This is a genomic window from Chitinibacter bivalviorum (genome assembly GCF_013403565.1).
In the GTDB taxonomy this organism is placed as follows: Bacteria; Pseudomonadota; Gammaproteobacteria; order Burkholderiales; family Chitinibacteraceae; genus Chitinibacter; species Chitinibacter bivalviorum.
On record NZ_CP058627.1, the window covers coordinates 3,281,485 to 3,512,170 of the forward strand.

The following is a 230,686-nucleotide window of genomic DNA, read 5'->3' on the forward strand; positions in this document are numbered from 1 at the left end:
ATCTCCGTGCGAGTATGCGCCAGAATAGGCGTGTCCTGCTCGATGAGGTAGCTGATCCATTGGCTTAAATGCGTGAATGGCGTGGTGATCATGGAGGCCCTAATTAGCTGCGAAAAGAGACGTATTAGCTGTGTTTTCAGCTTAGCTTAATTCATGGTGAATTGAAGCGCATTTTCATTTGCGGCAATCCAAATTGATGATTGATCGTTTAAACCGATGTGTATTCAAAAATATCAATAAAACATGGTTTTATGCGCTTGTTATATTGTGACAAATTCACACCGCCACCCCCGAACTTAAAGCACGCTAGGCTGGTCATTCAAGATTACGGCTGCCGTTTTGCAGCCCAGCGAGATAAAGGAGCATGATGAATCGCTTGATTTTGGAAGGGGCGACGATTTTGCAGGCCAGCGTAGGGGTTTTATCCTTGATCGCGTATGTGCCGCAATGGCGAACTTTGCATGCCAGCAAGTCCAGCCAGAATATCGCCTTGAGCTCATGGGCGATCTGGACCGTGTCATCTGTGATCGCCACCTTGTATGCGGTGGTGCAGGTTTTGGCGCATGGGCGTGGTTGGGCGCTGGTTTTTTCGGCGAGTACTAATTTGGTGTTTGTCTTGATCACCGTGGCGCTGATTGCGAAATATCGCCGACCTGCCGTGAGTGCGATTTCATTAGCGGCCTAGTGGGTATTGCTCTAAAGATATTTCAAATTATGGATTGGCGGGTTATACCCTATGGTTAACCCGCCAGTTGCGCTGTGCTTGCGTAAGCTTATTCTTGCGCCGCAGCGGCTTGTTCAAATTTCACATCGCTGCCGCGTTTTTTCGGGCGAACCACTACCGTGCCGGCAATTTTGTCGTGCCAGCCTTGTTTGCGCGCATCAAAACCAACCCAGATTAGCCCCAAGCACATCGGGAAAATCGACACGTAATAGCCCAAATAGCGAATCACCAATTGAAACATCGTCGGCGCTAAACCGGTTTTGGCATCGACGATTTTGGCGTGAATGGCATCTTTGCCCGGTGTCGCTTGGCGTTTGTACCACAGCACGATTACCAAAGCGGCAGGTAGTAGCCAAGACAGCAGCGAGTCATCGCTGTACGACCATTGCCATGAGGCATTGAGCGGATCGGCAAGGAAATGATCGTAATTAAAGTTGCTCGTGCCTAGCCCAAGAATCCCCACGATCAAGCCCGATACGATGCCCAATAACAAGGTATCGATCAGAGCCGCGCCGACGCGCGGCCAAAAGCCAACGTATTCGAGTTGTTCGGAATCCATGTTTTTCTCCCTTTTGATTTGATGCGGATTTATACACTGCGTGGCCTTGGCTGACTAGCCGATTAAGTCTCAAACGCGCGCTCGGCATGGGCTTATTTACCTTTACAGGCTGGGGCGGGGTTTCTACCATCGTTGGGATTCAAGCATCAAATGGTGAGGGGATCGTGAAAGTTTTAATTTGGATTGTGGCGGTATGCCTTTTAAGTGTTGCGCAAGCCGCACCAACCCCGCCTGCGATCCCTGCCAGCAGCGAGCAGCAGCGTATTCCCTTTTTAAATCACCCCAAAATCGCGCAACTATTTCAGGCTGAAAAAGTGCGCGGTACTTTTGTGCTGTATGACCTTAGCCAGCAACGCTGGGTTGGCTATGATCAGCAACGCGCCCAAACCCGCTATAGCCCGGCTTCGACGTTCAAAATCACCAATAGCTTGATTGGCTTGGCCACTGGCGCGGTCAGCAGCGTGGACGACGTGTTTTTCCATTACCAAGGGCAGGAAGTGTATTTGCCAAGCTGGGCGCAGGATATGAGTTTGCGTGAAGCGATCAAGGTGTCCAATGTGTTGGCATATCAGGATTTGGCGCGCAAGATCGGCGCGCGGCAGATGCAAAGCCAGTTGACGAAGTTGCAATATGGCAATGCCCAGATCGGTACTGAAGTCGATCAATTTTGGCTCAATGGCGATCTAAAAATCAGTGCTCAGGAGCAAACCTTATTTCTGGCGCGTTTAGCGCAAGGGCAATTGTCGTACTCCGCGCAACAACAAGCTGCGGTGCGCGATATTGCACTGCTTGAGCAAGGGCAGGGCTGGAAAATGTATGGCAAAACCGGCTGGACTGGTCGAGCACAGCCCAGTACGGGCTGGTTTGTCGGCTGGGTTGAGCAAGCGGGAAAAACCTATAGTTTTGCGCTCAATATGGATATGAGCGAAGGCGTGCCGCTGAGCAAACGGATCGATCTGGCCAAGCAAAGCCTGCGTAGCTTGGCTTTGCTTGGGCCTTGATGGGCTAGTTTGGCGTTGGGTTAACGCCTAATTTGTCGTAGGCGGCGAGCAATTGGCGATGGAGCTGGCTACCGCTAAAGTCCGCCCCCAGTTCATTGAGGCCAAAAAAGCGCACTTGTCCGGCCAGTAAGGCCTGCGCCAACTGCAGGGTTTCTGCACCATACAGTGCCGCCATGGGCGCTAGATAGTGATTGGCATTGTCGGCCCTGAGCAGGCTTTCAATGCAGCGATACACGCGCGCGCGCGCCACGGGTAATTGGCCGAAATGGTAAATCCAATCGCAGCCTTCCAAAACGGCCTCAGTATCGCCAATGGCCAAACCCAGTAGGGTTTTGAGTTCACCCACGCGTAGTGTTTTCCACGCTGAATCTGGGTCGGCAGCCAAACCGATGATTTCCCAAATCGCTCTATCTTCGGTCAGCCCCATTGTGAGCAGGCGGCTAAGTAGTGCGCTGCATTCGGCAGGCGTGAGCTGATTGAGTCGAGAAATCGCGGGGCGCAGGGCGTTACCCAGGCTGTTGTTTTCCCATTCCAGATCATCGACCTGATACACCTCAGACATGCCTGGGACGATAATTCGGCAGGTATAGACGCCAACATCAGTAAAATCGGCGATGTAGATCTGATACCCCTCGTTATGGATGCAATCAACCAGCCATTGGTAATCCGCCGCAATGCTATTGCTAAAGTGCCAATCGACAAATTCAAAGTCGGGCTGATTGCTTAAAAAAGCCCAGCCGACCGTGCCGCTGGAATCGATAAAATGCTGCTCCAGATTGGGGTAGTCGGCGACTTCCGCCTGATTAAAGCTCGGCTCTGGGAAATTACCCAAGCCATCGAGGCCACGTCCTTGTAGTAGCTCGGTAAGGGCGCGTTCAAGCGCGATTTCAAAGCGCGGATGAGCGCCAAAGCTACTAAAGCAACCCTGATCTTCGGGGTGCAGTAGCGTCACATTCAATACCGGATACACGCCGCCCAAGGACGCATCTTTGACCAAAATGCCAAAACCCGCCGTGCGCAAACTCGCAATACCCGCTGCGATCGCTGGGTAACGCTCAATCACATCCGCAGGGATGTCAGGCAGGCAAAGCCCTTCGGCAATGACGCGAAACTTGATGTGCCTCTCGATAATTTCGGCCAGCGCCTGTGTGCGGGCTTCTTCACGCGTATTACCTGCGGCCATACCATTACTCACATACAGATTGCCGATGATATTGACCGGAAACCACGTGATCTCTTCATCGCTGAGGCGGATAAACGGCAAAGTGCAAATGCCTCGTTGTAGATTGCCAGAATTAATATCGACCAAACTGGGGTAGGTCAGCGCATTATCTGGGTCATAAAAGGCCAGCAGTTCGCCATTGAGAATGCCTCTGGGCAAACGACCATCGGCGGTGGGGGCAAACCAGCGCTCTTGTGGGAAATGAACAAAGGGCAAATTAGCGCGCGTCAGCCCCAGATGAAAATTAGACCAAAAATAATGCCAGCTTAAACGCTCGATAAATTCGCCTAGTGCGCTGGCACGCGCGGCCAGCTCGGAGGCTCCCTTGCCATTGGTATAGAGCAAGGGGCATTCTTGATCGTGCAAATGCACGGACCAAACATGATCAATCGGGTTGAGCCATGAGGCTTCGACGACCTTAAAACCCAGCTCGGCGAGCTGAGTCTGCATTTTTACGATCGAAAATTCGAGTGGGGCATCTTTGCCAATAATCAGGCTGGCGGGCATTTCGCTGCGCATAATGGGCACGACCTAGTGGATTTTGCTGTGATGCAGCATCATCCTTGAATCACTTGTCGGTTGTATTTGCCTACGTCAATGTTTGCAAAAACAGCGCAATGAAATGGCATGGGTTTGATTTGAAACAGAAAATATTTTGCTGCATTGCAATGTCTGTTGCTGCGGAATGCGCCAATCGATCGTGGCGGGCATTGGCCATTTAGCTCAAGTACCTCGATTTCAAACTTCGATTGGCCTTGCCAACGGGCCTCGCCGCTCTGCTTTGCGGCATGAACTCACCATTAGTCCATTTCTCGCTCGCGGCCAGCAAGATGGCGACCTAAGCTGGGTCATGGAGCGTAAATGGAGCGGCTATGCGCATCCTGATGCTGTTGATTGCTTGCCTGAGTGCAGCGTTGAGCGAGGCCGCGCCGGTGGAAATCACGCTATTTGCTTCGGACAATTATCGCCCGATTAGCTGGCGCGAAGAGCAGGGGCAGGCCAAAGGTTTGGCCGTTGAGGCGGTTGAATTTGTCCAAAAGGATACGGGCATCCAGCTCAAACTTGAACTGATGCCGTGGAATAGAGCGTACAAACTCGCCGAGCAAGGGCAGGGCGGTGTGATCGGCTTGTCCTACACACCAGAGCGCGCGGGAATATTTGATTACTCAAAGGCGATTTATGATAGTGGTACCAATTTGGTGCAGCTGAAAAAAAGCTCATTTGCGGTGAAGTCTCTCGCTGAGTTATCGGGCAAGAAAATTGGCGCTTTGATCGGCGTGAGTTACGGAATCGAGATTGATCAAGCGGCCAAAAATGGGGTCTTTGAAATGGTAAGAGACACCTCGCATACGGCAAGGCTGAAAAACCTATTAGCAGGACGGATTGATGCGGCGCTACTGGCCAATGCCGTAACTGATCTTCCGCCTCTGCTGGTGGCCGACCCAGAGCTAAAAGTGCACGCTGACGAGTTTGTCGTGCTGCCCAAGCCTTTAGCGGCCGATCCGATTCATGTGGCCTTTCGCAAGGGCAGTGTCGATAGCTCCACACGAAGCAAACTCTACCAATCATTTGAAAAATGGGCGCGGCAACGCTCCGCTCATTAATGAACTTGGCCGCTCTGTGCGTGCGGTGCTAAATCGGCCGCTCGCAAAAGATCGAAATGCGCGATAATCCCGCCATTGGCAAGTGTGCTTGCTGCCCTTTTTGTGGAGTTGCGTATGAGTGAGCCAATCAGCGAGCAAAGATTAACCGAGTTGGAAATTCGTCTGGCCTTGCAGGATGATTTATTGGACGAACTCAATCAAATCATCTCGCGTCAGCAATTACAAATTGATCAGCTGGGTGCGGCATTGCACGCATTGCAGCAAAATCAGGCTACGCCCGATCAGCAGACCCCGCGCAGTTTGTTTGATGAGATTCCGCCGCATTACTAATCCGCTATTTATCGTTTGGGAGATAGCGCTCTTTGATGCGGCGATAGGTGCCATTGGCTTTGATTTGCGCAAGCCCCTGATTAAATTGATCGCGCAACTTGGCGTCATTAAATAGCACTTTGTACTCGGTAGGCGGAAAGATAGCGTGAAAAGAGAGTGGTTGTTTGGTATCAAATTTATCGGCAATTTGCGGATTGAGATATTCAAAAATAAGCCGATCGGCAATTACGACATCAGTGCGTTGGCTATAGAGCAATTTATTTTGTGTTAATTGATCTGGATATTCTTGGTAAGTGGCTAGATTGATCGCCAGCGCATATTGCGGCCCCAGTGAGATCCGTGCATTTTGAAACGCCGAAACGGTGTGTCCCGCCAAGTCTTCGACGTGCTGGATGTTAAATTGCCGGCTTTTTAAGGTGATGGCGTAGTTTTGATAACTAATGTGTGACTCAGACCAATAGCCCGTCGCGCCCGAGTTTTCATTGACCGTTGTGACGGCATCGAGTGCTTTGATTTTGGCTGAATAAAGTGCTCTTGCGGGGGGCAGAAAAGAAAACTTGACGTCGATGCCGCGCGCTTGAAATGCGGCGCGAACAATATCGAGCTCATAGCCGCTGGCTGTTTCGGGGATGACATAAGGTGGCAGTACATAGCCCGTACCAATCGTGACGACTTTTTGTGCCCAACACGGCATGGCAAGGAGCAGGGCTAGCAGGAATCGAATCATTGGTCTCTCCGTCTCTGCTGTTAATTAAAGTTGATGCCGCAGCGAAAACCAAAGTTTTTGCTGCAACTGCCATAAGAGTTTGACCATTGACCTGTCTAAAGTGTTGGTCGAGATATTGTTTTATATCGTTTTACGCTAGCAAGAAGAAAAGCCTTGTTAGCGAGGTGGTGTGATGAAGTTATTGATATGTTTGTTTTTGCTGGCGATGCCAGCGGTGGCTAGTGCGGCAGAAACCGCAGCAATTGAATCAGCTCCGGTTCTGTCTCAAACTGAAAAATCGATTTTTCAATTCTTGGATGACTGGGCTTTAGCTTGGCATAACCAGGCTTTAAATGCCTATCTCGGGTTTTATGCCAAAGATTTCACGCCAGAAAATGGGTTGTCTTTGGCGCAATGGCGCGCCCAGCGTCAGCAACGTTTGCTGGCGGCGAACTTTGTGCAGATTCAAATGATTGCACCCCAAATCACGCGGCTACATGGTGAAAATGCGACGGTGCAATTTGTGCAGAAATATCGCTCAAATCAGCTACAGGATCAGACGCTGAAAACCTTGCAGCTAATTCGTGAGCAAGGACGGTGGAAAATCCTGCGCGAATCAACTGCACCGATTTCATAATCGCAGATCTTGCTTGGGGGCAATCATGGGGCCGAAGAAGCAATTGCGCGGGCAGATCGAGCAGCTGTTGGTAGCGTTGACGCAATTGCGTACTCGTTTATTGGCGGGCGCCACCCGTGATCCAGAAACTTTGCATGATTTTCGCGTGGCATTGCGCGGCCTGCGTACCCTATTACCGCTGCTGCTGAGCAAGTCTGATCTGCTCAATGCCGCCATTAAGGCGGGCTGGCGTGAGTTGGCGCAGCTCAGTGGCCCGGCTCGCGATGCGGAAGTGATGTTGGCGGCGCTGCCGTCGCAGCATCCGGCCGCGAGGCGGCTTCGGGCACAAAAACGCATGGCTTATCAGCAATTGATCCGGCGCTTGCAGCAAGTTCATTGGCCGGTTTTGCACGCCGCCACTGTCGTACAGCTCGAACGACAATTGCGCTCGCGCGCCGTTTTGCACGCCAGAATCAAACGCAGGACCCAGCGTTTGACGCATCAGGTGCGCCAGTTGATGGTCGCGCCTGCGACGCCACAGCAATGGCATCAATTGCGCATCGCGATTAAGCGGCTACGCTATTTGATCGAATATACGCAGCACTGGCAGCCGCGTGCGTTGCTGGCCATATTTTTGCCGCTCAAGCAAGCACAAAGTGTCTTGGGTGAGATGCATGATCTTGATGTGCGGTGCGCAGCGGGGCTGGTATTGCCCGATGATGAAATGCTGCGGCTCACCTTACAACAGCAGGCGTTGCAGGCCCTGGCGCAGCTTGCGTTGCCGCGCGAGTAATGTTGTCGCACCGCGTTTGCGCCAATGCCGCTCGTGTAATCAGTTAAAATGCCGACGCTTAGCCTTAGTTAATTAGAAATCGGAATCCACATGTCAAAACAAACTCAATCGATCTGCATCGTGGGTGGCGGGCCCGCAGGGCTGATGGCTGCTGAAGTGCTGGCCCAAGCGGGGCTGCAGGTTGAGGTTTTTGACGCGATGCCATCGGTGGGGCGCAAATTTTTACTCGCGGGGGTTGGCGGGATGAATATCACGCATTCAGAGCCGCCCGAGCCTTTTTTGAGTCGCTATGGTGCGGCCGCCGCGCAGCTTAAACCCATGCTCGATGAATTCGGAGGCGATGCCTTACGCGACTGGGTACATGGCTTGGGGATACAAACTTTTGTCGGTTCATCAGGGCGGGTGTTTCCCACCGAAATGAAGGCAGCGCCCTTGCTGCGTGCTTGGCTGGTACGACTGAAAGCGGCTGGGGTTAAATTTCATCCGCGCCATCGTTGGCTGGGTTGGAACGCCGCAGGCGAGCTGCAATTTGCCACGCCTGATGGCGAAATAACGCGCCAGTTTGATGCGACCTTGCTTGCCTTGGGTGGCGCCAGCTGGGCGAAGCTGGGCTCAGACGGCAAGTGGCTACCCGTGCTGGCGGCCAAAGGCGTGAACATTGCTCCCTTGCAAGCCGCCAATTGTGGTTTTGATGTGAATTGGTCGCCCTTTCTGGCTAAAAAATTCGCCGGTACGCCGCTCAAAGCCGTGGCGGCGAGTGCCTCGATGGATGAGCGCAAGAAAGTGGGCGAGTTTGTGATAACTGAAGGCGGTGTGGAAGGTAGCTTGGTGTATGCCATTTCCAGTGCGCTGCGCGAGCAAATTAATCTGCACGGCTCGACGACGCTTTGGCTGGATTTACTGCCGCAAAAACCTGCCGCTGAAGTGCATAGCGCCTTGATGCAGCCGCGCGGTGCGGATTCAATGGCAAATCATTTGCGACGCAAGCTCAAAATCGAAGGCATTAAAGCTGCGCTTTTGCACGAAATACTGTCAAAAGAGCAATTTATGCAGCCCGATGTGCTGGCTGCTGCCATTAAATCCTTGCCGATTAAATTGCTGGCACCACGCCCGATTGACGAGGCGATCAGCACTGCGGGCGGCGTTAAATGGGATGCTGTTGATCAGGCCTTGATGCTGAAAGCCGCGCCGGGGGTGTTTGTTGCCGGCGAAATGCTCGATTGGGAAGCGCCCACGGGCGGCTATCTACTGACGGCTTGCTTCGCGACGGGCCGCCACGCCGCGCACGGCATATTGGCGCATTTGCAGCACACTGCCGCATAGGCCTTCCCAGACCCCCGTTAGACCCAACACTGCCACAAGCATCAGGCCTGCGCCAATGAGGGCGGACGAACTCATTTGTTCGCCTAGTATCCCTACGCCATACAGTGCGCCAAATAGTGGCTCTAGCCCCAACAGTATTGCAACACGAGTCGGGGCGAGTCGGCTGGCCGCCCAGTTTTGCGCAAAAAATGCAAAAAGGGTGCAGAACATAATCAGGTAAATCAGCTTGACCCAAAAATCAGGAGCATTAGGTAATTGCAATTGATGGATAGGTATAGCCACCAAAGCGATTGCTAGCATGCTCATGCCGACAATACCCGTCTGTATGGTGCTTAGCCCCAAGGCTGGCGCAGGGTGGGCTAGGGTGAGCTTTCGGGTCAGCGTGACGACCACGGCACGTAAAATGGCAGCGCCAAAAATCAGGACATCGCCTCGATTAAGCTGTGCTTTTTGTGCAGCAAAACCACTAAGCAAAGCTGCACCGAGCAGGGCCAAGGCGAGCCAATACCAAGTTCGCGGCTCAGGCTTTTGCCCGAGCAGCAGCCATTGCGCCAGCGGTGTCAGCGGCAGACACAAACTAATCAAAAAAGCCGCATTGCTCGCGCTGGTTTGCGTTACGCCATAGGTCTCGCAAACGAAAATTGCGGCAATCAGCAGGCCAAGTGGTGTACCGGTACGGATTGAGTTTGCTTGTTCTGGGCGTGAATAGCGCAAAAAACGTGGCAAAAGCAGGGCAAAAGTGATTAAAAATCGCAATGCTAAAAATCCAAGCACCGGATAAAACAGCAATGCGCTTTTGCTGACGCCATAGCTGCTCCCCCACACCATCGCTACCGCCAACAGCATCAGTTGGGCCAGCCATAGATCTCCCTTTGTTAAGTTTTTCATTATGTCGATGTATTTGACCTAAAACTGGGATTATCAATTGTTGTGCTTTGCGTGATAATCCGTAGATTATGCAAAACACTCATGCGCTATGAGCACAAATCAATTGATTGCTTTATTGCCCGATATGGCTGTATTTGTTCGGGTCGTGGAATGCGGTAGTTTTTCGGCGGCAGCCAAAGAGCTGGGGCTGAGTGCCTCGGCGGTGAGTCGGCAAATTGCCCGATTGGAGCGCGCGCTGTCTGTACGGCTACTGGAGCGCAGTACCCGCAGTTTGCGCCTTAGCGATGCCGGACAAGCTGCCTTGACTCGCTGTCAGAGCATGTTGGCGGCGGCGCAAGAAGCGATGCAGGTCTCCGAGCAATATATTGCCAGCCCGCAAGGCCGAGTCAGGTTGGCCGTGCCGCGCGGTTTTGCGCGAGCGGTGTTGCAGAGCCTGATCACGCCTTTTTTGCAGCAAAATACCGGCATCGAGCTGCAACTGGTCGTGACAGATCGGCTGATTGATCCGCTCGAAGATGAAATCGACCTCGTGATCCGCATTGGCGATCAACCGCCACCAGGTTTAATTGGTTTGCCATTAATGCAAATCGAGCAAGTATTAGCCGCCAGCCCCGCGTATCTGGCGCAGCACGGCGTGCCGCAGTCACCGCAAGACTTGCTCGAGCATGCGTGTATTTGTCTCGGTGAATCACCGATAGATCATCGCTGGCGCTTGAGCCGCGGCAAAGAGGAGGCGACGGTCTCTATCGCAGGGCCGCTGCGCGTTAATCATAGCGAGATGCGTTTGCAGGCCTCACTCGATGGCATTGGCATCGCCAGCCTGCCCGACTTTACCGCCCGCAGTGCGCTCGCCGCAGGGCGATTGCAAAGGGTTTTGTCGGATTGGCGTTTGGGGACTTCATACGCAGGCACCGCCTATTTGCTGTATCCTGCGCACCGCTATTTGCCACCCAAACTTCGTTGCGTCATTGATGCATTGGTCGCACACTGTCGGGGCCAACAGCTTCATGATCAATACGCCTGTGAATAGGATTTTGCTGTGCCACTCGCCACCCAATTACGCCAAGACATTGCCGACACTGAGGCACTAATCCGATCGCTAGACCCGCGAACGAGCCAGTTTATTGTGATGCAAGGCGACAAAGCATTTCAATTTGAAATGGTCAATCGCAAGCCGCAAAGTGCCAAAGTGGTGGCGCTCGCTTTGGCCACGCGCTTTACCGACGTCGACGCACAGATGGTCGCAAGGGCGCTGCTCCAACCCGCAGGTGAACCCGCCCGTGCAGTGCCATTGTTGGCTGCTTTAAAGATGCAATTGACCAAGCAGCAAGCAACGCTGAATCGCCTGGAGCAGGCAATTAGCGTGATCCAATGGATGCCACGCAAAGAGTAAATTGCAGCGCTCGTCGGCAATGTTAGGGCGCTAAATCGAAATAAACATTGACAATTGTCTGCTCTCCCTATATAGTTCGCCCCTCTGTCGCGGGATGGAGCAGTTGGCAGCTCGTCGGGCTCATAACCCGAAGGTCACAGGTTCGAGTCCTGTTCCCGCAACCAAATACTTAAGCCAAAAACTCTTCGAAAACTGGGTGTTACTTCTGTGACAATCTGTGCCCAAATCGAAGATTTTTTGCTCAGTCCGATAGGGCTGAAAGCCAGTACAGACGCGGGATGGAGCAGTTGGCAGCTCGTCGGGCTCATAACCCGAAGGTCACAGGTTCGAGTCCTGTTCCCGCAACCAAAAATAAAAAAACCTAGGTCTCAAGCCTAGGTTTTTTTTCGTCTCGGATTTTTGCAATTTGGGCACAGAACCCGTCTGTGCCCATTTTTGTGCCCATCCTGTGCCCAACTGATTTTTCACTGGCAGTAAAAAACACCCGTTTTGACCTTCGCCGATTTTTAAGAAAATGTGCCCAATTTTTATGGCCTTGACCTTCGGGCATTGTGCCCAAATTGCACGACTTTCAACATGACCTTCGCTTTTTTTCGGGGGCTTGTGCCCATGGTGGATTTTTTGGGCACAGGATGGGCACAGAAATCTATCTCGTCTTTTGAGCTTAATTGATCCAAATTGCTGTTATTGCTGATCGCAAAAGCGAGGAAAAACAAGGCCTCGCAGTGAACGTCTGATTTTTCAACTGCGAGGTCTGATCGATTTGGCGGTCATTGAAATTTCACTACTGCGATTGCCACTATTCTGTTTTTTCTCTGTTGGGCACTGCTTCGGGAACGTGCTCAAGCAGGTCTGAAATCGAACAAGAAAAGTATGTGCAGAGTGCATCAATCACTTCAAGCTCAATTCTTTCCGCAGTCTCATGATAAAGGCGCGTAAGCGTCCCTCGATTTATTCCAGTATCACGGGCTAGGTCACTTATTTTTATCCTGCGTTCACCCATGATCTTTGATAGATGGCACTTAACCACTTCGACTCCTTGAGATCAAAAAGATCTCCTGTAGATCAAAAAGACTTGTAAAAGATCTTATTTGGCGTATATTGATCTTCAGGAGATCAATATTGCTATTTGGTAGGTAAATTAATCTCCTGATCATACGATTATTCTAGGAGTTATGCCATGAGTACTACTTACCTCACTACCGAAGAACTTGCCGCACGTATTCATTACGATGCGCGCACTATCCGCAATCAATTGGTTGATAACTGCCTTATTGAGGGCCGTCACTACATCAAACCATTCGGTCGTCGCAAATTCCTGTTCATTTGGGAGGCCATTGAAAATGACATGCTGACCAAACAAGAAGACACCATTGCAATGCCTCTGGCAAATTGAGGGGTGCTAAAAATGGGAGCCATTCGAGCAAGGAAAGAAACGGGGCTTTTATTTATTGATTTTCGCTGGGAGGGGAAGCGCTGCAGGGAGCAAACGAATCTGCGTGACAATGCAACAAACCGCAGAAAGCTAGAAAAAATGCTGCAGCAAATTGAATCTGAGATTAAGTTGGGCCGCTTTGACTATGCCCGCTTTTTTCCAGAGTCAAAAAGTGCTGAGAATTCTGTTTTTAACACATCACCAATTAAATCGATTGGAACTGCGCTAAACACGACCACAGAGGATGGTGCGGAGCAAAAAGGTCCACTCTTTAGCGTCTTTATTGAGGAGTGGTTAGTTGAAAGCCAAATCACCTGGCGACGATCACATCAAGTGAATATTCGCGGCATGATTGATAAGTACTATTTGCCAGCATTTGGAACAGTTGGGGTCGGCAACATCACTCGCGCTGATTTGCTCAAATTCCGGTCGTCTCTCGCCAAAGTTTCGGGCCGGAATGGGAACATTACTTTATCTGCTAACCGTATCAACAAGATCATGGATCCGTTACGTCGGATTTTTGAGGAAGCCGCCGACCGTTATGACTTTACCACGCCTTTTGTGCGGATCAAACCGCTCAAGGTGCCACGCTCTGATGTTCAGCCTTTTACGCTGGCTGAGGTGCGGCTGATTATTGATTCGGTACGACCTGATTTTAAGAACTACTACACGGTGCGTTTTTTTAGCGGAATGCGTACGGGTGAGATCGATGGCTTGAAGTGGAAATACGTCGATTTCGAACGACGCGTGATTATGGTGCGCGAAACGATTGTGGCTGGTGAGGAGGATTACACCAAAACCGATTCGTCGCAACGTGATATCGCAATGTGCGGTCCGGTTTTTGACGCGTTAGAAAATCAATATCGCGCCACAGGGGCCATGTCGGAATACGTGTTCTGCAATTTGCAGGGCTTGCCCGTTGATCACAACAATATCACCAAGCGAGTTTGGTATCCCTTACTTTCCCACCTTGGGCTAGAGAAACGCCGTCCCTATCAATCGCGGCATACCGCCGCAACGCTGTGGCTGGCTGCCGGTGAAGCACCAGAATGGATCGCACGTCAGATGGGGCATGCCAATACCGAAATGCTGTTCAAGGTGTATTCGCGCTATGTGCCGAATCTGACCCGTCGTGATGGATCGGCATTTGAGCGTTTGCTGCTGCAAGGGCAATCCAGTTTACCCAGCCAAGTTATCGAGGCAATCAAGCAGGAGGTGCAAGCATGAGCGAGCACATCTATTTTGCCGAATCAGGCTTGCCCAAATTACGCCCTGATTATGCCGCAGCGCACACCATCAGTGTCGTACAGCGCTTGGTATTGCCATCAAATCACCCGACAGCAGTAAAGGAGTAAAGTCATGACCCATACTTCAATCCTTGAACAAGCCGAATTAGGCAAACTGTATGGCCTGCATCGAATCAAAGGCTATTACCGACTCACAGGTATATTGGCTCATTTAGATAACTACGGCCAGCCGTGGTGGCAAATCAGGCTTTCTGATTGTACTGGCACCTTGGTCGTTGAATATCGTCCCAGCGAATTAAGCTCGTCCAGTGCCAATGATTCACCAGCAGCCTTGCCGTGGGGAATTCGTCATGGCGGCCTAGTGCAGCTTGAGGCCAAAGTAGGGCAGCAGGATGCCGGTTACTTTACGGGGCGAGTAGTGTGGCTTCAGCCAGTGCTTGAAGTTCGCGTTCAGCCTATTTTGGCGAGATTACCGATTCTCTCTACTTTGCCACGCAGCCATTGTCCTCGCACTGAATTACTCGATCGATTAGTTCATCAAGTGCGAACACTCAAAAGTGATTGCTTAAAACGTTTTGTCAGTATGGTCTTGGAGCAATCGCATGTCGCAGTCGGCTTTCTCTCTGTGCCAGCCAGCTATCGGCATCATCATGCCTATGCTGGGGGATTATTGGCTCATTCGCTTGAAATGATGGCAACCCTGGCTGTCTTGCCAGCGTTGAATGATCAAGAGCGTGAAGTCGCCATGGTAGCTGGGCTATTGCATGATCTGGGTAAGGCTTGGACATTAAGTGCCGAAGGTGAGCTCACCGAACTGGGTTACCTCGTCGCACATGAACACCTCACGCTGGAATTATGTGGACCCGCACTAGTTTGGCTTGATCAACATGCGCCTGAACTGGCTTTGGTTCTGCGGCATATCTGGTGCAATTTAACGCCTAGTACCCGATTTAATGCTCAGCCTGTTCTGCCCTTGGTGCATGCAGTGCAAATGGCCGATCAATTGAGCGCCGATCAAGACCACAAACGATACTGGCCAAAGCGCTTCAAATTGACGACGGTAGCCAACGCCGATGTTGAAGTATTCGGTACATTACACGGCTAAAGAAAAGATCTGAGATCGAACACCATCAACGGCGCACAATAGTGCGCCGTATCAATTTAGTGGGAATATCGATAATAATTTCCATCGTAATCGAGTGACCGCAAACCTGTGTTTAGTAGACTTGATTCAAGTATGCGCTGAAGTTCAGGTTATCGGCCAAAGCGGACAGTTTGCCTCTTTGTCGACGACCAAAATCAGTGGGCCACTACAGAGATTATCCACGGCATCAAAACCATAGCGGGTGTCGACCAGCAGCTTGGTGGCGATGACGGCATTGTTGTACGCAATCAGATCCTGATCGTATTTGGCTTTGGCCTGGTTATAGCTGGCGACGGATTGCTGGTATTGCTGCTGCGCCTGATTGTAGGTGGCCAGATTGGATTGGTAGCTTTGCCCATTACCCAGCTTGGAGGCGTGCGCCAGCCATTTGCAATTAATGGGTATGCCCATGAAAGCCTTTTTATTAAAGGGCTGTGAGGGTATACCCTGAAATAAAATCTGAGATTTTTAAAGAACGATGCTCAGCGCCGAGCTTCACAGGCTCAGCGCTAGGCTACAAACAGACGGGGCTTTATGCGGCAATGAACAGGGCGATTACGCTGCGCTAATCGCCCCTACCGTGCTCAACTTACCGCATTGTGGGGGCGGAAATCGCAAGGGGGCTGCGAGCAGTTCACATGCGCAAATCAAGATTTTCACATCCTACTTGGCTAGTTGAATTATAAAATCAAACAAATCGCCTTCAAATTCAAGATCCCCTGAGTCTATGTGCATGTGTGTGGTGTCGGATATTTTCCCTGAAAAAACATTATAAATTGAAGAGGCCAAAATCTCTATTGCATTGGCTGACAAATAAATATTGTTGCTCCAATTGTCATTGTCAAGCCTGGACGTCTTTGCTGGGTGTAAATTAATCCTGCAGTTAACCCCGGTTATTTCTATTGCAATTTTTAATTGCAGTCTTTTTGCAAAATCAAGCAATTCATCTTTTGTGCCGAATATGATAAAGCTCAAGAATTCATCTTGGTTGTCAATGTGTACCTGCATTCTAATAATCACCTTTTATGATGGTTGATGGATTAATTGCAATGTGAGGGTCTGCCAATAATGAATTTTTACCTTGCACTACACTATTAATTTGAGTTTGCAGGTTTAAGTGCGGGCCGAGTTCCTGTACATGTTTATTGCTTGGGTTAATATCAAATCCAGCGCGCAAAGTGATGCTATTTCCTTTTTCATCAGTAAAAGAATTAATCATTTGTACCCCAGTTGGTTTGTTGATTGTTCTTATGCTGCCTAGGCCCAAAAAGTTAGCCGCTGCGTCTAAAGCTTCTGAAACACTAATTCCTTCTGTACGGCCTTTTAACGAATTTGCTATTGATCCCAGGCGGCTTGCAACATTTGCCAAGCCCGAACTAAATTGCCCGCTGGGGCCAAGAGCATCCATCTGTTCGCCAAACCCAGGGGCTTTGGATATTTTAGAGGGGCTAACGCCCAAACTCATCATATCCATGAGCGCTCCACTTGAAACACTGCGACCGGCTATCTTAGCGCCTTCATTTTCTGGGCCATTACCTTCAGGCTGCCGCCCATCCGGATCAACAAATTTAAACGGATTATTGTTCGCGTACGCGTAGCGGTTAAAGCTGTGGATTGGATTTGATACGTTCCAGTCTACCGGGTCGATGGCGGCGAAGCGGCCCAGCAGCGGGTCGTACCAGCGGGCGCCGAAGTAGGTGAGGCCAATTGCTTCCTCGTGCGGTTTGCCGGTGAACCATTGCTGGTTTTTGCTCGGGCTGCCGTCGGTGGCTTTGTCACCGAATGGTTTATAGCTGGCTCGCCAGAGCAGGCTGCCGCTGGCATCGGTCGCCGCAATCGGGCTGCCTACTGCGTCGTTGTGGTAGTAGGTGGTCGTGCCGTTGCTGTCGGCGTCGACCAGTTTCTGTCGCCCCAGATACAGGTGATTGCTGCTCGCGCCGGTACTCAGGTCTTTGTCGAAATACAGCAGGCCGTCGAGGCCGGTGAATTCGAGTTTGTTTTGCCCATTGCCGACGCTCAATACGCGCGTGCCTGCGCCGTCGTAGGTATAGGCGATCTGGCTGGCGCTGCCTTTGTTCACCCAGCGCAGATTGCCAGCGGCATCGTATTGGTAAGTCTGCCCATCACCCCGGCTGCTGAGGTTGCCCCAGCCGTCATACGTCAATGAATAGCTTTTGTTCCCCGTGACCGTTTTGAGTTTTTGATTGGGCTCGTAGCCGTATTCAAGACGGTAGTCGCCAAAGCTTTGCTTGGTGATGTTGCCATTGCCGTCATAATAAATGTCTCCCTTGCCCCAGGGGCCGTCAGAGACCAGCAAACGATCAACTTCATCGTAGCTATTGCTGCGATCCCAGTTCGGGTAAACGCTGTCTGTCACGGTGATGAGATTACCCACGGCATCAAAACCATAGCGGGTGTCGACCAGCACCCTGGCGGCGATGACGGCATTGTTGTACGCAATCAGATCCTGATCGTATTTGGCCTTGGCCTGGTTATAGCTGGCGACGGATTGCTGGTATTGCTGCTGCGCCTGGTTGTAGGCGGCCAGATTGGATTGGTAGCTTTGATACTGCTGATTATAAGTCGCGACTTGGCTACGGTATGTGTTCCAGGCTGTCGCTTTGGGCTGCCAATCGGCCAGGCATGGGTTTAATTTTGTCGTCGTCCATGTCGATAGCGCACTTTGATACTGCTCTGGACGCACATATTGGGTCGACAGCGGCGGGGGATAAATCGCCCGGCAGCCAGCTTGCCCATCACTCCAGAAGGTTCCGCGTTGATTCCAGCTTGTTGTACAGGAGGCCATTTGGCTTTGCCAAGTTGCATAGGCAGCTTTATAACGGTCGCTTGCGCCACTTAAGCCATTAAAATCGCTGAGCAAAGGTTCCCGATAGAGTGCTCTGCAGGCGGTGTCGGCACTCATTGTGGCGCCCGGCTCGGCATATCCTGGTTGCGCCGGGGCCGTGGGGGCTACAGGCGGTGATTGTGTAAACGGCGCTGGCGGCGTGGGTGATACCGGTGCCTGTGGTATTTGGGAATTGGCTGGCACCAATTTCTGCAAAGTTGGCCAACCACGCACACCAAAATCGAATTGGTTGATGCGGCCATTCGCATTGCGATATTCAAGAACTTGGTGACGAGGATTGTATTTCAGTCCCGTGACATAAGAGCCTAATCCTGTGGGACGGCCAAATGCATCGGGATATAGATCGATTTTTTGCCCTGTGGGATAAGTAATCGAAGCTCTTTGATCGTTTGCATCGTAGGCATACTGCAGGGTATAGCTATTACCTGCTGCAGTCAGAGTCTCGTTGCTCAGATTATTATTGGCATCATAGGCCCATGCGCGGTTGATCGTGTTCGTTTTCTGCGCAATCAGATTGGCATTTTCATCGTAGCTAAGACAAGCAGTCTCCATAGATTGGTCAGCTACAGAGATTGTTTTAACCTTATTATTACCATCATAAGTGTATGACGTTGCGGGCAACTGATTCACCTGCTTAATCACAACATTACCCGCAAGATCATTAACAAATGTTGTTGTGCCCAGCTCAGGATCAGTTCTTTGCACTAAATAATGCTTGCTGTCGTAGACCCAAGTCCGTGACACATTGTTTTGCGTGACTTTGCGGACTTTGCCCAGCAAATCGCGTTCAATGACGGCTGTTTCGCTCACTAAAGCCGGAGAAACTCGGATCAATTCTTTTTTGTCTGGATTACCAATAGCACGATACTGGAAGGTGGTTTTTACACCGCGTTCTTCAATCTCGGTTACCTCGCTACCAGAATAAGAGTATGAGCGCGAGGTGCCATCAGCATGGACAATTTTTGTGATTCTTCCAAGCGTGTCATAGCTGAAGGTATCGCCCTGATTCGGTGTACCTGGATAACTTTCGTAAGTTTTTCGCCCCAAGCTATCAATGATGCTTGTCGTGGCGAAGCCGTTGAGTATTTTTTGGTTACTCCGTCCAAAACCATCCCAGCTTTCGTATTGAGTCATGCTTCCACGAGTAGCGGTGCGAGAGGTGGGCGACCATTGAATATTGGTTGGATTACCCGACGGCGGTGTAACTGTGACCACCCGATCCATATTGTCATAACGATATACAGTAACATTGCCACGGGGATTTTTTACCGAAGTAATATTGCCAAAATCATCAACCGTCCGATTGATTGTTGCGTTCGATACATTGGCTAAACAAGACAAGGTTTCTTGCCCTGTTGCCACCTGCTTAGTCTCAATCAATGGAACGCCTCGATAGTAATTATCGAAGGTCGTAACAAGCCCTCGTGGATCCTTTACTGACCGCAGTTCACCATTCGGGAAGTTATCAAATTCAGTGACAACCCCATTCTTGTTTTCAAGCAGCAGGTTGCCATAAATATCAAATGATCTCGCGATAGCCGATACTGCGGGCTGACCTACATCGGCACTGATCGTCTCTGATTGAATTCGATCCAATCGCCACGCAGACGGCGGCATATAGTAGGCATAGGTAGTATTTCGACTAACACCGTCCCCTGTTGTGGTAACTGACACAGGCCGGGCATATACATCGAAAGTGCTTTGTTCAGTGTACTGAGCTCCCTGACGATTAATCGTCACACGATCTTGGAGTGGAATGTTGACTTGTTGTCCAATGCAGCTAAGTCCCTCATTGGTTTCTAAAGAAATAAAATGATGCCCAAAGCTGCTAATCTTCAAGGGTGACCAAGCAAACTCAGTCGACTGTGTCAAACGGCCTTGACTATCAAGTATCTCGCTCTTTTTTTGTAAGCCAATTTTCCATCGGTCAGTAGTACAAGAAACGACATCATCCGCATTCATGTAACTTGTAACTTCAGTTGAGCCATCAGGGCGCAAAACTTTGCGGACATCCAGTGGCGTGGTCGCACTGCGGTTGATAAACAGATTGGCGGCAGGTGCAAACGTGCTATACACCCAGACTCCGCCATCGGAAGTCGTTTTCTTCCAGACTGCAGCCTGTGACACCAATGCATTACCAACAATGGCGTTCTTAATAATACCTTTGCACTGTTCCTTGTCGGCGGGTGATGCATCAACTCGCAAGCAGGCGGGACTATTCAAATTAGCAAAGGCATTTAAATCATATGGCTGCCAACCATATTCATAATTAATAACCCCCCCTTGTGGGGTTGTAATTCGATTAGGCAATCCAACAAACATGTCCAATGGTTTTAAAGCAGGTATCCGCTCAGCCTGATAAAAACCAATTTTCCAGCTTGATCCATCAGGGTTAGTAATCAGCACATCAGGTTCGTTAATTACCAGCAGATCAGTTGATGAATTGCCGGAAAATTGCCATATTCGCTCACCAGCTCTGATATTGATCAGATTCCCGCCCGAATAGCCGAGTTGAACAACGCGCCCATCTGTCGCCGTAATTTTTGCAATCTTTCCGGATAGATATTCCAGACTCAGACTTTCAGTATTCGGCCCTTTAATCTGACTGGGGGAGAAAAATAAAACGCTAGAGTCAGTTTTACCGTACTCTGCGCAGGTATTAATATTGCCAATCTGGCATTGAGTGAAGTAATTAGGCAGATAGTCGGTTTTGTACAACTTCCCCGCATGTTTTTGATCTAGCCGATATGTCAGACCTGCAGGAGATTCGAGGACTGCTGAATTAGGCCCAGAGCATGTTAATTTCCATTGATTTATCGAAATGAAGGATTGAAACGTCCAGTCTTTTGCATGAAGCTCAAAAGTCGATCCATCTGGCATTTCGAGAACAGGGAGTAAACTATCGTATTGATAAATCCCTTCTGTGCGAGCGTGCTGTGCTGGAATGCCACATAAATTCTCATTCTGACCATTGATCCGGACCCGGGGTACAAAAACCCCGCGTGATTCTGCTGCACCCTGCCGATAGTTCCACGAGAGCCCAATAGGGAGCTTGCCATTACCTGACCATGAAAGAATTGGGATATTAATGCGCATCGATCCACTGAAGGGATCGATTTGCTCAAAGTGAGCATCTGGCGCTTCATTGCGTTTTATGGGGAGATTGTCCTCTAAATTGATATTTTTGAGAGGAAGTCCAGCTCCGCTTACAACTGCCTCCCCATGAGCGATATTCAAAAAGAAGCTAAGTACGCAGAATAAAACTGATTTAGACACAATCAATACCAGAGTGACGGAACTAGAAAAATGCGACTATATCAGTTGTAACAAAATTCTTACAGCGCATTGCTGCCGTCAACAAATCTCAAGTAGTAAATTCTGACTGGTCTAGATACGGCAACCAATTCAAGATATCTGGACTGTCCGCTTAGGCCGATGTGTCGATGCCGATGCGTCAAAAACGAAAGGCCGCAATCTATCAGGTTGCGGCCTTCATCTTTGCGGCGCCAGAACTTGGCTACTCGGCCCTTACGGACAATCGATATAACGTAGGGCAATGTTGGAATAAACAGAATTTTTGACAAACATCTGCCGCGACTTCATAAGCTAATCTGCTTGCCAGCGATATTCAAATGCATCTGATTCCATCACCAGAGCATCCCGTTTTTCTTTGCCTCCTGGAATGTTCGGCATCATCATCAATTGCATCTGAATGGCGTTGGTAATGCCACTCAGGCAAGTTTTGGTTTTGATCCAGTTCACCGGGCTGAATACCTTGCCTCCAGGCTGCGGCTCATTGGCGGCGGCCTCTAATGCGAAGTTCAACGCTGTAGCTGCCACCGTCACAGTCCATTCGGCGATGCCTTTCTCTTGCGCCAGCTGCCAAGCGCGATCAGGTGCTGGCACACGATCCACATGCTTGCTCGCTACCGCAAAGCACATAGACACTGCATATAGGTGGTGGAAGGGTGCATAGGCGCGCATTGCTAGAAGCGTCTCATTGAAGCCGTGTGGGTTGTTCTTGCTCCATCCGGATTCTACTAATGTCATCCAATCCTGAAGAGCTGCAATGCGTTCCGGCGTATAGTCGCGCTTGAAAAGCTGTTCGAAATACTTGTCGAAAATCTTGGTCTCACTGTATGAGATGTTGGGTCTTTGTGAATGCCAAGCCATCAGGCGCTTGCCCAAATTTCCCAAGTCCACCACCCGCGCAGAATTCTTTGCTGCGAAGGGCTGTTCTCCGCGTTTGGTCAAGAATTGTCCATCTGAGTAGCGCTGCTCAAAGGATTTTTTCAGCGCCAATACACGTTTGTCATTGCTTCGCAAGTCGCGTGGTTTAACAGTGGACTGTGAGTTGGTCGAGATACTGATGCGGTCAGCACGATCATGCTGCGGAATTTCGTAGAAACGGAACATCACGAATGTGTCGTCGAGGAGCTTGACCTTCTCGCTACATGACAGGATGGTGGTTAGCGACTGGCAGCCATTGACTACACTCAAACCTTGCAACTGTAGCTGATCTCCTTGCAATGCCATGTGAGAACAAATTGCCGTGATTCCGTTGTGAAAGAAGAAAAAGTCACGATGCTTGTCACCATAGATGGTGGACTTGATTTGCTTATTCACACTGTTGGACAAACCCAGCGACTGCCGCACGTTTTTCTGGAAGAGCGCTCCGTCCTTTATGCCAGGAAAAGCCAGACAGTCTTTCAAGGGTATCGCTGCGACTATCACCGCCGTGCCTGCCATGTCCATGCTCATGTACTTACCCGGCATCAACGTCAGCTCGTGCTTGAGGAAGGGATTCTCCTTTTCCAGAGCCAATTCATAACGGCGCTGCAACTCTTCGGTGTTTACCAACGTCAGCGTGGCGGGTAGGTCGTCCGATGCTGCTAATTCATTCTGGAAAATGGACAGATCATGCCGTGCCGCATCGGTCAACTCTCCGGTGGTGATGAGCTCGAAATGTATGTCGTATCCATCATCCAGAGCTATGGACAAGTCTGTCAGTCGTTGTTTCAGCCGGGTGTTGGCGTTCTCTTGCAAGCTAGCCAGGTCCTTGAGCTGCACCCAAGATGATAAAACCTCTCGCAACGGAGCCGCATCCACTGGCTGTGTGGTGATGAACTTGCCTTGTACGACGTATACCGCCTGCGAGTCGTCATCAATCACGATGGCATCGATCTGCTTGTCATCCGCTCCATCTGTAATGCAGTAACGCGCCTGACTAGCATCCTGTCCGTGGATGTTGCGCACATACCAAGCTACGAAGCGCTGACCATCATTAGGAAAGTGCTGTTGGTAATAGTTCTGCGTAATGTCCTGTTTGATTTTTTCGAACAAAATATGTTCCCTCTTTATGTCGAGTCTGAATCTTGTAGTGGCACACTGAATTTGGCTACTGCAAGCTCGGCCTCATATAGTTGAAGATGACGAGGCAATAGAATCATCGAAGCTGAGCAAAGCTCGGCATTCAGCGTATTTTGTGTCGCATAGAATCTTCTTTTCATCCAGCTCAATAACGTGTGCCGCATTCTTGTAACTCTGGATTTCGCTACGGTTCATGGCACACAAAATTAGTTGTGCGTTTGAAGGCACCGTATCCATCAGGAATTTAAGAATCCTCTCGTAGTTAAAATCAGCCTGTTCTTGCTGATTTGGAGTATCGATTACAACAGCCGAAAAAGCTTCATTCTCTGCTCTGTGCGCCTGCTGGATCACGGACATGTAGTACGCCAAGATACCACGGGTACTTTCTGCTGCTCCGCCGCTTCCGTAGAGTTTCTTGTAATCAAGAGGCGACTTGACTGGTGACAAATTAATGCCTTGAGCCTTCAACTCATCGATATACCTGAATAAAGTGTCTTTGAAAGTTGCATCAAGCTCTTTCCGTTCTTCCTTAGTCAGTAATTTCTTCTGCTCTGCTTTCAATTTTTTATTGGTGGATTGTATGGTTCGAATCAGAGCCGTTTTGGTTTCCATCGTCCGTTGCACATGCTTCTGGACTGCACGCGAAGCAATGCTTTCTAAGATTGATGATTTGGTAGTTATCGCCTCTGTATCAGTTATTTCAGAGGGCTCAAGCGAATTGTATTTGTTGGTGATAGCCTCAATTTCAGTACGCACACTCTCAAGCCGTACCTGATTTTTGGCCAGTTTAGAGCCCTGACGCTCAATCTTTTCACTGAGCTTCATCACTTGGCTGTCTGCCTCATCCTTATCCGCGAGTATGGAAGCCCTTACTGGTGACGAGTTGTCGTGCATAGTGCCGCAAAGAGGGCAAAGAAGAACCTCACCTTCAACGCATTCGACAGAGAAGGCATAATCCTTTTCAAGTTCAGCAGATGCTAGCCTTGCCAGATCAAGCTGTCCCTGCAAATAAAGGCGTTCCGTTTGGATTTCGGCAATCGTCCCAAGTAGTTCTTCTTGCTTAGCTTGAAGTTTGGCGATGTCTTCAGTGACTTCGGCAGCAAGGGTGTCGAATTCCCCCTTTGATAGGGCTACGGTTTTGCTCGATGTCGGCAGATACGTTTTGACTACCTCAATCGCAGCCTCAATTTTCTTGACCTCGACCTCTGCCGTTTTTTTCTCGACGTTCCGAGCTGCAATCTGCTCTTCGAACGTAAAAAATTCGGGCAGCAAATATCCTGTGTGATATTCGATGATGGTCTTTTGCCATTTGGAATATTGCTCAAGATTGCTGAAGCCATTCCATGCTTGAGACCAACTGCGCTGCTGATCGATGTAGAAAGGCAGGAAGTAAAACGCTGGAGGAGGAGTCTCTAGTTTGGTTGCATCGTTCCTGTTTGGTAACAGGGCCTCGAAACCAACGATTTCAGCAAAAGCCTCAGAGTACGCGCCAGTAATCTTGGGGAATTTCTCCCATTGGCCATTCGGACGGCGGAGAAACATTATGTTCCCGTATCGTCCAGCCTGATAGGTCTCATTGCCAACACTGAAATCAACTAAGCAGCGAACATCAAATGATGTCCACGTGATATCCAGCACCGGTTCTCCACCCAAAGTCCAGAACAGCAGCTTGGCTAAAGTCGACTTTCCAAAGCTATTATCGTCCGCCGTTATCAGGTTGAAGCGGGGTTTGAACTCGAACTGATTTCCGGACTTTAGGGTATCTGACGCTACTACTAGTTGTTTGAATGCTAAGTTTTTCATGCTGCTTTGTCCTGAGATTTCTGATTAGCAGTTTATAGTTATCGATGGTGGGCTCATTTTTCATGGCATTTGCTCAACAGCTCGTAGATGATAGCGGCCTGGATTGACTCCAAATTTGCAAAATTCTTTTGGGTCGACTCGGGCAAAGAGGCTAAGGCTTGCACCATAAACTCTTTCACTCCTTGATCTTCAAATGATTCAAAGTTGCGTTCCACCGCATCTTTGACTGCTTGCTGGTTGTCAATGGCAATCAAGGTGCGCTCCAGCCGCACTACATTGTGGTAACGCTCAAAAGCTCTGCGAACCTGAATCCGCTTGTTTGATTTCAATTCAAAATCGTTAAGGATGTCGTCTAAGTCCTGTGAGAAGGCATCAATACCCTTGCTTTCTGTGTATGACGAAATAACCCGCTCTACGTCGCTGTGGGTGGTTCCTTTGTTCTTTACAAGGTCATTCCACTCTGTAAAGTCAAATGCCACAGATCCCTTGCGATGCAAGTCGTCAATTAGCACGCGATAAATCGTAGAGGCGTTGCACTTGGTTCCAGGAGCTGTCACATCGACAAGTTTGGAAATTCGGCCAATAGCTACATCCTGAAAGCCGGAGGCTGGCAGATCAGGCGTAATGAACCTTAAGGTTTTTGGAATGGGGTATATGCCAAGTTCCTTGTTGATCGCAGTTTGGATGTCATTCAGGCAGTCATTGTGCAGATCACCAATCGAAATGATCGAGAGCTTAAGGCCGTCCGTTTTAGTAGCCAGATTGAAGCCACAGGTTGCAACTAGATCGAGTGACTTCAACTTGTCTACAAAGGGCTTTTCACGAATCCCTTGGAGCATTTTCCCGAGAATTGAGTTTGTAACTTTCTTAGCGGTCGCCTTAGGGAGCGAAGTCAGTTTCTTCTTGCTCCAAGGAGGAGTGCCTACATTTTTGATTTGATTGAATTCAAATTGTGCAACAGATTCATCGGTCGAAGTCGCCAAGACCACGTCTTCATGTAGCTCGATAAAGACAACATAATCGTTAGAATTTTCGTGAGCCCCAAGAATCCGACACAGTGCCCAATGGTACTGGTATTCGTACTTCTCGAATGTTTGCGCACCTGCCGTTTCTCGCTGAGCAGTGGCAAGAGGGTTGCTTCTCGGCGATTCCTTTGTTGTATCCAACTACGCCCCCTATTTTTACTTGGAGTTTCTCACTGATTTAATTCTTCCATTAATCTGTCAACATTATACGGTCTATAATTTATTTTTTGATTGAAATCACAACTGCTGATGTCAGTATTTTCGTGTTGACTGGGTGTTTCGCATTGCAGTCGTTGACTGACCGCTAAGGCCGACCTGTTGATGCCAAAGCTACAATAATGAAAGGCCGCAAACCATCAGGTTGCGGCCTTAAGTATTTGTATGGCTTACTTGTGCTGCTCGACCAAAGCAGATTTCTGTCATATTGAGAACCAATATCTGGTTTAAACAGAAAATCGGGCATTATTGCATCCGATTCTGGATTAACCGCCTCGCTGCTGTAGTTGATGCTGTAGTCGGAAATACAGGGGGACGTTTGCAAGTTCAGGAGCAGTTATAACCCACTAAGCGGGCAAAGTACCGCAGGTACGTTTGATCAAATGCCCACCGAGGAAATTTATGGATCCTGCATCTATGATTTTGGCATTTATGCTTAAAAATCCCCAAGCAACTACAGCCCTAGTTGAAGAATATAATCGACCAGTTTCAGTAGACACTGCGCAATTAAAATCTAGTATGGCAGATTTCGCGATGGAGACGCTTGCTTGTTATCACAAATCAGCAAAATTCAGAGGTGTAGATATACTTGGCTCACCGTGGAACCAGCAAGCGAAATTTGGCGCTGACAGTTCAGTGGTCATCAGAATTCATTTACAAGGATTCACGGGGACAGAATATCAAATGATTGTTGCTGCCATGGCCAAAGACAGCAGCTACCGAACTTTTGTTTTACAAGAAAATACTATTGTTCCTTACAACAAAAAATGTTCCCTCGAACGCTGGATGACCTCAGAGTCCTCCCTTGCTACTAATTCACAAGATTAACAAAACTCAAATTATGTAACACCCTTGTGGTTCATCAGCCACCAATTATCATTGCTCGTAGCCGGGCAAGAAATGAATACCTGTACGCTCAACTAAGGCCTCGTAGCTAATCATGCCACTCAATTTCGCATCGTTTTTGTTCTCGACCCAGTAAGCCCACGATTTCCCTGCCGTTGGATCGTAAACCAGCTTATACAGCGCACTCGGCACCCAGACTTTTTCCATTGCTGGATCCGCAGAACGATGCCCCTCAAAGTACGGCCCTGTAATCACATACACATCACCTTTTGCGCGCATCACATATTTCCGTACCGCTTTTTCAACCGACTTTGCCCAGACCCCACGGTTATTCTCAGGGGCTTGCGGCACCATATTCGCTAGTGAGAAGCTTTGCGCCATGGCTTCTGGGGTAGGCATATCTGCAGCTGGTGCCATATGACCACGGTCGTAGCCCGACCCTTTATAGTCTTCGAGCGTTGCACGCTCCGCAAACGGTAAACGTGCTTCAGCGTAGAACCGATTGGTACGTTGTTCATCCTGCGCATCTTGCAGACTGGCACGACTTAATCGTTCAGCCACGAAGAGCGGCGTTCGTGTTAGTCCTGAGTGATAGACTGCAAAGCCAGACATGCACAGTGCTCTGGGCTGCCATTGCTGAGCGTTCGTGACGGTCGGTGGCGTATTGTTATAAAAGAATTGCGGGCATTCCTTAAATGCACCGGAATCAGCACGTGTGGAATTGGTGCTTGCTGGATTGGGGTTCAGATTCGGTATTGCCTGCTGAAGTTGAGTGATTGAACTTAGCAATTGTTGGGTGATGTGACGACCTTCTGCATTGAAATGAAGGAAGCTGGCAGTCGCTAATGCGACAGAGATAACGAGAGGGAATTTCATACTGAGTCTTTAAGGTTTGGCTGTGCAGAGTGTTTCATATTGTGTTGCTACAAATGCAATGGCAAATCAGGTCATGTTCGGCGTTATTGCATTATTTGGCTATCGGAATATCTGTCCATCTTGTGGTCCAAAACGGTGACAGACTATTTTGCTTCATTTTCCAAGCATGGTTAGCGCCAGCGCTGGCGAGATGAATGCTGCCTCGACCCCAGCGCCGATTAATCTCATCCATGGTGGCATTAAGTTCAGCTCGTTTAATAGGATCAGCAGTTTGCAAAAACAGATGTCCTTGGATTGCCGTATTGGGTTGAAGGTCACTGAGCATTACACCTGCTTTGGCATAGCTAAAGCCAGGTCGGTAAATGCGTGCCAACATCCATAAGGCCACTTGGGTTAGCTTTAAAGTGTCATCACTCGGTTGTGACAAAGGCAGCATCACGTGCCGACTGTATTGCGGGTCTTGCGGTCGAAATGGATTGGTGCGAATAAAGATACTCAAGCTGGCGGCTACCGACTTTTGCATTCTTAGCTTTTCAGCGGCTCGGGCGATATAGGTACTAATTGCTTCGGCCAATTGTTGCTCGGTATAGATCGGCTGACCAAATGAGCGGGAGCATAAGATTTGCTGCTTATCTGGCTGCATTTCTTCGATCTGAATGCAGGGATGGCCATTCAGTTCTTCTACGGTACGTTGTAGTACCACGCTATAGCGCGCACGAATCTGCTCTGAATTGGCTTGGGCTAAATCAGCGGCACTGTAGATCCCTTGCTGATTTAACCTTTGCGAGAGTTTACGCCCTACACCCCAAACTTCGCCGACTTCGATTTCTCGCATAATTTGTAATTGCTGCGCAGGGCTGAACTTGGCCCATTCGCAGACGCCAGCAAAGCCAGGGCGTTTTTTTGCGATGTGGTTGGCCAGTTTGGCGAGCGTTTTGGTCGGCGCAATGCCGACGCAGACGGGTAAACCCGTCCACTGCATCACGGTTTGTTTGAGGGTTTGACCGAGTTCAGTGTGATCTCCGCCGATGCCATTCAAACCCAAGAAACATTCATCGATTGAATACACTTCCTGATGTGGGCTAAAAGTACCGAGCACCCGCATCACGCGATTACTCATATCGGCATACAAGGCATAGTTGCTGCTGTAGGCAATCAAGCCTGTTTCTTTGGCAAACTCGCGCAATTGATGCCAAGGTGTGCCCATCTTGACGCCCAGTGCTTTAGCTTCAGCCGAGCGTGAAATCACACAGCCATCATTATTCGATAGCACGACCATGGGTTTGCCTTCTAGCTTGGGTTCGAACACCCGCTGGCAACTCACATAGAAGTTGTTTACATCAATCAGCGCAATCATTTCGGGCGCACAATCCACGCAATCACTACACCCCATACCGCCAGCTCTTGCTCATCACCGAGCACAATCGGCGGGTAGTCGGGATTTTCTGCCACCAAAGCTAAATGTTTGCCGCGCTGAAATAAGCGCTTCACGGTAAAGTCGCCATCGATCGCCGCCACCACAATGTCATTGTGTTTGGCTTGAATCGCCCGATCCACCACCAAGGTTGCCCCATTGGGAATGGTACGCTCCGAAAGATGGCTGACCATACTGTCGCCCGATACCGTGAAGTAAAACGTCGCATCGGGATGTTCAATCAAGTGCTGGTTGAGATCGACCCGATCTTCAACCCAATCGGCCGCCGGGGAGGGAAACCCTGCTGGTACAGATTCACCGATCCATGGCAGGTAATGTGCCATTGGATTGGGATCTGCTGGAAATGGCCCCTGCAAAAAACTCGTCATCGCAGTATCCTTATCTGAACTGGAATCAGACCATTATAGAACGATCGTTCTCTTTTTGCGATGTGTGTTAATTATTTATCCATCCCGAAGCAAACTCTGTTGGCTCGCTTTGAAGCAGCGCCACCAGATGAGGACTGGCCTGCTGAAGTGTGGCAAGACTATCAAGCCCCCATCTTGGTCGCGGGCGATATTGCACGCCAAGCCATTGTTGCCAATTATGGCTTCTTACCGCAATGCAAACTACCCAAGGGCACGCGCTACAGCACGATGAATGCGCGCGCAGAAACGATTGGCGAATTGAAAAGCTATCGCGGCGCATGGCACAGCAGCCAACTGTGTTTAGTGCCGATGCTGGGTTTTTTCGAGCCTTGCTACGAGTCAGGTAAAGCAGTACGCCATCAAATCAGCCTCGCCAGCGGAGAACCCTTTGCGGTGGCCGGTATTTGGCGCTCGTGGGAAGAAGAAAACGGCCAACGGAGTCACTCGTTCACGCAAATCACCATCAATGCTGACAATCACCCGCTGATGAAGCGAATGCACAAACCCAACGATGAAAAACGGGGCTTAGTCATCATCCCTGAGCGTGACTACGATGCTTGGTTGGATTGCACAAATACAGAGCTTGCACGTGCTTTTCTCAACCATCTGCCTGCAGATCAAATGCAAACCACCGCAAAGCCGATTCAACGTAATCGACCTGAAATAGGGGGGCTGTTTTAAAGAATCGCATAACGATTGTGTTTCAAGTAGTGCTTTTTGCTGCGGTGAAACAAGGCCGAACTTTTGATCAAGTGACACGAAGCTCTAGTGGAATGTACATGGATACAGGAAAAATGTGCCTTGATCGTTGTATGGCAACGAGTAAATCAAACCATACATAGCGGGTTCAATACAAAATAACTAATCAGTATTAGGCAAATGGTATATGAGCGAACTAAATAAACTAAAGGCTGCAGGCTTTGTAAAAGCTGGTGAATGGGTGCGAGATAGCCATGGAAAACTCAAAGCTAGTTTCAGTATGCATGGTGAGCATGTCAGGGCTCTTTATGCATTTGTAATTGATGAAAAGGTTATGTATGTCGGAAAAACATCTCGTGAACTGAATGAACGGATGGCAAATTATCGAAATGCAGAAGGACGACTTAATAGTACGCAAGTGACTAACGTGCGGAACAGTGCCAGAATTGCCGATGCGTTGGCCGCGTGTAAACGCGTGGAAATATACGTTTTTGCTGCTCCTGATATGAGTTATGGTGGTTTTGTGTTGGATCTAGCCGCAGGGCTTGAAGATAACATAGTGAAAACACTTAATCCTGACTGGAATGGGAGACGTACTATTAATCAGTAGCGGTATAAAACCAATAATCTATAGGACAAAAATGAGCTGTCCATTTTGTACAATCCCAAACGAGCGCATCATAGAACGCAATGATTCGGGCTATGTTATTCGTGATGGCTTTCCGGTATCTCCAGGTCATACGCTGATTATTTCGCACCGACACATTGGTTCGTTTTTCGAACTAAGCCGACAAGAGCGCGATGATTTACTCGAACTACTCGACAAGGCTAAATTGGTGCTGGATCAAGATTTCAAACCAAACGCATACAATATTGGAATCAATGATGGTTCTGCTGCAGGGCAAACAGTGCCGCATTTGCATATTCATTTAATACCGCGTTTCGATGGTGATATGGCCGATCCACGCGGTGGAGTGCGGTATGTAATTCCAGAAAAAGCAGATTACTGGACGGCTCGATGACAGCCATTCCAACGGCTCAGCAGCAACTAGACTTTATCGCCAAAATCCAGCGCTTATTTGCTGAGGGTGAATTCTCGGCAACCTACAAGTACGCGCTATTGATCGCGCTGACTGAGATTGCGGTTGAAAGTGATGTCCAAGATGGGCGCGAACTGCTCGTATCAAACCGACAGATAGCGGATAAATTTATCGAGCTGTACTGGAAGCAAACTGTGCAATATGTTTCAGGCTTGCCAGAAACGAAGCCTGGCATTCTTGTCCAGAATCACGGCACACAAGCGGCGATTGTAAATGCCATTTTAAGTTTCAAAAAAAGCTATTCTCTAAGTACTAGTCCGCTGAGGGCAGCCAAAGATCACAACGAATATCGTGAGTTACAAGGACGGGTTGCCATTGTAGTTTCTGCGCAGCCGCTTAATTTCTTGCAGAACTACGGGGGTGTAAATCACTCGTTCATTTATGCACGTCAAAAAGGGCAGATCATGCTGCTACCTGGCGTTGTGTATTGCCTGCGGACGTTCCAAGGACTAATTCAACAACTAGCACGTGCCCGCTGGGTCGAATATATTAAAGGTCATAAAGATAACCAAGCAATTGTGGGTCAAGCCGGTGATCTTGAATCATTTATGTTCGAATCCGCACGAACCAATTTAACCACGCTGGGCAGACTACTAAAAAAACTCGATGGGCATCATTGCTTCTATTGCGGTGAGACGATGCAAAGTAATGACGTTGATCACTTCATTCCCTTTTCAGCTTATCCAAGGGATCTTGGCGATAATTTTGTGCTCGCCCATGCCAGCTGCAACCGGAGTAAATCCGACAATCTAGCTTCAATTCAACATCTAGAAAACTGGCTCAACCGCAAACAAAAGAAACAAGATGCTTTGCAAGAAATTTCTCATGAGGCCGGTATTGTTTTTGATGCGCAGGCGAGTAAATCAATTGCCCACTGGGCTTATTCATTAGCACTTCAAGCAGATGGCTCTGCTTGGGTCAAAAGCAAAGATTTTGTCCCCATTTCCCAAAATTACATCTTAGCTCTAGCACATTGAGCACATCACTATGAATAACAAATATGCGGTGCTAGATTTTGAAACAACGGGCCTAAGTCCGAATATGGGCGCTCGGGTAACCGAAGTCGCCGTGGTGATTTTACACAACGGACAAGTCATCGACAGATACCAGAGCTTGATAAATGCAGGTGTACGGATTCCAACCGAAATTACCCAGATAACCGGTATTACCAATGCTATGGTCAAAAGTGCTCCACCGGTGGCACAGGTGATGCGGGAAGTTCATGCTCGAACTTCAGATGCCGTTTTTGTTGCGCACAATGCGTCATTCGATATGAAATTTTTGCAATTTGAAGGATCAAGGTTAGGCCTACAATTTCCGAGTAGCGCATGCTGTACCTTATTGCTGGCTCGACGATTGTATCCGCATATGCCGAATCATAAACTTGCCACACTAGCAGCAGAACTTAACATTTCTTCGGGTGGTGCTTATCACCGTGCACTAGTTGATACCGAAGTTACCGCAAATTTATTTATGCGAATAATTGAGGATTTAAGGCACAGAGCTGCTGGCAAAGTAATAACAACAGCCTTGTTGCAACGACTACAAAAAGCTAAGGCAGCCGATATTAATACTCTGCTGCAAAGGCATTGTTAGGCGTTGGGATCTCAAGCTTATTCGAACTTCCTACGATGCGAGGTACAACGACCGCCCATTGATCCATTTTGCAACTGGCTTGATATTCTTCCTTTTGAGCCAGCTTATCCATCACGACAATGGCATTCACTTCGGCAAAATCACATTCTTGCTGAAGACTAAATTTCTGGGCTGTGCGACCAACAACTTGTTCAAATTGATCAAGAAACTCATATCGACCATCAACTAGCTGCCGAACAGCAAGTCGATCACCATATTTCAACGCAGCTATTTGTTGGTGAATATCATGTGTAGAAGGTTTTCTACCGGCATATCCCAAATCAATTTCTCGTAAGGACAACGAGTGGTAGCGCATATTGAGTTGTGGATCAATTTTATACTCCCGTGCTTCTCGCATCATGCAAGTAGTGCGGTCTAGCAGTTTGCTGAATAAATGCTTTTTATCTGCGAATTCACACAGAGTCAGCGTTTGTTGGGCACGGGTCATGCCTACATAGTAGAGCCGTCTTTCATCTTCAGTTTCTTTATTCCAACCACCATCGAGTACAACAACATGCTTGAACTCGAGTCCTTTGGCTGAATGTACCGTTCCTAAATAGAGCCCCGAATTACTGCGCTTTGTTTCTCGTGCATAGTCATAGAGCCAATCAACCAGCATCTCAATCGAGAGTTGGCAGTCGCCAAACTCAGCAGTCAGTTGTTCGCTCGCTTTCGTAAAGTAATCTATCCAATCTGGCTCAGTGCATCGCTCAAGCATGATGCGGAACGCATCTGTAATAGTGATTTCTTTTTGCTGTAGCTGGCGAACAGCATCAAGGGCCCGCACAAAATCTTGTTGGCGAGTAATTGGAATTTGGCGTTCTTTATCCGCCGCCATAATGTACGGAATATGGTTTTGCTCGCTCCATGCTTGAAATGGCAATAGATAATGATTGGTTCTAGCAAGGATTGCGCAATCGCTCCAGTTGCTACCTTCTTCGAGTTGAATTAAACGACGCAATTCCGAGATCGCTGCTTGGCATTGAATATTTCCATGCTCTCGATCGTGCCCCGAAATACGCAAGCGAAGTACCTGGCCGCGCCTTTCGCCATCAATCTCTTGCCAGCGTCCTCCAAGAAGATCCGCTGCGCGATTGTCATCAATCCGAATCGGATGCTCACTCTTAAGGCGTCCTTCGTTTGCGACAATCACTGAGTTCGCAGCGTCAATGATGTTTCTTGTCGAGCGATAGTTTTCAACGAGGAACCGCTGCTCTGCCTGATAATCATTGCAGAACTGTTCAATGTATAAATTACTAGTTTCGCGCCAAGAATATACGTTCTGATCGTCGTCTCCAACGGCCAAAATGGTTAGCTTGCCATCTTCTGATGATAACCGGCCAGCTAATGCAGAAACGAGGCGATACTGCCAATCGTCAATATCCTGATATTCATCGACCATGATATAGCGATAGCCTTCGAGTAGTTTATCGCGAAGCTCATCCTCGCCCTCTGCATTGAGTTTGCCCTCTAAAAGCAAAACAGCGTTGTGGAGTACCTGCTCAATTTCAGTCTCGGCAACGTCATTTCGCCCCCCGAAACTGATGCCCATCAGGCGCATCGCCATCGCGTGATAAGTCAAAACAGTGAGGCCAAAAGCATCGCTTCCAACGAGGGCGTACAAGCGTTTGCGAATCTCATTCGCAGCATGTCTATTGAAGGTAAGTACAATAATGCTACTAGCTGGAATGCGTTTGACTCTAAGCAGAAAGGCTACGCGATGAACGATCACCCTAGTCTTTCCTGAGCCAGGACCTGCCAACACGAGGCGGTTAGTGTCATTCTCGTCAGTCACAATTGGATGTTGCGAGCGGCTCAATGGATCGACGATTTTTCTAAACGAAGACTCGCTGGTCGCTAACTCGAGAATCTCTTTCTTATGGCCAAAATAGCGTTTGATGAAGTCACGCTTGGGTAAGGTGAAATAGTCCATGACTAATTTGATTGCATCGGCCATTTCCTTGATTGCGACTTCGGCATATTCGCGCATCACATGGACTTGAACACGCTTTTCTGAGTAGTGCTCTTCCAGTGGTTGATAATCATCCTTCTGGTAGCGACGAAGTTGTTCATCATTGATTTTGATCGTCATGGCTCGACGCATGACTGTCATGCCGTGATTCAGGACAAGTACGTCTTCGTGGTGCAAATACAGCAATACATGTTGAATGGCCGCGATACGTTTTTCAGGACGAGTTAGAGTTGATAGCTCAAGATCAAGCGTGATCACATCTACCAATTCACCAAGCGTGGTTTCAACGAGTTTGTCGCTCCCTTTCGTACCTGCAGGCAACTTACCAAGCAAAAATTCAAGTATTTTTTGAGCTATGACACGGCGTTTCTCCGCCATTTCTTCGATGTCCGACCAAGTTCTGTTCTTGCCCTTTATGCAAATCTTGAGCTGATCGCGACTGTGTTGACGGATGTCGAAACTACCTCGATGACGACCTTCCTCATCGGTATCTTGAGATAACGTTTGAAGTAACTGAGATACTTGCAGCGGTAGAACTTGCCGCTGTAAAACGGCACTTAGTTTTGTCGTTAATGCCGGAAGATTAATATCTTGCCATTCACCTTGATCTGCATCCGTTGCCCATTCTCGAAGCTCGGCAAATAACGCCACCTCAAGGGAAATTGAATTTTTCAACCTACTGTCCGATGCTCCTGCAATCCCCACCCTCAAGTACAGCGTGATTTGGGTGTCGTTGATCAATAAGCCCATATTTTCTAGCTGGCGCAAAATAGCGGTGACTTCATCCTGAGTCAAACCTGTATGCAGCATCAACTGATCTGTACTAACACGATCATCCGCTTTTGCGTCATACAGTATTGAGAGAATTGAGGTGTATTCTTGCTTTCTACGTTCGGGTAATTCTGCTGACTTCAGGGTTGCAATAGCTTCTTCTACGGTTTGGTGTTTTAGCTTTGCAGGAAAAACTTGGGTGTTATTTTCATTACGCTGAAGAAAGTGAGCGCGTTCTAGCCACGCTACCGCAGTTGCTACTTTTGTTTCTGCATCGCGATCATCCGCTTCAAAGCTGGTATGAACGTATTGATCATTCAATATCTCCCCCGCTGTGATAATGAGCTGACCATCATGACGGCGTTTCGCCGCATTTCGCAGTTTTTTTAGTATCTGCTCGATATCATTTTTAGTTAGCCGAGAGCGCTCGCTTAAGCGAAATTGGGTCTCAATGTCAGACGGGTCATAAAGCAGCACACAACGTGCGTGCTCTTGATCTCTACCCGCCCGTCCTGCTTCCTGTAAGTAATTTTCCAATGAGCCAGGAATTTCTGCATGAATGACAATACGAATATCCGATTTATCAACCCCCATGCCGAAAGCATTGGTTGCGACAATGACACGTAACTCACCTTGAATAAATTCATCTTGGATATCTTTTTTTAGCTGAGGAGGAATGCCCGCATGAAAATGCTGGCATGCCCAACTTTGTTTCTTCAAAAACTCAGCCAGCTCCTCTGCAGACTTCCTGCTCGCAACAAATACGACCGCTCCACCTTTTGTGTGTTCGAGTTCTGCCTTGAGTAATTGGTGTGTTCGATGCCATTTTTCGCCCTTGCTGCTTGGCATCACTTCGAAGTCGAGATTAGTACGTTCGTGGCCACCTTTGAAAGGTGTTAATTCAACATTAAGTTCACGTTTGAAATGCTCATTGATGTCATCCAGTACTTCTAGCTTGGCTGTGGCAGTAAAGCAGCCGATCGGTGAAATCGGATGTGTACCACTGAAATCGCGAATAAAACGGGATGCATACAGATAATCTGGCCTGAAATCATTCCCCCATTTAGACAGACAGTGAGCCTCATCAAAAATCCAAGCATTGATCTGGCGATGCTCGATCGCACTGCGAAATGCTTTGTTTCGGAACTGCTCAGGGGAAACAAGCAGAATACCGACATCACCCATCTGAATTTTTTCAAGCGTATCTGCACGTTCAGGCATTGTGAGCATGCCATTGAGCGTAGCTGCACTTTGAATATTATTCGCCACCATGCCATCCACTTGATCCTTCATTAAGGATTGCAGCGGGGAAATGATTACTGTTAAACCGCCATTACGATGGAAGCGGTTTAATGCCGGGATTTGATAGCAAAGTGATTTGCCTCCACCCGTAGGAAGAATGGCCAGAACATGTTCACCTCTCATCCCTGCCAAGACGATGTCTCGTTGCAAACTTTCGCCGGTTTGATTTTTTGGTACAGGACGAAATGAGTCATAGCCAAAGTATCGCTTCAATTCATGCTCTGGATTGTGCGTCGTACTGCAGTATTGGCACTTGGGGTCACCACAGGGTTTATCACGCAGATCTATAAGCAGGGCGGTGACTTCAGGGAATTGATAGCGGACCCACGGCGCCAAGACGGAGTTGCCACCAGATACTCGCAACCATGCAATCGAGTATGCAATAGGCCAATACATTGCTGGATTACTTAGATCATCGTTTACTAGTCTTGATAACCGTTGTCGGCAGACTTTTAAATCTCGAGCCAAAGTAGGGTCGTTTTCACGTAAGAGTTCCGGAATCATTGCTCTTAACTCATCAAGATCGGGTGCTTTCTGATGTGTTTGCGAGAGCATGTAATTACCTAATCCGGGCCCTGGTTGAGCTGCAATTAAGGCATGGTAAACACGTAACTCTTCCTTGGAAATTTCATTTAGCTTTTCAAATGCCTGGCGCTGATCATTAAACAAAGTCAACGTTGCATGGCAATCAGCAAGGGGTGAGTTAATACTGTCTCGAATGAGTTTGTAATTCTTGATGAGGCGATGATAGGGGTTTTGTGGGAAGGCTAAGGGTGATAGTCGCAGAGTATCAATTACCGGTAGATTCAATAACGCCAGTTCGGGGGCTATGGCCCTCAAAATGGGTAAATCATGTTCAAGTATATTGTGTCCCATCACAAAGCTAGCACCAACCGAAAGTCGATCCAACTCTTGCAATGCAGCGGCGAGATTTTTTGCGGAAACCTTCAGTTCCAAGGACTCATTAATGTCCGGGCGCAAAGCTCCAATTTTGATGATTTTATCTGGTGCGTTATTTATGCCTGGTATGACCTCCAGATCAAAGATCAGTGCTTTAGGGTTTGGAACTGACATTAAGCGATTAACTTCGTAGGAGTAGCCAATGCTTAATTTTGCACCAAACATTACAAACAAAAAACGTTTACTTGCCGTAAGTGATGGTTATTTTACAGATTGGGATTCTAAGAGAGTTACTCATGCATTATCGCCCAGGGCTTTGGTCTGACCATAAAGCCCTCTCAGCATCCGAGCCCCAGACATTTGTGAATACGTTGACAAAAAGTGGCTCGACATATCTTTCATTATTATTACGACTAGTGTTGAGCTAAAATCTGTGTACTTAGCTTTTCACTCCCAACTTTTCTATGCGTATCAAACTTAAATCTATCCCCGTAGTTGTAAGCTTGTTCATCTTATCTGCTTGTGCAATCCAACAGAGCGGAAAAAACATTCGAATTCAGGCTGATTCCGCCGCTATATTTGGGACTGAGGTTGCAAAATTTAATACTGCTGACGGCGGCCAAGGGGTAATACGGAAAGACCTAGATAATCGTTACTCAATGAAAATTGGCAATTTTCAAGTGGTTAGCTTGGGTTCTGCGCGAAAAGTAAAACTAATACAGCAGAAGATTATTGGTCAGCGAACTGTCTTGCTGATAGAAGCTGAAGATACGAAATGCAGTTACAGCTATCAACTTTTCGCTATAGCGGGAAGTAGTGTGGAGAATTGGTCGATCGGTAACTGCTCAGATAAACCATTGATTTCAGGTAATGATGAAGAAATGATTTATTCATTTCCAGCCGGGAGCAGTAAAAATCCGCGATTGATACGCTATACCTATCGAGATGAACAGTTGTTTAAAGCAATTATTGATTTGGCGCCAGAAGTAACACCACCTGTAAAAGTAACACCGCAACCGGGAGGAGCAACACCAGCGACTAAAGCTAAGAGTAGTGGCCAACCTAACAATCAACGGGAGCCTTCAGTACCTACATTGACCCCCGCGCAAACTATCAAGGCGACACCAGTTAGTAATGTAACGGTAACAACTAAATCAAGCTCAAGGCCAAATGTAACGCTCACTCCTCCAACAACGCCACCAAATCCAACTGGCACTTATGGCAATAAAAATGCGCCCGTGCCAACTAGGAAGCCAATTGTATTTTCTGAAAGTGAAGAAAAACCTGTTCGTCGTATTGATCTGACCAAAGACAGTAAATAATGAAAATACAACAGCTTACACCGCTACCCCGAATATTGTTTTTAATTGGCCTGACTATTACTTACCTGATGTTTGAGCTTGGGTTTAATGCCAGATTATTAGATCTTGTGGGAGGGGACGCAACTTTAGAAAATATCGAAAATATCGAACTTTATGGACGCTTCTTATCTGGTTGCGCTGCAGCCTTATTTGTATTTGGAGCTTTGTATTCCGAGTTACTCAAGCAGCAAACTCTTGACGCTCAAAATCCACGACATAGAGACTTAGAGCTTTTGACCCAGGTAATGTCTGCATTACTTGCGAGCTTTGTGCTTTTGTTTTTTGCTAAACATAACGACTGGTTCGCGATGTGGCTATTCTTGCCACTACTCATATTTATCTATTACCTCTTTTCGCTCAAAGACAAGTACCTACTTGTTTTGGTACTACTTTTTTCACCTTTTTGTGTTGCTGCAATTCGCAATAACTGGTCAGTTAACTGGCTTTTAGTTCCATCTTCATTGTTACTCGCATATTGCTTCGATCAAAAGAAACGATTTACTTGTCCCCCTTTGATAGGCCTAGCGGTCTTTTCAACGGTGATCACGGCGTTCTTTGCGTTACAGATCTTGGTCGAGCAAGTGGTCAATACGCAGAGTGCTGAGCAGCGGAGATTAGCTTTACAAACGGTTTTAATCCAGCAAGGCCTAGTCAAAGGAGAGGTTGAGCTTGCTGCCTTGAACAACGATTCAACTATTTTTAGCCAAGCAGAAGGTAAAGCATTCCTTGCGCTATTTCCGTTCATGGCAATGACAGTAGATCAACTAGAGAAGAAAATTGACGCAGTAAAACAGCAGATGATCGAAGATCGAGTAAAAGAAAAGCTGGGCTCTCCCAAAGTCGTCTATAGCAGTCAGTATCTAGTAGCTATGGGCGAAATTGAAAAAAAATGGCAGCTATATCAAAAAGGTAAGGCTTGGTTTGATCTTAATGCTGAAGCAAAGAAGCAAGCTGAGCCACGCTGGAATGAGTACCGGGAGAAATTAAGGAAAAATCACAACTGGGAGCCAGAAGCGATTCCTCAGCGCTATAAATCCCGTGTGGCTACATCACTAAATAAAGATTTACCCACATTTTTGCCTAGTTGGGATCCCTCTAGCCGAGCTATGTTTAATCTGGCAATTGCACAAGAAATTGAAAATCAAATCCGCTCACCAAATGGGATAGACATTCAAGGTGAGCGAGTGAAGCCAGGTTTGTCCTTTGAGGGTTTTGTCGCTTTGAAGTCTAGTCAAAGGGGGTTGCGTGAGAAGCTGATGTTGCCTGAGAGTATCCAGGTACGAAGTGACTACAAAGATGAAAAAGATTTCACCACAAACTACTATTTTCCGCTTGTAAAAAAAATTACGAAAGATGAAGTAGCCAAATACCAATCTCCAACGGCTCAATTCGAATTTCAAGCTCAGTATTATGAGGTTGGGCAGCAAGCTATTCGAAAAACTGTAGTCCCCGCGCTCGCTCTTTTCTTCTCTCTGATGGGGGCAATCGCACATTTTGCCAAGCTGATTATGTTGCTGAGCAAACCATTAACTGAACGGATTGCATTGTTGGTAGGAAAAATGAATAAATCCGGCAACACATACCAGGTTGCTCCCACCTTATCTTTTATGGTGTGGAGTGGCGTGATTATTTCATTTTGGATCGTGTTACAAGGACAAAATAATCAAATTACTGGCAGTCGACTGTATGTAAGTCTGGAGCAGCAAAGTATCGGAGCAGACCCTAGTCATTTTATGAAGTTTAAAACAAATGCGCTTCACGTAATTGCGGTGGGGCAAGCCCGAGGGTATCCATTGTTTGAAGCTGTACGCCAGCATATTTTATTTGGCTTGCCCTATGGCTATACGAAACCAAAAATCAATGATTGATCGCTGAGATTTGAATACACAGCTCAATAAGTTAAATAGTGAGTACTTGATGCGTGTTTTTGTCCTTTGTGTTTTTTACGCTGTCTTTGGCTTTATATATGTGCTTTCTCCATATTGGATGATGATCCAAGTTGGCTCTGCCATTCAAAATAAAGATGCTGAGGCAGTCATTAAGCACGTCAATCTAGCTGCGCTAGGGCAGCAACTAGCTAAATTTCAGCAATCCTTGCTTGCCGTACAAGACAAGGTTAGAGCTCAGGTTAAGCGAAACAACCCAAACATGAACGATGAACAGATCAACCAACTGGTTAACGGTCATTTTTCAATTAATGCAGGTTCGATCGATGCACGTGCTGTTAGTAAAAAACTAGTTCCTGAACTTAACAATGTACAGTTGGATAAAATCTCAACAGTTCAGACGAATAACAATTGGTTAGAAAACATAAATCTTAACTTTTCACTGTTACCTCTCGGGCTAACTTTACCGCTTACCCCAGAAAAATTGATCAATGCCTTGATTGCACAGCAGGAGCGGGGAAGCTCGGAGGGGCTTTCTTTGTTGGGGTTACTGTTACGCTGTGAGTACATCGATAGCCAACATATGAAAGTAAAGTTGTTCAGTCGAGCGGGGGTAGATTCTGGTTTGGTGTTAGTACGTGAAGGATGGTTTGAGTGGAAAATCAATCGCATTGTTATTTGGTAGCCGCTGATATATCAATCGGTCTTTTTGTGTAGATGCTATATTGAAGTGTTGGCTCGGTTTAAATCTCATGCATTTTCTGAATGTAATAATATGAATCTTGATGAGCTTCGCGCGCGAGTTCCTCTGCATTGTGATAGCTTGGGAAAGCCACATTTCATCTCACTCAATGATGTGCCAGAGCCATGGCGCAGCCAATTTCAAAATGCAATTCGTGGGTCTGCTTGTCCATGTATCCAAGGATTTTCAAGCTGTGCTTTCGCTGCAGATTGGATCGATTGGTTAAGTGGTAATTGGCGAGACAAAAGTTCCTATCCGATTGGTCTCGATGATTAAATTGATAGAGTTAACATCATGACGACATCAACCGAACGTACCCTTGCTACACTCAGTGCGATACAGTTGCTTCATGACATCAAATCAAACGCTGATGTACCTGAAGAGCTTCGAAAGCGTGCCGAACAAGTGCTAAGGCATTTTCCCAAGCCCATGGATCTTGTCTCTCTAGCCAGTTTTTGCGATCGTTACCCCTTGGGGCCGCACTTGTTTTGTGCAAATGACCCGTCAACACCTTTATTAGGGCAGTTGCTCACTCAAATGAGTAAGTATGACTTCAAGTAAATGCACATGACGCAAGTGGATAAGTAGCGCAATGCTAATTAGTGGCTGCTTTATGGCCATAATAAGTAAAAAACACGCGTTGTTTTTGCCCCATTATTCAGAGGTAACCACATGTCAATTACGATCGATTATTTGAATTGCTCGGTAGCTGAGAAAATTTCAGAGATTAGGGCTGGACTTAGTGCTGATGAGGTGGATAACTTAATAAGCCAGTTTCAACTCGATCCGATCGATCTTGCTAGTATGCTTGGCCTGAACTCACGTGCTTTGCTGAAAGTAGTTAAGCGCAAAAGCAAGCTGGATCCAGACATTAGCGAGCGTTTGCTGCGTCTGGTTCGGGTTGGCCAGCACACTTCTGAAATTTTTGGCGATTCAGTTTCTGCTGGGCGCTGGCTCACGCACCCTCATACATCGCTTGATCAGGCGACGCCGCTTTCAATGCTTGATACTGCCTATGGTGAGCAGTTAGTAGAGCGAGTTCTGTGCTCCATTGAACATGGGCTTCCGATTTGAAAAATACATATGGCGAACCTAGCCAGCTAGTATCTTCGCCCACAGCAAATAGCAGTTATAAGGCCGTAGAATGCTTTTTGTTAAGAATAACATCTGCTAAACCACCTACATCACTCCAGCTACTCAATCTGTTTTAGTTCTTCAATTGAAATTTGCATCAACTGCTCTGGTGATAAATGCGGGTGCTTAAGTGAATAAGCTTTGAGCATTAGCGTTAACGGCTGTACCTGCATTTGCTCTGCTAAGCCCTCAATCATCGCCAAAGTTGGATTTTTCAAGCCGCGTTCCAGTTGTGAGATGTAAACCCTCGAGCAAACATCTTGTAGGTCTTCTTGACTCATCTTTTTTGCTTTCCGAATGGATTTCAAGGCCATCGCAAATGCAGCTGTTGTATCCACAGATCATCTCCAAAAATGAACTGTGATATAGCCATTGCGTAAACTATAGTACCACATGCTATAGTTTACATTTTGGTGCAACTCATGTTTTTAGTAAGAGAAGTAAATTATTGCCCGCTAGGGACCTCTGTCGCTGGCAGTGATAGTCGTTGCTTTACCTCTGTAGAGCTAATCGCGAAGTTCCCTTTTTTTCTAGTAACCATACCTGATGAAAAAAATCAGACTAATAAGCTGATTCGTACACAGCTTATTTCGCAGGTGTCTGATGTCGTTGAACTTTTGTCCGATTTGAAATTATGTGCTGTCGACGCTGAAATTATGTTCTTGATTCATGATTCTCAACAAACAGAGAGAGTATGGAATTTTCAGATTGTCGAATCAATTTGGGAAACAAATTTTTTAGGAGTTGGTTATTTCAAAATCCAATTCTTCAATGGTGACTATTTCGTATGGCCGCAGAATGGACGTGAAGAGAAAATTTCTCCTCTCTGGAAGAAACTCTGCTAGGAGTATTTTTTAATCATAGGAAGTAAAGTTAGATATTAATATTGGGCTACTGCTAGGGAGATTTATGAAAATTAAATTTACAGTATTATTTTCGGCGCTCATATATTCGCACGTATTAGTTGCAGCAACACCTGATGAGGCATTGATTGCTTTTACGGCCACGCTACCAAGCTCAAAACGCGCGATGACTAAAAATAAAATCGCGACCGAAACGTTGGTCAAAGGAATCTATGCCATTTGGACTCGACCAGATGATGAACGTGATGTCATTTTGGTGAACGAAAATGCGACGATTTTTAGCCCTACTCTGGGTAAGAATTGGCTCTATACCCGCAGCGGTGCACCCGCTATCGAAAATCCAGATGAACTGCGCAATGCTTTACGCGCCAATATTCGCTTTGATGAGCTGGTTGAGAAAAAGATCGGTGCCGGCCAACGCAAAGTAGTGTATTTCGGTGCTTATGACTGCCCATGGTGCAAAGTGTTCCAAGGTCAGCTCAAAACGGCCAAAGGCTTGAATACCACCACTTACTTGGTGCCAAGCAGTCTCGACGTGATGGATCCTAGCCCAACAAGCCGACAGATCGTGCGATCACTCTGGTGTGATGCGCGCGGTTGGAATAATTGGGATGCGTTTATGCAAACTCGACAGCCTAGTTTGCTACAGCAACCATCTCCGACATGCTCTCCACTTAAAACCGCCGCACAAGCTCACATTCTGATGGGCATGACGGCAACTGCGTTTACTTTCCCGCGCTTAGTTGATGATACGGGCTGGGATGGCAACTTGACGCTCAAACCTGCCCCCACTGCAGCCGAGTGGGCCAAAGTGATGGGAGCAAATTCTCAATCTGTCGCTAAAGGCAGCGTTTTCACGCAACAAGCTGATTTAAGTAATTGGGGTAAAACGCCATCTACGTCGCAATCGGGATCGAGTACTTATCAGATCGGCGAAGGTGCAGGCCAAGAGTCGAAAGCAGATGGCGAGATGCTTAATCTCGGCGGCATCAAGATCAAATTACCATCGATCAAATACTAGGAACAACCATGCTTTTAACCACTAAACAAATGGGCATCATTGCTGTTTCAGCGTGCGTGTTACTCAGCGCGTGTCAAAGCCAGCCCAAAAGTGTAAGCACCAACTGGCTTACCACCGTAAATATCAACAATCGCCCCACTCAAGCTAATTTGACCTTTGTGCAAACTGGCAATACCGTCGTCGCCAAGGTCACAGAGGGTAACAACACCAATTATTGGGTGCAGATCGTCGGTGAAATGAATGGCAATGTTCTGACCGGTAAATACATGGATCATCGCTCTGACCATGGCCGCTGCAACTCGCTACTCACCTTTGATAAAGCCGCAACAGGTTATTACTGGGGATCGGTTCGTCTGGTGTTTGATGGCAATAAATTCACTGGTAAGCGGAGCAACTGTGAAGGTGCGCTCGACACAAGCTGGAATGGAGTGTTGGCTAAGTAGTTGCAGCACAGAGGCCGGACCAACTTCGCGCGCTTGTAGTAGGATCTAAAGTCATGATCACTGTCTGAAAGGCCGACTGATGCGCGTATTTGTCGATACTGAATTTACTGATTTCGTGCAAATCGATCTGATCAGTATTGCGCTGGTGAGTGAAGATGGTCGGGAGTTCTATGCCGAGCGCAATGACTATCGCGCAGAAGATTGCAGCGACTTTGTACGGGAAGCGGTACTACCGTTGCTTGGGCGCATTGAAGGCGCTACATGTAATCGAACTGAGCTCACGCAACGGCTTCGGGCTTGGTTTGAAGAACTCCCTGAGCCGGCCACGCTGATGTTCGATTACTTTGCGGATTGGGAACTGCTGGCCGATGCTTTTTTAGGGGATGAATATGATCAGCCCCCTAAAAACGTTGGCGAGAAGCAGATGCTCACCAGTGAATTCATTGGCAATCCGATTTTTCAGCGGGCACTCTACAATTCATTCACACCTGAATGGCCAGCCCATCATGCACTTGTTGATGCGCGTGCATTTCGACATGCATTTGTTGCTCTGCTGCAAGCTAGCTAAGTGTTTATGCCTTATAAATGTTAAGAAACCAAATCATCTTCGAGGGGGAGCCGAATCATGCGGTAAACAATCCACTAGAATTGAATGAAATTATTTTGCCAAAAATATTTTTATTTTCCCCCGGTATTTTTGATTTTACCTCAATATAACTTACGGTTATTAATCTATTTGTGCTCAATGCGCGCATCAAATCAGGATATTGCTCCGGCTGGTACATTAATTTAATTCCATTCGTACCCGGGGTTTTTCCAGATATTACGAAGCTATCAAACTTGACCTCGTCAACTTGAACTTCAGCGATTGTCTGTTCATTGCTTTCTACTTCAAGTTCTCGCCGCGCGAGCTTTGAAATAGGTATTTCTTTTCCATCTACCCGAGTCAATTTTTCTGGGGTGCTAGCACCCATTCTAAGTTCCATCATAATTTTTGCCGCGTGAAGTTCTTCATTTGATAGCGGTGGAATCTCTTTGTTATTAATCAAGCTTTCGTATAACCGGTCTGAGTTCCCAATAGTTCTAATAATTCCATCATGGATAAGATCGGATATCTCTGAATTTGTTCCTGTCGCTCCTAGTGAAAGCTTGATAAACATTTTCTCATCTTTTATTAATATTTCAGTATTGATTATTTTGAAGATTGATTTAATGCTCCTTGCCACCGCATCGGCTTCTCTTTTTGCTTTTTCTGGGCTAAAGACAATTTCACCGCAGTCATTCTCTTTGACAGGAACATTTAGCTCATAGATTTGACAGTTGGCAGTATGGTTTTTCATATAGTAACTCTCATATTTAATCATCTGAAAAAAGCATATCACCTCTGTACTGAAAATGCATTTTCCTGGCCTGTATTAACGCCGTACATGCATTTAGATAAATTGAAATCTAGAGTTTTGTTGTGATATTTGGATGAAGTGAAGTGTACAAGCTCAAATTTATGTACTGATTGAATATTGTAATGATCTATCAAGTCGTGTTTTGCCCATAGTAGTTTATACGTATAAATCGGGTGCGGTGGCTGGGTCAGTTTATACGTATAAATCGGGCATGATGGCTGGTCAGTTTATACGTGTAAATCGGGGTCGATGGCTGAGTCAGTTTATACGTATAAATCGGGCGCGGTGGCTGGTCAGTTTATACGTGTAAATCGGGGTCGGTGGCTGAGTCAGTTTATACGTATAAATCGGGCGCGGTGGCTGGTCAGTTTATACGTGTAAATCGGGGTCGATGGCTGGTCAGTTTATACGTGTAAATCGGGGTCGATGGCTGGTCAGTTTATACGTGTAAATCGGGGTCGATGGCTGTTCAGTTTATACGTGTAAATCGGGGTCGATGGCTGAATCAGTTTATACGTATAAATCGGGGTCGATGGCTGAGTCAGTTTATACGTGTAAATCGGGGTTGGTGGCTGGTCAGTTTATACGTATAAATCAGGGGGCCGCAGTTGAGTCAGTTTATACGAAAAAACCACGTTCGACGTGCAGTGTATAGATTCTGACTCGGTGCAGATTAAATGCTGTATTTATGCTCATTTACAGCATTTAATAAAGTCGCGATTATGGCTGCACACAAACGGAGGACATATGAAAAAAGGCCGGCCATCATTCAAGCTAGATACTCAGTACTTACGCAGACTTCGCAAAGAACGACAGCTCACCCAGAGCGCAATGTCTAAAGCTATTTCCTCTCACTATCCTAGCTGGGGTTGTAATGGTCAAAGTTCAGAGGAAACGATGACCGCCGACTATCAGCGTATTGAAGCAAAAGGACGCACAAGCCCGCAGGTTGCAGAGGTAATTGCAAAAGTATTGGATGTTCCAATTGCATTTCTTCAAGGAGAAGTACTTCCTGATTCTGCTGAATACCTTAAGAAAATTACACTATTGCTTAATGATCAGATTGCCACGGGAGAAAACAAAAAACTAATGTTGGCGTATTCAGAATTTGAGAAGGCAAACGCAGGAAAAGGGCTTGAGCGCTTAGCCGAAGACATCAGTAAGCGCATAGAAGTTGTACAACTTGGCCGGAACCCTTCTGAGCTTGCGGATCTCATTGAATATACAGGGTTAAGCAAAACTGAAATTCTTATGCCTGCAAATTGTGATGGGCATTGGTTTGTAACGACAACCTTTCGAGAAAGTTATCGTGTTGACATTCTGCAAAGTACGGTGGGTATTTGGGGTTATATTTGCGATCGCTTTAAAGAGTTTCCCCGCCTGCCAACTTCAGACGAAAGTGTTCGAATTTGGCGCGACGGATTTTGGTACCGAATTGAAATATATTTTCCATTATGCCATAGCCCCGCACGCATTGATTTTGTTCGTTGTGAGGCGAATGAACATGGTGTTCGATGGTGTAAACCGATGCAGCGAGATGAGCTGTCCATCTTATCCCTGTTAAAGGATTGGTCATTCCATTCCTTTAATTTCAGCACTCTCTTTGATGGGGCTCCTACACCACAGACAGTTGAGCAATTGCGATTCAAAATAATCGAATTTGAAAATGGTAGCTATGGCGACGTTATCGATACTCAATATGTCGCTGTAGATTTAGATGAGTTCCGTATCCATCAGGATCGTAATAAAAATCGTGGACACAGTCACCGTCTGCTTACTGAATGGCTACTCTATGAGCTGAAGAACAAGCTGTATCCGATTTTGATAACGTATCCGTCTGAATATTGGTCGGTTTCAGGGGGCGAGCATATTGAAATTTTCCTTAAACCATCATACGCGGATCGACACATTGGTATTGGAATCCGTTATCGGATCCAATTAGTAGAAGAACTTCCATCAGGAAAAAATGAGTCTGCTCCATGGCGTTATGTAGATATCGAGCGAGCAAAGAAAACAATTGAATCTTGGCTAATCTCTTCGCGAAATTAGTGACCTAGATTTTTTTCGATTAATTAATTCGATTGTGTTGGGGAGGGCTCGGACTGACACAATCAGCCGATATGCCGAGTCAAACTTAGGAGAAATATCATGACATTACACTTAGAAAATGGGCCAAGTACTACTGGCAAACCCTCTGGTGGTGGTCGTGGCAATAACCCGCCACGGAAATAAAAAGGCTATTAAACGAGGAGGGTATGCCCTCCCCGCACATCGAGAAAAACGACTAAAAATTTGTAACGTCTCAATTGCGTATTCTTAGTCATTTAGCAATTCTAAATTAACCAATATCACCACAAGCAACTATGCATTTATCCAGCACTTGAAGAGTACAGCACCCGCCCCTGTGCCAACTCTCAATCTTCGGTGCCATGGGAGACTGGTAAGGGAATTGAGCGGGTTCTCAATCCGCCGCTGTCAAACTTCGATAAATCGGTCAAAGTTGCCAATTGTGTGCGTGGAGGATAGCAGCAAGCAATCCGCCTTGACGTAAGTAATGCGTAATGCAAGAATCCGTAATTTAAGCTTGGGCAATAAGATGTAAAAAATCTTCGGTGCCAAAGTTGTCAGTGTACCTGATCGCATCTGTGTGTGACTAATCGGATGCTTTTACGCATCCAAAATTGGATTGCACTATTGCCTCCGCCAAAAATGAAGGGCGACTATTGCAACTCAGGAAGATCTATAAAATGGAAGCGTGAAGGTATCGTCGGTAATCTCTGGTCAATAAATTCAGCTGGGAAGCTGGTCGCTGAAGAAATAAATCAGAATGCGCAGTGCTTTTCAAAGACTAAAGATAAATGCAAAAAAGAATATGATGATAGTGATATTTAGAGTGAATAGTTAGACTATTTCATTGCAATGCTAACTTGTATTACATCTTTAATTAAGCTCAGGAAATGACATGATCGAAATGCTATCAATTTGTGTGAATTTTCTTCTAAGAACCATCAAACCTAAGCCGGAATATTCAAACATTCCCAATGAAATCCCACTAAAAATTTGCCACACAAACTCAAAAGTACATTACAGCTATATAGAATCAATACGTTCTAGCAACAATGGAAAAATTATTTCAGGCGGAGGGACTAAGTACGCAACATACAACCAGAAACAATATACCTTTCTTGCAAATAATCCATATAATGAAAAAATATCGTATTACGCTAAAGTTGCACTATTTGAAGATAAGGAACAAGGTATTGTTGACAACTATTTTTATATCAACATTGAAGATGTTCAGCCAGGGCATACGCTATCTGAAAAATTAGATATTCATCGCGCCCAAGAAAATTATTATTTGATCGAGTTGGTGATAAAAAATTCACGTGGAGAAATAATTAGCCATAAGCAAGACTTGGATTGGAACTTCTGTCACGAAGCGCTCTATAATATGACTCAAAAAGAGTATGACAACATAAAATCAACAATGAAATTTGTTAAGTCTATTTCGGTGGTTGTGCTGGCTGTTGCACTGTTGTGCCTTATTTTGCCAGTGGTTTCAATTCTCCATCTTATCATGCCATGGTTTGTTTTTTGGCCGCTTTTATTTATTGGGGCTTATTTGATGTATTTTATGGTTATGGATAAGGTTTTTGCTCGCAATAATATAAAATAGTTTTGTTTTTGTGTTTATGTTAATTAATTATTAAATGTAAATGGTTGAGACATTTTCGACTGTGATCTCGAGGCGATCAACAGTATAAATAATCAAAGACTAGATTGAACGTTTTTTTGAGTGGCTAGCATAACCCCCTATGTAAACTATTCAGAATCCTCCTGCACGTAAGGTATGCAATATTTAGCGTTTAGAAATTGAAAGGTGGTCTTCCTCTCAAAAATTGAAATCAGCATTCACGGTAATTACTCCTAGACGTCTAGCTTTGTCCTAAAACGGAATGGGATACCATTACAACAGAAAGTTAACAGTTGGCGCTTAGTTTGGGACTTAGAAATCAGTCGATCTTCAATTCAACCTTCAAGGCCCAAAGTGCCAATATGTGATGCATTTCAGTCTGGCTTAACTGCCTTGATGTGACTTTCTGCTGGGTGGTAGTGTGAAATTGTCCAAGTCCATTTTTTTTATGAAGTTTATCTCGAAGCTTGTATGCGCGCCGGTAATTGGTAAAGGAGGTTGCTTCGCTAGATTCAGTTGTTGCCGATCGCTTATGGTATTGTGTTTTTATAGTCCATACAGTTTTATGAGCTCCGATCGCGTGCAGAAACACTTCCCATAATCTGCAATCTTCAGGCTTTGATAAGTGTAAGCCTGTATTTCTAGGTCGATAATTATCCCTCCAAATTTGAAGTATTGTTTTGGCGGAATCTGGTTCTCGCGCGAAATAGGCATTGATTTGATCGCATAAGGCGTTATAGAAATTATTGTCTAGGTAGCCATGCGTTTGTGCCGTACCGAATCGTAAATAACCAGTGTCTGCTACCAATTTGTTATATGCCAATTGCAATTGCGATGCTTGCCGATTGGGCAACCCAAAATGTATTGAAATCTCTTCTATCGAAATTCCTTTAATCATTCCTTCTATCGCGAGTTGCAATAATTTTAGGCTGAAAATCCCGGGGTGCTGCCTTGGCGGTAAGGTTGGTAGTACATGGTTGTGTAGTACCAACTCTTGCTTGGCAACACCTTGTCGTTTTAAAGCTGATTGAATTAACTCCGATGTAAATAAATGCGGCTGATCTTTGGTGCGGCCACGGCGCATCTTGATGGCACCGACAGTTAAACCTGTCCATTGTGCTAACTGGCGATCGCTAGGGCACGTCAATGCGCATTTTTGGCTGTGGAGTGAGAATGCCAAATCTAGGCTATGTGTATAAGCGCCGAAGGTAGTATCAAGGTGCGCATGCCCAAGGTGTGTGCTGATTGCATGCAGCAGCCGGCGAGAAGAGTATGTTGGACCAAGCCATTGGCGTTCAAGCGCCCCCGCCTGACCAGGAAACCATGCGCTTAATTGGTTATGGTTTTCCAAATGATGCGTAGTACTCACATATATGGCCGCACTCGCAAAGGTGTGTCGCGCATGGTGAATACGACAGGCCGGATTACCTGTTGCAATTTTGAGTGCTTGTAACAGTCGTTGTGAAAGACGAAAACGTGAGATACGTTCTTCGTGATTATCACTCTTACAAAAAATAGGTACATCCTTATGCCCATGAAACCGTGCATTTAATGTAGTTAGACGCAGTTTTAATATTTCTAGCTCATCTTCCGTCATCGTCCAACATGGCAACTGTCGGAATCCAGAGCTGGATTTAGGACGCCCCCATTTATTTTGCCGTACATAAACTGTCGGCAATTGATCGATAAACACAAGGTCTCGCAGAGTTAATCTGAAACACTCTCCAATCCGCAGGCCGAACCGGAATATCAAAATTAACGCCAGAGTTTGCAATTCAGCCTCTTCAATTTCCGCATGAACATCTGTTCGAAGTAGGCTTTTTGCATTTTGGTATTCTTGTACCGTAATGATTTGTGCATGAACAAGCGAAGTGCTGCCTGCAAACGCCGGATCTAGCTTTTCGAAGTCAACAATCGCAGCATCAAAATGCGTGATCAAATAATCGTGAAAATAGCGTATGCGTGTGCCAAGCCTGCCTCTGCCTTCGGTATTTTTGCTGTAATTCAGTGCTTGCAAATACGTGTCAGCAAAGTCCTCGCTTTCAAGATCGGCAAAATCATCGTTCCAAGCAAGTTCAAGCAGTGGATTGCCGACTGTGAATACATAATCGTAAACCGTGCTGGCCGCAAAATAGTGCCCATGAGATTTCTTTTTAAGGACACTTTTAGCATAGTGAGCGAGTAGGTGCAGTACCGAGCAAATGCCAAGCTCTGACCAAGCGTCTATTAATTGATCAATTGCTTTTGCTGTATTGGTACGATTTACTGTGCCTTGGGAGCCCGCATGCAGATGTTGGGAAGTATCTACACCAACAAAGGCTCGAACTATTTTCTGTAAATCACTTAAAGCTTTCTTCTGAATCTTGAAATCGGTATTGAGCTTGTGCTGAGCTGGGAATGCTCGAGGCGCATCATCCTCAAGGTCTTTTAGTTGTTCACTTCGTTGATCACTTAAGATTCGTATTAGATTGTTTTTAGGGATGGCCCAAGTTTTTATTTCGTCACAAGCATAACTTGCGAGGACGCCCGGTAAATTGTGACGTTGCCAAGCACGCATGGCGGTCTCAATGGCAGTCAGATATTGAGTTCGCTTTTGATCGCGCCATTGTGTTACAAGGTCGAATTGTTCTCCGAGTATGTCGCTTAGACTTGTGTGAATTTCTCTTATGGGCGGAATTTCGGTTTTACGGCCATAAATCTCAGTTAGTAATAGGATCGACAACATCCCAGGCCACCAACGAAATTGGCGCTTCTGCTTATCCTGCCATTCAAGCCAGCAGTGTTGTCTGAAGTGCGTCAGTCCATGCTGAGTTACCGCCTCAAGCGCTGCAAATAAGTGGTTTTTATTCGTAATCCCTGTCTCGATGCTCAAAGCCAAGATGGCCCAAGCCGATAGCTCTGGGAGTCGCATTAAGCTAGGTTCTGCTGGGAAATTTCTAGTAAATTCAGCTCTGAGCCATTCCGCACGCTGCACCCAAATCAAATGATCATATGCCACTGAAGATGGTTCAGAAGAAAGACCATCCAAAACAAAACCGCTATGATATTTACCTGCTGACTTGATTCTCAGATAACGTTTTAACACATTTAGTGTCTGTATTTTACTTTGCGTGCTAGTGTCGGGGTGCGTGAGAATCGCATTTTGGACTTCCTGTTGCAAGGACTTATTTTCCAGTAATTCCTTCCATGAGCGCTCCCTCAATACTGAATTAATCAAGGGTTTTACCTGGTTTAAGGTAAGGGTGGCTTCGGGGGAAATAATGCGTGGTATAGGCCCCGATCGTAGTTCTGCACGAGAATAAGCAGTGGGTATTTTTTTCTTATTTATTACCCTAATTCCAGGGTGTGGGTAAAAGCCTAATTCAGTTAACCATGCGTCAACGGCCACATCCCACTGCTCGATAATATTATTTGGGGGACATGACATGCTGCTAGACCACGGTTGCTGCCCCGCTTGAATATGGCCTGCCGCACCAGAAACCCATTCTCCTGGCAATCCTTTGTCTCTAAGAGCACTAATAAACCAGTGCCTTGGTAGGTTACTTGGCCAAAGTCCTGTTTTTCCTAGCCATCCAATCACTTCTGCGGTTCCCAATTTTTTGAGATCACGACCAAGTTGCATCGGTAGTAAGAAGAAATAATTAACCTTGCCTGATAGCAGAGGCAGTGAGTCCATGCGCCCAATCTCTCCCGCAAGTGACACATCGATATAAGCCAACCTTTGCGCTAACCCGCGTAAATGTTGGGAATACAACTGCATCTGTTTTTGCACTATTGGACTTAGGCGCACCAACCTGGCTTGATGGCCTTCATCAATCACTTTGTCTCGAATGATGGACCACCCGGAATCATCAAGCGTAGATAAGGTAAAACTGAATTGATCCGCGGCTCGATGACCCGTAGCGCATTGCAACATCCATGCGGTGTAGCAAGCCATATGCGCGTGAGCTAGAACTAGTTCGGAATAGTCACACGGCAAAGGCAGCTCATCGATTGCACGCATGCGGATGAGTTGCTCGGATAAAACTTGAGTATGCTTGCTTGGAGAGAGAAATAACCGGCTACCGAAGCGGTCTGGTCGAGTACAAATGGGGATAATTTCTAACCCGAGTTTAAGTAACTGCGCTGAATATCGCGCGACTAGTTCATTACTCGGTATTGAGTAATAGTAATAGCCTACGGTTGGTGCAAATTGAACCGTATTGACAACGAGACTAGCCAGTAACTCGTCACCATGCTCACGTACTTCCGCATCAAAGAGAATTCTTCGAAGTCTGGCATAGGTCGCTCGAAGTGCCGGCGAAGTTTCGCGCAATGATTTTAGCCAGAGGCTCATTGCTGCTTCAGCTTCGTTTGGAGAATTGAGATGTAATGTTTCTGCTAGGCTCTTTGTGTCCAAGTCAGTTATTTCTAGCAGCATGCTGTACATCAACGTGGGTACAGGGAGAATTAACCAATCGTGCTGCAGCTCAAACTCAGCTTTTTGAACTGAGGTTGGCGTAAAACGCCCTGGGAAATCTGGAAATCCTCGCCCCCAGTGCCCATCCCTGAGGTTAATTTGTAGTCCAGGCAAATGATCCCACTCCGTGACAAAACGGGTCTGTAGTAATTCGTTTAGATCTACAGAGCAGGAAAGCGTGATTAAAGCTAATAAAGCTCCCGTCCGATGCTCGGGGAGAATCTCTGTTTTCAGTCCCTGAATGATGCAATTCAGGTCATATTCATTCAGAGATTCCCATGCCCAAGGAAGGTAATTATTTTCTCGGGCCGTACGATAGCGAGCTTCGCGTAATCGAGCATATTGACCAAAGGTGCCGAGCTCAGATGGCGCTTCTTCCGGTTCTTCGACAATGAGTTCAATGCGTGGCTCGTCAATGTCGAGATCTTTGGGGGGAAGATAGACAGCTCGCGTAATCGGATTTTGTATGTTTAAACGAGAACGGGCGGTGCCTTTATGAGGCAAATCCGATCGTTGGATGGGTACCTTTTGCAGGATAGGCTCAAATGCTGTAAATCCAGCAAACGAGCCATGTAATAACTTGAGCCCTTTTATGCAGTGATTCAGTGGATGTTGCGGATCTGCGGCGTCTTCAATAAGAATGGCTAATTGTTCGGATGGCGCTGTCGTAAATTTCCAATCACAATCGTAACTTCCTTTTAGAAGCCTCCTGATCCCTGCGCAGACTTCCAAAATCGCATTAGGTATGCGCTCAAATTTATTGGTACACCAAATAAATACCGCAGCCTGTAAAAAGCGTGCGATTTGTAACTGTTCCGGAGAATAAGGGGTGCTAGTGACAGTCCAGGTTGTTATTAAAGGACGATCTTTGACTCTGTGCTTTATCGATGTTGAATATGTTCTAGGAATTAATTTGGGATAAGTAGTACTAAGTTGTTTCAAGCGAAGTAGCGCATTAATTGCACTTCTGTGTGCATTGGACAGATGTGCTTCAGTCCATTGGGATGTCTTGAAAATAGCAGAAAGAGCTCCGACGGTCTCATGGAGTTGATCAATATCTTCCTTTAGTCCAAGAACTGACTTAACCAATTCAGCTATAGATTCTGCGTCTTGTGGGGATACCGTGTTCAATTCAACAACAAACTTGTTTAGATCTGGTAGGTCTTGATCCACGGCAGCCCCTAGCTATGCTGAAATTTAACCCGACGGTCGGATATTTGTAAGCATATCAGATAATCAAAAAGGTAACATTTTTTGGTGGGTGAAAAATTCGCGTACGAATGTTCTTTTGATTTTGTTGCCTCATTGTTGTATATTTTTCTATAAAAACAATGGTATAGATATGTTTGATTTTTACGGACATACATTTATGTCACATAAGATGTCTCAAAAATTTCAGTCTCATAACCCGAAGGTCATAGGTTCGAGTCCTATTCCCGCAACCAAAAATGAAAAAACCTAGGTCTCAAGCCTAGGTTTTTTTTCGTCTCGGATTTTTGCAATTTGGGCACAGAACCCGTCTGTGCCCATTTTTGTGCCCATCCTGTGCCCAACTGATTTTTCACTGGCAGTAAAAAACCCCCATTTTGACCTTCGCCGATTTTTAAGAAAATGTGCCCAATTTTTTATGGCATTGATCTTCGGGTGTTGTGCCCAAATTGCACGACTTTCAACATGACCTTCGCTTTTTTTTGGGGACTTGTGCCCATAGTGAATTTTTTGGGCACAGGATGGGCACAGAAATTTATGTCTTCTTTGGCGCTAAATTGATGCAAATTGCTCTTGTTGCTGATTGCTAAAGTGAAGAAAAACAGGGCCTCGCAGTGAACCTCTGATTTTTCAGCAGCGAGGCCTGATCAATTATGCGGTCACTGAACTTTCACAACAGCGATTACCACTATTCTGTTTTTTCGCTATTGGGCACAGCTTCGGGAACGTGCTCAAGCAGATCCGAAATCGAACAAGAAAAGTATGTGCATAGCGCATCAATCACTTCGAGCTCAATTCTTTCCGCTGTCTCATGATATAGGCGCGTAAGCGTCCCTCGATTTATTCCAGTATCACGAGCTAGGTCACTTATTTTTATCCTGCGTTCATGTTCGCGCCGATTGAAATTTGACCCACGGGGGGGGCAATAATTTGGACACACCCAAATCATTGTTATACCAGCTCTTGAACCAACCGGGAAACTGTACCGGGTTAGCGGACAGCATCACAATGACGCCGCGGCCGCCGAGCTCGCCGAGGAGCTAGATATTCATTACCCTTCAGTTTCTGCTGGCGCATCTTTCGGCAAATACTGAGGTAAGTAATCTTTCATCATCCGCAACATAACTTCGGCTTGTGTTTTGTCCCGCCGGCGCTTCTCTTCCGGCCGCGTGTGTTGTGTTGCCATCCACAGTTTGAATTTGTAGAAATCATACGGGTAAATGGTCGGCATCAATGCCATTTCCCCGCGCACACTCACAACCACCGTTTCCAATCTCGGCGATGACAACAACGACTCAGCACGCTTTGCCGGGACTGGCCACAAATCATCCTCATCATCACTAAATGCGAAGGGGTGTGGCTCGCCATCTCGCGACGCGGCCCTGATGAAATCCACCTGGAATGCTTTATTATTGGTCGCGGTGTAGCCGCCACTATCTAGTTCATCCACCTGGAAGCTACTGTCCATTTTTTTGAGTAGCCGGATCATTGATCGCTCTTGAGTCCGGTTGAGGTGGGTAAAGAACTGCAGCCGTTTGCCGTTATGCCACAGCAAGTCCACATCTTGCGTTGCCAGTGCACCGGCATTGTCAATTCGCACCCCGGCGGCTGTTTCGTAGGCGTACAAGGCGAAAGTGCCCACAATCGTGAAGAACCCCATCAATCCCTGCTCAGCCAGCATATTCAACAGATCGATCACGATTTGTGGTGTGTGGCCGACGTAGAGTGCCCGATTCAATCTCTGGTGTTTTAGAACGGTTTCTTTGAGCGATGAAACGCGATCGCTCGTAAATGTTTTACGTTCGACGAATGAATGATAGATCGCCTCTGTTTCTTCTGTTCTACGCCCAAGACTTTTCTGCGCACTACTCACATTGGCTCTGATCAGGTATTCCACGCCACCAACTTCGCGCCAAAACATGCTACCCCGCACTTCTTTCGCGGCTTTTTTTGCCTCATACAAGGCCAGAAATGCAGTTTTCGCATCGGAATACTGCCTCAGGGCGTCATCGTTCAGCTCGGTTAGCATACATGCATCTCCGGTCGGTTTTCACTGCAAATTTAAGAACACTAATTTTACATTGAAAACATAATAAATTCATCGTCTTTCACTGTATCTCATAATTTGTCATTTTCATTGTGAAAACTGACTTTCCCACCGCTAAATTTTTTCCCGACTTAGTCTGCCATATATAGAGCCATTTCGCACTAATCGGCCAAGCGGCCTTGGAGTTGCGTTGCGCCTCAAGATCTTTTTTCGTTGGATTACGGTCCGCTATGTCTCTATCCCCAATGGCGATCCAGCGCCAACTTCCACACTAAATTAACAGCGCCCCAAAAAAACGCCGCAGGCAATGAGCGCTGCGGCGTTTTTTTACTCTGTTTAGTGGGGGCTCAAACCATCCGAGAGCGACATGCGATAAGCACGCCACGCGGGGATGGAGCCGATCAGAAAGCCTGCGATGATCGTCGCCGCCATTAGGCCCCATTCATTGGGCGTAGGCGGGTTGATTGCGATGTTGAGGCTATATACCTCGCGCAGTATCGGCTTGCAGATCAATAGCAGTGAATAAAGCAGGGCAATACCCACGGCAGTGCCGATGCTGACGAGCAACAATGTTTCGCCCATCACCAGCACAAAAATCTGCCACGCGCGTGCGCCGACTGAGCGTAAGATCGCCATTTCACGCCGACGCTCATTCAGCCCCGTGAGTAGCGCAGTCAACATCCCCATCAGGCCGATCACCAAGACAAAGCCCGACACAATCAGCAGCGCTTGCTCGGCGATTTTCATCAATTGCCATAATTCAGACAAAGCTACGCCCGGCATAATCGCCATCAGCGTTTCATCGTGAAATTGATTCACGGCGCGCTGGTAGCTAAAGAGCGCGGTGCGCGATTTCAGCCCGACATAAAACGCGGTAATCGTTGCTGGTGGCGGCACGGCGCGCGCTTCATCGGCGGCGAGGACGCCCGAGCTGGATAGCAAGGATGCGCTGCCAGATTCCCAGCCTTCGTGAATCGCGGTCAGGCCGTCGAGCGAGACGTGTACGGTGTCGTCCACAGGTGTGCCGGTGGGCGCCAGAATGCCGACAATGGTAAACGGCTGATCGGCGTGTTCGCTCATCGCGCCTTCGCCGCTGCCATGCGTCAGGACAATCTTTTGCCCCAAGGTGTAACCCATTTTACTCGCCACATGCGCGCCAAGGACGGCGTCGTGGGTTTTCGCAAATGGCGCGCCAGCACTCATTTTAAGCGGTTGATTTTCGCCAAAACGCAGGTATTTGAAGTAATCCGGCGTGGTGCCGAGCACGGCAAAGCCATGATGGCTGTCGCCCAGCGAGACGGGAATCGTCCACGCTACGCGCCGATCGTGCGCGAGCTTTTGATAGCTATCCCAGCCGATATTATTGGTGGCGTTGCCGACGCGAAAGACGCTATATAGCAGCAATTGCACCGAGCCGGTGCGCGCGCCGACGATCAGATCGGTGCCGCTAACGGTATTGGAAAAACTATTGCGCGCTTCGGTGCGCAGGCGCTCAACGCCGACCAAGAGCAACACCGATAGTGCGACGGTGATAATCGACAAAATCACCGTCAGGCGGCGGCTAAGCAGGCTATGCAGGGCAATCTTAAACATAATCAGTCACCCGTGCGGCGTGGTTAATGGCGGGTAAGCTGACGCTGCGATCAAACGCGGCGGCCAATTGCGGATCGTGACTGACCATCAGTACGGCCGTGTTGTGCTCTTGGGCGCATTCGAAGAGCAGCTCGATAAACGCACCCCGACGCTCGGCATCCAGCGCCGAAGTGGGCTCGTCGGCGATCAAAATTTCCGGCGCGCCAATCAAAGCGCGCGCCAAGGCCACGCGCTGTTGCTGGCCGACCGAGAGCTTGCAGACTGCTTGCTGCGCATAATTGGCCAGATCAAGGCGAGTTAGCAAATGCATTGCTTGCTCTTTGGCCTGATCTCCCCCCGCGCGCGCGCGGCGTTGGCTAGAAAACTGGCACGGCAGCAAAACATTATCGAGTACCGATAAATAATTGAGCAGATTGAATTGCTGGAACACATAGCCCAAATGGTCGGCGCGAAATTTATCGCGCGCTGGGCCAGAGAGTTGCGAGAGATCTTGCCCCAAGATTTTGACGCTACCGGCTTGCGGCAAATGGATGCCGGTTAGCAAAGACAGCAGCGTGCTTTTCCCGCTACCGCTGGGGCCGTGCAGGAATAAATGCTCGCCTTTGGCGAGGCTAAACTCGGGAATATCCAGCGTCGGTGCCGTAGCCCCGCGCCAGGTAAATTGTAAATTTGCTAGTTCAATTAACACGGGCGGGGCTTCCAATAACGACTTACTTCAGATTGAGTGTTTGGCCAGATTTCAATTGAGCTTGCTGCTGGCCTTTATCGGTGGCGATATTGGCTGTGAGCTTTTTGAATTTAGGGAAGGTTTTCCACAGCGCTAGCGCCACGCTGCTCGGCGCTTTGGCACATTCGAAGCTGTATTCAGCATCAATATCGCTGTGCTCGCCAGCTTTGAACGTCGGCATATTCACAACGGGTGCGGCGGCTTTACATTGCGCAGCAGCGTCGGGTACAAACAGCAAAGCGGCGTTGTTAAGCTGCTCGGCGACTGATTTGAGCTTGGCTTTTTCCGCGTCGGTTTTGGGCGCGCGCTCAAAGCCGAGCAGATTGTCTGCCGGGCTTTCCAGTGTGATCACCAGTTTTTTGCCTTCGATCGCAACGTCGATTTCAGCTGCGCCGTGCACGTGAGCTCCGTGCTCATGTGCAAAAGTACTGAGGGGTATAGCGAGTAAAGCTAATGTAATAAAGCGTTTCATGATTATACCTACCTTAGTTTTGGGAATTATTTTGCCGCCGCTTTATAAGCGCGCACTTCATCCGCACTCATCGCATAACCAACGGGCACATCGCTCGCACCATCGGCCAGCGCCAAATTGGCTTTGCTGGCTTTGATATTGAGCTTGCCGGTGATGGTTACTGGCGCAAATAGATCGCCTTGGTCATAGCCTTTCGGGTATTGCACCACGACCATTTGATTCGGCGGTGGGGCAGGGACGTGAATGCAAGCGCCAATCACGGGCACGAGCAGAAACTCGGTGACCTTTTTGCCATTTTGTTTCAGTGGCAATAGGTAGCCATCAAGCTGGATAGTCTGGCCGTTCAGCGCGGTGCTCATTTCGCTGGTGCGTTTTTTCTCAAAGGCTTCAATTTCATTAATCAAGGGATTGAGGTCTTTGAAATCTTCTTTGATCAATTTGACGTCATTGGCGGTAAATTCGCTGGGCTTGAGCTTGCCGCTATCGACCAAGTTTTTTAGCTCGCGCTGCTGCACGGCGCGCATCAGGCGGGTTTTTTCCTGTTGATTCATCTTGCCGACTGTCGCGCGTAGGGTCGGCGAGTCGGGCTGTAATTCAGACCATTTCACGGCTTTGGCTTCCGCAGCCCAAAGATTAAATGCCAAACAGCTGGCGCTGATGGCGAGCATGATTTTTGCGAACACAATCGAAATCCTTGTATTGAGTTTGCTTATTGTAACCAAGTTGCATTTGGAAGTGGGGTTTGTCATCTAAATTTAATTTGGCATCAAATTGCGCGACTGGTTTTATTTTTTCAACTTGCCCAAGCTTCCCTGCAAGCTGCGAGTAGCCCCGAAAATAGGCATGCCTAGCTTTTCGGGGGCTATCTCGTGGGGGAGTCATCGAATCGTCGTATAGAGAGAGACCGAGAAATAATATCGGGCTATCGGCGCATGTCGATGGGGGCAGAATTAATCTGCAAGCTGACGGCGGAAAACCCAGCGATTGGGCTCGCTCACGGCCTCATCGAGGCGGTAGCCATCCAGATCAAAACCTTTCAGGTCATTGGCTTGCTGAATATGATTTAGTGCGGCGTAGCGCACCATCAGCCCTCGCGCGCGTTTGGCGTAGAAACTGATGATCTTGTATTTCCCGCCTTTGAAGTCTTCAAATACCGGTGTAATGAGCCGCGCTTTGAGTAGCTTGGGTTTGACCGATTTGAAATATTCGTCGCTGGCCAGATTAACGATCGTTTCACTTTCTAGGCCATTGATCGTATCGGTGATCTGCGTGCCCCAGAATTCATACAAATTCTTGCCACGCGGGTTGGCGAGCTTGGTGCCCATTTCAAGGCGATACGGTTGCATCAAATCGAGCGGGCGCAATAGGCCATACAAGCCAGATAGGATGCGCAAATGTTGGCTCAGATAATTGAGTTGCGCCTGATTCATGCTCGCGGCAGCAAGGCCTTCATACACATCGCCCATAAACGCGAGTACGGCTTGTTTGGCATTGTCGGGCGTGAAGTCGGGCTGCCAGCTGTGATAGCGGCCAACATTGAGTACCGATAGCTCATCCGAAATATGCATCAGCTCGCCAATTTCGGCGGGCGATTTTTGGCGCAACACCTCGATCAATTGCGCCGAGTGTGCCAGAAAATCGGGTTGGCTAAATTGCGGGGTATTGGGTGGGGTGGTGTAGTCCAGCGTTTTGGCTGGCGAAATCAGCATTAACATGGGGCTTGGGGTATTGCTCTGTAAATAACATGAAAACTAGTTTACAGAGCAATACATCTGGTAGGTAATAAACTAAAAAACGCCCACGCTGCCTGACTTCGCCGCGACGTACTACTGGTACGGATCTTCGGCTTGGTGTTTCGCGTGGAAATTATTGTCTAGTTACATATTAATTAACATCGATGCCCGCATCGCGTAGGCGCGCGGCGAGTTCCATGGCGGTTTTGACCTGCATTTTTTCCAAAATCCGCGCGCGATGCACTTCGACCGTTTTCATCGAAATCGACAAATCATCGGCGATTTGCTTATTCAGGCGGCCAGTGAGGATGAGCTTCATCACTTCGGTTTCACGCGGCGTTAAGCACGCCAGACGCTCGTCCACTGCAGTGCGGTTTTCCCATTCGCTGCGATTGAGTGCGTCCATCGACAGGCAGCCTTCCACCAAATCGACAATGTCATTATCCGAAAATGGCTTTTCGATGAAATCCGCTGCGCCTTGTTTGAGCGCCGCCACAGCCATCGGTACATCGCCGTGTCCGGTCAGGAAAACCACCGGCGGGGTGTAGGCGTGCTCTTGCAATTTGCTAAACAACTCCATCCCGCCCATGCCAGGCATGCGCACATCTAAAATCAGGCAGCCAAACGCGTCGGCGTTGTAGGTGGCGAGTAGCTCTTCGGCGCTGGCAAACAGTTGCACCGAATGATTGCGCGTCGAAAACAACCACGACAATGCGTCGCGGATCGCGTCATCATCATCAACAATGGCAATGTGGCGGTTAGGGCTCATAAGCTTCGCTCTCCAAAGATAGCGGTAAGGTAAAGTTAAAACAGCTGCCGCCCTGTGGATTGGCTTCAACCCAGAGTCGGCCGTGATGGTGTTCGATAATGGAGCGACAAATATTCAGCCCCATGCCCATCCCGCTGCCTTTCGTCGTATAGAACGGTTTAAACAATTGTTCCATTTGTTCCGGATTAATGCCAGTGCCACGATCCGCTATTGTCACCGCCAGCATGTCATGCTCGCGTCGCACATTCACATCGAGCGTGCGCTGGCTCACGGGCGTATCGGCCATGGCTTCAATCGCGTTTTTCATTAGGTTAAATATAACCTGTTCCAGCATCACTGCATCGGCGTAAATCGGCGGCAATTCGCTAACATCGCTGACGGTGAGTTTGACTTGCGATTTTTTCACTTCGGCATTCAGCAATGTTTGCACGGTTTCGAGCAGATCGGCGATTTCGCAGCGTTTGCGATGCGGCGCGCGGCGCTGCACAAATTCACGAATCCCGCGAATAATCTGCCCAGCACGCTTGGCTTGCGCCGCCATTTTTTCGATCGCCTGATCAAGCTGGGCGATATTCGGCTCGGTTTGCGCTAGGACATTGCGGCAGCCCGTGGCGTAGCTGGCAATGGCGGCCAGCGGTTGATTGAGTTCGTGCGCGAGGCTTGACGCCATTTCCCCCATGCTGATCAGGCGCGTTGTTTGCTGTAGCTGCTCTTTTTGCTGGCGCTCGCGCTCTTGCGCGTTTTTGAGCATCGTAATGTCGGTGGCGATTTCCAGCCAAACTTCCGAGCCATCGACCCACACGCTACTGCGGCTTTTCACCTGATACCAATGTTGGTGGAAATCATCAAACCATTCGCTATCAACGGGCGCCCCTTTATTGCGATGAACAAAAGGAATATTGCAGTAGCGACCGTGTCGATCGGGAATATTAAACGCGCTGTCAAAATGGCGATTGGACAATAGCAATTCGCCCGTATTGGCATCCGAAACCGATACGGCCGCGTCCAGCCCATTGAGCACCGCGACAAAACGCTCGTGCGAGGCTTGCAGCGCTTCGCGTTCGCGTTGCAACTCGGTAATGTCATAAATCGCGCTAATCCAACCAGTGTGCACCCCGTCACCATCGATCAGTTTGGCCGCGTACAGGCGCACATCAAAACGCTCGCCATTGCTGCGCATAAAGCGCATTTGATAGCCAGTGCTGTCGGCGCGGCCATTCAGAATGGCGCGATAAATCGCCATACATTGCTCGCTTTCTTCGGGCGGCCAATAGGGCATTGGATGGGATGCACCAAGCAGTTGCTCCTGAGTGCAGCCGACCATTTCGCAAAAAGCACGGTTGACATAAAACAGCCGTCCCTCCAGATCCATGGCGCGAATGCCGGTGACGAGCGAGTTTTCCATCGACTCGCGCAAGGCTTGCTCTTGGCGCAGTTGCGACTCGGCTTTTTGTCGTTCGTTGATATGGCGGCGCAGCGCCCAGGTTGAGCCCAGCATCAGCAAGGACAGCCCCGCGACGACGATGGTGAGCGCGGTTTGCCAGTTATTGCGTTTTTGCTCGTAGATATGTGCGGTCAGCGTCAGCGTATTGGGCGGCCAATCAAGATTAATGCTTTGATTGAGTTTGCCAGCGTCGTGACTGCGTTCGAATTTACCGGCAATCAGGCGTTCGTTTTCCCACAAGCTAATCTGGTAGCGTTGCGCAATCCACCACGGTACTTGCTGTTGTAACAAAGTGCGCAAATTGACTTGGGCAATCAGTACATGGCGGCCGTTGTAGTTGAGCTTGATGGGTACCGCCAGCGCCATAATCGGCGCATCTGGGCGATCCATAATTAGTTTGCTAAAGCTGCTTTCCAGTTCCGAATCCAAGATCGAATCGCGCAAGGCAATCAATTGCGGGTTGCGTAGATCGGGCTGCCCGGCGACACGGGTATTGGGCGTGTGCCAGCGCTCCTGGCCGGTTTCATCGAGATACTCCAGCGAAATGATTTCGGGGGAGTCTTGCATCAAGGAGAAAGTACGAGCGGTAAACTCGGCTGAGCCGAGCCCATCGGTCGACATGCTGGCTGCGACAGTGCGCAATTGGTGCGTGATATTGTCGACCCGAATTTTGAGCGCTTGCTTTTGCCACAGCAAATCCTGCTCCATGCTGGTATTGAGCGTGGAGCGCTCGGTATAGGTCGTCATGATCAAAAATGCGGCCAAGACAAGCGTAAACAGGGCGGCAGCAAACGACGGTAAGGTGAGTAGCCAACGCGTTTTTTGCGGGCTGATGGCCTGACTGGTTTTGAGCTTAAGCACCCACCTTGACCTCATTGATCAGGGGGCGGCCAGCAGCAAAATCGTTGATATTCTGGAATGTGGTCATCGCGATATTATTCAGTGCCTCCCCAGTTAGATAGCCTTGATGCGAGGTGATCAGCACATTGGGGAAGGTGGTTAAGCGCGCCAAAATATCATCTTTTAATACACTGTCGGATAAATCTTCAAAAAATACGCCTTCTTCATGCTCGTACACATCGAGCCCCAGCCCGCCAATTTGACCCGATTTGAGCGCCGCCAGTGCAGCTTTGGTGTCAATTAAGCCGCCGCGACTAGTGTTGAGGATCACTACCCCGGGTTTCATCGTCGCCAGGGTGCTGGCATTGATCATATGGTAAGTGCTTTCAAATAAAGGCGTATGCAGCGACAAAATATCGCTGTTTGCCATGACTTCGGCTTGGCTTAAAAACGTGCAATCCACATCGCAATTTTTCGGCGGGTACGGGTCATACGCCAAGACTTTGCAGCCAAACCCGCGCGCAATGCGGGCGGTAGCAAGACCGATTTTGCCTGAGCCTAAAATGCCAAAGGTTTTGCCATGAATATTGAAGCCTTCAAGCCCTTCAAGCAGGAAATTACCTTCGCGAACGCGGTTGTAAGCGCGGTGCGTTTTGCGGCTGAGCGTGAGTAATAAAGCAAACACGTGCTCCGCGACCGCTTCAGGTGAGTAGGCGGGTACGCGGGTCACCGGGATATCAAATTCCGCTGCAGCGGCCAGATCAACGCCATTAAATCCTGCGCAACGCAGCGCGATGAGTTTTACGCCGAGTTTGGCAAGGCGACAAATTGTTTTGTGATCGAGTTTGTCGTTGACGAAAGGGCAAACAACGTCAAAATCTTCGGCCAGCGGCGCGGTGTGCGCCCCAAGCCGTTCTTCAAAAAAGACCAGCTCATGGCCAAATAGCTGATTAGCTGCTTCAAGCGTAGAGCGATCGAAACGTTTGCTATCAAAAACGGCCACGCGCATGGTCTTTATCCTTTGAAATTGTGAGTGACTGCGGCATCCAGATCATGCCCTTTGTAATGCAAGCCAGAGATTTTATCGTCTAGCACCCGGCCGAGTGCTTCAGGGCTGTCTTCTGGATAGCGAATAAAGGCCAAGGCATTGCGACCTGCTTCGCCCGATTCAACGCGAATATCCAGAGGCTCTGCTGCGCCAATTTGCTGTGTCAATAGCGCGTGAACGTCGGCGACGCTGGTGTCTGCGGGTAAATTGCTAATGAGTAATTGCATGTTCGACTCCGTTTGAAATTAGTGGGAACGTCCTGCTTTACTTCGGCAGGCATCGAGTTGGGATGCCTGATGTTGATTGGCCAGATAGGTCGGCACGATGGCTTCGAGTGCCGTCGCTTGCCAGCCTAGGATAGCCGCAAACCCTGTTGGGTCAATGTTATCGACTTTGAGTGAATCTAAATTGTCATGGCTCACAGGTGGCTTAGGCAGGATGCTCATCGCCGTGGCTTGTAAGCGCGCTGCCCAGTTGGGCAGGCCGATAACGCAGCGTTCATGGCCGCTGACTTGACCGGTGTATTTAACCAGCTCGGCCAGAGTATAGACGTGCGGGCCAACCAGACTGAGCGTTTGTCCGATTAGTTCAGTGCGATCGACCGCGACCGCAAACGCCTGCGCCACATCGCCGACCCAAACCGGTTGAAAGCGCGTTTGCGCGCCGCCAATTGGCACCAAGGGGGCGATTTTGAGCAGGCTGGCAAACAGATTCAGAAAGCTATCCTGAGCACCAAACACGACTGAAGGGCGGAAAATCGTCCAGTCCAGACCGCTGGCGCGTACTTTTTCCTCGGCTTGACCTTTGGTGCGCTGATACATGGATGGGCCATTGACGTCGGCGCCGAGCGCGCTCATATGCAAATAGCGACGCACTTGATGGGTTTTGCACGCCGCAATGATTTTCTCGGTGAGGAGTATATGGCTACGCTCAAAGTCAGCTAATGATCCCTGCAATATACCCACCAAGTTGATCACAACATCCTGGCTTTTACACAGCCGATCGAGCACATCTGGCTGGTGAATATTGGCATTCACGATCTCGCAGCCTGGCAAAACCAGTAAATCAGTTTTGACGGCCTCGCGATTACGCGTGGGTATTGTAATCCGGTAGCCCAATTGCGCTAATTTGGCGGCAATTTGTCGGCCGATAAAGCCCGAGCCGCCGATGAGTAAGACTGATTTTGTCATTGTTCGCTCACCTCTACATTGGTGCTTCTACCCGTCACCGCAGGTAAACGCTTCATCAGCTGCGTCGGGCTATTACTGAAATTATGCGCGTAATGCGTTGCATTGGTCAGTACCGCTTTGACGTAATCGCGCGTTTCATTAAACGGGATGGTTTCAATATAGACCGCAGCCTCCAAATCGCGTTCGCCGCGCCATTTGGCCGCATTGCCGGGGCCCGCGTTGTAGCCGGCCGTGGCAAGGACTGGATTGCCGCCAAAACGCTCATTCCAGTAGGCGAGGTAATAGCTGCCTAGCTGCGGATTGATGGCTGGGTCGCTCATATCATTCATCGTAAAGTCGCTCATGCTCATCTTCTTGGCTACCCATTTGGCGGTGGCTGGCATCAACTGCATCAGCCCTGTTGCGCCCGCGCTAGAGCGAATGTCGGGTACAAAACGGCTTTCTTGTCGGATCAGGCCAAACACCCACGCCGGATCGAGCCCATTGGCTTTGGCCGCTGGCTCAACATGGTCGCGAAATGGCATGGGGAAGCGCAGGCTAAAGTCATGCAAAGTTTTGGGGCGCATCGCCGAGTAAATACTGCGATCGTAAATTTGGTAGCGCGACGCCAATTCGGCCGCAGCAAGCAATTGTTGATCGCTCAAGCCTTTCATCGCCCAATTCCATTCCCGATTGGCTTCAACGCGCCAGCCTTGGCTGCTCAATTCGAGCGCGCGTTGAATGCCGGGTAGAGTTTGCATCGCTTTCACATCGTCATTGCTGGCTTTGTAGGCGGGGGTAGGTGCGCTCAAGATCGCGCCGAGCTCTTCGCGCGCTAGCAAGCCGTAAAAATCGATGTCTTCAGAAAGGCTCAACCACAAAGCATTGGCCGCTGCGCCATTGTTTTGCGCGAGTAATGCGCGACCTTTCCAATAGCGCCAAGCATTGTCTTGTTGTTCGGCGGCGGGCAGGGCATTGATGCGCTGTTCGACTGTTTTCCAGTCGCCGATGCGCAGCGCGGCACGAATACCCCAGGCGCGCTCTTCTTCATTCAGATCATTGGTATTGCCTTTGGCAATCCAGCTCGATGCTTCTGGAACTAGACGCCGCGCCGCACTGAGCCCTAATTGTTGCCAGGCAAATTGCTGATCGGCGGCATTGAGGTGGTTTTGTTCGCTAATCAAACGAGCGGCTTGATTCGGGTTGCTGCGACCGATTTTCTCGACGGCAAACAGCCATAATTCGCGCCCAGCGCGAGTGCTGGTGTCGATGTCATTGATCCAACGCTCGGGGGCCGCATTCACGGTGTTGAGATTGGCTGTCTGGATGGTCGTGGTTTTTTTGCCTTTTTTGACTACGACAGGGGGTTTGGGAACCAAATATTCTGAGCTGCCGACTCGGCTGGCCAATTGCCGCGCCAAATCAGTCTGATTATTAGCCAGCGCCTGACGAATGCGCCACCAGATATCGTCATCCTTCAGAATGCCGCGCTCGAATAGTGCATCAAATAAAGGATTGCACGCCGAAGGCAAGGCTTTGGCGCTATACCAAAGGTTTTTATGATTTGCGATACCTGCGCTATCGCCACGATTGAGCGCCGCTTGTTGTTTGAGACAAATCAGCTCGGTATTTGGGCTGTCGACTTTGCTGTACAGCGCCTCGTACTGGCTCCAATTTTGGCGGCGAGCCAATTCTTTGAGCCATTCGGCGAGGAATTTTTCCGCTAAAGGGCTTGGGCTGTAGCGGTTGATAAAGTTATTCGCATCGTTTTCGTCGGTTTGATTAATCTGCGTCGTTAGATAGTAATAGCGCGGATACATTTCCAGCGGGTCGCCCACGCTTTGCTCGCTGATTTTGGCGAGCGTCACTAAATCGCGCGAGCGACTGGCTTCGCGCACGCTATCTAGGTTGATTCGCGCACTGGCGCTGGCGGCGAGTAAAGTGCTGAGAACGACGAGGGAGATTTTTTTCAACATGGCGTGCTGCATTTTCATTTGGCGGGATTTAAGTAATAAGCATAAACGAGCTGGCCTCCCTTGTCTTGCGCCTAATGCCTGAATTTATTCAGCTCGGCGTAGGTATTTTGTCGCATTCGCACCGCTAGAAGCGCAATGCCGTGTTGTAGTGAGGCGTATGTCATGAGCACGCATGGCTTTTCCATGGCAAAAGCAAGTAGAATTGCGAATATTGAGAACGTATACGCGCTGTTGCGCCCCGAGAGCCATGCTGACTTTTCAGGAAATTTTATTAAAGCTCCAAAACTACTGGAGTGACCACGGTTGCGCTTTGCTGCAACCCTACGATATTGAAGTCGGTGCGGGTACATTCCACACTGCGACTTTCTTGCGCTCGCTCGGCCCAGAGCCTTGGAATGCCGCCTATGTGCAGCCTTGCCGTCGCCCGAAAGATGGTCGCTACGGTGAAAACCCAAATCGCTGCCAGCATTACTATCAATACCAAGTGGCGTTGAAACCATCGCCAGATAATATCCAGGAATTGTATCTGGGCTCGCTCGAATACCTCGGTATTGATACCAAAGTACACGACGTGCGTTTTGTCGAAGACGACTGGGAAAGCCCGACTTTGGGCGCTTGGGGTTTGGGCTGGGAAGTGTGGCTCAACGGCATGGAAGTGACGCAATTTACTTACTTCCAGCAAGTCGGTGGCCTCGATTGCAAGCCGGTATTGGGCGAGATCACTTATGGTGTCGAGCGTCTGGCGATGTACCTCCAGGGGGTAGATAATATCTACGACATCGTTTGGACCGAATATCCAAATGGCCAGAAAGTCACCTACGGTGATATTTACCACCAAAACGAAGTCGAGCAATCAATCTACAACTTCGAGCAATCAAACGTGCCTTTCCTGTTTGATCAATTCAATCACTTTGAATCGGAAGCGCGCCGCTTGATCGAAGGTGGCTTGGCGCTGCCAGGTTTTGAGATGGTGATGAAATGTTCGCACATGTTCAACTTGCTCGATGCGCGTGGCGCGATTTCGGTGACTGAGCGTGCAGCGTATATCGGTCGTGTGCGTAATTTGGCGCGTCTGGTGGCTCAGGCCTACTATGATTCTCGCGAGGCTTTGGGTTTCCCAATGTGTGCGCCTGCGGTTTAAGGCTTGCTAATTCAGATGTAATAGGAGCGATTTATGCGTCGTCTACTGATCGGTTTGCTGCTATTTCCACTAGTCGGCTGCGGTAAGTTTGACGACGGCATGAAGGGCCCGCCGCCGGTGCCATATAAAAATGTCGATTGGCGCAGTTACGGCAAAATGCCTGAGTTTGAGACCTTGGTCGATGTGAATTCAATCAAGCACGAGAAAGACTATGCCAAACAAAATTACACCTTTGTCTGGATGGTGCAGCGCTTTAATGAAGATCAGATCGACGGTACTTCGAAAGGCAAATATCGCTACAAGTATTCGCGGATGGTGATTGATTGTCCTTCAGGGAAAATGGCGGGTACCGCAGTTTCGATGAATGACAAAGATGATGAAGAAGTCGCGCGCTATGATGTACCGGGCTTTGAGTGGGAGTTTAGCCAGCCCGAGCCGGGGACCTTTGGGCAAGATTTCGTCAACCAAATTTGCAAAATGATGGCTGCCAAAGACGCAGCTGAGCAAGAGTAAGTCAAAGCCCGCTACTGGGCTTTGTTCAACGATTAAGAGGTGGCTGCGCGGCAGCTAGATATAAATGAATCCAACATTACTGATTGAACTCTTTACCGAAGAATTGCCACCGAAAGCGCTGCCTAAATTGGGCGCGGCTTTTGCGGACGGCATTTTTGCTGAGTTGGTGAAATTGGGCTTTGTCGCTGCTGATGCCGAGGCAGTCACCTTCGCCAGCCCACGCCGCTTGGCGGTGACGATCGCCAATGTCGCTGCAGTACAACCAGAACAAACCATCGAAAAACGCGGCCCAGCGGTGGCTGCAGGCATGAAAGACGGCAAGCCTAGCCCGGCATTACTTGGCTTTGCGCGCTCGTGCGGCCTCGCCCCTGAAGCGGTTGAAAGCCTAGAAACCGTGCACGATGGCAAACAAGATGTGTATGTGTTCCGCTCGGTGAAAGCCGGTGAAGCGCTCGCGGCGGTGTTGAGTGACATTGTGGCGGCAACGCTGAAAAAACTACCTGCGCCAAAAATGATGCGTTGGGCTGATCGTGAAGGTCAGTTTATTCGTCCAGTGCACGGTCTGACGATGTTGCACGGCTCTGACGTGATTGCCGGTAAAGTGCTGCACCTTGAATCAGGGCGCATCACACGCGGTCACCGTTTCTTGTCGAATGGCGACATCAGCATTAACAGTGCTGAAGGCTATGCGCGTCAGATGCACGATGAAGGCAAAGTGATCGCCAGCTTCGCGGCACGCCGTGCTTTGATCGGCGAAAAACTGAACGAAGCTGCCGCCAAATTGAACGCCACGATTGCAGCGGATGACGCGCTGTTTGATGAAGTCACTGCACTGGTTGAATGGCCTGTGGTGTTGGCGGCAGGCTTTGAAGCTGAATTTCTGCAAGTGCCACAGGAATGCCTGATTTTGACGATGCAACAAAATCAGAAATATTTCCCGCTGCTCGACCAGAACGGCAAATTGATGAATCAATTCTTGCTGGTGTCGAATCTGCAAACCGACGATCCAAGCCACATCATCAACGGCAACGAGCGCGTATTGCGTGCGCGCCTGTCGGATGCCAAATTCTTCTTTGAGCAAGATAAAAAGCAAAAACTCGATACCCGCGTCGGCAAATTGGCCAATGTGGTTTACCACAACAAGATTGGCTCGCAGCTTGAACGCGTGACGCGTTTGGAAAGCATTGCTGGCGAAATCGCCAAGCTGCTGGGCGCCGATGTATCAAAAACCACGCGTGCTGCGTATTTGGCCAAAGCTGACTTGTCGACCGATATGGTGGGCGAATTCCCTGAGCTGCAAGGCATAATGGGGCAGTATTACGCCAAGCATGATGGTGAAGATACTGAGGTGGCGTATGCTGTTGAAGCCCATTACAAGCCTAAATTTGCAGGTGATACCCTGCCTGAAGGCGCAATTGCCCAATCTGTTTCACTGGCGGATAAGCTCGAAACCTTGGTGGGGATTTATGGCATTGGTTTGATTCCAACTGGCGATAAAGACCCGTTCGCGCTGCGTCGCGCCGCGTTGGGTGTATTGCGCATGGCCTTAGTGCAACCACTTGATTTGAAAGTGTTGTTGTCGACGACCGCAGCGAGCTTCCCAGCGGGTTTGATTGCTGAGGGCACGGTGGAAGGCTTGTACGGCTTTATGCTCGATCGCCTGAAAAACCTGCTGGCTGCTGAATATCCAGCAGCAGATATCGATGCGGTATTGGCGCTTAAACCAACGCAAATTAATGATGTGACAGTGCGTTTGGCTGCGGTAGCAGAATTTAAAGCCTTGCCAGAATCAGCGGCCTTGGCGGCGGCGAACAAGCGTATTCGCAATATCCTGAAAAAAGTCGAAGGCGAAGTGCCAGCGCTGAATGCGGCCTTGTTGCAAGAAGCGGCGGAAAAAGAGCTGTTCGCGGCATTGCAAGCGGTGCAAGGTCCAGTGAATGACGCGCTGGCGGCGAATGACTTTACCAAGGCCTTGAAACAACTTGCGGCCTTGAAAGCGCCGGTGGATGCGTTCTTTGATGGCGTGATGGTGATGGCTGATGATTTGGCAGTACGCGGCAACCGTTTGGCCTTGCTCAGCGCCTTGGCTGAATTGATGAATCGCGTGGCTGAATTATCACTGTTGGCCGATTAAGCTCGATCGACAAGCTCAGTGCCGCAGATGAAGTCGTAGCCTAATTGGCGCGGCACTGGCTTGGTAGTTTGAGAAATGAATGTTGTCTAATGCGGATGCATGGGGAGTTCGATGGCTGCGGTAAAAAATGAAGCAATCAAGCTACTGATTCTGGACCGAGACGGCGTGATTAATGAAGATCGCCCTGACTTTATCAAATCGCCCGACGAATGGATTCCGATTCCGGGTAGTTTGGAAGCCATCGGTGAGCTGACCCGTGCGGGCTGGACGATTGTGGTGGCGACCAATCAAAGCTGTATTGGCCGCGGCATTATCGACATTGCCATGCTCAATAATATTCATGCCAAAATGCACCGCGCCGTCGTCAATGCGGGTGGGCATATTGATGCGATCTTCTTTTGCCCTCATGCGCCCGATGCGGGTTGTGAATGCCGCAAGCCTGCGCCAGGCATGGTGCTCGACATTGCGCGTCGCTTCCGGGTTGATATTGAAGACTGCATGATGGTGGGCGATTCGATCCGTGATCTGCAGTCGATTGTTGCTGCGGGTGGCAAGCCGATTTTGGTACGGACGGGAAATGGCCGCAAATCGGAAGCATCGGCTGATTTGCCACCTGATACTTGGGTTTTTGATGACTTGGCGGCTGTTTGCGATGCTTTGCTGGCAAATTAAACGCTCAGTTTCTATGAATAATCGATTTACTTTCTAAAAGCATCTCAATGGTCCGTTTTCGCTCTGCCTTATATAGCTTGGGTTTGCTGGTTTTAACGCCCATCTTTGCTTTGATTGCCTTGTTTATTTTTCCGCTGTCCGCGGTGACGCGAAATGCCGTGATCGCTTGGTGGTCACGCCTGATGTTTGCTTGGCTCAAAATCACCTGTGGTTTGAGTTTTAAAGTAGAAGGTGCAGAAAACATTCCGCACGGCCCGGCAATGATTATGTGCAAACATCAATCGGCGTGGGAAACGATGGCTCTGCAATTGATTTTCCCGCCGCAAGTATGGGTGCTCAAACGCGAATTACTCAAAATCCCATTTTTCGGTTGGGGCTTGGCAGCAACATCGCCAATTGCAATTGATCGCGGTCAGCGTGCGCAGGCGCAGCGGCAATTGATGGAGCAGGGGCGTGATCGCCTGAATAAAGGCTTGTGGATTGTGATTTTCCCCGAAGGCACGCGCATTAAGCCGGGCGAGCGCGGGCAATATAAACAAGGTGGCGCACGACTGGCCAAAGATCTGGATGTGCCGATTGTGCCGGTCGCGATGAATTCGGGTGAATTCTGGCCGAAAAATTCCTTCTGCAAATGGCCCGGCGAAATTACCGTGCGAATTGGTAAACCGATTTTGCCTGAGGGTAAAAATTCCTTGGCGCTGATTAATGAGGTTGAAGGCTGGATTGAGGGCGAGATGGCGCAAATTACTGGTCGCGGCCCTTGCTATCAAAAGCCTGAGTGAGTATGGCTTTGCAGGCTAATTTCCAATTGGCCTCTGGCCATATACCCTACCAAGTGCAACGCAGTGCCCGCCGACGCAGTATCGGTTTGAAAATCGATACCACGGGCCTGACGATTATTCTGCCGCAACGTGCGCCCTTGGCCGAGGCCGAGCGCGTGATTCGACTTAAACTGGCGTGGATTCAAGCCAAGCTGGCCGAGCGCGAAGCGCGGGTGATTGCCGACCCCGCACCCAAATTAGCGTGGGGCGAAGCGGTATGGTGGCTCGGTGAGCAGCGCAATTTGCAGCCGGCTTTACGCGGCAAGCTCACAGACGACGTGTTATTTCTATGCGCCGCGAACGACGCGCGAATACCCGACGCTTTGGCCCGATTTTACCAGCGCAGCGCCAAACCCTATTTTGCCGAGCGCATTGCAGTCTGGTCGGCGCGAATGAATTTGTATCCGACTCAAACCGCTCTGTCGTCCGCACGCACGCGCTGGGGAAGTTGTACTTCAAAAGGTGTTGTACGACTCAATTGGCGCTTGATGCAGGCCCCGGCGAGTGTGATTGATTACGTCATCATTCACGAATTGGCTCATCTGGCCGAGATGAACCACTCTGCCCGGTTTTGGGCGATCGTCGCGCAAGTTTGCCCGAACTGGAAAGCTGAGCGTGCCTGGTTGAAACACTATGGCAATCAATTGCTAAATTGGTAGCTGAAGGTATTGATTTGAAAATAATTAAAATACCACTGTGTTCTACTTCATAGATAAGTAATACCCCTAGTCCGATTTGCCCTTGTCATTTCTTTCTTTGGCATGATAAATTTTGACCGCGAAATTTCATCTCGATTTTTCGCTTAAAAATACTAAAAAATCAAACGCTTATATACGGAAAGAACAAAGAATATTGTTCAGTCGTATTGATGCCTGCCACTTAATGGAGAAGACAATGCAAAAACAACGCAATGGGCGTGCTCTGCCCATCCGTATTGCGCTCGGCCTCGGTTTGCTGGCGACTAGCCAGCTGGTCTTAGCGCATGGCTCAATGGAAGTCCCGGTGAGCCGCGTTTTAAGCTGCTTTAACGAAGGCCCGGAAAATCCAAAATCAGCCGCTTGCCAGGCTGCGGTTGCTGTATCAGGCCCGCAGTTTTTGTACGATTGGTCTGGTGTAAATCAGTTGCCAGCGGGCAACCACAAAGGTTTTGTGCCTGATGGCCAATTGTGTGCAGGTGGTAAGGCCAACTACGCGGGTCTTAATCTGCCACGGACTGATTGGTCTGCAACGAATATTGCGCCCGATGCCAATGGCAAATTTGAATTCACGTTTAACGCGCCAGCGCCCCATGCCACGACCGACTGGGTGTTTTATGTAACTAAAGACGGTTGGAACCCCAATCAAGCCTTGTCGTGGAGTGATCTGGAAGGCGTGTATGGTGAAGGTTTCTGCAAATTTAGCGATAAAGCCAAAAATCTACCCGTCATTAGCGCCGATAAACGCTACAAAATGTCGTGTACTTTGCCAAAGAAAACCGGCAAACACATTATCTTCGTCACTTGGCAGCGTAGTGATAGTGCCGAAGCATTTTACTCATGCTCGGACGTAAATTTCCCTGGCACGATTTCAACGTACAAAGAACTGGGCCAATTGCGTGCGCAAGCCAATCTGGCCGAAAAGTCGACCGTGACTTTCCGTCTGTTTGATAAAAACGGTGTGGACTTGGAATCAGCACAAATTGTGGCTGATTTTGATGCGCAAACTGGGGCTGACCTGACGCAAATGAACATCTGGCCGTATTTCTTGGCGCAGAAAGTGAATGGCACGTCGAAGTTTGTCAGCGTGGGTGTATTGCAAGCTAATGGCGCAGTTGCGCCAGTGCAAAATGCACAAGATAACCGCGTGTATAGCCGTAATGGTCAAGACTATATCTACCGAGTGGATATTGCAGCCCCGGCTGGCGTAACGCCGAAGCCAACAACTGCACCAGCGCTGACACCGACTCCAGCGCCGGTGATTACTCCTGCTCCAGTCGTAACGCCAACTCCAGCTCCCGTTGTTACCCCCGTTCCGGTGGTGACGCCGAAACCGACGGTTGCGCCGAGCACGCCGACGCCCGTTGTGACACCGAAACCAACGGTAGCGCCTGTTGTAACACCAACCCCTGCTCCTATCGTAACGCCTGTAGCCACGGCTCCGGCAACGAATGCGTGTGTAGCCGCTTGGGATAGCGCCAAAGTGTATGCCAACCCAGGCAATACAGTGAGCTATGCAGGTCGTAACTACCAGAATAAATGGTGGACGACAGGTGAGAAGCCAGATCCTGCTAGCCAGTGGGGAGTGTGGAAAGATATGGGCGCTTGCAAGTAAGCGTATCCATTTAAATCAAAGCCCATCGCATGCGATGGGCTTTTTTTATACTCCGTCATTGGGGGGGCTACTCGGTATAGGGCGTGCTGATTGCTGGTTGCGGCGTCTCGATGGCGCTTACTTTGGGTGTTGCCGATTGGGCGGTACTGCTGGCGGTCGGCCGGTTGGCCGCATCATAAGCATATTCACCCACAGCCATCGCGCCAGTAGCAACCGTTTTGGTTGCGTCAAAAGTAATGCCAACGACGGTTGTTGTCGCGTTAATCGCCGCTGCACCAACGATTGCGGTGGTGGTCACCACGGCGCAGCCATTTAAAATGATGCAAAGTAGGGCCGCGCTGAGCCATTTATATTGTCGCATGTGATTTGACTGAGATGAATTGAGGCGCGATTGTCGGTTAAACTGGCGCTCTCGTCGAGTTGACTCTTACCTACGGTTGTTGCATGCAGCGCATTCTGATTTCTAAAATCACCTCTTTAGGCGATGTTTTATTTGCGTTGCCGATGATTACCGATATTCGCCAGCATTTTCCTGATGTCAAAATTGATTGGGTTGTCGATGAATCATTTGCGGCCTTGCCTGCGTTGCATCCTGCGATTGATCGCGTAATTGGCGTGCCTTTACGCGGAATTAAAAAACAGAAATTGATGCAAGCTAGCCGCAATCTGTTGCGAGCAATCGGAGAACTACGCACAGAGCATTACGATGTCGTGCTCGATTGCCATGGCATGATTAAAAGTGCGCTATTGAGCAAAGTGGCCAAAGCCAAGCACATAATTGGGCCACCGAATTATCGCTTGGGTGAACAAGTGTCACGGCATGCCTATGATCGGCAAGTGAGCCCCGATGCGACTTTGCCGGCGGTGGATTGGTATCGCTCGTATGCGGGTTTAGCTTTGGGTTATCAAGTGACGGGGCAGCCTGATTTTGGTTTGAGGCCAGCACCGTTTCAACCGGAATGGTTACCGCAAAAGCCATACGTTATGTGTTTTCATGCGGCATCAAAGGTTGAAAAAACATGGCCAATCGAAGCTTGGGAAGCGGTACTGAAAGATTTAGAAGACCACGGTATTGCTGCCGTTCTGCCATGGGGGGCGCCACACGAGTATGAGTTTGCCCAAGCCTTGGCTGTGCGTCTCACACGAGCGGTTGTCGCACCCAAGATGACGGTCGGTGAAATTGCCGGCCTGATTGATCGGGCGCTGTGGGTGATTGGTGTTGATACAGGCATGACGCATCTGGCAGAAAGCCTCAATAAACCGACCATTGCGCTGTATACCGTGACAGACTCCGCTACTTACCATCCTGCGTGGAACCCACAGGCGCATTCCTTGGGTGGGAATGGCCAGATTCCTTCGGTAGATGCGGTGCTGGATTTAATTGGGCGCTAGGTATTTTTATAGGGGCCAATTTAATAAAGGCCTTTAGTGATATACCCTATCTACCCATGCCTCCGACTTGTTGTGCCAAATAAGTCGCGTAGTTATCGGTCATGCCGCCGACAAAATCGAGTACTCGGCGATAGCTTTCGTACAGCGGCCACTCTTTCCGCGGCACATTGTATTCCATGAGATCGAGGACCCGTTTCATGCGAAATGGCATGTGCTGACTGACTTTGAGCTCGTACGAAGCTTTGCAAAATGCGTCGAGCAAAATATCCAGACAGGTAAACGAGCCAACCTCGATTTCAATTTTACGCCGCTCATTAAAAATGCGATCGCGGGCTAATTGCTTGGCTTCGTTAATGCCTTGTCGCATGGTGTAGGGGCAATCGTTGAGCAGATCGCCCTGATAAGTGCCTTCCATCAAACGTTGGTAATTGGCCATAAAGGTATTGGCGACTTCGCGCACACAACGATCAATTGCTTTGCCACGCAGCAGGGATATTTTGCGCCGAGTCGAAGGGGCTGCGGCAACTTCCATTTCGAGCAAGCTACGCTCGCCACCGCAGATTTTCATTAAGAGCGGCTCAACGGTTTCGTAGGGCAGCATTCCGATTTCAATGCCGTCTTCCAGATCGAGAATCGCGTAGCAAATATCATCAGACGCTTCCATCAGGTAGGACAGGGGATGACGGGCCCATTTACCTTCGGCTATTTGGGGTAAGCCTAGCGTTTTGGCGACGTGGGCCAAAATGTCGTGCTCAGTTTCGTAGCAACTGAATTTACCTTTGCCGCCTGCGTGTTCGCTGGTCCACGGGTATTTGAGTGTGGTGCCCAAGGTGGCATACGTCAGGCGCAGGCCGCCTTCAAAACGATGGTTTTCCAGTTGGGTGATGATGCGAAAACCTTGGGCGTTTCCCTCGTAGGTCGTCAGATCGCGCCGTTCTGCTGGGTTTAGATTTTGCATTAAATAGGCATGATCGGGGCGCCGAAACCAGTCGCGAATAGCATATTCACCAGCATGCCCAAATGGTGGGTTGCCAATGTCGTGAGCCAGGCAAGCGGCTTGTACAATGCCACCCAAATCATAGGGTGTAATGTGTGCAGGGAGCTCGCCTTGCAAGCGCTCACCAATCAGTACGCCTAAGCTGCGACCGACGCAGGCCACTTCAATGCTGTGCGTGAGCCGGGTATGCACGTGGTCATTTTCGGTCATCGGGTGGACTTGCGTTTTGCGGCCCATGCGACGAAATGGCGAGCAAAATACGATGCGATCATGGTCTTTATGGTAATTGCTGCGCCCCGCTTCGATGTCGATGGGCTCGGCATCATCGACGCCGAGACGCTGGGCACTCAGTAATTGCGGCCATTGCATGGTCATAGAATTGCTCGCTGCTGGATGAAATTTAAAGTGTCGTTCAATGTGAGCGGCTTGCTATATAAAAAGCCCTGAATGACGTCGCAATGATAGTTATGCAGAACATCTTTGACGGCTTCATCTTCAACGCCCTCAGCAGTAACCCACAATTTCAAACGATGAGCCAACTCGATGACGCTTTGGACAATGGCGCGATCTTCGACGCTCTCGGCCAAATTCATCACAAAACTGCGGTCGATTTTTAACTCGTCAATCGGTAAACGCTTGAGGTAGGCGAGTGAAGAATAACCGGTACCAAAATCATCGAGAGCCAGTTTGCAGCCCATTTCTTTGATTTGATGTAGCTGTTTTAGTGCCAATTCAAATTCTTCAATAACGGCCGACTCGGTGATTTCAAAAATTACTTTTTCAGCCGGAACGCTCCAGACGGCTAACGCATTGGAGATAAACCCAGCCAGATGTGGGTCACGCAAATTATTTGGCGCAAGGTTAATACTCATATTGCCCACATAGCCGCTTTGCCTGAGCTGGGCGAAATTGCGTAATCCCGTTTGAATGACCCAGTGTGTTAGTTTATCCATCAAGCCCAGATGTTCAGCCACACTGATGATTTCATACGGGGAAATGGCACCGAGCAGCTCGTCTTCCCAGCGCAGCAGGACTTCTAAGCCGACGACGCGGAGGCCTTGTTTGGATATTTGGGGCTGAAATACCAGATGGAAACGATTTTGGTGCAGTGCTTCGCGTAATGGCGATTCAAGCCGAGCAAGCTGTTGTCCAAGCCAATCCCGATTTGGGTCATAGATACCGATGTGGTCTTGAGCAAATTGATGCGCCGCAATTTTGGCGGCATCGATCAGATTCTCACCGTTTTTGCCATGTTCGGGCGCGAGCGCGATTCCAATCAGGGGGTGAAGTCGCAGTTCATTCTCGTCCACTTCGCATAATGTGTTTTGGGCGCGATTGGCGGCCAAGATGGCATGACTCAGCCCGCTGAGCTGATTGAGCAGTAGCAAGATGGAATGAGAGTCGAGCTGGAATAAGCGGTCGGTAGGGCGCAATAAACTACTCACCCGCTCGACCATCAGTTCAAGCAATTGATCACGATAGTGGCCAGGATGGAGATGCCTAAGCTCGAGGTAAATGACGGCTGTTTGCTTATCAGGGGCGGATAACTCAATCCCTTGGGTAATGCATTCGTCGAGTAAGTGCCGCGGCGTGATAGTTTGTTCGGTGCGATTGTTTTGGCGCGGCTGGGTCATTGTTTACTCCAAGAAATACTCTCGAGGATCAATATTGTAGGCGCCGCGAGAGAGCTCGCGTCTGAGGGAAATTGGCAGGCCATTGGGGGCACTTGGATTGGTAATCAAATCCAGCGTATGGGGTTGCGCATAGGGTTTTTTATCACTGCCCAAGATAATCATTAATTTGGGTTTAAGCCGCCGGACGCGGTTTTGACCAATGACGATGCCGACTTCGCCGGTTGATAATTCGACCAAAGTGCCAACGTGGAAAATCCCAATACATTGCGCAAATTGCTCCACCAAGGCTGGGTGGAAATAGCGCTCGCTCCACTTGTAGAGTAATTGCAACGCTTCATGCGGCGGTTTGGCGTCGGAATAGCTGCGCTCACTGGTGAGCGCGGTAAAACAGTCCACAATCCCGGCCATGCTGCCAAAGATGCCGATTTCCTCTGCTTTCAATCCGTTGGGATAGCCGCTGCCGTCGTAACGTTCATGGTGACGTGCAACCATATCAAACACATCGGTTGGCACGCTATCCATTTGACCCAGAATGTCCAAGCTGTGTTTGACATGGGTTTTCATCAGCATGAATTCCCCCTGGGTAAAACGGCCCGTACGGCTAAGCAGTTCCTCGGGGAGTTTGACTTTACCGATGTCGAGCATCAAACCAGCCAGCCCGAGTTTTTGTAATTCTTCGACCGGGTAGCCGAGATGGCGGCCAAATGCGAGCAGGTAAACGGCGGTATCAATCGAGTGTGAGTAGCTGTATTGATCTCGATCTTTCAATTGCGTGAGCAGCAGCAGCGCATTGGGATTACGAATGATGGAGTTCACCATATCGTTGACAATACTGGTGGCTTCCTCAATCTTGGGCTGCAATTCTTGGCGCACTGATTTCATCATGCTTTGCATGAATTCGCGTGATGCGAGGTGAATCGCTTGCGCTTTGGGTAGCTCTACTTCAACCTGATCTTCCTGCTCGTACAGTACAATCGATCCAACAAACGGTACAGTGCCTTTGGCGTCAGATTTGTTTTTGCTGCGAAAACGGGAAAATAACTGCCGTAATTCACGTAAAACATTGATGCGTTCGCGACGATCTTTTTCGTCCATTTGTGGCTGAACCAGCGCTGTGATGGTCGGCGCTGAAAATGATTCAGCGCCATGGCTCAATGTGCTGGAAACCAATGAGCTCCATCGCGCCAAACCACCGGTAGAGCGACTTAAATCAACCTTGACGTTCTCGCAATATTCTCGCAATTGCTCAATTTGAGCTTGGCTCTCGATTAAAAAACCTTGCAATAAAAACGGCGTGTCTAGCCATGGCCGATCTAACTCGGTGACATAGAGGCCTAATTGCAAATCAAGTACGTGAACGCGAGTTTCCAAGTTTGTGGTCTGTCTGCTGAAAAGGATCAATACAGGGTAGCCATTTAGTTTAATCACATGGCTGAGTGTTTCATTTTAGGCCAAGTGCGCGTGATTGGGCGAAGTCAGCGGCATTTTTCTTGCTCTAGAGATAAAAAACGTGAATTGTATTGCTCAGTCATCGGTTTTCCCCATGTTGTGGGAGGGCGACTTTTGTTAGAATAACGCGGCTTTTTCGTGAGGATAATCATGGCGCTGCTTGAGATTCGGGATGTTGTAAAACGCTTTGGTGATTTTACGGCGGTTAACCACGTCAGCCTCGCGGTAGAGGCGGGTGAGTTTTTTACTTTGCTGGGCCCTTCTGGCTGCGGCAAAACAACATTATTGCGGATGCTGGCGGGCTTTGAGCAGCCTGATTCAGGTGAGATCGTACTTGATGGCGTTAATGTTGCTGGCGTGCCGCCAGAAAAACGCCCAGTGCATACAGTATTTCAGAATTACGCACTTTTCCCACATATGACTGTGGCGCAAAACATCGCGTTTCCATTGAAAATGGCCAATGTGTCGCCTGAAGACATTAAGACTCGCGTAGCCGAAGTGCTCGATGATGTGCGCTTAACGCAATTTGCCACCCGTTTTCCGAATGAATTATCAGGTGGCCAGCGTCAACGCGTTGCAATTGCACGTGCGCTGGTTAATCGTCCGCGCCTATTATTGCTCGATGAGCCGCTCTCCGCGCTCGATGCCAAGCTGCGTGAAGAAATGCAGATTGAATTGATTAATCTGCAAAAAGAAGTCGGCATCACGTTTGTGTATGTAACCCACGATCAAGGTGAAGCGCTGGCTTTGTCGCATCGGATTGCGGTGATGAATAAAGGCGAAGTGGCGCAACTGGATGCGCCAGAAACCATTTATAGCTATCCAAAAAGCCGTTTCGTGGCTGATTTTATTGGTCAGTGTAATTTGCTCGATGCCACGATTAAGTCGATTGGTAATGATCGTATGCAAGTCGAAATCGCGGGCGTCGGGATTGCCGAAACCTTGCCTGTGGCTGGTGCGCAAGTGGGGCAGAGTGGTTGCCTTACTTTGCGGCCCGAAAAAATCAAATTGGGCGCTAGTTTGCCCAGTGATGATGCCGACGAAGTACATTTCAAAGGCAAGGTCCACGATTGCCTGTATTTGGGCGATGTAACGATTTACATCGTCGAGCTCGATAACGGTATGTTGGTGGAAACCATGTTGCCAAATTCGGCGCCTGGGCGCGCCAAATTCTTTGATGATAATGATCTGGTTGAATTGGCGTGGCGTTTTGACGCTGGCCATTTCATTCTGGCTTGAGGCGTAGAGCATGGCTAAGTCTAATCGCTTAAGCAAGTGGCTGATTTCGGGACCACCCTTGCTGTATCTGATCATTTTCTTTGCGATTCCATCGCTGATTATGGCATTTGCAGCGTTTCGCTTTCCAGGTGACTACGGTGGTTTGCTGCCTTTAATTGCGCCCAATCCAGAAACTGGCGCGAGCGAGCTGCTGGTCAATCGCGAAAATTGGCGCGATTACCTGACCTTTGAAAATTTCGGGCGTTTTTTTGATGACTCGATTTATCTCGAGTTATTTATTAAATCATTCTGGTATGCCGGAATCACAACGCTGGTGTGTTTGGTGATGGCCTATCCATTGGCCTGGCTGATTGCGCGTAGCCCGAAAAAATACCGTGATTTGATGATCTTGCTGGTGATTTTGCCGTTCTGGAGTAACTTTTTGATCCGTGTTTATGCATGGATGATTATTCTGGGGCCGCAAGGCTATTTCACGATGGCGATTAATCAGGTGCTGGGACTGATTGGTATTGGCCCGATCCAACTGATGTTTAGTCATTTTGCGGTGATCATTGTGTTGGTTTACGTGCATTTGCCATTTATGGTTTTGCCGCTGTATGCCAATTTGGAAAAACACGATATGGCTTTACTGGATGCGGCGCAAGACCTGGGGGCATCGGGCTGGCAGCGTTTCTGGAAGGTGACTTGGCCGCTATCCCTCCCCGGGGTATGGGCTGGTGCTGCCTTGGTCTTTATTCCTGCTTTAGGTATGTTTGCGGTGCCGGATTTAATCGGCGGAACTGATGGCATTATGATTGGTAATTTAATTAAACAGCAGTTCCTCGATAGTCGCGATTGGCCATTTGGCTCGGTATTGTCGATTATGTTGACCTTGGCGGTGCTCGGTTTGGCGGGCTTGGCCGCTTTGATTGGTCGAGGAGGGAAGCGTAATGCACTCTAAGCAGTCAAAATGGCTCTGGGCGGCTGCGCTTTTCGTGTATGCCTTTTTGTATTTACCACTGATCATCGTGGTGGTGTATTCATTCAATGATTCAAAGCTGAACGCCGAATGGGTCGGGTTTACCTTTAAATGGTACGAAATCCTGTTTAACGACGCCCAAATGCTGACCGCTGCGCGCAATACCTTGCTGATTGGTTTGGTGACCAGTATTTGTGCGACCGTATTGGGGACATTGGCTGGGCTGGCGATGCATAAATACAAGCTGCGCTTATTGCCGCTCTTGGTGCTGACCCCGATTGCGATTCCTGAAATATTGATGGGCGTATCGCTATTGATCTTCTTTGTGATGCTCAATATGACGCTAGGCTTGGTCTCGGTGACTTTGGCGCACATCGCTTTTTGTATTGGCTTTGTGGCGATCGTTGTGCGCTCCCGCCTGCAGGGGATGGATGAATCCTTGGTGGAAGCGGCGCGGGATCTGGGTGCGACCCCCGTGCAGGCGTTTCGCTTGGTGACGATGCCACTGATTATGCCGGGGATTATCGCGGGGGCATTGATGGCGTTTACCTTGTCGATCGATGACTTTGTCATCACTTTCTTTACCGCGGGTGCTGGCGCTTCCACCTTGCCATTGCAAATCTATTCGATGATTCGTATTGCAGTTACGCCTGAAGTTAATGCCATTTCGACGCTATTGATGATCTTGACCTTATGTTTGATTTTGTTGGCGAGTAAATTGGCGCCGAGTGCGCTACGAGCAGAATAAAGGATTGATTTTTATGCAAAAAGCAGCGCTGCGGCGCTGCTTTTTATTTCGCAGCACGATTTGTTGAAAAAAAACAAAGCCACGGCGAATTGAAAAGCAAAGCAGGTTTTTCGTGGCATAATTCGGAGCTCTTGGGGTGGCCAAGGTTTACTTATCCATACTATTGATGGTGACAAAATGAAGAAAATTTTATTGGCGTTGATGTTGGCTGCAGGGACTGCCAGTGCGGAAGATGTATTGCACTTGTATAACTGGAATAACTACATTGCCCCAGAAACAGTGAAGAATTTCGAAAAGAGCTGCAAGTGCCGTGTCGTGCAAGACTATTACGGCGCGATGGAAGAAATGTTAGCTAAATTAGCTGCGGGCGCCAAAGGCTACGACGTTGTGATACCAACGGGCTTTGCGATTCCTCCGATGGTGAAGCAAAACCTGCTGCAGCCACTGGATAAGGCTAAATTGCCCAATGCCAAAAATGAAAATCCGGCCTTTATGAATGCTGCATTTGATCAAGGCAATAAGTACTCATTACCTTATGCATTCAGCACGACGCTGGTTGGCTATAACGACAAAAAAATTAAAGAGTTGGGCATTGATCCAACTTCATGGGCGATTATTTTTGATCCAGCCGTACTCGCTAAGATCAAAGGTAAAGTTACGGTACTGGATGACAGCCGTGAAGTATTCGCCGCTGCACTGATGTATAACGGCTTTTCTGCAAACTCAACTAATCCAGACGAGTGGAAAAAAGCGCAAGAAACCATCATTAAGGCCAAACCATTCTGGGCGGCTTTCAATGGTCAAAGCTATATCAAAGAGCTGACGCTGGGCAATATCTGGGTCGCTCATGGCTACTCGAGCGATATGTTCCAGGCCAATATCGATGCTAAAGCCGCTAAACGCGCTTTTGGTGTAGCGTATGGTTTGCAAAAAGAAGGCAATACTTTGTCGGTTGATAATATGGTCGTGTTGAAAACTGCACCACGTCCAGATCTGGCGGCGAAGTTTATCGACTTTATGCTCGATGGCAAAAATGCGGCTGAATTGACCAATATGATCGGTACTGGCACGCCGAATGCGGCGGCTGCGCAATTCGTAAAACCTGAAATGAAACAAAACTCAGCGGTTTTCCCATCTGCCGAACAGATGAAAAAACTACAGCAATTGACTGCGCTGGAAGGCAAGCAATTGCGTGATTTGGGTCGCTTGTGGACACAGGTCAAAACGGCAAAATAATGCTGATGCAAGCGGGGGCCTTGGCCCCCGTTTTTGTTTGAGTTCCTATGTATCGACTTCCCCCGATTCGTTATCTAGCTCGTCAGGCAGAGCCAACGCGTATTTCGCCATTTTTTGTGGCGGTCTCGCTACTGGTTATTTTGATTCTGAGTCTCTTCCCATTTTCGGATTGGCGCTTCACGGGCGAGCCCGTTTTTGCGTTTTTTAGCTATCCGCTGCCTTATTACGCCACGATCTTTGATAACACCGTCAATGTATTAGCCTATATCCCGCTGGGGCTGGGTTTAATGTTGATGTTCAAGCACCGATTCTTTGGCGCGCTGCTCGCTCTGGTCTGTTGTGTGCTTATTTCAAGTAGCGTTGAGTTTACGCAGCAATTTTTGCCGGGGCGGGTGGCGTCAAATCTGGATATTTTGAGCAATAGCTTTGGTGGCATGATCGGCATCTGTGGCGGCCTAATATTGCGCAGTCGGCGCTGGATGCGGCATTGGCTGATCTTTCGCCATGAAGTCATTGCCCCAGGGCGGGCGGCAGAGTGGGCAACCGTCTGGCTGATGCTCTGGTTTTTTTCGCAACTCGACCCGACTCAGCCGTTTTTGGGCGTAGTGGTAGAGGCGAGGGGGCTGCCGCAGCCATTTATTGCGCCTATCAATGATGCGGCCTTATTTCTGCGTACGCTTGAAGGCGTCGGCATGATGCTCAATTTGGCTGGCGTCGGTTTATTTGTTTCGGTGTTAGTGGCATATGGGCGGGATATTCCGCGCGTCATGTTTGCAGTGCTGGGCTTGGCTTTAGTATTGAAAATGGCGTTTGCGGGTATGTTGTTAAAGCCAGAGCAGTTTTTTGTCTGGTTGAATCTGAATATCGCGCTGGGCGGGCTGATCGGCGTGTTGATATTGTTGCTCGCTTGGCAGTTGCAACGCGCTTTACGCGCCTTGCTGGGGGTTTTGTGTCTGAGCTTGGCCACGGTTGTGAGTATGGTGTGGCCGTTGACGCCCCAATTGTCTGGCACGATGCCGCTGTTTAAATGGCAATACGGTCATTTGTTGCATTTTAATGGCTTGGCGCAGGTGATCGGCGATATCTGGCCGTTTGGCGCAATCGCCTTTTTGCTATTCTTTTTATTACGCCCAATATCAGGGCAAGATTTTCCCTGATTAGGGTATTGCCATTCGCGCCTTCACGAGTAATATATTTAGAGCAATACCCTGCCTGGTATGCCTGTGCTGCTTAGTCTGGAGCGACTTGCAACGGAACACTGGGGTTACAAAATGAAGTTTGATCCAGTAGCTTCTGATACATCGCAGGATCTTGCCATTCGAGCTGACATTGTTCAGAAAAAACAATCTGTTCTAACTCAATTATGCCCATTCTGGGGTTGTAGGCGTCTTCACGAAAAGCCTGTGCATAGCCAGTGTCTGTTTCATGGGCGATGACCGAATGCAAGCGAACGTCCGCTTCGCCATTTTGCATAATGGTTTGCGCCAGAATGCGGTCAATGACCACAAAAAAGAGGCGTGCAAATTGCTCTGCTGAGGGCGATACCGGCATGGAAATCCAGCGCGCCGAAAATTGTTTGCAAAGACGGATGTATTCCGCCTCATCCTTGTCCCAAAAGCAGACTGCATGGTCAAAGGCATCAATCACATCACGGATGGTGCCCTTCATTAAGCCAAAGTCATAAACCATCTGTCCATGATCCAGCGCATGCGCCTCCAGTAGCACCTCTACTTTATAGCTATGGCCGTGAATCGAGGTGCGACAACGCTCAGACGAGCAGTTGCGCACGATGTGGGCATTTTCAAATTTAAATAGTTTACGAATCAGCATCTTTATGACTTCCCATCTTGAGGCACGGTTTTATCAGATGAGATGAATTCGGGCAAGCCGAGTTTTACCGTACGGCCATTTATCATCGCCGCCAACTGGTAGGCAGATCGCAGGGAGCAATCGATTACGTGCTGATTAGAGGTCATTTAACATGGCTTGTGAAGTGTTCAATCAATATTGCTTAATACCACTATTCTGACATCGCACCTGAATCTAGCCTTGAAATTTTATCGAAAGCAATTGCGAAAGTATTTGGAAAGAATGTGGTTTAAGGTCTAACCCTGATGTGAGTGAGATAGTTTTAACTTGCGAATCGCGTGTTATTTTTTTGCAAAAAATATTGCTTGAAACTACCGAATAGATTTGATAATTCCTACATTAGCATATGCTAATGATGTATTGCACTTGAATTTTGCTGCAAAAATAATCAATAAAAACATAGCTATACTTAAAATATGATGCGACGCACAAATTTCTATGGTGGTCTTTTCGTAGTATTTTGTAGTTTGCTACGTGATGCCCCCGTGCTGCAAATCACAATCGATTAAACGGGTGTTGACAAGAATATTGGCTTGGGGATTAATCAATCTAACTGGCGGCGCGTGGAAATTGGTCTGGGCGCTCTAGCATTAAAAATCGCCCAAATCTTACAAAAGGGTGACAAGCAGACATTAGCGGTTAAGACCACTTCACTACTAATGCCAATGCCATTTATAAAATCGGAGGAGACATCAATGTCCCGTTTCAATCGTCTTGCACTTGCCGCATTACCTGCTGCAATGTTTGCTGTATATGCCTACGCTGCCCCAGCTTGGCAAGAAGGCACTACGTATACAGCTGGTGCCGTAGTTAGTTATAAAGGGAATGACTATTCAGCTTTGGTAGCCCATACCGCTTATGTAGGTGCGGGTTGGACTCCTGATACAACACCTACTCTGTGGAAACTGATTGGCGCTTCGACTGGCTCTACACCAGCTCCTACTGCAGCACCAACAGCTGCTCCTACTTCTGCGCCAACTGCAGCACCAACCACTGCGCCGACAGCGGCTCCAACCGTTGCTCCAACCGCAGCGCCTGTGACTGGCTGTGGTACGACAGCGGCTTGGGACTCTAGCAAAGCTTATAGTGGTGGCGCTGTTGTTTCATACAACGGCCGCAAATTCTCTGCTAAATGGTGGACACAAGGTAATGTACCTTCTGCTGCTGATCAGTGGGGTCCATGGAAAGACGAAGGCGCGTGTGATAACACTGCTACGCCAGCTCCAACTGCAACTCCAGTTGTAACTGCTGCGCCAACGGCAACACCAGTAGTTACCGCAGCGCCGACTGCGACTCCAGTTGTGACTGCAGCTCCAACTGCAACGCCTGCTGTGACCACTAAACCAACGGCTACACCTGTTGTGACCGCTGCTCCGACTGCAACGCCAGTGGTGACTGTTGCTCCAACTCCGGTTGTAACTGTTGCGCCAACACCAACACCAGCTACAACTCCAGTAGTCGGTAGCAACGAAGCTTGCCGCCCAGATGGTTTGGTATCTGAAGTAGCAAACGTGCCTTATTGCGCGGTATACGATACAAATGGTCGTGAAAAACTGGCTAATGGCCTGAACCGCCGCATCATTGGTTACTTCACCAACTGGCGTACTGGTAAGAATGGCTTACCTTCTTACCTCGCTAAAGATATCCCATGGGATAGCCTGACTCACATCAACTATGCATTTGCGCATATTGATAGCAATAACCAAGTTTCTGTAAATGCATCTGCGCCAGGTAATGAATCAACTGGCATGGTATGGGATGGTTCTGACGGCAAACCAGCAATCGCTGGCGCTGAAATGGATCCAACGCTGCCATACAAAGGTCATTTCAACCAACTGAATAAATTCAAAAAACAACACGCTGGCGTGAAAACGCTCGTGTCGATCGGTGGTTGGGCTGAAACTGGCGGCTACTTCGCTGCTGATGGTAGCCGCGTAGCTTCTGGTGGCTACTACACCATGACTACCAATGCTGATGGCTCAATCAACACTGCCGGTATCAATGCATTTGCTGATTCAGTTGTGACATTCCTGCGCACTTACGGCTTCGATGGCGCGGATCTGGACTACGAATACCCAACAACAATGGATAAAGCTGGTAACCCATTGGATTGGTCTGTTTCTTCTCCACGTCTGAAAGGTCTGCAAGCGTCTTACCGCGAATTGCTGCGCGTATTGCGTAACAAACTCGATACTGCTGCGGTTCAAGACGGCAAATACTACATGCTGACGATTGCGTCTCCATCTTCTGCGTACTTGCTGCGCGGTATGGAATCGTTCCAAGGTGTTAAATACCTTGATTACGTGAACATGATGACGTACGACTTGCACGGTGCTTGGAACGAGTTTGTTGGTCCAAATGCAGCGCTGTTTGACGACGGTAAAGATGCTGAGCTGGCTAAATGGTCTGTTTACACTACAGCTCAATACGGCGGCATCGGCTACCTGAATACAGATTGGGCATTCCGTTACTTCCGCGGCGCATTGCCAGCAGGTCGTATCAATGCCGGTGTTCCTTACTACACTCGTGGTCATAAAGACGTAACTGGCGGCACGAATGGCCTGTGGGGCACTTCACCAAAATCAACAAACTGCGGCCCAGGTCTGACAGAGTGTGGTGTTGGTGCGGTGGGTATCGATAATATCTGGCACGATCTGGATCAGAACGGCAAAGAGATGGGCGCTGGTTCTAACCCAATGTGGCACGCGAAAAACTTGGAAAAAGGTATTGCTGGTTCTTACCTGAGCCAATTCGGTCTGTCTGCTGCTGATCTGACTGGTACTTATGTTCGTAACTACGATGCAACTCTGGTTGCCCCATGGTTGTGGAATGCATCTAAGAAAGTATTCATCTCTACGGAAGATGAGCAATCTATCCAGAAGAAAGCTGACTGGATCGTTGCGAATGGCGTAGGTGGTGCAATGTTCTGGGAGTTGGCAGGTGACTACGACTGGAATGCGGCAAAAGGTGAATACGTACCAGGTACAACATTGACCAAACTGTTTGCATCTAACTTCAAAACCGCGACCCCAATGGGTAACAAACGCGCTAAGAAAGCGATGCCAACAGAGACCGTTGATCTCGTATTTGATATGACTAACTTCAAACTGGGCGATCAGAACTATCCACTGAACCCAACGCTGAAGATCACTAACAAATCAGCTACGGCGATTGCCGGTGGTACGAAAGTGCAATTCCAGTACTCTGTTGCTGCACCAGGCACTATGTCTGACCAATCAGGCGCTGGTCTGAAAGTAGTGGCTTCTGAGCATACTGGTAATAACGTAGGCGGCTTCAAAGGCGACTTCCATACTGCTGAGTTCAGCTTGCCAACATGGCAAACCCTGGCTCCAGGCGCAAGCATGGACATCGTGTTGAACTACTCATTGCCAATCACAACACCAAGCAACTTCGTGATTACAATCGGTGGCAAAACCTACGCAATCAAAGCTGAGTACCCACAATTGCCAGCTGCTACATTGCAATAATCCAAGTTAATCTTGGGTATTAATGAGGCACCCTTCGGGGTGCCTTTTTTATTGCGCTTGAATTTTCTCGGGTTTGAGCGTGTTCTGCCGTCAGTACGACTGCTTTATTGTTGCTATGAAAGACGCGAACAGCTTGGTTTTATTGGCGAATGGAAGCCAATAGAAGTCAACAACAGTGCTCCGCGCTGCCTCCCTTGGTGCTTTACCCAGGCTAAACCAAAGCCAAGCATGTCTCGTGTCTTGTTGTTTCGAGCGGCGAGATCAACTGTTTGCCTACTGCCGTACGGATTTTTGAACCTTGCAGAGTTGAGTCTCTGGACTGAGCGCCCAAAGCGAGCCACGCTGGACAGAAACATAGAATGAGCACATTGCTGATTGAGGGTATATCTATGAAGGCTAATATTTTATTGATGTGTATCTATATACCCATTATGAAATTGAGGCCGTGGTGCCGAGTTGATTTTGGGGCCGAAAGCATTGTCCCCGCTCTACGGGAGGTGAGCGTTTAGTTTGGGGCTAGGTGTGGTCTAACCGCTGAGTCTAAGTTGGTGTGTGCGCACTGCGTTTGCCGCATTAGCTCATGGTTCGCGCTCTCGAATCATAAAAGCCTCAGCCTACGCTGCCACTCAAGGCTTAAGGCGCTTGCCGTTGTGAGTTTTAAATTCAACGAACTCAGGGCTTGGGCCAGTCAATTAATAGAGATATTAGAGACTAATGCGTTGAATGGCTGGGGTGTACGTTTTTGTTGCGAAGTGAAAAAGCACCCCACAAGTAAATGACGCGAGTGAAAATGGATATTTAGAATGTGTGATGCAAATCACATCTGCAGGTAGAGGTTTATTTTGTTTTGCCACAGATACCAGTTGCTGACGAATATTATTTTTTTCTGATGCTATTTGAATTTCGAGTAAGTTTTTTGTCTCTGACGAATGTGTTTTTTATTGGTAATTTAATAGAAAGCAAATTCAGCCTGCCTCGTACAGTAAAACCCCAGTCGGTTCTAAAAAAACCAAAAAAATTTGCGTAGTTATATCGGGGTGAACTACATAACAAGGAAAAAAAAGCTACATCATTATTTGCTAATGTTGCGATTGCACATCCATAAAACCTGCTTTATATCTAGATTTTATGCGAAAATAGAACTTAATTGGTGCGATGCACAAATTTAAAATTTATGTAGTTGGTAGTATTTCTTAAAAAAAGTTAATGCGGGTTGAGTGACAAAAAAACTTTCTAAAAAAAGGGTGTTGACAAGAATTTCGGTTTGGCGATTAATACATATCAACGCGATTCACTACACGGTGAGTGGCAAAGTCGAAGAGCCAAATACAGCAAAACCTTTCGTTTAGCTGACTGGCCGCAAGATCTGGTTAGTACCAATTGCATTGCGCGAGTGATGCCAAAACAAATGAGGATGGAGACCCTTTATGTCGCACTTTAATCGTTTTGCTGTAGCTGCAATCCCTGCTGCCATGATGGCTGTTGCTAGCTTCTCTTATGCGGCTGACGCATGGAAAGAAGGCACGACCTACAACGCTGGCGCAGTTGTTTCTTATTCTGGTCAAGACTACCAAGCACTCGTTACGCATACTGCATACGTTGGTGCTAACTGGAATCCAGCCTCTACGCCAACTTTGTGGAAAGCAGTAGGTACTGCTTCTGCAACAGCTGCACCAACTAGCGCGCCAGTGGTTACTGCGACTCCTAAACCAGTTGTGACTACTGCTCCAGTTGTAACACCAACTGCTGCTCCAGTAGTTACACCAGTAGCGCCTGCTGCAGGTTGTGACAATGTTGCTGCTTGGGATGCTGCTAAGGCTTACTCAGGTGGTGCTACTGTTGCTTATAACGGTAAAAAATTCTCAGCTAAATGGTGGACACAAGGTCAAGCACCTAATGCTGCTGACCAGTGGGGTCCTTGGAAAGATGAAGGCGCTTGCAGCGGTTCATCTGCTACAGCTGCTCCAACTACAGCTCCGACAGCAGTTCCAACTGCAACGCCAGTAGGTCAAACGCCTGCGCCAACAGCGGTACCAACTGTAGCGCCAACTGCAGCTCCAACTGCGGTACCTACCGCGGCTCCAACGCCAGTTGCGACTTTGGCTCCAGGCCAAGAAGTTGCTGCTCCAACTAAACCACAAGTGGGTTCTTACTTCACTCAGTGGGGCGTGTATGGTCGTGACTTCCAAGTTGCGGACATCATCAGCAACGGTTCTGCTGCTCACCTGACATTCATTAACTACGCATTCGGTAACATCTACGAGAAAAATGGTGGTTATGAGTGCGGTATCGTCAACAAACTGGAACCAGGTGCAACTGATGCGAATGCAGCAGGCGCTGGTACCGGTGGCGATGCTTGGGCTGACTTTGGTCTGACTGCTAAACGTCGCGTTGATGCTTCTGACACGATCAAGTGGGATGATCCATTGGCTGGTAACTTCCGCGAATTGAAAGCGTACAAAGCTAAATATCCAAACACCAAATTGTTCATCTCTTTGGGTGGCTGGACTTGGTCTAAGTGGTTCTCTAAAGCTGCTGCAACTGATGGCCTGCGTAAACAATTGGTTAAATCGTGTATCGACATCTACATCAAAGGTAACTTGCCAGTGGTTGATGGCCGTGGCGGCGTAGGTTCTGCTGCTAACATCTTCGACGGTATCGATATCGATTGGGAATTCCCAGGTGTAATCGGCCAGCCATACAACAATGTATCTGCTGCCGATAAACAAAACTTCACATTGTTGCTGGCTGAGTTCCGCAAACAATTGGATGAAATCGCATCTGCTAACCAGAAGAAATATCTGTTGACCGTAGCGATCGGTGTGGGTAAAGACAAGATCGACCAAACTGAGCCACGTGAATACAGCCGTTACCTCGACTGGATCAACATGATGACGTACGACTTCAACGGCGGTTGGGCTGCTCAAGGTCCTACTGACTTCCAGTCGCACTTGTACGCTGACCCAGCTAGCCCGAACTACTTGGATCCAAAAGACCCAAGCAAACGTAGCCTGACTTCTTACTACAACATCGATGATGCAACTAACCAGTTGTTGAACGCTGGCGTGAATCCGAAGAAATTGGTAGTAGGTATACCATTCTACGGTCGTGGTTGGACTGGTGTGACTAACGCGAACAACGGTCTGTACCAAAAAGCAACTCAAGCTGCACGTGGTACTTACGAAGCAGGTATCGAAGACTACAAAGTACTGAAAAATGCTGCGGGTAACGAATTCGTTCACCCAACAACTAAACAGTCTTGGAAATTTGACGGTACTAACTTCTGGTCTTATGACACACCAGCAGTGATCCAAACTAAGATTGACTACGCTAAAGCGAAAGGCTTGGGCGGTATGTTCAGCTGGTCTCTGGATGGTGATGACAGCCAAGCTACATTGATGAAACAAATGGGTAAAGTTGCTCAGTAATTAGCTATCCCTGAGCTCCCGCATTAGCGGGGGTTTAGAGCAGCAAAAACAAGGCCTGTTCAATGCGAACAGGCCTTTTATTTTGCCCTTGGGTCAACAAAATACCGCGATGCAACTGAATTGAGCGCCATGCTCGCTATACTGAAATCCAGCTTCTTTCGAGTTGGATCATGGGTAAGCTATTTAATCGAATATTGTCTGAGTCAGGCAAGGCGGAGCCAGATGCATTTGAATTATTGAATGCGCTCTCGCCTCGGCAGGAAGAAGTGCTGGCGCATGAAGCGGCTCACAGTGCCGACACGAAAACCATCCTGTGCCGTGAAACCATCGTCAATCGCGATGAGCGGGTCGTTGGGCACGAATTTATGCTCAAAAAGGCCATCACCAATCGGGTGTATTTGGGGCATGCAATGCGCCGCTTGTATGACCAGGCCTTGGTCAGTCAGTTGGTCGGCATGCCGATGGCGCAATTATTGGGTCATCGCTTTGCGCTGGTGAGTTTTGAAGCCCAACATATTTTTGACCCCAATTTACAGTATTTACCGGCTGCGCAATGCGTATTGATTTTGCGTTTTGGTGAGGATGACGTTAGCGCAGAGGTGGTCGAGCAGGTCACACAATTAAAGCAAATCGGCCTGCGCTTTGGCATTACTGCGCATGAATGCGCCAATGGTGGCATGGCACAATTGGTCAATGAATTAGAATTTGCGGTACTCGATTTACAAGAAGAATGGACTTTTGCCGCTGATGTTGTGCAATGGCTGAGCGATCATACCCATTTGCAGCTGATTGCCTGCCACATTGATTCAAGCGAAGCCTTTGATTCAGTCCGGCATTCGACTTTGCTGGGCGATCGGGTCGCTTATTTTCAAGGCCCATTTATTAGTGCACGCAGCCGCTGGGAAGAACAAGCGCCGCAAGTGATGCGCTCGCAAGTTTTATTGCTACTGCATCTGATCCGTACCGAAGCGGGCACGCTGGAATTAGTCGACGCGCTCAAGGCCGACCCGATTTTGTTTTATAAGCTGTTGCGCATGGTGAATTCTCCTGCTTTAGCTTTGGCGCAAGAGGTTACGACCGCAGAGCAGGTCTTGAAAACACTGGGGCGCGATAGTTTGTATCGCTGGCTCACTTTGTTGCTCTATAGCGCAGATACCAATCCGATTCATGATTTGCATTTTTTAGATGCCGCACTGCTGCGTGCGCGCATGTTGGAAAATCTGGGCTTGCAGCGGCTAGGCAAGGAGGAGGCCGAGCAGTTATTCCTGATGGGCACTTTGTCTTTGATGGATGCGCTCTTGCAAAAGCCCTTGGCGCAGGCGTTGCAAGTCTTGGTATTACCCGAAGCAATTTCTACCGCCTTGCTCAAACGACAAGGCCCTTATTTTCCTTATCTGCAATTGGCATTGGCCGTTGAGATCCAAGATAAAAATGCCATCGCCCGGTTGGGCTCTGCGCTGGGTTTAAGCGTTACAGATATATTGCGGTGTCGTTCTGATGCCCTGCTCTGGCTTGAGAAGTTTCATCGCTAGCGGGGTATTGCTCTGAAATTCAATCATTAAAAGATTTTCCTGCTTATACTTCGCTGGGTATTTGGTGGCGCGATAAATCGATTAAACTGCTTGCTGCTTGGAGTGGTGCGATGAATGCCAAAATTTTAATCGTCGAAGACGATAGCCAGATCTCTGCCAATATTTATGATTACCTCAGTGCGCGTGGCTTTGTGCCTGACGCCGCACCCAATGCGCAAGTCGCGCTGCACTTACTTGCTGAGCAGCGTTTTGACTTGATCGTTCTCGATCTGGGCTTGCCGGGGATGAGTGGCCTCAGCTTGGCGCAACATCTGCGACGGGATTTACTGATCGCGACCCCAATTTTAATGCTCACCGCCCGTGACACCTTGGCCGACAAAGAGGCCGGTTTTGACGCTGGCGCGGATGATTATTTGCTCAAACCATTTTCGCTGAAAGAACTTGAATTGCGGATCATGGCTTTGCTGCGGCGCGCTAGTGGCAAGGTGGTCGAGCAAGAGCTTCAATTCGGACAACTTCGTCTCGATGTCAAAACTGGGCAGGCCTATTGGCAAGAACAAGCATTGAAGCTCACGCCCAAAACCATGCTGTTGCTGCAGACGTTTTTATTAAACCCGCAAACCTTATTGACGCGTGAACAACTGGAGTGCGCAGTATGGGGCGAGCCGCAAGACAATAGTGATTTGCTGCGTCAGCATTTGACGCAGCTACGCCGACTGCTGGGTCAGCATGACGGAGCATGCCCGCTGCATACGGTGCATGGCCGTGGCTATATGCTGGTGGCGCATCCATGATAGGGCTGCACGCCAGTTTGCGGCGTCGAGTCGCATTGGCTTTTGCCGGTTTAACTTGCGTCTCTTTATTGGCTTTGGCGCTCGCTATTCTGATTTCGTCACAAGAGCGCGAAGAACAATTGATTGATGAGGTGGTTAATCGCACCTTAGATGGTTTGACTGCGCAATGGCCCATTAAAGGGCAGATTTATTTGCCCAGCACCCTGTATTTTTATCATGCACCCATGGGCCAGATTCCCGCTGGTCTGCCTGCGGCGCTGGCAAACTACGCCATTGGCGATGGTGAGTATGTGAGCAATGGAAAGGAGTTTCATGTTGGTGTGCGCGAGCTGGCGGGGGAGCGCTTTTATGTCTTATATGACACCCAAGTACATGAGCAGCGAACTCAAAATGCCTATATTGGCGTGCTGTTTGCGGTCATGGTGCTCAGCTTGCTGGCTTTAGGATTGGGATATTTTCTGGCAGGAACAATTTTACAGCAGCTCACACGGCTGACCGAATCAGTCGAGCTGGGTAAAGAGCTAGATACCAGCGCGGCACTAGATCGCGAAGTCGCTATTTTAGCCCAGGCGATCGCTCGGTCGCGGCACGAGAACCAGTTGCTCTTGCAGCGAGAGCGCGATTTTACTTCGCACGTGGGCCATGAATTGCGCACACCTTTAACTCGGATACGAACGAGCGCGGAATTTCTGCGTGAAACCGCGCAGTTAGCGGTGCCTGAATTAAAGCGATTAAGCCAGATTGAAGGCGATGTCGATGAGATGCAATCGCGTCTGACTGCGCTATTATTTTTAGCGCGAGATATTCGTGCGGTGAATCCAGTTCGTCATGATTTACCTTTGATACTGGATGCCGTCTTGGCTGGCTTTGCCGAGCAAAAGCCTCAGGTGCAAAGGCAGGTGCAATTGCAGGGTGATCCGCATATCGTGGCAGACCCACAATTGCTGGGAATGTTGCTCGAAAACCTGATTGGCAATGCATTGCGTTATACCGAGCAAGGGCATATCCGGGTGAGCTGGCAAGATGGCGTGCTGACCGTGTCGGATACGGGGGCGGGTATCGCCAATGAAGACTGCGATCGCGTTATGCAGCCCTTTGAGCGGGCGAGTGCTGTCAGCGATGGCTTTGGCTTGGGGTTGGCGATCGTGCAAAAAATCTGTGATGCCCACGGTTGGCATTGTCGGTTGCAGAGCCAGATTCAGGTGGGCACAGCGCTAACAATCGATACAGAAGCCAATCATAAAACAGCTTAGAAAATAGGCTGCCCTTTCTCACGAAATAATCACTGCCAGCAGATTATTATTGATGATCCCCTCACTTATTCTGCAAAAATGAAGCATTTACGACAACTTACCCTTACGTTCTGGTTGCTGCATTTGGGCATCCCACTGCTATTTGCAGCTGTGATGCTCTGGTTTTATCCGCAAACCAATTGGGATATTGCTTTAATTTCTCCTTATTTTGATGGCACAACGCATTCTTTTTACCTAAAAAATAATTTCCTGCTCGACGGGGTAATGCATACGGGCGTGAAAAGCGTGCTGTTTTTAGGGCCGATTCTAACGATAGCGGCTTTGCTGTGGAGTATTAAAAATCTCGCGCTTCGCCCGTATCGTCGCCGCCTGTTTTGGTTGTTGGCCGGGCAGTTTTTTGGCGCGCTGGTGGTGTCCTTGCTGAAAAAAATCAGCATTCATGCCTGCCCGTGGGATTTAAAGATGTTTGGCGGATACGCCCCATTTTTGCCCTTATTTGCTGATTTGCCGGCGGGTATGAATCCTGGTCGTTGTTTTCCGGGGGGGCATGCCTCGGGCGGGTTTTCGCTGTTGGCCTTTTATTTTGCCTTGCGCGACGATTATCAGCGTTGGGCCAATTGGGCCTTGGTGATTGGCTTGCTATTGGGCTCTGCGATGGGGTGGGCGCAAATGATGCGCGGCGCGCATTTTCTCTCGCATAATCTATGGACGATGTGGTGGGTGTGGATGAGCTTATTGTTGCTGTATCTGGTGTGGCCGCCCGTGAAAGATCGTCCAGTTATTGTTGCGCAGAAGGATTGATGTAATGCGTTGGCGTATTCGTAGTGAACAACTTACCGTCGTAGTGACCTTGTTTATCTTGCTGTGCTGCAATTTTGTGTTCTGGCAGCGCATGATTAGTTACACCCAGCCGGATTCTTTCGCAGGCTGGCTGTTTATTGGTGTCGGTTTTGTATTTTTATTTTTAGTGCTCAATACCATTCTGACGCTATTGGCTTTGCCTTATGTATTTAAGCCGGTGATCAGTGTCATTTTGATCGTGTCTCCCTTTATTGTGTATTTCATGAGCCAGTTTGGCGTGATGATCAACGCAGGCATGATACAAAACGCGGTGGAAACTAATCCTGCTGAAACTCGTGATTTACTGACGCTCAAAATGCTGGTGTATGCCGTGATTTTGGGCTTGCTGCCGCTTATCGCTTTATGGCGCACCCAAATTGAGTTTCGTTCTGCTCGACGTGAGGCCGTGATCAAGGGCGCGATTGTTGGTGCTTCACTCGTGTTCTTGGGCTTAATTGCAGCGGGGTTTTATAAAGACTTTGCCTCGCTATTTCGTAACCACCGTGAATTGCGTTTTGTACTGGTGCCAAGTAATTATATTCAGGCTAGCTTGAGCTATGTACGCCAAAGCCGTTCATTAACGCCCATTGTCGTGCAGCCCATTGCCGAGGATGCCAAGCTGGGCGCGGCGTGGGCAACGCGCAATCGACCTTCTCTGACGGTATTGGTGGTGGGGGAAACGGCGCGTGCGGCTAACTTTTCGCTCAATGGCTATGAGCGAGACACGAATCCAGAATTAAAAAAAATCCCGAGTTTGATCAATTTCCCCGATTTTCATTCTTGCGGCACGGATACTGCGGTGTCTGTTCCTTGTATGTTTTCGATGTTTGAGCGTGCGGAGTATAGCGACGATAAAGCGAAACGGAATCAAGGTTTGCTTGATGTGATGCAGCGCGCGGGTTTGAGTGTGACTTGGTGGGATAATCAATCGGGGTGTAAAGGCGCTTGTGATCGCGTGCCCAATCAGGTGCTATCGCAAACACCCGATGCGGCATTGTGTCGGGATGGGGAGTGCTGGGATGAAATGCTGCTGAAAAACCTGCCCGCGCAAATCGACAGTATTAGCAAAGAGAAAAAAAACGCGGTGCTGGTGCTGCATATGATGGGCAGCCATGGCCCCGCTTATTACAAGCGCTATCCACCGCAGTTTGAGAAATTCAAACCCGCCTGCAATACCAATCAAATGGATAAATGCAGTCAGGGCGAGATTATGAATAGCTATGACAATACCTTGCTGTACACCGATTATGTCTTGGCCAATTTGATCAAAATACTTGAGGCTAACGAAACCAAGCTAGATACTGCCATGATGTATGTTTCGGATCATGGCGAATCTATTGGTGAACGTGGTCTATACCTGCATGGATCACCCTATGTCATTGCCCCGTCGTATCAAACACACATCCCTGCGGTGATGTGGTTTTCGCCGCAATATCTGCAAAGCATGAAGCTGAACTCCGCTTGCCTCCAGCAAAGAGCTACGCAATCGGCCTCCCACGATAATGTATTTCATTCGATGCTGGGATTGCTGGATATTGAAACGAAAACTTATAAATCAGAGCTGGATTTATTTGCTGGCTGCAAAGTAAAACAATAAAAAAAAGAGGCCTAGAGCCTCTTTTTTTTATTGGTGACAAAATCTGCTCGCATCGCGAGGACTCCCCTCAAGGAGGGGATGAGAGGGGTGGGAATAAAGCAAAAGGCGGTTGATTGATTGTTTGGTATATTTAGGATCGGCTTTGCCGATACTTCAAAATGCTGCATCCCACTCAATTTACCGCCGCAAAGAGGCCTAGAGCCTCTTTTTTATTGTCGCTTCATTGCCGTTTTAGCGCCCATTCAATGAGAGGTTTCCATTCGTCGCGATCACGCTGAGTTTTACTCTGGGGCAGATCAAACAGCGTCATGCCGCGCTGAATGGTTTGGTTGTAGAGTTGCGTATCGCGAATGCAAGTAATCAATGGAATATCAAATTTTTTGAGAAATTCAGGCAATTGCTGCGCGGTTTGCGTGCGCGAATTGACCCGCATCCCCACTACGCCCACTTGTACTTCTTCGCGGCGAATGGCTTTCATTTCGGCGAGTTCTTCAAAGAAATCGGCGCTGGCCCACAAATCAAACGCTGAAGGCAAAATCGGCACAATGACGTGATCGACGATTTTCAGTACTTTTTTGAGTTTGCTGCCGCTAAAGCAGGCTGGCGTATCAAGTACGGCGACTTGACATCCTTTGGGGGGGCGGGCGATTTGGTCATCACCAATGTCCCAGCGGGCAATTTGCGGTAGTTGTTCTGAGCGTAAATTTAGCCAGTGATGACTGGAGTGTTGCTTGTCCAAATCGCCCAACATCACATTGGCTTCTTGCCACGCAAACCAACTTGCAAGATGAGTTGAGAGGGTGGATTTGCCGCTCCCACCTTTGGGATTGGCGATCAGGATCTTTCGCATAGCATGTACAACCAAAACAAAAAGCGAGACTGATTATGGCAGAGTTTGTCAGGCTGTTTGTGACAATTTGGTTAAATTATTACTATTTAGTGAAAGAATTGTGACGGCAGCTGGTTTGTTGCATGAATGCAAAAATGCTTACGATGGGTATATTTCTGTATTTATTAATCTAAATGGTTTCTGCCTTTATACCTGGTGTAGGTATAAAAAGCCCCGCTGCAAGAGCGGGGCTTTTCTGGGGGGGGACTAATTATTTAGTCAGGTCCAGCAATTTAGCAAAAGCTTCATCGAATTGTTTCAGGCCGTCTTCTTGCAACTGCTCGCCAGCGAGGTTGTAGTTGATGCCCAAGTTGCGCACGGCAACCAGAGTAGCAACAGCAGCGTCGATATTGGTGTCGAGCGTGTTAGCCGCGTTGCCGTGGTCACGGAACAGCGCCAGTGTTGCATCAGGTACGGTGTTTACAGTTTCTGGTCCGATCAAGTCTTCAACGTACATCACGTCGTTGTAGGCTTTGTTTTTCGTACCGGTAGATGCCCACAGCAGACGTTGTGGATTTGCATCTTTGGCTTTCAATGCCGCAAAACGGCTGCCTTGGAACAGGCCTTTGTAGTGTTGGTAAGCCACTTTAACGAATGACTTAGCCACAGTGCCACGCAATGCCAGCGCTTCAGGTGTGCCAATGGCATCGAGTTGTGGGTCGATCAGGCTGTCAACGCGAGACAAGAATACTGATGCGACAGCTTGTACTTTATCAACTGGCAGACCGGCTGCTGCGCGCGCTTCCAGACCACGGATGTAAGCCGTCAATACGTTATCAACGTGTTTCAGGTTGAACATCAAAGTGATGTTCACATTGATACCTGAAGTGATCAATTCTTCAAAAGCCACTACGCCAGCGTCAGTTGCTGGTACTTTGATCATCGCATTCGGGCGATCAATCGCTGCCCACAGACGTTTTGCATTGTCGATGGTGCCTTGCGCGTCGTTCGCCAAAGTAGGAGACACTTCCAAGCTTACGTAGCCATCCAAGCCATTGGTCGCGTCGTACATGGCACGCGTCAAATCGCAAGTGGCTTGGATATCTGGCACGACCAAAGCTTCGTAGCGTTGTTCAGCAGTCAGATCTTGTTTTTTCAATTCAGCCAAATCGCCAGTGTAGAGCGGGTCAGAAGAAATTGATTTGTAGAAAATCGCTGGGTTCGACGTAACACCGGCGATGTCGTCTTCAGAGATCAGGCGAGCCAATTCGCCAGACTCCAACAGACCACGGGAAAGATTGTCCAACCAAATACGTTGACCGAAAGGTTTAATTGCGGCGATTCTGCTCATGGTGATGACCTCGTTGGAATTGAAGTAAGCGATTCATTTCTGCATTGGCAGTGCAAAGCATTTAAATGACATGGGGCATTATCAACGAAAGCCAAGCCCTTTGCCTTTGCGCAGAAGCAAAAAAATTGCGATTGCTGCAATTTACGTTGAGTTGATATTGCTCGCAAGAGGGATTACTTACCCTCTAGCCGCTTATTCGATCATCCGCGCGTTCGGAAATTTCACCGCAAATTCGCTGCCTTTACCCAGCTCAGACGTAATGCACATTTGCGCCTGATGGCGATGCAGAATGTGTTTAACAATGGCCAAGCCTAAACCAGTACCGCCCGTATTGCGGGAGCGACCACGATCGACGCGATAGAAGCGTTCGGTCAGGCGTGGAATATGCTCAGGCGCAATGCCGATGCCGGTATCGCGGCAAGTAAAGCACACGGTGTCATCACGTTTTTCCCAGCCCAAGGTCACGGTGCCGCCCGGTGGCGTGTAGCGAATCGCATTAGAGACCAGATTACCCAGCGCAGAATGCAATTCATCATGATTACCAATCAGACGCGGGCGATCAAGGCGGCCAATTTCAATCGTGTGGCGCCCTTGTGATAAGCCATTGGCTTCGGTGCGCAGCAATTGCAGCAGTTGTGGAATGTCGACTTCTTCCTCACGCACCTGCACGCCACTTTCCAGCTTGGACAGCGTCAATAGATCTTCAACCAAACGCTGCATACGCTGGGTTTGGTCGTACATCAGCTGCAAATGCGTCTCGCGTGTTTTCGCATCCGAGGTTGGCATGTCGATCATGGTTTCGATGAAACCACCCACAACAGTCAACGGGGTACGTAATTCGTGCGAGACATTGGCGACAAAATCGCGGTGAACTGTCTGCACGCGCTCCAGCTGGGTAATGTCGCGGCTTAGCAATAATTTGCGCGTTGAATCAAATGGCACCATCTGTGCCGACAGCGTTTGCTCGGCCGGACGGGTGGTGCGAATGATGACGGGGTGGCTGTAATCTTGCTGCTTGAGATATTCGCGCAGGCTGGGGTGACGCAGTAAATGGGTAATTGGCTGGCCCATATCGAGCTTACGATTAAGCCCCAAGTGCTCGCACGAAGCAGGGTTGCACCATTCGATGCGATCGTAATCATCCAAAATGACCACGCCATCGGGTAGCGCTTCGGCGGCAGATAAAAAGCGATCGAGCGTGCTGGCGAGGCGCTCTTTCGATTTCTTCTGTTTACGCATTTCGTCGTAAATCTGATCAAACACTTCCTGCCACAGCATCAGGCTGCCAGGTACATTGTCGACTTGCGGGTGTTTGAGCCAGTAATGCAGACGATTTAAATTGACGAGATGAAATAGGCAGGCGACTGAAATGACGACGAGTGCAAAAGTTAATCCCCATTCTTTACCCGCAATGGCGCCGATAAACATCGCGATCAGTGCGGTAAAAATATAGTAAATGAGGGAGCGTAGCCAAAGCATGGGCGGCCTTTAGGAGTAAAGCAGAAGCTGGGCCACGCGGAGCAGCGTGACCCTTACAAAATAACACAGATTAGTTAACTGACAAACGGTAGCCAGAGCCACGCACGGTTTGAATCAAATTATCATGGCCGGTTCCCTCAAGTGATGAACGCAGGCGACGAATGTGCACATCGACCGTGCGTTCTTCAACGAACACATGATCGCCCCAGACTTGGTCGAGCAGGTGAGCGCGAGTGTGAACACGTTCGGTGTGCGTCATAAAGAAGTGCAGCAAGCGAAATTCAGTCGGGCCCAATTCTAACGGTGTGCCGTTGCCCGACACACGGTGCGTGACGGGGTCGAGGCGCAGACCGTGGATTTCAACCGGATCATCGGTCGCTTGTGGGGCGCGGCGGCGCAATACGGCTTTGATGCGCGCTTGCAATTCGCGTGGGCTGAATGGCTTGGTGATGTAATCGTCGGCACCAGTTTCCAAGCCGGAAATTTTATCTTGTTCATCTGAGCGCGCGGTCAGCATGATCAGTGGAATCGCGCGGGTGCGCTCGTCGCCGCGCAATTTGCGGGCAAAATCAATACCCGACATACCGGGCAGCATCCAGTCGAGCAAAATCAGATCGGGCAGGGCGTTGCGGACAATTCCTTGAGCGCTCTCAACTGAATCAGCACGCATTACATGATGACCTGCTTGTGACAGGTTAAAGGCAATTAATTCTTGAATTGCCGGTTCATCTTCAACCAATAGGATATTGGCGGCCATAGAGTGCTCCTCGCGGAAATAGTTCAATTATGTTGATTGCGAGAATAAGGCTTTAGTGTGAACTTAATATTACAAGTCTGCAAATGCGATGCTTATTTTTCAAGGATTGAAAGTATTTTGTCGGTTTTGGCGTATTTTTGTGAGTATTTTCACATTTGTTCAGCATTGCTCCCCGCTTGGCTGGGCAAAGTTTCCGCTCGAGCTTAGGTGGTGAGCAGCCGCCAAGCGCGGTATCATTGCGCTATTCGATCTCTGGGCGATGAAACCTCTTATGGCTGGCCTGAATGCGGATACGCCGCAACCTACTGAATTGACCTTGCATCAAGCTTCTCGCGTGCTGGAAATCGCTTTTTCCGATGACGCGCGATTCCAATTGCCTTGCGAATACCTCCGCGTTTCCAGCCCGTCGGCCGAAGTGCGCGGCCACGGTGTGGGCAATGAAGTGCTGCAAGTGGGCAAAATCAACGTCAATATTAAAGACATAGAGCCGGTCGGCCACTATGCCGTCAAGCTGGTATTTGACGACGGCCATGATTCTGGCTTGTTTTCATGGCAATACCTCTACGAATTGGGCGCGAATTATGACGCCAATTGGCAGAAATATCTTAATGAATTAGCTGCGGCGGGTGCGTCGCGTGAACCACTGTAAAAAGTGCTGCGCCCGCTGTGATAGCGGGTCGGGCTGTGCTCGGAATCCTCATGTACTGTATGTACACTTCGGTTCCTGTGCTCCGGCCTCCCCGCTCTGACGGGGGCTCGCTACTTTTTGAGATGTGATTGATAAAAAGGCAAAACAATGAGCGATTCAAAAACCCATTTTGGTTTCAGCACGGTCAACGAATCTGAAAAAGCGCAAAAAGTCGCCGAAGTGTTTCACTCGGTCGCGCAAAAATACGATGTGATGAATGATCTGATGTCGGCTGGCCTACACCGCGCATGGAAGTTTTTCACGATCGAAACCAGTGGCGCGAAAACGGGCGACAAAATTCTCGATATCGCCGGCGGTACGGGCGATTTATCCAAAGCATTTAGCAAGAAGGTCGGTAAAACCGGCCAAGTCTGGCTGACTGATATTAATAGCTCAATGCTCGGCGTGGGTCGTGATCGTTTGCTCGATGCTGGATACCCCCTACCAGTAGCGCAATGTGATGCAGAGAAGCTGCCCTTTCCAGACGGATACTTCGATATTGTTTCGGTGGCTTTTGGCCTGCGCAATATGACGCACAAAGACGCAGCGCTCAAAGAAATGCACCGCGTCCTCAAACCAGGTGGCCGTTTGCTGGTGCTGGAATTTTCTAAAGTCTGGGCGCCGCTCAAGCCCGCCTACGATATTTATTCGTTCAAATTACTGCCGTTTATGGGCAAGCTCGTGGCCAATGATGCCGATTCTTACCAATATCTGGCCGAATCAATTCGCATGCATCCTGATCAGGAAACGCTGAAACAAATGATGCTCGATGCGGGCTTTGGCCGCGCCGATTTTCACAATATGACCGGTGGCGTGGTTGCGCTGCATAAAGGGACGAAATTCTAATGTTGCTTGCCGGGGTACTGAATCATTTACTGGGGCAGGCTCCTGCGGCGCAGGCGGAATTAACTCGCTTGGCGGGTCGCACTTTTGCGGTGAAATTGCCGCTGTTCGCTGCCAATGTCGTCGTGATGCCCGACGGTTTGCTGGCGCATTCGGAAGCGGAGCCCGAAGCAACGCTGACTTTGCCGCTGCAATTTTTCACCTTGCGCCTGACCGATCCGCAAGCGGCTTCGCGCCAAGTGGTGTTGGCGGGCGATCCTGAGCTGGCGAGCAAAGCCGGCGCAGCGCTGGGCGCTTTATCGTGGGATGCGGCGGAAGATCTGTCGCGTCTAGTAGGCGATATTGCTGCACACCGAATAGTCACGAGTGGCCAGAGTCTGGCCAAAGTGCCGCTGGCGCTGGGGCAACGTTTTACAGAAACGATGGTTGAGTATTTGCGCGATGAAGATCGACTATTGCCGCGCAAAGAAGCGGTCACTGCGTTTTGCGATGACGTGGATACGCTGCGCAATGATTTGGCGCGACTAGAAAAACGTCTGGCACGACTTGAGGCCGACTTTGGCGCAGCCCATATTGAATAAAGGCGAACATGTTCCGTTTTTTTAAAATCGCCTATGTGGTGGTGCATTTCGGTTTAGACGAGTTTTTACTCGGCCACGAGCGCGTTCATGGCTTGCGTAAACTGATCTCTGCGCTGTTTTTCTGGCGCAAACTCGATCAGCCACGCGCAGTACGTTTGCGTTTGGCGCTCGAATCTCTTGGCCCCGTGTTTGTAAAATTCGGTCAGGTGTTGTCAACGCGCCGCGATTTGATGCCGCCCGATATCGCCAATGAGTTGGCGCAATTGCAAGACAATGTGCCGCCATTTGATTCGCAAGTGGCCATCAATCAAATCGAAAAAAGCCTTGGCAAATCAATCGCCGAGTTGTTTGCCGAGTTTGATCCGCAGCCCGTGGCGTCGGCCTCGGTGGCGCAAGTGCATCGTGCCAAACTTCACGATGGCCAAGCCGTCGCGGTGAAAGTGCTCCGCCCCGGTATTTTACCGGTGATCGAGAGCGATCTGGCGCTGATGCGGGTGTTGGCGGTCTGTGTTGAGAAGCTGTTTGCCGATGGCCCGCGCCTCAAGCCGCGTGAAGTGGTTGCCGAGTTTGACCGCCATTTGCACGATGAGCTCGATTTGATGCATGAAGCGGCGAATGCCAGCCAGTTGCGGCGTAATTTTAAAGATTCAGATCAGTTGATTGTGCCCGAGGTGTACTACGATTTTTGCGCGCGCGAAGTGCTGGTGCTCGAATGGATGGACGGTATTCCGATTGGCAAAATCGATGAGCTCAAAGCCGCAGGGATGGATTTGAAAAAGCTCAGCCGTTTTGGCGTTGAGATTTTCTTTAGCCAAGTATTCCGGCACGGTTTTTTCCATGCCGATATGCATCCAGGTAATATCTTTGTAGCGCCAGACAATAGGTATATCGCGCTAGACTTTGGTATTGTTGGCACGCTGAGTGATACCGATAAGCAGTATCTGGCGATTAACTTTTTAGCTTTTTTCAACCGCGATTATCATCGAGTGGCGACGGCACACATTGAATGTGGCTGGGTGCCGAAAGACACGCGCGTTGAAGAGCTGGAAGCGGCGGTGCGCACCGTCTGCGAGCCGTTCTTTAATAAGCCGCTCAGTCAGATTTCTTTTGGTTTTGTGCTGCTGCGGCTGTTTGAAACCTCGCGCCGCTTTAATGTCGAAATCCAGCCACAACTGGTGCTGCTGCAAAAAACGCTGCTCAATATCGAAGGCCTTGGTCGCCAGCTCGACCCTGATCTCGATCTATGGCAAACCGCCAAGCCATTTCTTGAGCGCTGGATGAATGAGCAAATCGGCTGGCGTGGGCTAATCGCCACGCTGAAACACGAAGCGCCGCAGTGGGCGACTTTGCTGCCAACCTTGCCACGTAAACTCAATGAAGTGCTCAATCAAAATCACACCGAGCTGCTGCTGGCTGGCTATAAAGGCCTCATGTGGGAACAGAAAAAACGCAATTATTTGCTGGGAGTGATCGCGGCGCTGTTGGCAGGCTGTTTGGCCACCTTGTGGTTGCACTATTAAATAATCGATTTAATTAGATAAAGCAAAGCGCCAGAGCGAATCAGCTTGGCGTTTTTTTTTTGACGACCAAATAATAGCTTGATTAGCAGGTGCTAATTAAGTTGATAACCCATGTAAGACTTTATATGGCCAATGCGCCCGTTAGTCTGTTTTTCCCTTGCTAAAAGATCGGCCATAGGCTGTATTAAGCAGTACAAGCCTAAAAAATTAGTGCATTTCAGCACATGGTATGGGCTCTCTCAATAGGGAAGAAATCTGTATTAACAGGAGCTATCTCATGTCTATACGAATTATTGCTGCAGCGGTCTTTGCTGCACATGCATCGATTTCTGCTGCGGCACCGCTGCCACAAGTCGTTGAAAAAGTCCTACAAACCAGCCCGGATGTTCAAACTGATGTTGGGCAGCGCCATGCGAGTGATTCAGGTGTCGATGTTGCCAAGGCGGGTTATTATCCAAAAATCGATTTTATGCTGGGTGCGGGTTACCAATACACCAGAGATCAAGCGACCCGCAAATCCAATAATGGCGCAGGGGTGAATTATGATCGACAAGGGGCACAGGCGCTGTTGAGCCAAATGCTGTTTGATGGCAATCAAACCGCCAGCGAAGTAGAGCGCAGAACTGCAATTCAAAAAAGTGCCGCGCATAAGGTGGCTAGCACCTCAGAAGATTTATCGTTAAAAGTCACCGAGGCTTATCTGGATGTTTTGCGTTATCAAGAATTATTAAAACTCACTCAGGCTAATCTCGAAGCGCATTTACGTACCCAAGACCAAGTGAAGCTGCGCACCTCGGGGGGATTTGGCAAGAAATCAGATGACGATCAGATTAATGCGCGCGTGGCTTTGGCAAAATCGAATTTGAGCGCAGCGCAATCTTCGCTCAATGAAGCACAAATTGCCTATTTACGTTTTGTTGGTGAAGCGCCAGAAGACCTCTTAAAGCCTGACGACCCCAAAAATTTACCCGCATCGCTCAAAGAGGCGGGAGACTGGGCGGTTAAAAATAATCGTCTATTGATGTCTGCCCAGGCCGATGCCGAGGCGGCGGAAGCACAATTCGGTGTGGCCAAAGGGCAGATGTACCCACGTTTGGATCTTGAGGCTGGCGCAATTTATGAAAATGCCGAGTTCGGTGCCGAAGGCCCCGATGCGACTAATGTCTACGGTATGCTGCGGATGCGCTATGCATTTAAAAGCGGCGCTGATAAAGCCCATGTAGCCGAAACCAAATCCCAAGTGTATTCCGCGCAAGAATTAGCTCGTCGAGTTGAACGCCAGATTCGTCAAAATGCGGAGCTCTCTTGGAATGCAATGACAATCGCGGCTGAGCAAATCCCAATTTTGGCCGAGTATGCAGAATCTTCGAGGCTAGCCAGAGACGAATACAGCAAGCAATTTACCTTGGGGCAGCGCTCTTTGCTCGATTTGCTCGATAGCGAAAATGAGTATTTCACTGCCAGTCGTGATTTGGTCGATGGCGAATACAAAGTGCTGCGCGCTAAATTCCGACTCTTGGCGGATGGTACGAATTTGCTGAGTACATTTGGTGTTCAACCTTTGGTGGAAACACAGTTGCCTGATCCAAATAAATAGCTGCTTTTTCTTTCTTACCATGACCTGTGATCTATATTACAAATGTGGCACATGGTCATGCTTTATCGAGCGCCGCAAGGCGCTCGTTTTGCTTCGATGATGAACAAAATCAAGGTTGAGGTTACGCTGTGGAATCTACCCATTCAGCTCCTGCGCATGAAACCGCCATCCCGCTGGATGCGTTTGTTCCTGATGACCCCTTAACCATCTGCTTAATCCAGCTCACCCGCTATTATCAGCGCCCCTATACCGCGCAAACGTTGACCACTGGATTGCCCTTGGTCGGCAATCAATTAAGCGCAGCGCTGTTTTCTCGTGCCGCCGCGCGAGCAGGGCTGAATGCTCGCTTAAAACGCCGCTCATTGGATGATTTGCCCGAGTTGGCTTTTCCAGTGGTTCTGCTTCTGAAAGATGGGCAAGCCTGTGTGGTGGTCAAGAAAGACAATGAAACTTGGACTATTCTCGACACCCATGCCATGGGCGGGGAGGTCGAGCTAGAGCAGCGGAAACTGGCTGAAATGTTTACGGGATTTGTGATCTTCGTAAAACCCAGTTTCGAGTTTGACCCGCACTATAGCCGAGCGTCTATTCCACGCTTGCAACATTGGCTGTGGAGTAGTTTGAAGCTCTGCTATCCCTTGTATGGACATGTCTTGCTTGGGGCCTTCCTGATTAATCTATTTGCTTTGGCTTTACCGCTGTTTTCGATGAATGTGTACGATCGGGTTGTACCGAATCAAACCTATGAAACGCTCTGGGTTTTGGCTTTGGGGGTGGGGCTCTTATTGGTCTTTGATATGGTCATCAAGGTATTGCGGGCTTACTACATTGATCTAGCCGGCAAGCGCATCGATATCATGCTCTCGGCCCAGATTTTCGAGCATGTACTGGGGATCAAAGTGCCCGCGCGTGCGGCCACGGTGGGCTCTATGGTGAGCCACTTTCAAGATTTCGAAGGTTTTCGCGATTTTATTACCTCGGCCACGATGACCGTCATCGTGGATATCCCCTTTGTTATTTTGTTTTTACTGGTCATCTATTGGCTCGGCGGCTGGTTGGTTTTAATCCCTTTAACCTGCATCCCGATTATGGTGCTGATGAGTTTGTTATTGCAGCGCCCCTTGGGTGAGCTGATTCGCAAGAGCTTTCAGGTGTCCTCACTCAAACAGGCGAGTTTGATTGAATCCTTAAGCGGGATAGACACGATCAAAGCCTGTGCCGCTGAATCGGTCGCTCAACATCGCTGGGAACGCATTATTGGTGAGTTTGGTCATCTGTCGATCAAAACACGCAGTCTCTCGTCGATGATTGTGACGCAAGCTGGGTTTGTGCAGCAATTTGCCACGATTGCACTGGTGGTTGCCGGGGTGTATTTGATTGGGCTGCATGAGCTCACCCTCGGTGGCCTGATTGCGTGCTCCTTGCTCTTGGGGCGAACCTTGGCGCCCTTTGCGCAGGTGGCCAGCTTAATTAGCCGGTATCACCACGCCAAAGCGGGCTTGATGGGAATGCAAACTCTGATGGAGCAGCCTGTTGAGCGCCCGGCAGGGCATGACTTTGTCAATCGAGCCAATTTTCGCGGCGAGATTGAGTTCCGAAATGTCAATTTTAGCTACCCGGGGCAAGATGTCCTTGCTTTGGATAATGTGTCATTTCGCATCGCGCCTGGGGAGAGGGTCGCCATTATTGGGCGGATTGGCTCAGGTAAAAGCACCTTAGAAAAACTAATCCTCGGTTTTCATGCTCCAAATTCTGGTGCGGTTTGGGTCGATGGCGTCGATATTCGGCAAATTGATCCGGCGCAGTTACGGCATAACATTGGTTATGTGCCAGAGGATGTTTTCCTCTTTGATGGTTCAGTGAAGGAAAACATCGTATTACCCGCTCCATATGTCGATGACGCCATGATGCTTGATGCGGCTGAAATTGCGGGGGCCAATGAGTTTGTCTATCGACATCCCAAAGGCTTTGATATGCGCGTCGGTGAGCGCGGCGCGGCGTTATCTGGCGGGCAAAAACAAACGATAGGCATTGCTCGCGCACTGCTTTTGAACCCTGCGATTTATTTATTTGATGAAGTGACCAGTGCTTTGGATAACCGAAGTGAGGAGCAATTTAAGCAGCGCTTTGCGCGACGGCTAACGAATCAACATACCTTGATCTTGATTACGCATCGAATGTCGATGTTGACTTTGGTTGACCGTGTCATGGTAATGGACGGCGGCCGCATGATCGCGGATGGGCCAAAAGAAGAAGTATTAGCTCTGTTATCAGGAGGGAAACTTCGTGCGGCATAAACAAGATATCCGGCAAGAAGACCTACGCTTTTTAGGGGAAGGTGCCGCAGCAGTTTTGGGCGAATCGACGTGGTTTGCCAACAGCATGCTGTATATCAGTTTGGCCTTGTGTGTGGTGTTGCTGCTGTGGGCTTCATTGGCTGAAATCGATGAAGTCACTGTGGCAGAAGGCAAAGTGATTCCATCGAGCCAAATCCAGGTCATTCAAAATCTGGAAGGTGGGATCGTCGCCAAAATCAATGTCAAAGTTGGTGAAGTCGTGCGCAAAGGTCAAGTCGTGATGAAGCTCGACGAGAAACGTTTTTCGTCGAGTTTGGGTGAAACCACGGTCAAGCATGATGCATTGTCGGCAAAAATGGCTCGCCTGAGTGCCGAGGCAAATGGGCAAAATTTTGAACCAGCAGAAAATTTGATTAAGAAAAACCCGCAAGTTATTGAGCTAGAGCGCCAGCTCTTTGCTTCTCGTCGCCGAGAGGTTGAATCATCGGTGGCTATTTTGCGTAGCGAGGTCGAGCAGCGGGGGCATGAAATCGCCGAAACACGAGCCAAAATTAGCAAGCTCGAATCGGGCTTAAAGTTGGCCAATGATGAGTACGTATTGAGCAAACCTCTGGCGGAAAAACGGGTGATTTCTGAAGTTGAGTTTATGCATCTCAAGCGCCAAATCAGTGATTTGACTGGTGAACTAAGTGAAACTCGGTTGGCGATTCCTCGTTTGCAAAGCAGTCAGGCCGAGGCAAATGGCAAGATTGCGAGTGTTTACGCTAAATTTCGCGCCGATGCCGCAAATGAATTAGCAACAGTGCGGGCCGAGCTTGAAACCACCTCAGCCACAACGGTGGCATTAAATGACCGATTTGATCGCACTACGATACGTGCGCCACTGGATGGCATTGTGAAGCTGATCAAGGTCAATACCGTCGGTGGTGTTTTGCAGCCGGGGATGGATGTGATGGAAATCGTCCCCTTGGAGGATAATTTACTCATCGAAGCCAAAATTCGCCCCATGGACATTGGCTTTTTGCGGCCTGGCCAACATGCCACGGTGAAGCTGACCGCCTATGATTATTCGATTTATGGTGGTTTAGATGCCAATGTAGAAACTATCACCGCCGATTCAATTACCAATGAAAAGAATGAGAGCTTTTACTTGGTGCGGGTGCGCACCCAAAGCAATCACCTTGGTGCAACCAAGAAAAACCTGACGATTATTCCCGGAATGTTATCAACGGTACATATACGCACTGGCAAAAAAACAGTGCTGCAATATTTGCTCAAACCCATTATCAAAGCTAAAGACGACGCTTTACGTGAACGTTGAACGAATTTTTGACATAAAAAATCCCCGCCCTTTGAGGCGGGGATTTTTGTTTGATGGATCTCGCTAGTGACTGGTTTTGATTTCACCATTATCCAGCAAGTGATGCAGCAGATCCGTTGCATTAACCCCTGTCAGTGTCGCCACTTGAACTGGGGCCGCGCTTGTACCAGAGCCATCCGCATCAAACATGACTTTGGTATTGGCGCCATCCTGCACGAATTGCAAGAATGCACCCGCTGCAGCTTCACTGGAGTTGAATGTCGCAGCAGTGCTTGGAGTTAGTAAGTCGCTGATGTCAAGGATATCCCCTTGCACAAGGCCTGCAACTTTGGGCGCAACGGTGAAGTCTTGAATGGTGTCTTTGCCATTGTCGCTTGCCGTGCTGCTAAATACAAATGTATCAACACCGCTGCCACCATTCAGAATGTCATTACCTTTGCCTCCAATTAATACGTCATTGCCACTATCGCCATTGATTGTGTCATCTCCAATTCCGCCATACAGAACATCGTTCCCATCTCCGCCGTTCAGTGTGTCGTTGCCGGTTCCACCATCTAACCTATCGTGGCCAGCATTGCCATTGATGGTGTCGTTGCCGTCATTGCCATCAATGGTGTCATTAAACGCTGTACCTGTGAGGGTGTGTCCACCTGTGGTGTCATAAACATTACTGCCGCTGTCTGCTGCAGCAATTGTCACGCCGAGATTTTTACTGGCACTGACATCTCCATCATTATCGATCAATTGGAACGATATATTTTCTGTTAATGCTGTAGTTAAAGAGGCTGGCCCCGTGAAGTGAGCAACGCCAGTGTCCATATCTACTGTGAATGTTCCCCCATTGAGCGTGCTACCAGTCTGTGTGTTTACGGTGAGCTCATGAGTAGTGGCATCATAGGAATAAATATTCCCTGTCTGAGTCATGGTTTTGCTTGCATCACCAAAGCTGTAGGTATGGCCGTCGATAATAATGTTATTCACATGGCCACCGTCTGCGCCAAAGCTACCACCATTATCGAGCAGGCTAAAATTCAAAACGGGTTGGGCACTATTGACCAATGCGCTAGGTAGGTTGCTGGCATTGGTTACCAGCGTAACGCCACTGCTTGGATCAGTATTGGTCACGCCATCGTATGCAATGGGCTCTAGCGTACTCAGAGTGGCTCCGGTACCAATGCCAAACGCTAAGGATTTAATATCATTGATGTCGACAAAATGTGTCCAAGCGCCAATTTCACTACCTGTGATTCCTCCTCCAACAGTAGGAACGCCATCAGATAGGAAGTAGCTGACGTTTTGTACCCCTTCCCCTGTTAATTTGCCATAGTCATTATAGTGCGTGGTAATTTGAGCTAAGGCCGCGTCAAAATTGGTGTTGCCACCAGCACTTAAAAGATTAATAAGTGCTTTTGCCGCGCCAATTGAAAGCCAAGTGTTCGAGCCTTGTAGTGAGGCATCACTGGAGAAGTTGACCAACATTATTCGGACATCACCTAATGCGTCGTACTGATCAATTACATTGCTAAGTGCCTGTTTCGCAAGATCCAATTTGCTGCCTTGCATGCTGCCGGACACATCGATGGTAAGTACGAGATTGGTTTCCACTACATGAGTAGCACTAGACAGGCTAATGTCTTTGGCAATCGGCGCATCATCGACGACGCCGATTCGGATTGTGCCATTGGCGGTACTCCCATCGGTCTCAATCGCAGAAACGGCCAAGGTATCAATTAACGTATCATTGCCTGCGGCACTGTGGGTTTCCGCCGCTTGCAAGGTATAAGTGTAATTCAAGGTCCAAGTATGATCTGCGGCGTTATAGCTACTTCCCGTGATGCTTAAGCTATTACCAAGCGCGCTGACTGCGGATGGATCAGTAAAGTGCGGTGTCCATGATCCGTCTGCCGCCTGGGTAAAGCTGACCGTCGCTGTGTTACCAGCCCCCGTTCCAATGGTGACATGGTCAAGACCATCGATCGATTTAACTGTAAATGAGCCCGCCAGCGATGTAGGCTGAGTGGTTGGATCGCTATCCGCCAATGAGCCTGAAGGTAAACCTGCTTCATTCACCGTTCCCGAGTTGGTTTCTGTGATGAGTTTATTGTCGAGGGCAATGGCATCATCCGCCCCGTTCACCGAAATGGTGAGCGTTTGGCTAGACCGATCACCATCTGCATCGGTGATGGTGTAGGTAAACACCTCGGTAGGATGCTCGTTGTTGCCCAGTTCTTGTACCGCATTGCTGCTGTTATGCAGGCTATAGGTGTAGCTGCCATCGCTATTGAGTGACAGACTGCCATATTGGCCATTGATGCTGGTTGGTGTACCTGTATGTACCTCTTGCACATTGGTGCCAAAGCCAATGTGGGTGACCATCACATTGCGATCGGCGCCTTGCACGTCGGCAACACCATCGCTGCTGTTGCTATCGTGGGAGCCCGCGAGGTCAACACCCGTAATCACATTGCCAGTGGCGATCGTTGAGCTGGCATCTTCTGTCACACTATCAAAATCGGCTTTAGCCGTTGGCACATCATCCACCACAGTAATGCTGAGCGTACCATTGGCGGTGCTGCCATCGGTTTCTAAGGCCATCACACTTAAGGTATCGCTCACGTTGTCATTGCCTGGTGCGCTGTGGGTTTCTGGTGCATTCAGGGTATAGCTGTAGCTGAAGGTCCACGTGTGGCTTGTAGAGCTATACACTGCATTTGTCACGGTCAGGCTATTGCCCAAAGCGCTGTCAGCGGACGAGTCGGCGACGCTCGCGCTCCATGATCCATCAGGGGCTTGAGTGAAATTGACACGCGCAGTATTGGCCCCAGTGCCGATCGTCACATGATCGAGCCCATCGATCGATTTGATGGTGAACGAGCTGGTGAAGGTGGTTGGGTCGGTCGTTGCATCGCCATCTGCTTTCGAGCCCGTCGACAAGCCTGCTTCATACACGGTACCTGAGCTGACTTCGCCGCTGAGTTTCGTGTCGAGCACAATGGCATCATCAGCGCCGTTCACTGTAATGGTGAGGGAGGTTAAGTTGGAAACATCGCCATCGGCATCTTTAATGCTGTAGCTAAATACATCGGTAGGATGCTCGTTATTGCCCAGCTCTTGTACCGCATTGCTGCTGTTATTGAGTGTATAGGTGTAGCTGCCATCGCTGTTGAGTAGCAAGGTGCCGTATTTACCATCGATGCTGGTTGGTGCATCTGTCGTCACGGCTTGTACATTGGTACCGAAGATCACTTGAGTGACTTTGGCGGGTTGGTCTGCACCTTGTACATCGGCCACGCCGCCATTCAGATCACCCAGTAAGACATTGCCGCTGGTTTGCACCGCTGGTAATTCTTGTACTCCTTCAAACTCAGAGTTGAAATCATTGGCGCTAATGTTGTTGCTATCGGCTTTGGCGATGGGGATATCGTCATTGATCTCGATAGTGATGGTGGCACTAGCTGCAGGAGCTACTCCATCCGAAACACTGACAGTAAAGGAGTCCGTTTCAACTTGATTGGCAATATCAGGTACTGCGCCAGAAAGTGTGTAGGTATAGCTATAAACACCATTGTTATAGCTGTCGATCAGCACAGACCCATGGGAGGTATTGGCGGTTTGACCCACGAGGGCGGCCAGATCAACAAACTCGCCCGTACCGGTGCCAATCACAAAGGTCGTGCCCGCCACGGTGACGGAATGGATATCGCCCAAGCCATCGGCATCGGCGACGGTAAAGGTACCGCTGGCGGTGATGGTGCTCACCCCCGCATTCGTACCGGTCGCCAGACCAGACTCATAAACGGTGTCATTGCCTTCGCCGTCATTGCCATTATCAGTGGTGATGGTAGGGCCATCATTTGCGCCTTTGATCGTAATGGTCAATGTCGCGGGGCTGGTCGTTCCATCGGCATCTTGAACGGTGTAGTGCAAGACATAATCGGTCTGATCACTGCCCGTCAGTGCTTGCGTTGCACTGAGCCCATTGTTGAGCGTATAGCTCCAATGCCCATCGCTATCTTGTACCAAGGTGCCGAAGTTTTGCAGCGCCGTGATCGTTGCGGCATCGCCTGTACTCCAACCCGCAAAGGATTTAGGTGAATCCGCGCCAGACACATCGTTGTCGAGCACATTCCCTGACACTACATTGCTGGCCGCATCTTCCGTCACACTCACGTGTTCGGAAGTCGATACGGGGGCATCATCCACGATATTGATGGTGACGGTCACTGGCGCTGAAGCGCCGCTGCCATCGGCCACACTGACATTAAAGCTATCGCTCTCGGCACTGCCTGAGGTGACGGGGCTGGTTAAAGTGTAGGTATAGCCAAAGACGCCATTGTTATAGCTGTCGATCAGCACAGACCCATGGGAGGTATTGGCGGTTTGACCCACGAGGGCGGCCAGATCAGCCAAACCACCCGCACCAATCACAAAGGTCGTGCCCGCCACGGTGACGGAATGGATATCGCCCAAGCCATCGGCATCGGCGACGGTAAAGGTACCGCTGGCGGTGATGGTGCTCACCCCCGCATTCGTACCGGTCGCCAGACCAGACTCATAAACGGTGTCATTGCCTTCGCCTTCATTACCATTATCGGTGGTGATGGTGGGGGGGGCGTTGAGTGGGGTCACGCCAATATTGACGACTAAAGTATCAGTACCGCCTTTGCCATCATCGACCATAGCCGTAAAGCTATCTGGGCCGTTGTAGTTGGTATTGGGGGTGTAGAGCCAAGTGCCATCGGCATTCACTGTGACCGTACCGTGGGCGGGTTGATTGCCGGTAAGGCTAAAGGTCAGGCTATCGCCATCCGCATCAGTGGCGGCCAGTTTGCCGCCGATAGGCGTGTCTTCGGGCGTAGTGACGCTGACATCATCGCCCAATGGGGCGAGGTTTTCAGGGTCAACAATAACAGGTGGATCGTTAACTGGGGTGACGCCAATATTGACGACTAAAGTATCGGTGCCGCCTTTGCCATCATCGACCATAGCCGTAAAGCTATCTGGGCCGTTGTAGTTGGTATTGGGGGTGTAGAGCCAAGTGCCATCGGCATTCACGGTGACCGTACCGTGGGCGGGTTGATTGCCTGTCAGGCTAAAGGTCAGCGTATCGCCATCCGCATCAGTGGCGGCCAGTTTGCCACCGATAGGCGTGTCTTCGGGCGTAGTGACGCTGACATCATCGCCCAATGGGGCGAGGTTTTCAGGGTTAACCAGTACGGGTGGATCGTTGACTGGTGTGACGCCAATATTGACGACTAAAGTATCAGTGCCGCCTTTGCCATCATCGACCAAAGCCGTAAAGCTATCTGGGCCGTTGTAGTTGGTATTGGGGGTGTAGAGCCAAGTGCCATCGGCATTCACGGTGACGGTGCCGTGGGCGGGTTGATTGCCTGTCAGGCTAAAGGTCAGCGTATCGCCATCCACGTCAGTGGCAGCCAGTTTACCGCCGACTGGCGTGTCTTCGGGTGTAGTGACACTGACGTCATCGCCCAATGGGGCGAGGTTTTCAGGGTTAAGCAGTACGGGTGGATCATTAACAGGGGTAACGCCGACAGTAACGGTGGCGGTTGATGTGCCGCCTTGTCCATCGCTAATGGTGTAGGTGAAACTATCGGGGCCGTTGTAATTGGCGTTGGGTGTATAGGTGATCGAGCCATCGGCGTTGAGTATCACTGTACCGTTGCCTGCTGTGCCGACACCAATAATGGTGAGTGGGTTGCCATCTGCATCGCTGTCATTGGCAAGCAGTGTCGTACCTTGAATCACCAGTGGCGTATCTTCGTTGGTGTTCAGTGCATCATTCAAAGCATTCGGTGGGCTGGCTGGAGTAAAGGTGTCATTGTTGGCTACGGGCGGTGTATTTGTTGGCGTGATGGCGTTGCTCGCATCAGGGGGGATCAAGCTCACGCTTTGGATCACTGGTGTAGTTGCAAAACCGGTATCAACAGCAACCCTTGATTCAGGAGAATCGAGCACCACAAAGCTATGCCCGCCATCTTCACCGCCGCCAGCGCCAGCCGCTGAGGCGGCTGCTACTTGGGTTGGATCAGCGCCTTGAGCGATTAATTCTTGGATTTTTGCGGCATCGGCGGCCGCATTATCTGCAGGGGCGACTAAAGCTGCGAACATTTCATTAGTTAGCGGCATGCTATCCGAACGGCCTACGCTAATTGTGCCGCCACCATCGAGGCTAATCGACACCGCGCCATCTGAGCCAGTTTGTATCGTATCGCCCACGTTGACTTTGTCGCCAACTTGTAAGGTTTTGATTTCACCCGCCAGTGTTAGGACTTTAACTTCACCCATTACTTGGGTGACAACGCCAGTATGGTTGGCGGATTTCGCTGAATTGCTGGCGGTTTGGGTTGTTTTGCTAGCCATGATCATTACTCCTGAAAGGTCGGCCTCGGCACAAATCTCGTCTTGGTTTTATACCGAGCTAAGGCCTAAACTAATTAAGTCACGGATCTAAAGACTGCAAAAAACACCGTAACTTTCACATTGAACTGCTTTTATTGTAGGCAAGGTGCAGGCAACGCAAATCAGCCTGTAGTCCTAAGTAAAAACCCATACTTGGTTTGGGGTGCTGCTGTGGTGTGTCGTCCTTGTGTCATTGTTTCCAATTCAGCTCAGGCGTTTGCGCTGTGGCAGCCTATTTTGGCGAGCCGTGGCCAGATCGCTCATTTGCATGACCCGGCGGCAATCAGCGCAGCGCAAATTGCCGCGATGCAGTTTGCGGTGTTTGATTTGGGCTTGTTTTCACCCGCGCAATCGGTCGCCGAGATCGCAAACTATGCGCAGTCGGCGGTAGTTTGGTTGCTCGATCAACAATTTACGATCGAAGAAGAGATTCGCTGGCTGGCCATGGGCGTGAAAGCTTGTTGCACACCTGATTTAGAGCCGCAAAGGCTGGCAGCCATTGTGGATGTCACAACTCGGGGTGGGATTTGGGTGTCGAGTCAGGCGATGCCCTTTGTGCTCAATGGCTTAAAACAAATGAGCGCCACGCAGCCTGCCAAAACGGATGCTTTGGCGGTTTTGACCCCGCAAGAGCGCAAAATTGCGTGCTTGGTGGCGCAAGGGGAAAGCAATAAATTAATTGCGCGACATCTGAATATCTCCGATCACACGGTCAAAGCCCATCTGGGCGCTATTTTTGGCAAGCTGCGTTTATCCGATCGCATGCATCTGGCTTTGTTTGTGAATCAAGAGGGCAATCGCTAGAAAAAATGATCTCAGCCAACCTCTAATCCGATTTGAGCTTGAGCTTTCAGCGCTTCGAGCATATACCGAGTGCTGGATCTCTAATTTGAAGACTTCCATGTCCGAATATTCACCCCGCCGATCTTGGTCTGCTTGCCGTATCGCATTACTGCTGGCGATAGGCGTCGTTGCGTGCTCAACCACGCCGACGATTGGTGAAAGCCCGATCAAGCTCAGCGATAGTACGCTGGATAAAGCCCAAGCCAAATATGGGCCAGAGGCAAAAAAACGCCTGCAAAACTGGCAGGCCTTACTCAATGGCGATAAGAAGGGCGACGACAATAGCAAATTAGCCAAGGTGAATGATTTCTTTAACGAAACCATCACTTTTGCGCCTGATCAGCAAGTTTGGGGGGTCGAAGACTATTGGGCGACCCCAGTCGAATTTCTGGTGCGTGGCGCGGGGGATTGTGAAGACTTTGCCATTGCGAAGTATTTTTCCCTGCTGGCCTTAGGTGTACCCGAAAATAAATTACGCATCACCTACGTACAGGCCTCCGGCCATGGCCCGACCAATCTGGCGCATATGGTTTTAACGTATTACGCCACGCCTTCGGCGATGCCGGTGGTATTGGATAATTTAATACCAGAAATTAAGCCTGCCTCGCAACGTACTGATTTGACACCTGTTTATGGTTTTAATGGGCAAGGGCTGTGGCTGGCGAAAGATCGCAGCACGGGTAATGCGGCCCCACGAAAAAACAATATCGGATTTTGGGATAAATTGATGGCTAGGCAAGGGAAGGAGCTCGATTGATGCGCCTTTTCTGCGCTTTGCTAAGGAGTAGGAAATGACTTTACTTAAGCAGTTAATCATTTTGATTGCCGCTTTGTTTGTGTTTCTGTTTTGCGGCACTGTTTATCTCAATGCGCAAAACTCCAGGGCATTTCTGACCGAACAGCTCACGACGATCTCGCAAGATACTGCGACCTCGCTGGGGATGCAGCTCTCGCCCTTGATTCTGGATAAAAACAACAAAGTATTCGTCGAGCGTACCGTCGACGCTATTTTTGATAGTGGCTACTACCGCGAAATCCATATCGACGATATGGAAGGTAAATCTATCCTCGTACGCAAATCTGGCACACACGTTAATAATGTACCCGATTGGTTTATTGCCTTATTCCCCATCGAAACCCCAATTGCCGAATCGGTCATGACCAGCGGCTGGCAGCAAGCCGGCACCATTAGAATCGCCGCCAATCCGGGGATTGCCTATGCCTCGCTCTGGGGCAGCAGCATCAATGCCCTAATCTGGTTTTCAATTGCCTCGATTATCACACTGATTCTTGGGCTCTTTTTATTGCATTTTGTCTTGCGCCCATTGCATGAAGTCGAGCGGCAGGCGATGGCCATTTGTAATCGTGAATATCCCGAGGCGGCCAAATTACCGTGGACTCTCGATTTGCGCAGTGTCGTGCAAGCGATGAATCGCATGACGCAAAAGGTCAAAGAGATGTTCGCCGAGCAGGCGGCCAGTATCGAGCGGATGCGTGCCGAGGCCTATCTCGATACGCTCACGGGCCTGGCAAATCGACGCTACTTTGATGTGCATGTGAAGCAATTGATGGAGGCCGAAGAGCCGCTCAGCCATGCCGCCTTGCTGTTTTTGGAAATCAGCCATTTAAAAGAAATCAATGATCAAAAGGGTTTCCGCGTTGTAGATAATCTATTGGTTGAAACTGCGGCCTTGGTCAAAGGCATTATCGGTGATGACGCCAGTGAGGCCTTCGCCGCTCGCATGAGCGGCAATACCTTTGCTGCCTTTTTTGTCGGCGTGGATGCTGAAAAAGCGCAGCATTTGGGCGCCACCTTGGTGAGCCGCATCGCCTCGCTGCATGAGCGCGGTATGACGCCATTTAGCGATGTCGGTCACGTCGGGGTCGCGATGTACCACGGGCAGAAACTGAATAATTGGTTATCCGAAGTCGATATGGCGCTGCGCAGCGCGCAAAGCGAAGGCCCGAATATCATGCACTTCTATGCCCCGCAAGAGGCCACAGGGCATGGCGCACTCAGTGCATCACAATGGAAGGGTGTATTGCTGGAAGCCCTTAATTCACAACGTATTGAGCTCTATACCCAGGTTGTTAACCATATTGATGGTCGTCTGGTACATCGCGAAGTCTTTGTGCGGATCCGCGATGAATTGGGCGAGCAGATACCTGCTGGGCTGTTTGTACCGATGGCCAAACGCCATGGTTTGATTCAGGAGTTTGATCGTGTCGTGATCAATCTTTGCCTGAAAGAATTGGCCAAAGACCCAACGCTGCAGCTGGCGATTAATCTATTCCCAGCCTCGATTTCACACCCTGAATTTGTGAAATGGCTGATCGGCAAATTAGCCGCCAAGCCCGAGCTGGCCTATCAATTGTGCTTTGAATTACCTGAGCAGGAAGCCGTTACGCAGCTTGATGATTTGCGCACCTTTATCGAAGAAGTTGGCAAGTTGGGTGTACAGGTCGGTTTGGATAATTTTGGCCGAGGCTTTAGCTCGTTTACCTATTTGAGTACCTTGAAAGTGCATTATCTGAAAGTCGATGGCTCATTCAGTAAAGACATCGATCAGAATCGCGAAAATCAATTCTTTATGGATGCGATGGTGAAAATCGCCCACGGTCTGGATCTGGTCGTCATCGCCAAATCGGTCGAAACGCCAGCCGAGCAAACCATGCTCGAATCATTGCGCGTCGATGGCGTACAAGGCTTTGGCGTCGGCGGCACCGAGTTGTGGAAAAAAGCGCCTAGCTTGTAAGGCGCCAGGGAGCGCGGCCAATCGAATCATCAAACAATTTCGCCGATGGTTGCCATTCACCAAAATTAAAACCCCAACCGTCATGCGTGATGGTTGGGGTTTGTTTTGCCTAGTCGCTACTGCTACTAAGCGCTTTAGACCCACAATGGACTAATCCAATAAAATTTCTAAATTTTATTTTTTGTTCTATTGCAAATCGACTTGGTCAGATTTTTAATAAAATAGTAAGTATCAACTAAAATCGTATCCGCAACGGTGTTATTAAAATACGGCGAAGTTCTGTCCTCATTAAAACGAGCAATTGCCTTCGTTTCATTCGGGGCGAATATCATAAAGCCAACAACTTCAAACCCCTGAGCCAGCAACAGCTCTCTATTAGCAAGAAATTGATCGTGGTCGGTGCACAAACAGCCAAACTCGTTCTGATCCTCGATCATTCGTTTATAAAACTGATATGCAGGCATTTAGATTCCTTTTTATTTTAATTGCTAATCGTTTCTGTAATATCAAACTAGTTGAGAAAATTGCTAGATTACTCTACTGCCCGTTATAAAAAATGTCTGCACTTGGCCGAACTCGGTCTGTCATTAAGTTTACTTTAAGTAAAGCAAGCACGGTAACTCGTCGCTACTAGCGGCAATACCAAAAATAACTCATGGGTATATGTTGTAAAGCTTTTAATTGTAAGCGCTTTGAGCATATACCCATTATTCACAACACCAGCACCGGATCATTGCACAGCTCGTTCGGGTTGGCTTGGCCCTCTTTGAGCGGGAAATGCTCCGCGAGCAGGGCACCGAGCTCGTGTAGGGTGCGGCTTAGTCCTGCTTCAACTTGGCGGGCGGCTAAATCAGTTTGCAGACGTTGGCAAATCTCATCCCATTGCGCTTGCGGTACTTTACCGGCGATGCCGCGATCGGCCACCAGCTCGAGCTTATTTTCCGCTAGGAGCAAGTACAGCATGATGCCGGTATTGCCTTCGGTATCCCAGACGCGTAAATCCGAAAACCAGCTGATCGCCCGCTCGCGCGCGCTGATACCATGCCAAAGTTGGCTGGGCAGCAGGTGCGATTCAACTACCAGCCGGATTTCGCCCCGATGGCCATATTCCGATGCGGTAATGGCGCGCGTGAGTTGCGCGGCAACGGCGGGCCCAAACAGGGCGCGATCGCGATTGGGTTTCAGGTGCTGCCAGTAGCGTGCCCATGTTGATTTCATTACCATCCTCCCGAAGCGCCGCCGCCACCAAAACCACCACCGCCGCCGCTAAATCCGCCGCCCCCGCCGCCAAAGCCACCACCACCTCGATACCCGCCGCCGTAACCGCCACGCCCTGAGCTACTCATGAGTATGCCCAGCAGGTCGAGGAAAAAACGGCTGGCGACAATGCTCAGTGCCACGGCCATGCCCAGCCCAAGCAGGGCGGCCAGCGCCAGCGGTGTACCGCTACTGACGGCGGCAAAAGTGCTCATGCCGGCAATCGCCGCGCGGCTACTCCACGCGCCGATGATTTTGCTCAGGATCACGCAGAAAAACAGCATGCCCGCCAGCACCATCGGATGCAGGCCGAGGATTTTCAGCTCGGCTTGCGGATGGGCGCCGCTGGCGCCGCGGGCGGGCGGTGGCGGTAGGGCTTCGCCTTGAATCACGCCGCTAATCTGCGCAATGCCCGCCTCGATGCCGCCGACAAAATCGCCCGCTTTGAAGGCGGGTAAGATTGTTTCATGAATAATGCGGCTGGCAATCACATCAGGTAGCGCGCCTTCGAGCCCACGCCCAACCTCAATGCGTACTTTTCTATCGTCTTTGGCGACGAGCAACAGCACGCCATCATCGACGCCTTTGCGACCTAGCTTCCACGCATCGGTGACTTTAATGCCAAATTGCTCGATGGTGTCATCGCCGGTGGTCGGTACGATCAATAGCGCCAACTGGCTGCCTTTGGCCTGCTCAATCGCACTGAGTTTTTGCTCGATGGCTGCGCGCTGCTCGCTACTTAAGCTGCCCGTTAAATCCGTGACGCGCGATTGCAGTGCAGGCACTGCGACGGTGTTGGCTAGGCAGCTGAGGCTGAGTATTAGCCCCAGTGCCAATAGCCATAAGCGCTGCCAAGGCATACGCTGGGTGGGCATTATTTTTTCTCGCTATTAAAATCCACCGTAGGTGCGGTAGAAATGGCTTTTTCATTCTCGACTTTAAAGTTAGGTTTGGGGTTCAAATCAAACATCTTCGCAGTGAGGTTGGTGGGGAAAGATCGAGCCGTGGTGTTAAATGTTTTCACCGTTTCGATATAGCGATTGCGCGCCACGGCGATGCGATTTTCGGTGCCTTCGAGTTGCGCGGATAAATCGCGGAAATTCTGATTGGCTTTTAAATCGGGGTATTTTTCGGCCACGACCATCAGGCGCGATAAGGCCGAGGTCATGCCGGCTTGAGCTTCTTGGAATTTGGCCAAGGCCGCTTCATCTTTGGCCAGCTCTGGCGTGATTTGCATACTGCCGACTTTGGCGCGCGCCTGGGTTACTTCGATCAGCACTTTTTCTTCGTGCGCGGCGTAGCCTTTGACGACATTGACCAAATTGGGCACCAGATCGGCGCGACGTTGATATTGATTGAGCACCTCAGACCAGGCTGCATTGACGTTTTCATCTTGGGCTTGCAAAGCGTTATAGCCACAGCCGCTGAGGGTGGCCGAGAGCACAGCAATAAGGATTAGGCGTTTCATGAGCATCAGCCCCGTGATTGAATTGGATAAACCATCATGCCGCAGCCCCTAGTTGATGACAAGTGGCTGACATCGTTATTTTGGCTCTTTGTAATTATGAAATATTTCATATGTAATGGTGGCGTATGATGGTGTGTGACCTTGTACTCAATCCCCCATGGCAGGAGAAGCAGAAATGACTGGTTTTTTTGATAAGGTGAAAGACGTTCTGGGCGTCGCCGAAGACAAAATTGAAACGGTGGCTGAGCAAGCTGCGGCCAAGGCGGCCGAGTTGGGTGACAAAGTTGCTGATGTTGCGGATCAGGCTTGGGATAGCACCAAAGATGCCGCCGCTGAAATAACGGCGAAAGCCGATATTCTGGGTGAGCAAGTCGCCGCTAAAGCGGTTGAGCTGGGTGATAAAGCCGCCCTGGCTGCGGATCAGGCTTGGGATACCGGCAAGCACGCGGCGTCACAATTGGCAGCCAAAGCCGAAGTGGTCGGCGAACAGGTTGCCACCAAAGCGGCTGAATTGAGCGATAAAGTGGGTCTGGCTGCCGATCAAGCTGCGTTCAAAGCCGCAGAATTAGGTGATAAAGCGACTATTGCTGCTGATCATGCTTGGGATGCTACCAAGCAAACTGCAGCCGAAGTGGCCGAAAAAGCGGAAGGCGTCGCCGATAAAGCCAGCGCGGCGCTTGCGCAAGGGGTAGATAGCGTGAAATCGGCAGTGCATAAAGGCAGCGATAAAGCGGTGTAATCCTTGCCCTTTATGATAAAAAAGCCCAGCGCTTGCTGGGCTTATGGGTATAGCGATATAGGCTATTTATTTATTGAATCGTGTTGGTATACGTGCCTAGGTATTGAGTAGAGCAGCATCAATCTTGATCACGATTTTCTTGATCAGCTGTGATTGCTGCACGCAGCGGCAGGGCTTATGCAATTCGCCCGGGAAAAAGATCGCGAACATGCCCGGCTTGAGATGCAGGCGCGATTCATCGGCGATCGGGTGAACAAAGGCGATGTCCCGTTCGGCCAATTGATCCGTTGCGAGCGGCAGCTCGGGCTGCGCGACGCCAAAGCCGATGATCTCTTCACCTTCGAGCAAGTATTGAATATCAATATAGCGGCGGTGAAACTCGGGCATGCCGGTTTCCCAAGGCTGGGTTTGTGGCGTTTGCACAATGGCAATCATCTGATCACCTTCGATCGGATGGCGGCCCGTTGCAAGTTGGCTAAAGTCGGTGCTGCGCAGGTAATTTAAGGCGCGCTCAATGGCGGCGGGCAGCGGCGGTTGTGGGTGTGCTAAATGGCTAAAATACATGTTGTACTCATTAGTGGCGCCTAGCTGGCGCGAGAAGTCTGGTGGCGAATGACAAATTGCTGGAATTCATCGGCAGGCAAAGCGGGCGACCAAAGATAGCCTTGACCTTGTTCACAGCCCAATTCTATCAGACGAGTCAGGCTGGCTTGATCTTCAATGCCCTCGGCGATAAGTTGTAATTTGAGGCTGTTGGCCACTTGGATAATCGCCCGCACAATGGCTTCATCATGCGCATCTTCGGTGAGGCGGCGGATAAATGACTGATCGATCTTGAGGCGCTCGACTTCAAAATGCTTTAAGTAGCTAAGATTGGAATAACCCGTACCAAAATCATCAATCGAAAAGCGTAAACCCAATTGCCGAAGATTACGCAAAATCACTTTGAGGTGCTGCGAGTCTTCCAGTAGCAATGATTCGGTCAGCTCAAGCTCGATCAACTCGGGAGCGAGCCCCGTAGCATTGAGCGCGCTGGTGACCAGTTGCTCCACATCGCCACGCCGAAACTGGATGGGGGAAATATTAATCCCCATCACCAAGTTGCCCAGCCCGAGGCTTTGCCATTCTTTGGCTTGGCGACACGCTTCAAATACAATCCATTCGCCCATTTCAACGATCAGGCCCGAGTTTTCGGCAACAGGGATAAATTTACCCGGCGGCACCAAACCCAGCTCCGGGTGACGCCAGCGCACTAGGGCTTCAGCGCCAATAATCTGCCCACTTTGCAGGTCAAACTGGGGCTGGTAGTGCAGCGTGAATTCCGAATTGCCTAAGGCTTCGCGCATTTTGGATTCCAGATGAAGCTGCTCGGTGGCCTTGGTGTCCATGCTGGAATTATAAAGACAGAATGTATTACGACCCGATGCTTTGGCGCGATACATCGCCATATCTGCGCGTTGCAACAGGCTGTCGAAATCATCTTGGGCGGAATTGGCCAATGCAATGCCAACTGAGCATGTGGCGGTGATGTTCAAATGCCCCAGTTGCAAAGGTTGTGAAATTTGGTGGATGACTTTTTGCGTAATTTCAATCGCATCGGCAGCTTGGCCGATCTGTTCCAGAATAATCAAAAACTCATCGCCACCTTGGCGGGATACCGTATCCGATTGGCGTACGCAATGGCGCAAACGTTGCGCCATTTCCACCAGTAATTGATCGCCCGCAGCATGGCCCAATGAATCATTAATCGTTTTGAAATTATCCAGATCAATAAAGATCAGTGCCGTGCTTTGTTGATTGCGCTGTGCTAAATCCAGCGCATGGCTACAACGGTCGCGGGCAAGAACGCGATTGGGCAGATGCGTCAGTGCATCATGGGTGGCGAGAAATTCGATTTCCTTTTGCGAATTGGATACACGCAGGTTTTCAATTTGCAAGGCGCGCAACGCCAGACGGAAGTCTTTCATAATCAGGCCGACGCTGATGGCGATGGTGCTCATAATCAGGCTCATGTCGATCCAGTAGCCCAATCCAACGTGGCTTGGCGTCGAGTGCCGCCAGCCTTGTACCTCGGCCAGTACCAAAAGACTCATATTGAGCATAATGATGGCGCATTGCAGTACAAACAACCACGGCGCGCACAGTAGGCCAGTAAAGACAATAATCGCTGGGTAGGCCAGCATGGCGGGGTCGTAAATGCCCTTGCTAGTCCAGTGGATGGTGGCAATCATCGCGGTCAAGGTCAGGGCAAAGCTGGTCGCCGCCAATTCGTAACGTCCGCGCCGTGCGATTAAATAAGCTACACCAATGAGGACAAAAGTTGCGCCTAGAATCCAAGCATCTTGCTTTTGTTGGGAGGTGATTTTTTCAATGAGGCTAAACGCGATGGCCAGCATGGTGATGCCGATAAAAGCGCCAAGGCGTTTTTGCCGGATATATTGCGTGGTGCTATCACTGCTGAAAAAGGGCGTTTTCATTCTAATGTTTAATACTCAAAGGACTTGCAGAAGTAGCAATCTGAATTCAATGTCATGATAGTGAAGCAATATTGCGACCGCATGTTTTCTAAATGCAGCCAATATCACGTAAGCAGTCAGCAATCATACAATTGTTTGGCCGCATACTGTTTGAAATGATAAAAAAAGCGGCCCGCAGGCCGCTTTTTTTGGTGATCACACCCTGTTTATTTCAGCTTGTTGAGCTGGGCATTGAGTTTGGCCAGCTTGTCGTCCAACTCAGCCAATTGCGCGCGGTCTTTCTCAACCAAATGCGCAGGCGCTTTATCGGTGTAACCCGGTTTTTCCAGCTTCATCACCAGTTTCTCGCGGGCGTCGGTGGTTTTGCCGATTTCTTTGGTCACGCGCGCGGTTTCAGCGGCTTTATCCACCTCTACCACCAACATCATGCGTGTCGTGCCCAGGGCTGATGCAGCCACCGCCACTGGCGCGTCGCCCGCTGGCAGGCTAGCGACGATGTTCACTTCCGACAGTTTAGCCAAAGGTTTCAGATACGGCGCAAACTCGGCCATTTCTGGTGAGCCTTCGAGGAACATCGGTACTTTCACCGCTGGCGACAGACCCATCTCACCGCGCAAATTCCGTGCAGCAAATGCGAGCGCTTTCAGCGTTTCAACTTTGGTGTTGGCCTCAAGATTTACTTTGCTCAAGTCTGCCACAGGCCATTTCGCCATCATCAATGATTCGCTGTCTTTCTTGCCTGCGAGCGGAGCAACGGTTTGCCACAGCTCTTCGGTAATGAAAGGCATGATCGGATGCGCGAGTCTTAGAATGGTTTCCAGTACTCGAATCAGCGTGCGGCGTGCTGCGCGTTGCTGGGTATCTGTCCCAAATTGAGTCGATACCTTGGCTAGCTCGATATACCAGTCGCAGTATTCATTCCATACGAACTCGTAAATCGCTTGCGCGGCCAAGTCGAAACGGAACGTATCGAGCGCGTGTGTGATTTGCGCTTCGGCTTCTTGCAGGCGGCCGATGATCCACAGGTCGGGGAAGCTGTAGTCGAGTTCTGCATTCTCTTCCAAGCCACAATCTTTGCCTTCGACATTCATCATCACAAAACGCGTCGCGTTCCAGATTTTGTTGCAGAAGTTGCGATAGCCATCGCAGCGTTTCTGATCGAAGTTGATTGAGCGACCCAATGACGCCAGTGATGCAAACGTGAAGCGCAAGGCATCGACACCGTAGGCTGGAATGCCTTCTGGGAATTCTTTCGCAGTTTTTGCCGCCACTTTCGGCGCGTTTTCTGGGCGACGCAGACCGGTGGTGCGTTTTTCCAGCAAAGGCTCCAGCGCGATACCGTCGATCAAATCAACAGGGTCAAGCACATTGCCTTCGGATTTGGACATTTTCTGTCCTTCCGCATCGCGTACCAAGCCGTGGATATACACGTGTTTGAACGGCACTTTGCCAGTGAAATGCTTGGTCATCATAATCATCCGGGCAACCCAGAAGAAAATAATGTCGTAGCCGGTCACGAGTACCGATGAAGGCAGGAATGCTTTCAAATCGGGTGTCTCATTCGGCCAGCCGTGGCTCGAGAATGGCACCAGCGCCGAGCTAAACCACGTGTCGAGCACGTCGTTATCGCGCATTACTGACTTACCGCCCGCTTTGGCGAACGCTTCAGCTTCGGTGCGCGCCACATACACTTGGCCGTCTTCGTCGTACCAAGCCGGGATTTGATGGCCCCACCACAATTGGCGTGAAATACACCAGTCTTGGATGTTATTGAGCCATGAATTATAGGTGTTCACCCAGTCATTCGGCACGAATTGCACTTCACCGCTGTGAACCGCTTCAAGCGCTTTTTCGGTAATGGTCTGGCCGCTTTCATCGGCTTTGCTCATCGCCATAAACCACTGATCGGTCAGCAATGGCTCGATCACCGTACCAGTACGATCGCCGCGTGGCACCATCAGTTTGTGCGGTTTGGTGTCGAGCAACAGGCCTTGTGCTTCCAGATCGGCCAGCATTGCTTTACGCGCTTGTGCGGTCGTCAAACCGGCGTAGGCGGCTGGTAATTCAACGCTGCCGAGGCTCGCGCCGTCAAAGCTGAATACTTGCGCTTTCGCGAGGATGGTCGCTTGCAAGCTCATCACATTGATCAGCTGCGTGTTGTGGCGTTTGCCGACTTGGTAGTCGTTAAAGTCGTGCGCGGGCGTGATTTTGACAAAACCAGTACCGAATTCTTTATCCACGTATTCGTCAGCAATCACCGGAATCTGGCGGCCGGTCAGTGGCAACTCAACCATTTTGCCGAGCAAATGTGTGAAACGCTCGTCATCGGGCGCAATCGCCACAGCAACGTCGCCGAGCAAGGTTTCAGGGCGCGTCGTCGCAACGGTAATGAATTCATCTGAGCCGACAACGGGATATTTGATATGCCACATATGGCCGTTTTCTTCTTCGGAAATCACTTCCAAATCAGAAACGGCGGTGCCGAGTTTGGCATCCCAGTTCGACAGGCGTTTACCGCGGTAGATCAGGCCTTCTTCATACAAGCGCACAAAGGCTTCAACCACGGCGGTCGACATTTTGTCGTCCATCGTAAAGTATTCGCGGCCCCAGTCCACCGACGAGCCCATGCGGCGCATCTGGCTGGTAATGGTGTCGCCCGATTCTTTTTTCCATTCCCATACTTTTTCGAGGAAAGCAGGGCGGCCCAATTCATGGCGGCTCACGCCTTGCGCATCAAGCTGGCGTTCAACGACGATCTGCGTCGCGATACCGGCATGGTCGGTGCCAGGCAGCCACAGCGTATTGTCGCCGCGCATCCGGTGATAACGCGTTAGGCCATCCATGATGGTCTGATTGAACGCGTGACCCATGTGCAGCGTGCCAGTGACGTTGGGCGGTGGCAGTTGGATACAAAAGGCCTCGCGGGCGAGGTCCATACTAGGCTGGAAGTAACCTTGGCTTTCCCAGAATGGGTACCAACGGGATTCAATATTCTGTGGCTCGAAGCTCTTAGCGAGTTCCATGGCGGCGTGCTCGAATTAAACGCGAAACCGCAGATTATACGTGAAGTGTGGGGCGTGGTGAGAGAGGGCTTTGTTAGCAGGTGTACCGAGTGGCGGCTTGCTGGGGTGCTTTATCGATAGCTAGATGGGTATATGCTTGAACGCTTTATGATCAAAAGTATTTTGGCATATACCCATCTATAGAGCTGGATTAGCTGCTTACATTAAGCCCTTGCTGCGCAATTCGGCTTCGACCAGATCAACGATGCGTTGAGAGAGCTGTACTTCGAGGCTGTCCATAATCTGATCGGTGAGCTTGCGCAGGGCGTCGCTATAAAATTGCGCCATCATCGCGTCAAAATGCTGTTTGGCGAGTTTTTCAACTTCGCTGGCAATATCAAGCGAGAGCTGAGCGCCAACGCTGGCGGTAATTTCAGCAATGGTATCGCTATTGATTTTGCTGGATGCGGCTACCGCGGTTGGCGCCGCAGCTGTCTCAATCTCTATGATGGCGGGCGGTTCGTCGCTGATGTGCGCTGACTCCGCCGGCTCAACGATCGGTGCGACTTCATGGCTGTGGCTGCTGTGCTCTGAGGCAAGCAGCGCAGGTATGTCGGCTTCAATCTGAGTCTCGTTTTCGTCATCCAGATCGATGGCCACGATTTCATGATCATCCGCCACGGCGTAGACGATCAGATGGTCTTCGAGCCCAAGGGCGTCTGCGTGCACTGCATCTGTGAGCACTGCTGTGGGTAAAATATCCTGCTGCACGAGCTGCGGCGCAGGGCTTGTTTCGGTGTGTTGTGCGTCTATGCTGAGGACGGCTTCGGCTTCGGCTTCGGCTTCGGCTTCGGCTTCGGCTTCGGCTTCGGCTTCGGCTTCGGCTTCGGCTTCGGCTTCGGCGGGGCTTGGCGCTACAGCTTCGCTTTCAAGATTGGGGATGGTGTCTGCCCAATCGGCGACGGTGTCGTGCAACGTGGGGATTTCTGCACTTAAAGTCGGGATGTCATCATCGTCTTCATCGCCCATCTCTAAGGTGAGGTGTAGCTCTTCAGTTTCATCATCACCCGCCGCCAAAATGGCGTCGAGGTCTAAGACGGGAATCTCATCGTCCAGCGTATTGAGCCCGATGCTAGCAGGGCTGGGCGGGGTTGATTCCAGCGCAGGCAGTTCATCGAGCGGCAGCACTAAATCGGTGGCGACAAAGCCACCGGTCGAGAGCATCACGTCGGGGTGGCGCACTTGGACTGGCGGGATTTTGGGGGCATCAGCATAGCTCGGCGCAGGCGGTGCTGCGTTGAGCGCGTCCAGATCGAGTAGCGGTAAATCTAAAAAAACCGACTCAGATGGCGGGGTTTGTGCTGATTTGCTCGCGCTAAAGCGACTTTCTGGAATGCGTGGCGCGGCGGCGAATGCCGCAGCAGGCTGTGCAGGGGCGATGATTTTTTCGATTTTCTGCTTATCTTCTTCCGTGTCGGGCGCAGGGAACATTGGCCGATTTTGAAAGGGCAGGGGATCGATCGCCAAAGATTCAGCTTTGGGTTTGGGGCTAATCGCTTTGCTGGCTTCGCGGTCCAGATCGGCCAGATCATCATCATCGTGATCGTAGACCCACTCGCGTTCGAGGCTGGCGATACGATCGGCGAGATCGGAAGGAACTTCATCGGTCAGCGATGGGATTTCATGGTCCAGATCAAAAATCGCTTGATTTGCTTTCGTTGAGACTTCGGTGAGTACCGGTATTTCATCACTTTGACCCGCGTGAGCGCTGCGATGGCGCGCCATCAGAGCATCCATCTTGTTAAACAATGGATTGATCGAATCATCATTCGGCGGTGTTTTCTGATCGGCCACGATTCAATCGCTCCTGCTGGCGGTTAGAGAAGACATATCGGTTGCGGTGGGCGTATGGCCCAATTGTTTGTAAGCCGCCCAGCGTTGGCGGGCGGCCAAACGGAGTTCATCGTCGCTGTCGACGATTTCAATCAGGCGCGCAAATTCGCTAAAGCGCGGCGCGACATGATCGGTCCAATTGAATAATACATCGCGCGGGCGTAGCAATTCGACGCGATGATCCAAAATAATCGGTGTTTGTGTCGCCTGTATGGCATCGGCCAAGCAATGCGGTAAAAAGCCCGTTGCTGGCGTTTCCCACAATAATCGATCCAGCGCTTGGGTCGAGGCTTCTGAGCCCGTCAAAATGCAGACGCTTTTGCCTTGAGCCAGCGCTTTACCGACGAGCTGACACAAGGCCAGCTCGCGGGATCGGACATTAAAATAAAACGAGATTTCAGTCATATATAGTGGGTATGCGTCTCTAGTTAATGCATAGTTTGGTCTACAGACGGATACCCTTGGTATTACAGCTTAGATAAATATTGCAGCAACAAGGGCACAGGGCGGCCCGTAGCGCCTTTGGCTGCGCCCGATTTCCATGCTGTACCGGCGATGTCCAAGTGCGCCCATTTCACGTCTTTGGTAAAGCGCGACAGGAAAGCGGCAGCGGTAATCGAGCCTGCAGGGCGACCGCCAATATTGGCCATGTCGGCAAAGTTCGATTTCAGCTGTTCTTGGTATTCATCAAACAGCGGCATGCGCCATGCTTTGTCATCGCTGTTTTTTGACGCATCAAGCAGCGCATCGGCCAGGTCATCATCATTGGCAAACAGACCCGTGGTGGTGTGGCCGAGCGCAATGATACACGCGCCAGTCAGCGTCGCGATGTCAATCACGGCGGCGGGTTCGAAACGCTGCACATAAGTCAGCGCGTCGCACAAGATCAAACGGCCTTCAGCGTCGGTATTCAAAATCTCAATCGTCTGGCCGCTCATGCTGGTGACGATATCGCCCGGTTTCACCGCATTGCCGTTCGGCATGTTTTCGCAGGCAGGGATAATGCCGACCAGATTGATTTTCAAATCGAGCTCAGCCACGGCACGGAATACGCCCAGCACGGTGGCTGCACCGCACATATCGTATTTCATCTCGTCCATGCCTTCGCCCGGCTTCAGAGAAATACCGCCTGAGTCAAAGGTAATGCCTTTTCCAACCAGCGCGACGGGTTTTTGCTTTTTATCGGCGTTGTGATATTCCATCACGATAAATTTGGGCGGAACGATCGAGCCTTTGGCGACCGACAGGAACGAGCCCATTTTCAGCGTTTCGAGTTCTTCTTGCTCCAATACATGGCAAGAGAAATCATAAGTGTGCGCCAAGTGCTGTGCCGTGGCGGCGAGGTAATCCGGCGTGCAGACGTTTGGTGGCAAATTGCCCAAGTCGCGCGTCAAATTCATGCCGTGGCCCAAGGCCAAGCCATACACCAAGCCTGCTTCGATGTCGTCGAGATCGCCTTTTTTCGGTGCAACGAGGCTGACCAATTCAAGTTTTGGCACTGGCGCTGCGTCAGATTTGAATTGGTCAAAGCGATAAACTTCGAGCATCAGCGCGTTGACGATTTCCTGCGCGGTCGTTTTTTGATCTTGTTTTTTAATCCCCGCGAGCGAGAGCGCCACGCAGGCTGTTTTGTTCTGGCTAGCAAGCAAGGTTTTGGCTAGCGCGCGGCTGCTATCGCGCAAATCTTTATCGCTTGGCTCTTTACCCAGTTGTACCAAAATAACGCGTTTGAATTCCAGACCCGCGGGTAAGCCCAGGCTTAAAGTAGCCGCCGCTTTGGCCGCCAATTCGCCATCTTTGATCGCTTGGCTTAAAATGCCGCCACACAGGATGTCGAGCTCTTTACCGTGAGTTGGTAATTTTTCGCCCAAAACTGGCAGAACTACGCAATCTGCGGCCTCGGGGGCGGGGGAAACTATGGTAAATTCCATCTGGAGCTCCTAGCTAAATGCATTCAATTAAACGATTATTCACTTACACTTCGCCCAAGTCAAAAGACAAATTCACTGATGCTTTTTCGTAAAACCTTAATTCATGAAATGACTTGGATGGCTTTTGCCCTCTTTATCGTTTTATTGTTGATCGTGATGACGTCGCAAATCGTGCGGCTACTGGGCGAAGCTGCGCTGGGCGCATTGGCCTCTTCGGCCGTCTGGGCGGTGATGGGCTTTACCGCGACGCGCTATTTACCGCTGCTGTTTTCGCTGATGCTGTTTGTGACCATCCTATCGGTGATTACCCGCCTGTGGAAAGACCATGAGATGTTTGTTTGGTTTGCGGCGGGTCGCTCGATTCATAGTTTTATTCCCCCTGTACTGATGATGGGCTTGCCCGTGGTGGCTTTGATCGGCCTGTTGTCGATGGGCGTCTCGCCATGGGCGCAGCAAAAAGGCAAAGAATATCGCGAGACCAGTTTGAAAAATCAGGAAGTGACTCAGGTCGCTCCAGGCGTGTTTCGCGAATCGCGCGGCGCGGATAGAATTTATTTTATTGAGAATTTCTCGCCAGAGCGTGGTTTTGGAGAGAATGTCTTTTTGCAGATTCGGCGTGATGGCAAATTGACGACCATCTTGGCTGATACTGGCGGGATGCAGGTCGATGAACATGGCGATCGCTGGATGTGGCTGAAAAATGCGGCAGCTTATCAGGCTAAAGCGGGAAGCGCGCAGTACGATATTCTCAATTTCCAAGAAGGCAAAGTGCGGATTGATAAGCCCAGCAAACCCGAGGTCGATCGCGCGACCAATGCATTGAGTACGCGTGCCTTGTTGGTCGAGCGGACTCCCCAGAAATGGGCCGAGCTGCATTGGCGGATGGCGTTGCCGATACAGGCTTTAATTTTAATGTTGGCCGCAATTCCTTTGGCGTTTGCTAACCCACGCGGCGGTCGTTCATTCCATATTTTATTTGCCGCCTTATTTGCTTTTTCGTATTACAACGCGATCAATGTGTTTCAAGCCTGGATCGCTGCCGGTAAAATCCCTGGCGGCATCGGGATGTGGCCATTGCATGTGATGGCTGCTGCGATTACGGTGGGGCTGTATGCTTGGCGTAGCAAGGTGAGGGGATAATGATGAATCGCCTTTGCCGCTATGTATTGAGCTCTTTGGTCTGGCATGTCTTGCTGACGATGCTGGTGCTACTTGGCCTGTTTGTCTTTTTCGATTTGATTGCCGAAATGCGCGATGTGGGCAAGGGCAGCTATCAATTTCACCACGCCTTTATCTATACCTTGCTTGAGGCGCCTTCCCGTGCCTACCAATTGTTGCCAGTTTCCGTGTTGATAGGCTCAATTTTTGCCTTGTCCAGTTTGGCCGACACTTCGCAAATTACCGTGATGCGGGCGGCAGGCGTGTCGATTTTGCGTTTTTGCGCTTGGTTGGCCCTCGGTGGATTTTTCTTTGGTGTGGCGACGTATTTGCTGGGTGAGTATGTGGCACCTGCGGCCAACGATGCGGCGACACGCTATCAGGTCGCGGCGAAAAATGAGGTGATGTTTGGCCGCTTTCAATCGGGCATCTGGGTGAAAGACGGCGATCAGATTGTCAATATCTCGGCGATGCAATCAGATTTGAGCGTGCAGGCGCTGCGGATTTATGTGCATGACAATGGCCATCACCTAAAAGAAATTGTCGACGCGCAACGCGGCCGTCATCTCGGTAACGGACAATGGCAGCTTGAAGAAGCGACCTTGACCCGTTTTTATGCAGATAAGGTTGAGGTGTCTGCGCGCCCTAGCTATGAGTGGCAAACCCGACTTGAGCCAAAAATGCTGGCGGTCTTGATGGTGAAGCCTCAAGACATGTCGATAGATGCACTTCGGCAATATGTCGATCATTTAAGCAAAAACAAGCAAAGTACCGTGCGTTATGAACTGGCGCTGTGGGCCAAGTTATTTTATCCCTTTGCGTGTTTGTCTATGATGTTGATCGCCCTGCCATTTGCTTTAGGTCAGCGCCGCAGTGGCAATGTCGGTGTAAAAATTTTCCTCGGGATTTTGCTGGGCGTGTCGTTTAACTTCGTCAATCAGATGATGAGTTACGTGGGTGAATTGTATCGCCTGCCGCCGATTCTGGCCGCGGCCCTGCCTACCTTGGCTTTGTCGATATTGGCAGTCTATTTCCTTTGGCAACAAGAAAATAATTAATAGGATACCCTTGTGATGTATGTCTTGCTAACTGGCGGTGCGGGTTATATTGGCTCACATACCTATATTGAATTGCTGGCGGCTGGTTTGCAGCCAGTGATTTTTGATAATTTTTACAATGCAAAACCAGAAGTATTAAAACGTATCGCCACTATCACCGGCCAAGAGGTGCTGTGCATCGAAGGCGATATTCGTGATCGTGCTGCGCTTGATGCTGCACTGGCGAAATACCCATTTAGCGCGGTCGTGCATTTTGCTGGCTGGAAAGCCGTCGGCGAATCGGTGGCCAAGCCGCTGGAATATTACGACAACAACGTCGTGGGTACGCTGCGTTTGCTCGATGCGATGAAAGCGGCCGGCGTGAAAAATCTGGTGTTTTCATCCAGTGCTACTGTGTATGGCGATCCTCATGCCGTGCCGATTTTGGAGCACTTCCCGCTTTCTGCAACCAACCCGTATGGTCGCAGCAAATTGATGATCGAAGACATGCTGCGTGATTTACGCGTGGCTGATCCAAGCTGGAATATCGCATTGCTGCGGTATTTCAACCCCGTTGGCGCGCATGAATCAGGCTTGATTGGTGAAGACCCGCAAGGTATCCCGAATAATCTGATGCCATTTGTTGCGCAAGTGGCCGTTGGCAAGCGCGAGAAATTGTCGGTCTTCGGCGGCGACTATGCCACGCCCGATGGCACTGGCGTACGCGATTACATTCACGTTGTTGATCTGGCCAAAGGTCATGTCAAAGCTTTGCAAAAACTCGCCACCAATCCAGGTAATGTGACGGTCAATCTGGGCACTGGCGTGGGCTATTCAGTACTCGACATGGTCAAAGCGTTTGAGATGGCCTCGGGTCGCCCTGTACCGTATCAAATCGTGGATCGCCGCCCGGGCGATATTGCGGCATGCTACGCCGACCCGAAAGCGGCATACGAGCAACTGGGCTGGCGCGCCGAGAAAACCTTGCAGGATATGTGCAATGACGGCTGGCGCTGGCAAAGTGGCAACCCCAATGGTTATGGCGCATAAGCATTAAATTGCATCTTCCAGCGGCGTCGCTGTGCTTTGCTGGGAGATGGGGCGATTGCGCCGCGATGGCGCTCAGTCGCTGCAGCATGGTTGTTCTGGCGCTATATTCAATGCATTGCCGTCTATTTTCATGGCCTCTATGCGTACGAAAACCAAACAAAGCGGTGCCGCGCTGTTGTTGATCTTGTTGCTACTGGGCACGGTAGCAGCCGCGATGTTTGTCAAAGCGCTGAAAGCGCGCGATATGGACCAAGTTAAACGGCAGCGCTCCGCCGAGGCGCTCCAGAAAGCGCGTGCAGCGCTGATTGCTTGGTCGGTGTCACAGCCGAATGCAGGGGGCGTGCCTGGGCAATTGCCTTGTCCCGATACCAATGCCCCCGGCTTGATTACTGAAGGTACGGCGGCGAGTTCCTGTGCCGCTGGCGCTTTGGGGCGCTTTCCCTGGAAAACGCTCAAAGTTGAAAAAATCGTCGATGGCTGGGGCGAGCCGCTTTGGTATAGTCTTGACGGCATGTATCGCGCACCAACTGGTGCCCGTCTACTCAATAGCGATGTTCGGGCCACGTTGCAGGTCTACGCTAACGATGGCACGACTCTGAAAACGACAACAGGCAATGAAGCTGCTGCAGTGCTTTTTGCGCCGGGGCCAGCCTTAGCAGGACAAAATCGCGCAGCAACTACGGTGGCCAGCAATTATCTTGAGGCTAATTCGGGTCGAAACAATGCTATAGCTGCAGGGCCCTATATTGCAGGGGATTTTAGCGCTACTTTTAACGACCAATTGCTCATCATCACCGGAAGAGAATGGGTAGATCAAATCTCGACTCGTCTTGCGAATGAAATCAAAAAGGTGCTTGCAGCTGAATTGAGTGTTTACAGCCAATATCCAAATCCAGCCTTATTGAGTGACGCAAGGTGCGCCGACAATAACCCGACCACGGGTACGGCGGCAAACTGGTGTGCGAGTAGTGTTGGCATCTGTCGCGGCATTTTGCCCCAGTCCGATGCGGCTCGATCGCGTTTAATGGCTTACCCTGCTTGGATGCAGAGCCAATTATGGTATCGCGGGATTTTTTATGCGGTGGGCAATAGTGTGGCAGGTTGCGGCCAACTCACGGTACGGGAAGCTGGCAAGCCCGACCAACATCCAGCCGCTTTGTTTATATTGCCTGGTACGCCACTAGGAAGTATCGTGCGAATCGCCGCGACACAGACGACAGGTAGTTTGGTTTCGACTAATCTCGCCGATTATCTGGAAGACCCATCGAATCAAGATGCTTGGGGCGCTGGAGCGGATGACATTTATACCGTGCCCACCGCGCTGAGCAATGATCGATTGTATGTTGTACCGTGATTTAAAATCACGTTTAGCGGCTGAACTGGGTTTTTGTGGGTATGTGTCTGTAGATATTATTTATCCTTGTTTTCGTGACTATACCTCAGGGTAGTATACCTGCGCTCACCATACGTGCCAGCAAAATAGGCGTGGCCACCCAGCTAGTAAGGTCATCATAATTAGCATCGGCAGCACGGCTCACAAAATTTAGATCGCCATTAGAGTTTTCCAGTTGATCGCCAGTCCCTGCCGCCAGCAAGCTGCCATCACTCGCATACGCCCCCGCCCCATCTTTACCGTGCGACACAATGACTGCGGGAACTGTAGTTGAAACGGTTGTGCCCCCCGTACTAGCTCGAATCGTCATATCTCCAGCGCTACTCAGCGATAACAGAGGTGAAGCGGGGCTCGCACGGCTAAATGTCGCAGAAACACTATATGTAAAGCGATGATCCCAGGCGTCGACTTTGGCAATGCCCAAAGTTGCCCAAGGCAAGACCCCGTTTTGGCGGTTGCAAGTGCCAGCAATGACGTTGAAGTCCTCCAGCCCTTCGCCCGTGCCACTTAAGGTCGGTATCGCTGGGCAAGGAAGGCGCTTATTTGTGAGTGCAAAGCCAATTAAGGCTTCCTTAGCGACATCCAGACTCGATTTCGTCTCCGAAATCCGCCTTGCCTCAAGTTGCGCACTCAAAGGCCCAAGTAGCCCAGCCATCAAAAGCCCAACAACGAGCAAAACAATCGCCATCTCGACGAGGGTGAAGCCACTACTTTTGGCCTTAGTACGGCTGCGCTTATTCGAGTTCTGAATATTGGACATGCGATTGTCTAATCCTAATGTGGAAAATGAATTTCAATCACGACAAATGCTTGGTAAAGCTTGCTCTTCAACTGAGAATACATGAGTATCTAGAGTCATATTTTATTAAATAGATTGCATCGATGATTGTGAGTTTGAAAGAGATATTTGCCGCTCTCAGGCAGTATAAGCTGATTTGGTTTTTTGCATGGGGTGATGTCCTTGCGCGTTACAAACGCAGTGCGTTGGGGCCATGGTGGATTACTATCAGTACAGCACTGGGTGTGCTGTGCCTAGGCATTATTTGGGGGGCATTGCTCAAGAGTGATGGAGCCAATATTTTTCCTATTCTTGCGATCGGATTGGTGCTTTGGCAATTCATCTCTGGCTGCCTAGTTGAAGCGTCTTCCGTATTTACACGTCAGGGCAATGTGATTCGCAATATGCCCGTCCCCTTTGCTATTTTTCCTTTTCAGCTGGTGGCAAAAAGGCTGATTGATATGGCCCATAACAGCCTGGTCGTTGTTGTTGTGCTGGTATTCTTCTCTAGTGGACTATCTTGGGTCGCTTTATTGGCAATCCCAGGGCTAATTCTGGCTGTTGCCAATATGATTTGGATTGTAATGCTGATTGGCCTTGTTGGTGCGCGCTATCGTGATGTTGAACCATTAATTAATGCATTTTTACCGATGTTATTTTTCATTACGCCAGTCATGTATCGAACGAGTCATTTGGGGCATCTTGAGTTTGTCGCAATGCTAAACCCATTAAGCCATTTCATTAATTTGGTGCGAGAACCATTGCTGAATGTAGTGCCAACGGCTCAAGCTTATATTGTTGCGCTACTCGTATTAATGTTTGGATTTTTGATTACACTTTGGGTTTATAAAATCAGTCGTCAAAATTTAGCTTTTTGGATGTAAAAATGGCTTTGTTAAAGTTTGAAAATGTCACAGTCCAATACCCGATTTATGATAGTGGTGCAATGTCACTACGTAATCAAGTCGCCCGCCTTGGTACCGGAGGCCGCTTGGCAAAAGATTCGGGAAGCTCGGTTACTGTAACTGCACTGGATAATGTAAGCTTTGAATTAAAAAGCGGCGATTCAGTGGGATTGATTGGACATAATGGGGCGGGAAAAAGCACCTTGTTACGAACAATGGCGGGCATTTATCAGCCAACATCAGGAAAAATAACAAGGCAAGGGCGAGTCAGTACTGTATTTGACATTGGTGCCGGCATGGAGCTGGATTTGTCTGGCCGAATGAATGTATATCGAGTCGGCATGCTGATGGGAATGCATAAAGAAGAAATCGATGAATTAATGCCCGATATCGAGCAATTTACCGAGTTAGGTGATTATCTTAACCTTCCTGTGCGGACGTACTCGTCAGGCATGACGATGAGGTTAATGTTTGCATTATCGACTTCGATCAAGCCAGAAATACTGTTGATTGATGAAATGTTTGGAGTGGGGGATGAGTCATTTCAAAATAAGGCAAAAAAAAGAATGGAGAGGTTGATTTCAAATTCAAAAATATTTGTGTTTGCTTCGCATGATCATGTAATGGTTAATAATTTGTGCAGTCAAATTTTTGAAGTGGCGTCCGGCCGCCTAAATTAGTGCTGTTTATCCCTGTGCATTTATTAATAGTGGATTTTTTATGATATATATTGATTGCTCGGAGGTTGTCCGTAATCCACATTTGCATACTGGGATTCAACGGGTAGTTAGAAATGTTGCAAGTAGATTAAGTCTTGACTCCGGTTGCCAGGCTGTCGCATTTATGGGGTTTGGTTTTGTTGCAATTAATGGATTGCCATCATCATCTAGTATTTTGGCTGTGGAGAGTGAGGCACGACGTAACCGCTTAGCTACAATCAAGTCCATCAAAAAGCAATTGGCAAAGATAAAGATACTGAAGTATTTTTTTCGAACTTTTATTGTTCCTATTGTTGAACGATGGCGTAGAGTCGCTAGAGAAATTTCCTACATAGTCGGCAGAATCTCAGGTAAATATGATTTTGTTGCCATAAAAGATGGAGATGTTTTTGTATCATTGGATACAAATTGGTATGCGGATTCATTTAAGGCCGTTCGAAAGCTTAAGAAGAAAGGTGTGGTAGTCATTACGGTCGTTTATGATCTAATTCCTATTAATTACCCTCAGTATTGTGATGAGTATCTTTGTGTTGTCTTTGAGGAGTGGTTAGGCAGTGCAGCAACTATTTCAAATTCATTCTTGACTATCTCTTTGGATGCAAAGAAATCACTGGAAGATTATTTAAGTTCTCAAGGCTTCTCGTGTCAAATGCCTTCCGATTATTTTTATTTGGGAGCTGATCTGGCTGGGGCAGTGGAGCTTAATAATTTAGTTCCTCGGCATGATATTGTTGAATTGTGCAAGAAAAAGGTAATTCTGACTGTTGGCACAATTGAGCCACGTAAACGCCATGATTTGATTGTTGATGGTTTCCGGTCATCGATGTTGTCTGAAGACGGATATATCCTTGTTTGTATCGGACGGAATGGTTGGAAAGTTGAAAATTTCTTGGCAGATATAAAGTTGGCAGAGGACTATCAGAAGTCTATTTATATTTTGCATGACATTACAGATGCCGAGTTGGATATTTTTTATCGCAACTGTGAATTACTTGTTTTTGCCTCCGATGTCGAAGGTTTTGGCTTGCCCTTGGTTGAGGCCCGAATGAAAGGTAAGCGCGTTTTGGCTTCTGATATACCGGTATTTCGGGAAATAGCAGATCATGGAGTGTCTTTCTTTGAAGCTGGCAATGCCTTGAGTTTGGCAAAGGAATTACCAAAAGTGCTATCCATACAAGAAGACCCTGGAGTTATGGATTGGCTAACGTGGGATGAGGCTAGTTTGCAATTTTTGTCAAAGGTAAAAAAAATGGCTAGTCTTATTGATCAAAAGGATTGTTGATGAAAGTTGCATTGATTACTGGAGTTACTGGGCAGGACGGCGCATATTTAGCGCAAAACTTACTTGAAAGGGGGTACCTTGTTTATGGTGCCTATCGCCGCACAAGCACGGTTAATTTTTGGCGCCTAGAATTCTTGGGAATAGATAAGAATCCACAGCTGCATTTAATTGAATACGACTTGACAGATTTGGGTTCTGCAATTCGGTTAATTGAATTTTGTAAACCAAATGAGGTATATAACCTAGCCGCCCAGAGCTTTGTCGGTGTTTCTTTCGATCAGCCTGTTACTACTGCCGAAATTACAGGGATTGGCCCAGTTCATTTATTGGAGGCGATCCGAATTCTGGATCGGAATATCCGTTTTTATCAAGCATCGACGTCAGAAATGTTCGGAAAGGTACAGGCGGTTCCTCAGAATGAAAATACGCCATTTTATCCAAGAAGCCCGTACGGAGTTGCAAAGTTATATGCGCACTGGATGACCGTGAATTATCGCGAAAGCTATGGGATTTTTGCTACAAGCGGGATTTTATTTAATCATGAATCTCCACTGCGTGGCCGCGAGTTTGTGACTAGAAAAATTACAGATAGTGTTGCAAAAATCAAGCTAGGACTATTGGATTGCATTGAGCTTGGTAATTTGGATGTTAAACGTGACTGGGGTTATGCTAAAGAATATGTAGAGGGAATGAGACGAATGTTGCAAGCTTCTGAGCCGGATAGCTTTGTGTTGGCAACCAATAGAACAGAAACAGTTCGTGATTTTGTAATTATGGCATTTAAGGCTGCAGGGTTTGATATTTTGTTTCGTGGAGAAAATGAAAATGAGATAGGTTATGATGGCTCAAATGGTAAAGTACTGCTTCGAATTAATCCTAAATTTTATCGACCTGCCGAAGTTGAACTACTGATGGGTGATCCATCTAAAGCTAGGTCTGCACTCGATTGGAAGGCAGAGACTAGTCTTGAGCAGTTGTGTAAACTAATGCTGGATTCAGATCTTAAACGAAATTCTTTGGGCGCTTCCTTTTAAAATGCCCAATAATAAAGTACTAGTAACTGGGGCTCAAGGTTTTACAGGACAATATGTTTGTGATGCACTACGTATCGCTGGCTATGATGTGATTGGATTGGGACAGTCATCAGCTTCCAACCTAGGATATTTTGCAGATCTTTGTGATTTGGTGTCGTTGCGTAAAGTTATTTCGGCAATAAAGCCAAACTATGTGATTCATCTAGCTGCGATTGCTTTTGTAGGGCATGCGGATTTTAATAATTTTTATCGAACCAATTTGTTTGGTACTTTGAATTTGTTAGAAGCTATTTATTTAGAATGTCCTCAGGTTAGTAATATTATTGTTGCTAGTAGTGCCAATGTATACGGCAATCCTGTTATTTCTCCAGTTTCCGAGTTAGTGTGTCCTGCTCCGCTCAATCACTATGCGATGAGTAAACTTGCTATGGAACATATGAGTAGAACATGGTTTGAGCGTTTGCCGATAATAATAGTTCGCCCATTTAATTATACAGGCCATAGGCAAAGTATAGATTTTTTAATTCCAAAAATTGTTTCACATTTTCATGCTAGGGCAGAAAAAATTAGCCTAGGCAATCTAGATGTTACTCGTGAGTTTAATGATGTGAGAATGATTGCACGGGCATACGTTGATATTTTGCAGGTAGATTCTGGCATAACGATCAATTTATGCTCAGGTATTGGTTATGAGTTAAATAATGTACTGCAATTGGCATCAGAGTTGTCAAGGCATCACATTATTGTGGATACGAGTCCTGCACTTGTCAGACAGAATGAATTAAAATCTCTGGTTGGTGATCCAAGTGTTATGCAGCAATTATTACCCAATTTGCCGACTTATTCGCTTTACGAGACGCTCGAGTGGATGTTTGAGGGCGCTGAAAAATGAATATTGCACTGGGTGCTACTCGCTTGAATCTGGCATTAAATTCTGAGTGTGGTCATGATGGTATTGCAGTCTATACCCAAGGGTTAATGTCCACATTACCCCTTTCAATTATTACGCCAGCTATTTTTGCTAGTGATCCAAATGAATATTTAGCTGGGAACGTGCATGCCTTAGGTGGTTTTGCATCATTTTCTGTCAGAAGTTTCTTGCGTGGATCTTTATTTAACCCATTTTGCAGTGATAATCAGCCAGATCTTTTTCATGCTACTGATCATTTTATCCCTCGATTGCCGAAAACTCCTGTGCTTGCAAATATACATGACGCTGTAAGTTTAATGCGACCCGATTGGGTTTCCGGGGGGTGGGAGCGGCCAGCGAAAAACCTAATTGTAAAGCGTATGCTAAATTGGGCTGATCATTATCTTGCAGACTCAAGTGCCGTGGTTTCAGATCTTGCTAGTTATGTTGGTATTGATGAAAATAAAATTTCGGTGGTTCCTTTGGGGGTTGACTCGAAATACTACCAACAAATACCGCTTGAAAAGCGTGCTGATTTCTTCACGAATTTAGGACTACCTCGTTCATTTTTTCTTTTCGTTGGGACATTGCAACCACGTAAAAATATAGGACGGATTCTGGCGGCACATGCTTGCCTTGATTCTGCTCTTAGGCGTGAAATGCCTCTAGTTTTTGTTGGGAAGATAGGTTGGAAATTCGAAAAAGAATTGATTGAACTTCGGCGAGCTATTGATAAGCGCCAAGCTTATTGGTTTCAAAATGTTGATGACATGGGTAAGCAAATCTTATTGCAATCAGCGCTAGCCTTGGTCTTTCCATCGCTCTACGAAGGATTTGGCTTGCCGATCCTAGAAGCATTTGCCAGTGGGCTTCCGGTAATCACAAGTAATGTCAGTGCAATGCCCGAGGTGGCTGGTGATGCTGCATTACTTGTGAATCCACTTGATGTAGAAGACATTGCCTTTGCGATGCAGCGCATCGCAGAGTCGCCAACCCTCGCTTTTGAATTGAGTGAAAAGGGGCGGGTAAGGTCGCGTGAATTTACTTGGCAAAAAACGGCAGAACAAACCATGGCGGTGTACCGGGAGATGATGTGAAAGCCAAAATCAAGGTTTTACATCTTTGCAAAACGTATTATCCAGATACCTTTGGTGGTGTCGAGCAGGTAGTGCGTACTTTATGCCAATATTCGGACCTCCACCATATTGAGGCTGCGATTTGCACGGTTTCACCCAGTGCTCAATCCATCAGTTTGGCTGTTGAGGAGGGGTGTCAGGTTTGGCGATTCCCTGAAACTTTGTCGCTGGCCTCATCTCCATTTAGTGCCTCCCTTTTTATGCAATTTCATGCGCTGGCAAAAAAGTATGATGTCATTCACTGCCATTTTCCGTGGCCATTTGCTGATTTATTGGTGCTGTTACGGCCGATGGGGTGTCGTCTATTGATTACTTATCATAGTGATGTGGTTCGTCAAAAATATTTGGGGCGTATATATTCTCCGTTGCAGCAACGATTTCTGAGTCAAGCCCGTGCCGTCGTTGCGACTAGTGATAATTATGTTGCCAGTAGTCCAGTACTGCAGCGATTTGTAAAGAAGGTGCAGACCATCCCCTTGGGGATGGATTTTCCCGGTTGGGCGCTTGGCCCTAGGCGCGAGGTGGTACATCTGCCAAGTGCGACACCCTATTTTGTGTTTATAGGTGGTTTTCGGTATTACAAAGGCTTGAAGTATTTATTAGAAGCCATGTCGCAGGTGAACGCGCATCTGGTTCTGATTGGGGACGGGGCTGATCGCAACTCGTACGAAATATTAGCTGATCACTATGCGCCAGGCCGTGTGCATTTTTTGGGGGCGGTAGATGATAGGGCCAAATTTGCAGTACTGGCCGATGCATATGCTTTTGTATTTCCTTCTCATGTGCGATCCGAGGCCTATGGCTTGGGTCTGGTAGAGGCTGCGATGATGGGTAAAGCAATGATTAGTTGCGAAATGGGGACAGGTACTAGTTTTGTGAATGTGAATGGACTGACTGGCTTGACCGTCCCACCTGCCAATGTCGATGCTTTGGCAAAAGCTATGAGGCAAATGCTGGCACAGCCCGAATTGGTTGAGCAGATGGGGGAAAATGCACTGCACCGTTATACCACTGAGCTTACTGCTGCAAAAATGGCGGGTGCTTATGCCGATTTGTATACCCGCTTATTGCAGACCGAATAATCCACTATGCAGGCCTTATTACTTTCTTTTTTTGTTTCTTTCCTGATTTCATTGCTGATTGTGCGCTTTGAGCGCTGGCATGTTGCGTATTCAGGAGACAATCGCTTGCAGGGGGCTCAGAAATTCCATAGCAAGGTAGTTCCGCGAGTAGGCGGTTTGGCTATTTTTCTGGGTATCTTATCAGCCTCTGCCTTGGTTTTTCTAAAGGGGCAGCCTGAAGGCTTTTCTTTATTGCATATGCTGGCTCTGGTGGGGATTGTTTTTCTGGTTGGCTTATTGGAAGATTTGACCAAAAGTTTGGGAATTCTGACTCGCCTTACGGGGATGCTTGCAGCGGCATTATTTGCCTGCCTGACAATGGGAGCCATCGTTACTCAGATTGGCTGGCCTTGGTTTGATATGTTGCTCGGCATACCCATCGTTGCGATAGTTTTTACGGTGCTGGGTTTGGTTGGGGTGACAAATTCAATCAATATTATTGATGGCTATCATGGCCTAGCGGCGGTGGTTTCAATCCTGATATTGAGCGCATTAGCCTACGTGGGGTATACGGTTGGAGATCGCCTGATATGGAGTTTTGCCATCATTACTGTCGGGGGTATTGCGGGATTTCTGATTTGGAACTACCCACGTGGTCTTATCTTTCTGGGAGATGGTGGTGCTTACCTATTGGGTTTCGGCATTGCGTTAACGTCGGTTTTATTGGTTGCCCGTAATCCTCAGGTGTCGGCTTGGTTTCCAATGTTGTTGGTGATTTATCCAGTCATTGAGACTTTATTTTCTATATACAGAAAGTGGATTTATCGTGGTAGATCGCCCTTGCTACCAGATGGAATACATTTGCATATGCTGCTGTACAAAAGGGTCGTTCGATGGGCCGCAGGTGCTGGTGCTGCTAATGATAGGAGAAATGCGAATACGTCACCGTATTTGTGGCTGCTAACATCACTTGCTGTTTTTCCAGCTGTAGCGTTTTGGTATTTACCCTTGATGTTGCAGTTTTCAACGGGTCTCTATGTGGTGTTATATCTCTATTTATATCAATCACTAATCCGATTTAAAACGCCTCGCTGGCTACGTCATCATTGATACATTTCAATGATGCTTGAAGCTTTGCGAGAATCTATCCTGCTTTTTGCTGCGGTTGATTTATTAAATTCAGAAATGGTCCATGTCGCAAGTTGCGGATAGGAATGTATTGAAAATGCCATTAGAGCTCTGGATTGTTCTGGATGGCCTTCTTGATGTGAGATCACCGCCTCGCAAAGTAAAGACTGGGGCGTTGGTCTGTAATTATTTATTTTCTTGCAGAGATTCCGCGCATTGTTGATTTGAACCGTTGGTGATCTCCAGTGCGATAGCAGCATGTTGTGAACATGATAGTCAACGAGAAAATTATCTCTATAGTGTTCTAATTGTGGAATATGCGCCCTATTTTCTTTCCATATCCAGCCAGGTGCAGATACAGGAAGAAGTGTTATCATTAAATAAACAGAATATATGACCAGCCCAGAGCCAATTATTCCTGATGCCGGATAGAAAATATTCGGAATGGAAATATTACTCGTTGATTTGATCGGACCGAAGAGGGTTATTAAGATTATAAAGATGGCCAAATATTGGAAATTCCATAACGGATATTCAACCATGGATTGTATGCAAAGTACGGCTAGAAGAGCCATGGCAGCTAGTGCATCAGTTTGCTTTTCGTACCAAATATGCCAAATTAGGTATAAAAATCCAAGTAGTATCGGAATGGCGAAAAGGCCATATTCGACAAATAATTGCAAAATTGCATTGTGAGTATTTGTCCTTAAAAAGGTCGGCCAATCATTGAGGTGTGAATACTCTTTGCCCTGGATTATATTTTGCTGTTCAAGTGCAAATCCGTCCCATCCAATGCCTAGTATTGGGTGTTTGATGATCGATTGTACACTCATTTTTAATTCATAAAGGCGAACGTTGTTGGCTGCGTGATCCATATTTGTAACAACCCGGGCAATCGCACTGTTTCTTTCTGTATTCGTCTTTATCTCATTTGTGTTTGCTTGGGGCATTATCAGTAGCAATGGGAATAGCATCACAGATAAATTGATTGCCCATATGATTAATAGTTTATTGCATAGGCGTTGAATATCAACTTCGGCTTTGAATGGTTTCGATAGTAGGCAGAATGGTAGCAGGGCGAGTAGGTATAAAAAGCTGGCACGAGATCCGCCTAATGCAGCCCCTATTGCAAGGAGGGTTGTGAGAGGAAGAGCATAATGATCTTTTATTTTTTTTTTATTCCAAAGATATGCAAGCGCAATGCTTCCTAGTGTAAGGTATTGGACATATAAATTGCGCTGGTTAATAAAGCCATAAATAGGAAGATTGTTGTCGTCAAAGTAGGAGATAAACCACTGCAAGATTCCAAATAAAGCATTTGCACTTGCACCCAGCAGTAGACCTTTGCATAAGTAGTCAAATAATTGGGTTTTGTTGTTGTAATTGGTAATTGCGAGGCTAAAAATGGCAAGTGAAATAACGCCTATTAATGCGGGTAGCCAGCTAGAGCTAAAGGGGCGATAATGTATGAATGGGGTGATGGCAATGAGGCTGGCTAAATACACTAGGCCATAAAATACCCATGGTATTGGCGATGAGTAGGTTTTATCGGTTTTGTATAAGATAAGACCCAGTGAAATTAAAGCAAAGCTGCTTAATATTTGGGTCAAATCTGGTAGCGCCTGAAAATTTGCAGAGGCACAAAATGGAAGTGAAACGATTAAACTGATAATAAAGGGGAAATATTTTTTATTATTGGGTGTCAATTTTTATCAGATCCAAAAAGGCTTGTTCTAATGTGGTTGTGGAGCGGACTTCATGAATTTCATGCCCAGCCTTTTCGAGTGCTTCTAAAGTGGCCCATAAGACTGAACGTTTTATTTCACCTTGCCAGCGCAACAAGCCTTGATGCTGCATGCCTGCGACTTCATTTTTCCCATAGCTTGTAATCAATACCGTGGCTTCATCGCCCAGTAATTCAGCAGGGCTGCGCACAGTACGCAATTTACCCTTATGAATAAGGCCATATCGGTCCGCTAGGCGTTCAACATCGTATAACACGTGGGATGAGAAAAATATAGATCCACCTTGGCTTCGATATTCAGCCAAGATGTCTAAAACCAATTTTCGACCTAGTGGATCTAGGCCTGACAGTGGCTCATCCAGAATAAGTAATTTTGGTTGAATCGCCATTGCGTGGGCTAAGGCGGTGCGTTGTGTCATCCCTTTTGAAAAGCTGCGAAGCGGTTTGTTCGCAACATTGGCAATATCATAACGTTCAAGCCATTTCAGACAATGAGTACGCAAATTGTCTGTTTTTACATTATGAAAATGGCAGCCAGACTCTAGAATATCTAGAGGAGTCAGATAATCGTTGAGAAGCGCACTTTCAGGTACATAAGCAATACCAGTGCGTGAATCGGCATCACGAACGTCTTTACCATAAAGTTGCGCACTGCCACTGCTCGCCTGTAATAGCCCCATTATGATTTTGATGGTTGTGCTTTTCCCTGCGCCATTGGGCCCTACAAAACCGAATACTTCACCCTGTTGGATTTCTAAATTCAGAGCACTTAGAGCTACGGATTCCTTTCCCCAGAGGCTGCGATAGGATTTACTTAGATTGGATAGTTCAATAGCTGGCGTTGTCATGGTTTTTTGTTTACCGCGTTGCCCAAGATGGGTGTGCCTTGTTGATCAATCTCATAGCCTAGTCCGGTTGGATCTAGAGGGATTGATTCTAACAAGCCAGAGTTTACAAAATCGCTTAATTCTTTTGCGGGTTTTTTCTTGAGCTTAATAAACTGTGTGGCGGCGATTTTTAAAGTGGCGAGCCCTTCTAGCCTAGAGATCCGCTGTTCAAGGTATTTTCGTAATGCGGGATCTCGGGATTGTTTGTGCATTGCTCGGACAATATTGATGGCCTCCTGGGTGTCTGGCGCTTTTTCATACCAGCGTGCCGCTATTGCGAATAGTGCCTGCTGATTCCCCCCGTTTGTTCTTTTGGCCGCCTCTTCTATGTAGCGAGCGCCACCGATGGTGTCGTGTAAAAAATAGCGCAGATTGAAGCCATAATAGAATGGAGGGTAAAGATCAAATTGGCGGTGATCCATGGCCCGTTTCAATACTTGCTGCGCTGCAGGAACGGCATTTTGCCAACTGAGTGTTGCGGCAGCTAGATAGTAATTGTCTTCATGTGCTGGATTGAATGTGGCTGCTTCTGTTTGTAATTTGGCTTGTGTGTTTACAGTGATTTGATCGGGTTGATAGCTCACCATTATGGCGCGAAAGACGTTAATGTTCGCTGCAAGATAACGATCCCCTGCTGAAGTCAGTAACTGCACCTCGACTGGCATTGCAATCGTTAGATTATCATCCTGTGTTTTGACGCTGCGATGTTGATTAAGATGGACACTGCCGATTGAATGCAGTAATAAGCCAATCGCCAGCAGAGTAATTATGCAGATTAATTCTTTACTGCTTGAGGTGAAAATTCTTCTTGCCATTTTAATTAAGGGCTCTGCGGCGGAAAATCTGCATTGCCAGTGCGGTAAATATTAAAGTATAGCCAGAAGCCATGATTAATGCGGCTTTGGGTTCAAGCCCTGCCCAATTGCTATATAAAACGGCTTGTCGCCAATCTAAAGCACTTAAATCAGGTAGTAGCCAGCGCAAAAAATTGGCAATGGGAATAAATGTGGTTGTGTATTCGGGATCTACTGAGTCGCTAAATTGTAAAAAATTAAGTGTCGCGGCGAGTCCTCTGCCTGCCAATGAAAACATTAATCCAAGGCCGATTGCTAGAAATGGGGTGGTACTAATGCAAGCCATGCAAACGGTAAATGCCAGGATGACGATAGATTCGAGCCAAAGACCCATAATGGTTATCGGGAATGCGCTTAAGTTAGGCTGAACCAGCCCGATGTAGCCCCAGTTGGCATACTTGGCAATAAGCGCCAATGGCATCGCAAATAAAATAGCGGCGAACAAAAGTAATAGTGCAATGCCCACTAATTTACCAGCTAAAAATATGCTGCGCGCGCAAGGATAGGAGAGCGACCAATGTACGGTTTTTCGATCCAGGTCTTTTTGCAGTAATTCTTGCGTCCACGCCAAGGCAAGGAACATCAGTCCTATACGAACGCCGGAATATCCCACATCTAGACTTACAATCACAGGCTGTCTACCGGAAAATGAGCCGGCAAGATAGGCTACGCCCAATAGCAGCCCTTCAATAAATAAAATGAGCCAAATTGCGCGATTGCGCACCCCGGATAGAATTGTGAGCTTGGTAAATAAATATAGGTTTTTCACGGAAACGTTATAAATGTTATGATGCCTTTGAGATTTTACACACAAAAAATGGTCACACAGTGACCATTTTTTCATTATTTTAGCTTTACTCTAAACTAAATAATATTATGAGCAACCGGCAACCGTTGCTGCTTTAGCTACGCAACCTGTGCTTGGGCAGGCACTTGATACATTTGGTGATGCGCCGTTGGTGTTGCCGCCGAAGTAGTTTTTACCTTTCTTTGATGATGCACAAACACCGACTTGTACTGCGTCTTCCATTGCTGCTAAGTGGGTGTTGGCAGAGCATGTTGGTGTAAAGCCGGCTTGCAGGTAGCCTGTGGCGCTTGTCGTTACTGCTGTGCCGTTGCCTGCACCTGTTGCAGCGCAGAGAGCCGTTGATGAGGTTAGTGTTGCAGCTGATGCAAAGTTTACCGACCCGGCAGCCAAAAGTGCCGCAATAATAAAACGTGCTTTCATGTCAATATCTCCTGATGGCCGATTATTGGTTAGAGTTTGCAGATGCAGAAGTCAAGAAGTTGCGTGCGTCTGACTGAGCAGCTTTGTCTTCACCTTTTTTGGTGTATTCCGCAAATTGCGGAATCGCAATAGCAGCCAAAATGCCGATAATCGCAACCACGATCATCAACTCAATCAGTGTAAAGCCTTGTTGCAGTTTTTTCATGATCTAAATCCTTATTGAAAGGGGTGGGGAATCCACTGTTTTTTATATTAAGCACAAAGTGTGCCAACTAATTTGAAGCACCATTTACAGTTGCAGCAGTTAAGAAATTTCTAGCATCACTGAGCGCAGTCTTATCTTCTGCTTTTGTTGTGAACTCTGCATATTGCGGAATTGCAATGCTGGCAAGAATGCCGATGATGGCAACAACAATCATTAGCTCGATCAATGTAAAGCCTTTCATGTTGTTCTCCTTCAGGCGAATTGGCTTGGGTGCTGCTGTATGTGCTTAGCATAGTGTGTGCCAAGTTACATCTATAGCTTAGTACCCATGGCCTGACTGCCAAAGAAATGATGAACAAGGGCTGATTAGCGGTTAGTTCGCGCTTTTATGTCATTGGTGTGCCAAAAAATGGCACATTTATCAGTAAGTACTAATTTATTGATGCGATTGAACGCGCGGGATAGGTTTAGCGTTGAGGTGAGATGATGATTTGCCGCTGATTGGCTGAGCCGCGCCATGGCTGAGTGGTGGGTTGATCTTGCTCGTATTTGCCGTCGATGACGACGTCGATGTAGTTCATGATTTCCAGATTTTGTACGTCTTCATACAAATATCCCGTCCACAGCCAGATGTTTTTTTCTGGGTAGCGCTGCTTGAAAACCCTACATAGATTAAGGATTTCAGCGCGGTTGGCGGGGTGGAGGGGGTCGCCACCGGAGAGGCTGAGGCCATCGTGAGTGGCGCAGACGGCGAGGAGTTCTTCCATGATCTCTGCGGTGAAGGGCTGGCCGGATTTTCTATCCCAGGTGGATTGGTTGTAGCAGCCTGCGCAGGCGTGTTGGCACCCAGTGACAAAAAGCGTCACTCGGATGCCGGGGCCGTTGACTAAATCGCAGGTGTAATAGCGGTCGTAATTCATCTGATTTAGCAGGTTTCTAGGGTATTGCTCTCAAGTTCTTTATTTGTATTGAATGTAGAGTCATACCCTTTGCTATGTGAGGTCTGCGCAAAATGCTTCACACGGCGCATGACTTCTTTCTGTTTGCCCGCATTAAAGGGTCTGGCATTCGGGCTGCCGAGATAGCCACACACTCGGCGGGTGACTGACAGTGTCGCGCTGTCGTCATTGCCGCACTCGGGGCAGATGAATCCGTCTGCAGTCGCGAGCGTTTCACCCATAAAGCCGCATTCCCCACACGCGTCTACCGGCGTATTACTGCCGAAATACGGCACTTTAGTGACGGCATAGTCCCAAATGCGCTCTAGCGCGAGCAGGTTGTGCTTCATATTGGGTAATTCGACGTAGGTAATGTGGCCGCCAGTGGCGAGTTCGGCGTAGCCAGTTTCAAAATCGATTTTTTCAAATGGATTCACTTTGTGCAGAACATCCAAATGGAATGAATTGGTGTAATAGCCTTTGTCCGTCACTTCGTCGATGGTGCCGAAGCGTTCCTGATCGAGTTTGCAGAAACGGTGGCACAGCGATTCGCTGGGCGTTGAATACAGTGAGAAGCCAAATCCAGTGTCGCGCTTCCATTGTTTGGTCGCTTCGCTCATGGTCTGGATCACGCCATGCAAAAATTCGCGCGCTGTGGGGCTATGCGCGGGGTGATGGCCAAACAACAACACGCCGACTTCGTGCAGGCCGATATAGCCGAGCGAAATTGACGAGCGACCATCTTTGAATAAATCCATGATGCCGTCGGTCGGCTTTAATTTTCGGCCAAAAGCGCCTTCGGTATACAAAATCGGCGCGACATTGGCTTTGACGCCTTGCAGGCGTTGAATGCGCAGATACAGTGCTCTGAAGCAGGTTTGCAGGCGCTCTTGCAGCAGAGCGTTGAATTTCTCCAAATCACCTTTCGCTTCGATCGCGATCCGCGGCAAATTCAGGCTGACCACCCCCAGATTATTGCGCCCATCGAGCACTTCACGGCCATTTTCATCGTGCCACGCAGGCAGGAAGCTGCGGCAGCCCATCGGCGATACCGGAACGCTCGAGCCCGTAATCTGGCGATTGAGCTTGGCCGAAATAATATCGGGGTACATGCGTTTGGATGTGCATTCAAGCGCTAGTTGTTTGATGTCGTAATTGGGGTCGCTTGGTTTGAGGTTAATGCCTTCGTCGAGGAAGAACACCAATTTCGGGAACACCGGCGTCGTGCCTTCCTTGCCCAAGCCGCGAATGCGCACGCGCAAAATTGATTGCTGGATAATGCGTTCAGCCCACGATGTGCCCATGCCGAATGAGAAGGTCACAAAGGGTTGCTGCCCATTTGAGCTAAACAACGTGTTGATTTCGTATTCACACGCTTGTATGCCGTCGTAGGCTTCTTTTTCGGTGCGCTCTTTGGCGTAACGCTCAGGATCGGCGATTTGATATTCATACGCGACTGCGAGATTTTTCTCGTAGCTTTTCAACACATACGGTGCGAGCGTTTGGTCGATATTGGGAATCGTCGTGCCGCCATACTGATGGCTGGCCACTTGCGCGATGATTTGTGCGGTGACGGCGCACGCAACGCCGACCGATTTGGGGCTTTCGATTTTGGCGTTGCCGAGGCGAAAGCCATTGTGCAACATGCCTTGTAAATCGACGAGGCAGCAATTGGTGAACGGCAGGAAGGGCGAATAATCCAGATCGTGAAAATGGATATCGCCACTATTGTGCGCTTCCAGAATATCTTTGGGCAGAAAGGTGCTGGCGAACTGCTTGGAGACAATCCCAGCCATCAAATCGCGCATCACGGGGAAAACGTTGGCGTCTTTGTTGGCGTTTTCGGTCGTGGCTTCGCGGTCGGTTTTATTAACCAGCCCCATCAATTTGGCATGCAGCTCGGAGCCTTGCGCGCGGATGCGATCGCGCTCAAAACGATACTGTATATATATACGTGCAACTTCGGGGTATTCCTGCATCAACGCGTCTTCGACCAATTGCTGGATAGTCGGGATATCCAGTGGCGATGGCGATGATTTGAATAAATCGGCTTCCGCCAGTTTGCGGCATTCGTCCTCAACGTAGGTCGTGATCTGCTCGGCCAGCAATTCCGGCTCCGGATATTTGGCGGCAGTGGCGGCGCGGCGGCAGGCTTCAAAGATTTTGGCGCTGTCGTAGGCGGCTTTGGCGCCATCTCGCTTGATCACTTTCAACATGCTGGACGATTCCTTGGTTCGGCGATTTAAAAAAGTGGGCGAGCAAGCAGCACTCGCCCCAAATGGCTCATTAATGAGGTATTGCCTTCAAAGCGATGAATCTAAATTTCTACAGTCATATACCTTGCAATGTATATGGCCAAGCCAATTCAAAGTCTGGTGCGGGACTGATCATTTGCCCGTTGCTGGATGCCAATGCGCATCCACCCTGTGCCCCGTAGCTCAATGCGTATTTTAATCAGCTTGCGCGCAATGCAATACACAATATATGGTGATTATTTTCTAAAAATGACACTAAATATGCTGTTTTTGATGGGCGTCAAATTCTGACGGCTGGCGGGAAAAGCTGACGGACTCATCGTGACGACAGTACCTGAGGTGTGATTTCAAGGTTGCACTCTGGCAACTGTAAACCAAACGTCAGTAGGCGCTATGCTATGCTGGTAGCTCATAATTTACGCACTCAATTGACCCATGATGAAGTCTAGGAAACTGGCTGTTTTGCTGTTTGCGTTGATGACTCCTTTGACGCAAGCGATTGATTTGCCGTCCTTTGTCGAAAAAAACAGCGGGCGCTCTTTCACATTTGATCCGGTCAGAATTCAGAAAAAGGCCGATGGCGTGTTGGCGTTGATGTCTTATTCGGTCATTCTGGATTTGGCGAGTAGCAGTTTGTCAATTCAAGGCTCGGGCGGCGAAAAGCAAAATCTGGCCATGAGTCAACTGGGCGGCGGGGCAACGATGAGCGTGGAAACGCCCTTGTATCTGGAAGGTGCAATTGCCTACAGTCGCTACGACCCGACCTTTGTGGCGACATCGGGCTCGGAAACGCGCAGTGTGCCGCTCAAATGGACAACCGTAACAGCGACGGGTGGGATAGGTTGGGATTTTCCGGTGGTGGAAAATCTGGTTTTCCGACCGATTGTGAATTTTTCGCTCGGCGCGGTAGCTAGCGACTTAAAGCTCGCGAATTGGTGGCTCAATTATAAAACCGGTAATGAATATAAATTTATCGATGGCGGCTCGATGAATGCCCTCGGGCTGGGTGGCGCCTTGATGCTTGATTACGAGCTGGTCTTGCCCGAGCATGAAATTGACGTTGAGCTGCGGTATTCGGCGATTCATTTACAAGGCTTTGCCAATGGCAACAGCCTCAATAGTAATGCCGACTCGCAAACGGCAAATATCTGGGCGCGTTGGCGGGCGCCTACGGGCTTGGTTCTGATGTCGCGCCCTTTGCGCTATGTGCTGGAGTTTTCGCATTCGCGCTATTTTGGCGATCAGGCCGGTATCTTGGGTTTTGATAATTTGTCGACGCTGGGCGCAGGCTTTGAATTTGATTCGAGCAATTACAGTAATCTGATTTCCCGTACGCGGATTTTAATGCGCTATATGTTCGGTCAAGATGTCTCGGGGATCGGTGCAAGTATTGCGGTGAGCTTCTAAAATGTAGGGTATACGTCTAAAGATGAAATAGATAATGATCTTTGGACGTATACCCTATATATATTACAGCATATAACGCGCTAGATCTTCATTGCCCGCCAAGCTGCCTAGTTTTTCGCTGACAAATGGCGCATCCACCGTCACCGTGCCCCGTTTGGCATCAAATGACACATCTTCCAGCAATCTTTCCATGATCGTGTACAAGCGACGCGCGCCGATGTTCTCCGTGCTTTCGTTCACTTTCCACGCCATTTGCGCCATTTGCGCGATGCCGTCGTTGGTGAAATTAACCTCGATCTCTTCGGTGGCCAGTAGCGCCTGATATTGCTTGGCCAAGCACGCATCGGTGCCGGTCAAGATCGTGGCAAAGTCTTCGACGGTCAGCGAATTGAGCTCGACGCGAATCGGGAAGCGCCCTTGCAGCTCAGGGATCAAATCCGACGGTTTGGCCAAGTGGAACGCGCCACTGGCGATAAACAAAATATGGTCGGTTTTGACCATGCCGTATTTGGTGCTGACGGTCGTGCCTTCAACCAGCGGGAGCAAATCGCGCTGAACCCCTTGGCGTGATACTTCGCCGCCACTGCCTTCAGCTCGGGTGGCTACCTTATCGATTTCGTCGATAAAGACAATGCCGTTTTGCTCAACGATTTTGAGCGCTTCGGCTTTGGCGTCGTCTTCATTGACGAGTTTAGCGGCTTCTTCGTCGATCAATGCTTTGAGCGCATCGGGCACTTTCATCTTTTGGGCTTTCTTTTTCTCGCCCATCGCACCTTTGAACATGCTTTGAATCTGGCTGGAAAAGTCTTCCATGCCGGGCGGTGCAAAGACTTCCATGCTCGGCGTCGGCGCCGCAACTTCGATGTCGATTTCTTTGTCGTCGAATTTACCTTCCCGCAGCATTTTGCGGAATTTCTGCCGCGTCTCAGACATCGGGTCTTCGTGGTTGACGCTGCCGTAATTGTTATTGGTCGATGGTGGCGGCAACAAAATATCGAGGATGCGGTTTTCGGCGGCATCTTCGGCCTTGACGCGATTTTTGGCGATGGCCGAGTCGCGTACTTGTTTGATCGCGATTTCCATCAAATCCCGAATAATGCTGTCAACGTCTTTGCCGACATAGCCGACCTCGGTGAATTTGGTTGCTTCTACTTTGATAAACGGGGCATCAGCCAGCTTGGCCAGACGGCGGGCGATTTCAGTTTTACCCACGCCAGTGGGCCCTATCATCAGAATGTTTTTAGGCGTGATTTCATGGCGTAGCGGTTCGGCCACTTGCTGACGACGCCAGCGATTACGCAGCGCAATGGCGACGGCTTTTTTGGCTGCAGCCTGGCCAACAATGTGTTTATCGAGTTCATGAACAATTTCTTGCGGCGTCATTTGCGTCATCGTGCGTTTCCTTCAAGGCTAGTGCTGTCTACATCGGGGCTGAAGGGATAAATTTAAAGCCCACATACGGCGCTTGAGTGCTGCAGAGTGGGCTTGATTGACTATATTAGTAATATTCCCCAAATTTGTGCTGAGCCTGTTTGTGAACGTCAAACCGCTTACTCTGCTATTGATGGCCTGGCTTGGCTTGCTATTTGCAGCCATGCTGGCAGGCTCCTACTGGCTGATTGATCTGCAACACGCGGCAATGGCTAAGGCTGGCACGATGGCGCCTCACTTTGAGATGAATGCAGCCCATCTTTCTTCGGATTTGTTGGGTATATTTGTGCTGATCTTATTTTTCTTGCTTTTTAGCTCAATACCACTGTGGGTATTGCTCGCTGTGCAAAAAAAACAGCAACAGCAGGCCACGCGGCTACTTCCCGAATTGCCGCAGCTTGAGCCCGCCAAAATTGAGGCTTTAGGCTCGACCTTTGCGCCCGTCCTGCATGCCATGCAAGCACTGCAGCAGCAGCAAGCGCAGGAGATGGCGCAGCTGAGTGAACGCAATGAGATGTTTGCCAATGCGCTCGACGAATTAAATGACATGGGGCGACAACTGCGGCGTTCTGAATTGCGCTGGGCGTTGGCGCTAGAGGCAACGGGTGATGGCATTTGGGAATGGGATGCTGATGACAATAGCTGGTATTTCTCACAACGCTGTAAATCAATACTGGGCTACCTAGATCAGGAATTAGCCAGCTCTTTTGATGCATTTCGTCAGTTGATACACCCCGACGATGCCGAGCGTGTTGCGAATCACTTTGCCCAATATGTGCAGGTAAGGCCGAAAGGCAGTTATGACATCTTTGAGCTGGAATTTCGCATGCAGCATAAAGAAGGGCATTGGCTGCAAATATTGTCTCGCGCAGTGGCCAGCCGTGATCTGGAGGGGCACGTAGTTAGGATTGTCGGCACACACAGCGATATCACCGAGCAGCGCAAAACGATACAGGATTTGTCGAATGCGAAAGAAGCCGCTGAAAAGGCGGTTTCCCAATTGCGTAATGCGCAAATGCAAATGATTGAATCGGAAAAATTGGCGGCGCTTGGGGCGCTGGTGGCGGGGGTGGCTCATGAAGTCAATACGCCGCTGGGGATCGCCTTGACTGCGGCCTCAACACTGAATGGCGATACTGAAACCGTACTAGACTTGGTCCATGCGGGGAGTCTGAAAAAAAGCGAGTTACAACATTATCTAGAGATCGCGCATGATGCAACTGGGCTGATTTTACGTCATTGCGATAATGCCGCTCGCCTGATCCGTAGCTTCAAAAACATCTCGGTGGATCAAACTGCCGAAGTGATTCGGGAGTTTGATTTGGGCTTATACCTGCAAGAAATTTTGCAATCGTTGCGACCTAGTTTGCGCCAAACGACCCACACCATTACCTTGGATTGCCCCGAGGGCTTGATGGTGCATACCTACCCTAGTGCATTTACTCAAATATTCAACAACTTAGTCAATAACGCTATTTTGCATGCCTTTGTTGCTGGCCAACATGGCGTGATGCAAATCAAGGTGCAGATATTGAGTGATGTGCTGGTTGAAATGCGTTTTATGGATAACGGGATCGGGATCGCTGAATCTGTTAGAGCAAAAGTATTTGAGCCGTTCTACACTACAAAGCGGGGGCAAGGAGGTAGCGGTTTGGGAATGAGCATTGTGCATAATTTGGTGGTGGCTCAATTGAAAGGCGTGATCAGTATTGAAGAAACGCCAGGTGGCGGCGCCAGTTTTGTGATTGTTTTCCCCCGTGCCTTATAGGGAGAAATAGGGAATGAATATGCTCGACGACGACAACTGGTTAGAAGACGATACGCATGATGAATTGGCGGCGAAGGTCGTGCCTTGGAATGTTTTGGTGGTCGATGATGAGCCTGATATTCATCATGTCACCAAATTAGCGCTGTCCAATATCGATTTTCTGCGTCGGCCACTGAATATTTTGTCGTGCTACTCAGGCAAAGAGGCCATCGAATTATTATCGGTGCGTGATGATATCGCGCTGGTATTGCTGGATGTGGTGATGGAAACGGAAGACGCCGGCCTGATTGTGGCGCGTGAGATTCGTGAAACGCTGAATAATCATCACATCCGAATAATTCTCCGCACGGGGCAGCCTGGCGTTGCGCCAGAGCGCCATGTCATCGAAAACTACGATATCAATGATTACAAAGCCAAAACCGAGCTAACTCGCGATAAGCTCTATACCTCCGTGCTCGGCACGTTGCGCTCGTATAACGACATTATGCTGATCGAGCATCAGCGTCGGCAGCTCGATGCCAATCGTCGCGGCCTGATCAAAGTGGTCGATGCGTCGACCAGTATTTTCCGTTTGCAATCGATACAGCAGTTTGCCCAAGGGGTTTTGGAGCAATTGCAATCGCTGCTGTTTTTTGAGCAGGACGCATTGTATCTGGTTGTTAATGGGGGTATGGCTGCTTTAACCCATAATAATGAAGTTATGGTGATGTATGCTACCGGGGGGTATCAGCAGTATTGTGGTCGCTCCCTCGGCCAGACTGAGCTAACACGCTTACAGCCTTCTATTGATGAAGCCATCTCAAAACAACAAAGTGTATTTGCGAGCGATCATTTTGTTGGCTTTTTCCTCTCGCCCCATGGCCCAATTAATTTGCTGATTATTGATGGCCCTGTTGAGCTGTCGCATCCCGATGCCAATTTGGTCGATTTGTTCTGTAAAAATGTGTCGATTGCGTATGAAAACCTGATGCTCAATAAGGAGATCGAGGATACGCAGCGCAGTATTATTTATCAGCTTTCTGAGGTGATTGAAAATCGCTCTAAAGATACAGGTAAACACATCCATCGCATGGCTGAGTTTTCCTATGTCTTGGCGCTTGAGTTGGGTTTAAGTGAAGAAGAGGCACAAATTATTCGTGCGGCCAGCCCGCTGCACGATATTGGCAAGGTCGGCATTCCTGATTTGGTACTCAATAAACCGGGACCACTAGATATTGCCGAGCGAGCCGTGATGGATACGCATGCGACACTCGGCTATGAGATGTTGCGCGAGTCCAAGCCCCGTATTCTGAAAATGGCGTCCATCATTGCGCATGAGCACCATGAGAAATGGGATGGCTCGGGTTATCCGCGCAAACTCAAAGGGTCGGAAATTCATATCGCAGGGCGGATTATCGCACTCGCCGATGTCTACGATGCGCTCACCCATGCGCGCTGCTACAAAGATCCGTGGCCGCGTGATCGCGTCCTTGCGACCATTCAAGAAGGCTCGGGAAATCACTTTGACCCAGCGGTGGTCGATGCATTTTTCAAATGTCTACCTAAGATCGAAGAGATAAGACAGACATTAACCGATCATGGCGCGTAGATTCAGCGGTTTTAGGGTTAAAATGGGCGAATTGCAGCAGCAATTCGCCCTCTTCACATTTGGTTATTGATATGACAAAAGACTATCTAGAACGCATCCTTTCCGCACGGGTTTACGATGTTGCGGTTGAATCACCGCTGGATTTTGCGCCGAATTTGTCTCGTCGTATTGGTAATGCCGTTTATTTCAAACGTGAAGATATGCAGCCCGTGTTTTCGTTCAAAATTCGCGGCGCGTATAACAAAATGGTGCAGTTAAGCCGTGCCGAGCTCGATCGCGGTGTTGTCGCCGCATCGGCAGGGAATCATGCGCAAGGTGTTGCACTTGCTGCCCAACACCTGAAATGCCGCGCCACGATTGTGATGCCAGCGACCGCACCACGGATCAAGGTGGATGCGGTCACGCGCCGTGGGGCAGAAGTGGTACTCGTGGGCGAGTCGTATTCAGACTGCTACGAACATGCGATTAAGCTCTCGGCTGAAACAGGTGCGACGTTTGTTCACCCTTATGACGATCCCGATGTGATCGCCGGGCAGGGCACGGTGGCGATGGAAATTTTGCGTCAACACCCTGATCCATTGCATGCCGTGTTTATTCCGGTTGGCGGTGGTGGTTTGTTGGCGGGTATGGCCGCGTATATCAAGCGCCTGCGCCCGGATGTGAAGGTGATTGGCGTTGAGCCAACTGACGCCAATGCGATGTATTTGTCGCTGAAATTGGGCGAGCGCATTACCTTGCCGCAAGTGGGTATCTTTGCCGATGGCGTTGCCGTCAAACAAGTCGGCGAGGAAACTTTCCGCCTGTCACAGCAGTTTGTGGATGATGTGATCTTGGTGGACACCGATGCGATGTGCGCGGCGATCAAGGATGTGTTTGAAGATAATCGCTCGATTTTGGAGCCCGCTGGCGCGTTGGCAATTGCAGGGATGAAGGCGTGGGCGGCGCGCGAAGGCGTACAAGGGCAAACCTTGGTTGCGATTGCGTCGGGCGCCAATATGAATTTCGATCGTCTGCGCTATGTCGCCGAGCAAGCTGAAATGGGTGAGCAGCGCGAAGCCATTATGGCGGTCACGGTGCCCGAGCAACCAGGCAGTTTCCGGAAATTCTGTAGTTTGATTGGCGCACGCAATGTAACCGAATTTAACTATCGCTATGGCTCAGAGCGCGAAGCGCATGTCTTTGTGGGTTTGTCGATTCAGCAGCGTAGCGAAGTGGTCGATTTGATCGAAAAGCTCGCGGCAGAGGGATTGCCGGCGATTGATTTGACCGACAATGAAATGGCGAAATTGCATATTCGCCATTTGGTGGGTGGCCATGCGCCACAAGCGGTGCATGAACGCGTGATTCGTTTTGAGTTTCCAGAGCGCCCAGGTGCTTTGCTCAATTTCCTTAATGGGATGAGCGACAACTGGAATATTTCATTATTCCATTATCGCAATCATGGCGCTGACTACGGCCGCGTTTTGGTGGGCATTCAAGTACCGCCAAGCGACGATGAGGCATTTCAAGATTTCCTCTCCCGTCTGGGGTATTCGTACTGGATTGAAACTGAAAATACGGCATATCAGTTGTTTTTAGGTTCCAACTAGTCTGAATATTCAGGTTGCAGGGGCGGTAAGCACCGTCCTTGCACCAACCAATGCTATAACACATACAAAGCTCATTGCCTCGTCACCTGAATGTGGAGTCTGTGTTTGAAAGCCCTCGCTGCGTTTTTTTATCGCTATTTCGTGTTCTTCGCGACGCTGATGTTGGGATGCCTGGTTGTTTTTGGCAGCATTTCACTGATTCAGCGCCAATTGCTGCATGCGGCTCAAGATCGCTTGGATGTGTTAAGCACAGGGCAGGCTGGCCAGCTAGAAGCGCGCCTTGTGCAGCAACAAGAAGTCTTGCTCGGTTTACAGGCCGCCATCACGCTCGACCCCAATTTAGATCGATTGCAGTTTTACAATCTCTTACTCCAGAGCAATGTGATGTATCGCCATCAGGGCTTGTTGGCGATCGGTTTGGCGCACCCTGTCGCACCTGATCAATTGGCAGAGCACATTGCCAAAGCGCGTAGTGATAAACGCGTGGCGCCGCTGGCCTACCAAAATTACAAAGTCGAGCCGCTGAACGAAAAAAGCACCATGCTCTTGCTCGATTATCTCTACCCGATCAATCGGCTGACTGAACAATTTCTCGGCAATAACCTGTCCGAATCCAAGGCGCTGCAAGATGGGCTCAATCTGGCTCGCGATAGTGGGCGAATGTTGGCCAGCGAGATCTTTACGCTGCCTGGCCATCAGCGTGATGCAGTGTTTTGCCTATTTGCGCCGATCTATAGCAATCTGCCCGCCGAACCCGATGTGGCAAATCGACGCGAGCATCACGTTGGTACGGTAATCGCCTTTATCCGTATCAACCCGACCTTGCAGCCACTGGAAAAAACCATGCAGCACTATGGTTTGGGTTGGCAATTGTCTGATCAAGGGTATGCCTTGCAAACTTGGGCCAATGACCATGTCGCTAGCGAAATTTCTCGTCAGGAGGTCGCAGTAGGGCATGGCGTGAAGCAAACCTCGGTGCAGTTGGTGCATTTACCCGCACGGCAATGGCGTTTGCAGATTAACGCCTATTCCGAATTGCTCGATGAACATCAAAATGAATGGCTCATTTTGGCCGCGGGCGTAGGCTTTATTTTCTCGCTGATTATTGCTTCTTTGATGCAATACCTCTATCAATCGCGCCAGTGGTCATTAAATATTCTCGCGCAAGCGCAAGATGAGGAAAGCGAGCTTCGCGCTCAAATGCAATTGCTCAGTCAGGCAGTCGACGAAAATCATGACCCGATTGTGCTGCGACGAGCTGATGGTCGTATTGTGTATGCCAATAAGGCAGCAAACCTATTATTTGCCCCCGCCGGACGTGGTTTATTGGGGAAATATGAGGTCATACTCAGCCAATCTGAAGTGGGTGATATTCATCATCCAGCCAGCTATTTGGTGCCATTTAAGGCGGCGGAAGACAGCGTCAAGCAACTGCAAGTGCTGTTGCAGCCCATTAAAAATAAGGCGCTGCAAACCATTGCTTCTGCAATGGTCGTGCATGATATGACGGCTTGGCACGAGCAAATGCAGGAGCTTAAAAACAGCAACGATCGCTTGTTGGAAATGGTGAATATTTCGAGCGACTGGTTCTGGGTGCAAGACAGCGAATTTCGCTTTACCGAGGTGGCAGGGGGCTTCTTTGCTCGGCTCGACTTTAATCCGAATTTCTTTATCGGCAAATGTCGTTGGGAGTTGGGTAGCGGCGGCTTGTCTGAGCAGGAATGGGACGAGCATCGTGCCCTTTTGGCGGCGCGCCAGCCTTATCGCGATTTTGAATACACGTCGGTTATTGGTCGCGAAACACTTATTTTTAGTGTTTCGGGCCAGCCCTTTTACGACGAGCAAGGCCAATTTATGGGCTATCGCGGCATTGGGCGGGATATTACGCCGATCCGCCATGCGCAAAAGGCGCTGTACTCCGAACAACAGCGCGCACAAGCGACTTTGGAGTCGATTGCAGATGGCGTCATTACCACTGACGTGTTTGGTCGAGTTGATTATCTCAATCCTGTCGCATCTTCGCTCATCGGCTGGGAATTGCAGGCTGCACGTGGGCAGATGCTATCGGCGATTTATCAATCGGTCGACCGCAGCAGCCGCTTGCCATTACCCGAGTTAGTGAGCGAAGTGCTCAAGGACGGTGGTGAATACCACGGTTCGCGACGCAGTATGCTGCTCAATAAGTTTGGTTTGAATTTTCAGGTGGAAGAATGCGCGGCGCGGATTCGCGATGAACAAACCCGCACCATCGGCGCGGTGCTGGTTTTCCGCGATATCAGTAATTGGCGCGATCTGGATGAGCGCGCCGAATTGACTCTGGATTAAAGGGTATTGCTTGCTAAGCTTTTTCTATATTAGCTTTTTGACCAATACCCCCTTGGTTTAATTAATCTGACAAACCTTCAAACAATTTGGTAGATAAGTAACGCTCGCCAAATGAAGGAATAATTACCGCAATCAATTTGCCTGCATTTTCAGGGCGTTTAGCCACTTCAATGGCCGCCCTAGTCGCCGCGCCAGCCGAAATACCGCACAAAATCCCTTCCTGTGTCGCCATCGCTCGCGCCGTTGCAAAGGCATCATCATTGGTCACGCGAATCACTTCATCGTAAATGCCGGTATTTAGCACGCCGGGCACAAAGCCCGCGCCAATCCCTTGAATCGGGTGCGGGCCTTTGGCGCCGCCGCTCAATACTGGGCTGGCATCGGGTTCGATGGCAATGGCTTGGAATGATGGTTTTTTCGCTTTGATCACTTCGGCGATACCCGTGATCGTGCCGCCCGTGCCCACGCCGGCAACCAGAATATCAATCTGGCCATCGGTATCTTCCCATAATTCAACCGCCGTGGTGTTGCGGTGAATGGCTGGATTGGCTGGGTTTTCAAATTGCTGCGGCATGAAATAGTTGGCGTGCTCTTCGGTCAACGCTTTGGCTTTGGCAATCGCGCCACCCATGCCATCAGGGCCGGGCGTCAAAATCAATTCAGCGCCATAGCCGCGCAGCAAGGCGCGACGTTCTTTCGACATGGTTTCTGGCATGGTCAGTACCAGTTTGTAGCCGCGAGCCGCGCAGACCATCGCCAAACCAATGCCGGTATTGCCAGAGGTTGGCTCAACGATCACGGTGTCTGCTTGGATTTTGCCTGCGGCTTCGGCCGCGTCGATCATGCTGACCGCGATGCGATCTTTCACCGAATGTGATGGATTCATGTATTCGAGTTTGGCCACAATCGTTGCGCCGCCGTCATTGATGCGGTTGAGGCGAACTAAGGGCGTGCGGCCAATGAGTTCGGTGACATTATTTGCGATTTTCATACGTCCATCCTAAGGGTGAATTAAGGGATAATGTAGAACGATTGTAGAACGGTTTTGAGCAATGTCTGAAGTAACTCTTAACGCTAAGGATATACAGATGCAGATCTATCGAGTCGGCGGCGCCGTGCGCGATCAATTATTGGGGTTGCCGATTAAAGACATCGATTGGGTCGTGGTTGGCGCGACTGCTGAGCAAATGCTCTCGCAAGGTTATCAGGCGGTAGGTAAAGATTTCCCGGTGTTTTTGCATCCACATACTCATCAGGAGTATGCGCTGGCACGCACCGAGCGAAAAGACGGTCATGGCTATACTGGCTTTGTGGTGCATGCCAGCCCCGATGTCACGCTGGAAGAAGATCTGCTGCGCCGCGATCTGACGATTAACGCGATGGCGCAGGGCGACGACGGCGTGATTATTGACCCATTTAATGGCCAAGCCGATCTGGCCGCCAAAGTGTTGCGCCATGTCTCGCCCGCATTCTCGGAAGATCCGGTACGGATTTTGCGCCTCGCGCGTTTTGCTGCGCGTTTCGGCTTTAGCACTGCGCCCGAGACAATGGCCTTAATGCAGCAAATGGTCGCCGATGGCGAGGTTGATCATCTGGTGCCCGAACGCGTGTGGCAGGAAATCACTAAAGGCTTGATGGAAGAAAAACCCAGCCTGATGTTCGCTGCGCTGCGTGAGTCTGGCGCACTGGCGCGTATTGCGCCTGAAATTGATGCACTCTGGGGCGTGCCGCAACGGGCGGATTATCACCCTGAAGTCGATACTGGGCTGCACACCATGCTGGTGCTGGACTACGCCGCTGCGCAGGGCTGGCCTTTGGCGACGCGTTTTGCTGCGCTGTGCCACGATTTGGGCAAGGCCAAAACGCCGGCGGATGTGTTGCCACGCCATATCATGCACGAAGCGCGCGGCGTGCCTGTGGTCGAAGCGCTTTGTCTGCGCTTGCGGGTACCGGCTGAGTGTCGCGATTTGGCGGTTATGACCTGCCGCGAACACACGCTGGTGCATACGGCCGAGCAATTACGCGCTGAAACCGTACTTAAATTATTGATCCGTTGTGATGCATTTCGTCGCCCCGAGCGCTTTGCGCAAATGCTCGATGCATGTCTGGCGGATGCGCGCGGGCGGTATCAATTTGAAGAATGTGCCTATCCGCAAATTGCTTATTTGCACCGCTTATTGGCGGCGGCTAATGCGGTCAATGCAGGTCAAATTGCGCAGCAATGTGCCGATAAAAAACAGATCCCACAAGCGGTCGAACAAGCACGCATCGCTGCAATTACCGCGGCCATTGCCACGCGAGAGTAATTATTGAGGTGTTTTGGTGTTGTATTGTGTGATCAGTAGATACCAATTTTCAGGGTTGCTGATTTAATGTTTATTATTGTTGGTGCATTTGTTTTTGCATGGAAAATCATTTAAAAACAAATAATTAATTGTTTTTTGTGTTGCGAAATCTTACTGTTTTGTGTCCTGTTTCACTGCGGTGCGTGCAAAGGATCGGTATTTAAGCGGGTTTCTGGTATTATCATGCCCTAAGTTAAGTCCTCGGCTGAATTCGAATGTGAGGGGTATACCAGATGCCACCTTGTCAGCCTGAAGGCCTGCTTAGCTCACTGATTTTTAAGCTAGATCGAATCTGGCTTCCTCTTGCGCACATCGAGGGCTTCTGTCCTTGATATTTAACAGCCGGCCCTTGGGCCGGTTTTTTTTGTCCGTAATTCGCCAAAATCCGCGCTAAAATCCGGCCACAGAAAAATAATCAAGGCGAGGGAAGATGACGACTGAGGAGGTGAGCACGGCAGGTAATCCTGCGCCAGTGAGTTTTTGGCAGGCTTTTATATTTTGGCTGAAGTTGGGCTTGATTAGTTTTGGCGGCCCCGCGGGGCAGATCGCCATCATGCATCAAGAGTTGGTTGAAAAGCGGCGCTGGATTTCCGAGCGACGCTTTTTGCATGCGCTGAATTTTTGCATGGTGTTGCCCGGCCCAGAGGCGCAACAATTGGCAACGTATATTGGCTGGTTGATGCATAAACGCCTTGGGGGTATTGTGGCGGGGGCCTTATTCGTATTGCCTTCTCTGGTTATACTCATTGCCATCTCGTGGGTGTATATCACTTGGGGCGATGTGCCGCTGGTGGCGGGATTGTTTTATGGCATTAAACCGGCGGTGACCGCGATTGTGGTACAAGCGGCGCATCGCATTGGCGGACGAGCACTCAAGAATAATGTGTTGTGGGGCATTGCCGCGGCGGCATTTATCGCGATTTTTGCGTTCCGTTTACCTTTCCCACTGATTGTCGCCGTGGCCGCGCTACTCGGTTATGTCGGCGGAAGGCTCTCGCCAAGCCACTTTCAAGGCGGCGGCGGGCATGGCAAGGTCGATGCCTCGTATGGCCCTGCCTTGATTGATGATCACACGCCAACACCTGCACATGCGCAATTTTCTTGGCCGCGTTTGGCCAGCGTCGTGGCTGTTGGTGTATTGCTGTGGGCCTTGCCCATGGCCGCACTGACGGCGAGCTTGGGGTGGGAGCACACACTGACGCAAATGGGCTGGTTTTTCACCAAGGCTGCACTCCTGACGTTTGGTGGTGCGTATGCCGTGCTGCCCTATGTGTATCAAGGTGCGGTGCTGCATTATGGCTGGCTGAATCCGACGCAAATGATCGATGGCTTGGCCTTGGGCGAAACAACGCCCGGCCCCTTGATTATGGTCGTGGCGTTTGTTGGTTTTGTCGGTGGCTATGTGAAAGCGCTGTTTGGCCCGGATAGCCTGTTTCTGGCTGGCGCCGTTGCGGCGTGTCTGGTCACGTGGTTTACCTTTTTACCGTCCTTTATCTTTATTCTGGCGGGCGGCCCGCTGGTGGAATCGACGCATGGCAATTTGAAATTCACCGCGCCGCTGACTTCGATTACCGCAGCGGTGGTGGGCGTAATTGTGAGTTTGGCACTGTTTTTTGCCTATCACGTCTGGTGGCCAACTGGTTATACCGGCAGGATTGATTGGCTGGCGGTCGCTTTGTCGCTGGCGGCCGCGATTGCGTTACTTAAATACAAACGCAATGTGATTCACGTGATTGCGGCGAGTGCGCTGCTGGGCTTGCTGATCAAATCGCTGATGTAATTGCGCTGCAAATGAGGTGGGGATCTGCTAGGTTCGCTTTTAGTTAATGCGAATGCAGAGTATTGCCTTGAATGCCTTTATTTATATTGTTTTTAGGCTAATACGGCGCAGGGTATCAATGCTCTGCGCCGTTTTCTTGAGCTACCAATTAATGGTGATGTGCGGCCGATGCGGTTGAGGCTGCATGAGCATGCTCATGGTGGCCTGCTTGATCCATTTTCACTATACCGCTAAATGACGATAGGCGGCCCACTTCAGCTTCGCTTAATGCTTGTTCAGCAACAGGCAGTTTGGCTAGCAATTGCTTGGCGGTTGTGCTGGGTACGCCGGCTTGCTGTAAAAGCTCGGCGGTGATTTTGCCGGCGCACAATTGTGTTTGCCAGCCGTGATGGCCTTTTTGCAAAAGCGCGCGACCGCCGCGATTATCTTGCAACCAACCCGCAATCGCGTATTGATCCGCTACAACGACCGGTTTGACGACCAGCGGATGATCAGGCTTATCCCAAACGGCTTTCATGCTGGCGGTAATCTCGCTGTTGTCATCGGCCCACGCAGCACTACAGAGCAGGCCCGTGGTGAGAATGGCGCTACTAAAAATGCGCATCCATGTTTTCATTTTATATTCTCCAGTGGTGTAAAGCTTAGTGAGCTGCGTGTTCAGGGGCGGAGGCCGCACCATGAGTGAGGTTTTCGACTTTGACTTCGACGTTCACAACGCAGCCGCGGGCGAAGGTGAGTTTCATTGGGAATTTCTCGCCCTCGATCAATTGGCGTTTCAAGCCAAACAGCATGATGTGATAGCCGCCAGGCGCGAGTTTCACCTCTGATTCAGCCGCCAGCGGTAGGCTGGCAATGGGGCGCATTTTCATCATGCCATCGACCATTTTCATTTCATGGAATTCAACTTTGTCGGCCAGCTCCGTTTCTGCTTTGAGCAGTTGATCGTCTTTAGCGCTGGTGATCGTCATAAAAACGCCGCCATTATGCGCGCCAGCGACGGTGGCTCGAGCCCAAGGGTGGTGGATATTCAGATCGCCAACTTGATAACCGTGCGCGAATGCAAAAGACGCTGCACACAAAAGCGCAACGCCAGTGATGATTTTTCTGAGCATAAAAAAGCCTACCTATTTTTAAATAAACTTAGGGGTATTGCGATGAAGTTAAGCAAATACGCAAGGCGGGGCGTGACTCAGGGGGAGGGTATAAGGATGCGTCGGTGTAAAAAAACCTTCAATACGCACCAGTCGGAGTGGGCTGATGTGCTCTCGAATTGAAGGTAAGGCCGACGGCGCTGGGGGTGGCGCCATGTGGGTGCCAGCACTGGCCACGCAAATCGGACATTGCATGGTGCTGCTGTGTGATGTGGGCGAATCGAGTGGAATCGATTGCCCATTTTTGGCGGCGCTACATAAGGTAAGGCCAGCCAGTGGATCACTACTCAGTTGCATGGCGTGCGCGAACGGCAAGAGCAAATGCAGGCACAGCGCAATCAGCGCTAGGCAAGCAAAGCTAGTTCGTCGGTAAAAGCGCAGTGACATCGCAGTGGGGTTAGAGCAGTGAAATACGTTGCGGGCGATTCTACGATACTGTCATGTATTTTGCTATTGCGGAGTGATGGCTGTTACTTTGGCTTGGAAGTGAACTTGTTAAAAATTGGGCTTGGGGGAAGGGCATAAAAAAAACCCCTGCATGCAGGGGTTTGGGGGAATGATTAATGCGCAGTGCTTATTTTGGATAAGCGCTGAAATAAGCGCTGTGTTTTTTCGCAAAGTCGTAGTTTTGTTTGCTATCCCAGTTGATTGACCAGGTCATAATGCCGCGCAAATCAGGTTGCGCTTTCGCTGGTTTGTAGCTGCCGCAATTTTGCAGTTTCATCAAGCAATCGAGTGCTTTCTGAGTATCAGCAATGCCGAGGTAGCCGCCGCCAGCTGCGCTGGTGGTGGCTGGCAGACCAAAGCCGACTTGGTCAGGGCGCAGAGCTGGGAATGGTTTGTTCACATCGCCACCGAGGTTAAAGCCGGTCAACAACATATCGGTCATGGCCACTTGGAAGTCCAAAGTGCCTTGCGAGTATTGTTTGCCATCGGTCGCACCCACGCTGCCGGTGTTGTAGTGCTGAACGTGCAGCATCGTTAACTCATTACGCAGGCCGTAGATGATAGGCAAGTAGCCACCCCAAGTGCCGCCGTAATAGCCCAGACCACCTTGAACGTAATTCACTTCCGGTGCCATGGTGACCATGAATTTGTCGCCAAAGCGTGCTTTCAGTGCTTTGGTGCCGGCAATGATGTTCACGATTTGTGGTGTTACAGGATTGCGGAAATCATCGTTGGCAGTGATGCTCAGGTTGTTTTCCATGTCCAGATCGATACCATCAAAGCCGTATTTAGCAATGATATCGCCCATGGTTTTAACGAAAGTATCGCGCGCTGCTGGCGTATCAAGAATGATGACCCCGTTCGCGCCACCCAGTGAAATCTGTACTTTCACGCCAGCTGCTTGTTTGGCTTTGATGTCGGCAATGAATTCTGCTTCGTTAAATAATTTGTCCAGCACAAATGCCGCAGTACCGTGGGCAGCGGTTGGGTCACCTTCGGCAAACGATACATTAATGATGTTGTATTCGGCTGGAACGTCTTTAAGGCGAATCACGCCTGAGCCATTATCAAAGTTATGCCAGTAGCCGACGACAACGTGTTTTGGCAGCAGGCCAGCTGTTGGCGTAGTGCTTGGTGTCGTTGTCGGTGTAGCAGTTGGCGTGGTCGTCACAACCGGGGTTGCCGTTGGCATTGCAGTTGCAGTTGCAACTGGGCTCGCTGTAGGTGTTGCAGTTGGAGTTGGAACTGCGGTTGGCGCAGGAGTGACTGCTGTACCACTGACTAATTTCCATGGGCCCCATTGTGCCGCGCCAGGTACGTCGCCTTGTGTCCACCAACTGGCTTCATATACAGCACCGTTGTAACTAACTCGCTGCCCGCCGGTATACACGGCAGAACTACTCCATGTCGCCACGCCAGCAACTGGTGTTGAAGTTGGGGCTGTCGTCGGTGCGGTGGTTGGATTCGCGGTGACTACTGGTGTGGCTGTCGGCGTTGCAGTGGGAGTTGTGGTTGTTGCTGGCGTTGGTGTGGCGCTGCTAGTGCCGACTTCTTTCCACAAAGTAGGGCTAGAAGCTGGGTTCCAATTGGTGCCGACATAAGCGGTGTGGGTTACCAGTGCGCTGTAGGTTTTGCCATTGTAATCAACCACCGTACCAGCGGAGTAGGTGTTGCCTTCTTGCCAAGTCGCAGCGCTTACGCCTGCGGCCAAAAGTAAACCGCCAATCAGAGCGGCCAGACGGGTGCGGCGCATCATAGTGCGTTGAGTCATTTTAAATCTCCAACCATTGTTATCTGTGTGCGGCTATTCTGGGGCCGCTTCTAAGCTGAGCTTTGTCAGCAAGATTGATAGTAGGTTAAGGGGAAATGAAAAACAATAGTTTGCCAAGCCCTTGGCAGGAAAAAGATTTTCTGCTTACAAGGCTAAAAAGCTTCATGTTTTTTCATGAATAAAATTCATGATTTTGTTTTTAATGATGGGTTAGTATTCATAAATTACCCTGTTTTGAGTCTTATTCCCATGCAGTCATCATTGCGTCCGATTAGTTTTGAATTTTTCCCGCCAAAAACCGATGAAGGGGCGAGCAAATTAGCAACAACTCGTCAGCAACTCGCCCAATTTAAGCCCGAATTTTTCTCGGTCACATTTGGTGCGGGTGGTACGACGCAGGAAGGCACGTTGCGCGCGGTGTTGTCGATCCGCGAGGCGGGGTTTGCCGCTGCACCGCATTTATCGTGCATCGGCTCGACGAAGGAAAATATTCGCGAGATTGTGCAGCAATACAAAGATCATGGGATTCGCCACATCGTCGCCTTACGTGGCGATATTCCCTCGGGCATGGTCGGCTTGGGCGAGTTTCGCTACGCCAATGAATTGGTGAGCTTTTTGCGCGCCGAGTTTGGCGATTGGTTTCATATTGAAGTGGCGGCTTATCCCGAGTTTCACCCGCAATCGGAAAGCGCCGAGGCGGATATGCGCAATTTTGTGAATAAGGTGCGCGCGGGGGCTGATTCGGCGATCACGCAGTATTTCTTTAATGCCGATGCGTATTTCCGCTTTGTCGATGAAGTGCAAGCGCGCGGGGTGAATATTCCGATTGTGCCGGGGATTATGCCTATCCAAAACTACAGCCAGTTGCAGCGTTTTTCGGATATGTGCGGGGCGGAAATTCCACGCTGGCTGCGTTTGCGCCTGCAAGCGTATGGCGACGATATGGCGTCGATTCGCTCGTTTGGCTTGGATTTCGTCACCGAGTTGTCTGATCGCCTACTGAGTGGTGGTGCGCCGGGGCTGCATTTCTATACGCTCAATAGCGCCGGAGCGGTTTCAACGGTGTGTCAGCGCCTGGGATACTGATTATCGTCAGAGCGATGTCACCATCAAAAAACGACCCGCCCGAATTGGGTTTGGGTCGTTGTTGATGGGGGAGGGCTGGGGTATTGCTTGATAGTTTAATCTAATTAAAGATTACATCGATATACCCTTGCTTTCTACCTCTGGGTTTATTGCATTGCTTGGTGCTTTGGGCTGCGGCTGCTTGGCCAGCGGAACTACGCGTGCATTCACGCCATCGGTGATGACATCGACGCTCTGACCCACCACAAACAGTAAGTCCGCATCTTGCACCACAACCAGCCGTTGCTGATTATCATTCATCAGGATCGTCAGCTCTTTGGCGTTTTTTTTGGTCACATTGGTTTCAATGGCATTGCCCATCAAGCCACCCAGCAAAGCACCGAGCGTGCCGCTAATAATCGCGCCATTGCCGCCACCGATATTGCTGCCCGCTGCGACGCCACCGATAACACCGCCGACAATCGAGCCGATACCGGTGCTGTCTGACATTTGCACGTCGCGGATGTTTTCAATCACGCCAGTTCGCGCGGTGGCGAGCGTTTTCATTTCATTTTTTTTGTAGACATTGGCCGAGTCTGGGGTGATGCAGCCGCTCAAGACGAACGACAGCATGATTGCGCTGGCAAGGATTAGGCGTTTCATCATCAAAGCTCCGTATTGTTTTGTGAGTGCTGATGGGCGGCGAGTGTATGTCAGAGCCGATGCCGTTGTCGTGGAAGTATTTACACTGCGCGGCGGCGATACCAGCCGGTGAGCGATACCCGTTCGCGTATTGCTGGGAGTACTTCATGTTCAAAACGATCTGACATAAAGACCACTAATGTTCCGCCGTACGGCGTCACATCGACCTGGCTGCCATCGTCCAGATAAATGCGCAATTGGCCGCCGTCGCTTTCCTGCCATTGCGGATTAAGGTACTGCACGATGGTAACGACGCGCGTATCTTGCTGGCGATGCTGATCCAGGTGGCGTTGATAAAACGCGCCGGCTGGATAGCTGGCAAAATGCCATTCCAGCTCGGCGAGCCCAAGAAACAGGCTGCGGTTGAGGTGCTGCTGCAACATGGCCATGCGCGCATTGGCGCTTTGCATTGCGCTATCATCTTCTTCCACCCACAGCACTGAGTCGCCGCGAATATCATTGCGTACTTGGTGGCCCGCTTCGCGCCCGACTCCGGCACGATTAAATTGCTCGCGCCGCGCGTGGGCCAGCGTATGTAGCTCAGTGACGGTGGCGGTATCCAGAAAGTTGGGGATCACTGTCCAGCCGGGCCCCGCCAAGGCATCGCCAATCTGATCGAGGATAGTTTCATCGAGTACAAGATTATTCATCGGATTTTTCTGCCTGCAGCTTGGGGGCAATAATAAAGTCGATTGGTTTTTGCCAGAATCGTTTCCAGAGCAGACCAATGACCGGTTTGAGCTCACGCAGGCGACGTTTGCGCGAACGCAGCGCCACCGAGAGCGCCAGTACAAAGCTGGTAATCAAATTGGTGGCGCCAATTAAGGCCACGCCAACGGCAGCCCAGCCTAGCGCTAATAGCGGCAGATTAAAATCATTACCCGCAAAGGCGTACGAGAGATTGGCCGCCGAGAAAGTAATGTGGCGAATATCGAGTGGTAGCCCCAGCAAAATACCGATGGTGCCAATACTGCCGAGCATACAACCAAAATAGAAGTTACCCGCCAGCGCCCCCAGATTGTGTTCGATGTATTGGCCAAGCCGTTTACTGCGATATTCACCGATTACTTTGTTCAGTAAGGGCAAAGCCGCGATGCGTTCAGGAATCTTGTTATACAAAGCTTTGTTATCGTAATAACCCGAAATCAAACCGGCGAGGAACAAACATACGCCGGCAATCGCGGCATGAGGAAGCCCCAAGCCCGCGATGGGCTGTAAATCACGCAATAAAATATCGGCTTTTTCTGGGCTGACGACGTGTTCACCCAGCCTATCCCACCACAACCACGCAATACCCAATGCAACTGGCATGGCGAGCAAGACATTGCCCATAATCGCGATAAATTGCGTGCGGATCACTTTGACAATCAGCTCGATCAGCTTTGAATAGCTTTCTAGATTTTTGCTGCCGGGCGCGGGCAGGGCGGCGGCAATACTGGCGGCGGTCATCGCGGGCTGCTTGGTCGCAATCGTGCAATGCAAAATGTGCACCAACATAAAGCCCAGCGCGTAATTCATACTAAAGGCAAATGCTTCAAGCAGTAGCGGCAAATGTGCTGTGGCTAATTTGATTTTGATGAGCGCCATAAAGCCGACAATGACGCCCGCCCCTGCCGCAGAGCGAAACATATCCAGCCATTCGCGGCGCGATTCGCTGGTGTAATGCTCGCCCGTATGGCTGGCATGCTCGGTGATTTGCAAGGCCAGCAATTCGGTATTCTCGCGAAATACATCGCCCACGCTGTTTTTACGATTTTCCGCTTTGACCAAGGAAAGAAAGAGCGCGATCAAGGGTTCGCCTTGTGGCGCGGTTGGGTCAACCAATTCAAACAGCAATTTCATCCGGTCGATGTGCTGTTTGAGGCGCAGCAAATGATAAGTCAGGCTGACCGATGCGCCGTTTTTGGACGCATATTTCCACACCTTGGCCATAATCCCTTCGCATTGCTCCAGCAAAACGAGCAAGTGGCTGTGGTCTTCATCCGGCGTTTGTCGTGCCGTGAGATCGTGGCGATATTTCTCGATGTAATTGAGCACTTCGGCGTTTAGGCGCACAAAGGGCGATTCAAAACGCTCTACATCGGGGTGATTGCGAATCACTTCGGGCTCAAGGCCAATCGCGGAAATTCGGCAAGATAAAACCTGAATCGCTTCAAGTTGTTGCAGTCGGATATGCGGCGGTACTTTGTCACTTGGCACTTCATCCATATGCAGTGCCTGACCAATTTCATACCATACCTCATGGGGGATTGCCTCTAGCCACAAGTAATCACTTCGCTTGTGGAAGATTACCCCCAGTAAATCGCTAAAATGCTCGGCATTGACCGTCGGGGGTAAAATTTTGGCGCCGATCCGTCGCTTCACCGCCGTCATAAAGCTTTCATTGAGCAAGATGCCCGTTTCGGTGTAGAGATTGACTTGCCGGGTATTGTCGAGCAAAGAGAAAAAAGCGTTGCGTAGCGAGTCGCGATATTCGGAATGTTGCTCGAGCAAATAACACAGCGCCCGCGCGTTATTGACTGCGGTGACATGGTCTTCGGGCTTGGCGGGGCGCAAGGCGGCCACCAATTGGGTCAGCATGGTGAGCGAGTCTTGGTCGGTCTTGCTGTTTTGCATCTCGCGCAGCAATTGTTCCATTCGATTTTTCCTTGTTTCGCTGTAGGGCAACGTCGAGTCAATCAGGGCGCGTTGCGTCTTCTAATCGCGTTAACCACCGTATGGCATAGGTTTGGCTGTCGCCACACATTTCAATATGGGGCTGTAATCCAGCGCAGACAGCTGGGCGATCAGGGTGCAGAAAAATTTTACAGCGTAATTGTTCATCCAGCTGTACACAAGGCACACCCGCTGGTTTGCCCTTGGGCATGCCAGGGATCGGGCTGGAGATAGAAGGGGCGGTGCAGCAGGCGCCGCAGTGTGATCTACATTGCATACGCCATTATACCTGATCCAGAATTTCATCCTGTTATCGACAAACCGTGCGTTGTAAGGTTCAGTTTGGTACATTGTGAAAACGCTGCATTTGTCGCTGGCTGAGCAAAAAATATAACAAAGGATGGAGTCGAAATATGAATCAAATCAGTCGCCCGCTGTTGCTGGCCATGGTGCTCTTGGTCTGTTCTGGCTTGAGTTGGTCACAAGCTACGCAGCCACTGCTGAGTGAATCGTTCGAGGCGGGCCAGTCTTTGCCCAATGGCTGGACGCTGCAAACATGGCAGCCCGATGTATCGCGCGCCGAAGTGCAGGCCGGAGCTGCGGCAGATGGCCAGCAGATGCTGCATATCAACAGCAGTAAACCCAATCACGCGCGCGTGAATTACACCGTGCCGGTGCAAGCCAATCAGATCTACCTCTTGCAAGCCAAAGTAAAAGCACGCGGCGCCAATGCCGATAAATTGGCCGCGGTGATCGGCGTTGAAGGTGTGTATGACGCGAGTGAAACTGTGCGCGATGATCAGCAATGGCAGTTGCGTGAGCTGTATATCAAGAGCAACGATGCCGAATCGATGACTTTGCTGTTTGGGCTGGGCCATTTTGGCAATGAAAACCAAGGTGATGCTTGGTTTGACGCAATCTCGCTAACGCAAGTTGATGCCATTCCTGCGGGGGCAAAGGTGATCGAATTGCCACGCAAACAAGCCGAGCAAACGCAGCAGGCCAATGCCGCGCCACCCAGTTTAGCGGAAAGTGGTAAAGCTACGCCGTGGTTGACCGTGATCGGTGCCGCGCTGGTGCTGTCGGTATTGATTGTGGCGGGCGCATTTGCCTTGGCTCGACGCCATCAAGGAGCGAATCAATGAGCGAGGTGATTAATCCGCACGCGCCGATTGCTTCGGCGCAGCATATTGCGGTTGTCGATGGCTTACGTGGCTTAGCGATTTTGCTGGTGATTTTGTTTCACTATTGGCAAATCACGTGGTGGGTGATCCCCATTCCTTTGACGGGCGGGCAGCTTAATTTTGAATTTATTCAACACGCTGGCGCTTTGGGTGTTGAGCTATTTTTCTTTTTAAGTGCATTTTGCCTGACTTATCCACACGCCAAATTCATGCAGCAAGGCGGTAGTTTGCCGACTTTGGCGCATTACACCTATCGCCGCGCAATTAAAATTTTGCCGTCGTATTGGCTGGCGATGTTGCTGCTGTTGCTGTTGTGGCCGGATATGTACCCGACCAGCGCCCAGCGCGGTTACTGGACAGACATCCTGATGCATTTGGGTTTTGTGCATAATCTATTTGGTGATACGCACGGCAGCATCAATGGCGTGTTCTGGTCGCTAGGGGTGGAAGTTCAGTTTTATGTGTTCTTCCCGCTGCTGGCTTGGGCATTTCGCCGCAAACCGTGGTGGGTGTTTGGCGCAATGTGCGCCGTGGCCATGCTGTATCGCCACTGGACACGTACGCTGCCAGTGAGTGAATTTGTGCATTTGAATAATCAGCTACCCGGTTTTCTCGATCTGTTTGCCAGCGGGATGTTGAGTGCATATCTGCTGGTTTGGGTGCGCGCGCAGCGGGAAACGCTCGTCGCACAGCTTAAAGCGGGGATGAGCACGATTGTAGTTCTGGCAGTCTTGAGTTTGCTCTTGCTGTTTAATCAGCTGTATCAAGTGCGTTTTGAAGCGAACGCCTACCCCTACTGGCAATCGCTGCACCGTGAGTATTTGAGCTTTATTTTTATTTCACTCACCGTTGCTACCACCTTTGCACATTCGGCGTGTCGCGCGGTGCTGGCCAATCGCGTTTTGGTGTTTTTATCGCTGATTTCCTACAACCTGTACCTGTGGCATCAAGTCGTCGCCCGCATTATCAAAGAGCATGGCTGGTGGACGGCGGCAACGCCTGTACCAACCGATGATCCAACTTGGCAATGGACGATGTTTTTGCTGTCGCTGCTGGTGTCGGTCGCGATGGCGAGTTTGATTACCTACGGCTTTGAGCGCCCCTTATTGCAGCACGGCGTGAAAGGATGCTGGCAACGTGCCAAAGCTAGTTGGCATGGGTATATGAGCAAAGATCAATAGTATTAAGGTCTTGGGCGTGATACGGTGTTGGGTATATTTAATGCCGTATCAGCCTGAGCTTTTCTTCATCAGGGCGACATTGGTGCAAGGGATCTCGCATTCCCAGCCATATTGCTTGGCCAGATATTGCAAGGTGGCGGCGCGATAAAACACCACATGCGTTGGATCACGCCGGTAATGCCAGTTGGCAAAACGCGCATCATCAGTTTGAAAGCAAGTCATGATCGCCAGCCAGCCGCCGGGTTTGAGCATGGCATCCAAGCGGCGAAATTCATCGGCTGGCCGATGAAAATGCTCGGCAACTTCGGTGCAGGTGATGAAATCATATTGTGTGTGTAATACCGACGTATCGGGCGAGAAAAATGGGTCGTACACCGCCATAGTATGACCCGCTTCGCGCAACATGCCGGCCAGCAAAGCGCCTGGCCCGCAGCCAAAATCGAGCCCGCTTTGCGCAGGTGCGAGGCGCGCCAGCAGCGGCGTTGCCACTTTAGCCAGAAAATTGCGGTAACCGGCATCGGCGACATCATTATTATGCAATTGATATTCGGCCAGCTCGCGCTCGTGGCTGGGTCGCGCCGCGGGGTCGAGATAGGTCGCCTGACACGTTTCGCAGCGCCAATAGTCGACGCCGTCGATGTGCATAAATAGATGGGTATGGGCTTGTTCGCAAACAGGACATTTCATTGCGTCAGCATACCTCAAGCTGTATCTGTTTCGTAGCGCTTCATGCGCCAGAGCGCAGAGAAATCGCTGCGCAACGATTTCTCTGCGCGAAGATGTTTTAGTGTTTCAGCCCTTGCCGCGCCAACTCGATTGCGCGCGGCGATGTGGCCAGAATCTGCACGCCATTGGCATCGTAGATCACCGGATAGCTGCGCAGCAGGCTGATAAACTCAGGGTATTCACCGCGCTCAAAATCGCTTAGATAAATGTAATCGACTTTGTACTGGGCGATCAGCGCCGTGCGCTCGCCCGGGCTGCTATAGATGGCTTTTACATCATCATGGCGCTGGCGCGTGTTAAGCCCGTGGAAGAATAAATACGTGTCCGTTCCCACGACAATATTTCGTCCAGTTAGCGCCGCCACCGTGTTGTTGTGATTCGGCGCGGTGACAAACATGGCATCTTTGGGCGTGTTCTGATCGATAAATTGCGCGGCAGCCACATGCGCAGGCGTGTAGGCGGTGTAGCTTGATACCCATTCACGCGCGATGGTGAGTGCGCCAGAAACACAACCAAGGCTCAAGCTCAGCACAATAATGCTCGAGGCCAGCAGCCATTTTTGCTGCCGCAAAAAATAGCGATACAAGCTCACAATCACGCAAGAGGCGGTGATCGTAGCGAAGACATACCAGATGTAAAACAGCTTGTTATTGTCGTAAAGATTGGGCTGGAAAATGAGCACTTCGGCGGTGATGTAAATCAGCAGCGGGCCCAATTGCAGCCATGCCAGATTTTGATCGAGCAAGCCGCCATTTTGTGAGCCCGTTTGTGAATCAGTTTGTGAACCAGTTTGCGGGCCAAAACGCTCGCGCCAGTTACTGCGCGCCAACAGCGCCAAGCCCGCCAGCCACGCGATATAAACGACGCCGATGTTTTTGATGTAGAACCACAGATATGGGTCGATTTTCAGCTCATTAACCCAGTTCAAATGGAAATGCACAAAGCCGCCACCCGCCGTCGCTTGCGGGAAAGTCCAGTACATCAATTGACCAATCGCCAAAATAATCGCTGGCAAGCCATACCAGCACCAATCGATGATCACTTGCCCGAGCTGCGCACGACGTTGGTACAAATCAGTAGCGAGCCAACCCAGTGAAATTAGGCCAATGGCCATGAAAGAGTGGGTATGTATCATTGGCAGTAATCCCACCAATGTTCCTGCGAGGATACCCCAGCCATGTTTGTCTTTGCCCGTGCTGCGGGTAAAGCGCAACAACGCCCACAACGCAAAGAATGCAACCGACCAGCCCGCCATTGTCGTGCGTTGCGGAATAATCATATCGGCGATGACATTCGACCAGCGCACATTCATGGCGTTGTAATTGGTCGGCGTTTTGTAAAACTCGGTCAGAATTTGCGCAAAGGTGTAATCGTGCCAGCCAAAGAAATAGATAAAGCCCAAGCCACCATTGAGGAAGAACAGCAGCGTTGCCAATTGCGTCACGCGGCGATCACGGCTCACTTCGAATGCGAGCAAAATAAAGCTGATGACGATCAGCGTACACATCAACAGCGACGGCAGCAAAATTGCCCAGCGCAGCGAAAAGCCCAATTGATAGAGTGATGATGAAACCAGATTCACTAGGAAGGGGTAGCTCAGGCGTTGCCCCGGCAAAATACTGTATTCGGGTGGGAAAACTTCTTGGCGCGCCAAGGAGGTTACCATGCCCATATGCATTTGTAAATCGCCAAAAGTCGCTTGCCCTACGTCGTAGCCATTGGCCGTTGGCAAAATAATATGCGTGTGCAGTAGGTACGCCATCAGCAAAATCAAAGGCAAGCCTAAGTACAAAATACTGCGCTGCATTTGGCCGTAATCGAGCGTTTCATTGACGGCGAGCGGTTTGGCATAAGCATAAATCGCCCCTGCCAGAGCACAAGAAAGTGCCAAACCCAAGCCTTGAGCGAGCGGGGTAAAGCCAAGCCAAAATGAAAAAACAACGGGCGACCACATCAGGGCGACCGTGCCTAATACCAGCCCAGCCGTTCCTTTAATCCAGCCGCAGTGATGAGCAAAGAGTTTTTGACCGGCATAGCTCCAGGCCGCGAGATGAATGACGAAATACAGCAAGGCAAAAAACATATGCGATCCTACTTAAAACCTAGTCTGGAGTGGTTATTTGGCGCTACTGGCTTGCTCAGAGGCGCTAGGGTGGCGAAATGCCCACCAGCGGCTACCCGCAAAATTCCAGATTAAACCGATGCCGGTGGTGACGATCTGAGCTGGCCAATAGTGGATATGCAATTGGCCAACCAATAGCGCCATTAGCCCGGTGTTGATACCCCAGCCTATCCCGGTGATCGTGTAATACTTAGCCGCAGCTTCGCGATGCGATTTTTGCCCGTGCTGCGCTTTGAAAGTAAAAAAGTAATTCAGCAAATAATTGGCCACCGAGCCCAAGGCATAGCCGACTCCCGATGCGATGGCCGCCTTCATGCCGAGATGTTCAACGCCAAACCAGAGCAATACATATTGGATGGCGGTACCGCATAAGCCGACAGCCGCAAAGGTGAGGAATTGTTTTAATAAATGAGGCATGTTCTTCCTAGTGCTGAGCGTCAGCCAGATGCTCAATAAACCCAGCCACGAGTGAATAAATAAGTGGCCAGTATAAGGCTACTGAACAAAATGGTGTCCACGCATTGTTTCCGCACTTGTCCTTGCCCTGCCCAGAGCGCAGTCAGAATCGCTAACGGAAACAGCACAGACATATAGCGCGGGCCAGAAAGTAGCCAGGTTGGGGAAAAAGAGATCAATAAATAAACCAGCGAATACGCTTGATAGCTCGCAGGTAGGCGATGACGCCCCCACCATAGTAAATAGCAAGCCGCAAAGAAGCAGATGATAGTTGGGAACCAAATCCCAAAAACCATCGAATGGGTATCGGTCAGTACACCCTGAAAAATATTGGCAATATTGTCGGCGAAAAAGCCAAAGCTTTGCGACCAATTTTGTTGCTGGGCAATTTTAAATTGGAATGGATTACCAAAAATAGTCCAATTCAAAAATAAATAGCCAGCAAAACCTGAAGCGGTAGCGAGAATAGCAAAAATACGGTTCTTTAATGGTACAGAATTTCTTTGCAGATAGGCCTCAATCAGTATTGGAACGAGCAGCAAAATGCCTTGGTTACGAGTGATGGCCGCTAAGCCACCAAATACACCTGCCCATAGCCACTTTTCTGAGCGTAGAAACCAAAAGCAGCTAACCGTAGTTAGCAGAAAAAGGCTTTCCGTATAAGCCGTGCCATAAAACATCGAGAAAGGAAAAATCGCGAGATATTTGACACTACCCAGAGCGATCGTACTATCACCAAACTCTTTATCGACCAGTTTAAATAGCACCCAAGAAGCAATTAAATAGCAGGCTAGCGAAGCAATAATAGCCGAAGTGAAAATATCATTAATGAGTAAGAAGTTTGTGGCGTGGACAAGCCATGGGTACAGAGGGTAAAAAACAATATGCAGTGGATTTTGTGCTGGAGGGCTATATCCGACTTCAGCAAGGGATAAATAATGTGGGGCATCCCATTTATTCCAAATGTCATCAAAACTGAGCCAAAAACTAATGTAATGGCCACTTTCGCCTTGTGCGCTCATTTGAAACAGCCATGCGGCTAAATAAATGGCAATTCGAATTGAAATGCAAAGCAGAATTACGCTCAATACGCGTTCTTGTGTTTTAGATAGCGTCCAAGATACCTTGGGTTTTAAGCCCGATAGTGAGCTGGAAAGTAGGCGTAAATACGCTTTGCTATGGGGGCTAAGTAGCCCAGTTTCTTTGCCAAGGCTAATTGCAATACTTAGACTCAAGGCTAGAAAAAATAAAAAGGCAATGGCGAGAATAATGGCATGAAACATATTGTCTTTACTCGTTAATTAGTCTGGCAATCGCTTTTGCTCAGCGCGGCATTGCCTGATCGTATTTTGCATACGCTTCGTCGCTTTGCGCTTGGCCGTAAAACATTTGCCTGTTTAATTTGGGCGAAAAAAATCCAGCGAGTTGCTCGCTGGATTTTGGGGCTACTCTTCGCTGGGGAAGCCTAAACGATCTTGCACAATATACAGTGGGCGGCGCTTGATCTCGTTGTAAGTACGGCCAACATACTCACCCAAGATGCCGATGCAAAGGAGTTGCACCCCACCGAGGAACAAGATCGCGATCATGATCTCGGCCCAGCCGGGCACCCAGTTGTCGGTCGTTAAACGAACGACCAAGGTATTGATAATGCCAACTAGTGCAAAAAATGAGGCGATCAGACCCAGCGTAATCGACAACTGCAAAGGCTTGGTCGAAAACGACATAATGCCATCGGTGGCAAAGCGCACCATTTTGCGCAGCGGATATTTGCTCTCGCCCGCAAACCGCTCGGCACGGCGATAAGGCAGGGCAACTTGTTTGAAGCCGACCCAGCTCACCATGCCGCGAATAAAGCGATCACGCTCGGGCATGGATTTGATCACATCAACCACTTTGCGATCCATCAGACGGAAGTCGCCGGTATCAAGCGGGATTGGCACATCAGAGAGGCGATTGAGGACGCGATAGAAAGCCCGTGCCGTTACCAATTTAAACGCCGACTCGCCTGGGCGATCAACGCGAGTGCCGTACACCACGTGGTAGCCATTACGCCACAGCGCGATCATTTCGCTAATCACTTCGGGCGGGTCTTGCAGATCGGCGTCAATCAGTACGACAGCATCACCGCTGGCGGCATCAATGCCTGCTGTCACTGCGGTTTGATGGCCAAAATTGCGGGCAAAACCCACTACGCGAATTTCAGGATTGGCCTGTTGCGCCGCAGTGAGTAATTCGCGTGTGCGATCTTTGCTGCCATCGTCGACAAAAATGAATTCAACATCCATGTCGGTGACGGTGGCGCGAAATTCGCCTAAGCGTTTGAGCGTTTCGCCGATGACTTCTTCTTCGTTGTAACACGGGATCACTACTGAAAGTAGTTGTTGCATTGTCTCATCCTCCACGCGCTCTGTTGGCGCCAAGCACTGGGCTTGTTTTTGTAGTTGGTTTTTTTGGTGTTACAAAACTGATTGGGCTCAACCTTACATCATCAGCCTTGGCTTGAAAACCCCATCGCTAATGCTTTGTGGGCTAGCTCTCGATAAATGGTATTGCAGCTGCAAAATGACTGACTCAAATACGCGACAAAGCTAGGAAAATAAACGGTTTAGAGAATGCTGATATTATTTTTAATATGCTGCATTGCAATAATTGCGCTAAGCCGCAGCCTGGTTGAATTTGTAAGAAATCAAGCCCCGTGAGATGGATTACATTATTGCAGTTGCGATAGGGCAAACTGACGTCAGGCGCTAGTCGTAAGGTTGTAGAGCCGCTATAGTGCTCGCTTCCCTGAGTGGTTGATTGAGTTCAAAAAATGTCGAGTTCTACGCTGCGATTTTTCTGGTCCAAGATTGTTTTGGCCTGTTGTTATTGTCTATTGTTGCTGACTGCGCCTGTGTTTGCGGCCGAGCAACTCGCGCGTAATGCTGGCGTTGAGGAAACGAGCCCGTCTGGTGGGGCAGCAGGTTGGACCTTTGATCACTGGACGCAAGGCGAGCCACAAAGTACAGCTGGCCGCGACGAAACAGTATTTCACTCGGGAAAATCATCGCTCAAGATGACTTTGGCGCAAGGCGATGATGGCAAGCTGACGCAGGCCATTGCCGTCAAACCCGATACTTGGTATCGCGTTGCGGCTTGGGTCAAGACGCACGGTATTCCTGCGGATGCAAAAGTAGGGGCGAATCTGAGCATCGTTGATGCGATGGATACTTCGGCCGATCTAAAGGGTGACAATGATTGGCAGGAAATTGTGGCTTGGGGAAAAACTGGTCCCGAGCAAAAAGAAATCAAAGTCGCTTTACGCTTGGGCTTTTATGGCAGCTTAACGACGGGTACTGCGTGGTTTGACGACATTTCAGTGACCGAAGCTGAGCCGGGTGCTGGCGCCAAAGTGATTAGTTTTACCCCACCACCGGCAGCGCCCGCGGCGGTGAGTGAAACGCCATCGAGTGGCACAGCAGCCGCAGCTTGGGCTTGGATTGCGACATTGGGCTATGTTGGCTTGGCATGGTTGTGCATTCGTCAGCGCGCCAGCTTGAATCAGCGTTTTGGTGCCATTGTCGAGGGTTTGTCTCCGCTAACAGCAACAGGGCCGACTTTGGGCTTGGTGCTGCTTGTCGTCTTAGTGAAGGCCTATTGGGCAGGTGCCTATATGGGGCACTCGTATGATATTGGCACTTTCAGCGCCTGGGCGATGGATATGTACCAGCGAGGTTTTGCTGGTTTTTATCGCCCAGATTACTTTGCCGATTACCCGCCTGGTTATATCACGGTGCTGTGGCTGGTTGGCGCACTTTCTAATTGGCTGCATCTACCCTACGGCACGCCGGGCTTTTTAACGCTGCTGAAAATGCCATCGATGTTGGCTGATATTGCCGGTGTCGTTTTCCTGCTGAGCTTAGGGCGAAAAGACGCTCAGACCCGAGTCCTGGCCTTGATGACCGCGCTGCTGTGGTTGCTGAATCCCTTGGCGATTATTACTTCTTCGTTCTGGGGGCAGGTCGATAGCATTTTCACGCTGATCTTGGCTGCTTCTTTGCTGATGCTTGAGCGTCGTCGTGTCGTGCTGGCGGCTAGCTTGTACGCCATTGCGGTGCTATTTAAGCCGCAAGCCTTGCTCGTAGGCCCGATTGCGTTGATTGCTTTGCTCTCCTTGCGCGATTTGCCTTTGCAATTAAAAGCCGTTGGCGCGGCAGTGGCGACGTTCTTTGTTTTGTCTTTGCCATTTACGATTTCGCGTGAACCGCTGTGGATTTTCAGCCTGTATGGCGGCACCTTGGCTAGTTATAACTACTTAACGATTAATGCATTCAATTTATATGCCTTATTCAATGCCAATTGGTTGCCCAATGAAACGCTATTGCTGGGCGTACAGGTCGGCACATGGGCTTGGGTGCTGACCTTAACTGCCTTGGGCGCTGTGGTATATGGCGTGATTAAGGGGCAAGGTACTGGGCGATATTTATTCGGCGCTTTTGCGATTTACCTGCTGTTCTTTGTGCTTGGCCCCAAAATGCACGAGCGCTATTTATTCCCTGCCGCCTTTGTTGGTTTGACGGCTTTTGTCGTCATTGGCGATAAACGCGTGTTGTGGCTGGCGATTGGCGCAAGTTTGACCACTTTCCTCAATACACTGGTGACGTTGGATATTCTGACTCGCCTTAATAGTACCGGTGTACCGAACGGCAATTTCTTTATGATTGCCTGCTCGCTAGTGAATGTATTTTTACTGATTCAAACCTTGCGTACAGGTTATGACCTGTTTTTGCGCGGCAATGTTGTCGCTTTACCTGAAGTCAAAGCCATTGAACCCGTCCAACCTAGCGGTGAATATGTCGCCCCTGTGATCGCGGTTGAAGCCCCGATCGCCAAAGTGAGCCGCCGTGCTTGGATGGCGCTGGCGGGGATTTGCGCAATTTATAGTGTGGCCGCCTTTACCTATTTGGGTAATGGTCAGTCACCACAAAAATTCTGGAATCCCCCCGCAGCAGGTGAGTGGGCGGTCTTCGATTTGGGCGCCGTTCAGCAAGTCGGTCAGCTGCAATACCATCATGGCTTGGGGCAGGGCGAGTACGCTGTGCAATGGTCTGCGGATGGGCAAAATTGGGTGGCTGGTAAGGGCATCATTGTTGATAACCGTTTTGCCGAGTTTCGCTGGCGCAAGCTCGATGTGAAGCTGCCTGCACGTTATTTGAAAATCGGTTTGAGCACTGGTTCGCTGCAAATGAATGAAATTGCGCTGCGTGGTGCACAGGATGAAGTCATCGCGCTTAAATTAAGCAGCGGCCCCAATGATGCGACCGCTTTGATTGATGAACAGGATAAAACGGTCGCCATTTCGACCGCGTTTAACGGCATGTATTTTGACGAGGTTTATCACGCGCGTAGTGCGTGGGAAATCTTGCAAGGAATCGACGCCACTGAAAACACGCACCCACCGCTCGGTAAAATCATTATTGCCTTGGGTGTGGCAATATTTGGCATGAATCCGTTTGGTTTCCGCTTCATGGGCGTGACCTTTGGTATTTTGATGTTGCCAGTGTTCTTTGGCCTGTCGCGTCGATTATTCCGTTCGGAAAACTTCGCTTTGCTGGCGACCGCCTTGTTGGCGCTCGATTTCATGCATTTTACGCAGACCCGCATTGCCACGATTGATACTTATGGCGTGTTCTTTATTCTGGCGAGCTCTTATTGGATGTTGCGTTGGATGCAGCAAGAGCCAGCAACACAAGATTGGAAAACCGATATTAAATCGCTGCTGCTGTGTGGTTTGATGTTTGGTTTGGGTGCCGCCAGTAAATGGATTGTGCTTTATCACGGTGTTGGGCTGGCGGGTCTTTACTGCTGGAATCTGTGGCGTCAGGCCAAAGTCGCGCAAGCTCTGCCTCCGAAATTACCCGGCCAACGTGGCTATGGCGATTGGGTCACGCAAAGCGTGATGTGGTCTGTGCTGGCCTTTATTGTGATTCCGGCGCTGATTTATACCGCTGCGTATATTCCGTTGATGAAGGCGACGGGGCAGGGAATCGCGGGGATGTTGGCCAATCAAACGGGTATGTATCAATACCATAGTCAGCTGAAAGCCACGCATCCGTTTAGCTCGTTCTGGTATCAATGGCCGACGATGGCCAAGCCGATGTGGTATTACTCCGGCTCAGAATGGACTGGCCCGCTGAAGGTTTCGTCGATTAGCGCATTTGGCAATCCTGTGACGTGGTATCTGGGGACATTGGCTTTCTTGGTTGCGATCGGCTGGCGACTTTATATGGCATGGGCAATGGCGAGCTCAAAAGCAGTGTTTCAGCGCTTTGCCATTACGCAAAGCCAGCTTTTTGCCTTGAGTTTTATTTTGGCTGCCGGTTTAACGCAATTTCTGCCTTGGGCGCTGATTCCGCGCAAATTGGTCTTTATTTATCATTTCTTTGCTTCGGTGCCGTTTATTATTCTGGCCTTAGTGTGGGGCGTGCAACGCTTGCAATTGGATAATCCGCAACGCGTCTGGGCGAAATATTTGCCTTGGGGTGTGCTTGCCGTTGCGGCGGCCTTGTTTATTGCCTACTTCCCGGTGATTAGTGGCTATCCTGTGCCGCGCGGCTGGGTGGAGTTTATTAGCAAAGGCCCGATCACTTTGTATTTCTAATTGCATCTGCTCAATACAAAAAAGGCCGATCTTAGATCGGCCTTTTTTATTGGGTATTGCCCCAAAGAGCAATTCAGATAAGGTATTGATAGCAATACCTATGTTAATTAGCCAAATAGTTTGCCTTTGAGCAGATCTAGGCCGGCGCTAAGCAAATCGCTATTACCACCCGCAGCCACTTCACCATTTGGCGTGAGGCCATCGATTAATTGCGGCAGCAAGGTTGACAATGTGCCTGCCGCTTGCTGTGGGTCAACGCCAAATTGCGATGCAATATTGGCAACGGTTTCATTGCCCAAAACGGATTGAATCTGCTCGGCAGAGATGGGTAAATTGTCACCCGTTGAAACCCAAGACTGCGCTACTTCGCCCAATCCGCCATTCTGAAGCTTCTCCAGCAAGCCAGAAACGCCGCCTTGTGATTCAAGCAAGCCAGACAGAGCGCTGCTTTGATCACCGCCAAGTACTTGTGATGCCAAGGTGTCGAGTAAACTCATAGTGTAAAGCTCCAAAGATAAAATTAGCGGGTAAAAACTAGCCTAGCTTGCAGGCATACTGTGACAGCAGTACATAATATAAATTAACTTTGTCCGTTTGATGTCATTTTTAAGTATTTTATTTTGAATGCACTGTCAGCTTTGTTGGATACGCTTTGTGCAGTATCTTAGGGGAAAGCAGCAGATCAATGGCATCTATTGGTATACGCTGGGTGGGTATATAAGTTAATGCTAATTCCATAGCAGCTCTGTAGGGGCTGTTCTACACTAAATAAAAACATAACTGCAGCTCGCTATGATCAAAAAAATCCCTTCCGAAGCTATCCGTCCCGGCATGTATATCCACGATCTGAACGTCGATTGGATGAATCATCCCTTTGTACGCAATCAATTTGTGATCGAGGGCGATGAGGCGATTGCGAAAATCATCGCGACGGGCGTGCGCGAGGTGTATATCGATACGGCACGCGGTTTGGATATGGCCGACGCCCCGACGGTGGAAGAGGTCAATGCCGAGCTGGATGCGCAGCTCCTCAAAATGGCAGAAGAGCCCTCGCCGATTATCAAAGTGTCATTTGCCGAAGAAATGACCCGCGCGCGCAAAATCCATAGCCAAGCCAGCAATGCAGTGCGTACCGTAATGCGGGATATTCGTTTGGGGCAGGCGATTCACCTGGAAGGGGTGGCGCAAGTTGTGGAGGACATCACCGATTCGGTGCTGCGCAACAGCGGAGCGCTAGTGGGCTTGAGTGGGATTAAAAACAAGGACGAATACACCTTTCTGCATTCGGTCAGCGTCTGTACCTTGATGGTGACGTTTGCCCAATCTTTGGGCTTAGATCGAGATTTAATTCGACTGGCGGGTACGGGGGGCTTATTGCACGACACGGGCAAGATGAAAGTGCCGAATGAAATTCTCAATAAACCCGGCCGACTGACCGAAGCCGAGTTCGCCATTATGCAAAGCCACCCCGAAGCGGGCTGGCAGATCTTGAAAGACATTGATGGGATGGAAGATATTCCGCTGGATATCACGCTGCATCATCACGAGCGAATGGACGGAACAGGTTATCCACACAAATTACCTGGTGATCAAATTAGCCGTATGGCGCAGATGGCCGCTGTAGTTGATGTCTATGACGCGATTACTTCCGATCGTTGTTACCACAAAGGTATGCCGGCGCCAGAAGGATTGCGCAAATTGTGGGAGTGGAGCAAGTTTCACTTTAACCCCGAATTAGTGCAGGCCTTTATGCGCACCGTGGGGATTTATCCGGTGGGCACCTTGGTGCGATTGGAATCTGGCCGACTGGCCGTCGTCATTGATCAAAACGACGCAGCGATGTTGCAACCCAAGGTCAAAGTCATTTTTAGTACTAAATCCAATACCTATATTACGCCGCAAGTGGTTGATCTGGCGCGCCCAATGGGTAAGGGTGGTGCAGATAAAATCGTCGGGCATGAAAACCCAGAAAAATGGCAGATCAGTGTCGCCCGCTTCTTGTTTGAAGCCAGTTAATCGGTGACTGCTACGCTAAGTTTGGTTAATTTATCTTGCAGTATTTTTAGATTTTAAGTCGCAATATCGGGAGAGAGAATCATGTTTGCCGCCGCGGAATTGGGCCATGTGCTCGATAAAGAACAATACAAAATCGCCGCAGACCAATTGCGACAGCAGCTTCTTACGATTCAGTATCAGCTCAAAGATCGAGCAGACTTTCCGGTGGTGATTCTATTGGGGGGCGTGCCAACTGCAGGCCGTGGGCAGGTTGCTAATTTATTGCTGGAATGGATGGACCCGCGGCTGATTGCGACCCATGCATTTTCCGCGCCAAATGATGAAGAACGTGCCCGCCCTCCTTACTGGCGTTATTGGCGTGTACTGCCGCCGAAAGGAAAAATGGCCATTTTGTTTGGCGGTTGGTACAGCGGGCCGATGTGGGATCAGCTCACCTCGCAACCCGATTCCGTGCAGTATGAGCACGAGCTGGGCAAGATTATCCGGCTTGAAACCATGCTGGCCGATGAGGGCGCTTTGGTACTGAAGTTCTGGCTGCATCTGCCCAAAGAGCAGCTGAAAAAACGTCTGAAAAAATACGCCAATGATCCGCTTACTTCATGGCGTTTTGACGAAACCGATTTGTGGTTTTTAGATCATTACGATGAAGTGATGGCTTCGCAGCAGGATTTGTTGCAAAGAACCAATCTCGCCGATGCGCCATGGCGAGTGATTGAAAGTAGCGATGAGCGCTATCGCGATATTGCCGTTGGTACGCATATTCTTGAAGCCATTACGCATCATATGGAACGCACCTCGGTGCGCCAAAAACGAGTCAATGCCGCGCCGCTTATGCCATCGATTGACGGTGTCCGTTTGCTCGATCGCTTGCCACTTGACGCCGATCTGAGCAAAGAAAGTTATAACGAACAGCTTGAAGAATTGCAGGGACGATTGAATGGTTTGACCCGGCATCCCGATTTTAAAAAATACTCGGTGGTGTGTGTTTTTGAAGGCATGGATGCCGCAGGGAAGGGCGGAGCGATTCGACGCATTACCGCCGCGCTCGATGCGCGGCAATATCGGACGATCCCGATTGCTGCGCCTACCGAAGAAGAGCGTGCGCAGCCCTATTTATGGCGCTTCTGGCGTCATATTCCACCGCACGGACAAATTACTTTATTTGATCGCTCTTGGTATGGCCGAGTCTTGGTCGAGCGGGTGGAAGACTTTGCCAGTCGTGCCGACTGGATGCGCGCCTACGGCGAAATCAACGATTTCGAAGCGCAGATTAGTTTGGCGAACGTGATCGTTGTGAAATTCTGGCTGGCCATCAGTAGTGAAGAGCAATTGCGCCGCTTCAAAGAGCGTGAAGAAATTGAATACAAACGTTTCAAGATCACCGATGAAGATTGGCGCAATCGCGAAAAATGGGATGCCTACATTGAGGCGGGCAGCGATTTGATTGAGCGTACCAGTACCGCCATTGCGCCCTGGCATATGGTCGGTGCAAATAATAAGTATTATGCACGCCTCGAAGTTTTGCGCCATTTATGCGAGCGTATCGAGGCGGCGCTAGGCCCGCAAAAGGCTGGCAAAAAACGCAAAGCCACCTAAGCGGCTAATCCAATGCACACCTTGCATGGATAAATGTCCGCAAGCACAGCTTCAACGGTAAAATAGCGGCCATTAAAGGAGAATGGCGTGGCGGATTGGAGCATCTGGAAAACCTTGGAGGATTGGCGGAGCAAGCGGCATGAGCTTGATCCGATCTTTGCTCGCGCAGGGGTCGCTCCAGAGTTGGAATCTTTAGCCAATCGCCTTGCGACCGATTTGCGTCGAGCGCCACCGACTCGCCCTTTGTTGTCGGGTGATCCGGATATAGATGATCGCGAAATGGCGGGCTACTTCGAAGCCTATTACCGCCATTTTGACGATGCGCTCTATAAGGCGGAAAGTCTGGTGCGTATGCCATGGGTGCCCGAAGCAGCACCGACTGGGCGCGCGGTTTTGGCTGAGGTCGAGCGCATTCGCAAAGAAATGCGCACCCATCCGGGGACGCACCCGCCATTTGAGCCGCTCGATCAGCTGATTCAGCAATATATTCGCTTAGATGACCCTGATCTAAAAATTTCCCCCGAGCTGATGAATGGGCGGCGCCAGACTTTAATCGAGGTGGCGGGCTATCCCTTGACCGTGCAGCATTCCATCAAAGACCCGTATGACAACACGGTGCCAGCCATTTCCAGTGAAGAATTTCGTCTGCAATTGCACGAAAAAATGCGCCAGTATTTGGAGCAAGATTGGCTGCACTGCCGTGTGGTAACGCAATGGTATGTTAGCTTGGCGCTTGATGCGGCGCTCGCCCGTAAAAAGCGCGATGCTGGCGATGACGAGCGGATTCGGGCGATGCTCACTCGGCGCTGGCCAACCTTATCGGTGATCGTGCCGGATTTAGAGCATATCGATCAGATTTGGTATTTGATGCTGGCTTTGGCGGCAATTGGGTCACTGTTAGCCGAAATTTGGTGGCTTGCCATTCCGCTGATTATTTGGCTGAATTTATCGGTCGGTGGGCATCGACGCGAGCGCAAAGAAATGGAAGTGCGTCGCGCACAGCTTGCCTCGCGGGCGCAGAGTTTGAAAACAGTGCGCGACCGATTTGCGCACAATCAGCTGACCTTGGAGCGTATTTCTCCCATGCTGCGTCAGCTCGACGAAAAAGGCGAATACTTTGATGACCACGTATTCGCCTTACTCAATCTCCATCAGTTTGCTACCTAGTATGTATATGCATCAAGACCTTTAATTAATTGCTCTGTAGTAATATACCCCTAGGGTTGAATCGTGCCATCAATCAGCATAATGAGTTGACCGCTCTGCATCGCTGTCCAGTTTTCATTGTCGGTGAGGGGTTCCGTCGCAATCATGGCGACACGATCGCTGGGCTGAGTTTCCCGCGAAAAATCCACGGCTAAGTCGGTATCGCTCAGATGTGCGTGGCAAAATGGCGCCTGACGCACCAAATAATGCAATTTGGTGCTGCAATGAGCAAACATCACCTGCCCATTCGAGAGTAGAAAATTAAAAGTGCCGTGCTGCGCTAGCGTGCTACTCAGTTCCTTCAAGGTATCGCGCAGAGCCGCAAAGCTGGGCGGCGATTGAAAACGCTCGGCTAGTTGGTTCAATATCCAGCAATATGCATGCTCGCTATCTGTGCTACCGACGGGCAGAAATCGTCCTTGCTCTAAGGACGGCAAGTCGCTGAGATTGCCATTGTGCGCAAAAATCCAATACTGCCCCCATAACTCACGGCCAAAGGGGTGGGTGTTGGCCAGATTAATTTGCCCTTGCGTCGCCTTGCGAATATGCGCGATGACATTGGTGCTTTTAATCGGATAGGCGCGGACCAGATCAGCCACTGGGCTGGAAATTGACGGGAGATAATCGAGAAAAAGTCGACAACCTTCACCTTCAAAAAACGCAATCCCCCAGCCGTCAGAGTGCTCGTCGGTTAAGCCGCCGCGACGACGAAAGCCTTCAAATGAAAAAATAATATCCGTCGGGGTATTGCAGTTCATGCCGAGTAGTTGGCACATTGTCATTAACCTATTGTTTTTTAATGATATTGGCGTAAAATAAAACTGTATTAAGTTCGCTTCTCCGTGGAGAAATTGCTCCGTTTAGGGAGGGCTGCGATCGTGCTTAATAGTGTATCTGACCGCAATGGTTTTTTCTCGCGTCAAAATGGCGTTGGGGCGATTTATGGTCAAAATACAGCGACCCCTTCTGCTGGCCTGTCGAGCGATGATATTTATCGCATTGGGTCGATGAGTGCGATTAATCGCGTCGGCGGTTCCAATTTGCAACTGAGCAATTTGAATGCTATCAGTGCCGCCCCCAACGAATTCCTGCAAAAACGCTTCAGCAGCTCAACGGTAACCTTATCCGCGCCAGCGCAGGTGCAATCGTCGTTATCTACATTGGATACGACGCTTAAATCATTCTCCCTTCCTGCAGTGCGCAATCCACTTAAAACAAGCCAATCGCAGGCTGAAATCGCAACTGCCAAAGCGCTGTCAGGTGGGGATGCGCTCGCCGCACAGACGATTGAGGTTAAGCAGTTGGCCCAAGGGCAAATTAGTCAGACTAAGGCCTTAGCCAGTAAGGATGATCTTTTGGGGAAAGGGAGTTTGACAATCCGTTTTGGCGCGATCAATGATCAGCTCAATCAAGCTCAGGGTGGTAAAACGCTGCAAGTACAAATCGACTCGACCGAGACCTTGGGTGATCTTGCGCGAAAAATCGAAAACGCCCAGCCCAGCCTCAGGGCTGCGGTGGTCGTAGATACGCAGGGCGCGCGTTTGCAATTAGAAAATACCAACACGGGTGCGGAGCAAGCCTTCACCCTGATCGCGCAGGAAGATAGTGGTGGGACAAGTACCAATTTGTCGCGCTTGTCGCTCGACGCTGCTGCGGCGACGTCGGGTTTGCGTGTGGCGCTAGATGCCAAGGTCAGTATTGCTGGGCGTGAAGTGCAAAGCGCGAGTAATACGTTGAGTGACACTGCAAGTAATGTGCAACTCGAGCTGAAAAGCGTTGGGCAGGCTAGCATTGGGCTTGAGCGCGATGACAAAGCGCTCGCTGCAAATTTTAAGCATCTCATTGCCGGGATCAATGAACTGAAAACGCAGTTGCAGGCGGTTGATGCGGGCCTAGCCAAGAAAACCATTTCTCAGATCGATGAGGTTTTGAATAAGCTTAGCGTCGGGCAAGGGAATGAGAGCTTGTCACTGAATGCGATTGGAATTACCAGCAGTAATGATGGCAAATTGATCGTAAATGAAACACGCTTAAGTCAGCAGGCTTTGGCGCAAGCCGATTCAGTGAATACCTTGTTTAATCGGGCAGTCGATCAGTTGGGGGCGATGACAAGCGCGGGTTTGCAAACGACGTCATTTTTGAATAATCCGGCCCAAGTATTGCGCAATAATGCGGGGTTTACTTACCCAAGGTTTGGCGAGGCATCAACGGCCTTACCTCCGCCCGTATGGTCAGCAAATAATGCGAATAATTGGCGTAATCAGTATGGCATTTCGCAGTATTTGCAGATTTCGCTTTTACGCTAATTGAGATCGTACACAAGAATGACGGACATAAAAAAACCCGCTGATGCGGGTTTTTTTATGAGGGTTGCAACTTCTGAAGTTTACAACTTATTCTGCAGCGGCCAATGCACCTGCGCCGATAAAGAAGCCTACATCTACATGCAAGATCTCACCGGTCATGCCTGAGCACAAATCTGAGAGCAGGAACGCAGTGACGTTACCTACTTCTTCTTGTGTCACATTGCGTTTTGCTGGTGTAGCATCTGCAGCGCCTTTAAGCAGTTTGCCAAAGTTCGCAATGCCTGCTGCTGCCAGTGTTTTGATTGGACCCGCAGAAACGCCGTTAACACGGATTTCTTTGCTGGTGCCCAATGCGGCAGCCATGTAGCGGACATTCGCTTCAAGACTCGCTTTGGCCAGACCCATCACGTTGTAGTTTGGAATCGCACGCTCAGCACCGAGGTAAGACATCGTTACCAAGGAAGCACGCTCATTGAGCATAGGGCGCGCTGCTTTTGCTAAAGCGGCAAAGCTGTATGAGCTAATGTCGTGTGCAATTGCGAAGTTTTCACGCGTCACCGCATCGAGGTAGTCGCCTTTCAAGGCGTCGCGTGGGGCGAAGCCAATCGAGTGAACCAAGCCATCAAACGTTGGCCAATGCGCCGCGAGAGCAGGAAACAGCGCGTCAATTTGCTCGTCGCTCGCCACATCACAGGGCAAAACGATGGTCGAATCAAAGTGAGCAGCTAATTTAGCAACGCGGTCTTTCAAATCTTCACTGACATAGGTGAACGCCAATTCTGCACCTTCACGGTGGCAGGCTTGAGCAATACCATAAGCAATCGAGCGATCCGACAGCAGGCCAGTAATCAAAATCTTCTTATTAGCGAGAAACCCCATGGGGCACAGTCCTCGAATATAAACAATCGGGCGATTATAAGCTTAAAAATCAATTCATGGCATAGGGCAGTGCTAAGTTGTGCAGCAAGGGGCCATTTACATCACCTAAATGCAGCCCATGTTCCAGGCTGGCAATCTGCGCCACCACCAGTAATTCCATGCCGCCTTGCGGTGCTGGTGCTGCCAGCATGATTTTGCCGCTGGCTTGACCGTTCATTTCCGGGCTAAAAACATCGTCTCCAGCTTTGGCGTCGGTTGAATCGACGTGCATTCGATAGGTGCGACGTTTGAGTTTACCCAGGTACTGAGTTCTGGCGACAATCTCTTGGCCGGGATAGCAGCCTTTGGTGAAGCTAATGCCGCCGATGAGCTCCAGATTGGCCATTTGCGGTACAAATTCTTCCTGTGTTGCCGCGGTAATCCACGGCGCGCCAGCTTGGATCTCGCCCAGCCACCAGCATGATGCACCGGCTGGCGTAGCGCCAAGTGCGACCAGTTGTTGCCACACGGCTGCTGCCATTTCTTGCGGGAGTAAAATTTGATAGCGAGCGTTGGCTAAACCAATGATTTGAATTTGATCTTGTGTAATTACGCTCATTTCGCTGGGTATGTTGCCAAAAGCTTTTTCAATAATGGATTTGGCGTGGATACCTGCAAGTCCGATCAGTGCGAGTTCGGGGTTGGCATCGCAGGCCTTGGTTTTACTGCGCATAATAAACATCGCTAAGCGTTTTTGAATCGCAGCTTGAATCTCGCTGGCGACTTGCAATAAATAATCATCGCCGCGACGGATGACCAAAAAACTCGCCTGCATCCGACCTTTCGGAGTTGAGTAGCTAGAGTATTGCACCGCATCGCTGGCAAGCGCGCGAATGTCGCTCGATAACTGGCCTTGCAAAAAGGCTTGGGTTTCTTCGCCACTAAAACGGATTAAGCCAAATTGAGTCAGTGGGATGAGCGCGGCGTTATCTGCATAAGCTTGAAGCTCGGTTTGAGGGTTGCCAAATGAAATGACTGCGCCAGTGTCAGACAAACTGGCGCCAATAGAATCAAGCCAAGACATGGGTGCTTTCCTGAGGGGATCAAATTAAATTGAATATTAACACGCCCCGACTTGCGGGGCGTTGGGGGGAGGGTTATTGCGGTACGGCTTCCGTGTGCGCTTCAGGTTTGTCTTCGACTGGCGTGGGCGCTTCGGATGACGGGCGGTAAGAGCCACCGCTGCGCAACTCTGGTGAGTCGAGCGAGCCAGCCACTTTGAGTTGGTTGCTGACTACGACTGCGCCTGCTGCCAGTTGAGAGGCGATGTTGCCAGACAGCGTGTTATCGCGAATCAGAATCTCGCCGCGTGAGCGAAGCTTGCCTGCATCAAGGGCAAGCGCGCGGAATTGCACGATTTTGCCATTGATGTTGATGCCGCCAGCCAATGTATTGAAGTTGGTTTGCCCGCCACGATTCTGAACCGTTGGGCTTTGCGATTTGAGCGGAGTCACTAGGTCAAAGTTGCTCAACATCCCATCTTGTAAGATAAATCGGCCGACAATTTGAGGTTGCTTGAAGAGAGTGTTGTAGTCAGTGCCTTGATAACGGAAAGTGGCATCTGCATTCATGCGGCCACTGGCGCGGGTGATAGAGCTAAAGACTTTGATTAACGGCTCAGCTTGAATGTTCTTGCCAAATAATTGGCCAGTTAAATTCCAACCCTGATTCCAATTTAATTGCGCATTGCCCGTGACTAAGCCGCCGTAAAGATCTGCGCGGATGTCTGAGATATTGATGCCGTCAGCGTTGGCAGTGCCAATCAGTTTTAAGAATTCAAATTGAATAGGGTGGCCCAGCGGTGAGGCCCAGCCTTTGGCATTAAATTGAACTTTAAACGTGCCCCCATCTGACGGTTGTACTTGTAACTCAGCTCGACCTTGATCACTCGTGACTAACAGGTCATCAATATTGCCGTCGGCTTTGAATCGCAATTGCCCATCGACGGGGCCGATTGTCCCTTTTTCGAGTTTTACGGAGACTTGAGACAAATTAAGTCGATCAATTTTGACCGCGCCGCCTTGGTTAGGGTGTAGCCGATTTGGTATATCTAAGGCAAATGAGCGCGAAAAATCGCCCTGACTTAGTGTGATATCGCGCAGGTGCTCACCCAAATTAAGTATATTGTGAGCGGTTACTGGAATATTGATGGCGCCGATGTGCGCGGTTTCAGGTGAATCGAGCACTACATTGTGAAAGGTGAAAACTGGGGCAGGGCTGTAACTAAAGCTAATATCGCCTATGCTCGCTTTGGTATTTGAAAGCACAGAAAGCTTTGATTCCAAATCGCTTTTGAATAAGCCATAAGGAAAAATTAGGGGGGCCGCGGCAATGATACCGCCAGTGGCGAGAAGGCCAATCAATAAGTTTTTAGACATTGTTTTCGTTTTCGTCGATAAATTTATACGGTTTTTCTTGACTGCAACGCTCGGGGTGACTATTATACGCCCCATACCGATTCCCCGATAGCTCAGTCGGTAGAGCAACGGACTGTTAATCCGTGTGTCCCTGGTTCGAGCCCAGGTCGGGGAGCCAAATAATACCGATTTAAGTTGGTTTGCTAACTTAAACGACTTGATTGAAAGATCAATTCCTCGATAGCTCAGTCGGTAGAGCAACGGACTGTTAATCCGTGTGTCCCTGGTTCGAGCCCAGGTCGAGGAGCCAAATAAAAGGGCTAGCTTATAAGCTAGCCCTTTTTCTTTGTCGCTGCAAATCTAATCTTCTTGATGCTAGGCGCATGTCGCGATTATGCTAAACGGTATATTCCCGTTTTGTTGGAGTCGCGTATGTCAGAGCCTAGCTCTCCTGCCCCATCACCTGAAGTTCATCCTGCTCCTGCACCAGTTAGCTTTTTGCAGCGCTATCGCCTGCATTTGGCGGGCGCAGGTGTTTTGCTATTGGTGGTTTTCTTTTTGCTCATCGGCATTGCCATTGGCATGGCAAAGAAAAATTTCGAAAAGAAATTTTATCTCACTCAGATTGAGAAGCTAAAAGATAGCTTGGCACAGGCCGTCGATCACCGTGAAGAAATGCAAAAAGAAATCACTGACCTCAAAATCGATTTGCGTGCCAAAAAAGATCATGTGAGTGAGCTTGATGAAAAAATCGAAAAACTCGAGGCCAAGCTCAAAAAGTCAGGTGGTGAGGTAGAGCCAGCAACCTCTACGCATGGTGCGAATGTTGCCAGCACAGCTGCTGTTGCAAGTTCAGGCGATCAAGGCGTAGATTATGTGCGTTTGAAAGCGGGCGATTGTGTTGTCGATAGTGGCGCCGCCGCTAATACGGCGAGCAAATGGCGGGAATGTTTAAAGAACGCGAAAAAAACGCCAGAGACAAAACATTAGTTGTGCTCTGGCGTTGCAGTTCGGCCGTCTAGCTGAGGTAGGGGCTGATATCAAATTCGTCGATTTGCTCTGGTTTCATATAACGCTGCGCATATTCGCGATAAATGCCTGAACGTAAGAAGAGCGCGAATAAATCGGCATCAATATGCTGATCTTTGCGCATAAAGCCCATAATTTTGATCGCCTCGGAGAGTGTTTTCCCTTTTTTATAAGGGCGATCAACCGCGGTGAGCGCTTCAAAAATATCGGCGATCGCCATCATGCGGGCGGGCAGGCTCATTTCATCGCGTTTCAGGCGTTTAGGATAGCCAGTGCCATCCATTTTCTCGTGATGACCTCCCGCTATCTCGGGTACCCGAGCGAGGTGGCGTGGGAAGGGCAGTTTTTCCAGCATGATAATGGTCTGGATAATGTGCTCATTGATTTTGTAGCGTTCCTCTTCAGATAGTGTGCCGCGCCCTACACTCAGGTTATACATTTCTCCGCGATTATATAAATACTCCGGCACATTCACCTTAAAGCCCCATGGATTATCCTCTGGCAATTGTTCGCGAGCTGTTCGGGTAAATAAATGTTCCGGTTTGTCTGACAGCAGCGGCTCGGTGGCTGGGAGAGTGGCCTCGGGGGCTCGCGCTTTGCGTTCTTTCTCTTCGTGTGAAATCCCGATTCGATCCGATAGCGTGCGCTGCCAAGTGCGTGCAGCAATTTGTTTGAGGCGATCGACTTTTTCGGGGGCCATAAACTCGCCGCCTTCATTGCAAGTGGCTATAAAGGCGTAATCATCATCCAGTTGTGTGATGGTTTCCTCTAATTGGGCTTCGAGTGCACTTCGATCGCCGCCGCTAGCGACTTGTTGCCAGTAATTAATTTGCGCATCGCGTTTCAATACTTCAAAACGCATCCGGACTTCATGAATTCGGTCGTACAGCGTTTCCAGTTTGGTCGCCTTGTCGACGACATATTCAGGCGTCGTGACCTTGCCGCAATCGTGTAGCCAAGCCGCGATATGAAGTTGCTCCCATTCACCTTCGCTGAGCTGGAAGTCGGCATAGGGGCCATCCTGTTCGGCGCATGCAGCGCGAGCCAGCATCTTGGTTAGTTCAGGGACGCGCTGGCAGTGGCCGCCGGTGTACGGGCTTTTTGCGTCAATAGCGCCAGCAATAAGTTGGATAAAGGCCTCGAGCAAGGTTTTCTGCTCTTGAATCAGGCGTTGGTTTTCAATCGCCACCGCAGCATTGCCTGAAATGGCTTCAATGAGCGCCTGCCGACCGGGGTCAACCTTATTGGTGCGCAATAGCATCACAATGACGCCAACCAAAGTTTGGTTGCGATCTTTAAGCGGCAGTGTAATGGTGGTCATTGCCTCAGTAATCGAGGGTTGGCTGCCAAATAGGTTATGCAGTTGCTCAAGACTTAGCTGGTCAATGATGGTACCTCGCTGGGCAGAGCGGGCAATAATACTGTCGCTGTTATCGAGTTGGATTAAAGGCCGCTTGCTTAGATCTAGCGCGGTTTTGTTGAGTAGACCATGGCTGGCTTTTAATGATTGTGTATTGGGTTCTGGTAGGTAAATGACACCGCCTTGCGCCCCGGCGATATCCGATAACTCGTTAAGTACCCGTGCTAATAGCCGCTCAAAATTGGTTTCGGAAGCCAGGCTGGTCGACATATCCAGAAACGAGTGGATGGTGGACTTCATATTGCCCATCGCATTGGCGAGCTGAAGGACTTCGGTAATATGTGATTTCACCTCGATAGGTGATTCGAAATCAAATTGCTCGATTTTTCGCGCCTCATCGGTGAGGCTTTTTAATGGTTTTGAAGCCATGCGCGAAAATTTCAGGGCCGCAAATAGCCCGATGAGCAGTAAAAGACCAAAAATCAGCATAGCCTGATTACGCGATGCAGTGACTTTCGCTAGTAATTCAACTTGGGGTGATGCGATCAGCAGGCGCAATGGTTGGCCGCCAGGGATGTCTATATTGGCGACATAACCTTGCCATTGCTCATCGGTGGCGCTGAATGTGCCAGGGTGTTGGCTGTATTGCGCGGCCTTGCTCAGTAGAATTTGCAAAACTGGGGCATCTTGATTGATGAGTTTGGGTAAGCCCATGCTCCCATCCGGACGGGCGATTAGTTTTGGGACACGGCTGTCAGATGTGCCACGCTGCCAGCAGAGAACTTCTTCCTGTAAGTTGATAAGGGCAATGCGGCTGTTAGGGGTGATGGTTTGTCGTAATGCTTGCTGGATGCGGCTCATCACAATGTCCATTGCCACGACGGCATCTTCGCCTGCTGCTTTTTTCGAGTAGCTCACGCCGACTTGTTCGCTGGTCGCGAAATAATACGGGTCGCTGGCGATGGCGCTGTCGGGAGAGTTAAACCCTGCGCTGTACCAAGGGCGGGTGCGGGGGTCGAATTTATAATTGGGGTCGATGCGCCGCCCTAGCTCTTTGAGTTGGGCATCGTAATACAGGTATTCCCCCTGCATTGTTTGGTCAATCAGGCTGACGCTTTGTACTACCCAGCGGGTGTTGGCGGGTGGGTTGAGTCGGGTGCGAAGTATTTTGTTTTCTTGCCATTTACGCACCATAAAAAATTCGCCATTTCTATACCCTACATAGGTAGATGTTGCCGATTCAATGCTGCTAAGCGCTGTGGTGATATACCTTAGGCTGTCCAAGCGTTCATTCAGTGTTTTGGCTTTGATGATTCGCTGATGGGCGAAAATATCGACAAAGGTCTTGGTGGGTTGGTACACGCTGGCGACACTGGATGCCGTCATTTTGCTGATCATCTCAAAGCGCTGATTTGTCGCTTCTAAGGCATCTTTATTCATGCGCTCAAAGAGCACGATGCCGATCAGTAATGAAAAGGCCAGCATAAGCCCCGTAAACAGGTAGGAGATATGCACATGTAATGGGATGTTTTTGTTGCTGAACGGCATGATGGCGCTCGCAGTGGATGGTGTTCAATTAGTATAGGGTGAAAGAATGGGGTTTTCCGTGAGAAATAATCGAAAAAAAGCCCGCATAATTGCGGGCTTTCTTGGCAAGTGAATTGTACTGCTTACAGTACTTTAGCAATTGAATCAGCAACATAGTCGATGTTGTTTACGTTCAACGCGGCCAAGCAGATGCGGCCTGTTGAAACTGCGTAAATGCCATAGTCAGCACGCAGTTTTTCAACTTGCTCAGCAGTCAGGCCAGTGTACGAGAACATACCGCGCTGTTGCGTTACGAATGAGAAGTCTTGCGCTACGCCGCGCGCTGCGAGTTTTTCCACCAGACCAGAGCGCATTGCACGGATGCGTACGCGCATACCGCCGAGTTCTTCTTCCCACATCGCGCGCAATTCTGGGCTAGCCAAGACTGCGGCTACCACTGCGCCGCCGTGGATTGGTGGGTTAGAGTAGTTAGTGCGGATCACGCGTTTCAGCTGGCTCAATACGCGGCCAGATTCTTCTTTGCTTGAAGTAATGATCGACAAAGCACCAACGCGCTCGCCGTACAAAGAGAAGCTTTTTGAGAATGAGCTAGAGATAAAGAATTGCAGGCCAGAAGCTGCGAATGCTTTAACCGCTACTGAGTCAGCGTCGATGCCTTCAGCAAAACCTTGGTAAGCCATGTCGAGGAACGGCACCAAGCCGCGCTCGCGGCAAACTTCAACCACTTCACCCCATTGTGCGTCAGACATGTCGGCGCCCGTTGGGTTGTGGCAGCAAGCGTGCAAGATAATGATCGAGCCTGCGTCCAGACCGAGCAGGAAGGCTTTCATCGCTGCGAAATCAACGCCGCGTGTCGCAGCATCGTAGTATGGGTAGTCGCCCACTTTGAAGCCAGCCGCTTCAAAAATCGCGCGGTGGTTTTCCCAGCTTGGGTTGCTGATGTAAACGGTGGCATTTGGGTTCAGACGGTAGAGGAAGTCGCCACCAATACGCAAAGCGCCAGTGCCGCCCAAGGCTTGAGCGGTTACAACGCGGCCAGCTGCAGTCAATTCGCTTTCAGCGCCAAACAACAGATTTTGCACGCCTGCGTTGTACGCTGGGTTGCCTTCGATGGCTTGGTAGCCACGGGGCGGCTGAGCTGCCAAACGTGCTTTTTCCGCTTCTTTAACCGCAGCGAGCAAAGGAATCTTGCCTTCGTCGTTGTAGTAAACGCCCACGCCCAGGTTTACTTTGGTGCTGCGTGTGTCAGCGTTAAACTGTTCGTTCAGGCCCAAGATTGGGTCGCGAGGGGCCATTTCTACGGCGGCGAAAATCGAGGATGTCATCCTGTGCTCCATCAATGTGTGTATCCGGGCAAGGGCTCTCGTGCGGTTGCCACGGTAGGGGAAAATGCAGGCAAAGATTTTATCACGACTCGGCGGCTTGTGCTGTAGCACTGCGGTGGCTGGCGTTGTTGTGGATCAAGCGCGATTGATGTGCTGTGTTTTTTGTGGGTATATGCATGAAATTTATTTTGGATAAAGATTTCATGCTGATACGGTGACGGGGTATACGCCACTTCCGATGGTGGTACTCATCACTTTGCGCCATTTTTGCGTTCAAAATGAAACTTTGACGCTCGGCGGTGGGGCGCAATACCGCACAAAACCACGCCACAGCTCAATTGCTGGTGACGTGGTTTTGATGATTTCAGTTGGCTGGAATTGTGGCCGGCTTAACTGCTGCGGCGTGAAAAATCGCGCGGTCTAAAGCCCAGTAGGCCCAGCGTGACAAAGTAGGTCGCCATGCCTGCCGCCACCAGTCCAGATAAGCGCAACAGACGCATTGCCATATTGCCTTGCGACCAGTCGGGCATGATGTGTAGCAGGCCCAGCAGTGAGATGGCCATCACCGTGACCGCGATCAACAGCTTGATCAGAAAGATTTTCCAGCCCGCTTGCGGTTGGAAAATCTGCTGCGTACGTAATTTGTAGAATAAGAACGACGCATTGGTCAGTGCGCCCAGACTAATCGCCAGCGCCAGCCCTGCGTGTTGCAGCGGGCCGATCAGGATCAGATTGAAGCCTTGGGTAATGCACAGCGTGAAAATCGCAATTTTCACCGGCGTTTTGATGTTTTGGCGCGCATAAAAACCGGGAGCCAAAATCTTGATCAAAATAAGCCCGACCAAACCAACCGCGTAGGCGCTGAGCGCGCGTTGCGTCATCGCAGCATCGTGCGCCGTGAATTTGCCGTATTGAAACATCGCGACTGTAAGCGCTTCTGACGTGATGGCCAGTGCGACGGCGGAAGGAATCGCCAGTAGTAAAGCCAAACGCAGGCCCCAATCAAGTATGCGTGAATATTCGGCGGTATCGTTGCTGGCATAGGTTTTCGACAGCGAGGGCAGCAAAATCGTCCCTAGCGCCACGCCGAGCAAGCCCGTTGGAAATTCCATCAAGCGGTCGGCGTAATACATCCACGACACAGAGCCCGAAATCAGGAAAGACGCAAATACGGTATTAATAATCAGTGAAATTTGACTGACCGATACGCCCAGAATCGCGGGTCCCATCTGACGCATTACGCGCCACACGCCCGCGTCATGGAAATTGAGTTTGGGGCGCGTCAGCATATTAATTTTGCGCAAATAGGGAAGTTGATACGCCAATTGGGCAATGCCGCCGACAACAGTCGCCCACGCCATCGCTTTAATCGGTGGATCAAAATAGGGGGCTAGAAACACGGCGAAAATAATGAACGACACATTCAATAGCGTCGGTACAAAAGCCGGAATCGAAAATTTATTCCACGTATTGAGCACAGCGCCGGCGAGTGAGGACAGCGAAATGAGCAAAATATAGGGGAAGGTAATGCGCAGCAGATCAACGGTCAGGGCGAATTTATCGGGGCGATTCGTAAAGCCGGGGGCTGTGGCCATAATAATGAACGGCGCGGCAATCATGCCGATGGCGGTGACGATCGCGAGGATCAGCGTGAGCATGCCGGAGACGTCGGCGATAAATTCGCGCGCGGCCTCGTCGCCTTGTTTATTCTTATATTCTGCCAGTATAGGTACGAAAGCTTGGCTAAATGCGCCCTCGGCGAAGATACGTCGCAAAAGATTGGGTAAACGAAACGCCACATTAAAGGCATCCGTTGCAATGCCCGCGCCAAACATCCGCGCCATAATCGCATCGCGCGCAAAACCCAATACCCGTGAAACCAAGGTCATCGAGCTGACGGCCGCTACGGCTTTGAGTAAATTCATTTCTATCGCCCCTGATTGCTTTTGCTGCGCATGATACGCTGCTCTTGCGCTTGTCGTGAAGAACGAATAAAATCGTCGGCTTTCTAGGGTTGTGTGTGCTGCCGAAAGTCCGTGTCTCCGGCCAAGCAGTAGACCCGTTACACCTACTAGGAGCATTACAACATGGCAAATTCAGCACAAGCACGCAAGCGCGCTCGTCAAGCTACTGAAGCACGTGAACACAATGGCGCTCAGCGTTCAGAATTCCGTACTGCAGTTAAAAAAGTAATCAAAGCCATCGCTACTGGCGATAAAGCTGCTGCAACTGCTGTTTACCAGCAATCAGTTAGCACTATCGATCGTATCGCTGACAAAAAGATTTACCACAAAAACAAAGCTGCTCGTCATAAGAGCCGCCTGGCTGCTGCTATCAAAGCAATGGCTTAAGTTTTTGCCCGAATCGCAAAAAAGCCCACTTTCGAGTGGGCTTTTTTGTTGCCTGCCGCCTGCGGAACTGTGGGTTTTCAAGTGAGGCAGGTCTCGGCTCAGCCGAGCCCTAGATGATTAGGCTGATTAGTTCGCAGGCTGATGTTCTATACCCACACCCCCCGCCCTCTCCCTGAGAGGGGGCCTCGCTGCGCCTGTACTGTTGTGGTTTGTTGACCTTTGCTGGTCTCGGCTGAACCGAGCCCTTTAGGTTGGTGTTTGATTTGCAGGCTGATGTTCTATACCCACACCCCCCGCCCTCTCCTTGAGAGGGGGCCTCGCTGCGCGAGTGGGTAGTTCATGGCAATGTTTTGCTTGCTTGGAGAAATTGTATTTTAGAATTTTAATGCGGGTGCGAGAGACGGAAGCTTTCCATGATGCGCCAGTAAGACGCTTCTTCCAGAATAAATACTCGGCCATCAGGGGCTTCGTGCGGGGCGATGTCGATGACGATGCGCACAAAACGGCCAATATCCTGCCATAGCGCGGCGGCGATGCGCTCGACAAACCAATCGGCGCTTTCGCCGGGTTTGAGCGCGGCTTCGTGGCGGAGTTCGAGCAGCAATACGCCATCGGCAAGGGGTTGTTTGCGTACCCACGATGGCATGCACCACATTCGGCGAATCGTAGCCAGTGCAATATCGGCCTCTTGCGGCGCAAGGGGTGACAAACCAATTTGTAAACGATATGAGCTAGCCATAAAATTGACCTTGCCAATGCTGCGGTAATGTTTCTTTATTACACTGCGCTGCCGAAGCTGTCTAGTGTTATTAGCCACGATGGTGGAGTTCTCCACCTTATTTGCGCTTTATGCTAGGCTTAAAGCGCGTCTCAATCAAAGATCACACACTATGACCGACAGTACAGAGCTGGGCGCTCGCCCGAAGATCTTGGTAGTTGATGATTCTCGTATCGTTCGTGCAACGATCAAAAAACATTTGTCCGAGTTGTACGAGTTAGTCGAAGAGGCTGACGGCGAGGCGGGTTGGCGGCGTCTGATGAGCGACGATAGCATTAGTTTGCTGCTGTCTGACTTAACCATGCCCGAGCTCGATGGTCTGGGTTTGCTCGCTCGAGTGCGTGCATCGGGTGAGGCGCGTATGCACTATCTGCCCGTTATTATTATTTCGGGCGAAGAAGACGAAGAAACCAAATTGCGCTGTGTAGAATGCGGCGCGAATGATTTTGTCACCAAATCAACCGATCGTACCGAAATGCTGGCGCGGGTGAAGGCCAATCTCGATTTGGCACAGACGCGCCGTGATCTGGCTGAATCTCGTTCTGTCCAAATCCAAACCAGCACCACAGATGCCATGACGGGCGTCGGCAGCTCGCATTTGCTGAATTTGCAATTAGAGCAGTCGCTGGCTTTTGCCTTTAGGCATAACAGCGAAGTCACCGTGATGCTGCTGGAGATCAATCACGGTCAGACTTTGCAAAATAAATTGGGCGAGCGGGTACACGGGCAGTTACTCGGTTTGCTGGCTAAATTGCTCGAAGCCAAATTACGCAAGGAAGACACGCTGGCAAGGCTCAATGATTCGATGTTTGCAATTGTGTCGCCGGCGACGCCTTTGATCGAAGCGCGTGTGGTGGCAGAGCGCTTGCGCCAGACGGTTGCGAATGCGCGCGTGAATTACCGCAACGAGCAATTGCGCGTTACCGCCTCGATTGCGGTGGCTAACTCTTGGCATGATGACGTGCACTCGGCCGAGCGCATGATGGCCTTGGTGCAAGATCGCTTATTTGCCGATCCGATGGATAATCATGTCTTTATGGTCGATGCGGCCACTACGCAAACACCCATACCGCTGATTTCTGAAGCGCTGGTGATGTTGCATAAAGGCAGTGCAGATGAGTTGCGCCCACATCTGAAGGCCTTGTTGAATAATCTGAAGCCACTACTGCAACTCGCCAATGAAGATTTGGCGCTCAATTGGGATTTGTCTAAGCTCGATTGATGATGGGGTATGGCTTCAAGAGCATTTTTATTGAATGCTTTTGAGCTTATACCTCGGTGGCGTATTTACTGTCTTCATTCCTCAGTGTCAATCTGCGCTCCACAAACAACGCGTTACCTTGTTGCTGTTTGGCCATGCTCTTAGCAGAGCTGGCGATGCTGGCGACTTCGTGGTGAGATTCAAATTGGCTGGCCACAATATGAGCTGCGCCGAGGGATAGAGATAAGAGCGGGTGACGTTCAATTTCACCTTGCCGATTGGGCGCGGTGTAACTGCCAAACGCTAAATCTTCGGCGTTAAAGAAATCACGAGTGCGGATCGAGAAATCGCTGAGTAATTGCTCGCAGCGCAGATGCCAGTCGCTGCTGCGCAACAGCAAAATAAAATCATCCCCGCCAATATGGCCGACAAAATCCAGACTCGGGTCAAAATGGTGCTGCAATAATTGCCCTAGTAATTGCAGCACATCATCGCCGCGCGCATAGCCGTAAATATCGTTATATGGCTTGAAATGATCCAAATCGGCGTACACCACGACAAAATTAATTTGATCTTGTAGCAGGCTCGCAATGGCGTTCTGAATCGGCACATTGCCCGGCAGACCCGTTAGGGGGTTGGCGTGCCGCGCGCTACTGATTTGCAATTCCGTCATGGCACGGATCAAATCTTGACCCGTTCCCATGCCCAGATAGCGCCCTTGTTCGGTCAGGATAAAACCATCGGTCAGGTAGCGCCGCTCGCTGGAGGTCACCTGCCGTGCTAGCTCTGTCAGGCTGGTGGCTTGTTCGACGATCAGTGGTTGTCTGTCCATTTGGGTGGCACAGCTACGCGTGCCGAATAATTCACGACTAAATGGGCGGGAAAACATTTCCAGGATGTCATGGCGCTTGAGCAAACCAATTGGTCGGTCATTTTCCAAAACCGGAATCGCGTACAACTCGGGCTGAGCGTGAAAGCGCTGCCACACGGTCTCATTGCTATCGTTGGCAGAAACGGCGGGGGTATCTTTGAGTAGTGAGCCCGCCGTGGTACTGCGCTGATTGAGCGTAATCGGGCGCTCTATCGTTAAACGCGGCAGCTGCAATTGCACGCTAGGGTGAGGCTGAGGGCGGCTAATCAAATAGCCTTGCGCCAGATTAATCCCGATGCGTTGGATGGTTTCCAGTTCCGCTGGGGTTTCGATCCCTTCGGCGATAACACGGGTGCTGGTGTTGAGCGCGATATGTTGAATAGAGCGAACAAACTGACGTTTTTGCGCGTCGTTATTGATGCCATTGATAAAGTATTTATCGATTTTGACAAAATCGGGTTTGAGCTCCGACCACAATCGCAAGCTGGAAAAGCCTTCGCCCAAATCATCCAGTGCAATCTTAAACCCCATTTCCCGATAATGACCGATGGCTTTGCTGAGCAAATCGTAATCGCTAATCGCCTGTGTTTCGGTGAGTTCAATCACGACGCGCTGTGGCGCCAAACCCACTGTTTTCAAAAATTCCAGCGTGGCACCCGGGCGAAAGCTAGGTAAGGTTAAGCTGCTAGGGCAGACATTGAGAAATAATTTACCCGGCAAGCCACTTTCGGCAAAGGCGCGAATCACGACTTTGCGGCAGGCAATATCCAGCTCGGAAAGCAGCCCGCATTGCTCGGCGGTTTGAAATAAATTAATCGGGGAATGTAAAAAATGAGCCGATGGGCCGCGGATCAAGCCTTCAAAGCCGAATGCCTGCCCATCATTGAGTGCGGCAATTGGCTGAAAGAGCGCACTGAGTTGTTGCTCATGAATAATATGAAGCAACTCGGTGGAAAATTGTTCTGGAAGGCTTAATTTGGGCATGCCATTTCATCGATGGAGCGGCGAGCCCTGTAAGGTAACAGTGAAAGATGACGGGTTTGTTACATCGTTACGTGAGCTATTTCACCTCGTTGGCGATGAAAACTGCTAGTGGCTTGATTTTTATCGGCTTTATGAAAACAAAAAAGCCAGCCGATGAAGGCTGGCTTAAGACATTTTTGTTTCAAATTGGTTAAAGCGTGAAGCGCTGGGTGATCGGCATCCGCCAGTCTTTACCAAAAGAGCGCTCGGTAATTCGTGGCCCAACTGGCGCTTGGCGGCGCTTGTATTCATTGATTTTGAGCAGGCGCACGACCTTGTTTACATCGGCTTCACTGTAGCCACGCGCGATGATGTCGGCGATGCTGAGGTTTTCCTCGACATACGCGGCCAAGATTGCGTCGAGCACATCGTATTCGGGCAGACTGTCTTGGTCTTTCTGATCGGGACGCAGCTCGGCCGACGGTGGGCGGGTGATAATGCGCTCAGGGATAGGCGCGCTCTGGCCCTTGGCAATGGCTTGCGCGTTGCGCCAATTCGACAGGCGATACACCATGGTTTTGGCGACGTCTTTGAGTACCGCAAAACCGCCGGCCATATCGCCATACAAGGTTGCATAGCCCGTCGTCATTTCGGACTTGTTACCCGTGGTGAGTACCAGTTTGCCGGTCTTATTGGATAAGGACATCAGCAACATACCCCGGATACGGCTTTGCAGATTTTCCTCGGTGGTGTCCATTTCACGGCCAGCAAATTCATCGGCTAAACCCGCCATCATACTTTCATACATCGGCCAGATTTCGATTTCAGAATATTTGCAGCCGAGGATTTCTATCATTTCGCGCGAGTCATTCACCGAAATATCGGCGGTGTAGCGCGATGGCATCATCACCGCGTGGCAACGATCCGCGCCCAGCGCATCGACAGCAATCGCCAAGGTTAGTGCCGAATCAATCCCGCCCGACAGACCGAGCAAAATGCCGGGGAAACGATTTTTGCCGATGTAATCTTTGACGCCCTGTACCAGTGCGCCATAAATGCTTTCTTCTATGGGGGTATCGGCTGCAACATCAGCTTGCGCAATGTCTCCATCCATATACTCACAATATGCGATTTGATTTTGGTAAGCCGGCAATTGCAATGCCAACTCGCCTGATTTATTCAGCGCAAACGAATGGCCGTCAAACACCAATTCGTCTTGCCCGCCGACCAAGTTGCAATACACCAGCGCCATCTCGTTTTCTTCGACGCGCTGGCGTGCCACTTCGCGGCGGGTTTCTTGTTTGGCTTGGTGGAAAGGCGAGGCGTTCAGTACCAGCAAGAGTTCTGCGCCTTCATCACGCGCGGCTGCCGCTGGCTCGGTATCCCACATGTCTTCGCAAATTGCGATGCCGACTTGGACGCCATTTTGCTCAAACACTAGCGGGGCAAAGCCCGGCGTGAAGTAGCGAACTTCGTCGAAAACGGCATTATTGGGCAGCAATAATTTGTCGTAACGGCCAATGACGTTGCCGTCTCGAATGACGCTGGCTGAATTGAAGACTTCCTCACCCGCGCCATAGGGGTGGCCAACGATCAGCGTAATGCCGTCGAGTTCATCAATAAACCGCGCAATCGCCTGTTTGCATTGTTTTAAAAAGGCGGGGCGCAGTAGCAAGTCTTCGGGCGGATAGCCGGTGAGTGCTAATTCAGGCGTCAGCAGAATATCCGCGCCTGCCGCAATCGCTTCGCGCGCCGCAGCGAAAATCAGCTCGGTATTACCGGCAAGGTCACCAACAATCGGGTTGATCTGGGCGAGGGCGATTTTCATAGCAACAGGTTCACGCGAAGTAAAAACGCTATTTTAACGATTTGCTGCCTGCTCTGTGCGCAAAATCACGTGATTGAGCCGTCTGATCGAGGTTAAGTCACTGTACAATCAGCCCTTTATGCCAAAAGATCCATTGTTTTTGCCATGAGTGAAGCCAAAATCGCGCACTATCAGCTCTTGTCTCGCCTCGGCCAAGGCGCAATGGGCGTGGTTTTTCGGGCTCGCGATGAGCGTTTACAGCGTGATGTGGCGATTAAACTCTTGCAAGTGTCGCTCGATCAGGGCGAGGCCGCCGACTATGCCGCGCGCCTATTGCAAGAGGCACGTTCGGCAGCGAGGCTCAATCACCCCGGTATTATCACGGTCTACGACTGCGGCGAATGGCGAGGAAAGCCATATCTGGCAATGGAGTTGGTGCAGGGCGTGACGCTGAAGGCGCTGCTGGATAAACGCGGCAAGCTGGCGGTGAAAGACGTCATTGGCTTGGCCAAGCAAATGTTTTCCGCACTCGCGCATGCCCATGTGCATGATGTGGTGCATCGCGACATCAAACCCGCCAACTTGATGTTGACACAAAACGGCCGACTCAAAATTACCGACTTTGGCATTGCCCAACTGCCTGCCAGCGATCTGACTCGCACAGGCACGGTGCTCGGCTCGCCGCGCTATATGTCGCCCGAGCAACTAGGCGGGCAAAAAATTGACGGACGGGCAGATCTATATTCGGTCGGCGTCGTGCTATATCAGGCCTTAACGGGGCAAGTGCCATTTGATGGCGAGCACACGATGAGTATTATTTTTAATATTCTGCACGCCGAGCCGACCGACCCACGCCAACTCACCCCAGAAACCCCCGCTTGGCTGGCGGCGGTGATTTTGCGCTGTTTGGCCAAGTCGCGCGAACAGCGCTTTGCCAATGCCGAGCAAGCCTTATTGGCTTTACACAACGCGGCAGAAATCCAAACCGATCCGGTGTCGCCAACCCAAACTAAGCCCGACCTTGATTCCGCAGCAACTCAAGCTGAGCGAGATAAAGTGGCGCCAGATGCAAGGCAAGCAAATTCGCCGCTCATGCGTTGGTTGTTGCAAACGCTAGAGATGCTGCATTGGCTTGTGCTCAATCTATGGTCGATCTTGCTGCTATGCGCGAAGGCAATCAGACCTGTGGTACGTACGCTGGGCGAACAAATTCGCATATGGATGCCAAGACTGGCTGCTGCGACGTGGCGTGGCTGGTGCTGGGCCAAGCCGCATTTGCTGCGGGGCGGGCAAAAGCTCGGTGAGCTGGGGCAGCTGTTGTGGCGTCAGTGGTTGAAATGGCCGCGTCCGGCGCAGTGGGCGAGTGGTGGATTGACGATATTACTGATGGTGGCGGGGGCTTGGTCTTTACGCCCCGCACCAATGATAGAGCCCAGTATGGAGGTGGGACGAGAAGAAGTTGTTGTGATCCCAGAAAACCAAGTCAATCAGGCAGAGCCTGTTTCGGATTTCGTGCCAGTTGAGCCGCAGGTCGCCAAGTCTGAGCATGTAAAAGCTAAAGCAGATCCGCATCCGCGCGAAGCGATTGATCCTACTGTGGATAACGCTCAATCAGCACCAGATAACACTCGCACTGAGCCTGTAGTGCAAACTTCCAAGTCTGAAATTAGCGATTTGGGTAATGCCATTTCGCGCAATTTGAAGGCCACACAAAAACAGTTGCAAGGCTCGGTAGATGGTTTGATGGCCTGTATTGAAGGCGACGCCCAGTGCCAGAAATCCAACCCACCCCAGCAGCCCCAGCATCGCCGCTAGGCTTGGCTGTTTCTTTACAAAAAACAGCGATCACTGTCTATGATGATCTGTACACGCGTCTTTACTAGATTGGGTTGAGACTAGATTAAGACCATTGGGGGTGACAAGCTCTATGAATAAAATAAAACACGTATTGATGTTGTTTGTGGGGGTTGTGGTCGGCTTGTCAGTCTTACAGGCAGGCGGGCTGTATATGTTGCTGGGGCAATTGCAAACCGTGAGCGAGTATGAACATTCGGTCACTGATGTGTTGGTCGAAAATCTCGTCGCCACCAAGTATGACATTGTACAAATCCAGCAATACATTACTGATTCGGCGGCCACTCAAGAACAAGATGGCATAGTAGACGCCAAAAAAGCTTTAGATGATGCCCAGATCAAGCTCGATAAGATTGCCAGCCTATCGAGCAACATGAGCGGCGCTGTAACGGAGTTAAAGGCGGCAAATCAGAAACTGTATGATACTGGCCTGAAAATGGTTGCGGCCTACGGCCAAAGCCGTGAAGCAGGCAATCAGATTATGAAAGCACCCGATGGTTTTGATGCGCAGTCTGATCAAGCGCAGCAAGGCCTAGAGAAACTCAATGGCCAGATTGAAGCTTTACAAGAAAAAACCGTCGGAGATGTGGATGACAAAACCACTGAGTTGCGCTGGGTTACTGCCGTTTTAGTTATTTTGCTCACTGCTTGTGTTGTTGCGGGTGGCGTTTTGATCTATCGAATGATTATGGGCTTGCTCGGTGGAGAACCTTCGGTCGGTAAAAAAGCGGCTGAGCGACTCTCTGAGGGGGATCTGACTTATCAGATACCAGTGCTAGACGGTGACCGCAACAGCCTGATGGCGTATTTATCAAGAATGCGTGCGCGTTGGACCGACGTAATTTCAGGCTTAAATGGGCAATCCATGATGCTGCATGGTCAGGCAGAAACCCTGCATGTGCAGGCGGATAATTTGTCGCAAGCCAGCGCAGAGCAAAGTCAGGTCGCTAAACGGATTGCCGCCAAAGTTGAAGAATTAGCGGTCACGATGACGCAAATCACCGCGCAAGCGACTGCGGCATTTGGCCAAGTGTCGCAAACGGGTGAAGCGGCGATGCGTACTACCAAAGTGCTGCAAAATGTGACGAATGAGATTCGCCAAGTCGAAGTTAGCGTGTATGAGTCGGCTGAAAATGTGACGAATCTGCACAAGCAAATGGCTGAAATCAATTCAATCGTCACGATCATCCGCGAAGTCGCCGATCAGATTAACTTGCTGGCGCTCAACGCCGCCATTGAGGCCGCGCGGGCAGGTGAATCGGGGCGCGGGTTTGCGGTGGTGGCTGATGAGGTGCGTAAATTGGCTGAGCGCACGGGGGGCTCGACCAAATCGATCTCCGACATGATTCAAAATGTAGGCTCAGTGACGCAAGGTATTGTCGCTGCTATTGAAGAAAGCGTCGCCCGTGTGGGCTCCGGGGTGGAGTTGATTAATTCCGCCCAAGGCGAAATGGCGCAGGTGCTCGATGCTTCAATTCAGGCCAGTAAAGATATGGCGCAAATTCATGATGCGCTAGATGAAGTGAGTGGTACATCGACGCAAATTGCGCAATCAGTCGTCCAGATTGCGACGATGAGCGAGCAAAACTCTTCTTCTTCGGCTGATCTAGCGCAGACGAGTAGCATGATTGGCCAAGTCGCCGATGCGCTGCGTTCGGATACGAGTTATTTTAAGTTGGAACACAAAACCGATAATGATGTTGAATTGTTCTAATTGAAGTGTATTTCGCTGCAGGTATTATTCAGTAATCTCTCTGTGAGTATACCCTTGAAATTTAAAACCGCCCTGCTTGCGCTAGGGCGGTTTTGTTTTGTAACGACAGGCTAATTATTTCGGTAGCTTATCGAAGTAAGCGCGATGCTGAGTGCTAAATTCAAAGTTGTTGAATTTGTCCCAGTTAATCGACCACGTCATTAAGCCACGCAAGCCGGGATAAACTGCACTTGGTTTGTAGCTGCTGCAGCTCGTGCCTTTCATCAAGCAGTCGAGTGCTGTTTGTACATCACCCACGGTGGTAAAGCCACCACCCGCATTGGCATTGGCTGGCAGGCCAATGGCCACTTGGTCGGGGCGCAATGCAGGAAATTGGAAGCTCGTTCCCGCTACCTTAAAGCCTTTGAGTAGCATATCAGTCATTGCGATGTGGAAATCGGCGCTGCCCATATTGTGGTAGGTATTATCCAAGCCAGTGATCGGACCTGAATTGTAATCCTGCACATGCAGCAGCGTCAGATCGTCACGCAAAGCGTAAATCACTGGCAGATAAGCACCGGCACGCGTGTCGCAACCCGCACAATTGCCACCGTAGAAGCTGTAACCCAGTTGAACGAAGAACGTTTCTGGCGCCATCGTCAGCGTAAATTTGCTGCCGTATTTGGCTTTGAGCTCTTTGAGCGCGGCAATCAGATTCACAATCACGGGTGATTTCGGATTGGCAACATCGTTGTCCCCTGCGTTCAATTGCAGTGAGTGGCCTTCGAAGTCTACGTCCAAACCATCCAAGCCGTATTTATCGATAATGGCTGCTACCGAGCGAACAAAGGCGTCTTTGGCCGCAGTCGTTTCGAGACGCACTTGACCGTTGGCACCACCGATCGAAATTTGAACTTTTTTGCCCTTAGCCTGTTTGGCTTTAATGGCTGCAATAAATTCAGCTTCAGACTCTACAGTTGGGCACTCTGCCACTGAGCACATTTTGAATGCCACTTCACCACTGGTGGCTGAAGTGGGCTCCGCGAATGACAGGTTGATGAAATCCCACTTGTCTGACACGTCGTTCATGCGGATATAGCCTGAGCCATTGGCAAAGCTGGCGTGCAGATAACCAACCAGCAATTTATCGTTAGCTGGTGCTGGGGTCACGTTTGGTGTTGGGCTAGGCGAAACAGTGACCACTGGCGTAGGCGATGGGCTGGCTGAGGCGCTTGGTGTTGGCGTTGGTTTGAGGACGATATTCCAGCTAATAATGCAACCTTTGGCATCATAAACCGGAACTGCTTCGTACTGCGCGGCCACAGGCGGTGGAGCAACGTTGGCGCAAGTTGATGATGGGGTAGGGCTAGGTTTGACAGTAACTACTGGTGTCGGGCTTGGTGTCGTGTTACTCACGGCAACCAGTTTCCAAGGACCCCATTCGGCAGCTCCCGGCACGTCGCCTTGTGTCCACCATTTGGCCTCATAGACCGCGCCGTTATAGCTGATCCTTGCCCCACCGATGTATGCCACCGATTTATCCCATGCAGGTTGGGTCTGATTATTGGGAACACATTGGTTGGTTACAAAAGTAAAGTTCGCAGGGCAAGAGCCAACCCAAGTTGGCTGAGAACAAGACGTGCCATTGTTGATGCTAGATAACTGCCACGTTGCGGGAGCAATTAAAGTGATCGGCGGGTATGGCGGAAGGGTGTCCGAGGAGCATGACTGGGGTGTTGGAGTTATTGCAGGGGTGGTAAGAGGTACAAATGGGGTGGGTGTTGCAGGTGCTACTGTAGGGCTTGTACCCCCTTCTTTCCACAGCGTCGGTGTGCTGGCCGGATTCCAGCCTGCTCCGACATAGGCGGTATGTGCTACCAGAGCGGTATAGGTTTTACCGTTGTAATCAACAGTAGCACCTACGGCGTAGGTGCTTCCTTCTTGCCATGTTGCGGCATGGACGCCTGCGGCGAGCAATAAGCCCGCCAACAGCGCCGCAATGCGGGCGGTGCCCGAAGTGCGTTGGTTCATCATCTTCTCCATCCTATTTTGTTTGAGCAGCACATCAGGCCACATCGGCTCTGATGGCCGATTTCACCCCACCTAGGGATAACACGTATGAGGTGAAACAGGATGAGTGTAAGCTAGAAGTTGTATAGGCGGTAAAGTTGCTAAGTATCTGTTGTAAATAAGAAATGGCTGTTGATCTTGGTGAAAACCTTGAATTACTTCAGTTTTAAGTAGCTTGGGGTATTTGGCTGGTGAGGCATTAAGTGAGCTAGGTCACAGCTTGGTGCGCCAAGATGAGTGCTTAGTTCCGACGGCGATCAATACCGTTCCATTCTGTGGTGCCGACGGGTTCGGTCACTACGTCTGGATAGAGGTGTTTGTATTCGTGCAGTGCATCATGGACATGAGAGAAAAAACTATCAGCCCCAATTGCTGGGGTGATGCCATATCGATCCAATGCTTCACGCAGCGGCCGATTGCATCGGGCAAACTTCAAATCAATGCCTGCTTCTTCCAGCATAGTATTGAGGCGGAGCAGTTGTTCAGCTGCGGTGACGTCCAAAAAGGTGATGGCTTGAGCATCAATCAGTACCCAGCGGGTATCGCCATCATTGGCGACGAGTTGGCAAATGCGATCGAAAAAGTAGCTGCTGTTGGCGAATAACAATGGCGCATAAAAACGGTAGACCAATAAGCCTTGCAAATAGCGTGAGCTACCCGAGATTTCAGCCTCACCAACGTCATGAAAGCCTTTTCTTCCTTCCGCTTCACATAAAACCGCATCAAATGGGCGTGCCATAAATTGAATTAGGTAGGCTAATGACAGCAATATCCCTACGATAATGCCGGGCAAGATGCCGACCGCGAGCACCCCCATCGTGGTTATCAAAGAAAAAAAGGCTGCAGTTTTGTCGATGCGAAACATTTCAACCCAGGCTCGAACTTCAATTAAATTCACCCCTGCAAAAATCAATAATGCCGATAGCGTTGTGACAGGTAAGTGGCGCAATGAGTCGGACAAGAAAAGTAAAAAAATCAGCAAAAGCAGTGCGGCCACTAGCCCCGACAGGGTTGATTTACTTCCTGCAGCATCATTAATTGCGGTGCGTGATTGGCTTGCGCCTAGCGCAAAACCTTGAGCCAAGCTGGCTGTTATATTGGCCAGCCCCAGCGCCATGAGTTCGCGATTGGGGTCTATCTCATAGCCATTTTTTTGGGCAAATGCTCGGGCAAGCAAAATCCCCTCAGGCATCGCCAGCAACGCGATCCCCGCAGCAGCAGGGAGCAGAAGTGTAATCTCTGAAAGTAATAAGTGTGGAGCGGCCAAGTGAGGCAAACCAGCGGGTAGCTCACCCAGTAGTATGACGCCATGTTTGCCTAGCTCTAGGCCATAAGCTGTAAAAATGGCAATGATAAACAGTAAGATCGCAGCTGGCAGCTTCGGTGTTAAAAAGCGCAACAAGGCTAAAAGTAACACCGAGAGAGTGCCAATGATCAGGGTGGTGCTGTGAATATCGGTAAGGTGATTAATTAGCTCAACTAGGCGTGGAAAAAAAGCGGATTCATGAAGTTGTATGCCTGTCCATTTTCCAAGCTGGCTTGCAATCAGAATGAGCGCTGCGCCATTCATGAAGCCCAGTAAGACTGGTTTAGACAATAGATCTGCAATCGCGCCAAGCTTTGCTTTGGCTGCAATCAGCATTAATACGCCAACTAATAAGGCCAGAATGGAAGAAAGTTGAATATATTGAGCCAAATTTCCTCCCGCTAAAGGGCCGATTGCCGCGGCAACCAAAAGGGAGAGTGCGGCATCTGGGCCGACAATCAGTTGTCGGGAATGACCGAATAATGCATAACACATCATGCCTGCTAAAGCAGTGTACAAACCACTTTGCGGTGGCAAGCCTGCTAAATCTGCGTACGCAACACAGGCCGGAATTAAGACAATGCAAACGCTAACGCCTGCAAAGATGTCCATTACAAGTTGGTCGCGTTGAATGCCAGTAAATCTGCGCCATAAAGTTGTGTTGCTTAACTGCCGCCATCGTTGTGCCATACACAGTGCGTCCAGTAGCCAGCCAATTTTAGTGTAGCTGTTTTTTTGCTATGGAAGGCAAGTCTGAATTGAGTGCATGCCATGGGCATAAAATACAGAGTGGGGCACAACTTCAAATCACGATTGTGAATACGCAATCAAGTTGTGTTTATTTGCTGCGTCGCTCTAATTGAAACAAATAGCGCTGGAGTAAAGTCTCATTTTGGTTACTGAGTTGAATGAATTGACAGCCTGTTCGGATGGTTTTGATGCCATTTTTTAATGTGATGTCACTTTGAGTGCGCACCAGTAAATCGCAATGAATGATGCCAATCGAAGGTAGTTCAATACGACAGCCATGCAGCGTTTCGCCTTCGATGAGTTCAATATCAGGGTTAAATCCAAGTAAACCCAGACCACCAATACTGATGTCAGTTAAGGCAATTGCGGCTTCATCCCCGTTTGGAGTGGGGATGAAGCAATTGGCGGGCAGAAAAACCGGTATTAAGAGCCTGTAGTTGTCGCGTCTTTGCATGGTGTCGATGTATTTCCTAGGGCATCAATGCCACATTAGAACAACAACTCTTTGATTTCACCTAGAGGTTGATTGTCGCCCCCTTCGCTGCTACCACCCAAGCCGAGTTCTGCATTGGTATTTGGGTATTCCTGCAAATAATACTCGGTGATTGGCCCGTTTTCAGTTTCCGTGGTTTTAGTGATGATGCCATCAGGAACTACTTTGGGTAGCTCTGGGATGTCTTTGAGTGCCGTACTCATAAAGTTGATCCAAACTGGCAAGGCCGCTGCACCGCCTGTTTCTCTTGCCCCCAATGAGCGAGGTTGGTCAAAGCCTATCCAGGTAATGGCCACCAGTTGTGGTGTAAAACCGGCAAACCAAGCGTCATATGCGTCGTTAGTTGTACCAGTTTTACCCGCCATATCATTTCTACCAAGCACCTTCGCTTTGGTTGCCGTCCCCATTTTAATGACATCCCCCATCATGCTGGTCATGATAAATGCATTTCGAGCGTCGAGCGTTCTTGGTGCATTTTGGCCAGCAATTTCAGGCTGGGTTTTGGCAATAATGTTGCCACGACTATCGGTGATGCGATCAACAAAATATGAGCGCACTCGGAATCCCGTGTTGGCAAAAACAGAATAACCTTCAGCCATTTGTAGCGGAGTAACGCTGCCAGCACCAAGCGCCATGGTGAGGTAGGGCGGGTGATTCTTCGGGTCAAATCCGAAGCGGGTTATGTGTTGCTGTGCGTAGTCAGTGCCAATGGCCTGCAAAATGCGAATTGAAACTAAGTTCTTTGACAAGGTTAGTGCTTTACGCACCGACATCATACCCGCGAACTTGCCATCGTAATTTTTCGGCTCCCAGCGTTGTCCGCCAACTTGTTCTGGGTCTATCACCAGCGGCGCATCGTTAATTTGAGTGGACGTGGTGACTCCACGTTCTAGTGCGGCTGAATAGATGAAAGGCTTGAAACTTGAACCAGGTTGACGCCATGCTTGGGTCACATGATTGAAGTTGTTCCGGTTGTAATCAAAGCCGCCAACCAACGCAATGATTGCACCTTGTTGCGGGTTCATCGCTACAAAAGCACCCTCTACTTGTGGTAGTTGTGAGATGACCCATCCTTGCTCTGATGCACGAACACGGATAATTGCACCGGGCCGAATTCGGTTGGCTGGCGCGTTTTTATCGGAAAGTGCAGAGCGAGCAAACTTCAATCCATCACCTTGGATAGTGATTTTCTCACCGCCTTTAATGTAGGCATTGACAGCTTTGGTGTCGCTAGAGATAACAACAGCAACTCTGAGGTCATCTGTTTCTTTGGTGTTGCTTAAAGCATCATCGAGCTGATCTTCGGAGCCAGAGGCGAGTAGTGATGGCTCAATAAAGCCTTCAGGCCCACGATAGCCGTGTCGTGTATCGTAGTCGATGAGACCTGTACGGAGTGATTCATAGGCCGCTTGTTGTTTTTTGCTATCAAGCGTGGTGTAAACCTGAAAACCCTGTGTGTAGATGGCATCTTTATAGCGCTCAAACATCATCTGGCGCACCATTTCCGCAACATATTCAGCATGTACGGGGAACTGTTGAGCAGAGCGTTTTACTTCCAGAGGAGCTACTTTGGCTGCTTCATATTCCGCAGTGGTAATTTTATTTAGCTCGTGCATGCGTCTTAAAACATAAAGCTGACGCAGTTTCGCCCTTTTTGGATTTACGACCGGATTGTAAGCCGACGGTGCTTTAGGCAGCCCCGCTAACATTGCCATTTCGGCAATCGTTAAGTTGGATATGTCTTTGCCATAATAGATTTGTGCTGCCGACGCAAAGCCATATGCTCTTTGACCCAAATAAATTTGATTGATATAGAGCTCTAAAATTTGATCTTTCGATAGATTGTGTTCAATTTTGAAAGATAAAAGTGCCTCAGTGAATTTGCGAGTGAATGTTTTTTCATTTGTGAGATAAAAATTCTTTGCTACCTGCATGGTAATTGTGCTGGCACCAGAATGAGCTTGCCCTGATATTACATTTCCTGCGATCGCACGTAATACGCCAATGTAATCAATGCCGCCATGCTCATAAAAACGCTCATCTTCAGCGGCTAATAGCGCGTTGATCATCTGTTGCGGCACTTTGTTGATTGGCGTGAATGCCCGCCGTTCTTCACCAAATTCCCCAATTAAAACGTTATCTTGCGTAAAAATGCGCAAAGGGACTTTGGGCTTATAATCAGTTAAAGCCTCCAATGATGGCAGCTTTGGGTACGTGACAGCTACAGCCAGCACAAAAAGAGCCGTAACGATTAAGCTGAGTAGTGAAAATATTGCAATAAACACCAAAAGTATTTTTTTTGTCATTGAGGTCGAGACTTCGGCTGAAATATTGTCTAAGGTGTTAATGTACGTGGATTATTTGTTTGTTGCAAAAACCGTTAGGTGTGACTAGCTTTCTTTACATGGGCTCTTGTACGCTGATAGCATTTTTGTGATTACATATAAGGGGACTATTGCGTTGAACCTCGATTTCCTGAAACCTGCAGCTCCACCCCTTATTGGGGTCGACATCAGTGCATCTGCTGTCAAAATGGTTGAGCTGAGCCAAACAGGGCGCAATTTTAGCTTAGACCGCTATGTAATTGAGCCTTTGCCAAAAGATGCTGTGACCGATAGCAATATTACCAATCCAGATGCAGTTGCTGAAGCTGTTCGCCGTGCCTGGAAGCAGATGGGCGGAAAAATCAAAAATGTGGCGATAGCATTGCCTGCCTCTGCGGTGATTACAAAAAAAATCCTCGTTGCAGCTGGAATGAATGAGCGTGATTTGGAAATGCAGGTTGAGACCGAAGCAAATCAATACATTCCATTCTCATTGGATGAAGTCAATCTAGACTTCCAAGTGTTGGGAGTCGCTCCAAATAGCCCCGATGAGGAAGAAGTTTTAATTGCTGCTGCGAAAAAGAATAAAGTAGATGAGCGTGTAGCTGCTATCGAAGAGGCAGGCCTTAAGGCTTCTGTATTGGACGTAGAGTCTTACGCGACACAAGCCGCATTCGAATTAATGCGCCCGCAGTTGCCTAATGGCGGTGATAATCAAATTGTTGCAGTGGTTGATATTGGTGCAACCGCTATGCACATGAATATCTTCAAGGATGGGCAGTCAATTTACAGCCGTGATCAAGGATATGCCGGCAATCAATTGACCCAAGAAATTCAGCGGAAATTCAATATGTCCTCAGAAGAAGCTGAGCAGGCGAAACGGCAGGGTGGTTTGCCAGATAATTATGAGCCAGATGTGTTGCAGCCGTTTATGGATACCATGGCTTTAGAAATTTCGCGTTCGCTCCAGTTCTTTTACACATCAAGTAACTACACAACCGTTGATCATATTTTATTGGCTGGTGGTTGTAGCGTGATTCATGGTCTTGATGAGGCCGTTTCAAGTCGAACTCAAGTTGCTAGTACGATGCGTGCCAATCCATTTTTTAGCATGTCTACGGGTAAGGTGCGTGGCAAACAAATTCAATTGGATGCCCCTTCACTGCTCATTGCGTGTGGTTTGGCCATGAGGAGGTTTGACCCAGCATGATTAGAATTAACTTACTCCCCCATCGTCAAGAAAAACGGATTGCTAGGCAACGTCGCTTCGTCGGTATGTTGGCTTTTTCGTTCTTGGTTGCTATAGCAATTTTGATTGCAGGGTATCTATTTTTAAGTTCAAAAATTGATACTCAAAATGAGAGAAATGAATTTCTGACGATCGAAAATGCCAAGCTCGATAAGGAAATTGCTGAAATTGAAAAGCTAAAAGCAGAGAAGCAGGCGTTGCTTGATCGTAAACAAATTGTTGAACGGTTGCAGTCTAATCGAACTGAAATTGTCCATCTAATGGATCAGTTGACTAGACAAGTTCCTGAGGGTGTTTATCTGAAAGATGTTAAGCAAACCGCTGATTTGGTTGTAATAAATGGTTATGCTCAGTCTAATGCCCGAGTTTCTACTCTGATGCGTAACTTGAATGATTCCGCTATTTTTGAGCAGCCGCTATTGATTGAAGTGAAATCAGCAAATGTTGGTAATCAACGGTTGTCTGATTTTATTCTGAATGTAAAGGTGACTCGTGCCGTTGAAAATGCATCAGGTGTAGCCGCTCAACCCAACGTTGCTAAGGGGAAATAGTAATGACATTGGATGAGCTTAAGAATTTAGACCCAAAAGATGCCGGCAATTGGCCAATACCCGTACAGTTAGGTGCAATGGCATTGTTGGCCGCTCTTGTAATTGGCATTGGGCATTATTATGTTTGGCAGCCACAACTCGATGAGTTAGAGGTGGGGCGACAAAAGGAAGAGCAATTAAAACAGGACTTTTTAGAAAAGAAAAAGCGCGCAATTAACCTTGAAGCTTATCGTCAGCAATTACTTGAAATTCAGCAATCTTTTGGTGCGTTGCTTAAGCAATTGCCAAATAAATCTGAAATGGAAACATTGCTGACCGAAATTAACCAGGCTGGCGTTGGTCGTGGTCTTTTGTTTGAACTCTTTAAGCCTGGTGTAGAGCTAAAAACGGCGGA

Annotated in this window: 188 protein-coding genes, 4 tRNA genes, 1 other RNA gene and 2 pseudogenes (2 of these 195 running past the window's edge); 101 read left to right on the plus strand and 94 right to left on the minus strand. The window is 49.5% G+C overall.

Features of this window, described 5'->3' with window-relative positions; genetic code table 11:
- On the minus strand, positions 1–92 hold the start of the coding sequence (locus tag HQ393_RS15560) for an HDOD domain-containing protein (RefSeq protein ID WP_179356351.1). 802 nt of this gene lie to the left of the window's left edge; 92 of the gene's 894 nt are visible here — the first part of the coding sequence; it begins with the start codon at positions 90–92; its stop codon lies off the left edge, out of view.
- A 272-nt stretch (positions 93–364) separates the two neighbouring features.
- Here HQ393_RS15560 and HQ393_RS15565 point away from each other — a divergent pair, with 272 nt between their 5' ends.
- Positions 365–685 carry a PQ-loop domain-containing transporter gene (locus tag HQ393_RS15565; RefSeq protein ID WP_179356354.1) on the plus strand — a complete coding sequence of 107 codons (321 nt, stop codon included), beginning with the start codon at positions 365–367 and terminating at the stop codon, positions 683–685.
- A gap of 88 nt (positions 686–773) precedes the next feature.
- Here HQ393_RS15565 and HQ393_RS15570 read toward each other — a convergent pair whose 3' ends face one another.
- Positions 774–1,283 (minus strand): RDD family protein, encoded by a 510-nt coding sequence (locus tag HQ393_RS15570; RefSeq protein WP_179356357.1) that lies wholly within the window; start codon positions 1,281–1,283, stop codon positions 774–776.
- Positions 1,284–1,447: 164 nt separating this feature from the next.
- On the opposite strand from HQ393_RS15570, the gene blaOXA reads away from it, so the two are divergent.
- Positions 1,448–2,284 (plus strand): class D beta-lactamase, encoded by an 837-nt coding sequence (blaOXA, locus tag HQ393_RS15575; RefSeq protein WP_179356360.1) that lies wholly within the window; start codon positions 1,448–1,450, stop codon positions 2,282–2,284.
- Positions 2,285–2,288: 4 nt separating this feature from the next.
- Here blaOXA and ycaO read toward each other — a convergent pair whose 3' ends face one another.
- A complete protein-coding gene (gene ycaO / locus HQ393_RS15580) occupies positions 2,289–4,025 on the minus strand; it encodes a 30S ribosomal protein S12 methylthiotransferase accessory factor YcaO (protein WP_179356363.1) in 1,737 nt (578 codons plus the stop codon).
- 353 nt (positions 4,026–4,378) lie between these two features.
- On the opposite strand from ycaO, the gene HQ393_RS15585 reads away from it, so the two are divergent.
- Both HQ393_RS15585 and HQ393_RS15590 read left to right on the plus strand, forming a co-directional pair.
- Positions 4,379–5,110, plus strand: a complete 732-nt coding sequence (locus HQ393_RS15585; RefSeq protein ID WP_179356366.1) for a substrate-binding periplasmic protein — start codon at positions 4,379–4,381, stop codon at positions 5,108–5,110.
- A 114-nt stretch (positions 5,111–5,224) separates the two neighbouring features.
- Positions 5,225–5,440 (plus strand): SlyX family protein, encoded by a 216-nt coding sequence (locus HQ393_RS15590; protein WP_179356369.1) that lies wholly within the window; start codon positions 5,225–5,227, stop codon positions 5,438–5,440.
- Positions 5,441–5,444: 4 nt separating this feature from the next.
- Here the strand turns inward: HQ393_RS15590 and HQ393_RS15595 are convergent, their stop codons facing one another.
- The gene (locus HQ393_RS15595; RefSeq protein WP_179356372.1) at positions 5,445–6,167 is read right to left on the minus strand and encodes a substrate-binding periplasmic protein; all 723 of its coding nucleotides are present in this window, start codon (positions 6,165–6,167) and stop codon (positions 5,445–5,447) included.
- Positions 6,168–6,339: 172 nt separating this feature from the next.
- On the opposite strand from HQ393_RS15595, the gene HQ393_RS15600 reads away from it, so the two are divergent.
- The 3 genes from HQ393_RS15600 (at position 6,340) to HQ393_RS15610 (ending at position 8,878) form a co-directional block, all read left to right on the plus strand.
- Positions 6,340–6,783, plus strand: coding sequence for a L,D-transpeptidase Cds6 family protein (locus HQ393_RS15600; RefSeq protein ID WP_179356375.1), 444 nt, complete (start codon positions 6,340–6,342; stop codon positions 6,781–6,783).
- Between the two features lie 25 nt (positions 6,784–6,808).
- Complete coding sequence (locus HQ393_RS15605) at positions 6,809–7,555, plus strand: CHAD domain-containing protein (RefSeq protein ID WP_179356377.1); 747 nt, start codon at positions 6,809–6,811, stop codon at positions 7,553–7,555.
- Positions 7,556–7,645: 90 nt separating this feature from the next.
- Complete coding sequence (locus tag HQ393_RS15610) at positions 7,646–8,878, plus strand: TIGR03862 family flavoprotein (protein WP_179356380.1); 1,233 nt, start codon at positions 7,646–7,648, stop codon at positions 8,876–8,878.
- Here HQ393_RS15610 and HQ393_RS15615 read toward each other — a convergent pair.
- Positions 8,801–9,766: a DMT family transporter gene (locus tag HQ393_RS15615; RefSeq protein WP_179356382.1), complete on the minus strand. Its 966-nt coding sequence runs from the start codon at positions 9,764–9,766 to the stop codon at positions 8,801–8,803. The genes HQ393_RS15610 and HQ393_RS15615 overlap by 78 nt on opposite strands.
- A gap of 88 nt (positions 9,767–9,854) precedes the next feature.
- Between HQ393_RS15615 and HQ393_RS15620 the strand changes: the two genes are divergently transcribed.
- The 4 genes from HQ393_RS15620 (at position 9,855) to HQ393_RS15635 (ending at position 11,507) form a co-directional block, all read left to right on the plus strand.
- Complete coding sequence (locus HQ393_RS15620) at positions 9,855–10,796, plus strand: LysR family transcriptional regulator (protein WP_179356384.1); 942 nt, start codon at positions 9,855–9,857, stop codon at positions 10,794–10,796.
- A gap of 9 nt (positions 10,797–10,805) precedes the next feature.
- Positions 10,806–11,159, plus strand: coding sequence for a hypothetical protein (locus HQ393_RS15625; protein WP_179356385.1), 354 nt, complete (start codon positions 10,806–10,808; stop codon positions 11,157–11,159).
- An 88-nt stretch (positions 11,160–11,247) separates the two neighbouring features.
- Positions 11,248–11,323, plus strand: a tRNA-Met gene (locus HQ393_RS15630).
- A 108-nt stretch (positions 11,324–11,431) separates the two neighbouring features.
- Positions 11,432–11,507: transfer RNA gene (locus tag HQ393_RS15635), tRNA-Met, on the plus strand.
- 451 nt (positions 11,508–11,958) lie between these two features.
- On the opposite strand, the gene HQ393_RS18060 is transcribed toward HQ393_RS15635, so the two are convergent.
- Positions 11,959–12,189, minus strand: coding sequence for a helix-turn-helix domain-containing protein (locus HQ393_RS18060; RefSeq protein WP_179356387.1), 231 nt, complete (start codon positions 12,187–12,189; stop codon positions 11,959–11,961).
- Between the two features lie 150 nt (positions 12,190–12,339).
- Between HQ393_RS18060 and HQ393_RS15645 the strand changes: the two genes are divergently transcribed.
- From HQ393_RS15645 to HQ393_RS15655, 4 genes are read left to right on the plus strand one after another with little or no spacing between them, the layout of a single operon-like run.
- Positions 12,340–12,555, plus strand: coding sequence for a hypothetical protein (locus tag HQ393_RS15645; protein ID WP_179356389.1), 216 nt, complete (start codon positions 12,340–12,342; stop codon positions 12,553–12,555).
- Between the two features lie 12 nt (positions 12,556–12,567).
- The gene (locus HQ393_RS15650) at positions 12,568–13,821 is read left to right on the plus strand and encodes an Arm DNA-binding domain-containing protein (protein ID WP_179356391.1); all 1,254 of its coding nucleotides are present in this window, start codon (positions 12,568–12,570) and stop codon (positions 13,819–13,821) included.
- Entirely contained in the window at positions 13,818–13,949 is a 132-nt protein-coding gene (locus HQ393_RS17970; RefSeq protein ID WP_275412341.1) for a hypothetical protein, read from the plus strand. The genes HQ393_RS15650 and HQ393_RS17970 overlap by 4 nt, the downstream gene beginning before the upstream one ends.
- Before the next feature lie 4 nt (positions 13,950–13,953).
- Positions 13,954–14,946: a TraI domain-containing protein gene (locus HQ393_RS15655; RefSeq protein WP_179356398.1), complete on the plus strand. Its 993-nt coding sequence runs from the start codon at positions 13,954–13,956 to the stop codon at positions 14,944–14,946.
- Positions 14,947–15,090: 144 nt separating this feature from the next.
- On the opposite strand, the gene HQ393_RS15660 is transcribed toward HQ393_RS15655, so the two are convergent.
- The 6 genes from HQ393_RS15660 to HQ393_RS15685 form a co-directional block, all read right to left on the minus strand.
- A complete protein-coding gene (locus HQ393_RS15660; RefSeq protein ID WP_179356400.1) occupies positions 15,091–15,396 on the minus strand; it encodes a hypothetical protein in 306 nt (101 codons plus the stop codon).
- A gap of 252 nt (positions 15,397–15,648) precedes the next feature.
- Complete coding sequence (locus HQ393_RS15665; RefSeq protein ID WP_179356401.1) at positions 15,649–15,993, minus strand: hypothetical protein; 345 nt, start codon at positions 15,991–15,993, stop codon at positions 15,649–15,651.
- 1 nt (position 15,994) lies between these two features.
- Positions 15,995–21,127, minus strand: coding sequence for an RHS repeat domain-containing protein (locus HQ393_RS15670; RefSeq protein WP_179356403.1), 5,133 nt, complete (start codon positions 21,125–21,127; stop codon positions 15,995–15,997).
- A gap of 330 nt (positions 21,128–21,457) precedes the next feature.
- Positions 21,458–23,194 carry an AIPR family protein gene (locus HQ393_RS15675; RefSeq protein ID WP_179356405.1) on the minus strand — a complete coding sequence of 579 codons (1,737 nt, stop codon included), beginning with the start codon at positions 23,192–23,194 and terminating at the stop codon, positions 21,458–21,460.
- Between the two features lie 72 nt (positions 23,195–23,266).
- On the minus strand, positions 23,267–25,024 hold the full coding sequence (locus tag HQ393_RS15680; protein WP_179356407.1) for a coiled-coil domain-containing protein: 1,758 nt from the start codon (positions 25,022–25,024) through the stop codon (positions 23,267–23,269).
- Between the two features lie 53 nt (positions 25,025–25,077).
- On the minus strand, positions 25,078–26,190 hold the full coding sequence (locus HQ393_RS15685; protein ID WP_179356409.1) for a DUF4297 domain-containing protein: 1,113 nt from the start codon (positions 26,188–26,190) through the stop codon (positions 25,078–25,080).
- Between the two features lie 477 nt (positions 26,191–26,667).
- Here HQ393_RS15685 and HQ393_RS15690 point away from each other — a divergent pair, with 477 nt between their 5' ends.
- A complete protein-coding gene (locus tag HQ393_RS15690; RefSeq protein ID WP_179356411.1) occupies positions 26,668–27,093 on the plus strand; it encodes a hypothetical protein in 426 nt (141 codons plus the stop codon).
- Positions 27,094–27,141: 48 nt separating this feature from the next.
- Here the strand turns inward: HQ393_RS15690 and HQ393_RS15695 are convergent, their stop codons facing one another.
- The 3 genes from HQ393_RS15695 to HQ393_RS15705 all read right to left on the minus strand — a co-directional run bounded on the left by HQ393_RS15695 (position 27,142) and on the right by HQ393_RS15705 (position 29,790).
- Positions 27,142–27,987, minus strand: a complete 846-nt coding sequence (locus tag HQ393_RS15695; protein WP_179356413.1) for a DNA/RNA non-specific endonuclease — start codon at positions 27,985–27,987, stop codon at positions 27,142–27,144.
- A gap of 91 nt (positions 27,988–28,078) precedes the next feature.
- On the minus strand, positions 28,079–29,344 hold the full coding sequence (locus tag HQ393_RS15700) for a Y-family DNA polymerase (protein WP_179356415.1): 1,266 nt from the start codon (positions 29,342–29,344) through the stop codon (positions 28,079–28,081).
- On the minus strand, positions 29,341–29,790 hold the full coding sequence (locus HQ393_RS15705) for a LexA family protein (RefSeq protein WP_179356416.1): 450 nt from the start codon (positions 29,788–29,790) through the stop codon (positions 29,341–29,343). The genes HQ393_RS15700 and HQ393_RS15705 overlap by 4 nt, the downstream gene beginning before the upstream one ends.
- 60 nt (positions 29,791–29,850) lie before the next feature.
- Between HQ393_RS15705 and HQ393_RS15710 the strand changes: the two genes are divergently transcribed.
- From HQ393_RS15710 to HQ393_RS15730, 5 genes are all read left to right on the plus strand, one after another.
- Positions 29,851–30,510 (plus strand): SOS response-associated peptidase, encoded by a 660-nt coding sequence (locus HQ393_RS15710; protein WP_179356418.1) that lies wholly within the window; start codon positions 29,851–29,853, stop codon positions 30,508–30,510.
- Between the two features lie 205 nt (positions 30,511–30,715).
- Positions 30,716–31,138: a GIY-YIG nuclease family protein gene (locus HQ393_RS15715; RefSeq protein ID WP_179356420.1), complete on the plus strand. Its 423-nt coding sequence runs from the start codon at positions 30,716–30,718 to the stop codon at positions 31,136–31,138.
- A gap of 31 nt (positions 31,139–31,169) precedes the next feature.
- A complete protein-coding gene (locus HQ393_RS15720; RefSeq protein WP_179356422.1) occupies positions 31,170–31,550 on the plus strand; it encodes an HIT family protein in 381 nt (126 codons plus the stop codon).
- Entirely contained in the window at positions 31,547–32,605 is a 1,059-nt protein-coding gene (locus HQ393_RS15725; protein WP_179356430.1) for an HNH endonuclease, read from the plus strand. Before HQ393_RS15720 ends, HQ393_RS15725 begins: the two co-directional genes overlap by 4 nt.
- Before the next feature lie 10 nt (positions 32,606–32,615).
- A complete protein-coding gene (locus tag HQ393_RS15730) occupies positions 32,616–33,224 on the plus strand; it encodes a 3'-5' exonuclease (protein ID WP_179356432.1) in 609 nt (202 codons plus the stop codon).
- Here the strand turns inward: HQ393_RS15730 and HQ393_RS15735 are convergent.
- Entirely contained in the window at positions 33,196–38,433 is a 5,238-nt protein-coding gene (locus tag HQ393_RS15735) for a RecQ family ATP-dependent DNA helicase (RefSeq protein ID WP_246308016.1), read from the minus strand. The genes HQ393_RS15730 and HQ393_RS15735 overlap by 29 nt on opposite strands.
- Before the next feature lie 239 nt (positions 38,434–38,672).
- Between HQ393_RS15735 and HQ393_RS15740 the strand changes: the two genes are divergently transcribed.
- The 5 genes from HQ393_RS15740 (at position 38,673) to HQ393_RS15760 (ending at position 43,271) form a co-directional block, all read left to right on the plus strand.
- Positions 38,673–39,530, plus strand: a complete 858-nt coding sequence (locus HQ393_RS15740; RefSeq protein ID WP_179356434.1) for a hypothetical protein — start codon at positions 38,673–38,675, stop codon at positions 39,528–39,530.
- Positions 39,530–41,437 (plus strand): hypothetical protein, encoded by a 1,908-nt coding sequence (locus HQ393_RS15745; RefSeq protein WP_179356436.1) that lies wholly within the window; start codon positions 39,530–39,532, stop codon positions 41,435–41,437. Before HQ393_RS15740 ends, HQ393_RS15745 begins: the two co-directional genes overlap by 1 nt.
- Positions 41,438–41,486: 49 nt before the next feature.
- Positions 41,487–42,140, plus strand: a complete 654-nt coding sequence (locus HQ393_RS15750) for a DUF2939 domain-containing protein (protein WP_179356437.1) — start codon at positions 41,487–41,489, stop codon at positions 42,138–42,140.
- 351 nt (positions 42,141–42,491) lie between these two features.
- A complete protein-coding gene (locus HQ393_RS15755) occupies positions 42,492–42,758 on the plus strand; it encodes a BPSL0761 family protein (RefSeq protein WP_179356439.1) in 267 nt (88 codons plus the stop codon).
- A gap of 111 nt (positions 42,759–42,869) precedes the next feature.
- Positions 42,870–43,271: an Xre family toxin-antitoxin system antitoxin gene (locus HQ393_RS15760; protein WP_179356441.1), complete on the plus strand. Its 402-nt coding sequence runs from the start codon at positions 42,870–42,872 to the stop codon at positions 43,269–43,271.
- A gap of 119 nt (positions 43,272–43,390) precedes the next feature.
- Here HQ393_RS15760 and HQ393_RS15765 read toward each other — a convergent pair whose 3' ends face one another.
- Positions 43,391–43,669 (minus strand): helix-turn-helix domain-containing protein, encoded by a 279-nt coding sequence (locus HQ393_RS15765; RefSeq protein WP_218871213.1) that lies wholly within the window; start codon positions 43,667–43,669, stop codon positions 43,391–43,393.
- Between the two features lie 84 nt (positions 43,670–43,753).
- Here HQ393_RS15765 and HQ393_RS15770 point away from each other — a divergent pair, with 84 nt between their 5' ends.
- The 4 genes from HQ393_RS15770 to HQ393_RS15785 all read left to right on the plus strand — a co-directional run bounded on the left by HQ393_RS15770 (position 43,754) and on the right by HQ393_RS15785 (position 46,226).
- The gene (locus tag HQ393_RS15770; protein WP_179356443.1) at positions 43,754–44,176 is read left to right on the plus strand and encodes a hypothetical protein; all 423 of its coding nucleotides are present in this window, start codon (positions 43,754–43,756) and stop codon (positions 44,174–44,176) included.
- A 64-nt stretch (positions 44,177–44,240) separates the two neighbouring features.
- A complete protein-coding gene (locus tag HQ393_RS15775) occupies positions 44,241–45,215 on the plus strand; it encodes a thioredoxin domain-containing protein (protein ID WP_179356445.1) in 975 nt (324 codons plus the stop codon).
- 8 nt (positions 45,216–45,223) lie between these two features.
- On the plus strand, positions 45,224–45,658 hold the full coding sequence (locus tag HQ393_RS15780; protein ID WP_179356446.1) for a hypothetical protein: 435 nt from the start codon (positions 45,224–45,226) through the stop codon (positions 45,656–45,658).
- A gap of 79 nt (positions 45,659–45,737) precedes the next feature.
- A complete protein-coding gene (locus tag HQ393_RS15785; protein WP_179356448.1) occupies positions 45,738–46,226 on the plus strand; it encodes a 3'-5' exoribonuclease in 489 nt (162 codons plus the stop codon).
- Between the two features lie 55 nt (positions 46,227–46,281).
- On the opposite strand, the gene HQ393_RS15790 is transcribed toward HQ393_RS15785, so the two are convergent.
- Positions 46,282–46,998 carry a hypothetical protein gene (locus HQ393_RS15790; RefSeq protein ID WP_179356450.1) on the minus strand — a complete coding sequence of 239 codons (717 nt, stop codon included), beginning with the start codon at positions 46,996–46,998 and terminating at the stop codon, positions 46,282–46,284.
- Positions 46,999–47,805: 807 nt separating this feature from the next.
- On the opposite strand from HQ393_RS15790, the gene HQ393_RS15795 reads away from it, so the two are divergent.
- Positions 47,806–49,107, plus strand: coding sequence for a helix-turn-helix domain-containing protein (locus HQ393_RS15795; RefSeq protein ID WP_179356452.1), 1,302 nt, complete (start codon positions 47,806–47,808; stop codon positions 49,105–49,107).
- A gap of 913 nt (positions 49,108–50,020) precedes the next feature.
- Positions 50,021–50,734, plus strand: coding sequence for a hypothetical protein (locus tag HQ393_RS15800; protein WP_179356454.1), 714 nt, complete (start codon positions 50,021–50,023; stop codon positions 50,732–50,734).
- A gap of 337 nt (positions 50,735–51,071) precedes the next feature.
- Here the strand turns inward: HQ393_RS15800 and HQ393_RS15805 are convergent, their stop codons facing one another.
- The 16 genes and pseudogenes from HQ393_RS15805 to HQ393_RS15870 all read right to left on the minus strand — a co-directional run bounded on the left by HQ393_RS15805 (position 51,072) and on the right by HQ393_RS15870 (position 70,238).
- Positions 51,072–56,384, minus strand: coding sequence for a site-specific integrase (locus HQ393_RS15805; protein WP_179356456.1), 5,313 nt, complete (start codon positions 56,382–56,384; stop codon positions 51,072–51,074).
- A gap of 724 nt (positions 56,385–57,108) precedes the next feature.
- The gene (locus tag HQ393_RS18065; protein ID WP_179356457.1) at positions 57,109–57,369 is read right to left on the minus strand and encodes a helix-turn-helix domain-containing protein; all 261 of its coding nucleotides are present in this window, start codon (positions 57,367–57,369) and stop codon (positions 57,109–57,111) included.
- Between the two features lie 102 nt (positions 57,370–57,471).
- Positions 57,472–58,449, minus strand: coding sequence for a GSU2403 family nucleotidyltransferase fold protein (locus HQ393_RS15815; RefSeq protein ID WP_179356459.1), 978 nt, complete (start codon positions 58,447–58,449; stop codon positions 57,472–57,474).
- Positions 58,450–58,803: 354 nt separating this feature from the next.
- On the minus strand, positions 58,804–60,060 hold the full coding sequence (locus tag HQ393_RS15820; RefSeq protein WP_218871215.1) for an ABC transporter permease: 1,257 nt from the start codon (positions 60,058–60,060) through the stop codon (positions 58,804–58,806).
- Positions 60,053–60,748 carry an ABC transporter ATP-binding protein gene (locus HQ393_RS15825; protein ID WP_218871217.1) on the minus strand — a complete coding sequence of 232 codons (696 nt, stop codon included), beginning with the start codon at positions 60,746–60,748 and terminating at the stop codon, positions 60,053–60,055. Before HQ393_RS15825 ends, HQ393_RS15820 begins: the two co-directional genes overlap by 8 nt.
- 22 nt (positions 60,749–60,770) lie before the next feature.
- Complete coding sequence (locus HQ393_RS15830; RefSeq protein WP_179356462.1) at positions 60,771–61,259, minus strand: ZrgA family zinc uptake protein; 489 nt, start codon at positions 61,257–61,259, stop codon at positions 60,771–60,773.
- A gap of 26 nt (positions 61,260–61,285) precedes the next feature.
- Complete coding sequence (locus tag HQ393_RS15835) at positions 61,286–61,942, minus strand: DUF3299 domain-containing protein (protein ID WP_179356464.1); 657 nt, start codon at positions 61,940–61,942, stop codon at positions 61,286–61,288.
- Positions 61,943–62,209: 267 nt separating this feature from the next.
- The gene (gene yaaA, locus HQ393_RS15840) at positions 62,210–62,974 is read right to left on the minus strand and encodes a peroxide stress protein YaaA (protein WP_179356466.1); all 765 of its coding nucleotides are present in this window, start codon (positions 62,972–62,974) and stop codon (positions 62,210–62,212) included.
- A 169-nt stretch (positions 62,975–63,143) separates the two neighbouring features.
- Positions 63,144–63,761 (minus strand): response regulator transcription factor, encoded by a 618-nt coding sequence (locus HQ393_RS15845; RefSeq protein WP_179356468.1) that lies wholly within the window; start codon positions 63,759–63,761, stop codon positions 63,144–63,146.
- Positions 63,751–64,302 carry a sensor histidine kinase gene (locus HQ393_RS18145; RefSeq protein ID WP_438833126.1) on the minus strand — a complete coding sequence of 184 codons (552 nt, stop codon included), beginning with the start codon at positions 64,300–64,302 and terminating at the stop codon, positions 63,751–63,753. The genes HQ393_RS15845 and HQ393_RS18145 overlap by 11 nt, the downstream gene beginning before the upstream one ends.
- Positions 64,297–64,452 (minus strand): annotated as a pseudogene (locus HQ393_RS18150) (histidine kinase dimerization/phospho-acceptor domain-containing protein); the annotation flags it as partial. The gene HQ393_RS18145 and the pseudogene HQ393_RS18150, both read right to left, overlap by 6 nt.
- A gap of 369 nt (positions 64,453–64,821) precedes the next feature.
- Positions 64,822–66,081: pseudogene (locus HQ393_RS18155) on the minus strand (PAS domain S-box protein); the annotation flags it as partial.
- Positions 66,059–67,054, minus strand: coding sequence for a 2-hydroxyacid dehydrogenase (locus tag HQ393_RS15855; protein WP_179356472.1), 996 nt, complete (start codon positions 67,052–67,054; stop codon positions 66,059–66,061). The gene HQ393_RS15855 and the pseudogene HQ393_RS18155, both read right to left, overlap by 23 nt.
- Before the next feature lie 5 nt (positions 67,055–67,059).
- A complete protein-coding gene (locus tag HQ393_RS15860; protein ID WP_179356474.1) occupies positions 67,060–67,320 on the minus strand; it encodes a hypothetical protein in 261 nt (86 codons plus the stop codon).
- A gap of 18 nt (positions 67,321–67,338) precedes the next feature.
- The gene (locus HQ393_RS15865; RefSeq protein WP_179356476.1) at positions 67,339–68,283 is read right to left on the minus strand and encodes a complex I NDUFA9 subunit family protein; all 945 of its coding nucleotides are present in this window, start codon (positions 68,281–68,283) and stop codon (positions 67,339–67,341) included.
- The gene (locus HQ393_RS15870) at positions 68,280–70,238 is read right to left on the minus strand and encodes a lytic transglycosylase domain-containing protein (protein WP_179356478.1); all 1,959 of its coding nucleotides are present in this window, start codon (positions 70,236–70,238) and stop codon (positions 68,280–68,282) included. The genes HQ393_RS15865 and HQ393_RS15870 overlap by 4 nt, the downstream gene beginning before the upstream one ends.
- A 247-nt stretch (positions 70,239–70,485) precedes the next feature.
- Between HQ393_RS15870 and glyQ the strand changes: the two genes are divergently transcribed.
- The 7 genes from glyQ (at position 70,486) to HQ393_RS15905 (ending at position 77,829) form a co-directional block, all read left to right on the plus strand.
- Positions 70,486–71,379 carry a glycine--tRNA ligase subunit alpha gene (gene glyQ, locus HQ393_RS15875; RefSeq protein ID WP_179356480.1) on the plus strand — a complete coding sequence of 298 codons (894 nt, stop codon included), beginning with the start codon at positions 70,486–70,488 and terminating at the stop codon, positions 71,377–71,379.
- Positions 71,380–71,412: 33 nt separating this feature from the next.
- Complete coding sequence (locus tag HQ393_RS15880) at positions 71,413–71,892, plus strand: surface-adhesin E family protein (RefSeq protein ID WP_179356482.1); 480 nt, start codon at positions 71,413–71,415, stop codon at positions 71,890–71,892.
- 64 nt (positions 71,893–71,956) lie between these two features.
- Positions 71,957–74,026 carry a glycine--tRNA ligase subunit beta gene (gene glyS / locus HQ393_RS15885; RefSeq protein WP_179356484.1) on the plus strand — a complete coding sequence of 690 codons (2,070 nt, stop codon included), beginning with the start codon at positions 71,957–71,959 and terminating at the stop codon, positions 74,024–74,026.
- A gap of 135 nt (positions 74,027–74,161) precedes the next feature.
- Positions 74,162–74,698, plus strand: coding sequence for a D-glycero-beta-D-manno-heptose 1,7-bisphosphate 7-phosphatase (gene gmhB, locus HQ393_RS15890; protein WP_179358540.1), 537 nt, complete (start codon positions 74,162–74,164; stop codon positions 74,696–74,698).
- Positions 74,699–74,745: 47 nt separating this feature from the next.
- Positions 74,746–75,480: a lysophospholipid acyltransferase family protein gene (locus tag HQ393_RS15895; protein ID WP_179356486.1), complete on the plus strand. Its 735-nt coding sequence runs from the start codon at positions 74,746–74,748 to the stop codon at positions 75,478–75,480.
- Positions 75,481–75,482: 2 nt separating this feature from the next.
- Positions 75,483–76,178, plus strand: coding sequence for a M48 family metallopeptidase (locus HQ393_RS15900; protein ID WP_179356488.1), 696 nt, complete (start codon positions 75,483–75,485; stop codon positions 76,176–76,178).
- A 235-nt stretch (positions 76,179–76,413) separates the two neighbouring features.
- On the plus strand, positions 76,414–77,829 hold the full coding sequence (locus HQ393_RS15905; protein ID WP_179356489.1) for a lytic polysaccharide monooxygenase: 1,416 nt from the start codon (positions 76,414–76,416) through the stop codon (positions 77,827–77,829).
- 67 nt (positions 77,830–77,896) lie between these two features.
- On the opposite strand, the gene HQ393_RS15910 is transcribed toward HQ393_RS15905, so the two are convergent.
- Entirely contained in the window at positions 77,897–78,127 is a 231-nt protein-coding gene (locus tag HQ393_RS15910; protein WP_179356491.1) for a hypothetical protein, read from the minus strand.
- Between the two features lie 146 nt (positions 78,128–78,273).
- Here HQ393_RS15910 and waaC point away from each other — a divergent pair, with 146 nt between their 5' ends.
- Positions 78,274–79,221 (plus strand): lipopolysaccharide heptosyltransferase I, encoded by a 948-nt coding sequence (gene waaC, locus HQ393_RS15915; protein ID WP_179356493.1) that lies wholly within the window; start codon positions 78,274–78,276, stop codon positions 79,219–79,221.
- A gap of 46 nt (positions 79,222–79,267) precedes the next feature.
- On the opposite strand, the gene HQ393_RS15920 is transcribed toward waaC, so the two are convergent.
- The 3 genes from HQ393_RS15920 to HQ393_RS15930 are packed head-to-tail and all read right to left on the minus strand — an operon-like array spanning position 79,268 to position 83,223.
- Positions 79,268–80,593: a deoxyguanosinetriphosphate triphosphohydrolase gene (locus HQ393_RS15920; RefSeq protein WP_179356495.1), complete on the minus strand. Its 1,326-nt coding sequence runs from the start codon at positions 80,591–80,593 to the stop codon at positions 79,268–79,270.
- Complete coding sequence (locus HQ393_RS15925; protein ID WP_179356496.1) at positions 80,590–81,852, minus strand: putative bifunctional diguanylate cyclase/phosphodiesterase; 1,263 nt, start codon at positions 81,850–81,852, stop codon at positions 80,590–80,592. The genes HQ393_RS15920 and HQ393_RS15925 overlap by 4 nt, the downstream gene beginning before the upstream one ends.
- A 3-nt stretch (positions 81,853–81,855) precedes the next feature.
- Positions 81,856–83,223, minus strand: a complete 1,368-nt coding sequence (locus tag HQ393_RS15930) for a cyclic di-GMP phosphodiesterase (RefSeq protein WP_179356498.1) — start codon at positions 83,221–83,223, stop codon at positions 81,856–81,858.
- 228 nt (positions 83,224–83,451) lie between these two features.
- Between HQ393_RS15930 and HQ393_RS15935 the strand changes: the two genes are divergently transcribed.
- From HQ393_RS15935 to HQ393_RS15955, 5 genes are all read left to right on the plus strand, one after another.
- Complete coding sequence (locus HQ393_RS15935) at positions 83,452–84,540, plus strand: ABC transporter ATP-binding protein (protein ID WP_179356499.1); 1,089 nt, start codon at positions 83,452–83,454, stop codon at positions 84,538–84,540.
- A gap of 10 nt (positions 84,541–84,550) precedes the next feature.
- Entirely contained in the window at positions 84,551–85,480 is a 930-nt protein-coding gene (locus tag HQ393_RS15940; protein WP_179356501.1) for an ABC transporter permease, read from the plus strand.
- Positions 85,470–86,246 (plus strand): ABC transporter permease, encoded by a 777-nt coding sequence (locus tag HQ393_RS15945; protein WP_179356503.1) that lies wholly within the window; start codon positions 85,470–85,472, stop codon positions 86,244–86,246. The genes HQ393_RS15940 and HQ393_RS15945 overlap by 11 nt, the downstream gene beginning before the upstream one ends.
- A 177-nt stretch (positions 86,247–86,423) precedes the next feature.
- A complete protein-coding gene (locus tag HQ393_RS15950) occupies positions 86,424–87,482 on the plus strand; it encodes an ABC transporter substrate-binding protein (protein WP_179356504.1) in 1,059 nt (352 codons plus the stop codon).
- Positions 87,483–87,529: 47 nt separating this feature from the next.
- Positions 87,530–88,639 carry a VanZ family protein gene (locus HQ393_RS15955; protein WP_179356506.1) on the plus strand — a complete coding sequence of 370 codons (1,110 nt, stop codon included), beginning with the start codon at positions 87,530–87,532 and terminating at the stop codon, positions 88,637–88,639.
- A gap of 73 nt (positions 88,640–88,712) precedes the next feature.
- Here the strand turns inward: HQ393_RS15955 and HQ393_RS15960 are convergent, their stop codons facing one another.
- Positions 88,713–89,312 (minus strand): 6-pyruvoyl trahydropterin synthase family protein, encoded by a 600-nt coding sequence (locus HQ393_RS15960; protein WP_179356508.1) that lies wholly within the window; start codon positions 89,310–89,312, stop codon positions 88,713–88,715.
- A 734-nt stretch (positions 89,313–90,046) separates the two neighbouring features.
- Here HQ393_RS15960 and HQ393_RS15965 point away from each other — a divergent pair.
- The 7 genes from HQ393_RS15965 to HQ393_RS15995 all read left to right on the plus strand — a co-directional run bounded on the left by HQ393_RS15965 (position 90,047) and on the right by HQ393_RS15995 (position 102,283).
- Complete coding sequence (locus HQ393_RS15965; protein ID WP_281361472.1) at positions 90,047–92,839, plus strand: chitinase C-terminal domain-containing protein; 2,793 nt, start codon at positions 90,047–90,049, stop codon at positions 92,837–92,839.
- Between the two features lie 1,427 nt (positions 92,840–94,266).
- Positions 94,267–96,267 (plus strand): glycosyl hydrolase family 18 protein, encoded by a 2,001-nt coding sequence (locus tag HQ393_RS15970; protein WP_246307912.1) that lies wholly within the window; start codon positions 94,267–94,269, stop codon positions 96,265–96,267.
- Between the two features lie 170 nt (positions 96,268–96,437).
- Entirely contained in the window at positions 96,438–97,799 is a 1,362-nt protein-coding gene (locus tag HQ393_RS15975) for an EAL and HDOD domain-containing protein (RefSeq protein ID WP_179356510.1), read from the plus strand.
- Between the two features lie 110 nt (positions 97,800–97,909).
- Entirely contained in the window at positions 97,910–98,593 is a 684-nt protein-coding gene (locus HQ393_RS15980; protein WP_179356512.1) for a response regulator transcription factor, read from the plus strand.
- Positions 98,539–99,846: a sensor histidine kinase gene (locus HQ393_RS15985; protein WP_179356514.1), complete on the plus strand. Its 1,308-nt coding sequence runs from the start codon at positions 98,539–98,541 to the stop codon at positions 99,844–99,846. The genes HQ393_RS15980 and HQ393_RS15985 overlap by 55 nt, the downstream gene beginning before the upstream one ends.
- A gap of 78 nt (positions 99,847–99,924) precedes the next feature.
- Entirely contained in the window at positions 99,925–100,647 is a 723-nt protein-coding gene (locus HQ393_RS15990; protein ID WP_179356516.1) for a phosphatase PAP2 family protein, read from the plus strand.
- A 4-nt stretch (positions 100,648–100,651) separates the two neighbouring features.
- Positions 100,652–102,283: a phosphoethanolamine transferase gene (locus tag HQ393_RS15995; protein ID WP_179356518.1), complete on the plus strand. Its 1,632-nt coding sequence runs from the start codon at positions 100,652–100,654 to the stop codon at positions 102,281–102,283.
- A gap of 220 nt (positions 102,284–102,503) precedes the next feature.
- Here HQ393_RS15995 and HQ393_RS16000 read toward each other — a convergent pair whose 3' ends face one another.
- The 4 genes from HQ393_RS16000 to phoB all read right to left on the minus strand — a co-directional run bounded on the left by HQ393_RS16000 (position 102,504) and on the right by phoB (position 106,699).
- Entirely contained in the window at positions 102,504–103,133 is a 630-nt protein-coding gene (locus HQ393_RS16000) for a nucleotide-binding protein (RefSeq protein ID WP_179356520.1), read from the minus strand.
- 250 nt (positions 103,134–103,383) lie between these two features.
- Positions 103,384–104,463, minus strand: coding sequence for a transaldolase (gene tal, locus HQ393_RS16005; protein ID WP_179356522.1), 1,080 nt, complete (start codon positions 104,461–104,463; stop codon positions 103,384–103,386).
- Positions 104,464–104,655: 192 nt separating this feature from the next.
- Complete coding sequence (gene phoR, locus HQ393_RS16010) at positions 104,656–105,942, minus strand: phosphate regulon sensor histidine kinase PhoR (protein WP_179356524.1); 1,287 nt, start codon at positions 105,940–105,942, stop codon at positions 104,656–104,658.
- Positions 105,943–106,012: 70 nt separating this feature from the next.
- Positions 106,013–106,699: a phosphate regulon transcriptional regulator PhoB gene (gene phoB, locus HQ393_RS16015; RefSeq protein WP_179356526.1), complete on the minus strand. Its 687-nt coding sequence runs from the start codon at positions 106,697–106,699 to the stop codon at positions 106,013–106,015.
- 259 nt (positions 106,700–106,958) lie between these two features.
- Between phoB and HQ393_RS16020 the strand changes: the two genes are divergently transcribed.
- The 8 genes from HQ393_RS16020 to HQ393_RS16055 all read left to right on the plus strand — a co-directional run bounded on the left by HQ393_RS16020 (position 106,959) and on the right by HQ393_RS16055 (position 115,546).
- Positions 106,959–107,348 (plus strand): gamma-butyrobetaine hydroxylase family protein, encoded by a 390-nt coding sequence (locus HQ393_RS16020; protein WP_438833115.1) that lies wholly within the window; start codon positions 106,959–106,961, stop codon positions 107,346–107,348.
- A gap of 50 nt (positions 107,349–107,398) precedes the next feature.
- Positions 107,399–107,474: non-coding RNA, sX9 sRNA (locus HQ393_RS16025), on the plus strand.
- Positions 107,475–107,495: 21 nt separating this feature from the next.
- Complete coding sequence (ubiE, locus tag HQ393_RS16030; protein ID WP_179356528.1) at positions 107,496–108,233, plus strand: bifunctional demethylmenaquinone methyltransferase/2-methoxy-6-polyprenyl-1,4-benzoquinol methylase UbiE; 738 nt, start codon at positions 107,496–107,498, stop codon at positions 108,231–108,233.
- Positions 108,233–108,811, plus strand: a complete 579-nt coding sequence (locus HQ393_RS16035; RefSeq protein WP_179356530.1) for a ubiquinone biosynthesis accessory factor UbiJ — start codon at positions 108,233–108,235, stop codon at positions 108,809–108,811. The genes ubiE and HQ393_RS16035 overlap by 1 nt, the downstream gene beginning before the upstream one ends.
- Positions 108,812–108,819: 8 nt before the next feature.
- Complete coding sequence (ubiB, locus tag HQ393_RS16040; RefSeq protein WP_179356531.1) at positions 108,820–110,331, plus strand: ubiquinone biosynthesis regulatory protein kinase UbiB; 1,512 nt, start codon at positions 108,820–108,822, stop codon at positions 110,329–110,331.
- 277 nt (positions 110,332–110,608) lie between these two features.
- Positions 110,609–111,928, plus strand: a complete 1,320-nt coding sequence (locus tag HQ393_RS16045; protein ID WP_179356533.1) for a TolC family outer membrane protein — start codon at positions 110,609–110,611, stop codon at positions 111,926–111,928.
- A 128-nt stretch (positions 111,929–112,056) separates the two neighbouring features.
- A complete protein-coding gene (locus HQ393_RS16050; protein WP_179356535.1) occupies positions 112,057–114,225 on the plus strand; it encodes a type I secretion system permease/ATPase in 2,169 nt (722 codons plus the stop codon).
- Positions 114,215–115,546 carry an HlyD family type I secretion periplasmic adaptor subunit gene (locus HQ393_RS16055; RefSeq protein WP_179356537.1) on the plus strand — a complete coding sequence of 444 codons (1,332 nt, stop codon included), beginning with the start codon at positions 114,215–114,217 and terminating at the stop codon, positions 115,544–115,546. The genes HQ393_RS16050 and HQ393_RS16055 overlap by 11 nt, the downstream gene beginning before the upstream one ends.
- A gap of 63 nt (positions 115,547–115,609) precedes the next feature.
- On the opposite strand, the gene HQ393_RS16060 is transcribed toward HQ393_RS16055, so the two are convergent.
- On the minus strand, positions 115,610–121,927 hold the full coding sequence (locus tag HQ393_RS16060) for a retention module-containing protein (protein WP_179356546.1): 6,318 nt from the start codon (positions 121,925–121,927) through the stop codon (positions 115,610–115,612).
- Between the two features lie 213 nt (positions 121,928–122,140).
- Here HQ393_RS16060 and HQ393_RS16065 point away from each other — a divergent pair, with 213 nt between their 5' ends.
- From HQ393_RS16065 to HQ393_RS16075, 3 genes are all read left to right on the plus strand, one after another.
- Complete coding sequence (locus tag HQ393_RS16065) at positions 122,141–122,770, plus strand: response regulator transcription factor (protein WP_218871219.1); 630 nt, start codon at positions 122,141–122,143, stop codon at positions 122,768–122,770.
- A 97-nt stretch (positions 122,771–122,867) separates the two neighbouring features.
- Complete coding sequence (locus HQ393_RS16070) at positions 122,868–123,566, plus strand: transglutaminase-like cysteine peptidase (RefSeq protein ID WP_179356547.1); 699 nt, start codon at positions 122,868–122,870, stop codon at positions 123,564–123,566.
- A 34-nt stretch (positions 123,567–123,600) separates the two neighbouring features.
- Entirely contained in the window at positions 123,601–125,565 is a 1,965-nt protein-coding gene (locus HQ393_RS16075) for a bifunctional diguanylate cyclase/phosphodiesterase (protein ID WP_179356549.1), read from the plus strand.
- A gap of 167 nt (positions 125,566–125,732) precedes the next feature.
- Here the strand turns inward: HQ393_RS16075 and HQ393_RS16080 are convergent, their stop codons facing one another.
- The 4 genes from HQ393_RS16080 to HQ393_RS16095 form a co-directional block, all read right to left on the minus strand.
- On the minus strand, positions 125,733–126,029 hold the full coding sequence (locus tag HQ393_RS16080; RefSeq protein WP_179356551.1) for a hypothetical protein: 297 nt from the start codon (positions 126,027–126,029) through the stop codon (positions 125,733–125,735).
- A 247-nt stretch (positions 126,030–126,276) separates the two neighbouring features.
- Positions 126,277–126,783 carry a TPM domain-containing protein gene (locus HQ393_RS16085; RefSeq protein WP_179356553.1) on the minus strand — a complete coding sequence of 169 codons (507 nt, stop codon included), beginning with the start codon at positions 126,781–126,783 and terminating at the stop codon, positions 126,277–126,279.
- Entirely contained in the window at positions 126,783–127,697 is a 915-nt protein-coding gene (locus HQ393_RS16090; protein ID WP_218871221.1) for a TPM domain-containing protein, read from the minus strand. Before HQ393_RS16090 ends, HQ393_RS16085 begins: the two co-directional genes overlap by 1 nt.
- Positions 127,697–128,296 carry a LemA family protein gene (locus tag HQ393_RS16095; RefSeq protein ID WP_218871224.1) on the minus strand — a complete coding sequence of 200 codons (600 nt, stop codon included), beginning with the start codon at positions 128,294–128,296 and terminating at the stop codon, positions 127,697–127,699. The genes HQ393_RS16090 and HQ393_RS16095 overlap by 1 nt, the downstream gene beginning before the upstream one ends.
- A gap of 169 nt (positions 128,297–128,465) precedes the next feature.
- On the opposite strand from HQ393_RS16095, the gene HQ393_RS16100 reads away from it, so the two are divergent.
- Positions 128,466–129,029 carry a hypothetical protein gene (locus HQ393_RS16100; protein WP_179356557.1) on the plus strand — a complete coding sequence of 188 codons (564 nt, stop codon included), beginning with the start codon at positions 128,466–128,468 and terminating at the stop codon, positions 129,027–129,029.
- A gap of 96 nt (positions 129,030–129,125) precedes the next feature.
- Here the strand turns inward: HQ393_RS16100 and HQ393_RS16105 are convergent, their stop codons facing one another.
- From HQ393_RS16105 to HQ393_RS16130, 6 genes are all read right to left on the minus strand, one after another.
- Positions 129,126–129,593 (minus strand): NanQ anomerase/TabA/YiaL family protein, encoded by a 468-nt coding sequence (locus HQ393_RS16105; protein ID WP_179356559.1) that lies wholly within the window; start codon positions 129,591–129,593, stop codon positions 129,126–129,128.
- 20 nt (positions 129,594–129,613) lie between these two features.
- Complete coding sequence (locus HQ393_RS16110; RefSeq protein WP_179356560.1) at positions 129,614–131,506, minus strand: putative bifunctional diguanylate cyclase/phosphodiesterase; 1,893 nt, start codon at positions 131,504–131,506, stop codon at positions 129,614–129,616.
- 206 nt (positions 131,507–131,712) lie between these two features.
- Positions 131,713–134,529: a valine--tRNA ligase gene (locus HQ393_RS16115; protein ID WP_179356568.1), complete on the minus strand. Its 2,817-nt coding sequence runs from the start codon at positions 134,527–134,529 to the stop codon at positions 131,713–131,715.
- Positions 134,530–134,727: 198 nt separating this feature from the next.
- Positions 134,728–136,362: a hypothetical protein gene (locus HQ393_RS16120; RefSeq protein ID WP_179356570.1), complete on the minus strand. Its 1,635-nt coding sequence runs from the start codon at positions 136,360–136,362 to the stop codon at positions 134,728–134,730.
- A 3-nt stretch (positions 136,363–136,365) separates the two neighbouring features.
- Complete coding sequence (locus HQ393_RS16125) at positions 136,366–136,806, minus strand: DNA polymerase III subunit chi (RefSeq protein WP_179356572.1); 441 nt, start codon at positions 136,804–136,806, stop codon at positions 136,366–136,368.
- Positions 136,807–136,868: 62 nt separating this feature from the next.
- Positions 136,869–138,332 carry a leucyl aminopeptidase gene (locus HQ393_RS16130; protein WP_179356573.1) on the minus strand — a complete coding sequence of 488 codons (1,464 nt, stop codon included), beginning with the start codon at positions 138,330–138,332 and terminating at the stop codon, positions 136,869–136,871.
- 78 nt (positions 138,333–138,410) lie between these two features.
- Between HQ393_RS16130 and lptF the strand changes: the two genes are divergently transcribed.
- The 4 genes from lptF to HQ393_RS16150 all read left to right on the plus strand — a co-directional run bounded on the left by lptF (position 138,411) and on the right by HQ393_RS16150 (position 142,931).
- Positions 138,411–139,472 (plus strand): LPS export ABC transporter permease LptF, encoded by a 1,062-nt coding sequence (lptF, locus tag HQ393_RS16135; RefSeq protein WP_179356575.1) that lies wholly within the window; start codon positions 138,411–138,413, stop codon positions 139,470–139,472.
- The gene (gene lptG, locus HQ393_RS16140; RefSeq protein ID WP_179356577.1) at positions 139,472–140,548 is read left to right on the plus strand and encodes an LPS export ABC transporter permease LptG; all 1,077 of its coding nucleotides are present in this window, start codon (positions 139,472–139,474) and stop codon (positions 140,546–140,548) included. The genes lptF and lptG overlap by 1 nt, the downstream gene beginning before the upstream one ends.
- A gap of 15 nt (positions 140,549–140,563) precedes the next feature.
- Positions 140,564–141,577: a UDP-glucose 4-epimerase GalE gene (gene galE, locus HQ393_RS16145; protein ID WP_179356579.1), complete on the plus strand. Its 1,014-nt coding sequence runs from the start codon at positions 140,564–140,566 to the stop codon at positions 141,575–141,577.
- A gap of 139 nt (positions 141,578–141,716) precedes the next feature.
- Positions 141,717–142,931, plus strand: coding sequence for a hypothetical protein (locus HQ393_RS16150; RefSeq protein WP_179356581.1), 1,215 nt, complete (start codon positions 141,717–141,719; stop codon positions 142,929–142,931).
- Between the two features lie 85 nt (positions 142,932–143,016).
- Here the strand turns inward: HQ393_RS16150 and HQ393_RS16155 are convergent, their stop codons facing one another.
- The gene (locus tag HQ393_RS16155; protein ID WP_179356583.1) at positions 143,017–143,730 is read right to left on the minus strand and encodes a type II secretion system protein; all 714 of its coding nucleotides are present in this window, start codon (positions 143,728–143,730) and stop codon (positions 143,017–143,019) included.
- 122 nt (positions 143,731–143,852) lie between these two features.
- Between HQ393_RS16155 and HQ393_RS16160 the strand changes: the two genes are divergently transcribed.
- The 8 genes from HQ393_RS16160 to HQ393_RS16195 are packed head-to-tail and all read left to right on the plus strand — an operon-like array spanning position 143,853 to position 151,905.
- Positions 143,853–144,632: an ABC transporter permease gene (locus HQ393_RS16160; protein ID WP_179356585.1), complete on the plus strand. Its 780-nt coding sequence runs from the start codon at positions 143,853–143,855 to the stop codon at positions 144,630–144,632.
- Positions 144,633–144,634: 2 nt separating this feature from the next.
- Entirely contained in the window at positions 144,635–145,333 is a 699-nt protein-coding gene (locus HQ393_RS16165; protein ID WP_179356587.1) for an ABC transporter ATP-binding protein, read from the plus strand.
- Between the two features lie 40 nt (positions 145,334–145,373).
- The gene (locus HQ393_RS16170) at positions 145,374–146,654 is read left to right on the plus strand and encodes a glycosyltransferase (RefSeq protein ID WP_179356589.1); all 1,281 of its coding nucleotides are present in this window, start codon (positions 145,374–145,376) and stop codon (positions 146,652–146,654) included.
- The gene (gmd, locus tag HQ393_RS16175) at positions 146,654–147,688 is read left to right on the plus strand and encodes a GDP-mannose 4,6-dehydratase (protein WP_179356591.1); all 1,035 of its coding nucleotides are present in this window, start codon (positions 146,654–146,656) and stop codon (positions 147,686–147,688) included. The genes HQ393_RS16170 and gmd overlap by 1 nt, the downstream gene beginning before the upstream one ends.
- Position 147,689: 1 nt before the next feature.
- A complete protein-coding gene (locus HQ393_RS16180) occupies positions 147,690–148,580 on the plus strand; it encodes a GDP-mannose 4,6-dehydratase (RefSeq protein ID WP_179356593.1) in 891 nt (296 codons plus the stop codon).
- On the plus strand, positions 148,577–149,695 hold the full coding sequence (locus tag HQ393_RS16185) for a glycosyltransferase family 4 protein (RefSeq protein ID WP_179356595.1): 1,119 nt from the start codon (positions 148,577–148,579) through the stop codon (positions 149,693–149,695). Before HQ393_RS16180 ends, HQ393_RS16185 begins: the two co-directional genes overlap by 4 nt.
- Positions 149,692–150,816 (plus strand): glycosyltransferase, encoded by a 1,125-nt coding sequence (locus HQ393_RS16190; RefSeq protein WP_179356597.1) that lies wholly within the window; start codon positions 149,692–149,694, stop codon positions 150,814–150,816. Before HQ393_RS16185 ends, HQ393_RS16190 begins: the two co-directional genes overlap by 4 nt.
- Positions 150,817–150,822: 6 nt before the next feature.
- Positions 150,823–151,905 (plus strand): glycosyltransferase family 4 protein, encoded by a 1,083-nt coding sequence (locus HQ393_RS16195; protein WP_179356599.1) that lies wholly within the window; start codon positions 150,823–150,825, stop codon positions 151,903–151,905.
- Here HQ393_RS16195 and HQ393_RS16200 read toward each other — a convergent pair.
- The 9 genes from HQ393_RS16200 to nrdD all read right to left on the minus strand — a co-directional run bounded on the left by HQ393_RS16200 (position 151,899) and on the right by nrdD (position 159,995).
- A complete protein-coding gene (locus HQ393_RS16200; protein WP_179356601.1) occupies positions 151,899–153,629 on the minus strand; it encodes an O-antigen ligase family protein in 1,731 nt (576 codons plus the stop codon). The genes HQ393_RS16195 and HQ393_RS16200 overlap by 7 nt on opposite strands.
- On the minus strand, positions 153,616–154,515 hold the full coding sequence (locus HQ393_RS16205) for an ABC transporter ATP-binding protein (RefSeq protein WP_179356603.1): 900 nt from the start codon (positions 154,513–154,515) through the stop codon (positions 153,616–153,618). The genes HQ393_RS16200 and HQ393_RS16205 overlap by 14 nt, the downstream gene beginning before the upstream one ends.
- Positions 154,512–155,369: a tetratricopeptide repeat protein gene (locus HQ393_RS16210; protein ID WP_179356604.1), complete on the minus strand. Its 858-nt coding sequence runs from the start codon at positions 155,367–155,369 to the stop codon at positions 154,512–154,514. The genes HQ393_RS16205 and HQ393_RS16210 overlap by 4 nt, the downstream gene beginning before the upstream one ends.
- Position 155,370: 1 nt before the next feature.
- Positions 155,371–156,252, minus strand: a complete 882-nt coding sequence (locus tag HQ393_RS16215) for an ABC transporter permease subunit (RefSeq protein ID WP_179356606.1) — start codon at positions 156,250–156,252, stop codon at positions 155,371–155,373.
- Positions 156,253–156,282: 30 nt separating this feature from the next.
- Entirely contained in the window at positions 156,283–156,636 is a 354-nt protein-coding gene (locus tag HQ393_RS16220) for a hypothetical protein (protein ID WP_179356608.1), read from the minus strand.
- Positions 156,637–156,658: 22 nt separating this feature from the next.
- Positions 156,659–156,841 (minus strand): prepilin-type N-terminal cleavage/methylation domain-containing protein, encoded by a 183-nt coding sequence (locus HQ393_RS18160; RefSeq protein WP_179356610.1) that lies wholly within the window; start codon positions 156,839–156,841, stop codon positions 156,659–156,661.
- A 67-nt stretch (positions 156,842–156,908) separates the two neighbouring features.
- Positions 156,909–157,082 carry a pilin gene (locus HQ393_RS17975; protein ID WP_179356612.1) on the minus strand — a complete coding sequence of 58 codons (174 nt, stop codon included), beginning with the start codon at positions 157,080–157,082 and terminating at the stop codon, positions 156,909–156,911.
- Between the two features lie 226 nt (positions 157,083–157,308).
- Complete coding sequence (gene nrdG / locus HQ393_RS16235; protein ID WP_179356614.1) at positions 157,309–157,761, minus strand: anaerobic ribonucleoside-triphosphate reductase activating protein; 453 nt, start codon at positions 157,759–157,761, stop codon at positions 157,309–157,311.
- A gap of 5 nt (positions 157,762–157,766) precedes the next feature.
- Positions 157,767–159,995 carry an anaerobic ribonucleoside-triphosphate reductase gene (nrdD, locus tag HQ393_RS16240; protein WP_179356616.1) on the minus strand — a complete coding sequence of 743 codons (2,229 nt, stop codon included), beginning with the start codon at positions 159,993–159,995 and terminating at the stop codon, positions 157,767–157,769.
- Positions 159,996–160,469: 474 nt separating this feature from the next.
- Between nrdD and HQ393_RS16245 the strand changes: the two genes are divergently transcribed.
- Entirely contained in the window at positions 160,470–161,441 is a 972-nt protein-coding gene (locus tag HQ393_RS16245; protein ID WP_218871226.1) for an autotransporter domain-containing protein, read from the plus strand.
- A gap of 63 nt (positions 161,442–161,504) precedes the next feature.
- Here the strand turns inward: HQ393_RS16245 and hslU are convergent, their stop codons facing one another.
- The gene (gene hslU / locus HQ393_RS16250; RefSeq protein WP_179356618.1) at positions 161,505–162,833 is read right to left on the minus strand and encodes an ATP-dependent protease ATPase subunit HslU; all 1,329 of its coding nucleotides are present in this window, start codon (positions 162,831–162,833) and stop codon (positions 161,505–161,507) included.
- Positions 162,834–162,930: 97 nt separating this feature from the next.
- Between hslU and HQ393_RS16255 the strand changes: the two genes are divergently transcribed.
- The 4 genes from HQ393_RS16255 to HQ393_RS16270 all read left to right on the plus strand — a co-directional run bounded on the left by HQ393_RS16255 (position 162,931) and on the right by HQ393_RS16270 (position 170,142).
- Complete coding sequence (locus HQ393_RS16255; protein ID WP_179356620.1) at positions 162,931–164,640, plus strand: PAS domain-containing sensor histidine kinase; 1,710 nt, start codon at positions 162,931–162,933, stop codon at positions 164,638–164,640.
- Between the two features lie 13 nt (positions 164,641–164,653).
- Positions 164,654–166,228: a response regulator gene (locus tag HQ393_RS16260; RefSeq protein WP_179356622.1), complete on the plus strand. Its 1,575-nt coding sequence runs from the start codon at positions 164,654–164,656 to the stop codon at positions 166,226–166,228.
- Positions 166,229–166,299: 71 nt separating this feature from the next.
- Entirely contained in the window at positions 166,300–167,817 is a 1,518-nt protein-coding gene (ilvA, locus tag HQ393_RS16265) for a threonine ammonia-lyase, biosynthetic (protein WP_179356624.1), read from the plus strand.
- 105 nt (positions 167,818–167,922) lie between these two features.
- Positions 167,923–170,142: a PAS domain-containing protein gene (locus HQ393_RS16270; RefSeq protein WP_179356626.1), complete on the plus strand. Its 2,220-nt coding sequence runs from the start codon at positions 167,923–167,925 to the stop codon at positions 170,140–170,142.
- Between the two features lie 61 nt (positions 170,143–170,203).
- Here HQ393_RS16270 and cysK read toward each other — a convergent pair whose 3' ends face one another.
- Complete coding sequence (gene cysK, locus HQ393_RS16275; protein ID WP_179356628.1) at positions 170,204–171,133, minus strand: cysteine synthase A; 930 nt, start codon at positions 171,131–171,133, stop codon at positions 170,204–170,206.
- A gap of 97 nt (positions 171,134–171,230) precedes the next feature.
- Between cysK and HQ393_RS16280 the strand changes: the two genes are divergently transcribed.
- Positions 171,231–172,448 carry a multifunctional CCA addition/repair protein gene (locus HQ393_RS16280; RefSeq protein ID WP_179356629.1) on the plus strand — a complete coding sequence of 406 codons (1,218 nt, stop codon included), beginning with the start codon at positions 171,231–171,233 and terminating at the stop codon, positions 172,446–172,448.
- A 469-nt stretch (positions 172,449–172,917) separates the two neighbouring features.
- Positions 172,918–174,267, plus strand: a complete 1,350-nt coding sequence (gene chrA, locus HQ393_RS16285) for a chromate efflux transporter (protein WP_179356631.1) — start codon at positions 172,918–172,920, stop codon at positions 174,265–174,267.
- 148 nt (positions 174,268–174,415) lie between these two features.
- Here chrA and HQ393_RS16290 read toward each other — a convergent pair whose 3' ends face one another.
- The 4 genes from HQ393_RS16290 to HQ393_RS16305 all read right to left on the minus strand — a co-directional run bounded on the left by HQ393_RS16290 (position 174,416) and on the right by HQ393_RS16305 (position 177,636).
- Positions 174,416–174,883 (minus strand): copper uptake system-associated protein, encoded by a 468-nt coding sequence (locus HQ393_RS16290; protein WP_179356633.1) that lies wholly within the window; start codon positions 174,881–174,883, stop codon positions 174,416–174,418.
- Positions 174,884–174,908: 25 nt separating this feature from the next.
- Positions 174,909–175,379 carry a copper chaperone PCu(A)C gene (locus HQ393_RS16295; RefSeq protein WP_179356635.1) on the minus strand — a complete coding sequence of 157 codons (471 nt, stop codon included), beginning with the start codon at positions 175,377–175,379 and terminating at the stop codon, positions 174,909–174,911.
- A 48-nt stretch (positions 175,380–175,427) separates the two neighbouring features.
- Positions 175,428–175,805 carry a DUF2946 family protein gene (locus HQ393_RS16300; RefSeq protein WP_179356637.1) on the minus strand — a complete coding sequence of 126 codons (378 nt, stop codon included), beginning with the start codon at positions 175,803–175,805 and terminating at the stop codon, positions 175,428–175,430.
- A gap of 187 nt (positions 175,806–175,992) precedes the next feature.
- On the minus strand, positions 175,993–177,636 hold the full coding sequence (locus HQ393_RS16305) for a chitinase (protein ID WP_246307913.1): 1,644 nt from the start codon (positions 177,634–177,636) through the stop codon (positions 175,993–175,995).
- 249 nt (positions 177,637–177,885) lie between these two features.
- Here HQ393_RS16305 and metF point away from each other — a divergent pair, with 249 nt between their 5' ends.
- Positions 177,886–178,722 carry a methylenetetrahydrofolate reductase [NAD(P)H] gene (gene metF / locus HQ393_RS16310; protein ID WP_179356639.1) on the plus strand — a complete coding sequence of 279 codons (837 nt, stop codon included), beginning with the start codon at positions 177,886–177,888 and terminating at the stop codon, positions 178,720–178,722.
- 111 nt (positions 178,723–178,833) lie between these two features.
- On the opposite strand, the gene HQ393_RS16315 is transcribed toward metF, so the two are convergent.
- The 4 genes from HQ393_RS16315 to HQ393_RS16330 form a co-directional block, all read right to left on the minus strand.
- The gene (locus HQ393_RS16315) at positions 178,834–179,367 is read right to left on the minus strand and encodes an outer membrane lipoprotein (RefSeq protein WP_246307914.1); all 534 of its coding nucleotides are present in this window, start codon (positions 179,365–179,367) and stop codon (positions 178,834–178,836) included.
- Positions 179,368–179,444: 77 nt separating this feature from the next.
- On the minus strand, positions 179,445–180,053 hold the full coding sequence (locus HQ393_RS16320; RefSeq protein WP_179356641.1) for a 2OG-Fe(II) oxygenase: 609 nt from the start codon (positions 180,051–180,053) through the stop codon (positions 179,445–179,447).
- Positions 180,046–182,040 (minus strand): site-specific recombinase, encoded by a 1,995-nt coding sequence (locus HQ393_RS16325; RefSeq protein WP_179356643.1) that lies wholly within the window; start codon positions 182,038–182,040, stop codon positions 180,046–180,048. Before HQ393_RS16325 ends, HQ393_RS16320 begins: the two co-directional genes overlap by 8 nt.
- 37 nt (positions 182,041–182,077) lie before the next feature.
- The gene (locus HQ393_RS16330) at positions 182,078–182,335 is read right to left on the minus strand and encodes a YkgJ family cysteine cluster protein (protein WP_179356648.1); all 258 of its coding nucleotides are present in this window, start codon (positions 182,333–182,335) and stop codon (positions 182,078–182,080) included.
- Between the two features lie 136 nt (positions 182,336–182,471).
- Here HQ393_RS16330 and HQ393_RS16335 point away from each other — a divergent pair, with 136 nt between their 5' ends.
- Positions 182,472–183,203 carry a hypothetical protein gene (locus tag HQ393_RS16335; RefSeq protein ID WP_179356649.1) on the plus strand — a complete coding sequence of 244 codons (732 nt, stop codon included), beginning with the start codon at positions 182,472–182,474 and terminating at the stop codon, positions 183,201–183,203.
- Positions 183,200–184,423, plus strand: a complete 1,224-nt coding sequence (locus HQ393_RS16340) for an acyltransferase family protein (protein ID WP_179356650.1) — start codon at positions 183,200–183,202, stop codon at positions 184,421–184,423. Before HQ393_RS16335 ends, HQ393_RS16340 begins: the two co-directional genes overlap by 4 nt.
- Before the next feature lie 48 nt (positions 184,424–184,471).
- Here HQ393_RS16340 and HQ393_RS16345 read toward each other — a convergent pair whose 3' ends face one another.
- The 5 genes from HQ393_RS16345 to HQ393_RS16365 form a co-directional block, all read right to left on the minus strand.
- Positions 184,472–185,110, minus strand: coding sequence for a class I SAM-dependent methyltransferase (locus HQ393_RS16345; protein ID WP_218871228.1), 639 nt, complete (start codon positions 185,108–185,110; stop codon positions 184,472–184,474).
- Positions 185,111–185,207: 97 nt separating this feature from the next.
- The gene (locus HQ393_RS16350; RefSeq protein WP_179356651.1) at positions 185,208–187,232 is read right to left on the minus strand and encodes a hypothetical protein; all 2,025 of its coding nucleotides are present in this window, start codon (positions 187,230–187,232) and stop codon (positions 185,208–185,210) included.
- 33 nt (positions 187,233–187,265) lie between these two features.
- Entirely contained in the window at positions 187,266–187,688 is a 423-nt protein-coding gene (locus HQ393_RS16355; protein WP_179356652.1) for a GtrA family protein, read from the minus strand.
- Positions 187,689–187,720: 32 nt separating this feature from the next.
- A complete protein-coding gene (locus HQ393_RS16360) occupies positions 187,721–188,749 on the minus strand; it encodes a glycosyltransferase family 39 protein (RefSeq protein WP_179356653.1) in 1,029 nt (342 codons plus the stop codon).
- A gap of 423 nt (positions 188,750–189,172) precedes the next feature.
- Entirely contained in the window at positions 189,173–190,117 is a 945-nt protein-coding gene (locus tag HQ393_RS16365) for a glycosyltransferase family 2 protein (protein ID WP_179356654.1), read from the minus strand.
- A 425-nt stretch (positions 190,118–190,542) separates the two neighbouring features.
- Between HQ393_RS16365 and HQ393_RS16370 the strand changes: the two genes are divergently transcribed.
- A complete protein-coding gene (locus HQ393_RS16370; RefSeq protein ID WP_179356662.1) occupies positions 190,543–194,370 on the plus strand; it encodes a phospholipid carrier-dependent glycosyltransferase in 3,828 nt (1,275 codons plus the stop codon).
- Positions 194,371–194,477: 107 nt separating this feature from the next.
- Here the strand turns inward: HQ393_RS16370 and HQ393_RS16375 are convergent, their stop codons facing one another.
- The gene (locus HQ393_RS16375) at positions 194,478–194,867 is read right to left on the minus strand and encodes a YidB family protein (protein ID WP_179356664.1); all 390 of its coding nucleotides are present in this window, start codon (positions 194,865–194,867) and stop codon (positions 194,478–194,480) included.
- 295 nt (positions 194,868–195,162) lie between these two features.
- On the opposite strand from HQ393_RS16375, the gene HQ393_RS16380 reads away from it, so the two are divergent.
- The 3 genes from HQ393_RS16380 to HQ393_RS16390 all read left to right on the plus strand — a co-directional run bounded on the left by HQ393_RS16380 (position 195,163) and on the right by HQ393_RS16390 (position 199,149).
- A complete protein-coding gene (locus tag HQ393_RS16380) occupies positions 195,163–196,386 on the plus strand; it encodes an HD-GYP domain-containing protein (RefSeq protein WP_179356666.1) in 1,224 nt (407 codons plus the stop codon).
- Between the two features lie 81 nt (positions 196,387–196,467).
- Positions 196,468–197,982 (plus strand): polyphosphate:AMP phosphotransferase, encoded by a 1,515-nt coding sequence (gene pap, locus HQ393_RS16385; protein WP_179356668.1) that lies wholly within the window; start codon positions 196,468–196,470, stop codon positions 197,980–197,982.
- 87 nt (positions 197,983–198,069) lie between these two features.
- On the plus strand, positions 198,070–199,149 hold the full coding sequence (locus HQ393_RS16390; protein ID WP_179356670.1) for a hypothetical protein: 1,080 nt from the start codon (positions 198,070–198,072) through the stop codon (positions 199,147–199,149).
- Between the two features lie 50 nt (positions 199,150–199,199).
- On the opposite strand, the gene HQ393_RS16395 is transcribed toward HQ393_RS16390, so the two are convergent.
- On the minus strand, positions 199,200–199,964 hold the full coding sequence (locus HQ393_RS16395; protein WP_179358550.1) for a class II glutamine amidotransferase: 765 nt from the start codon (positions 199,962–199,964) through the stop codon (positions 199,200–199,202).
- Positions 199,965–200,066: 102 nt separating this feature from the next.
- Here HQ393_RS16395 and fliD point away from each other — a divergent pair, with 102 nt between their 5' ends.
- Positions 200,067–201,494, plus strand: a complete 1,428-nt coding sequence (fliD, locus tag HQ393_RS16400) for a flagellar filament capping protein FliD (protein ID WP_179356672.1) — start codon at positions 200,067–200,069, stop codon at positions 201,492–201,494.
- Positions 201,495–201,581: 87 nt separating this feature from the next.
- Here the strand turns inward: fliD and HQ393_RS16405 are convergent, their stop codons facing one another.
- The 3 genes from HQ393_RS16405 to HQ393_RS16415 all read right to left on the minus strand — a co-directional run bounded on the left by HQ393_RS16405 (position 201,582) and on the right by HQ393_RS16415 (position 204,679).
- Complete coding sequence (locus HQ393_RS16405; protein WP_179356674.1) at positions 201,582–202,373, minus strand: enoyl-ACP reductase FabI; 792 nt, start codon at positions 202,371–202,373, stop codon at positions 201,582–201,584.
- Positions 202,374–202,422: 49 nt separating this feature from the next.
- The gene (gene ygfZ / locus HQ393_RS16410; protein WP_179356676.1) at positions 202,423–203,436 is read right to left on the minus strand and encodes a CAF17-like 4Fe-4S cluster assembly/insertion protein YgfZ; all 1,014 of its coding nucleotides are present in this window, start codon (positions 203,434–203,436) and stop codon (positions 202,423–202,425) included.
- A 73-nt stretch (positions 203,437–203,509) separates the two neighbouring features.
- Entirely contained in the window at positions 203,510–204,679 is a 1,170-nt protein-coding gene (locus tag HQ393_RS16415; RefSeq protein ID WP_179356678.1) for an AsmA family protein, read from the minus strand.
- Between the two features lie 192 nt (positions 204,680–204,871).
- Here HQ393_RS16415 and HQ393_RS16420 point away from each other — a divergent pair.
- From HQ393_RS16420 to HQ393_RS16430, 3 genes are all read left to right on the plus strand, one after another.
- A tRNA-Asn gene (locus tag HQ393_RS16420) sits at positions 204,872–204,947 on the plus strand.
- 56 nt (positions 204,948–205,003) lie between these two features.
- A tRNA-Asn gene (locus HQ393_RS16425) sits at positions 205,004–205,079 on the plus strand.
- A 122-nt stretch (positions 205,080–205,201) separates the two neighbouring features.
- A complete protein-coding gene (locus HQ393_RS16430; RefSeq protein ID WP_179356680.1) occupies positions 205,202–205,759 on the plus strand; it encodes a hypothetical protein in 558 nt (185 codons plus the stop codon).
- Positions 205,760–205,787: 28 nt separating this feature from the next.
- Here the strand turns inward: HQ393_RS16430 and HQ393_RS17760 are convergent, their stop codons facing one another.
- The 3 genes from HQ393_RS17760 to murJ form a co-directional block, all read right to left on the minus strand.
- On the minus strand, positions 205,788–208,706 hold the full coding sequence (locus tag HQ393_RS17760; protein WP_179356681.1) for an HD domain-containing phosphohydrolase: 2,919 nt from the start codon (positions 208,704–208,706) through the stop codon (positions 205,788–205,790).
- A 122-nt stretch (positions 208,707–208,828) separates the two neighbouring features.
- Entirely contained in the window at positions 208,829–210,031 is a 1,203-nt protein-coding gene (locus HQ393_RS16440) for an amino acid aminotransferase (protein ID WP_179356683.1), read from the minus strand.
- Between the two features lie 389 nt (positions 210,032–210,420).
- Positions 210,421–211,956 (minus strand): murein biosynthesis integral membrane protein MurJ, encoded by a 1,536-nt coding sequence (gene murJ, locus HQ393_RS16445; RefSeq protein WP_179356685.1) that lies wholly within the window; start codon positions 211,954–211,956, stop codon positions 210,421–210,423.
- Between the two features lie 162 nt (positions 211,957–212,118).
- Between murJ and rpsT the strand changes: the two genes are divergently transcribed.
- Positions 212,119–212,382 carry a 30S ribosomal protein S20 gene (gene rpsT / locus HQ393_RS16450; protein ID WP_179356687.1) on the plus strand — a complete coding sequence of 88 codons (264 nt, stop codon included), beginning with the start codon at positions 212,119–212,121 and terminating at the stop codon, positions 212,380–212,382.
- A gap of 382 nt (positions 212,383–212,764) precedes the next feature.
- Here rpsT and HQ393_RS16455 read toward each other — a convergent pair whose 3' ends face one another.
- On the minus strand, positions 212,765–213,121 hold the full coding sequence (locus tag HQ393_RS16455; protein WP_179356688.1) for a hypothetical protein: 357 nt from the start codon (positions 213,119–213,121) through the stop codon (positions 212,765–212,767).
- A gap of 151 nt (positions 213,122–213,272) precedes the next feature.
- On the opposite strand from HQ393_RS16455, the gene HQ393_RS16460 reads away from it, so the two are divergent.
- A complete protein-coding gene (locus HQ393_RS16460) occupies positions 213,273–214,382 on the plus strand; it encodes a GGDEF domain-containing response regulator (protein ID WP_179356690.1) in 1,110 nt (369 codons plus the stop codon).
- A 46-nt stretch (positions 214,383–214,428) separates the two neighbouring features.
- Here HQ393_RS16460 and HQ393_RS16465 read toward each other — a convergent pair whose 3' ends face one another.
- Positions 214,429–216,216, minus strand: a complete 1,788-nt coding sequence (locus tag HQ393_RS16465; protein ID WP_179356692.1) for an EAL domain-containing protein — start codon at positions 216,214–216,216, stop codon at positions 214,429–214,431.
- 190 nt (positions 216,217–216,406) lie between these two features.
- A complete protein-coding gene (locus HQ393_RS16470; protein WP_179356693.1) occupies positions 216,407–218,023 on the minus strand; it encodes an NAD+ synthase in 1,617 nt (538 codons plus the stop codon).
- 144 nt (positions 218,024–218,167) lie between these two features.
- On the opposite strand from HQ393_RS16470, the gene HQ393_RS16475 reads away from it, so the two are divergent.
- Both HQ393_RS16475 and HQ393_RS16480 read left to right on the plus strand, forming a co-directional pair.
- On the plus strand, positions 218,168–219,817 hold the full coding sequence (locus HQ393_RS16475) for a serine/threonine-protein kinase (protein WP_179356695.1): 1,650 nt from the start codon (positions 218,168–218,170) through the stop codon (positions 219,815–219,817).
- A 112-nt stretch (positions 219,818–219,929) separates the two neighbouring features.
- Complete coding sequence (locus HQ393_RS16480; protein WP_179356697.1) at positions 219,930–221,570, plus strand: methyl-accepting chemotaxis protein; 1,641 nt, start codon at positions 219,930–219,932, stop codon at positions 221,568–221,570.
- A 114-nt stretch (positions 221,571–221,684) separates the two neighbouring features.
- Here HQ393_RS16480 and HQ393_RS17980 read toward each other — a convergent pair whose 3' ends face one another.
- The 4 genes from HQ393_RS17980 to HQ393_RS16500 all read right to left on the minus strand — a co-directional run bounded on the left by HQ393_RS17980 (position 221,685) and on the right by HQ393_RS16500 (position 228,474).
- Entirely contained in the window at positions 221,685–223,583 is a 1,899-nt protein-coding gene (locus HQ393_RS17980; RefSeq protein ID WP_281361474.1) for a chitinase, read from the minus strand.
- A 277-nt stretch (positions 223,584–223,860) separates the two neighbouring features.
- A complete protein-coding gene (locus HQ393_RS16490; protein WP_179356699.1) occupies positions 223,861–225,537 on the minus strand; it encodes a SulP family inorganic anion transporter in 1,677 nt (558 codons plus the stop codon).
- Positions 225,538–225,763: 226 nt separating this feature from the next.
- Positions 225,764–226,129: a flagellar brake protein gene (locus HQ393_RS16495; protein ID WP_179356708.1), complete on the minus strand. Its 366-nt coding sequence runs from the start codon at positions 226,127–226,129 to the stop codon at positions 225,764–225,766.
- A gap of 35 nt (positions 226,130–226,164) precedes the next feature.
- Entirely contained in the window at positions 226,165–228,474 is a 2,310-nt protein-coding gene (locus HQ393_RS16500) for a penicillin-binding protein 1A (protein ID WP_179356710.1), read from the minus strand.
- 154 nt (positions 228,475–228,628) lie between these two features.
- On the opposite strand from HQ393_RS16500, the gene HQ393_RS16505 reads away from it, so the two are divergent.
- The 3 genes in view from HQ393_RS16505 to HQ393_RS16515 are tightly spaced (at most 2 nt apart) and all read left to right on the plus strand, a layout consistent with a single transcriptional unit that may run on beyond the window.
- Positions 228,629–229,702 carry a pilus assembly protein PilM gene (locus HQ393_RS16505; RefSeq protein ID WP_179356712.1) on the plus strand — a complete coding sequence of 358 codons (1,074 nt, stop codon included), beginning with the start codon at positions 228,629–228,631 and terminating at the stop codon, positions 229,700–229,702.
- On the plus strand, positions 229,699–230,292 hold the full coding sequence (locus HQ393_RS16510) for a PilN domain-containing protein (protein WP_179356713.1): 594 nt from the start codon (positions 229,699–229,701) through the stop codon (positions 230,290–230,292). The genes HQ393_RS16505 and HQ393_RS16510 overlap by 4 nt, the downstream gene beginning before the upstream one ends.
- 2 nt (positions 230,293–230,294) lie before the next feature.
- On the plus strand, positions 230,295–230,686 hold the 5' portion of the coding sequence (locus tag HQ393_RS16515) for a type IV pilus inner membrane component PilO (RefSeq protein ID WP_179356715.1). Its footprint extends 244 nt past the window's final position; 392 of the gene's 636 nt are visible here — the first part of the coding sequence; it begins with the start codon at positions 230,295–230,297; its stop codon lies off the right edge, out of view.

Coding starts and splice junctions, on each gene's coding strand:
- HQ393_RS15565 (WP_179356354.1), top strand. CDS start 365: ATGATGAATCGCTTGATTTTGGAAGGGGCGACGATTTTGCAGGCCAGC.
- HQ393_RS15570 (WP_179356357.1), bottom strand. CDS start 1,283: ATGGATTCCGAACAACTCGAATACGTTGGCTTTTGGCCGCGCGTCGGC.
- ycaO (WP_179356363.1), bottom strand. CDS start 4,025: ATGCGCAGCGAAATGCCCGCCAGCCTGATTATTGGCAAAGATGCCCCA.
- HQ393_RS15585 (WP_179356366.1), top strand. CDS start 4,379: ATGCGCATCCTGATGCTGTTGATTGCTTGCCTGAGTGCAGCGTTGAGC.
- HQ393_RS15590 (WP_179356369.1), top strand. CDS start 5,225: ATGAGTGAGCCAATCAGCGAGCAAAGATTAACCGAGTTGGAAATTCGT.
- HQ393_RS15595 (WP_179356372.1), bottom strand. CDS start 6,167: ATGATTCGATTCCTGCTAGCCCTGCTCCTTGCCATGCCGTGTTGGGCA.
- HQ393_RS15600 (WP_179356375.1), top strand. CDS start 6,340: ATGAAGTTATTGATATGTTTGTTTTTGCTGGCGATGCCAGCGGTGGCT.
- HQ393_RS15605 (WP_179356377.1), top strand. CDS start 6,809: ATGGGGCCGAAGAAGCAATTGCGCGGGCAGATCGAGCAGCTGTTGGTA.
- HQ393_RS15610 (WP_179356380.1), top strand. CDS start 7,646: ATGTCAAAACAAACTCAATCGATCTGCATCGTGGGTGGCGGGCCCGCA.
- HQ393_RS15615 (WP_179356382.1), bottom strand. CDS start 9,766: ATGAAAAACTTAACAAAGGGAGATCTATGGCTGGCCCAACTGATGCTG.
- HQ393_RS15620 (WP_179356384.1), top strand. CDS start 9,855: ATGAGCACAAATCAATTGATTGCTTTATTGCCCGATATGGCTGTATTT.
- HQ393_RS15645 (WP_179356389.1), top strand. CDS start 12,340: ATGAGTACTACTTACCTCACTACCGAAGAACTTGCCGCACGTATTCAT.
- HQ393_RS15650 (WP_179356391.1), top strand. CDS start 12,568: ATGGGAGCCATTCGAGCAAGGAAAGAAACGGGGCTTTTATTTATTGAT.
- HQ393_RS17970 (WP_275412341.1), top strand. CDS start 13,818: ATGAGCGAGCACATCTATTTTGCCGAATCAGGCTTGCCCAAATTACGC.
- HQ393_RS15655 (WP_179356398.1), top strand. CDS start 13,954: ATGACCCATACTTCAATCCTTGAACAAGCCGAATTAGGCAAACTGTAT.
- HQ393_RS15660 (WP_179356400.1), bottom strand. CDS start 15,396: ATGGGCATACCCATTAATTGCAAATGGCTGGCGCACGCCTCCAAGCTG.
- HQ393_RS15665 (WP_179356401.1), bottom strand. CDS start 15,993: ATGCAGGTACACATTGACAACCAAGATGAATTCTTGAGCTTTATCATA.
- HQ393_RS15680 (WP_179356407.1), bottom strand. CDS start 25,024: ATGAAAAACTTAGCATTCAAACAACTAGTAGTAGCGTCAGATACCCTA.
- HQ393_RS15690 (WP_179356411.1), top strand. CDS start 26,668: ATGGATCCTGCATCTATGATTTTGGCATTTATGCTTAAAAATCCCCAA.
- HQ393_RS15695 (WP_179356413.1), bottom strand. CDS start 27,987: ATGAAATTCCCTCTCGTTATCTCTGTCGCATTAGCGACTGCCAGCTTC.
- HQ393_RS15700 (WP_179356415.1), bottom strand. CDS start 29,344: ATGATTGCGCTGATTGATGTAAACAACTTCTATGTGAGTTGCCAGCGG.
- HQ393_RS15705 (WP_179356416.1), bottom strand. CDS start 29,790: ATGACGAGTTTTTTGCAGGGGCCATTTCCAGCAGATCCCAATCCAATG.
- HQ393_RS15710 (WP_179356418.1), top strand. CDS start 29,851: ATGTGTGTTAATTATTTATCCATCCCGAAGCAAACTCTGTTGGCTCGC.
- HQ393_RS15715 (WP_179356420.1), top strand. CDS start 30,716: ATGAGCGAACTAAATAAACTAAAGGCTGCAGGCTTTGTAAAAGCTGGT.
- HQ393_RS15720 (WP_179356422.1), top strand. CDS start 31,170: ATGAGCTGTCCATTTTGTACAATCCCAAACGAGCGCATCATAGAACGC.
- HQ393_RS15725 (WP_179356430.1), top strand. CDS start 31,547: ATGACAGCCATTCCAACGGCTCAGCAGCAACTAGACTTTATCGCCAAA.
- HQ393_RS15730 (WP_179356432.1), top strand. CDS start 32,616: ATGAATAACAAATATGCGGTGCTAGATTTTGAAACAACGGGCCTAAGT.
- HQ393_RS15735 (WP_246308016.1), bottom strand. CDS start 38,433: ATGTTTGGTGCAAAATTAAGCATTGGCTACTCCTACGAAGTTAATCGC.
- HQ393_RS15740 (WP_179356434.1), top strand. CDS start 38,673: ATGCGTATCAAACTTAAATCTATCCCCGTAGTTGTAAGCTTGTTCATC.
- HQ393_RS15745 (WP_179356436.1), top strand. CDS start 39,530: ATGAAAATACAACAGCTTACACCGCTACCCCGAATATTGTTTTTAATT.
- HQ393_RS15750 (WP_179356437.1), top strand. CDS start 41,487: ATGCGTGTTTTTGTCCTTTGTGTTTTTTACGCTGTCTTTGGCTTTATA.
- HQ393_RS15755 (WP_179356439.1), top strand. CDS start 42,492: ATGACGACATCAACCGAACGTACCCTTGCTACACTCAGTGCGATACAG.
- HQ393_RS15760 (WP_179356441.1), top strand. CDS start 42,870: ATGTCAATTACGATCGATTATTTGAATTGCTCGGTAGCTGAGAAAATT.
- HQ393_RS15770 (WP_179356443.1), top strand. CDS start 43,754: ATGTTTTTAGTAAGAGAAGTAAATTATTGCCCGCTAGGGACCTCTGTC.
- HQ393_RS15775 (WP_179356445.1), top strand. CDS start 44,241: ATGAAAATTAAATTTACAGTATTATTTTCGGCGCTCATATATTCGCAC.
- HQ393_RS15780 (WP_179356446.1), top strand. CDS start 45,224: ATGCTTTTAACCACTAAACAAATGGGCATCATTGCTGTTTCAGCGTGC.
- HQ393_RS15785 (WP_179356448.1), top strand. CDS start 45,738: ATGCGCGTATTTGTCGATACTGAATTTACTGATTTCGTGCAAATCGAT.
- HQ393_RS15790 (WP_179356450.1), bottom strand. CDS start 46,998: ATGAAAAACCATACTGCCAACTGTCAAATCTATGAGCTAAATGTTCCT.
- HQ393_RS15795 (WP_179356452.1), top strand. CDS start 47,806: ATGAAAAAAGGCCGGCCATCATTCAAGCTAGATACTCAGTACTTACGC.
- HQ393_RS15800 (WP_179356454.1), top strand. CDS start 50,021: ATGATCGAAATGCTATCAATTTGTGTGAATTTTCTTCTAAGAACCATC.
- HQ393_RS18065 (WP_179356457.1), bottom strand. CDS start 57,369: ATGATTTGGGTGTGTCCAAATTATTGCCCCCCCCGTGGGTCAAATTTC.
- HQ393_RS15815 (WP_179356459.1), bottom strand. CDS start 58,449: ATGCTAACCGAGCTGAACGATGACGCCCTGAGGCAGTATTCCGATGCG.
- HQ393_RS15820 (WP_218871215.1), bottom strand. CDS start 60,060: ATGTTTAAGATTGCCCTGCATAGCCTGCTTAGCCGCCGCCTGACGGTG.
- HQ393_RS15830 (WP_179356462.1), bottom strand. CDS start 61,259: ATGAAACGCTTTATTACATTAGCTTTACTCGCTATACCCCTCAGTACT.
- yaaA (WP_179356466.1), bottom strand. CDS start 62,974: ATGTTAATGCTGATTTCGCCAGCCAAAACGCTGGACTACACCACCCCA.
- HQ393_RS15845 (WP_179356468.1), bottom strand. CDS start 63,761: ATGAGCCCTAACCGCCACATTGCCATTGTTGATGATGATGACGCGATC.
- HQ393_RS18145 (WP_438833126.1), bottom strand. CDS start 64,302: ATGGCGGCGCAAGCCAAGCGTGCTGGGCAGATTATTCGCGGGATTCGT.
- HQ393_RS15855 (WP_179356472.1), bottom strand. CDS start 67,054: ATGCGCGTGGCCGTTTTTGATAGCAAACGTTTCGATCGCTCTACGCTT.
- HQ393_RS15860 (WP_179356474.1), bottom strand. CDS start 67,320: ATGCAATTACTCATTAGCAATTTACCCGCAGACACCAGCGTCGCCGAC.
- HQ393_RS15865 (WP_179356476.1), bottom strand. CDS start 68,283: ATGACAAAATCAGTCTTACTCATCGGCGGCTCGGGCTTTATCGGCCGA.
- HQ393_RS15870 (WP_179356478.1), bottom strand. CDS start 70,238: ATGTTGAAAAAAATCTCCCTCGTCGTTCTCAGCACTTTACTCGCCGCC.
- glyQ (WP_179356480.1), top strand. CDS start 70,486: ATGCTGACTTTTCAGGAAATTTTATTAAAGCTCCAAAACTACTGGAGT.
- HQ393_RS15880 (WP_179356482.1), top strand. CDS start 71,413: ATGCGTCGTCTACTGATCGGTTTGCTGCTATTTCCACTAGTCGGCTGC.
- glyS (WP_179356484.1), top strand. CDS start 71,957: ATGAATCCAACATTACTGATTGAACTCTTTACCGAAGAATTGCCACCG.
- HQ393_RS15895 (WP_179356486.1), top strand. CDS start 74,746: ATGGTCCGTTTTCGCTCTGCCTTATATAGCTTGGGTTTGCTGGTTTTA.
- HQ393_RS15900 (WP_179356488.1), top strand. CDS start 75,483: ATGGCTTTGCAGGCTAATTTCCAATTGGCCTCTGGCCATATACCCTAC.
- HQ393_RS15905 (WP_179356489.1), top strand. CDS start 76,414: ATGCAAAAACAACGCAATGGGCGTGCTCTGCCCATCCGTATTGCGCTC.
- waaC (WP_179356493.1), top strand. CDS start 78,274: ATGCAGCGCATTCTGATTTCTAAAATCACCTCTTTAGGCGATGTTTTA.
- HQ393_RS15920 (WP_179356495.1), bottom strand. CDS start 80,593: ATGACCATGCAATGGCCGCAATTACTGAGTGCCCAGCGTCTCGGCGTC.
- HQ393_RS15925 (WP_179356496.1), bottom strand. CDS start 81,852: ATGACCCAGCCGCGCCAAAACAATCGCACCGAACAAACTATCACGCCG.
- HQ393_RS15935 (WP_179356499.1), top strand. CDS start 83,452: ATGGCGCTGCTTGAGATTCGGGATGTTGTAAAACGCTTTGGTGATTTT.
- HQ393_RS15940 (WP_179356501.1), top strand. CDS start 84,551: ATGGCTAAGTCTAATCGCTTAAGCAAGTGGCTGATTTCGGGACCACCC.
- HQ393_RS15945 (WP_179356503.1), top strand. CDS start 85,470: ATGCACTCTAAGCAGTCAAAATGGCTCTGGGCGGCTGCGCTTTTCGTG.
- HQ393_RS15950 (WP_179356504.1), top strand. CDS start 86,424: ATGAAGAAAATTTTATTGGCGTTGATGTTGGCTGCAGGGACTGCCAGT.
- HQ393_RS15955 (WP_179356506.1), top strand. CDS start 87,530: ATGTATCGACTTCCCCCGATTCGTTATCTAGCTCGTCAGGCAGAGCCA.
- HQ393_RS15960 (WP_179356508.1), bottom strand. CDS start 89,312: ATGCTGATTCGTAAACTATTTAAATTTGAAAATGCCCACATCGTGCGC.
- HQ393_RS15965 (WP_281361472.1), top strand. CDS start 90,047: ATGTCCCGTTTCAATCGTCTTGCACTTGCCGCATTACCTGCTGCAATG.
- HQ393_RS15970 (WP_246307912.1), top strand. CDS start 94,267: ATGTCGCACTTTAATCGTTTTGCTGTAGCTGCAATCCCTGCTGCCATG.
- HQ393_RS15975 (WP_179356510.1), top strand. CDS start 96,438: ATGGGTAAGCTATTTAATCGAATATTGTCTGAGTCAGGCAAGGCGGAG.
- HQ393_RS15980 (WP_179356512.1), top strand. CDS start 97,910: ATGAATGCCAAAATTTTAATCGTCGAAGACGATAGCCAGATCTCTGCC.
- HQ393_RS15985 (WP_179356514.1), top strand. CDS start 98,539: ATGCCCGCTGCATACGGTGCATGGCCGTGGCTATATGCTGGTGGCGCA.
- HQ393_RS15990 (WP_179356516.1), top strand. CDS start 99,925: ATGAAGCATTTACGACAACTTACCCTTACGTTCTGGTTGCTGCATTTG.
- HQ393_RS15995 (WP_179356518.1), top strand. CDS start 100,652: ATGCGTTGGCGTATTCGTAGTGAACAACTTACCGTCGTAGTGACCTTG.
- HQ393_RS16000 (WP_179356520.1), bottom strand. CDS start 103,133: ATGCGAAAGATCCTGATCGCCAATCCCAAAGGTGGGAGCGGCAAATCC.
- tal (WP_179356522.1), bottom strand. CDS start 104,463: ATGAGCAGAATCGCCGCAATTAAACCTTTCGGTCAACGTATTTGGTTG.
- phoR (WP_179356524.1), bottom strand. CDS start 105,942: ATGCTTTGGCTACGCTCCCTCATTTACTATATTTTTACCGCACTGATC.
- phoB (WP_179356526.1), bottom strand. CDS start 106,699: ATGGCCGCCAATATCCTATTGGTTGAAGATGAACCGGCAATTCAAGAA.
- HQ393_RS16020 (WP_438833115.1), top strand. CDS start 106,959: ATGAAACCTCTTATGGCTGGCCTGAATGCGGATACGCCGCAACCTACT.
- ubiE (WP_179356528.1), top strand. CDS start 107,496: ATGAGCGATTCAAAAACCCATTTTGGTTTCAGCACGGTCAACGAATCT.
- HQ393_RS16035 (WP_179356530.1), top strand. CDS start 108,233: ATGTTGCTTGCCGGGGTACTGAATCATTTACTGGGGCAGGCTCCTGCG.
- ubiB (WP_179356531.1), top strand. CDS start 108,820: ATGTTCCGTTTTTTTAAAATCGCCTATGTGGTGGTGCATTTCGGTTTA.
- HQ393_RS16045 (WP_179356533.1), top strand. CDS start 110,609: ATGTCTATACGAATTATTGCTGCAGCGGTCTTTGCTGCACATGCATCG.
- HQ393_RS16060 (WP_179356546.1), bottom strand. CDS start 121,927: ATGGCTAGCAAAACAACCCAAACCGCCAGCAATTCAGCGAAATCCGCC.
- HQ393_RS16070 (WP_179356547.1), top strand. CDS start 122,868: ATGTCCGAATATTCACCCCGCCGATCTTGGTCTGCTTGCCGTATCGCA.
- HQ393_RS16075 (WP_179356549.1), top strand. CDS start 123,601: ATGACTTTACTTAAGCAGTTAATCATTTTGATTGCCGCTTTGTTTGTG.
- HQ393_RS16080 (WP_179356551.1), bottom strand. CDS start 126,029: ATGCCTGCATATCAGTTTTATAAACGAATGATCGAGGATCAGAACGAG.
- HQ393_RS16085 (WP_179356553.1), bottom strand. CDS start 126,783: ATGAAATCAACATGGGCACGCTACTGGCAGCACCTGAAACCCAATCGC.
- HQ393_RS16090 (WP_218871221.1), bottom strand. CDS start 127,697: ATGCCCACCCAGCGTATGCCTTGGCAGCGCTTATGGCTATTGGCACTG.
- HQ393_RS16095 (WP_218871224.1), bottom strand. CDS start 128,296: ATGCTCATGAAACGCCTAATCCTTATTGCTGTGCTCTCGGCCACCCTC.
- HQ393_RS16100 (WP_179356557.1), top strand. CDS start 128,466: ATGACTGGTTTTTTTGATAAGGTGAAAGACGTTCTGGGCGTCGCCGAA.
- HQ393_RS16105 (WP_179356559.1), bottom strand. CDS start 129,593: ATGTATTTTAGCCATTTAGCACACCCACAACCGCCGCTGCCCGCCGCC.
- HQ393_RS16110 (WP_179356560.1), bottom strand. CDS start 131,506: ATGAAAACGCCCTTTTTCAGCAGTGATAGCACCACGCAATATATCCGG.
- HQ393_RS16115 (WP_179356568.1), bottom strand. CDS start 134,529: ATGGAACTCGCTAAGAGCTTCGAGCCACAGAATATTGAATCCCGTTGG.
- HQ393_RS16125 (WP_179356572.1), bottom strand. CDS start 136,806: ATGACTGAAATCTCGTTTTATTTTAATGTCCGATCCCGCGAGCTGGCC.
- HQ393_RS16130 (WP_179356573.1), bottom strand. CDS start 138,332: ATGGAATTTACCATAGTTTCCCCCGCCCCCGAGGCCGCAGATTGCGTA.
- lptF (WP_179356575.1), top strand. CDS start 138,411: ATGCTTTTTCGTAAAACCTTAATTCATGAAATGACTTGGATGGCTTTT.
- lptG (WP_179356577.1), top strand. CDS start 139,472: ATGATGAATCGCCTTTGCCGCTATGTATTGAGCTCTTTGGTCTGGCAT.
- galE (WP_179356579.1), top strand. CDS start 140,564: ATGTATGTCTTGCTAACTGGCGGTGCGGGTTATATTGGCTCACATACC.
- HQ393_RS16150 (WP_179356581.1), top strand. CDS start 141,717: ATGCGTACGAAAACCAAACAAAGCGGTGCCGCGCTGTTGTTGATCTTG.
- HQ393_RS16155 (WP_179356583.1), bottom strand. CDS start 143,730: ATGTCCAATATTCAGAACTCGAATAAGCGCAGCCGTACTAAGGCCAAA.
- HQ393_RS16160 (WP_179356585.1), top strand. CDS start 143,853: ATGATTGTGAGTTTGAAAGAGATATTTGCCGCTCTCAGGCAGTATAAG.
- HQ393_RS16165 (WP_179356587.1), top strand. CDS start 144,635: ATGGCTTTGTTAAAGTTTGAAAATGTCACAGTCCAATACCCGATTTAT.
- HQ393_RS16170 (WP_179356589.1), top strand. CDS start 145,374: ATGATATATATTGATTGCTCGGAGGTTGTCCGTAATCCACATTTGCAT.
- gmd (WP_179356591.1), top strand. CDS start 146,654: ATGAAAGTTGCATTGATTACTGGAGTTACTGGGCAGGACGGCGCATAT.
- HQ393_RS16180 (WP_179356593.1), top strand. CDS start 147,690: ATGCCCAATAATAAAGTACTAGTAACTGGGGCTCAAGGTTTTACAGGA.
- HQ393_RS16185 (WP_179356595.1), top strand. CDS start 148,577: ATGAATATTGCACTGGGTGCTACTCGCTTGAATCTGGCATTAAATTCT.
- HQ393_RS16195 (WP_179356599.1), top strand. CDS start 150,823: ATGCAGGCCTTATTACTTTCTTTTTTTGTTTCTTTCCTGATTTCATTG.
- HQ393_RS16205 (WP_179356603.1), bottom strand. CDS start 154,515: ATGACAACGCCAGCTATTGAACTATCCAATCTAAGTAAATCCTATCGC.
- HQ393_RS16210 (WP_179356604.1), bottom strand. CDS start 155,369: ATGGCAAGAAGAATTTTCACCTCAAGCAGTAAAGAATTAATCTGCATA.
- HQ393_RS16215 (WP_179356606.1), bottom strand. CDS start 156,252: ATGAAAAAATGGTCACTGTGTGACCATTTTTTGTGTGTAAAATCTCAA.
- HQ393_RS16220 (WP_179356608.1), bottom strand. CDS start 156,636: ATGAAAGCACGTTTTATTATTGCGGCACTTTTGGCTGCCGGGTCGGTA.
- HQ393_RS18160 (WP_179356610.1), bottom strand. CDS start 156,841: ATGAAAAAACTGCAACAAGGCTTTACACTGATTGAGTTGATGATCGTG.
- HQ393_RS17975 (WP_179356612.1), bottom strand. CDS start 157,082: ATGAAAGGCTTTACATTGATCGAGCTAATGATTGTTGTTGCCATCATC.
- nrdG (WP_179356614.1), bottom strand. CDS start 157,761: ATGAATTACGACCGCTATTACACCTGCGATTTAGTCAACGGCCCCGGC.
- nrdD (WP_179356616.1), bottom strand. CDS start 159,995: ATGTTGAAAGTGATCAAGCGAGATGGCGCCAAAGCCGCCTACGACAGC.
- HQ393_RS16245 (WP_218871226.1), top strand. CDS start 160,470: ATGATGAAGTCTAGGAAACTGGCTGTTTTGCTGTTTGCGTTGATGACT.
- hslU (WP_179356618.1), bottom strand. CDS start 162,833: ATGACGCAAATGACGCCGCAAGAAATTGTTCATGAACTCGATAAACAC.
- HQ393_RS16260 (WP_179356622.1), top strand. CDS start 164,654: ATGAATATGCTCGACGACGACAACTGGTTAGAAGACGATACGCATGAT.
- ilvA (WP_179356624.1), top strand. CDS start 166,300: ATGACAAAAGACTATCTAGAACGCATCCTTTCCGCACGGGTTTACGAT.
- cysK (WP_179356628.1), bottom strand. CDS start 171,133: ATGAAAATCGCAAATAATGTCACCGAACTCATTGGCCGCACGCCCTTA.
- HQ393_RS16280 (WP_179356629.1), top strand. CDS start 171,231: ATGCAGATCTATCGAGTCGGCGGCGCCGTGCGCGATCAATTATTGGGG.
- chrA (WP_179356631.1), top strand. CDS start 172,918: ATGACGACTGAGGAGGTGAGCACGGCAGGTAATCCTGCGCCAGTGAGT.
- HQ393_RS16290 (WP_179356633.1), bottom strand. CDS start 174,883: ATGAAAACATGGATGCGCATTTTTAGTAGCGCCATTCTCACCACGGGC.
- HQ393_RS16295 (WP_179356635.1), bottom strand. CDS start 175,379: ATGCTCAGAAAAATCATCACTGGCGTTGCGCTTTTGTGTGCAGCGTCT.
- HQ393_RS16300 (WP_179356637.1), bottom strand. CDS start 175,805: ATGTCACTGCGCTTTTACCGACGAACTAGCTTTGCTTGCCTAGCGCTG.
- HQ393_RS16305 (WP_246307913.1), bottom strand. CDS start 177,636: ATGACTCAACGCACTATGATGCGCCGCACCCGTCTGGCCGCTCTGATT.
- metF (WP_179356639.1), top strand. CDS start 177,886: ATGCAGTCATCATTGCGTCCGATTAGTTTTGAATTTTTCCCGCCAAAA.
- HQ393_RS16315 (WP_246307914.1), bottom strand. CDS start 179,367: ATGATGAAACGCCTAATCCTTGCCAGCGCAATCATGCTGTCGTTCGTC.
- HQ393_RS16320 (WP_179356641.1), bottom strand. CDS start 180,053: ATGAATAATCTTGTACTCGATGAAACTATCCTCGATCAGATTGGCGAT.
- HQ393_RS16325 (WP_179356643.1), bottom strand. CDS start 182,040: ATGGAACAATTGCTGCGCGAGATGCAAAACAGCAAGACCGACCAAGAC.
- HQ393_RS16330 (WP_179356648.1), bottom strand. CDS start 182,335: ATGCAATGTAGATCACACTGCGGCGCCTGCTGCACCGCCCCTTCTATC.
- HQ393_RS16335 (WP_179356649.1), top strand. CDS start 182,472: ATGAATCAAATCAGTCGCCCGCTGTTGCTGGCCATGGTGCTCTTGGTC.
- HQ393_RS16340 (WP_179356650.1), top strand. CDS start 183,200: ATGAGCGAGGTGATTAATCCGCACGCGCCGATTGCTTCGGCGCAGCAT.
- HQ393_RS16345 (WP_218871228.1), bottom strand. CDS start 185,110: ATGAAATGTCCTGTTTGCGAACAAGCCCATACCCATCTATTTATGCAC.
- HQ393_RS16350 (WP_179356651.1), bottom strand. CDS start 187,232: ATGTTTTTTGCCTTGCTGTATTTCGTCATTCATCTCGCGGCCTGGAGC.
- HQ393_RS16355 (WP_179356652.1), bottom strand. CDS start 187,688: ATGCCTCATTTATTAAAACAATTCCTCACCTTTGCGGCTGTCGGCTTA.
- HQ393_RS16360 (WP_179356653.1), bottom strand. CDS start 188,749: ATGAGCGCACAAGGCGAAAGTGGCCATTACATTAGTTTTTGGCTCAGT.
- HQ393_RS16365 (WP_179356654.1), bottom strand. CDS start 190,117: ATGCAACAACTACTTTCAGTAGTGATCCCGTGTTACAACGAAGAAGAA.
- HQ393_RS16370 (WP_179356662.1), top strand. CDS start 190,543: ATGTCGAGTTCTACGCTGCGATTTTTCTGGTCCAAGATTGTTTTGGCC.
- HQ393_RS16375 (WP_179356664.1), bottom strand. CDS start 194,867: ATGAGTTTACTCGACACCTTGGCATCACAAGTACTTGGCGGTGATCAA.
- HQ393_RS16380 (WP_179356666.1), top strand. CDS start 195,163: ATGATCAAAAAAATCCCTTCCGAAGCTATCCGTCCCGGCATGTATATC.
- pap (WP_179356668.1), top strand. CDS start 196,468: ATGTTTGCCGCCGCGGAATTGGGCCATGTGCTCGATAAAGAACAATAC.
- HQ393_RS16395 (WP_179358550.1), bottom strand. CDS start 199,964: ATGTGCCAACTACTCGGCATGAACTGCAATACCCCGACGGATATTATT.
- HQ393_RS16405 (WP_179356674.1), bottom strand. CDS start 202,373: ATGGGGTTTCTCGCTAATAAGAAGATTTTGATTACTGGCCTGCTGTCG.
- ygfZ (WP_179356676.1), bottom strand. CDS start 203,436: ATGTCTTGGCTTGATTCTATTGGCGCCAGTTTGTCTGACACTGGCGCA.
- HQ393_RS16430 (WP_179356680.1), top strand. CDS start 205,202: ATGTCAGAGCCTAGCTCTCCTGCCCCATCACCTGAAGTTCATCCTGCT.
- HQ393_RS17760 (WP_179356681.1), bottom strand. CDS start 208,706: ATGCCGTTCAGCAACAAAAACATCCCATTACATGTGCATATCTCCTAC.
- HQ393_RS16440 (WP_179356683.1), bottom strand. CDS start 210,031: ATGACATCCTCGATTTTCGCCGCCGTAGAAATGGCCCCTCGCGACCCA.
- murJ (WP_179356685.1), bottom strand. CDS start 211,956: ATGAATTTACTCAAAGCCGTAGCGGCCGTCAGCTCGATGACCTTGGTT.
- rpsT (WP_179356687.1), top strand. CDS start 212,119: ATGGCAAATTCAGCACAAGCACGCAAGCGCGCTCGTCAAGCTACTGAA.
- HQ393_RS16455 (WP_179356688.1), bottom strand. CDS start 213,121: ATGGCTAGCTCATATCGTTTACAAATTGGTTTGTCACCCCTTGCGCCG.
- HQ393_RS16460 (WP_179356690.1), top strand. CDS start 213,273: ATGACCGACAGTACAGAGCTGGGCGCTCGCCCGAAGATCTTGGTAGTT.
- HQ393_RS16465 (WP_179356692.1), bottom strand. CDS start 216,216: ATGCCCAAATTAAGCCTTCCAGAACAATTTTCCACCGAGTTGCTTCAT.
- HQ393_RS16470 (WP_179356693.1), bottom strand. CDS start 218,023: ATGAAAATCGCCCTCGCCCAGATCAACCCGATTGTTGGTGACCTTGCC.
- HQ393_RS16475 (WP_179356695.1), top strand. CDS start 218,168: ATGAGTGAAGCCAAAATCGCGCACTATCAGCTCTTGTCTCGCCTCGGC.
- HQ393_RS16480 (WP_179356697.1), top strand. CDS start 219,930: ATGAATAAAATAAAACACGTATTGATGTTGTTTGTGGGGGTTGTGGTC.
- HQ393_RS17980 (WP_281361474.1), bottom strand. CDS start 223,583: ATGATGAACCAACGCACTTCGGGCACCGCCCGCATTGCGGCGCTGTTG.
- HQ393_RS16490 (WP_179356699.1), bottom strand. CDS start 225,537: ATGGACATCTTTGCAGGCGTTAGCGTTTGCATTGTCTTAATTCCGGCC.
- HQ393_RS16495 (WP_179356708.1), bottom strand. CDS start 226,129: ATGCAAAGACGCGACAACTACAGGCTCTTAATACCGGTTTTTCTGCCC.
- HQ393_RS16500 (WP_179356710.1), bottom strand. CDS start 228,474: ATGACAAAAAAAATACTTTTGGTGTTTATTGCAATATTTTCACTACTC.
- HQ393_RS16510 (WP_179356713.1), top strand. CDS start 229,699: ATGATTAGAATTAACTTACTCCCCCATCGTCAAGAAAAACGGATTGCT.